217 protein-coding genes and 1 pseudogene (2 of these 218 running past the window's edge) are annotated in these 227,097 nt (G+C 60.3%); 122 read left to right on the plus strand and 96 right to left on the minus strand.

What is annotated here, in order from left to right; translation table 11 throughout:
• On the minus strand, positions 1–2,152 hold the 5' portion of the coding sequence (locus RB216_RS05395) for a transglycosylase domain-containing protein (protein ID WP_308908874.1). Its footprint begins 932 nt before the window's first position; the window shows 2,152 of its 3,084 coding nt (coding positions 1–2,152); its start codon is at positions 2,150–2,152; the stop codon falls past the left edge of the window.
• Positions 2,153–2,791: 639 nt separating this feature from the next.
• On the opposite strand from RB216_RS05395, the gene RB216_RS05400 reads away from it, so the two are divergent.
• On the plus strand, positions 2,792–4,210 hold the full coding sequence (locus tag RB216_RS05400) for an amino acid permease (RefSeq protein ID WP_028619023.1): 1,419 nt from the start codon (positions 2,792–2,794) through the stop codon (positions 4,208–4,210).
• A gap of 39 nt (positions 4,211–4,249) precedes the next feature.
• Here RB216_RS05400 and RB216_RS05405 read toward each other — a convergent pair whose 3' ends face one another.
• The 5 genes from RB216_RS05405 to RB216_RS05425 form a co-directional block, all read right to left on the minus strand.
• The gene (locus RB216_RS05405; RefSeq protein ID WP_308908394.1) at positions 4,250–5,380 is read right to left on the minus strand and encodes an OpgC family protein; all 1,131 of its coding nucleotides are present in this window, start codon (positions 5,378–5,380) and stop codon (positions 4,250–4,252) included.
• Between the two features lie 132 nt (positions 5,381–5,512).
• On the minus strand, positions 5,513–5,809 hold the full coding sequence (locus tag RB216_RS05410) for a cupin domain-containing protein (RefSeq protein WP_028619025.1): 297 nt from the start codon (positions 5,807–5,809) through the stop codon (positions 5,513–5,515).
• A gap of 59 nt (positions 5,810–5,868) precedes the next feature.
• A complete protein-coding gene (locus tag RB216_RS05415) occupies positions 5,869–6,153 on the minus strand; it encodes a putative quinol monooxygenase (protein ID WP_028619026.1) in 285 nt (94 codons plus the stop codon).
• 12 nt (positions 6,154–6,165) lie between these two features.
• Positions 6,166–7,785, minus strand: coding sequence for an FMN-binding glutamate synthase family protein (locus tag RB216_RS05420; RefSeq protein WP_028619027.1), 1,620 nt, complete (start codon positions 7,783–7,785; stop codon positions 6,166–6,168).
• Positions 7,786–7,813: 28 nt separating this feature from the next.
• Positions 7,814–8,575, minus strand: coding sequence for a helix-turn-helix transcriptional regulator (locus RB216_RS05425; protein WP_028619028.1), 762 nt, complete (start codon positions 8,573–8,575; stop codon positions 7,814–7,816).
• Positions 8,576–8,668: 93 nt separating this feature from the next.
• Here RB216_RS05425 and RB216_RS05430 point away from each other — a divergent pair, with 93 nt between their 5' ends.
• The 3 genes from RB216_RS05430 (at position 8,669) to RB216_RS05440 (ending at position 11,310) form a co-directional block, all read left to right on the plus strand.
• A complete protein-coding gene (locus RB216_RS05430) occupies positions 8,669–9,496 on the plus strand; it encodes a carbon-nitrogen hydrolase family protein (protein ID WP_122686260.1) in 828 nt (275 codons plus the stop codon).
• 114 nt (positions 9,497–9,610) lie between these two features.
• Complete coding sequence (locus RB216_RS05435) at positions 9,611–10,936, plus strand: APC family permease (RefSeq protein WP_308908395.1); 1,326 nt, start codon at positions 9,611–9,613, stop codon at positions 10,934–10,936.
• A 101-nt stretch (positions 10,937–11,037) separates the two neighbouring features.
• Positions 11,038–11,310, plus strand: coding sequence for a type B 50S ribosomal protein L31 (locus RB216_RS05440; RefSeq protein WP_016970719.1), 273 nt, complete (start codon positions 11,038–11,040; stop codon positions 11,308–11,310).
• 20 nt (positions 11,311–11,330) lie between these two features.
• Here the strand turns inward: RB216_RS05440 and RB216_RS05445 are convergent, their stop codons facing one another.
• The 4 genes from RB216_RS05445 to RB216_RS05460 form a co-directional block, all read right to left on the minus strand.
• Entirely contained in the window at positions 11,331–12,710 is a 1,380-nt protein-coding gene (locus RB216_RS05445; protein ID WP_308908396.1) for an ATP-binding protein, read from the minus strand.
• Positions 12,707–14,521, minus strand: coding sequence for a DAHL domain-containing sensor histidine kinase (locus tag RB216_RS05450; RefSeq protein WP_308908397.1), 1,815 nt, complete (start codon positions 14,519–14,521; stop codon positions 12,707–12,709). Before RB216_RS05450 ends, RB216_RS05445 begins: the two co-directional genes overlap by 4 nt.
• 10 nt (positions 14,522–14,531) lie before the next feature.
• Positions 14,532–15,461 (minus strand): cytochrome-c peroxidase, encoded by a 930-nt coding sequence (locus RB216_RS05455; RefSeq protein WP_372514799.1) that lies wholly within the window; start codon positions 15,459–15,461, stop codon positions 14,532–14,534.
• A gap of 64 nt (positions 15,462–15,525) precedes the next feature.
• Positions 15,526–17,400: a putative bifunctional diguanylate cyclase/phosphodiesterase gene (locus RB216_RS05460; RefSeq protein ID WP_305383752.1), complete on the minus strand. Its 1,875-nt coding sequence runs from the start codon at positions 17,398–17,400 to the stop codon at positions 15,526–15,528.
• 218 nt (positions 17,401–17,618) lie between these two features.
• On the opposite strand from RB216_RS05460, the gene nosR reads away from it, so the two are divergent.
• The 3 genes from nosR to RB216_RS05475 are packed head-to-tail and all read left to right on the plus strand — an operon-like array spanning position 17,619 to position 19,839.
• Complete coding sequence (nosR, locus tag RB216_RS05465; RefSeq protein ID WP_308908398.1) at positions 17,619–18,932, plus strand: response regulator c-di-GMP phosphodiesterase, NosR family; 1,314 nt, start codon at positions 17,619–17,621, stop codon at positions 18,930–18,932.
• Positions 18,929–19,339, plus strand: coding sequence for an NUDIX hydrolase (locus RB216_RS05470; protein ID WP_028619036.1), 411 nt, complete (start codon positions 18,929–18,931; stop codon positions 19,337–19,339). Before nosR ends, RB216_RS05470 begins: the two co-directional genes overlap by 4 nt.
• Positions 19,336–19,839, plus strand: a complete 504-nt coding sequence (locus RB216_RS05475; protein ID WP_068936993.1) for a GNAT family N-acetyltransferase — start codon at positions 19,336–19,338, stop codon at positions 19,837–19,839. Before RB216_RS05470 ends, RB216_RS05475 begins: the two co-directional genes overlap by 4 nt.
• Here RB216_RS05475 and metR read toward each other — a convergent pair.
• Complete coding sequence (gene metR, locus RB216_RS05480) at positions 19,836–20,753, minus strand: transcriptional regulator MetR (RefSeq protein WP_068936992.1); 918 nt, start codon at positions 20,751–20,753, stop codon at positions 19,836–19,838. The two genes, RB216_RS05475 and metR, sit on opposite strands and share 4 nt — an antisense overlap.
• A 194-nt stretch (positions 20,754–20,947) precedes the next feature.
• On the opposite strand from metR, the gene RB216_RS05485 reads away from it, so the two are divergent.
• The 5 genes from RB216_RS05485 (at position 20,948) to RB216_RS05505 (ending at position 24,471) form a co-directional block, all read left to right on the plus strand.
• On the plus strand, positions 20,948–21,967 hold the full coding sequence (locus RB216_RS05485; RefSeq protein WP_028619039.1) for an alpha/beta fold hydrolase: 1,020 nt from the start codon (positions 20,948–20,950) through the stop codon (positions 21,965–21,967).
• Positions 21,968–22,022: 55 nt separating this feature from the next.
• Entirely contained in the window at positions 22,023–22,676 is a 654-nt protein-coding gene (locus RB216_RS05490) for a DsbA family oxidoreductase (protein WP_028619040.1), read from the plus strand.
• 96 nt (positions 22,677–22,772) lie between these two features.
• The gene (locus RB216_RS05495) at positions 22,773–23,693 is read left to right on the plus strand and encodes an arginase family protein (RefSeq protein WP_123474697.1); all 921 of its coding nucleotides are present in this window, start codon (positions 22,773–22,775) and stop codon (positions 23,691–23,693) included.
• On the plus strand, positions 23,690–24,070 hold the full coding sequence (locus RB216_RS05500) for a DMT family transporter (protein ID WP_308908399.1): 381 nt from the start codon (positions 23,690–23,692) through the stop codon (positions 24,068–24,070). Before RB216_RS05495 ends, RB216_RS05500 begins: the two co-directional genes overlap by 4 nt.
• Positions 24,067–24,471, plus strand: a complete 405-nt coding sequence (locus RB216_RS05505; RefSeq protein WP_068936989.1) for an EamA family transporter — start codon at positions 24,067–24,069, stop codon at positions 24,469–24,471. Before RB216_RS05500 ends, RB216_RS05505 begins: the two co-directional genes overlap by 4 nt.
• An 84-nt stretch (positions 24,472–24,555) precedes the next feature.
• Here the strand turns inward: RB216_RS05505 and RB216_RS05510 are convergent, their stop codons facing one another.
• Together RB216_RS05510 and RB216_RS05515 are read right to left on the minus strand one after the other, a co-directional pair.
• A complete protein-coding gene (locus RB216_RS05510) occupies positions 24,556–25,422 on the minus strand; it encodes a fatty acid desaturase family protein (RefSeq protein WP_305383759.1) in 867 nt (288 codons plus the stop codon).
• A 55-nt stretch (positions 25,423–25,477) separates the two neighbouring features.
• Positions 25,478–26,248: a MipA/OmpV family protein gene (locus RB216_RS05515; protein WP_028619044.1), complete on the minus strand. Its 771-nt coding sequence runs from the start codon at positions 26,246–26,248 to the stop codon at positions 25,478–25,480.
• Between the two features lie 228 nt (positions 26,249–26,476).
• Here RB216_RS05515 and RB216_RS05520 point away from each other — a divergent pair, with 228 nt between their 5' ends.
• The 6 genes from RB216_RS05520 (at position 26,477) to RB216_RS05545 (ending at position 33,835) form a co-directional block, all read left to right on the plus strand.
• Positions 26,477–27,178: an MtnX-like HAD-IB family phosphatase gene (locus tag RB216_RS05520; RefSeq protein ID WP_028619045.1), complete on the plus strand. Its 702-nt coding sequence runs from the start codon at positions 26,477–26,479 to the stop codon at positions 27,176–27,178.
• Positions 27,171–28,565 carry an aspartate aminotransferase family protein gene (locus RB216_RS05525; RefSeq protein WP_016977483.1) on the plus strand — a complete coding sequence of 465 codons (1,395 nt, stop codon included), beginning with the start codon at positions 27,171–27,173 and terminating at the stop codon, positions 28,563–28,565. Before RB216_RS05520 ends, RB216_RS05525 begins: the two co-directional genes overlap by 8 nt.
• Positions 28,562–29,455, plus strand: coding sequence for an alpha/beta hydrolase (locus RB216_RS05530; RefSeq protein WP_308908400.1), 894 nt, complete (start codon positions 28,562–28,564; stop codon positions 29,453–29,455). The genes RB216_RS05525 and RB216_RS05530 overlap by 4 nt, the downstream gene beginning before the upstream one ends.
• Positions 29,456–29,554: 99 nt before the next feature.
• On the plus strand, positions 29,555–30,679 hold the full coding sequence (locus RB216_RS05535) for a GNAT family N-acetyltransferase (RefSeq protein ID WP_028619047.1): 1,125 nt from the start codon (positions 29,555–29,557) through the stop codon (positions 30,677–30,679).
• The gene (locus RB216_RS05540) at positions 30,679–32,448 is read left to right on the plus strand and encodes a sensor histidine kinase (RefSeq protein ID WP_236319176.1); all 1,770 of its coding nucleotides are present in this window, start codon (positions 30,679–30,681) and stop codon (positions 32,446–32,448) included. The genes RB216_RS05535 and RB216_RS05540 overlap by 1 nt, the downstream gene beginning before the upstream one ends.
• On the plus strand, positions 32,438–33,835 hold the full coding sequence (locus tag RB216_RS05545) for a sigma-54-dependent transcriptional regulator (RefSeq protein WP_122724030.1): 1,398 nt from the start codon (positions 32,438–32,440) through the stop codon (positions 33,833–33,835). Before RB216_RS05540 ends, RB216_RS05545 begins: the two co-directional genes overlap by 11 nt.
• 33 nt (positions 33,836–33,868) lie before the next feature.
• On the opposite strand, the gene RB216_RS05550 is transcribed toward RB216_RS05545, so the two are convergent.
• The 11 genes from RB216_RS05550 to RB216_RS05600 form a co-directional block, all read right to left on the minus strand.
• Positions 33,869–34,207 carry a GlpM family protein gene (locus tag RB216_RS05550; RefSeq protein ID WP_028619050.1) on the minus strand — a complete coding sequence of 113 codons (339 nt, stop codon included), beginning with the start codon at positions 34,205–34,207 and terminating at the stop codon, positions 33,869–33,871.
• The gene (aauR, locus tag RB216_RS05555) at positions 34,207–35,556 is read right to left on the minus strand and encodes a two-component response regulator AauR (protein WP_032864516.1); all 1,350 of its coding nucleotides are present in this window, start codon (positions 35,554–35,556) and stop codon (positions 34,207–34,209) included. Before aauR ends, RB216_RS05550 begins: the two co-directional genes overlap by 1 nt.
• A complete protein-coding gene (aauS, locus tag RB216_RS05560; protein WP_028619052.1) occupies positions 35,553–37,454 on the minus strand; it encodes a two-component sensor histidine kinase AauS in 1,902 nt (633 codons plus the stop codon). Before aauS ends, aauR begins: the two co-directional genes overlap by 4 nt.
• 109 nt (positions 37,455–37,563) lie before the next feature.
• Positions 37,564–38,298, minus strand: coding sequence for an amino acid ABC transporter ATP-binding protein (locus tag RB216_RS05565; RefSeq protein WP_003188952.1), 735 nt, complete (start codon positions 38,296–38,298; stop codon positions 37,564–37,566).
• Positions 38,295–38,966: an amino acid ABC transporter permease gene (locus RB216_RS05570; RefSeq protein ID WP_010212763.1), complete on the minus strand. Its 672-nt coding sequence runs from the start codon at positions 38,964–38,966 to the stop codon at positions 38,295–38,297. The genes RB216_RS05565 and RB216_RS05570 overlap by 4 nt, the downstream gene beginning before the upstream one ends.
• A complete protein-coding gene (locus RB216_RS05575; protein WP_010212762.1) occupies positions 38,966–39,712 on the minus strand; it encodes an amino acid ABC transporter permease in 747 nt (248 codons plus the stop codon). Before RB216_RS05575 ends, RB216_RS05570 begins: the two co-directional genes overlap by 1 nt.
• Before the next feature lie 193 nt (positions 39,713–39,905).
• Positions 39,906–40,832 (minus strand): glutamate/aspartate ABC transporter substrate-binding protein, encoded by a 927-nt coding sequence (locus RB216_RS05580; protein WP_028619053.1) that lies wholly within the window; start codon positions 40,830–40,832, stop codon positions 39,906–39,908.
• Positions 40,833–41,136: 304 nt separating this feature from the next.
• A complete protein-coding gene (gene glpD, locus RB216_RS05585) occupies positions 41,137–42,675 on the minus strand; it encodes a glycerol-3-phosphate dehydrogenase (protein ID WP_028619054.1) in 1,539 nt (512 codons plus the stop codon).
• Positions 42,676–42,901: 226 nt separating this feature from the next.
• Positions 42,902–43,657: a DeoR/GlpR family transcriptional regulator gene (locus RB216_RS05590; protein WP_025856881.1), complete on the minus strand. Its 756-nt coding sequence runs from the start codon at positions 43,655–43,657 to the stop codon at positions 42,902–42,904.
• Positions 43,658–43,740: 83 nt separating this feature from the next.
• Entirely contained in the window at positions 43,741–45,246 is a 1,506-nt protein-coding gene (glpK, locus tag RB216_RS05595) for a glycerol kinase GlpK (RefSeq protein WP_028619055.1), read from the minus strand.
• An 81-nt stretch (positions 45,247–45,327) separates the two neighbouring features.
• Complete coding sequence (locus RB216_RS05600) at positions 45,328–46,185, minus strand: MIP/aquaporin family protein (protein ID WP_028619056.1); 858 nt, start codon at positions 46,183–46,185, stop codon at positions 45,328–45,330.
• Between the two features lie 327 nt (positions 46,186–46,512).
• Between RB216_RS05600 and ybaK the strand changes: the two genes are divergently transcribed.
• Positions 46,513–46,983 carry a Cys-tRNA(Pro) deacylase gene (ybaK, locus tag RB216_RS05605; RefSeq protein ID WP_028619057.1) on the plus strand — a complete coding sequence of 157 codons (471 nt, stop codon included), beginning with the start codon at positions 46,513–46,515 and terminating at the stop codon, positions 46,981–46,983.
• A 7-nt stretch (positions 46,984–46,990) separates the two neighbouring features.
• On the opposite strand, the gene RB216_RS05610 is transcribed toward ybaK, so the two are convergent.
• Both RB216_RS05610 and argF read right to left on the minus strand, forming a co-directional pair.
• Positions 46,991–48,097 (minus strand): ABC transporter ATP-binding protein, encoded by a 1,107-nt coding sequence (locus RB216_RS05610; RefSeq protein WP_308908401.1) that lies wholly within the window; start codon positions 48,095–48,097, stop codon positions 46,991–46,993.
• On the minus strand, positions 48,094–49,014 hold the full coding sequence (gene argF / locus RB216_RS05615) for an ornithine carbamoyltransferase (RefSeq protein ID WP_028619059.1): 921 nt from the start codon (positions 49,012–49,014) through the stop codon (positions 48,094–48,096). Before argF ends, RB216_RS05610 begins: the two co-directional genes overlap by 4 nt.
• 435 nt (positions 49,015–49,449) lie before the next feature.
• Here argF and RB216_RS05620 point away from each other — a divergent pair, with 435 nt between their 5' ends.
• The gene (locus RB216_RS05620; RefSeq protein ID WP_308908402.1) at positions 49,450–51,558 is read left to right on the plus strand and encodes a molybdopterin oxidoreductase family protein; all 2,109 of its coding nucleotides are present in this window, start codon (positions 49,450–49,452) and stop codon (positions 51,556–51,558) included.
• A gap of 77 nt (positions 51,559–51,635) precedes the next feature.
• Positions 51,636–51,974 (plus strand): Grx4 family monothiol glutaredoxin, encoded by a 339-nt coding sequence (gene grxD, locus RB216_RS05625; protein ID WP_028619061.1) that lies wholly within the window; start codon positions 51,636–51,638, stop codon positions 51,972–51,974.
• Between the two features lie 69 nt (positions 51,975–52,043).
• On the opposite strand, the gene bfr is transcribed toward grxD, so the two are convergent.
• Both bfr and RB216_RS05635 read right to left on the minus strand, forming a co-directional pair.
• Positions 52,044–52,517, minus strand: a complete 474-nt coding sequence (bfr, locus tag RB216_RS05630) for a bacterioferritin (RefSeq protein ID WP_028619062.1) — start codon at positions 52,515–52,517, stop codon at positions 52,044–52,046.
• A 201-nt stretch (positions 52,518–52,718) separates the two neighbouring features.
• Positions 52,719–52,937, minus strand: a complete 219-nt coding sequence (locus RB216_RS05635; RefSeq protein ID WP_308908403.1) for a bacterioferritin-associated ferredoxin — start codon at positions 52,935–52,937, stop codon at positions 52,719–52,721.
• A gap of 244 nt (positions 52,938–53,181) precedes the next feature.
• On the opposite strand from RB216_RS05635, the gene RB216_RS05640 reads away from it, so the two are divergent.
• The gene (locus tag RB216_RS05640) at positions 53,182–53,784 is read left to right on the plus strand and encodes a peroxiredoxin (RefSeq protein WP_003172097.1); all 603 of its coding nucleotides are present in this window, start codon (positions 53,182–53,184) and stop codon (positions 53,782–53,784) included.
• A gap of 65 nt (positions 53,785–53,849) precedes the next feature.
• Here the strand turns inward: RB216_RS05640 and rnt are convergent, their stop codons facing one another.
• Positions 53,850–54,521, minus strand: coding sequence for a ribonuclease T (gene rnt, locus RB216_RS05645; RefSeq protein ID WP_010212742.1), 672 nt, complete (start codon positions 54,519–54,521; stop codon positions 53,850–53,852).
• A complete protein-coding gene (gene pyrC / locus RB216_RS05650; protein ID WP_028619063.1) occupies positions 54,518–55,564 on the minus strand; it encodes a dihydroorotase in 1,047 nt (348 codons plus the stop codon). The genes rnt and pyrC overlap by 4 nt, the downstream gene beginning before the upstream one ends.
• A 156-nt stretch (positions 55,565–55,720) precedes the next feature.
• Here pyrC and RB216_RS05655 point away from each other — a divergent pair, with 156 nt between their 5' ends.
• The 3 genes from RB216_RS05655 to RB216_RS05665 all read left to right on the plus strand — a co-directional run bounded on the left by RB216_RS05655 (position 55,721) and on the right by RB216_RS05665 (position 59,233).
• Positions 55,721–56,629: a flagellar protein MotY gene (locus RB216_RS05655; RefSeq protein WP_028619064.1), complete on the plus strand. Its 909-nt coding sequence runs from the start codon at positions 55,721–55,723 to the stop codon at positions 56,627–56,629.
• Between the two features lie 129 nt (positions 56,630–56,758).
• Entirely contained in the window at positions 56,759–57,976 is a 1,218-nt protein-coding gene (locus RB216_RS05660) for an argininosuccinate synthase (protein ID WP_010212738.1), read from the plus strand.
• A gap of 624 nt (positions 57,977–58,600) precedes the next feature.
• The gene (locus tag RB216_RS05665; protein WP_028619065.1) at positions 58,601–59,233 is read left to right on the plus strand and encodes a response regulator transcription factor; all 633 of its coding nucleotides are present in this window, start codon (positions 58,601–58,603) and stop codon (positions 59,231–59,233) included.
• Positions 59,234–59,317: 84 nt separating this feature from the next.
• On the opposite strand, the gene RB216_RS05670 is transcribed toward RB216_RS05665, so the two are convergent.
• From RB216_RS05670 to metG, 4 genes are all read right to left on the minus strand, one after another.
• Positions 59,318–59,500: a PA3496 family putative envelope integrity protein gene (locus tag RB216_RS05670; protein WP_028619066.1), complete on the minus strand. Its 183-nt coding sequence runs from the start codon at positions 59,498–59,500 to the stop codon at positions 59,318–59,320.
• A gap of 107 nt (positions 59,501–59,607) precedes the next feature.
• Positions 59,608–60,246, minus strand: coding sequence for an endonuclease III (gene nth, locus RB216_RS05675; RefSeq protein WP_308908404.1), 639 nt, complete (start codon positions 60,244–60,246; stop codon positions 59,608–59,610).
• 58 nt (positions 60,247–60,304) lie between these two features.
• A complete protein-coding gene (gene rsxB / locus RB216_RS05680) occupies positions 60,305–61,261 on the minus strand; it encodes an electron transport complex subunit RsxB (RefSeq protein WP_236318728.1) in 957 nt (318 codons plus the stop codon).
• Between the two features lie 213 nt (positions 61,262–61,474).
• Entirely contained in the window at positions 61,475–63,526 is a 2,052-nt protein-coding gene (metG, locus tag RB216_RS05685) for a methionine--tRNA ligase (RefSeq protein WP_028619069.1), read from the minus strand.
• Between the two features lie 171 nt (positions 63,527–63,697).
• Here metG and apbC point away from each other — a divergent pair, with 171 nt between their 5' ends.
• Complete coding sequence (apbC, locus tag RB216_RS05690) at positions 63,698–64,792, plus strand: iron-sulfur cluster carrier protein ApbC (RefSeq protein WP_028619070.1); 1,095 nt, start codon at positions 63,698–63,700, stop codon at positions 64,790–64,792.
• A 492-nt stretch (positions 64,793–65,284) separates the two neighbouring features.
• On the opposite strand, the gene fdxA is transcribed toward apbC, so the two are convergent.
• Together fdxA and mutS are read right to left on the minus strand one after the other, a co-directional pair.
• Positions 65,285–65,608, minus strand: coding sequence for a ferredoxin FdxA (gene fdxA, locus RB216_RS05695; RefSeq protein WP_003208688.1), 324 nt, complete (start codon positions 65,606–65,608; stop codon positions 65,285–65,287).
• Positions 65,609–65,750: 142 nt separating this feature from the next.
• A complete protein-coding gene (gene mutS, locus RB216_RS05700) occupies positions 65,751–68,342 on the minus strand; it encodes a DNA mismatch repair protein MutS (protein WP_308908405.1) in 2,592 nt (863 codons plus the stop codon).
• A 210-nt stretch (positions 68,343–68,552) separates the two neighbouring features.
• On the opposite strand from mutS, the gene RB216_RS05705 reads away from it, so the two are divergent.
• From RB216_RS05705 to recX, 22 genes are all read left to right on the plus strand, one after another.
• Positions 68,553–69,287, plus strand: coding sequence for a LexA family transcriptional regulator (locus tag RB216_RS05705; RefSeq protein WP_016977944.1), 735 nt, complete (start codon positions 68,553–68,555; stop codon positions 69,285–69,287).
• A gap of 596 nt (positions 69,288–69,883) precedes the next feature.
• Entirely contained in the window at positions 69,884–70,228 is a 345-nt protein-coding gene (locus RB216_RS05710; RefSeq protein ID WP_122686282.1) for a phage holin family protein, read from the plus strand.
• Positions 70,229–70,249: 21 nt separating this feature from the next.
• Complete coding sequence (locus RB216_RS05715; protein ID WP_308908406.1) at positions 70,250–70,759, plus strand: hypothetical protein; 510 nt, start codon at positions 70,250–70,252, stop codon at positions 70,757–70,759.
• Between the two features lie 9 nt (positions 70,760–70,768).
• Positions 70,769–71,380 (plus strand): phage baseplate assembly protein V, encoded by a 612-nt coding sequence (locus RB216_RS05720; protein WP_028619074.1) that lies wholly within the window; start codon positions 70,769–70,771, stop codon positions 71,378–71,380.
• A 9-nt stretch (positions 71,381–71,389) separates the two neighbouring features.
• Positions 71,390–71,722, plus strand: a complete 333-nt coding sequence (locus RB216_RS05725) for a phage baseplate protein (protein WP_028619075.1) — start codon at positions 71,390–71,392, stop codon at positions 71,720–71,722.
• Complete coding sequence (locus RB216_RS05730; protein ID WP_305383800.1) at positions 71,719–72,714, plus strand: baseplate J/gp47 family protein; 996 nt, start codon at positions 71,719–71,721, stop codon at positions 72,712–72,714. Before RB216_RS05725 ends, RB216_RS05730 begins: the two co-directional genes overlap by 4 nt.
• The gene (locus RB216_RS05735) at positions 72,711–73,340 is read left to right on the plus strand and encodes a phage tail protein I (protein ID WP_308908407.1); all 630 of its coding nucleotides are present in this window, start codon (positions 72,711–72,713) and stop codon (positions 73,338–73,340) included. The genes RB216_RS05730 and RB216_RS05735 overlap by 4 nt, the downstream gene beginning before the upstream one ends.
• Entirely contained in the window at positions 73,341–75,287 is a 1,947-nt protein-coding gene (locus tag RB216_RS05740) for a phage tail protein (protein WP_308908408.1), read from the plus strand.
• A 15-nt stretch (positions 75,288–75,302) separates the two neighbouring features.
• A complete protein-coding gene (locus tag RB216_RS05745) occupies positions 75,303–75,728 on the plus strand; it encodes a phage tail assembly chaperone (RefSeq protein WP_308908409.1) in 426 nt (141 codons plus the stop codon).
• A gap of 100 nt (positions 75,729–75,828) precedes the next feature.
• Positions 75,829–76,002 (plus strand): hypothetical protein, encoded by a 174-nt coding sequence (locus tag RB216_RS05750; RefSeq protein WP_308908410.1) that lies wholly within the window; start codon positions 75,829–75,831, stop codon positions 76,000–76,002.
• Positions 76,003–76,004: 2 nt separating this feature from the next.
• A complete protein-coding gene (locus RB216_RS05755) occupies positions 76,005–77,171 on the plus strand; it encodes a phage tail sheath protein (protein WP_028619081.1) in 1,167 nt (388 codons plus the stop codon).
• Positions 77,171–77,677: a phage major tail tube protein gene (locus RB216_RS05760; RefSeq protein ID WP_028619082.1), complete on the plus strand. Its 507-nt coding sequence runs from the start codon at positions 77,171–77,173 to the stop codon at positions 77,675–77,677. Before RB216_RS05755 ends, RB216_RS05760 begins: the two co-directional genes overlap by 1 nt.
• Positions 77,678–77,808: 131 nt before the next feature.
• Positions 77,809–78,381: a phage tail assembly protein gene (locus RB216_RS05765; protein ID WP_028619083.1), complete on the plus strand. Its 573-nt coding sequence runs from the start codon at positions 77,809–77,811 to the stop codon at positions 78,379–78,381.
• Positions 78,378–78,503 (plus strand): hypothetical protein, encoded by a 126-nt coding sequence (locus RB216_RS05770; protein ID WP_032864524.1) that lies wholly within the window; start codon positions 78,378–78,380, stop codon positions 78,501–78,503. The genes RB216_RS05765 and RB216_RS05770 overlap by 4 nt, the downstream gene beginning before the upstream one ends.
• 5 nt (positions 78,504–78,508) lie before the next feature.
• A complete protein-coding gene (locus tag RB216_RS05775) occupies positions 78,509–79,663 on the plus strand; it encodes a glycine zipper domain-containing protein (protein WP_308908411.1) in 1,155 nt (384 codons plus the stop codon).
• Positions 79,663–80,046: a phage tail protein gene (locus RB216_RS05780; RefSeq protein WP_028619085.1), complete on the plus strand. Its 384-nt coding sequence runs from the start codon at positions 79,663–79,665 to the stop codon at positions 80,044–80,046. Before RB216_RS05775 ends, RB216_RS05780 begins: the two co-directional genes overlap by 1 nt.
• The gene (locus RB216_RS05785; protein WP_028619086.1) at positions 80,039–80,251 is read left to right on the plus strand and encodes a tail protein X; all 213 of its coding nucleotides are present in this window, start codon (positions 80,039–80,041) and stop codon (positions 80,249–80,251) included. Before RB216_RS05780 ends, RB216_RS05785 begins: the two co-directional genes overlap by 8 nt.
• A gap of 9 nt (positions 80,252–80,260) precedes the next feature.
• On the plus strand, positions 80,261–81,268 hold the full coding sequence (locus tag RB216_RS05790) for a contractile injection system protein, VgrG/Pvc8 family (protein WP_028619087.1): 1,008 nt from the start codon (positions 80,261–80,263) through the stop codon (positions 81,266–81,268).
• 6 nt (positions 81,269–81,274) lie between these two features.
• On the plus strand, positions 81,275–81,832 hold the full coding sequence (locus RB216_RS05795; protein ID WP_308908412.1) for a glycoside hydrolase family 19 protein: 558 nt from the start codon (positions 81,275–81,277) through the stop codon (positions 81,830–81,832).
• A 119-nt stretch (positions 81,833–81,951) separates the two neighbouring features.
• Positions 81,952–82,452, plus strand: coding sequence for a CinA family protein (locus RB216_RS05800; protein WP_028619089.1), 501 nt, complete (start codon positions 81,952–81,954; stop codon positions 82,450–82,452).
• Positions 82,453–82,536: 84 nt separating this feature from the next.
• Positions 82,537–83,595 (plus strand): recombinase RecA, encoded by a 1,059-nt coding sequence (gene recA, locus RB216_RS05805; protein ID WP_003189042.1) that lies wholly within the window; start codon positions 82,537–82,539, stop codon positions 83,593–83,595.
• 8 nt (positions 83,596–83,603) lie between these two features.
• Positions 83,604–84,071, plus strand: coding sequence for a recombination regulator RecX (recX, locus tag RB216_RS05810; protein WP_308908413.1), 468 nt, complete (start codon positions 83,604–83,606; stop codon positions 84,069–84,071).
• Between the two features lie 63 nt (positions 84,072–84,134).
• On the opposite strand, the gene RB216_RS05815 is transcribed toward recX, so the two are convergent.
• Both RB216_RS05815 and RB216_RS05820 read right to left on the minus strand, forming a co-directional pair.
• A complete protein-coding gene (locus RB216_RS05815) occupies positions 84,135–85,247 on the minus strand; it encodes an LOG family protein (protein WP_308908414.1) in 1,113 nt (370 codons plus the stop codon).
• Between the two features lie 273 nt (positions 85,248–85,520).
• Entirely contained in the window at positions 85,521–85,955 is a 435-nt protein-coding gene (locus RB216_RS05820) for a PA3611 family quorum-sensing-regulated virulence factor (RefSeq protein ID WP_028619092.1), read from the minus strand.
• A gap of 179 nt (positions 85,956–86,134) precedes the next feature.
• On the opposite strand from RB216_RS05820, the gene RB216_RS05825 reads away from it, so the two are divergent.
• From RB216_RS05825 to RB216_RS05835, 3 genes are all read left to right on the plus strand, one after another.
• Positions 86,135–86,854, plus strand: coding sequence for a tRNA-uridine aminocarboxypropyltransferase (locus RB216_RS05825; RefSeq protein ID WP_028619093.1), 720 nt, complete (start codon positions 86,135–86,137; stop codon positions 86,852–86,854).
• 139 nt (positions 86,855–86,993) lie between these two features.
• Complete coding sequence (erdR, locus tag RB216_RS05830; protein ID WP_003189050.1) at positions 86,994–87,644, plus strand: response regulator transcription factor ErdR; 651 nt, start codon at positions 86,994–86,996, stop codon at positions 87,642–87,644.
• 75 nt (positions 87,645–87,719) lie between these two features.
• Complete coding sequence (locus RB216_RS05835) at positions 87,720–88,082, plus strand: diacylglycerol kinase (protein WP_003172176.1); 363 nt, start codon at positions 87,720–87,722, stop codon at positions 88,080–88,082.
• Positions 88,083–88,085: 3 nt separating this feature from the next.
• On the opposite strand, the gene RB216_RS05840 is transcribed toward RB216_RS05835, so the two are convergent.
• Positions 88,086–89,012, minus strand: a complete 927-nt coding sequence (locus tag RB216_RS05840; protein WP_028619094.1) for a LysR family transcriptional regulator — start codon at positions 89,010–89,012, stop codon at positions 88,086–88,088.
• 124 nt (positions 89,013–89,136) lie between these two features.
• Between RB216_RS05840 and fpr the strand changes: the two genes are divergently transcribed.
• The gene (gene fpr, locus RB216_RS05845) at positions 89,137–89,916 is read left to right on the plus strand and encodes a ferredoxin-NADP reductase (protein WP_003189055.1); all 780 of its coding nucleotides are present in this window, start codon (positions 89,137–89,139) and stop codon (positions 89,914–89,916) included.
• A 139-nt stretch (positions 89,917–90,055) separates the two neighbouring features.
• Here the strand turns inward: fpr and tsaA are convergent, their stop codons facing one another.
• The 7 genes from tsaA to RB216_RS05880 form a co-directional block, all read right to left on the minus strand.
• Entirely contained in the window at positions 90,056–90,751 is a 696-nt protein-coding gene (gene tsaA, locus RB216_RS05850; RefSeq protein WP_068936975.1) for a tRNA (N6-threonylcarbamoyladenosine(37)-N6)-methyltransferase TrmO, read from the minus strand.
• A 3-nt stretch (positions 90,752–90,754) separates the two neighbouring features.
• Positions 90,755–91,216, minus strand: coding sequence for a YehS family protein (locus RB216_RS05855; RefSeq protein WP_016977930.1), 462 nt, complete (start codon positions 91,214–91,216; stop codon positions 90,755–90,757).
• A 69-nt stretch (positions 91,217–91,285) separates the two neighbouring features.
• Complete coding sequence (locus tag RB216_RS05860; RefSeq protein ID WP_028619096.1) at positions 91,286–91,996, minus strand: rRNA pseudouridine synthase; 711 nt, start codon at positions 91,994–91,996, stop codon at positions 91,286–91,288.
• A gap of 27 nt (positions 91,997–92,023) precedes the next feature.
• Positions 92,024–92,557, minus strand: a complete 534-nt coding sequence (locus tag RB216_RS05865) for a GNAT family N-acetyltransferase (RefSeq protein ID WP_073860069.1) — start codon at positions 92,555–92,557, stop codon at positions 92,024–92,026.
• A gap of 97 nt (positions 92,558–92,654) precedes the next feature.
• The gene (gene rimO / locus RB216_RS05870; protein ID WP_003231334.1) at positions 92,655–93,995 is read right to left on the minus strand and encodes a 30S ribosomal protein S12 methylthiotransferase RimO; all 1,341 of its coding nucleotides are present in this window, start codon (positions 93,993–93,995) and stop codon (positions 92,655–92,657) included.
• 181 nt (positions 93,996–94,176) lie between these two features.
• Complete coding sequence (locus RB216_RS05875) at positions 94,177–94,512, minus strand: addiction module antidote protein (RefSeq protein WP_236318721.1); 336 nt, start codon at positions 94,510–94,512, stop codon at positions 94,177–94,179.
• Entirely contained in the window at positions 94,509–94,832 is a 324-nt protein-coding gene (locus RB216_RS05880; protein ID WP_305383840.1) for a type II toxin-antitoxin system RelE/ParE family toxin, read from the minus strand. The genes RB216_RS05875 and RB216_RS05880 overlap by 4 nt, the downstream gene beginning before the upstream one ends.
• Positions 94,833–95,244: 412 nt before the next feature.
• Between RB216_RS05880 and RB216_RS05885 the strand changes: the two genes are divergently transcribed.
• The 4 genes and pseudogenes from RB216_RS05885 (at position 95,245) to RB216_RS05900 (ending at position 99,181) form a co-directional block, all read left to right on the plus strand.
• Positions 95,245–97,146 carry a potassium transporter Kup gene (locus RB216_RS05885; RefSeq protein WP_028619099.1) on the plus strand — a complete coding sequence of 634 codons (1,902 nt, stop codon included), beginning with the start codon at positions 95,245–95,247 and terminating at the stop codon, positions 97,144–97,146.
• 126 nt (positions 97,147–97,272) lie between these two features.
• Complete coding sequence (locus RB216_RS05890) at positions 97,273–98,379, plus strand: NADH:flavin oxidoreductase/NADH oxidase (protein WP_028619100.1); 1,107 nt, start codon at positions 97,273–97,275, stop codon at positions 98,377–98,379.
• Positions 98,380–98,504: 125 nt separating this feature from the next.
• Positions 98,505–98,801 (plus strand): annotated as a pseudogene (locus RB216_RS05895) (GNAT family N-acetyltransferase); the annotation flags it as partial.
• A 194-nt stretch (positions 98,802–98,995) separates the two neighbouring features.
• A complete protein-coding gene (locus RB216_RS05900) occupies positions 98,996–99,181 on the plus strand; it encodes a hypothetical protein (protein ID WP_028619101.1) in 186 nt (61 codons plus the stop codon).
• A 41-nt stretch (positions 99,182–99,222) separates the two neighbouring features.
• On the opposite strand, the gene RB216_RS05905 is transcribed toward RB216_RS05900, so the two are convergent.
• The 9 genes from RB216_RS05905 to RB216_RS05945 form a co-directional block, all read right to left on the minus strand.
• Positions 99,223–100,848, minus strand: coding sequence for a glucan biosynthesis protein D (locus RB216_RS05905; protein ID WP_028619102.1), 1,626 nt, complete (start codon positions 100,846–100,848; stop codon positions 99,223–99,225).
• 296 nt (positions 100,849–101,144) lie between these two features.
• Positions 101,145–103,007: a flavin monoamine oxidase family protein gene (locus tag RB216_RS05910; protein WP_308908415.1), complete on the minus strand. Its 1,863-nt coding sequence runs from the start codon at positions 103,005–103,007 to the stop codon at positions 101,145–101,147.
• Between the two features lie 78 nt (positions 103,008–103,085).
• Complete coding sequence (locus tag RB216_RS05915; protein ID WP_236320453.1) at positions 103,086–104,510, minus strand: gamma-aminobutyraldehyde dehydrogenase; 1,425 nt, start codon at positions 104,508–104,510, stop codon at positions 103,086–103,088.
• A gap of 170 nt (positions 104,511–104,680) precedes the next feature.
• The gene (locus tag RB216_RS05920) at positions 104,681–105,490 is read right to left on the minus strand and encodes an ABC transporter permease (RefSeq protein ID WP_012722540.1); all 810 of its coding nucleotides are present in this window, start codon (positions 105,488–105,490) and stop codon (positions 104,681–104,683) included.
• Entirely contained in the window at positions 105,480–106,409 is a 930-nt protein-coding gene (locus tag RB216_RS05925; protein WP_028619105.1) for an ABC transporter permease, read from the minus strand. Before RB216_RS05925 ends, RB216_RS05920 begins: the two co-directional genes overlap by 11 nt.
• Position 106,410: 1 nt before the next feature.
• Positions 106,411–107,445: an ABC transporter ATP-binding protein gene (locus RB216_RS05930; protein ID WP_308908416.1), complete on the minus strand. Its 1,035-nt coding sequence runs from the start codon at positions 107,443–107,445 to the stop codon at positions 106,411–106,413.
• Positions 107,446–107,620: 175 nt separating this feature from the next.
• Entirely contained in the window at positions 107,621–108,772 is a 1,152-nt protein-coding gene (gene ydcS, locus RB216_RS05935) for a putative ABC transporter substrate-binding protein YdcS (RefSeq protein WP_028619107.1), read from the minus strand.
• A 71-nt stretch (positions 108,773–108,843) separates the two neighbouring features.
• A complete protein-coding gene (locus RB216_RS05940; RefSeq protein ID WP_308908417.1) occupies positions 108,844–110,301 on the minus strand; it encodes a gamma-aminobutyraldehyde dehydrogenase in 1,458 nt (485 codons plus the stop codon).
• Between the two features lie 133 nt (positions 110,302–110,434).
• Complete coding sequence (locus RB216_RS05945; protein WP_003209548.1) at positions 110,435–111,346, minus strand: LysR family transcriptional regulator; 912 nt, start codon at positions 111,344–111,346, stop codon at positions 110,435–110,437.
• A 168-nt stretch (positions 111,347–111,514) separates the two neighbouring features.
• Here RB216_RS05945 and RB216_RS05950 point away from each other — a divergent pair, with 168 nt between their 5' ends.
• The 17 genes from RB216_RS05950 (at position 111,515) to RB216_RS06030 (ending at position 129,303) form a co-directional block, all read left to right on the plus strand.
• Positions 111,515–112,225: a tellurite resistance TerB family protein gene (locus tag RB216_RS05950; protein ID WP_308908418.1), complete on the plus strand. Its 711-nt coding sequence runs from the start codon at positions 111,515–111,517 to the stop codon at positions 112,223–112,225.
• A gap of 149 nt (positions 112,226–112,374) precedes the next feature.
• Positions 112,375–113,997, plus strand: coding sequence for a methyl-accepting chemotaxis protein (locus RB216_RS05955; RefSeq protein WP_028619110.1), 1,623 nt, complete (start codon positions 112,375–112,377; stop codon positions 113,995–113,997).
• Positions 113,997–114,509: a chemotaxis protein CheW gene (locus tag RB216_RS05960; RefSeq protein WP_028619111.1), complete on the plus strand. Its 513-nt coding sequence runs from the start codon at positions 113,997–113,999 to the stop codon at positions 114,507–114,509. The genes RB216_RS05955 and RB216_RS05960 overlap by 1 nt, the downstream gene beginning before the upstream one ends.
• Positions 114,506–115,765 carry a CheR family methyltransferase gene (locus RB216_RS05965; protein WP_028619112.1) on the plus strand — a complete coding sequence of 420 codons (1,260 nt, stop codon included), beginning with the start codon at positions 114,506–114,508 and terminating at the stop codon, positions 115,763–115,765. The genes RB216_RS05960 and RB216_RS05965 overlap by 4 nt, the downstream gene beginning before the upstream one ends.
• Positions 115,762–116,463, plus strand: a complete 702-nt coding sequence (locus RB216_RS05970; RefSeq protein ID WP_122686302.1) for a chemotaxis protein CheW — start codon at positions 115,762–115,764, stop codon at positions 116,461–116,463. Before RB216_RS05965 ends, RB216_RS05970 begins: the two co-directional genes overlap by 4 nt.
• The gene (locus RB216_RS05975) at positions 116,460–118,727 is read left to right on the plus strand and encodes a hybrid sensor histidine kinase/response regulator (protein ID WP_028619114.1); all 2,268 of its coding nucleotides are present in this window, start codon (positions 116,460–116,462) and stop codon (positions 118,725–118,727) included. The genes RB216_RS05970 and RB216_RS05975 overlap by 4 nt, the downstream gene beginning before the upstream one ends.
• On the plus strand, positions 118,724–119,734 hold the full coding sequence (locus tag RB216_RS05980; RefSeq protein WP_028619115.1) for a chemotaxis response regulator protein-glutamate methylesterase: 1,011 nt from the start codon (positions 118,724–118,726) through the stop codon (positions 119,732–119,734). The genes RB216_RS05975 and RB216_RS05980 overlap by 4 nt, the downstream gene beginning before the upstream one ends.
• Before the next feature lie 51 nt (positions 119,735–119,785).
• Positions 119,786–120,787 (plus strand): response regulator, encoded by a 1,002-nt coding sequence (locus RB216_RS05985; RefSeq protein ID WP_028619116.1) that lies wholly within the window; start codon positions 119,786–119,788, stop codon positions 120,785–120,787.
• Between the two features lie 887 nt (positions 120,788–121,674).
• Positions 121,675–122,770, plus strand: a protein-coding gene (gene prfB / locus RB216_RS05990) for a peptide chain release factor 2 (RefSeq protein ID WP_100215725.1) whose coding sequence is annotated in 2 segments (ribosomal slippage) — positions 121,675–121,746 and positions 121,748–122,770 — 1,095 coding nt in all. Because the reading frame shifts where the segments join, the coding sequence is not laid out codon by codon here.
• 93 nt (positions 122,771–122,863) lie between these two features.
• Positions 122,864–124,363, plus strand: a complete 1,500-nt coding sequence (gene lysS / locus RB216_RS05995; protein ID WP_028619117.1) for a lysine--tRNA ligase — start codon at positions 122,864–122,866, stop codon at positions 124,361–124,363.
• Between the two features lie 106 nt (positions 124,364–124,469).
• Positions 124,470–125,186, plus strand: a complete 717-nt coding sequence (locus RB216_RS06000; protein ID WP_016979842.1) for a TetR/AcrR family transcriptional regulator — start codon at positions 124,470–124,472, stop codon at positions 125,184–125,186.
• Positions 125,187–125,202: 16 nt separating this feature from the next.
• Positions 125,203–125,751 carry a hypothetical protein gene (locus RB216_RS06005; RefSeq protein ID WP_028619118.1) on the plus strand — a complete coding sequence of 183 codons (549 nt, stop codon included), beginning with the start codon at positions 125,203–125,205 and terminating at the stop codon, positions 125,749–125,751.
• A gap of 21 nt (positions 125,752–125,772) precedes the next feature.
• The gene (locus RB216_RS06010; protein WP_028619119.1) at positions 125,773–127,050 is read left to right on the plus strand and encodes a flavohemoglobin expression-modulating QEGLA motif protein; all 1,278 of its coding nucleotides are present in this window, start codon (positions 125,773–125,775) and stop codon (positions 127,048–127,050) included.
• Between the two features lie 156 nt (positions 127,051–127,206).
• Positions 127,207–128,112, plus strand: a complete 906-nt coding sequence (locus tag RB216_RS06015; RefSeq protein WP_308908419.1) for an alpha/beta hydrolase — start codon at positions 127,207–127,209, stop codon at positions 128,110–128,112.
• A complete protein-coding gene (locus RB216_RS06020) occupies positions 128,109–128,435 on the plus strand; it encodes a PA3694 family proteiin (protein WP_017738324.1) in 327 nt (108 codons plus the stop codon). The genes RB216_RS06015 and RB216_RS06020 overlap by 4 nt, the downstream gene beginning before the upstream one ends.
• Positions 128,436–128,602: 167 nt before the next feature.
• The gene (locus RB216_RS06025; RefSeq protein WP_308908420.1) at positions 128,603–128,923 is read left to right on the plus strand and encodes a hypothetical protein; all 321 of its coding nucleotides are present in this window, start codon (positions 128,603–128,605) and stop codon (positions 128,921–128,923) included.
• 185 nt (positions 128,924–129,108) lie between these two features.
• Positions 129,109–129,303 (plus strand): hypothetical protein, encoded by a 195-nt coding sequence (locus RB216_RS06030; RefSeq protein WP_028619122.1) that lies wholly within the window; start codon positions 129,109–129,111, stop codon positions 129,301–129,303.
• Positions 129,304–129,332: 29 nt separating this feature from the next.
• Here the strand turns inward: RB216_RS06030 and lptF are convergent, their stop codons facing one another.
• The 3 genes from lptF to RB216_RS06045 form a co-directional block, all read right to left on the minus strand.
• Positions 129,333–130,118, minus strand: coding sequence for a lipotoxin F family OmpA-related lipoprotein LptF (lptF, locus tag RB216_RS06035; protein ID WP_028619123.1), 786 nt, complete (start codon positions 130,116–130,118; stop codon positions 129,333–129,335).
• Positions 130,119–130,173: 55 nt separating this feature from the next.
• The gene (locus RB216_RS06040) at positions 130,174–130,599 is read right to left on the minus strand and encodes a DUF4398 domain-containing protein (RefSeq protein ID WP_028619124.1); all 426 of its coding nucleotides are present in this window, start codon (positions 130,597–130,599) and stop codon (positions 130,174–130,176) included.
• Positions 130,600–130,872: 273 nt separating this feature from the next.
• Entirely contained in the window at positions 130,873–131,217 is a 345-nt protein-coding gene (locus RB216_RS06045) for a hypothetical protein (RefSeq protein ID WP_028619125.1), read from the minus strand.
• A 185-nt stretch (positions 131,218–131,402) separates the two neighbouring features.
• Here RB216_RS06045 and ppc point away from each other — a divergent pair, with 185 nt between their 5' ends.
• The 7 genes from ppc (at position 131,403) to RB216_RS06080 (ending at position 138,602) form a co-directional block, all read left to right on the plus strand.
• Complete coding sequence (gene ppc, locus RB216_RS06050; protein ID WP_308908421.1) at positions 131,403–134,030, plus strand: phosphoenolpyruvate carboxylase; 2,628 nt, start codon at positions 131,403–131,405, stop codon at positions 134,028–134,030.
• A 279-nt stretch (positions 134,031–134,309) separates the two neighbouring features.
• Positions 134,310–134,957 carry an adenylate kinase gene (gene adk, locus RB216_RS06055; RefSeq protein ID WP_010212617.1) on the plus strand — a complete coding sequence of 216 codons (648 nt, stop codon included), beginning with the start codon at positions 134,310–134,312 and terminating at the stop codon, positions 134,955–134,957.
• Positions 134,958–135,047: 90 nt separating this feature from the next.
• Positions 135,048–135,734: a tRNA (adenosine(37)-N6)-threonylcarbamoyltransferase complex dimerization subunit type 1 TsaB gene (gene tsaB, locus RB216_RS06060; protein ID WP_308908422.1), complete on the plus strand. Its 687-nt coding sequence runs from the start codon at positions 135,048–135,050 to the stop codon at positions 135,732–135,734.
• Positions 135,735–135,894: 160 nt separating this feature from the next.
• Entirely contained in the window at positions 135,895–136,185 is a 291-nt protein-coding gene (locus tag RB216_RS06065) for a hypothetical protein (RefSeq protein WP_016979856.1), read from the plus strand.
• Positions 136,185–137,045 (plus strand): DUF72 domain-containing protein, encoded by an 861-nt coding sequence (locus RB216_RS06070; RefSeq protein ID WP_308908423.1) that lies wholly within the window; start codon positions 136,185–136,187, stop codon positions 137,043–137,045. Before RB216_RS06065 ends, RB216_RS06070 begins: the two co-directional genes overlap by 1 nt.
• 27 nt (positions 137,046–137,072) lie before the next feature.
• Entirely contained in the window at positions 137,073–137,900 is an 828-nt protein-coding gene (locus RB216_RS06075) for an isocitrate lyase/PEP mutase family protein (protein WP_308908424.1), read from the plus strand.
• A gap of 21 nt (positions 137,901–137,921) precedes the next feature.
• A complete protein-coding gene (locus RB216_RS06080; RefSeq protein WP_372514800.1) occupies positions 137,922–138,602 on the plus strand; it encodes an extensin-like domain-containing protein in 681 nt (226 codons plus the stop codon).
• Positions 138,603–138,605: 3 nt separating this feature from the next.
• On the opposite strand, the gene RB216_RS06085 is transcribed toward RB216_RS06080, so the two are convergent.
• Entirely contained in the window at positions 138,606–139,226 is a 621-nt protein-coding gene (locus RB216_RS06085; RefSeq protein WP_308908426.1) for an energy transducer TonB, read from the minus strand.
• 96 nt (positions 139,227–139,322) lie between these two features.
• Here RB216_RS06085 and RB216_RS06090 point away from each other — a divergent pair, with 96 nt between their 5' ends.
• Entirely contained in the window at positions 139,323–140,105 is a 783-nt protein-coding gene (locus RB216_RS06090; RefSeq protein ID WP_308908427.1) for a class I SAM-dependent methyltransferase, read from the plus strand.
• Here RB216_RS06090 and RB216_RS06095 read toward each other — a convergent pair whose 3' ends face one another.
• A complete protein-coding gene (locus RB216_RS06095) occupies positions 140,106–140,744 on the minus strand; it encodes a TetR/AcrR family transcriptional regulator (RefSeq protein WP_028619134.1) in 639 nt (212 codons plus the stop codon).
• Between the two features lie 93 nt (positions 140,745–140,837).
• Here RB216_RS06095 and RB216_RS06100 point away from each other — a divergent pair, with 93 nt between their 5' ends.
• Both RB216_RS06100 and RB216_RS06105 read left to right on the plus strand, forming a co-directional pair.
• On the plus strand, positions 140,838–141,938 hold the full coding sequence (locus RB216_RS06100) for an efflux RND transporter periplasmic adaptor subunit (protein ID WP_028619135.1): 1,101 nt from the start codon (positions 140,838–140,840) through the stop codon (positions 141,936–141,938).
• Between the two features lie 6 nt (positions 141,939–141,944).
• Complete coding sequence (locus RB216_RS06105; RefSeq protein WP_028619136.1) at positions 141,945–145,010, plus strand: efflux RND transporter permease subunit; 3,066 nt, start codon at positions 141,945–141,947, stop codon at positions 145,008–145,010.
• A gap of 71 nt (positions 145,011–145,081) precedes the next feature.
• Here RB216_RS06105 and RB216_RS06110 read toward each other — a convergent pair whose 3' ends face one another.
• The 3 genes from RB216_RS06110 to plsB are packed head-to-tail and all read right to left on the minus strand — an operon-like array spanning position 145,082 to position 148,784.
• Positions 145,082–145,771, minus strand: a complete 690-nt coding sequence (locus RB216_RS06110) for a DUF4197 domain-containing protein (protein ID WP_028619137.1) — start codon at positions 145,769–145,771, stop codon at positions 145,082–145,084.
• 40 nt (positions 145,772–145,811) lie between these two features.
• Positions 145,812–146,213 carry a YbaY family lipoprotein gene (locus tag RB216_RS06115; protein WP_068936960.1) on the minus strand — a complete coding sequence of 134 codons (402 nt, stop codon included), beginning with the start codon at positions 146,211–146,213 and terminating at the stop codon, positions 145,812–145,814.
• A gap of 51 nt (positions 146,214–146,264) precedes the next feature.
• Positions 146,265–148,784, minus strand: coding sequence for a glycerol-3-phosphate 1-O-acyltransferase PlsB (plsB, locus tag RB216_RS06120; protein WP_028619139.1), 2,520 nt, complete (start codon positions 148,782–148,784; stop codon positions 146,265–146,267).
• A 182-nt stretch (positions 148,785–148,966) separates the two neighbouring features.
• On the opposite strand from plsB, the gene RB216_RS06125 reads away from it, so the two are divergent.
• Positions 148,967–149,176, plus strand: a complete 210-nt coding sequence (locus RB216_RS06125; protein ID WP_003219353.1) for a cold-shock protein — start codon at positions 148,967–148,969, stop codon at positions 149,174–149,176.
• 183 nt (positions 149,177–149,359) lie between these two features.
• Here RB216_RS06125 and RB216_RS06130 read toward each other — a convergent pair whose 3' ends face one another.
• The 4 genes from RB216_RS06130 to RB216_RS06145 all read right to left on the minus strand — a co-directional run bounded on the left by RB216_RS06130 (position 149,360) and on the right by RB216_RS06145 (position 154,572).
• Entirely contained in the window at positions 149,360–149,737 is a 378-nt protein-coding gene (locus tag RB216_RS06130) for a hypothetical protein (protein WP_016975830.1), read from the minus strand.
• A gap of 54 nt (positions 149,738–149,791) precedes the next feature.
• A complete protein-coding gene (locus tag RB216_RS06135; RefSeq protein WP_028619140.1) occupies positions 149,792–150,601 on the minus strand; it encodes a putative RNA methyltransferase in 810 nt (269 codons plus the stop codon).
• Positions 150,601–151,752: a succinyl-diaminopimelate desuccinylase gene (dapE, locus tag RB216_RS06140; protein ID WP_308908428.1), complete on the minus strand. Its 1,152-nt coding sequence runs from the start codon at positions 151,750–151,752 to the stop codon at positions 150,601–150,603. The genes RB216_RS06135 and dapE overlap by 1 nt, the downstream gene beginning before the upstream one ends.
• A 228-nt stretch (positions 151,753–151,980) precedes the next feature.
• Positions 151,981–154,572, minus strand: a complete 2,592-nt coding sequence (locus RB216_RS06145) for a glycosyltransferase (RefSeq protein WP_028619142.1) — start codon at positions 154,570–154,572, stop codon at positions 151,981–151,983.
• Positions 154,573–154,789: 217 nt separating this feature from the next.
• Here RB216_RS06145 and tcdA point away from each other — a divergent pair, with 217 nt between their 5' ends.
• On the plus strand, positions 154,790–155,611 hold the full coding sequence (gene tcdA / locus RB216_RS06150) for a tRNA cyclic N6-threonylcarbamoyladenosine(37) synthase TcdA (protein ID WP_068937593.1): 822 nt from the start codon (positions 154,790–154,792) through the stop codon (positions 155,609–155,611).
• A 74-nt stretch (positions 155,612–155,685) separates the two neighbouring features.
• On the opposite strand, the gene RB216_RS06155 is transcribed toward tcdA, so the two are convergent.
• The 4 genes from RB216_RS06155 to RB216_RS06170 form a co-directional block, all read right to left on the minus strand.
• Positions 155,686–156,084: a SufE family protein gene (locus tag RB216_RS06155; RefSeq protein WP_236318514.1), complete on the minus strand. Its 399-nt coding sequence runs from the start codon at positions 156,082–156,084 to the stop codon at positions 155,686–155,688.
• Entirely contained in the window at positions 156,081–157,286 is a 1,206-nt protein-coding gene (locus tag RB216_RS06160; protein ID WP_028619145.1) for an aminotransferase class V-fold PLP-dependent enzyme, read from the minus strand. Before RB216_RS06160 ends, RB216_RS06155 begins: the two co-directional genes overlap by 4 nt.
• Positions 157,287–157,350: 64 nt before the next feature.
• On the minus strand, positions 157,351–158,385 hold the full coding sequence (gene dapD / locus RB216_RS06165) for a 2,3,4,5-tetrahydropyridine-2,6-dicarboxylate N-succinyltransferase (protein ID WP_308908429.1): 1,035 nt from the start codon (positions 158,383–158,385) through the stop codon (positions 157,351–157,353).
• A gap of 33 nt (positions 158,386–158,418) precedes the next feature.
• Entirely contained in the window at positions 158,419–158,727 is a 309-nt protein-coding gene (locus RB216_RS06170; protein ID WP_236318523.1) for an arsenate reductase, read from the minus strand.
• A gap of 255 nt (positions 158,728–158,982) precedes the next feature.
• Between RB216_RS06170 and RB216_RS06175 the strand changes: the two genes are divergently transcribed.
• Positions 158,983–160,626, plus strand: coding sequence for a Na+/H+ antiporter (locus RB216_RS06175; protein WP_028619198.1), 1,644 nt, complete (start codon positions 158,983–158,985; stop codon positions 160,624–160,626).
• A 13-nt stretch (positions 160,627–160,639) separates the two neighbouring features.
• Here the strand turns inward: RB216_RS06175 and dapC are convergent, their stop codons facing one another.
• The 3 genes from dapC to map form a co-directional block, all read right to left on the minus strand.
• Positions 160,640–161,839 (minus strand): succinyldiaminopimelate transaminase, encoded by a 1,200-nt coding sequence (gene dapC, locus RB216_RS06180; RefSeq protein ID WP_308908430.1) that lies wholly within the window; start codon positions 161,837–161,839, stop codon positions 160,640–160,642.
• Between the two features lie 143 nt (positions 161,840–161,982).
• Positions 161,983–164,685: a [protein-PII] uridylyltransferase gene (locus tag RB216_RS06185; protein ID WP_028619200.1), complete on the minus strand. Its 2,703-nt coding sequence runs from the start codon at positions 164,683–164,685 to the stop codon at positions 161,983–161,985.
• 64 nt (positions 164,686–164,749) lie between these two features.
• Positions 164,750–165,532, minus strand: coding sequence for a type I methionyl aminopeptidase (map, locus tag RB216_RS06190; RefSeq protein ID WP_016975842.1), 783 nt, complete (start codon positions 165,530–165,532; stop codon positions 164,750–164,752).
• Positions 165,533–165,919: 387 nt separating this feature from the next.
• Between map and rpsB the strand changes: the two genes are divergently transcribed.
• The 23 genes from rpsB (at position 165,920) to ispD (ending at position 192,083) form a co-directional block, all read left to right on the plus strand.
• Positions 165,920–166,657: a 30S ribosomal protein S2 gene (rpsB, locus tag RB216_RS06195; protein WP_003189158.1), complete on the plus strand. Its 738-nt coding sequence runs from the start codon at positions 165,920–165,922 to the stop codon at positions 166,655–166,657.
• Between the two features lie 203 nt (positions 166,658–166,860).
• Complete coding sequence (gene tsf / locus RB216_RS06200) at positions 166,861–167,724, plus strand: translation elongation factor Ts (protein ID WP_305383905.1); 864 nt, start codon at positions 166,861–166,863, stop codon at positions 167,722–167,724.
• A gap of 212 nt (positions 167,725–167,936) precedes the next feature.
• Positions 167,937–168,680: a UMP kinase gene (gene pyrH / locus RB216_RS06205; protein ID WP_003172271.1), complete on the plus strand. Its 744-nt coding sequence runs from the start codon at positions 167,937–167,939 to the stop codon at positions 168,678–168,680.
• Entirely contained in the window at positions 168,677–169,234 is a 558-nt protein-coding gene (frr, locus tag RB216_RS06210) for a ribosome recycling factor (protein WP_012722596.1), read from the plus strand. Before pyrH ends, frr begins: the two co-directional genes overlap by 4 nt.
• 17 nt (positions 169,235–169,251) lie before the next feature.
• Positions 169,252–170,007 carry a polyprenyl diphosphate synthase gene (uppS, locus tag RB216_RS06215; RefSeq protein ID WP_016974405.1) on the plus strand — a complete coding sequence of 252 codons (756 nt, stop codon included), beginning with the start codon at positions 169,252–169,254 and terminating at the stop codon, positions 170,005–170,007.
• Entirely contained in the window at positions 170,008–170,814 is an 807-nt protein-coding gene (locus RB216_RS06220) for a phosphatidate cytidylyltransferase (protein ID WP_028619203.1), read from the plus strand.
• The gene (gene ispC, locus RB216_RS06225; RefSeq protein WP_308908431.1) at positions 170,811–172,001 is read left to right on the plus strand and encodes a 1-deoxy-D-xylulose-5-phosphate reductoisomerase; all 1,191 of its coding nucleotides are present in this window, start codon (positions 170,811–170,813) and stop codon (positions 171,999–172,001) included. Before RB216_RS06220 ends, ispC begins: the two co-directional genes overlap by 4 nt.
• A gap of 40 nt (positions 172,002–172,041) precedes the next feature.
• Positions 172,042–173,394: a sigma E protease regulator RseP gene (gene rseP, locus RB216_RS06230; RefSeq protein ID WP_308908432.1), complete on the plus strand. Its 1,353-nt coding sequence runs from the start codon at positions 172,042–172,044 to the stop codon at positions 173,392–173,394.
• A gap of 74 nt (positions 173,395–173,468) precedes the next feature.
• Positions 173,469–175,856 carry an outer membrane protein assembly factor BamA gene (gene bamA, locus RB216_RS06235; protein WP_028619206.1) on the plus strand — a complete coding sequence of 796 codons (2,388 nt, stop codon included), beginning with the start codon at positions 173,469–173,471 and terminating at the stop codon, positions 175,854–175,856.
• Positions 175,857–175,901: 45 nt separating this feature from the next.
• Positions 175,902–176,405, plus strand: coding sequence for an OmpH/Skp family outer membrane protein (locus RB216_RS06240; protein WP_003219314.1), 504 nt, complete (start codon positions 175,902–175,904; stop codon positions 176,403–176,405).
• 3 nt (positions 176,406–176,408) lie between these two features.
• Positions 176,409–177,464 (plus strand): UDP-3-O-(3-hydroxymyristoyl)glucosamine N-acyltransferase, encoded by a 1,056-nt coding sequence (gene lpxD, locus RB216_RS06245; protein WP_122555198.1) that lies wholly within the window; start codon positions 176,409–176,411, stop codon positions 177,462–177,464.
• A gap of 111 nt (positions 177,465–177,575) precedes the next feature.
• On the plus strand, positions 177,576–178,016 hold the full coding sequence (gene fabZ, locus RB216_RS06250; RefSeq protein WP_016976866.1) for a 3-hydroxyacyl-ACP dehydratase FabZ: 441 nt from the start codon (positions 177,576–177,578) through the stop codon (positions 178,014–178,016).
• On the plus strand, positions 178,013–178,789 hold the full coding sequence (gene lpxA / locus RB216_RS06255; protein ID WP_016976867.1) for an acyl-ACP--UDP-N-acetylglucosamine O-acyltransferase: 777 nt from the start codon (positions 178,013–178,015) through the stop codon (positions 178,787–178,789). Before fabZ ends, lpxA begins: the two co-directional genes overlap by 4 nt.
• 2 nt (positions 178,790–178,791) lie before the next feature.
• Positions 178,792–179,931 carry a lipid-A-disaccharide synthase gene (gene lpxB / locus RB216_RS06260; protein WP_122555199.1) on the plus strand — a complete coding sequence of 380 codons (1,140 nt, stop codon included), beginning with the start codon at positions 178,792–178,794 and terminating at the stop codon, positions 179,929–179,931.
• Positions 179,928–180,560 carry a ribonuclease HII gene (gene rnhB, locus RB216_RS06265; protein ID WP_308908433.1) on the plus strand — a complete coding sequence of 211 codons (633 nt, stop codon included), beginning with the start codon at positions 179,928–179,930 and terminating at the stop codon, positions 180,558–180,560. The genes lpxB and rnhB overlap by 4 nt, the downstream gene beginning before the upstream one ends.
• Before the next feature lie 73 nt (positions 180,561–180,633).
• Positions 180,634–184,155 carry a DNA polymerase III subunit alpha gene (dnaE, locus tag RB216_RS06270; RefSeq protein ID WP_028619210.1) on the plus strand — a complete coding sequence of 1,174 codons (3,522 nt, stop codon included), beginning with the start codon at positions 180,634–180,636 and terminating at the stop codon, positions 184,153–184,155.
• 128 nt (positions 184,156–184,283) lie between these two features.
• A complete protein-coding gene (locus RB216_RS06275) occupies positions 184,284–185,231 on the plus strand; it encodes an acetyl-CoA carboxylase carboxyltransferase subunit alpha (protein ID WP_016976871.1) in 948 nt (315 codons plus the stop codon).
• A 159-nt stretch (positions 185,232–185,390) separates the two neighbouring features.
• Positions 185,391–186,710: a tRNA lysidine(34) synthetase TilS gene (tilS, locus tag RB216_RS06280; protein WP_308908434.1), complete on the plus strand. Its 1,320-nt coding sequence runs from the start codon at positions 185,391–185,393 to the stop codon at positions 186,708–186,710.
• 273 nt (positions 186,711–186,983) lie between these two features.
• Positions 186,984–188,615, plus strand: a complete 1,632-nt coding sequence (gene pyrG / locus RB216_RS06285; RefSeq protein WP_010212443.1) for a CTP synthase — start codon at positions 186,984–186,986, stop codon at positions 188,613–188,615.
• 5 nt (positions 188,616–188,620) lie between these two features.
• A complete protein-coding gene (gene kdsA, locus RB216_RS06290; RefSeq protein WP_010212442.1) occupies positions 188,621–189,466 on the plus strand; it encodes a 3-deoxy-8-phosphooctulonate synthase in 846 nt (281 codons plus the stop codon).
• 157 nt (positions 189,467–189,623) lie between these two features.
• Positions 189,624–190,913, plus strand: a complete 1,290-nt coding sequence (eno, locus tag RB216_RS06295) for a phosphopyruvate hydratase (RefSeq protein WP_028619212.1) — start codon at positions 189,624–189,626, stop codon at positions 190,911–190,913.
• Positions 190,914–191,097: 184 nt separating this feature from the next.
• Complete coding sequence (ftsB, locus tag RB216_RS06300; RefSeq protein WP_003231201.1) at positions 191,098–191,376, plus strand: cell division protein FtsB; 279 nt, start codon at positions 191,098–191,100, stop codon at positions 191,374–191,376.
• A complete protein-coding gene (gene ispD / locus RB216_RS06305) occupies positions 191,373–192,083 on the plus strand; it encodes a 2-C-methyl-D-erythritol 4-phosphate cytidylyltransferase (protein WP_028619213.1) in 711 nt (236 codons plus the stop codon). Before ftsB ends, ispD begins: the two co-directional genes overlap by 4 nt.
• Before the next feature lie 90 nt (positions 192,084–192,173).
• Here the strand turns inward: ispD and RB216_RS06310 are convergent, their stop codons facing one another.
• Positions 192,174–193,073, minus strand: coding sequence for a LysR substrate-binding domain-containing protein (locus RB216_RS06310; RefSeq protein ID WP_028619214.1), 900 nt, complete (start codon positions 193,071–193,073; stop codon positions 192,174–192,176).
• A gap of 109 nt (positions 193,074–193,182) precedes the next feature.
• On the opposite strand from RB216_RS06310, the gene RB216_RS06315 reads away from it, so the two are divergent.
• The 8 genes from RB216_RS06315 to rpoS all read left to right on the plus strand — a co-directional run bounded on the left by RB216_RS06315 (position 193,183) and on the right by rpoS (position 200,303).
• On the plus strand, positions 193,183–194,295 hold the full coding sequence (locus RB216_RS06315) for an S-(hydroxymethyl)glutathione dehydrogenase/class III alcohol dehydrogenase (protein WP_068931517.1): 1,113 nt from the start codon (positions 193,183–193,185) through the stop codon (positions 194,293–194,295).
• An 8-nt stretch (positions 194,296–194,303) separates the two neighbouring features.
• The gene (fghA, locus tag RB216_RS06320) at positions 194,304–195,149 is read left to right on the plus strand and encodes an S-formylglutathione hydrolase (protein ID WP_028619215.1); all 846 of its coding nucleotides are present in this window, start codon (positions 194,304–194,306) and stop codon (positions 195,147–195,149) included.
• Between the two features lie 54 nt (positions 195,150–195,203).
• Complete coding sequence (gene ispF, locus RB216_RS06325) at positions 195,204–195,677, plus strand: 2-C-methyl-D-erythritol 2,4-cyclodiphosphate synthase (protein ID WP_012722614.1); 474 nt, start codon at positions 195,204–195,206, stop codon at positions 195,675–195,677.
• Positions 195,674–196,732, plus strand: coding sequence for a tRNA pseudouridine(13) synthase TruD (gene truD / locus RB216_RS06330; protein WP_028619216.1), 1,059 nt, complete (start codon positions 195,674–195,676; stop codon positions 196,730–196,732). The genes ispF and truD overlap by 4 nt, the downstream gene beginning before the upstream one ends.
• The gene (surE, locus tag RB216_RS06335; RefSeq protein ID WP_068931518.1) at positions 196,720–197,469 is read left to right on the plus strand and encodes a 5'/3'-nucleotidase SurE; all 750 of its coding nucleotides are present in this window, start codon (positions 196,720–196,722) and stop codon (positions 197,467–197,469) included. Before truD ends, surE begins: the two co-directional genes overlap by 13 nt.
• 41 nt (positions 197,470–197,510) lie before the next feature.
• A complete protein-coding gene (locus tag RB216_RS06340; RefSeq protein WP_010212427.1) occupies positions 197,511–198,146 on the plus strand; it encodes a protein-L-isoaspartate(D-aspartate) O-methyltransferase in 636 nt (211 codons plus the stop codon).
• Positions 198,147–198,355: 209 nt separating this feature from the next.
• Positions 198,356–199,192 carry a peptidoglycan DD-metalloendopeptidase family protein gene (locus tag RB216_RS06345; RefSeq protein WP_028619218.1) on the plus strand — a complete coding sequence of 279 codons (837 nt, stop codon included), beginning with the start codon at positions 198,356–198,358 and terminating at the stop codon, positions 199,190–199,192.
• Between the two features lie 106 nt (positions 199,193–199,298).
• Complete coding sequence (gene rpoS / locus RB216_RS06350) at positions 199,299–200,303, plus strand: RNA polymerase sigma factor RpoS (RefSeq protein ID WP_025855149.1); 1,005 nt, start codon at positions 199,299–199,301, stop codon at positions 200,301–200,303.
• 242 nt (positions 200,304–200,545) lie between these two features.
• Here the strand turns inward: rpoS and RB216_RS06355 are convergent, their stop codons facing one another.
• Complete coding sequence (locus RB216_RS06355; protein WP_002554837.1) at positions 200,546–200,755, minus strand: cold-shock protein; 210 nt, start codon at positions 200,753–200,755, stop codon at positions 200,546–200,548.
• Between the two features lie 389 nt (positions 200,756–201,144).
• On the opposite strand from RB216_RS06355, the gene dcd reads away from it, so the two are divergent.
• Both dcd and RB216_RS06365 read left to right on the plus strand, forming a co-directional pair.
• Complete coding sequence (gene dcd, locus RB216_RS06360; RefSeq protein ID WP_010212421.1) at positions 201,145–201,711, plus strand: dCTP deaminase; 567 nt, start codon at positions 201,145–201,147, stop codon at positions 201,709–201,711.
• Between the two features lie 108 nt (positions 201,712–201,819).
• On the plus strand, positions 201,820–202,017 hold the full coding sequence (locus RB216_RS06365; protein WP_016976883.1) for a hypothetical protein: 198 nt from the start codon (positions 201,820–201,822) through the stop codon (positions 202,015–202,017).
• A gap of 3 nt (positions 202,018–202,020) precedes the next feature.
• Here RB216_RS06365 and pdeM read toward each other — a convergent pair whose 3' ends face one another.
• The 16 genes from pdeM to RB216_RS06445 all read right to left on the minus strand — a co-directional run bounded on the left by pdeM (position 202,021) and on the right by RB216_RS06445 (position 222,212).
• A complete protein-coding gene (pdeM, locus tag RB216_RS06370; protein ID WP_308908435.1) occupies positions 202,021–202,671 on the minus strand; it encodes a ligase-associated DNA damage response endonuclease PdeM in 651 nt (216 codons plus the stop codon).
• Complete coding sequence (locus tag RB216_RS06375) at positions 202,671–205,151, minus strand: ligase-associated DNA damage response DEXH box helicase (protein WP_308908436.1); 2,481 nt, start codon at positions 205,149–205,151, stop codon at positions 202,671–202,673. Before RB216_RS06375 ends, pdeM begins: the two co-directional genes overlap by 1 nt.
• A gap of 57 nt (positions 205,152–205,208) precedes the next feature.
• Positions 205,209–205,973 (minus strand): ABC transporter ATP-binding protein, encoded by a 765-nt coding sequence (locus RB216_RS06380; RefSeq protein ID WP_016976886.1) that lies wholly within the window; start codon positions 205,971–205,973, stop codon positions 205,209–205,211.
• Between the two features lie 13 nt (positions 205,974–205,986).
• The gene (locus RB216_RS06385) at positions 205,987–207,105 is read right to left on the minus strand and encodes a succinylglutamate desuccinylase/aspartoacylase family protein (protein ID WP_028619221.1); all 1,119 of its coding nucleotides are present in this window, start codon (positions 207,103–207,105) and stop codon (positions 205,987–205,989) included.
• Between the two features lie 9 nt (positions 207,106–207,114).
• The gene (locus tag RB216_RS06390) at positions 207,115–207,825 is read right to left on the minus strand and encodes an ABC transporter permease (RefSeq protein WP_028619222.1); all 711 of its coding nucleotides are present in this window, start codon (positions 207,823–207,825) and stop codon (positions 207,115–207,117) included.
• The gene (locus tag RB216_RS06395) at positions 207,822–208,550 is read right to left on the minus strand and encodes an ABC transporter permease (RefSeq protein WP_028619223.1); all 729 of its coding nucleotides are present in this window, start codon (positions 208,548–208,550) and stop codon (positions 207,822–207,824) included. Before RB216_RS06395 ends, RB216_RS06390 begins: the two co-directional genes overlap by 4 nt.
• A gap of 56 nt (positions 208,551–208,606) precedes the next feature.
• Positions 208,607–209,386, minus strand: coding sequence for a transporter substrate-binding domain-containing protein (locus RB216_RS06400; RefSeq protein WP_021492416.1), 780 nt, complete (start codon positions 209,384–209,386; stop codon positions 208,607–208,609).
• 339 nt (positions 209,387–209,725) lie between these two features.
• Entirely contained in the window at positions 209,726–211,360 is a 1,635-nt protein-coding gene (locus tag RB216_RS06405; protein ID WP_308908437.1) for an ATP-dependent DNA ligase, read from the minus strand.
• Positions 211,357–212,361, minus strand: coding sequence for a ligase-associated DNA damage response exonuclease (locus tag RB216_RS06410; protein ID WP_028619225.1), 1,005 nt, complete (start codon positions 212,359–212,361; stop codon positions 211,357–211,359). Before RB216_RS06410 ends, RB216_RS06405 begins: the two co-directional genes overlap by 4 nt.
• 248 nt (positions 212,362–212,609) lie before the next feature.
• Positions 212,610–215,051, minus strand: coding sequence for a penicillin acylase family protein (locus RB216_RS06415; RefSeq protein WP_308908438.1), 2,442 nt, complete (start codon positions 215,049–215,051; stop codon positions 212,610–212,612).
• A 217-nt stretch (positions 215,052–215,268) separates the two neighbouring features.
• Positions 215,269–215,913 (minus strand): glutathione S-transferase N-terminal domain-containing protein, encoded by a 645-nt coding sequence (locus tag RB216_RS06420; protein WP_126569966.1) that lies wholly within the window; start codon positions 215,911–215,913, stop codon positions 215,269–215,271.
• Between the two features lie 105 nt (positions 215,914–216,018).
• Positions 216,019–216,804 carry an ABC transporter ATP-binding protein gene (locus RB216_RS06425; protein ID WP_198581459.1) on the minus strand — a complete coding sequence of 262 codons (786 nt, stop codon included), beginning with the start codon at positions 216,802–216,804 and terminating at the stop codon, positions 216,019–216,021.
• On the minus strand, positions 216,801–217,859 hold the full coding sequence (locus RB216_RS06430) for a FecCD family ABC transporter permease (RefSeq protein ID WP_028619229.1): 1,059 nt from the start codon (positions 217,857–217,859) through the stop codon (positions 216,801–216,803). Before RB216_RS06430 ends, RB216_RS06425 begins: the two co-directional genes overlap by 4 nt.
• A gap of 131 nt (positions 217,860–217,990) precedes the next feature.
• On the minus strand, positions 217,991–219,118 hold the full coding sequence (locus RB216_RS06435; protein WP_068931522.1) for an ABC transporter substrate-binding protein: 1,128 nt from the start codon (positions 219,116–219,118) through the stop codon (positions 217,991–217,993).
• Positions 219,119–219,146: 28 nt separating this feature from the next.
• A complete protein-coding gene (locus tag RB216_RS06440) occupies positions 219,147–219,827 on the minus strand; it encodes a Fe2+-dependent dioxygenase (RefSeq protein WP_068931523.1) in 681 nt (226 codons plus the stop codon).
• 3 nt (positions 219,828–219,830) lie between these two features.
• Positions 219,831–222,212: a TonB-dependent receptor gene (locus RB216_RS06445; RefSeq protein ID WP_308908439.1), complete on the minus strand. Its 2,382-nt coding sequence runs from the start codon at positions 222,210–222,212 to the stop codon at positions 219,831–219,833.
• 198 nt (positions 222,213–222,410) lie between these two features.
• Here RB216_RS06445 and RB216_RS06450 point away from each other — a divergent pair, with 198 nt between their 5' ends.
• Positions 222,411–223,121, plus strand: coding sequence for a response regulator (locus RB216_RS06450; protein WP_028619233.1), 711 nt, complete (start codon positions 222,411–222,413; stop codon positions 223,119–223,121).
• Positions 223,118–224,503 carry an ATP-binding protein gene (locus RB216_RS06455; RefSeq protein WP_308908440.1) on the plus strand — a complete coding sequence of 462 codons (1,386 nt, stop codon included), beginning with the start codon at positions 223,118–223,120 and terminating at the stop codon, positions 224,501–224,503. Before RB216_RS06450 ends, RB216_RS06455 begins: the two co-directional genes overlap by 4 nt.
• Before the next feature lie 177 nt (positions 224,504–224,680).
• Here RB216_RS06455 and RB216_RS06460 read toward each other — a convergent pair whose 3' ends face one another.
• From RB216_RS06460 to RB216_RS06475, 4 genes are read right to left on the minus strand one after another with little or no spacing between them, the layout of a single operon-like run.
• Complete coding sequence (locus tag RB216_RS06460) at positions 224,681–224,881, minus strand: SEC-C metal-binding domain-containing protein (RefSeq protein WP_003189235.1); 201 nt, start codon at positions 224,879–224,881, stop codon at positions 224,681–224,683.
• Positions 224,878–225,360 (minus strand): LEA/WHy family protein, encoded by a 483-nt coding sequence (locus RB216_RS06465; protein ID WP_028619235.1) that lies wholly within the window; start codon positions 225,358–225,360, stop codon positions 224,878–224,880. The genes RB216_RS06460 and RB216_RS06465 overlap by 4 nt, the downstream gene beginning before the upstream one ends.
• A 20-nt stretch (positions 225,361–225,380) precedes the next feature.
• Positions 225,381–225,851, minus strand: coding sequence for a YchJ family protein (locus tag RB216_RS06470; protein ID WP_236321075.1), 471 nt, complete (start codon positions 225,849–225,851; stop codon positions 225,381–225,383).
• A gap of 4 nt (positions 225,852–225,855) precedes the next feature.
• On the minus strand, positions 225,856–226,353 hold the full coding sequence (locus tag RB216_RS06475; RefSeq protein WP_068931527.1) for a DUF6231 family protein: 498 nt from the start codon (positions 226,351–226,353) through the stop codon (positions 225,856–225,858).
• Between the two features lie 190 nt (positions 226,354–226,543).
• On the opposite strand from RB216_RS06475, the gene RB216_RS06480 reads away from it, so the two are divergent.
• Positions 226,544–227,097: the 5' portion of a PA1041 family peptidoglycan-binding anchor lipoprotein gene (locus tag RB216_RS06480; protein ID WP_028619238.1), read on the plus strand. The gene runs 142 nt beyond the window's last position; 554 of the gene's 696 nt are visible here — the first part of the coding sequence; the start codon lies at positions 226,544–226,546; its stop codon lies off the right edge, out of view.

The following is a 227,097-nucleotide window of genomic DNA, read 5'->3' on the forward strand; positions in this document are numbered from 1 at the left end:
CCTGGCTGGCCTGGGGCAACAGGTAGCGGTGCACCGCCGCCAGGCGAATCGCGGTGGGGTGCAGGCTGTCCATGAACGTGTCGAGGCGCGTCTGGGTGTCCTTGTTGCGGTATTTTTTCCAGAACTTGAGCAGGAACGCGGTGCCTTCGTGGTCGGCGAATTTGGCCAGGTATTCCTGGCGGCGCGGGTCGTTGTCGTCCTTGAGCAGGCGCGCGCTGTTGTCTTCGCCGGAGTAGGTGGTGTAGCGCACCAGGTCGCGCATCAGGCGAATGAACGGCAGGTTGATCGACTCGCGCAGGGCATCGCGCAGGGTCGGGTTGCGGCTGTTATCTTCGTTGCGAAAGTTATGAAAGCGGTGCAGGCCGCCGCCGGTGAAAAAGGCTTCGCCGGGGCTGGCGGAATACGTGCGGTTGAGAGCGGCATCGAGCATCTTCGACAGGTCGCGGTCGCTGTTGCGCAGCAGATAATCCAGCGCCCAGCGCGACAGTGGGTCTTGCTCGGGCACTTCGACTCTTTTCAACTCGGCGGGTGTTTTTGCACTGTAGCGCTCATGCAGTTCGTTGATGATTTGCAGGTAAGTGGTCAGCACCCGCAGCTTGGCGGTGGAACCCAGTTCTAGCTTGCTGCCTTCGTTGATATCGAACGGCTGGTCGGTGTTGTCGGTTTGCACCCGCACGCGTGCGCCGTCGGGCGTGAGTTCGAACAGGGTGAAGCTATAACGCACCTGAGGCGTGCTTTGCGGCGTGAGCAGGCGCGGGCCGAGCAGGCCCATTTTTGCGGCGAACGTCGGGTCGGCGAGGTGCTTGAGGTAATCGGTAGTCTGGCGTTGCAGCGCCGATTGCAGGGTGCTGGTGGCCGACAGGTCGAGGCGGTCGAGGTCATACAGCGAGCGGTTGAGCAGGCTGGCCAGGCGGCTGCGGGCGACGTTGATCGCTTTGTCTGTTTCCACCGGTTGGATCGTCGGCTGCTGCTGCCAATCGCGGTAGCCCAGGTGGCTGGCGAGGGCTGCGGAGGATAAACCGGCCGGGAGGATGCCGTTCTGCGCCAGCAGGCGGATATGGCTGTCGGTCAATTGCGCCAGCTCCTCGCGGCCCTTGTTGAGGTAGTGGGAGGGGCGACGCTGGGCGATCATCAACGCCAGCACTTGGCGCAGCGCCAGCCCGCGTTCGGCCAGACGCTTCGGGTCTTGCTCGGTGTCACTCAAGGCGCGGTTGACCTGATTGAAGTCTGCGCCGAACCACACCCGCAACCCCTCGGCCAGGCCGTGTACTTCACCGTGCCCAGGCACCGCCGACAGCGGCACGCTGTTGAGGTAATCACGCAGGATATTTTCCCGGCTGCCCAAGGTATTGGGCCCGGCCTGGTAAGCCCTGACGCTCGCGGAAAGCATCTGGCGGATTTTTTCGCCACCGGACAGCGTCAGGCCATCGGGCGAATGGCGGTACTTTTCGAGCTGCGTGGCCAGGGTACTGCCACCGGCGGTTTGCCCGGGCAAATGCAGCAGTTTGGCCACCTGCGACCAGGCCGCTTTGGCAAAGCGCGGCCAGTCGACCGCCGGATTGGCCATGGGTTGCTTGGGGTCCAGCAGGTCGCGGTCTTCGATAAACAGCAGGCTTTGCACCACCAGCGGCGGGATCGCGGCGAAGTTGGCATAGAGCTGTTGCGGGTAGGTGAAACTGTACAGCGGCGTAGCGCGGCAATCGGTGATGCTCAGGCCGGCCTGGACTTTTTCTGCGTAGGGCACGAACAGCCCCCGCTGCGCGTAATCCATCAACGCCGGTGAGAAGCGCGCCTGTGCCTGGACCAGGTAGTTGCGCTTGAGCAGGCGCGGCAGGAACTCATCCAGGTCGCTGTAGCCCAGGCGCTTGTCGAAGGGACCATCGCCCGGATAAACCACGGCCTCGCTGGTGCCGGGTGTGACCTCATAGCTCAGCGCCGCCGCCAACGGGCTGAGGTACTCGGCCTGCAGGCGGGAGGTGCGCATTTCCTGACTGGCGGCCCAGCACAGTGCTGCCAGGGCGATCAACAGTATCAGCCACACCAGCCGCCACCACAGCCTTCGCGAGCGGGGGCTTTGTGGCAACGGCGGTTGATCCGGGCTGTCGGTTGCTAACGCAGCCCTGTTCGAATCGGTTTGCCATAAAGCGCCCATAGTCGATTGAGCCATTCACGCAGATTGATCGGACGTATGTGAAAGCTTAGACGCTGCTGGGCGTGGTCAAGGAATTTGTCTTGCGCCTAGCGGATTTGCTGTTTGAGGCTTTGGTCCATTTATGGGGGAACGGGTCTCCAGTCAGCGTGTGGTCTGGAGGAACACTGTTTACCGCCACGTGAACGCAGCCCGTCAGTACGGTGGTTTTTTGCAGGGCGGCAATTTGGCGGATGGCTTGCTGGCACTGATGTACGACAGCTCGAAACCAGCGGGCATGGCCAGGCGCCTGTCCTTCGACACAACATTGTGGCAAGGGTGGTGGTGAGACGTGGCGGCCGTTGCAATGACGCTGCACCCTCGCTGTGCAATACTCGGCGCCCGTTTATCGGCGACGATTCCTACGCTGTCCAGGTAAAGCTCCTCCGCAAAAGCGGCTTTTGCCGAGACTTCTCGCTGAATCTTGCCGTTTATTGAGTGAAAATCCCTGGGTTGAGCTTTTTATACTGCACCCCCGCTGATCTGGCCCCGCCAGAAGGGCTGGCCCATGAGGCGAGCCCGGTGTAAAGGCGTCATGACCGACCCGTCATGACCTCCGGCACCCAGTGGCTCAATCCAATAACAAGACGAGGTTGTACCCTTATGCCAGTTGGCAACCACCTGCCCCATGGCGAGACCGCTCAGGGCGGCCCGCTGAAACGTGAACTGGGCGAACGGCATATTCGCCTGATGGCTCTCGGCGCCTGCATCGGTGTCGGCCTGTTCCTGGGCTCGGCCAAGGCCATTGAAATGGCCGGCCCGGCGATCATGCTTTCCTACATCATTGGCGGCCTGGCGATCCTGGTGATCATGCGCGCCCTTGGCGAAATGGCGGTGCACAACCCCGTCGCCGGCTCGTTCAGCCGTTACGCCCAAGACTATCTCGGCCCGTTGGCGGGCTTTCTGACCGGCTGGAACTATTGGTTCCTGTGGCTGGTGACCTGCGTGGCGGAAATCACCGCCGTGGCCGTGTACATGGGCGTGTGGTTCCCCGACACGCCGCGCTGGATCTGGGCCCTGGCGGCGCTGATCAGCATGGGCAGCATCAACCTGATCGCGGTCAAGGCCTTTGGTGAGTTCGAGTTCTGGTTCGCGCTGATCAAGATCGTCACCATCATTGCGATGGTGATCGGCGGCGTCGGCATTATTGCGTTCGGCTTTGGCAATGATGGCGTGGCGCTGGGTATTTCCAACTTGTGGGCCCATGGCGGCTTTATGCCCAATGGCGTGCAAGGCGTGTTGATGTCTTTGCAAATGGTGATGTTCGCCTACCTGGGTGTAGAGATGATCGGCCTCACTGCCGGTGAAGCGAAGAACCCGCAGAAGACCATTCCGAGTGCCATCGGCTCGGTGTTCTGGCGCATTCTGCTGTTCTACGTGGGCGCATTGTTCGTGATTCTGTCGATCTATCCCTGGAATGAAATCGGCACCCAGGGCAGCCCATTCGTGATGACGTTCGAGCGCCTGGGCATCAAGACCGCCGCCGGTATCATCAACTTTGTGGTGATCACTGCGGCACTGTCGTCCTGCAACGGTGGCATCTTCAGCACCGGGCGCATGCTCTACAGCCTGGCGCAGAACGGCCAGGCACCAGCGACCTTCGCCAAGACGTCGAGCAATGGTGTACCGCGCAAGGCACTACTGCTGTCGATCTTTGCGTTGCTGCTGGGCGTGTTGCTCAACTACTGGGTGCCGGAGAAAGTCTTCGTATGGGTGACGTCCATCGCCACCTTCGGCGCAATCTGGACCTGGCTGATGATCCTGCTGGCCCAGCTCAAGTTCCGTAAGGGCCTGAGCCCGGCCGAACGGGCAGGGCTCAAGTACCGCATGTGGTTGTTCCCGGTCAGTTCCTACCTGGCGCTGGCATTCCTGGTGCTGGTAGTTGGCCTGATGGCGTACTTCCCGGATACCCGAGTGGCGCTGTATGTGGGGCCTGCGTTCCTGGTGCTGCTGACGGTGTTGTTCTACGTGTTCAAGCTGCAACCCACCAACCTGGCCTCGCCTTCGGCGCGTTCGGCCTGATACTGGGAATGGCCCGTTGCGCGCAACGGGCCATGCTGCCTACTGCGGCTGTGCCGCCAATTTGAGCGACTGATCCAGTCGTTTGTTGAATTCCAGCCACGCAGCCAGCATCACCATCAATGCCGCGCCAGCAACTGCCGTCAGTATTTGCATGGCGAATGCATCGCCTGCCAATGCATTGATCATGTCCGCGAGTGGCGCGAGCACCACGCCAAGGCAAAACACTTCCAGCGAGTAACGGCCCATGCGACAGGTGTGCTGCGCCAACCCGTTTTCGGTCCACGCACGGCTCGGCAGCAACTTGGCCGTCACATAGGCCAACGCGAGGAAGTGCAGCAGGCGCACGGGTGACAGGTCAGTCTTGCTGATGGGGTAGAGCCAGTCGCTGAGCTGCGCGGGCATCCAAGCGTCATGCACCTCTGGCCAGCGCCACGACAGCGTCAGGATCCCCGCAGCCATCACGTACAGGGCCGCCGTCACGAACAGGGGGCGGTGCAGGAGCGGGCGAGTGTCCACAGGACGTGTCTTCCCCGCATGGATAGCCGCCGCGCCGCCCAGCACAAACAAAAATTGCCAGGTGACCGGGTTGAAGTACCACACGCCATCGGCGATGGCCCTTAAGTTCCAGCCCATCCAGGGGGCCAACAGGTAAATCGTTGCTGACCCGACCACTACCATCCAGGTCTTGCGCAGCATCAGTGGCAACACCAGCGGCAAGCCGGCCAGCAGCACGATATACAGCGGCAACGGGTCCATCAGGTTGGGCTTGAAGCGCAGCAGCAACTCATCCGTCAGGGCCTGTTGCGGATGGGTAACGAAGTGCGTCAGTCCCATCTCCTCGACAAGGTCGCGGGTTTCGACATGGCTATTGGCGAAGAACACGATGCCCATCAGCATCGCCAGCAAGAAGATATGCACCACGTACAACACCCAGGTACGACGCAGGATTTTCAGTGAGGCAATCCAGTAGCCGTCGCGTTGCAGGATCTTGCCGTAGGCCAGTACGGCGGCGTAACCGGCGAGGAACACAAACACCTCCGCCGCATCGCTGAATCCGATGTTGCGCAGGGTGATCTGGCCGAGGGGGTTGTGGGGGACGTGATCCCAGAAAATGAAGATCAACGCCAGGCCCCGAAAAAAATCGATGCGTGGGTCGCGTCCGTTCAGCATGGCAGCGGGCTCTTGTACGAAGGGTTTAGTAATGACAGGCGAACGCGGGTGTTGTCGTACGCCGCACGTCGGGCGGGCGCAGGTTGGCGGTATTTGTAAGTAATTGCAAAGGTTGGGTATTACTGAATGTCTCTATACATCCAGGATAACCAAAGTGCCATGGCTGCCTGCAAGTACGCCATGGGCGATACCCGCTTCGACAAGATACATCTGGCCCGCGCCCACTCTGATTTCTGCATCACCAATGCTCAGGCGCAAGCACCCGTTGATCACCAGCAAACCTTCGTTGTAGTCGTGGGTTTCTTCTTCGTAGGCCTGCTCATCCATGCGCAACACCTTGATCCGCGCCGGGCCGACCTGGCCCAGGCGCGTTGATTTCCATGTGGCGGGCAGTTGCCCAGCGATGGCGGCGAAGTCGAGTAGCGGCATGTGAATCTCCTTGTTTCAACAATGCCGTCGGTGGTCCGGTTCAGCGGGGGAAAAATTGTTTAAAACGCATCCATCAACAATACCCTACACGGCTTGGCTTCATACGCATTGATCTGCGGAACCAGGCGGGTGAAGTGTTCGGTCTGACAGTGGACATCGAGTGCGGCCTGGTCAGGCCATTGCTCGACAAAGATAAAATGCCCCGGGTCTTTTTGGTCAACAAACAGATCGTAGGCGATGCACAGCGGTTCCTGGCGGGTTTTTTCCACCAGTTCTGCGTACCAGGGGCGCACCGTTTCCAGGTGTTCGGGCTTGATGAAATCTTCGGCGATGACTTTCAACACGGTAATGCTCCCTCAGGCGGCAGCCACTTCATGGGGTTCAAAACTATCGGCTCGCGCCATCTGCCACATGCGCGAGTAAAACTCACCGTTCACTTCACCGGTCAGCAACTCACCGGGTTTGAGGAACACATGCAGTTGCGAAAACAGCTTGATCTCGGTTGCCGACATGCGCCGTACCAAGTGTTTGGCCGATAACTGCGATGGATGATCGAGACCGGCGGCGGCGAGCATTTCCGCCAAGGCCTTGAGTGTGTTGCGGTGGAAGTTGAACACGCGCTGGGCTTTGTCCGGCACCACCAGGGCGCGTTGGCGCAGTGGGTCTTGGGTCGCGACGCCGGTCGGGCATTTATTGGTGTGGCAGCTCTGGGATTGAATGCAGCCGATGGCAAACATAAAGCCGCGCGCCGAGTTGGCCCAGTCGGCGCCGATGGCCAGCACGCTGGCGATATCGAATGCGCTGACGATCTTGCCGCTGGCGCCGAGTTTGATCTTGTCGCGCAGGTTCAGGCCCACCAGGGTGTTGTGCACAAACAGCAGGCCTTCGCGCAGTGGCACGCCGATATGGTCGGTAAACTCCACGGGCGCTGCACCGGTGCCGCCTTCTTTGCCGTCCACCACGATAAAGTCCGGGAGGATGCCGGTTTCGAGCATGGCCTTGGCGATGCCCATGAACTCCCATGGGTGACCCAGGCAGAACTTGAAGCCCACCGGTTTGCCGCCGGACAGCTCACGCAGTTGCGCGATGAACTGCATCAGTTCCAGCGGCGTAGAAAACGCGCTGTGGCGTGACGGCGAGATGCAATCTTCGCCCATCATAATGCCGCGTGTATCGGCGATTTCCTGGGTGACCTTGTGCTTGGGCAAAATCCCGCCATGGCCGGGTTTGGCACCCTGGCTCATCTTGATTTCGATCATGCGCACTTGCGGGTTCTGCGCCTGCACGGCGAAACGTTCCGGGTCAAAACGGCCGTCGCTGGTGCGGCAGCCGAAGTAGCCGCTGCCCAATTCCCAGGTCAGGTCGCCGCCGTTTTCGCGGTGGTAGGGGCTGATACTGCCTTCGCCGGTGTCGTGGGCGAAGTTGCCCAGTTTGGCGCCTTGGTTCAACGCGCGAATCGCGTTGGCGCTCAACGAGCCAAAGCTCATCGCCGAGATATTGAACACCGATGCCGAGTACGGCTGCGTGCATTGCGGGCCGCCGACCATCACGCGAAATGCGCTGGGGTCGCTCAACGGCGCCGGGCGCATGGAGTGGCCGATAAATTCGAAGCCCGATTGGTACACGTCGATCAGGGTGCCGAAGGGTTTGTCGGCGGTTTCATTCTTGGCGCGCGAATACACCAGTGAACGCTGGGCCCGGGAGAAGGGCAGGGCGTCGCTGTCGGACTCCAGCAGGTACTGGCGGATTTCCGGGCGGATGGCTTCCACCAGGTAACGGATATTGCCCAGGATCGGGTAGTTACGGCGCACGGCGTGGGGGCTTTGCAGCAGGTCGAAGATACCGATCAGGCTCAGCACACCCGTGACCACGGTGATCGGCCACAGCCATTCATGTTCGATAAAGGGAAGGCTTGCGAGGGTGAAAATGACGCACACGGCAAAGAAGGCGTAACGGCTTAGTAACGACAGGCTCATACGGTTTTCCTTGGTTCGGACTCATCGGCTAGGCGTTTTGCGCCTGTAGAAAGATCGAGAACAGCTCTGACTGGGATTTGATCCCTAGCTTGCTGTAGATGTGTTTCTTATGGACTTTCACGGTTTCAACAGAGATTTGCAGCTTACGAGCGATTTCCTTGCTGGAGCAACCGCTGAGCATCAAGCGGCCCACATCCAGTTCGCGGGCAGTGAGTTGCGCGCCCCAGTCATCATTCTGGATCGGCTGCGGCGTGCTGACCTGCTTGAGTTCATGGGGCAGGCGTTGGCGCAGCAGGCTCAGTACCCAGGGTTGAATCAGCGACAGCAGGGCAATCTGCTGCGGATTGAAGCGTTGCTTCGAGCCCAGCGACAGGCACAGGGTACGCCCATCCGGCAGATGGCAATTAAATTGGATTTCATCGGCAACCACGTTCAGGCGGAAGTAGCGCTGATAGTACTCGGTGAGTTCGAAGTGCTCGGGCGCGACTTCGGCCAGGCGTAAAAGCCCCGTGCGCGCGTGTTCGCGGCTGGCGATGTAGAAGGGGTCGAGCAGGTACAGGCCGTTGAGGTAGTCCTGGAACAGCTGGTCCGGCGTGCCGTCGGCGCCTGGGCATTCGGCAAACACCAACGGGCGGTGTTCGCTGCTGAACAGCAGAGCCACCCAGCTGTCGCACGGCACGTACTGGTCGAGCAATCGGACCAGTTGGGTCCAGAAATTGGGCTGGTCCAGCGCGTCTATCATTTGCCCCACCGCACGGTGCCAGGCGATGTCTTGCAGCGACATGGTCATCGATCTACCCCTATCGGGTTACCCCCGCCGCGTGATTCCCTGGGGGGTTGTGGCTGCGCATACTGCGGCACAGATAAAGAACAAGGAATACCCATGAAGGTCGAATTTGCCCAGTTGGCCGGTCGTGATAACGATACAGCTTACAACCTTGAACGCGCCTTGGCGGCAATTGCTGCGTGCGCCGACGATACGCAACTGATCGTATTTCCGGAAACTCACCTGACCGGTTTCCCCACGGCCGAGACCGTCGCCGACATCGCCGAACCGCTGGACGGTCCCACCGTGCAGGCCATTATCGAGGCCGCCTGTGCACGTGATATCGCCGTGGTCATTGGCATTGCCGAACTCGACGGCGGCCAGTTTTACAACACCACTTTGCTGATCACCCCCGACGGTATCGCCCTACGGTACCGCAAGACCCATTTGTGGCCGCTGGAACGAGGCGTCTTTAATCCCGGTGACCGTTACCCCACCTGCATGTGGAACGGTCTGCGCGTAGGCCTGTTGATCTGCTACGACATCGAGTTCCCGGAAACCGCCCGTGCCCTGGCGCAATTGGGCGCTGAGTTGCTGATCGTCACCAACGGCAACATGGACCCGTACGGTCCCACCCACCGCACCGCGATCATGGCCCGTGCCCAGGAAAACCAGGCGTTTGCGCTGATGGTCAACCGGGTGGAAGCGGGCGATGGTGACCTGGTGTTTGCCGGCGGCAGTGCGTTGGTGGACCCGTTCGGCACGCTGCTGTTTGAAGCGGGGCGTGAGGAGGGGCAATTCGCGGTTGAGCTGGATCTCGACCAATTGGCGGCGGCTCGCACGGACTACCGCTACCTGGACGACCAGCGCATGAAATTGCCGGGAGAGGTGATTGAGCGCAGCGATGGCGCGCGCGAGCTGTTGATCCCACAAGCTCAACGCTAGCCCCCGTGGCGAGGGAGCAAGCTCCCTCGCCACGGGTAATAACTCTAAAAAACAGTGTGTGCAACACCGACTTCAGTTCTGCCATAAATCTAATAATTGCGCGGAGAATCACCCATGGCTCGTTTGCAACGCACCCTGTCGTTAGGGGCGGTGGTGCTGTTTGGCATCGCCTATATGACGCCGATCATTGTGCTCGGCACCTTCGGCATCCTGGCTCAATCCACCGCGGGCATGGTCCCCGCCGCTTACCTGGCTGCGCTGGTGGCGATGTTTTTCACCGCCATGAGCTACGGGCGCATGGCTTCGGCGTTTCCGGTGGCCGGTTCCGCCTACAGCTACGTGCGCAAGGCCATCAGCCCCAAGCTCGGTTTTGTCGCCGGTTGGGCGGTATTGCTCGACTATCTGTTCTTGCCCATGGCCATCTGGCTGATTGGTGCGGCGTACCTGAACTCAGCCTTCCCGGCGGTGCCGCAATGGGTTTGGGTGCTGGCATTCATCGGGGTTACCAGCGCCATTAACATCGTCGGCCTCAAACTGGCCAACGGCATCAACGCCTTGCTGATGCTGGTGCAATTCCTGGTGCTGATTGCCTTTGTCGCACTGTGCATTCACTACATCGGCGGTGATGCAAGCAAGCCGCTGTGGACTATCGCCCCCTTCTTCAATGGCCAGATGCACATGCCATTGATCATGAGCGGCGCGGCCATCGCCTGCTATTCGTTCCTAGGCTTTGACGCGGTCAGTACACTGACCGAAGAAACCCGCGACCCACGTCGCACCATCCCCCGGGCGATCATGTTGATCACCTTGATTGGCGGGCTGATCTTCGTGGCGGTGTCCTACTTTGTGCAGGTGGCCCATCCGTCGTTCGAGTTCAGCAATGTGGATTCGGCGGCGTATGAAATCGCGCGCAATATCGGTGGCGACTTGTTTGTGTCGATCTTCCTGATTGGCCTGATTGTCGGCCAGTTCGCCTCGGGGCTGTCGGCCCAGGCCAGCGGTTCGCGCCTGTTGTTTGCCATGGGCCGCGACGGTGTGTTGCCCAAGTCGTTCTTCGGCAGCCTGCATGCGCGCTTCGGCACTCCAGTCAACAGCATCCTGTTGTGTGCAGTGGTGGCGCTGCTGGCGTTGAAGCTGGACGTGACCACCTCCACTTCATTCATCAATTTCGGCGCATTCCTGGCGTTTAGCCTGGTCAACCTGTCGGTGATCTTCCACTACTGGCTCGGCGCCAAGCAGCGTGGCGTGCGCGAATTGATCCTGTTCCTGGTGTTCCCGTTCATCGGCCTGCTGGCGGACCTGTGGCTGATGGTCAGCCTCGATCACTTGGCGATCTACCTGGGCCTGGTGTGGTTGGCGATCGGCCTGGTTTACCTGAGCGTGCTCACGCGTGGCTTCTCCCGACAGCCACCGGAAATGGACTTCCAGGAAGCCGCATAGAAGCTGCCGGCCTATTCTTATTGCAATCGGTTCTCGTTTGGGTGCACTATTTTGTGTTACTATATAACACATCAAATGCATCCAAACGCCCCGGAGGCCTTATGAAAGCTGGTATCCATCCCGACTACCGCACCGTGCTGTTTCACGACACTGCCGCCGACGTGTTCTTCCTGATCGGCTCCACTGCCGACAGCGACCGCACTCACAAGCACAGTGATGGCAACACTTACCCCTACATCCCGCTGGACGTGTCCAGTGCCTCGCACCCGATCTACACCGGCCAGCAGCGCAAGACCCAGGCCGAGGGCCGGATTGCCGGCTTCAACAAGCGTTTCGCTTCGTTCGGTTCGAGCCCCAAAAAAGCCGACGCATGAGCGCGACTCGGCGGCGTGTCCTACGCCGCCGTTTGCCGAATCGGCAACACCACCCGAAACGTTGTCCCTTTGCCCAGCTCGCTGCTGACGGAGATGTCGCCACGGTGTTTCTTAACGATGCCGTAAGAGAGCGAAAGCCCCAACCCCGTTCCTTCGCCCACCGGTTTGGTGGTGAAGAACGGATCGAAGATTTTCTGCAGGGTTTGCGGCGCGATCCCATAGCCGTTGTCTGCCACTTCCAACCACACGTTCTCGCTGTCCACGCCAGTGCTGATGGTAATGGTGCCGCGCTCTGGCCCCATGGCTTGCGCCGCGTTGATCACCAGATTCATCACCACTTGGTTGAGCTGTGAGGCCAGGCACTCGATTTCTGGCAATGCGCCGTAGTGTTTGACTACATCGGCTTTGTACTTGAGTTCGCTGGCGACGATGTTCAATGTCGAATCGATGCCCTGTTGCAGGTTGGCAAATTGCCATGTCTGCTCGTTGTCCACCCGCGAGAAGTTTTTCAGGTCTTTGACGATCTGCACCACGCGACCAATGCCTTCCTTGGACTCCTTGATCAGGACCGGAATGTCTTCCTGGAGAAAGTCCAGTTCCAGGCCGACGCGCATGGCTTTGAGCTGCTCGCTTTGTTCCGGTGGCGTCACCAAGGCTTCAGCACGTCGATAGGCATCCAGCATCTGTTGCAGCTGGTTGAAGTAGCCGTCCAGGGTGCTGAGGTTGGACGAGATAAACCCCACCGGGTTGTTGATCTCATGGGCCACACCGGCTGCCAGCTGCCCCAGCGACGCAAGTTTCTCCGACTGGACCAATTGGCTTTCCAGGTGCTTGCGTTCGTCAATCTCCATTTGCAGCGCTTGGGTGCGCTGTTCCACCAACTGCTCCAGGTGGGTGGTTTGCAGCGAGGCGCGGCGGGCCATGTCCCATTTGTTGGCCAGGGTGTTGGCCATCTGCTGGACTTCGATGTTGTCGAAGGGTTTTTTCAGTATCAGCAACCGATCATGGGCGTGCAGCCGCTCCAGCAGGTCTTCCCAGGAATAGTCCGAGTACGCGGTACAGATCACCACTTGCAGGTCGGGAGCGACTTTCCACAGTTCTTCTATGGTTTTCGCGCCGTCCCAGCCTTGGGGCATGCGCATGTCGACAAAGGCCAGGGCATACGGCTGTTTGCGCTCCATGGCCGTGACGAGCAACTGCAGGCCTTCTTCTCCGCCATAGGCCGAATGCAGTTCGAACACCGGGGCCCGGGCTTTTGTCGTGTCGCCGAACAGCGCCGACTCCATAGCGTCCAGCGCCTGGTTGGTTTCAACGACAGGCATCAGGATCTTGCGAAAATCATCGTGAATCGACGGTGTGTCGTCGATCAGTAATAGACGCCGGTTAGGAGATTGGTTCATGTGGGGTTTCCGGCAAGGACCATAGGGATAGTCAAGGTAAACATGGCGCCCAGGCCCGGTCCGTCGCTATGGGCGGTCAGTTGGCCATTCATTTCCACCGCTGCGAGGGCGCAACTGTGCAGGCCGAAGCCGTGGCCTTCCTTGCGGGTGGTAAAGCCGTGGGTGAAGATCCGGGTCATGTTTTCCGCCGGTATGCCTTCGCCGTCGTCTTTCACGCTGATTTGCAAGGTTGCGTCATCGCGTGGTTGGACCTTAAGCGTCATTTGCCGCGGCCGGTCGACGAGGTTGGACATCGCGTACTTGGCATTGCTGATCAGGTTGACCATGATCAGCAGCAACCGGTGTTTATCCGCCAGGATTTCCGGCACCTGGGCATAGTGTTTTACCACCGTGACGTTGTGCCGGCTCAGCGCCCCTGCGTTCATGCGCAAGGCATCGTCCATCAGGGCGCTGATGTGCACTGGCTCCTTCAGCGTGGAGGCACCGGCATAGTGTTGTTGGGTAGCGACAATGTCCTTGATGTGGTCGACGCTCTTGCTCAATTGCGCCAGTTCATCAGTCATGCCTTGTTGTTCCAGCGCAATGGCGTCGACCAGTTGATTCAAGTAACCCGGCAACAGCTTGCCCTTTTCATCCTCGGTGAAGAAGGTGCCCAGGTCACCTTGGCGCTCGTTGATCAACTGCACGGCCCGGCCCAGGCCCAGTGCCTTGCTGCTGCGCAGCTTTCGAGTGACCAGATCGGCGGAGATATTCACGCTGTTGAGTACGTTGCCCACATTGTGCAGCACGTTGGTGGCGATCTCCGCCATGCCCGCCTGGCGAGCACTGTCGAGCAGTTCGCTCTGGGCATCCTTGAGTTGTTGGGTGCGGCGTTCCACCCGTTGCTCCAGGGTTTCGTTCGCCGCTTGCAGGGCACGGTTGACCCGGTTGATCTCGGCGAAACTGCGCAGCAGGCGCATCGCCAGGTAAAGCAGCAAACCCACCAGCAGGGTGGAGAAAATCAGCAGGTAGCGATGGTATTGGTGATCGACAAGGTCGGCGGCTTGCTGATCCTGGTTGAGGTGGGTCGTCAAGTCGTCCAGACGCTCGGCGACCGGCACGGCGGCAATCCGGTCGAGCAGGCCGTTGACTACCGGCTGCTCGCGCAGGATCAGCGAAATATGGTTGCTGAGGATCTCGACAGGCCCCTGAAACTCAGGGGGCAGGCGCTCCTTGTTGATCGCCAATTTGCCCAGGCCCACCAGGATATCGGCGGCGCGGTCGTCGCTGGTGACCTGGGCGAACTCCAGGCTGCTGAGCAACAGGTCGTAGGTATCGGTGGCGACATCGTGCAGTTGCAGGCGGCCTTCATCGTCGTAGCGATTGAACTGGGCCTGGATGTCATCTTCGGCGGTCGGCAGAAAGGCCAGGGAGTTGCGCAGCACGGCGTTGTGGGATTTGAACTGGTCCACCAACCGGGCTTTTTCCTGGATCGCGGCTTGGTAAGCTTCCCGATTGGCTTGCCAACCAGGCAGGTCCGCAGGGTCGTGGTAGAAGTCGCGGTTTTCCAGATCGGCCCAGATCCGGGTCATTTCCTGCAACGGTGCCACCAGGGGGTCATAATTGTGGGTGAGGGCGATCCTGGCCTTGAGTACTTCACTGTCCCATTGGGCATTGAGCTGCTGGAGCTGGCGGATCAGGTCCCGTGATTGGGTATAGGTAGCCGTCTGGTCACGGGAAGACTTGAGGTACAGAAACACCAGGGTGGACGCCAGCAGCAGGGTCATCAGGCCCAGCAACACTTGGCCGGCACGGCGGCGGGAAAGGGTCATGACGGTATGCTCATAAAGGCTTGCCCGCCCATTCGCCGCTCAGGGTCTTGAGAAACTGGATGATCAGGTCCTTGTCCTCCTGGGACGGATTGCGCCCCAACTGATACTTGAACATGACGTCGACCGCTTCCTCAAGGGTCTTGGCCGAGGCATCGTGGAAGTACGGCGCGGTCGCGGCGACGTTGCGCAGGCTGGGTACCTTGAACACATGTCGGTCTTCTTCGTCCTGGGTCAGCAGATAGCGGCCCAGGTCCGACTCCACCGTTTTGCCGCGTGCCTTGAAGTAGTCGCCCATCACACCGAACTTCTGGAACATATTGCCGCCGATATTGATGCCTTGGTGGCAGGCGATGCAGCCATAGTCCTTGAAGCGCTGGTAGCCGTATTTTTCCTGGATCGTGAAAATATCGGTGTTGCCAAGCAAGTACTGGTCGAACCGCGAATTGGGCGTCAGCAATGTACGTTCATAAGTGGCCAGGGCGTTTTGTACGTTGGCGGCGGTGACGCCATCGGGGTAGGCCCGCTGGAACGCCGCTTGGTAGGCGGGCAGGGCGGAAAGGTTCTGCACCACGGTTTTCCAGTCGCTGCCCATTTCCACAGGGCTGATGACTACCTGTTGGATCTGTGCCTCCAGCGTATCGACGCGGCCATTCCAGAACTGTTTGAAGTTCAGGCTGGCGTTGAAGACAGACGGGGTGTTGATGTCCACGGGCTTGCCATCGAAGCCAATGGAAAATGGCTTGTTGTCGGCACCTCCCGATTCCAGACGATGGCAGCTGGCGCAGGACAGTGTGTTATTGACCGACAGACGCGGCTCGTTGAACAGCTGGCGCCCCAGCTCAACCTTGGCCGGGTCCAACATCGGAACTGCGGGGAGAGGTTTCAGTGCTTCGTCCAACGGCGCGGCCATCAAAGGCATGCCCAAGCCCAGGCATAACATGAACACGACGCCGAAACGGCAGGTCAATACTTCATTCAAGCGAGCACTCCTTGCAAGCATAAGGCTACTGGTCGGGCATCAGAGTGGCGCTACCCGCTTGCAGCAACCGGGCGAAATCCTTCGACGGCACGGCCTTGCTGAACAGATAGCCCTGGCCCTCTTCGCACAGCTGGGTTTGCAGGAATTTCAGTTGTTCGACGGTTTCCACGCCTTCGGCGATGATATTCAGGTCCAGGCTCTTGCCCATGCCGATGATAGCGCTGATCAGTTGTTCGTCCTGGCTATTGACCTTCAGGCCGTGAACGAATGACTGGTCGATTTTCAGCACATCGATGGGAAAACGGCGCAGATAACTCAGGCTGGAGTAACCCGTACCGAAATCATCCAGGGCCAGCCGCACGCCCATCGCCTTGATTCTGTTAAGGATATCGACAGTCTCGTCGACATTCTGCATCAGCACGCTTTCGGTGATCTCCAGTTCCAACTGTGTCGGCGGCAGACCGGTTTGCTTGAGGAGGGTGGCAAGATTGTCGACAAAATCCCGCTGGCGAAAGTCGATGGCCGAGATGTTCACCGATATGCACAGCGGCGCCAGCCCCATGGCGCGCCAGGCTTGCGCCTGTTCACAGGCCTGGCGCAGTACCCATTGGGTCAGGCGCACAATCAAGCCACTGTCTTCGGCGACCGGGATGAAGTCGGCCGGGCTGACCCAGCCCGAGCGCGGCTGGAACCAGCGAATCAGGGCTTCCGCACCGACGATTCGCCCGGATTTCAAGTCCAGCTTCGGCTGGTAGTGCAGTACAAACTCCTCGCGCTCGAGGGCCTGGCGTATCGCGCTTTCCAGGTTTTGTCGATGCTGGGCGCGGTGGTTCATGTCATCGGTGTAAAAACTGAAACGGTCGGAACCCCGCTCTTTACTGGTGTGCATGGCGGTTTCGGCGTGTTTGATCAACTCCACCGCCGTGCCACTGTCATTGGGGTAAATACTGATGCCCAGGCTGGCGGTGATGCTCAGGTCATGCCCTGCGACATGGCGGGTAGCGCTGACGGCATTAAGTATTTTTTGAGCAACGTGCTGGGATTGTTGGGGATGCTGCACATCCTGCAGCAGGATCACGAATTCGTCGGAACCGTAGCGAAATACCGAGTCCGATTCACGCACTGCCTCCACCAGGCTTTGGCTGACCTGCTGGAGCACTTCGTCGCCCACCGGATAGCCCAAGGCATTGTTGATACGCTTGAAACGGTCCAGCCCGATGAATACCACCGCCAACTGGGTGTCATGCCGTCGGCCCAGGGCAATTGCCTGGGTCAGCCGGTCGCCGAGCAGCGTGCTGTTGGGCAGTTCTGTCAACGCGTCATACTGGAGCAGGTGCGAGACCTTGAGCAGCTCCTGCACGCGCTCTTCGATGGTTCGTTCCAGGCCAATCACTTTGAGCGCGATGTCCTGGGCGAGCTGCCATTTCCAGGTCAGGGCGCTGGCCATCTGGCGAATTTCCAGGTGATCGAAGGGCTTTTTCAGGATCAGCAGTTGGTCGTTGTATTTGAGCCGCGCTTCGATGGCCTCGAAGGAGTAATCGGAGTAAGCCGTGCACAGCGCGATCTGCAGGCGGGGATCGACCTCCCACAACTGTTCGATGGTTTGCAGGCCGTCCCAGCCAGGTGGCATGCGCATGTCGATGAAGGCCAGGGCATACGGTGCCTGGTCGGCCAGCGCCTTGTTCACTAGGGCCAAGGCTTCCTGGCCCTGGTAGGCGGAGTCCAGCTCGTAGGCCTGGCGCGCTTTGGCGGTGGTGCCGAACAGGGTTTCTTCCAGGCTCTCCAGCGACGGTTCGCCATTGGGATCGGCGCAGAGGATCTTGCGAAAGTCCTGGTGGATCGAGGCCGTGTCATCGACGATCAGAATGCGCCGGTTGGCCCGTGCCGAGTCCGCACTCATGGGGTGCTCCGTACCGATAAAAGGTCCGACGGCATAACGACTCCTTCCCTGATTCCACTGCTGAGGCGGATACAGCCTAATGTGACAGCATAGTCGAGCGGCCTTGATATCGGGGGCCAGTTGGCGTCAAATCGACCCCGCGCGTTGAGCAAGGGAAGACAGCTTGGCACAGAGGTTGAATTTAGCTCGATTTGGTTTAATTTGAAGGCGCAGCAGGCATGGATGAACATACCGCGACAAGACCCACCGTTTTGCTGGTCGACGATGAAGAGTCGATCCTCAACAGCCTGCGCCGCTTGCTGCGCGGCCAGCCCTTTGATGTGGTGCTGGCCGGTAGTGGCGCCCAGGCGCTGGAAATCATGGCGGCGCAGCCCGTCGACCTGATCATGAGCGATGCGCGCATGCCGGGTATGGACGGGGCGCAGTTACTGGCCGAAGTCCATCGCCTGTACCCCACCACCAGCCGCATCCTGCTGACCGGTTATGCCGACTTGCCGACGATCATCAAGGCGATCAACGAAGGGCAGATCCACCGCTACATCGGCAAGCCCTGGAATGACGACGAACTCAAGTTGATCCTGCAGCAGGCCCTTGAGTACCAACGGCTTGAACGCCTGACCCGGGTGCAGAACGATCAGCTCAAGGTATTGAATGCCACTCTGGAAAAACGCGTGGTGGCGCGCACCTCCGAGTTGCAGCAAACCGCCGACATGCTCGACCTGGCCTACGAAGAACTCAAACGCAGCTACGTGACAGGCACTGAAGTCTTCTCGTTGCTGGCCAACCTGCGCCTGCCCAAGAACAAGCAGACCAACCGCCAATTGATCGAGTTGGTCCGCGTCTATTGCGCTGCCCAGTCCATGGACGAAGCCGCTACGCGCGACCTGACCATGGCGGCCGCGCTCTACAACATCGGCAAGCTCAGTTGGAGCGACAGCCTGTTGGTTGCCGCCGCCGATAAGTTGCACAGCAGTGACCGTGAACAATACCGAGGCTATCCGAGCCAGAGCGAATCCCTGCTGATGACCCTGGAACCGATGAAGGACGCGGCGCGGATCATCCGTCATCACCAGGAACGCTGGGATGGCAGCGGTTTTCCCGATCACCTCAAGGGCGATGCGATACCCTTCGGTTCGCGACTGCTGAAGTTGGCGGTGGACTTTATCGAACTGCAAAAAGGCCTGATCCTTGAGCGGCAGATGAACAGCGACGAGGCTTTGCTGTACATCCGAAAGTACGCCGGGCGCCTCTATGATCCAGAGCTGGTCGAAGACTTTGTCCAGGCCTGCGCCGCGTTTCTCAGTGATGTGACGCTGGGTGATCCCTCGGTCAAGGCCCTGACCACCCGTGAACTGGAAGCCGGCATGGTCCTGGCGCGCAATCTCAACGCCGATAACGGCATGCTGCTGCTCAACGCCGGCAAAGTGCTGAACCTGCCGTTGGTGGACAAGCTGATTGCGTTCGAGTCGATGGAGGGCGCGAAATACACCATATTCATCAAACTACCCGAAGAGACAGCGAACCTTTCATGAGCATTTCCACTATTCGCATCGCCGCCGCCCTCCTGATCGGCAGCGACGGCCAGACCCTGCTGGTGCGCAAGCGCGGCACCCAGGCCTTCATGCAACCTGGCGGCAAGATCGATGCCGGCGAGCAGCCTGCCGAGGCCTTGGCCCGTGAGCTGCACGAAGAACTGAACCTGCGTATCGAGCCAAGCGCCGCCGTCTATCTCGGCAAGTTTTCCGCGCCTGCGGTCAACGAGCCGGGTTTTACCGTGGAAGCCGAGCTGTTCCAGGTGCAGATCGATGTAGCGGTCACGCCTGCCGCCGAGATTGAAGAAGTGCGCTGGATCGACCCTGCCGGTGACGGCGGCCTGCAACTGGCCCCGCTGACACGCGATCTGATCCTGCCGTTTTACCGCGCCTCGCTGACGGCATGATCATCCGCACGCTGGCGGCCAGCGACGCCGAAGCGTATCGGGCGTTGATGCTGGAGGCCTATGGCGCCTATCCCCAGGCCTTTACCTCCAGCGTGGCGGAGCGTGCGGCGATGCCACTGGGTTGGTGGGAAAAACGCTTGAGCAGCCCGTTGGATTGCTTGCTCGGTGCGTTTGACGGGGATGAGTTGGCCGGCATTGTCGGCCTTGCCTTCGAGCCGCGAGAAAAAGCGCGGCACAAGGTGACCCTGTTCGGCATGTACGTGAATGCGGACCACCAACAAAAAGGCTTGGGCCGTCAGTTGGTGGAAGCGGCACTCGACGAAGCGCGCACACAGCCGCGCCTCAAAGTGATCCAGCTGACGGTCACCGCCGGCAATGAAGCCGCGTTTGCCCTGTACCAGCGCTGCGGCTTCATCCAGTACGGCCTGGAGCCGCTGGCGGTGCGAGTCGGTGTGGATTACTTCGATAAGATCCACATGTGGCGCGAGGTTGCGGTTTAGCGCACCGCGCTGACCCCATCCAATGTGGAAAACGACGTGTCCTTGGCCGTCAGCAGGAAGTCACGCATGTAGGGCGCATCCAGCATGTCCGCACGGATTCCCGCATATAGCGTGGCAAACAAACCTTTCTCACCCAGGCGCTTGGCCTTCACGTAGCCACGCGAGCTGTACTCATGCAGCGCCCAATGGGGCATGCCGCACACGCCACGGCCGCTGGCCACCAGTTGCATCATCATCACCGAAAGCTCGGACGTGCGCACCTGAGCCGGTTCCACATCGGCGGGTTCGAGAAAGCGGGTGAAAATGTCCAGGCGGTCGCGTTCCACCGGGTAGGTGATCAGGGTTTCGGTCAGCAAGTCTTCCGGCACGATGTACGCCTTGTTCGCCAGCGCATGCTGGTTGGCGACCGCGAGCATGGCTTCGTAGGTGAACAGCGGTACATAGGTGATGCCTGGCAGTTCCAGCGGGTCGGAGGTCACCACCAGGTCCAGGTCGCCACGGGCTAGCGCTGGCAGCGGGGCGAAGGCGAAACCGGAGGCCAGGTCCAGTTCGACTTCCGGCCAGGCATCGCGGAACTGGTCGATGGTCGGCATCAGCCACTGGAAGCAGCTATGGCATTCGATTGCCATGTGCAAACGCCCGGCAGTGCCGCCGGCCAACCTTGCAATGTCGCGCTCGGCGCCGCGCAGCAGCGGCAGGGTGGCGTCGGCCAGTTGCAACAGGCGCAGGCCGGCACTGGTGAAGCGCAGCGGCTTGGTCTTGCGCACGAACAACGGCATGCCCAAGCGCTCTTCCAGCTCTTTGAACTGGTGCGACAGGGCCGACTGCGTCAAATGCAGGCGCTCGGCGGCTTCGACCAGGCTGTCGGCTTCGCGCAGGGCGTGCAGGGTCTTGAGGTGACGGATCTCGAGCACGGGCTCTCCATGAATACAATTTGTGACGAATTCGAATGGCGTGAGTTTGTCTCATGTTGGCATGCCTGTCGATAAGGAGGTCGACAATGACCGCTGAGCACTCTTCATCAAACTGTCATGCAACTGTGGCAGCGCGCTTGAACAAACTTCATCAGACTCGCGCTCTACTGGGGTTCTGCGTTTCGGTGTTTTTCATGCGCGTGTTGTTTTTACTGGCCGCTCTGTTGTTCGGCCTGCCGTCCTTTGCGGCTTCTCGATGTGACGTCAACGTCCCGACCCAAACGGTCGACCTGGCTCAGGTAAGCATTGCCTACCAGAGCATCGGCCGTGCGTCTGATCCTGCGTTGCTGCTGGTGATGGGCCTGGGCGGGCAATTGATCCACTGGCCGGATGAAGTGGTGGTCGCCCTGTGCCAACAGGGTTTCCGGGTGATCCGTTACGACAACCGTGACGTCGGCCTGTCCACCTGGCGCCAGGCGCCTGCCAACGCCAACCTGACCTTTGAAGTGCTGCGCTACAAGCTCGGCCTGCCGGTGGCGGCGCCCTACACGCTGACCGACATGGCCGACGACGCCATCGGCTTGATGGACGCGTTGCAGATCCAGCAATTTCACGTGCTGGGCGCGAGCATGGGCGGCATGATCGCCCAGCACCTGGCGGCGATGGCGCCGCAGCGGGTCGAGAGCCTTACGCTGATCATGACCAGCTCCGGTGCCGAAGGCTTGCCGGCGCCGAATGCGGCGTTGGTACAACTGCTGTCGCGGCGCAGCGCACCGAACCGTGAAGTGGCCCTGGAGCAGCAAGCCGATTTGCTGGCGGCCCTGGGCAGCCCGAATGTGACGGATGATCGCCAGGCGCTGTTGCACCAGGCGGCGCTGTCCTACGACCGCGCCTTCAACCCGGACGGCGTGAAGCGCCAGATCATGGCGATCCTCGCCGAACCCAGCCGTGTGCCCTTGCTCAACCAACTGCGCGTGCCAACTCTGGTGGTGCACGGCACCGCCGACCCGCTGTTGCCGGTCATGCACGGCGTACACTTGGCGGCGCATATCCAGGGCAGCCAGTTGAAACTGATCCCCGGCATGGCCCATCGTTTCCAGGAAGCGTTCAAGGCGCCGCTGTTGACGGCGGTGCTGCCGTACCTGCAAGCCCATCGTGAAGACACGGCGCACTGGGCGCAGATTGACCCGGGCGAGCCTTCGAAGGTGTTGTGACATTGGTGTATCGTGCAACCTTTGTGGCCCATTTGCGCCTGCGAGGTTGCCTGTCATGAGTACTCCCCTGAAAATCGATTTCGTCAGCGACGTGTCCTGCCCCTGGTGCATCATCGGCCTGCGCGGCCTGACCGAAGCCCTCGACCAGCTTGGCGCCGAGGTGCAGGCCGAGATCCATTTTCAACCGTTCGAACTGAACCCGAACATGCCTGCCATCGGTCAGAACATCGTCGAGCACATCACCGAGAAATACGGCTCCACCGCTGAAGAATCCCAGGCCAACCGTGCGCGCATCCGCGACATGGGCGCCGAGCTGGGCTTTGCCTTTCGCACCGATGGCCAGAGCCGCATCTACAACACCTTCGACGCACATCGCCTGCTGCATTGGGCAGGTCTGGAAGGCTTGCAGTACAACCTCAAGGAAGCGCTGTTCAAGGCCTACTTCACGGATGGGCAGGACCCGTCCGACCATGCCACCCTGGCGATCATCGCCGAAAGCGTCGGCCTGGATATCCAGCGTGCGGCCGAGATTCTCGCCTCCGATGAATACGCCGCTGAAGTACGCGAGCAAGAGCAGCTGTGGATCTCCCGTGGCGTGACCTCGGTGCCGACCATCGTGTTCAACGATCAGTACGCCGTCAGCGGCGGTCAGCCGGCGGAAGCCTTTGTAGGGGCGATCCGCCAGATCATCAACGAAGCGAAAAACTAAAGCCGATCACGCTCCCACATTGGTCAGTCACCGTCTTCAAGAGTTGTGCTGGCCCGTCCCTTGCATTGACCCCCTAAAGCCTTAGGGGACACTGCCTTGAACATTCTTGACCTCGACCACAGCCTCACCGGCCAGGCACCGATTGCCCGGCGTCTGGCCAGCGGCCGTGCCACGCGTATCGACCTGCTGGACCTGGGCCCCAAGCTGCGCCTGTGGTCCACCGAAAAAACCTGGAAACGCTTCGCCGAACGCCTGGCCCAACGGCCCCGGCCCACCGATGCGCGGCCGGAAATCCTGTTTGTCGGCTCCGGCGACTATCATCACCTCACCCCGGCCTTTCTCGCCGATCTGAAAGAGCCCATTAGCCTGATCCACTTCGACAACCACCCCGACTGGGTACGCTTTGCGCCCAAGCGCCACTGTGGTTCGTGGGTCAACCGCGCGCTGAAGATGCCGGCGATCAAGCGCATCGTCACCCTCGGCCCGTGCAGCGACGACCTGCACAACCCGCAACTGCGCGGCGGTAACCTCGGCGCCCTCAAGCGCGGGCACTTGCAGCTGTTTCCCTGGCAGCATCCACCGTCGAAAGTCTGGGGCCGGGTAGGGGACGGCGCCGGTCACCAGCAGCAGGAAAACCACCTGTATTGGCGCAACCTGGCCGAGCTGGATTGGGCGGCCTTCCTGGAGCAGATGATCACCAGCCTGCCCACCGAAGCGATCTGGATCACCATCGACAAAGACGTGCTCGCCAGCGAAGACGCGGCCACCAACTGGGACCAGGGCGGCATGCGCCTGACCCATCTGCTGCAAGCCTTGCGAGCCTTGGCAGCGCGTAAACGCATCATCGGCATCGACGTGTGCGGCGAGTTCGCCACGCCAGCCTTCAGCAACGCGTTCAAGCGTTGGGAGGCTAAATCCGACCAGCCGCCGCCCGAGCGCTGGAGCGTCGAAGATCTGCAGCGCAACGCCGCCACCAATGAAGCCCTGATCGACCTGTTTGAGGAGCTGTTCCCGTGACGTTGACCGTGGTGTTGCTGGTGGCGTTTTCCATCGTGCTCGATGTGATCGGCCAGTTGTGTTTCAAGATCGGCCTCGACCGTTTGCCTGAACTGGACGGCGGTTTTCGCCTGAATGCGTTCTGGGGCCAGGTGTTCAATGCGCCGTTGCTGTGGGCCGGGATCGGCGCCTATGCCGTCGAGTTCCTCGTGTGGCTCGAAGCCTTGTCCCGTGCGCCGTTGAGCCTACTGTTTCCGGCTGCCGCGCTGGCCTATTGCGGCGTGGTGCTGGCGGGCAAGGTGGTGCTGGGCGAAACCGTCAGCCGCCGCCGTTGGTTGGGCACGCTGGTGATTACTTTAGGCGTGATGTTGGTAGCGATTGCGGGGAGTCAGGCATGAGTACGCAGATTATGAATAACGGATGGTTGCACGGGCGCCTCGGCACGGTGGTGCTGTGGGCCTTGTTGATCTGTACCGAAAGCGCCGGCCAACTGTTTACCAAAGTGGCCGGGGATCAACTGGGGCAGATGGATTTGAGCTGGCAGTGGCTGGCGGACGTGGCGCGTAACCCCGGGATTCTGGCGGCTATCGCCAGCTACATCGGCGCGTTTTTCGTGTGGATGCTGATCCTGCGGCGCAGTAGCCTGTCCCTGGCGTTTCCGCTGAGTTCACTGGTGTTTGTGGTGGTGTTGCTGGGGTCGTGGCTGGGGCTGGGGGAACATATCAGCCCGCTGCACTGGGTGGGGGTGGCGGTGATTATCGCCGGCATCGCCCTGCTGGCCGAAGGCGAAGAAAACTGATCACTTTGGTCTGGTTTGATTTTTGTGGTGAGCGAGCTTGCCTTGCACAGGGCAAGCCTGCTCACCACAGGGGTTAGTGGCGAGTCAGGGTTTTCTGTGCGCCACCAGAAAGCCCAACCCGTGTGACACTGGAAGCTGCTTCACCCCCGCCTCACGCTGTTGCTCGGCAATTTCCCGATGGAACGCCTTTACCTTGGTCCAGTGCATCTTGGGCCGGTAGTGGTGCTCGGCGTGGTAGCCGTTGTTCATCCAGATCAGGTTGTACAGCACGCTGTAGGAGCTCACCCCCCAGGCAATCGGCAGGTCCGGGTTGCCGCCGAAGTGTTCGTAGTAGCCGTTGAGCGATGACAGGCACTGGCCCAGGTACCAGAACGGCAACAGCCACAGCACCGCCTGCCAGTTGTAGAAGGCCAGGGCGATATAGAACGCCACCGTCACGCCGATCTCGACCTTGACCCAGCGCGCATCCGCCGGGCGCTTGCGCTTCATCTCGTCGTAGAACGGCTTGGGATCGTCGCGGAAAAAACTCAGGAAAGTATAAGCCCACGGGTTTTCCGGCTGGCCATTGTGGCCGCGCTGGTAGATCGACAGCGGGTCGATGGTTTTACCGTCCGGGCCCGGCAGGTCGGCGTTGCCACGGTGATGGCGGTTATGGATGTCGCGGTAGAGCGTCTGGGAAAAGCCGATGGTCACTGACAGCAGCAAATCGAACGCCCGGTTCATCGCACGATGGTTGAAGTAGGCGTTGTGGATCTGGTTGTGGGAGATGCTGTTGATGCTCCACGACAGGCTGATCGCATAGACCAGCGCCAGGGGCACGAGCGCCCACCAGCTCAGGCTGTGGAACGCGGTGACCAGCCAGATGACAAAGGCGAAATGCGCCAGGCCCAGGGCAATGGGGATCAGGTCCCACAGCGAATGATGCAACAGGCGGTAAGCGGGGCGAGCCATGAAGAGTGTCCTGGAAAAATGGATTCCAGAGCCTCATTGCAAACCCCAGACCAACCTAGTCGAACTTGTAGCTGATGGCTGTTTGCACCTGGCCCTGGTTCACTTCGCCGGTCTGCCGGACGATGCTGCTGTCGGCCGCCGAGCCCACCAGGTGAACCCAACTGGCGCTGGTCAGCAATGACCATTTAGCCGCCAGGGGAAACTCGAAACTCTGGGTCAGCGTCAGGTTCTGGAAGCCGCCGCTGGCGTTGTAGGGGCGAAAGCCCGTGGCAGCGGCCTCGTTGTCGTCTACGCCGAAAAACGTGTTGGTCTGGCGCGCATCTGCGAAATGCGCGACCAGGCCGCTGCTGCCGATGATCCCGCCACCCAGGGGATAGCCCAGTTCGCCGCCGACTTTGCCCAGGATACCGCTCTGTGAATGCCCACCGCCCACGGCTTGACCCAGTTGCGCGTAGACCCGCCAGAAATCAGCCGGGGCGTATTGGATGAAACCACCGACTTCCGCCATGTCCGACACATTGCGCAGGCCCTGGAGATCGCCATTGGACGTGCGCCCCGACAGGTAATTGATATAGGGGCCGGCGGTCAGGCCTTGGGTGCTGAGCGCGCTCCAGGTCAAGCCGTCATCGGTGCTCAGGCTGACATCGCCCCAGTCCAGGTCGAAATAGGGAACGGGCCGCGTTTCGTAGCGGCTGCCGGTAGGGTCATGAGGTTGGTAGCTGACGCCCGCGCCCACTTCACCGGTGATGCCCTCGGCCACGGCAGCGTTTGAATAGCTCCACAGGCCAAGCAAACCGGCGAATGCAGCGCATGTGATCCTCAACATGGTCACAGTTCCTTGATTGAATATGCGCGCATGAACGCGCAAAGCATCCTTTCCACGCAAGCACTCATCTTGTTTGTAGCAAGCTACAAAAATTGTAGCTCCTGCGACACAAATCGCCGGCCATGCCAGGCAAAGGCCCAGCCCCGCTGGGCGGTGGCCAGTTGGCACACTCCCTGCTCTACACCTTGTTGCAAGCGCACACAGCGCGCTCCTCCAAGGTAAACAACGATGATCCAGTGGCATATCGTGTGTGACTTCGACGGGACCATTACCCCCACCGATGTCATCGACAACGTCCTCCAACGCTTCGCCGGCCCCGAGTGGGAAACCATCGAACAGGAATGGCTGGATGGGCATATCGGTTCACGCGAATGCCTGAGCCGCCAACTGGCGCTGATCAAGGCGACTCCCTCCGAATTGCTGGCGTATTTCGACAGCGTCGAGATCGACCCGGACTTCCCGGACTTCGTCGATCACGTAATCGGCCTGGGCGCTTCCATCGAAGTGGTCAGCGACGGCATCGAGCAGGGCATCGCGCGGATCCTTTCACGCAACTACGTGACCTTGCTGCCGATCCTCGCCAACCGCCTGCGCCAGGTCGACCAGAACAGCTGGCGCATCGATTTTCCGTACTCCAGTGATGCCTGCCGTGCCGCCTCCGGCAACTGCAAGTGCAAGTCCACGCCGCGCAACAAGCGCGTGCTGGTGATCGGCGACGGCAAGTCCGACATGTGCGTGGCTTCCACCGCTGACTTCGTGTTCGCCAAAGGCAGCCTCGCCAAGTACTGCGAAGCCAACAACATTCCTCACGCACGCTTCGACACCTTTGCCGAACTGCCTGCGCTGCTGGCCCGACTGCCGCAAGGCATCGCCGCCAACGCCACCTCCTTTACTGCTACTGACAACCAGGAACTCTTCCACCATGTCTGATATCCGTATCGCTACCGCCGAAGACCAGATTCTTCTGGATAAAGAAGCCAAATACTGCTCCTACGGCGACACCGTCCACTACATCGAGCCGCCGCGCATTTTCAGCCGTTGCGAAGGCTCCTACGTGTGGGACACCGAAGACCAGGCCTACCTCGACCTGCAAATGTGGTACTCGGCGGTCAACTTCGGCTACGCCAACCCACGCCTGAACAATGCACTGAAACAGCAGATCGACACCCTGCCGCAAATCGCCAGCCAGTACCTGCACAAAGGCAAGATCGAGCTGTCCGAAATGATCGCGGTCGACGCCAAGAAGAAATTCGGCCTCGACGGTCGCGTGCACTTCAACGTCGGCGGTTCGCAGTCCATCGAAGACTCCCTGAAGGTCGTGCGCAACGCCACCAATGGCAAGAGCCTGATGTTCGCTTTCGAAGGCGGCTACCACGGGCGTACGCTCGGCGCTTCGTCGATCACCTCCAGTTACCGCTACCGTCGCCGCTACGGCCACTTCGGCGAGCGCGCGCAGTTCATCCCGTTCCCGTATCACTTCCGTGGCCCTAAAGGCATGACCAAGGAAGAATACGGCAGCCACTGCGTACAGCAATTCGCCCGCCTGTTCGAGACCGAGTACAACGGCGTGTGGGACCCGAAAGTCGGTTCCAGCGAATACGCCGCGTTCTACGTCGAGCCGATCCAGGGCACCGGCGGCTATGTGATCCCGCCGATGAACTTCTACCGTGAGTTGAAGCACGTACTGGATCAGCACGGCATCCTGATGGTCTCCGACGAAATCCAGATGGGTTTCTACCGCACCGGCAAACTGTGGTCGATTGAACACTTCGACGTGCAACCGGACGTGATCGTCTTTGGCAAGGCGCTGACCAACGGCCTCAACCCACTGGGCGGCATCTGGGCCCGTGAAGAGTTGATCAACCCGAAGATCTTCCCGCCAGGCTCGACTCACTCCACCTTCGCCTCCAACCCGTTGGGCACGGCGGTGGGCCTGGAAATGTTCAAGATGACCAACGAAGTCGACTACGGCGCGATGGTCATGGCCAAGGGCAAGTTCTTCCTCGAAGGCCTGCAAGACCTGCAGAAACGTTTCCCAATCATCGGCGACGTCGACGGCCTGGGGCTGGCCCTGCGCTGCGAAATCTGCGGCCCGGATGGTTTCACGCCGGACAAGGCGACCCTGGACTACATGGTTGAAGAAGGCATGAAGGGCGACATGGTGGTGGACGGCCAGAAACTCGGGCTGATCCTCGACGTGGGCGGTTACTACAAGAACGTGATCACCCTGGCACCGTCCCTGGAAATCAGCTACCCGGAAATCGAACTGGGCCTGAAGCTGCTTGAGCAACTGCTGGTGCGAGCGACCAACCGGTGAAAACAGCAGAGATCGACCTCGGTGAAGGTACTGCCGGTTTCGTTCTCGGTGATGGTCCGGTCGGGATCCTGTTGATCCACGGCCTGACCGGCACCCCGACGGAATTGCGCCAGGTTGCCAAGGGCCTGGCCAAGGTGGGCAATTGCACGGTCTACGTGCCCACCCTGGCCGGGCACTGCGGTGACAACAGCGACCTGCAGGCCACTGGCTGGCGCGACTGGTACGAAGGCGTGCGCAAGACCTTCGTCGGTGTGAAACAGCGCCACGAACAGGTGTTCGTCGGTGGCTTGTCCATGGGCGCGGTGATGTCGATGTACCTGGCGTCGGAGCATCCGGACCAGGTCGCCGGGTTATTGATGTACTCCACCACGCTCAAGTACGACGGTTGGAGCATCAACAAAATGGCGTTCATCACGCCGCTGCTGATCCGCATTCCTTTTGGCGTGCGCCTGTTCCGGTTTACCGAAAAACCACCTTACGGCATCAAGAACGAACGCCTGCGCGCCATCGTTGAACGACAGATGAAAGAAGGTGAGAGCAGCGAAGCGGGCTTGTTGACGATGGAAGGCGTGACCGTACGCGAATTGCACTGGATGAACGCCGAGGTCAAAAAACGCATGCCGTCGATCAAGGTGCCGGCGCTGGTGTTGCACTCCATCGAGGACGACATCACCAGCCGTTGGAACGCTGACTATGTGGAACGCCACCTCGGTGGCCCGGTGACCAAGATCCTGCTGGACAACTGCTACCACATGATCACCGTCGATTTGCAATACCGCCGGGTGATCGAGTTGAGTGCAGCGTTCATCAACGAGCGAGCTCTATGCAGTGAGCGGGCTTGCCCCGCGCTGGGTGGCGAAGCCGCCCTAAAAACTGCAATTGCGGTTTAACTGGAAAAACTCAGCTCCGGAAATGGGGCGGCTTCGCCCCCCAGCGCGGGCGGTGCGACGATTCGACAAGCCCGCTCACTACAGAAATAAGGGACCGATGTGATTACCGCCCAAGCGTTCCCGACCATCCGGGCCCTCCAGCGCAGTGCCTGGAACGACTGTTTCCCGGGAGCCCTGGAGGACTGGGACTATTACGTCGCCGTGGAAAACGCCGCCATCAATGATTTCCAGTGGCGTTACCTGGCGGTTTACGAAGATGGAACGCTGGTGGCTGTGGCCGCGGCGTTCATCACCCATTATCGCCTCGACACCACGGTGTCGGGCGCCGGCAAGCGCTTGACCGAGCGTGTGGAGCGACTGTGGCCGGGGCTTTTGCAACTGGGGCTGTATGCCCTCGGTTCGCCGGTGGCCGAACGCTGCGACGTCGGCTTTGCCAGCGGCGTGGCGGATGTGCGCCGCCCGCTGCTGCTCAAGCACCTGTTGGAAGCTGCGCGCCAGGATGCCGATGACTTTGGTATCGGCTTGGTGGCGGTCAAGGATGCGCCGAGCAAAGATCCGCATTGGCTCGAGAGTTGCCGCGCAGCGGGCTTCCAGAGCATGCCGAGCTTGCCCACGGGCGTGTTGCCGCTGCCCTACGGCTCGGTGGACGCCTACCTGGGCTCCCTGGGAAAATCCACGCGTAAGGACCTGCGCCGCAAACTGCGCGCGCCCGGGCCACGGGTGGAGTGGCGGCGCACTATCGACGACGTGCTGCCCGAGGTCATGCGCCTGTACGAAGCCACGCTCACGCGTGCCGAGCTGCAGTTCGAGCGGCTGCCCGCCGGCTACTTCACCGGAGTGCTGGAACGGCTTGATGAGCGGGCGGTCTGTGTTCTTTACTGGGTGGACGAGCAACTGGTGGCGTTCAACCTGATCCTGGTGGACGAACACCGGCTGGTGGACAAGTTTTTCGGGCATGACGTGGCGTTCACCCGCGACTACAACCTGTACTTCCGTAGCTGGCTGACCAATGTGGACTACTGTATTCAACACAATATTGCCGTGTATGAGTGCGGCCAGGCCGGGTATGCCAGTAAGCTGCGCCTGGGCTGCGAGTTCCAGGGCAACAGCGTGTTTTTCCGCCACCGCAACCGGCTGGTCAACGGCCTGCTCAAGCTTGTAAAACTGTTTATTCGACCGGATCGTTCCGACCCTGCCATGGCTGCTGCGATAAGCGAAACCTGATGATCACCAAGACCCGCCAGAAAGCCCGCCCCTTTGCCATTTCGCGCTGGAGCGTCCAGCGCAAGCTGGTGCTGGCGTTCTGGTTGGTCAGCGTGATTCCCACCATGATCGCCGCCGAACTGGCGGCAACCACGCTTTCGCAGATCTTCGACAGCAACGTGCGCATCTGGCTGCAGGAGTCGACCAAGATCGTCAAGGACGAGATTGGCGACATCCTTCACGACAACGCGCGCATGGCCAAGTTGTTCCTGCGCTACACCAGCCCGCCCTCCAGCCGGCAGGCGGCCAAGCACGACCGGCTGACTGCCGACATTGCAGATGCCACGGACATCGACGTGGTCGCACTGATCCGCGTCAGCGACCACAAGCTGGTGTTCAGCACCGCCTCCGACGACATCGTCAAACAGATCAGCCTGACCAGCAACGCGGTGTTGCAGACCGTGCAGGTGGCCGGGGTGAGCACCGGGATCGTGGTGTCCACCTTCGAGACCACCCAGGACGGCGTCGATTACCTGCTGCTGGTGGCCACGTACCTGGACAGCAGTTTCCTCACCAGCGTGGCCGATGTGCATTCCCTCGACCTGCGCCTGTACCTGGCCAACCCCGATGGGTTCTCCGAAATATTCTCCACCCAGCGCTTCGAGGATCACCCCTCGCGCATCCCCAAGAACGTCGAAACTGCGATGCGCAGCACCAAGCAGCCCAGCGAGCAGTTCACTAATAACTACAGTGGGTTGTACTGGCCGATCTTCAACGACGCCGGCGACTTGCAGGGCGTGATTTTCAGCGGCCTGCTGCGCCACACCAGCCTGGTGGGGCTGGTGAACCAGAGCAATCTGTTCGTGCTGATCTTCCTGCTCAGCTCGGCATTGTCGCTGGCGGCGGGGGTGTTAGTGTCGCGGCGCCTGACCAAGCCGCTGCGAGACCTTTCCCAAGGCGTGAGCGCGGTGATCTCCGGCGATTACGCGCACCGCGTGGTGGTCAGTGGCGGCGACGAGTTGGCGCAGTTGAGCAGCACCTTCAACCATATGACCGAGCGCCTGGGCGAGTTGCATTACCTCGAAGCCCAGCTGCGCCGGCGTGATCGCCTGCATGCCCTAGGTGAAGTCGCCATGGGCCTGGCCCACGAGATCCGCAACCCGCTGGGCATCATCAAGACGGCCACACAGTTGCTGCACCGCCGCGCCGACCTGGCGGACACCGACAAGCGCCACCTGGAATACGTGATCAGTGAAGTCAGCCGCATCAACGACCTGATCACCGAGTTCCTCGACTTCGCCAAGCCCAACCCGCCGCTGCGCGTATTGCAGCCTGCGCGCCCGTTGGTGGAGGAAATCCTCGGTTTCTGCGCCCCGGAACTGGCCACCCATAACATCGACGCGCACATCGATGACCAGGCGCCGGGGGCGACGATCTACGCGGATGCCAAGCAGCTCAAGCAGGCGTGCCTCAACCTGATTCTCAACGCCATCGACGCGATGCCTGAAGGCGGGCGCCTGACCCTGGGTATTCGCACGGAAGGCGAGAACACGCTGATCAGCATCGCCGACACCGGCCAGGGTATTCCGGCGGACATGATCGAGCGCATCTTCACGCCATTCGTCACCACCAAGGCGTCGGGCACCGGCTTGGGCCTGGCCAAAGTCTATTCGATCATGGAAAGTCACGACGGCAGCATCGAATGTGCCAGTGAGAAAGATGCCGGCGCCACCTTCAGCCTGTACATTCCGGCGAGTGGCGAAGACGAAGAGGACAGTCATGACGCATAACATTCTGGTAGTCGACGACGAACCCAAGCTCTGCGACCTGCTGGCGTCGGCCCTGGGCCAGAACGATGTGCAGGTGTTTATCGCCGGCAACGGCCTGCACGCGCTCAAGGTGCTGGAGCAGGAAGACATCGACCTGGTGATCAGCGACTGGCGCATGCCTGGCATGGACGGGCCGGCGCTGCTGGCCGAGATCAAGGTGCGCTACCCCCATGTGCCGGTGATCGTGATGACCGCCTACAGCACGGTGAAAAACGCCGTGCAGTCGATGCGCAACGGCGCCTACGACTACATCGCCAAGCCGTTTGATATCGACGAGCTGGACATCACGGTGGCCAAGGCCCTGCAATTTCGCGACATCATGCGCGACAACGCGCGCATGCGTGCCGAGCTGGACGAACACGCCCAGTTCGACAGCCTGGTGGGCGACAGCCCGGCGTTTCGCAAAGTGCTGCAAGCGGTGGACTCGGTGCGCGACAGCAGCGCTACTATCCTGCTGACCGGCGAGAGCGGCACCGGCAAGGAAATGGTCGCCCGTGCCATCCACAAGCATGGCAGCCGCGCCGACAAACCCTTCGTAGCGGTCAATTGTGCGGCGATCCCGGAAGGGTTGCTGGAAAGCGAAATGTTCGGCCATCGCAAAGGCGCGTTTACCGGCGCCGTGGCGGACCGGGTAGGGCGCTTCCAGCAGGCGGACAAGGGCACGCTGTTTCTCGATGAAGTGGGTGATATGCCGTTGGCGTTGCAGGCGAAGATCCTGCGGGCTTTGCAGGAGCGGGTGATTGAGCCGGTGGGCGATCCCCGTGAACGCAAAGTGGATGTGCGGGTGATCGCCGCCACCAACAAGAACCTGCTGGATGCAGTCGCCAACAAGGAATTTCGCGAAGACCTGTACTACCGCCTCAACGTGTTCCCGATTCCCCTGCCGGCCTTGCGCGAACGGGTGGAAGACATCGCACCCCTGGCCCGTCACTTCGCCCAGACACTCAGCGCCACGGCCGGCAAGCGTATCACTGGCTTCAGCCCTGAGGCGTTGCAGGCCATGGCGGCGTATCACTGGCCGGGCAACATCCGTGAACTGCAGAACTGCGTAGAGCGCGCGACCATCGTAGCGGCGTCGCCGGTGATCGAGGACATCGACTTGCCGGGTTACTTGTTTGCGTCCAAGCCGAGTGAAGGCGATGTGACGGCGATCCTCAGCGACGGGCCGGGTATTCCCCAGGACCTCGATGCGGCGCTGGCGGAGGTGGAGAAGGCCTACATACTCGCGGCGTTGCAGGGGAGCAACGGCGTGCAGGCTGCGGCGGCAGCGAAGATCGGGATATCGGAGCGCAGTTTCTGGTATCGCCTGAAGAAGCTGGGCATCCAGGTCGACAAGATCGTCCGCTGATACCCTGAGGTTCAAATGTGGGAGCGTGTTGGGTCAGGCGTGAACGCGGACCCAGATGCTGACCAATATCGTCGCGGCCATCAACCACGCCACCGCTGCCACGGCCAGTGACGCTTCCAGCCGCATCCGATCCACCATCACATACAAGGTCGCCAGGTACACAAAGTACGGAATGATCGACCACATTCCGAACAGGATCGTGGTCTTCAAGTCGTCCACCGAACGGCCCTTACCGACGATGTAGTGGGCGATCAAGGCAAAGGTCGGAAACAGCGGCACCAGGCCTGCGATGTAGTAGTTCTTGGTCTTGGCCAGCGCGGCCAGAATCAACACCACGGCCGCGCCCAGGGCGGCCTTCAATACCAGATCCATCAGTGGCTCAACCCGTATTTTTTGACTTTGTCGAACAGCGTGGTCTTGGCCATCCCCAGTTCCTGGCTGGCCTGGGTCAGGTTGCCGCCGCTGCGTTGCAAGGCATCGTTGAGCAGGTTGCGCTCGAAGGCTTCTACCGCCTCGGTAAAGGCCAGGCCCTGGCTGCCGCTGCTGGAGCCGCTTTTCTTGAAGGCCGGCAGGCCCAAGGCGAAGCGTTCGGCGACATTGCGTAGTTCACGCACGTTGCCCGGCCAGTCGTGGCTCATGAGGCTCGACAGGGTTTGGTTGTCCAGCTCCGGCACACTGCGGTCAAAACGCAGCGAAGACTGCTGCAGGAAGTGTTCGAACAGTTGCAGGATGTCTTCGCGGCGCTCGCGCAACGGTGGCAGTTCCAGCGTCACTACGTTGAGGCGATAGTACAGGTCGCTGCGGAACTGATTGGCACGGCTCAGTTCATCAAGGTCGGACTTGGTGGCGGCGATCACCCGGCAATCCACGGCCACGCTCTGGTTCGAACCCAGGCGCTCCAGAGTGCGCTCCTGCAGCACCCGCAACAGTTTGATCTGCAGGTTGATCGGCATGCTTTCCACTTCATCGAGGAACAACGTGCCTTCGTGGGCGTGTTCGATCTTGCCGATGCGACGCTTGCCGGCACCGGTAAAGGCGTTGGCTTCGTGGCCGAAAATCTCGCTTTCGAACAGGTTCTCCGGCAGGCCGCCGCAGTTCAGGGCGACGAACTGGTGGGCGTGGCGCCGGCTGAAATCATGCAGGCAGCGCGCAACCAGTTCTTTGCCGGTGCCGGTCTCGCCTTCGATCAGCACGTTGGCCGAGGTGTCGGCGACATTGGCGATCAGCTCGCGCAGGTTTTGCATGGCCGGCGAACGGCCAATGATGCGGCCTTCCAGCGAATCGCGCTCGGCCAGTTGGCGGCGCAGCGACCAGACCTCACGCGCCAGTCCGCGCTGTTCCAGGGCGCGACGCGCCACGTCGACCAGGCGTTCGGGGGAGAAGGGTTTTTCCATGAAGTCATAGGCGCCGTTGCGCATGGCGCCGACAGCCATGGAGATATCGCCATGCCCGGTGATCAGCACCACCGGCAGGCTTTTATCCAGGGCCTTGAGGCGGGTGAGCAACTCCAGGCCGTCAATGCCTGGCAAGCGGATGTCGCTGATCACGATGCCGGCGAAGTTCTCGCTGATGCGCTTCAACGCCTCTTCGGCGCTGCCCACGCCGACGCTGGGAATGTCTTCCAGGGCCAGCGCCTGCTGGCAGCCGAGCAGCACATGAGGATCGTCTTCGACGATCAGCACCGTGAGTTCGTCTTTAATGGCTTTAGCGTCTGTATTCATGTCGACTCAGCTTTTTGAGCGCCCGCCAACGGCAGGCACAAGACAAAGGCCGTTCCACCACTGGCCGGGTGCTCCACGGCAAGGTTGCCGCCGGTGGCCGCCGCGAGGCTGGCGGACAGCGTCAGGCCCAGGCCCAGGCCTTGCTCGCCGGGCTTGGTGGTGAAGAACGGTTCAAACAAATGCTTGCGCGCCTCGGCGTCTATACCGTGGCCATTATCGCGCACGTGCAGGCGATATTTGCCCTCGCTGCTGCTGCCTTCCAGCCAGAGCTCGGGCGCGGGCTGGGCCTGCATGGCGTCGAGGGCATTGCCGATCAGGTTGACCAGGATCTGCTCCAGGCGCGTCTGGTCGATTTGCAATTGGGCGTGGGAAAAGTCGCGGTGCAGGGTCAGTGGCAGGCTGTCCAGGCGTGCGCCGAGAACCTGGAACGCCGCGTCGACCGCTTTGGCCAGGCTGGCTTCGCCCTGGTCGTCGCCGCGCCGGGCGAAGGAACGCAGGCTGGCGGTGATGCGGCCCATGCGGTCGATCAGTTCGTTGATGGTCTTGAGGTTGGCGCTGGCGGTGTCCAGGGCGCCGCGCTCAAGGAAGCGCACGGTATTGCCGGACAAGGTGCGCAGCGCTGCCAGCGGCTGGTTCAATTCGTGGGCAATGCTGGTGGACATCTGGCCGATAGCGGCCAGTTTGCCGGCCTGAACCAGCTCATCCTGGGCGCGACGCAGCGTCTCTTCGGCCTGGCGTCGTTCGCGAATCTGGCCCTTGAGCCGTTCGTTGCTGGCGCGCAGGTCGGCGGTGCGTTCGGCAATTCGCCGTTCCAACTGGCTGTTGGCTTCCTGCAAGGCTTCACGGGCGGCGAGGCGGGTGGCGATGACCTTGCGCCGCTCATTCCAGGCGATCAGCAAAAATGCGACCAAGCCAAACGCAACGGCCACCAGAATGCCCTGGTTTATCGCGGCACGGCGCAGGTCGTTGAGCGGCGTGAGCAGGGTAAAATTCCACGGCGTGTCATTCAGCGGGCGGGTTTGCGCCAGGTAGCTGACTTCGTGCTCGTCGTTGACCACTTCACTGTTGGCCGGGAAGGTTAGTTTCTCGGTGCCTTCGTTGAGGCGCTCACGGGCCAGGGGTTCCAGCTCGTTCAACGTCGCCCAGTAATATTGCAGGCTGTGGGCCAGGCGTTCCTTGGTGTCATCGCTCAGCGGGCGCACGGCCTTGAGGCGGCGGGCCGGGTCGCTGGAAAGGATGATGATGCCGTTCTCGTCGCTCACAAAGGCTTCGAGGCGCGCGCGCTGCCAGCGCTCTTCGAGGGCTTCGAGGCGCACCTTGACCACGGCGACGCCGATGATCTTGCCGTGCTCTTCCAAGCCGTGCGCCAGATAGTAGCCGGGTTCGCCATTGGTGCTGCCGATGCCGTAGAAACGGCCAGGCTGGCCACGTACGGCGTTCTGGAAATAGGCGCGGAAGGACAGGTCTTCACCCTGGTAACTGTCGGCATCGCGCCAGTTACTGGTGGCCAGCACGCGGCCAGTGGTGTCCATCACGTAGATGGCCCGACTGCGACTGCGTCGGTTCAGGCCTTCGAGGTAATCGTTGACGGTCTTGCGGGTTTCCTGGTTCGGGTCGGCCAGCAGCGTGGAGACGCTGGACTCCAGTTCCAGCAGGCTGGGCAGGTAGGTGTATTTGCTCAGTTCGCTTTCGACGGTGCGGGCATGCAACTCCAGCTGGCGTTCGCCGGTGTCGCTGAGGGTGCGGATGCCATAGTACTCACTGATCCAGAAGCCGATATAACCCAGGCCGATCATCAGGGCGATGATCAACGGCGGCAGGAACAGTTGGCGGATCAGACGTGGTTTCACGGCAAGTGATGGCGGTGCGGCGCGAAATTGGTTGGGGTCGCATTTCATCACAGATGCCTTGGGTCAACCAGAGCTGCCAGCCTGTGCGGGCCAATGTGGGAGGGGGCAAGCCCCCTGCCACATTGGCCCGGTTTCCACAGTCGGCGCTATGTAGTGCTTAGTGCTGCAGGATTTTCTCAAGGAAGTGCTGCGCGCGTTCGGAGCGGGCGCTGATGTCGCCGAAGAATTCTTCTTTCGGGCAGTCTTCGATGATCTTGCCGGCGTCCATGAAGATCACGCGGTCGGCCACTTTGCGGGCGAAGCCCATTTCGTGGGTCACGCACATCATGGTCATGCCTTCGTGGGCCAGTTGCACCATTACGTCGAGTACTTCGTTGACCATTTCCGGGTCGAGGGCCGAGGTTGGTTCGTCGAACAGCATGACGATCGGGTCCATGGCCAGGGCGCGGGCAATCGCCACGCGTTGTTGCTGACCACCGGAGAGTTGGCCAGGGTGCTTGTGGGCGTGTGCTGACAGGCCGACGCGGTCGAGCAGTTGCAGGCCTTTCTTGGTGGCTTCTTCCTTGCTGCGGCCGAGCACCTTGATCTGCGCGATGGTCAGGTTCTCGGTGATGGTCAGGTGCGGGAACAGTTCGAAGTGCTGGAACACCATGCCCACGCGCGAACGCAGTTTCGGCAGGTTGGTCTTCGGGTCGGCGATGGAGGTGCCGTCGACCACGATGTCGCCCTTCTGGAACGGCTCCAGCGCGTTGACGCACTTGATCAGGGTGGATTTGCCCGAACCGGACGGCCCGCACACCACGATCACTTCGCCTTTTTTAACCTCAGTGCTGCAATCGGTCAGCACCTGGAAGTCGCCATACCACTTGTTGATGTTCTTGATAGAGATCATACGGCAAACCTTTTTTGCAGACGCTTGACCAGCAGCGAGGCGGAAAAGCTGATGATGAAGTAGACGACACCGGCAAAGATCAGGAACTCGTTGGAGCGGCCGATGATGTCGCCGTTGGAGCGGGCGGAGTTGAGGAAGTCCACCAGGCCCACGGTGTAGACCAGCGAGGTGTCCTGGAACAGGATGATCGACTGTTGCAGCAGCAACGGGGTCATCTTGCGGAACGCCTGGGGCAGGATGATCAGGCGCATGGTCTGGCCATAGGTCATGCCCATTGCCTGTGCCGCCGCCATCTGGCCTTTGGGGATCGACTGTACGCCGGCCCGTACGATTTCACAGAAGTACGCGGCTTCGAACATCATGAAGGCCACGACGCACGAGGTGAACGCACCGATCGGCGTGTCTTCGCCGGTGATCCAGCGCAACACGAACGGTACCGCCAGGTAGAACCAAGTGATCACCAGCAACAGCGGGATCGAGCGGAAGTAGTTCACATAAGCGCCGGCAACGCGCGACAGCAGTTTGCTGGACGACAGGCGCATCAGCGCCAGGACCGTACCCAGCGCAATGCCGCCGACCACGCCCATGACCATCAACTGCAAGGTCATGACCATGCCGTTCCACAGGCCTGGGATAGCGGGGATGATGCCGCTGAAATCGAAGTCCATTATTTACCCCCCACGGAGATCAGGCCGGGCACTGCGACTTTCTTCTCGACCAGGCGCATGAGCAGCATCAGGCTCATGTTCAGGGTGAAGTAGATCAGCGTGGCCAGGGTGAAGGCTTCAAACAGGTTGGCCGAGAATTCTGCGGTCTGTTTGGTTTGCGCCAGCAGTTCCATCAGGCCGATCAAGGACGCCACGGAGGAGTTCTTGAAGACGTTGAGGAATTCCGAGGTGAGCGGCGGAATGATGATCCGGTAGGCCTGTGGCAGCAGCACGTTCCAGTAGATCTGTGGCAGCTTGAAGCCCATGGCGCGCGCAGCGGATTCCTGGCCGCGTGGCAGCGCCTGGATGCCGGTACGCACTTGCTCACACACACGGGCGGCGGTGAACAGGCCCAGGCACACGACAACGCTCAGGTAGGCCGAGGTGGTCGGGTTGAGGTCTTGTTTGTACCAGTCCTGCAGGTTCTGCGGCAGCATGTCGGGTACCAGGAAGTACCAGATGAACAGCTGAACCAGCAGCGGCACGTTACGAAACAGTTCCACGTAGCAGGTCGCGATGCCCGATACGATGCGGTTTGGCACGGTGCGCATGACGCCCAGAATGGACCCCAGCAGCAAGGCGATAATCCATGCCACGACAGCGATGGCGATGGTCCAGCCCAAGCCGGCGATGTACCAGTCGAGATAAGTCTCGCTGCCCACGCCAGTGGACTTGAAGAACACGCCCCAGTCCCAGTTGTAATTCATTAGGGTCTCCCCTCGAAGTCGATCGATGTACAAGCACCCGCTTGGGGAAGATCCTTTCCCGCCTGACGGAGAACGCCAGGCACACGCGATCGGCTCGAAAACCGCCAGGTCGAGTGTTCCAAAATAAAGCCAGCAGGTAGTAACAGACGCCTGAGGGAGGGTGGCTCCCTCAGGAGATAAGCTTAGTCAGGTATCAGATTTTTACGTCAGGCGCTGGCTTGTCGCTTGGGTTGGCGATCAGCTCCTTCACCTTGTCGCTCATCGGGAAGTTCAGGTTCAGGCCTTTTGGTGGGATCGGGCTCTCGAACCACTTGCTGTAGATCTTGTTGATTTCGCCGGATTTGTACAGGGCAACGATGGCGTCATCGACCGCTTTCTTGAAGGCTGGGTCGTCTTTACGCACCATGCACGCGTAGGCTTCGAAGGATTGCGGAGTACCGGTGATGACCCAGTCGTCCGGCTTCTTGGCCTTGGCTTCTTCACCTGCCAGCAGGGCGTCGTCCATCATGAAGGCAACGGCGCGGCCGCTTTCCAGCATCTGGAAGGATTCGCCGTGGTCTTTGGCGGAGATGACGTTCATGCCCATCTGCTTGTCGGCGTTCATCGCTTTGATGATGCGCTCGGACGTGGTGCCAGCGGTGGTCACGACGTTCTTGCCTTTCAGGTCAGCGAAGTCGGCGTAGCTCGGCTTGCCATCCTTGTCTTTCTTGACCAGCAGACGGGTACCGATTTCGAAGATGTTGACGGTGAAATCAACTTGCTGGGCGCGTTCGGCGTTGTTGGTGGTGGAACCGCACTCGAGGTCCGCAGTGCCGTTCTGGATCAGCGGAATACGGGTTTGCGAAGTCACCAGGTTGTACTTGGCCTTCAGATCGGGCTTGTTCAGGTCTTTTTTCAGCTGTTCGACGACGGCCAACTGAATGTCGTGGGAGTAGCCCACGGGTTTGCCCGAACCATCCGCGATGTAGGAAAAGGGAATGGAGCTGTCGCGGTGAGCGAGAGTGATGGTGCCGGATTCGTTGATCTTCTTCAGCGTGCCGGTGAGTTCGGCGGCGAAAACTGGAGTGCTGATCAGAGCAGCAGCGATAGCTGCGCCCAGAATATGGGGAACGATGCGCATCAATACTTCCTCGACATTTGTTTTTTTTATGAAGCCGGCTAAACGGCTCTCTTGTACAGCGAATGCCCATGACGGCTCCTGAGGCGTCCCAGGCAATCGTCCAAGAGTGTAGAGCATGAGTCGTGCCAGGCTCGATATAAAAGGTTAACTACTTGTTTTGTAAGAAAATTAACTTTATATGACGACGTTCTTTCAAGCCTTGGATCCGGCAAACCGAATTGATGGCACTGCGGCGTTCGGAAAACCGAATGCGAAAAAAAGCCCCTGGGCCGTTCGGCGCAGGGGCTTTTGTAGTACTGGTCCGTCAGGCTGCTTCGATCTTGCTGCGGTTCTGCTCAACGGTGGACAGGTATCGCTGCACGTTGGCCTGTTCTTCCGGAGTAGTGAACAGACCCAGCTTGGTGCGACGCCACAGCACGTCCTGAGGCTGGGTTGCCCATTCCTCGGTGCACAGGTAATCAACCTCGCGGGTGTACAGGCCGCCACCCAAGTGGTCGCCCAGGTCGGCCAGCGATTGCACGCCTTCGAGCAGGCGCCAGGTGCGGCTGCCGTAGGTGGTGGACCAACGGCGGGCGATCTCGCTCGGTACCCAGTCGAACTTGCTGCGGATGGCGTCAGCCAAGGCTTCTGGCGTGGTCATGTCTTCGCCGCCGGGCAGGCTGGCGGTAGCAGTCCAGCTTGGGCGCATCTGGGTGAAGTAGGGGGCCAGTTGCGCCATCGCCGATTCAGCCAGCTTGCGATAGGTGGTCAGTTTGCCGCCAAACACCGACAGGATCGGCGCCTCGCCCGTGCCGCCGGACAATGCCAGGGTGTAGTCGCGGGTGATGGCCGACGGGTTGTCCGATTCGTCATTGCACAGCGGACGCACGCCGGAGTAGGTGTGGACGATGTCGTCGCGGCTCAGCTGCTTCTTGAAGTGAGCGTTGACCACTTTCAGCATGTAGTCCGTTTCACCTTCGGTGATCGCAACTGCAGCCGGATCACCGGTGTATTCACGGTCGGTGGTGCCGATGATGGTCAGGTGGTTCAGGTACGGGATGGTGAAGACGATGCGCTGGTCTTCGTTCTGCAGGATGTGCGCGTGAGCGCCTTCGTACAGTTTCGGCACGATCAGGTGGCTGCCCTGGATCAGGCGGATGCCGTAAGGCGAATCCAGCTTCAGGTCGTCCTTGATGAACTTGGCGACCCATGGGCCGGCGGCGTTCACCAGTGCGCGAGCACGGATCGAGAACAGGCTGCCATCGGCGCGTTCCATGTTCATTTCCCACATGCCGTTGCTGCGGTGGGCGCTGATGCACCGGGTTTGCGTGTGGATGTGCGCGCCTTTTTCGCGGGCGGCCATGGCGTTCAGCACGACGAGACGGGCGTCATCCACCCAGCAGTCGGAATATTCGAAGCCTTTGGTGATTTCGCTTTTCAGCGGGCTGTCGGGGCCGAACTTGAGGCTTTTCGAACCGGCGAGCTTTTCGCGCTTGCCCAGGTTGTCATACAGGAACAGGCCGGCGCGGATCATCCACGCCGGGCGCAGGTGCGGGCGGTGCGGCAATACGAAGCGCATCTGCTTGACGATATGCGGGGCCTTGGCCAGCAATACTTCACGCTCGGCCAGGGCTTCGCGCACCAGGCGGAATTCGTAATGTTCGAGGTAACGCAGCCCGCCGTGGATCAGCTTACTGCTGGCGGATGACGTGTGGCTGGCCAGGTCATCCTTTTCGCAAAGGAATACCGACAAACCGCGCCCGGCTGCGTCTGCTGCAATGCCGACGCCATTGATCCCGCCACCGATAACGGCAACGTCATAGACTTCGGCAAGCGGTGGGGCAGGCAAGGTAGAAGGGTTCATCGGCTGGCCTCGCGATCTTTTCGTATTGGAATTCGAACATTAATGTTCATTTGCGAAAATGGTAGCTGATAAACGCGCGCACAGCCACCTGACTTCGATTGAAAAAACTCATCGAAGCGGCGGGAAAGGAAAATTTGTGAACATAAAACGGTAGGAGCCGGCTTGCCGGCGATGGCGTCCATGAGGTCGCTATCGCCGGCAAGCCGGCTCCTACAAGGTGGGGGTGTTACACGACTTCCAACCGAACCTTATGCTGGCTCAACAGCTGCACCAGCGCCGGCACTGGCTGCTGGTCGGTCACCAGGCAGTCCACCAAACTGATCGGGCCCAGGCGAATCATGGCGTTGCGCCCGAATTTGCTGGAGTCCGCCGCCAGGATCACCTGGCGTGCATTGGCGATAATCGCCTGGGATACGCGTACTTCCTGGTAATCAAAGTCCAGCAGACTGCCGTCTTCATCGATACCGCTGATACCCACCAACGCAAAGTCGACCTTGAACTGGTTGATGAAGTCGACACTCGCCTGGCCCACCACGCCACCGTCACGCCGCACGTTACCGCCGGTCAGCAGCACGTCAAAGTCGTCCTTGGCACTGAGCATGGTGGCGACGTTGAGGTTGTTGGTGATGATTTTCAGGTGATTGTGGTTGAGCAGCGCGCGAGCGATGGATTCGGTGGTGGTGCCGATATTGATGAACAGCGAGGCGTGATCGGGGATTTGCGCAGCGATGGCTTCGCCGATGCGCTGTTTCTCGTCGCGCATCTGGTCGGCGCGCATGGCGTAGGCGGTGTTCTCGACACTGGAGTCATAGGCCGCGCCGCCGTGGTAGCGGCGCAGCAGATTGGCGTCCGCCAGTTGGTTGATGTCGCGGCGGATGGTTTGCGGGGTGACAACGAATAGCTGCGCCATTTCCTCGATACTGACATAGCCGCGTTCGCGGACCAGTTCGAGGATTTGTTGTTGGCGGGGAGGCAGATTCATGGGGCGTCCTTTGGGCTGCCATACAAAAGTGGCCCATGATGACGCAGGAATCCGCTCCCTGCCAGTTACAACCGGACGTTGGCTTATTCAGCGCCTTCGTGGGGCTCCCAGTCACGGGTGCGGCTGACTGCTTTTTGCCAGCCGGCGTAGAGCTTCTCTTTGGCCGCTTCGTCCAGTTGTGGTTCGAATTCGCGCTCGATCACCGCCTTGCCGCGCAACTCGTCCAGGCTGCCCCAGAAGCCGCACGCCAGGCCAGCCAGGTAGGCCGCGCCGAGTGCAGTGGTTTCGCGCATTTGCGGGCGCTCGACCTGGGTGCCGAGGATGTCGGCCTGGAATTGCATCAGGAAGTTGTTGGCCACGGCGCCGCCGTCCACACGCAGGGCCTTGAGGCGTTCGCCGGAGTCCTGTTGCATGGCGTCGAGCACGTCGCGGGTCTGGTAGGCAATCGACTCCAGGGCTGCACGAATAATGTGATCCACGCGTACGCCACGGGTCAGGCCGAACAGTGCGCCACGGGCGTACGGGTCCCAGTACGGGGCGCCCAGGCCGGTGAAGGCCGGCACCAGATACACGCCGTTGCTGTCCTTGACCTTGCCGGCGAAGTATTCGGTGTCGGTGGCATCGGCGATGATCTTCAGCTCGTCACGCAGCCACTGCACAGTGGAACCGCCGTTGAACACTGCGCCTTCCAGGGCGTAAGCCACTTCGCCGCGCGGGCCGCAGGCGATAGTGGTGAGCATGCCGTGCTTGGATTTCACCGCCTTGTCGCCGGTGTTCATCAGCAGGAAGCAACCGGTGCCGTAGGTGTTCTTGGCTTGGCCGGCTTCGACGCACATTTGGCCGAACAGTGCCGCTTGCTGGTCACCGGCGATACCGCCGATGGCGATGCCGCTCTTGGTGCGGCCGTAGATTTCCGAGGAGGATTTGACTTCCGGCAGCATTTCGCGCGGTACGTCGAGGATCTCCAGCATCTTCGCGTCCCACTCCAGGGTGTGGATGTTGAAGAGCATGGTGCGCGAGGCGTTGGTGTAGTCGGTGACGTGGGTCTTGCCGCCAGTAAATTTCCAGATCAGCCAGCTGTCGATGGTGCCGAACAGCAGTTCGCCGTTGCGCGCACGCTCGCGGCTGCCTTCGACGTTGTCGAGGATCCACTTGAGCTTGGTGCCGGAGAAGTACGGGTCGGTGACCAGGCCAGTGGTCTCATTGATGTATTGCTCGTGGCCATCGCGCTTGAGCTGCTGGCAGATCTCGGTGCTACGGCGGCACTGCCAGACGATCGCGTTGTAGATCGGGCGACCGGTGACTTTGTCCCACACCACGGTGGTTTCACGCTGGTTGGTGATGCCGATGGCAGCAACCTGGTCATGGTGCAGGCCGGCCTGTGCCAGCGCTTCGACCATCACCGCACTCTGGGTGGCGAAGATTTCCATCGGGTCATGCTCGACCCAACCGGCTTGTGGGTAATGCTGAGTGAATTCACGCTGGGCGGTGCAGACCACGTTGGCGTCACGATCGAAGATGATCGCGCGGGAACTGGTGGTGCCCTGATCAAGGGCAATGATGTAGTTCTTATTCTGAATGTCGGTCATGTCGATTGCCTTGGACGGAAAATAAGGAAGTAAGGAATCAGCCGGGTCCGCAAAGAGGCAGTGGGGACCCGGCCGGCGGTATCAGGAAATACGCGTCTTGCCGTTGACAGCCGTGTCAGGTGTTTCTTCAGCTATAGCAGGTGCGGCGCTCGGCAGGTGGCGGGCGATCAGCCCGCGATAGGCCGCAGCACCGAGGCATGCACCCACAATCGGCGCGAAAATCGGCACCAGGAAGTAAGGAATATCGCGGCCGCCCGTAAAGGCCATTTCACCCCAGCCTGCGAAAAAGGTCATCAGCTTGGGCCCGAAATCCCGTGCCGGGTTCATCGCAAAGCCGGTCAACGGGCCCATGGCGCTGCCAATCACCGCGATCAGCAGGCCGATCAGCAGCGGGGCCAGCGGGCCGCGTGGCAAGCCGTTGTTGTCATCGGTGAGGGCCATGATCACGCCCATCAGGATTGCTGTAATGACCATTTCCACCAGGAACGCCTGAGCGGTGCTCAACAGCGCATGGGGGTAGGTGGAGAACACCGACGCCAATTCCAGGCTGGCCTGGGATCCGCGCACCATGTGGTGGGTTTGTTCGTAATCGAAAAACAGGTTGCTGTAGAGCGTGTACACCAGGGCCGCCGAGCAAAAGGCGCCGGCGATCTGGGCGAGGATATAGAAGGGCAGTTTGCGCTTGTCGAAGTCAGCGAAAATACACAGCGCGATGCTGACGGCCGGGTTGAGGTGGGCCCCGGATATCCCGGCGCTCAGGTAGATCGCCATGCTGACGCCGACCCCCCAGATGATACTGATCTCCCACAAGCCAAAGCTGGCACCCGCGACCTTGAGCGCAGCGACACATCCTGTACCGAAGAAGATCAGAAGCGCAGTCCCCAGGAATTCGGCCATGCATTGGCTCGAAAGTGAAGGCTGTTGAAGAGCAGTTGTCATGGAAAACCTCAGTTGTTGTTCTTGTCTGGCGCACAACCTCAACGGATTGTTGCGCGATTTTCACCGTGGCAAGGATCCCCATCCCGGTCGCGGCTTACTGCTTCAATACTGCGGGTCTATTCCTACAGTATTCGGAAACGAAAAAATATAGACAAGAATGACGGCTGTCAAAGGTCGAAAGTGAACTGTCAGTCACTTTCAAACTATTGGTCTGGTGAATGATCACGCTTCTCACAATGCGCGCGCACCTTAAGAGTGGGCGGGCTAGAGCGTTTTGTGTGGGCTTGGCCTAGAATTGGCCATCTGTTTGCCACGCCCGGAGACGTCATGACCCCCGCATTGGACCTGTTGAAAAAAGTTCGCGCCGAACATCGTATTCACAGTTATGAACACGACCCCAAGGCGGCGTCCTATGGGCTGGAGGCCGCGGAAAAATTGGGCCTCGACCCGGCGCAGGTGTTCAAGACCTTGTTGGCGAGCAGCGAGAAGGGCGAATTGTTGGTGGCGGTGGTGCCGGTCGTCGGAAGTCTGGACCTGAAGGCCCTGGCTCATGCGGCAGGCGTCAAGAAAGTCGAAATGGCCGACCCGGCGGCGGCGCAGCGTTCGACCGGTTACCTGCTGGGCGGCATCAGCCCGTTGGGGCAAAAGAAACGCCTGCGCACGTTTATCGATGCAACGGCGCAACCCTTCGCAACGATTTTTGTAAGTGCGGGGAGAAGGGGCTTGGAAGTTGAATTGCCGGCGGCTGTGCTGGCTGAACATACCCAGGCCAAATTCGCAGAAATTGGCCGGGCATGACCGGGCGTTATACCGGGCTGTAGCGTCTCACGCCGGATTCGACTTGAGGGATCTGCGCGGCGGTGCTGCCTGAGGCCTGGAACAGCACCAAATGTTCGGCGGCCACACGGATCCCCACATCCGCGCCGACCTGATGGTCGGCATGGCTCGGGAAAATCGACTCCAATTGCGCGCCGGTCGGCAGTTGCAGGCGGTACAAGGTCGATGCGCCGAGAAAGGTCTTGCCGACGATCCGTGCTTTCAACGCGCTGTCCGGTGCGTAGACGATGTCATCCGGGCGCAGCAACACGTCCACCGCACCGCCGGTAGGCCAGGTGTAGGCGCGGTTGCCGCGCAATTCACCCAGTTCGGTACTGACCGATTCCGGCGAACTCAATTGGCCACGGATGAAGTAACCCTGGCCGATAAAGCTGGCGACATAGGGCGTCTGCGGTTCGTGATAGAGGTTGTAGGGTGTGTCCCACTGCTCCAGACGACCCTCCTTGAAAACCCCGACCTGGTCGCTGACTGCAAAGGCTTCTTCCTGGTCATGGGTCACCAGGATCGCACTGGTGCCGCGTGCCTTGAGGATGTCGCGCACCTCATGGCTGAGCTTGCGGCGCAGCTCGCCGTCCAGGTTGGAGAAGGGTTCATCCAGCAACAACAGGGCCGGCTCCGGCGCCAACGCGCGGGCGAGGGCGACGCGTTGTTGCTGGCCGCCGGAAAGCTCATGGGGAAAGCGCTCGCCCAGGTTCTTCAGGTTGACCAGCTCCAGCAACTCAGCCACCACGCGGTCTTTCTGCGGATGCTTGCGAATACCGAAGGCAATGTTGTCGGCCACGCTCAAATGAGGAAACAGTGCGTAGTCCTGGAACACCATCCCGATACGACGTTTCTCTGGTGCCAGTGTGAAACCGGCACTGGAGATCACTTCGCCCGCCAGGCTGATCTCGCCATCGTGCACCGGCTCGAACCCGGCAATCGCACGTAACGTGGTGGTCTTGCCGCAACCCGAGGAGCCCAGCAGGCAGCCGATGTCGCCGGCGTTGAGGTGCAGGTTGAGGTTCTGTACCACCCGTTGATCTTGATAGCCGCATGCCAGGTTGCGCAGGTTCAGCAGTAATGAATGGCTCATGCGTGGTGGTACGACGGCGGGACGAGAAATTCGAGCAGGGCTTTTTGCGCATGCAGGCGGTTTTCAGCCTGGTCCCAGGCGACCGAGCGTGGGTCGTCGAGCAGGTCGGTGCTGATCTCTTCGCCACGGTGGGCCGGCAGGCAGTGCATGAACAGCACGTCTGGCGCGGCCAGGTCGAGCAGGGCGCGGGTCACCTGGTACGGGGCGAACAGGGCCAGGCGCTTGGCGGTTTCCTCTTCCTGGCCCATGGAGGTCCAGACGTCAGTGCTCACCAGGTGCGCGCCGATCACCGCGTCACGCGGGTCGCGCACCAGGGTCACGCGGTCGCCGGCCAGGGCCAGGAAGCGCGCGTCAGGCTCGTAGCCTTCCGGGCAGGCAACGCGCAGTTGGAAATCGAACTGGATCGCGGCTTCTATATAGCTGTTGCACATGTTGTTGCCGTCGCCGATCCAGGCCACGGTCTTACCCTGGATCGAGCCGCGGTGCTCAAGGAAGGTCTGCATGTCGGCCAGCAACTGGCACGGGTGCAGGTCGTCGGACAGGCCGTTGATCACCGGCACGCGGGAGTTCGCGGAAAATTCGGTCACGGTGCTGTGGGCAAAGGTACGGATCATCACGGCGTCGAGCATGCTCGACATCACCTTTGCACTGTCGGCGATCGGCTCGCCACGCCCCAGTTGGGTGTCACGCGAGGACAAGAAGATGGCTTGGCCACCCAATTGGATCATGCCGGCTTCGAATGACACGCGGGTGCGGGTCGACGACTTCTCGAAGATCATGCCGAGCACGCGGTTTTTCAAAGGCTCGAACAGTACGCCGCGGTTACGCAGGTCTTTAAGCTCAATGCCTCGACGGATCACGCTGACCAGCTCTTCGGGCGTGCAATCCATCAGGGAGAGAAAGTGCCTTGCGCTCATCATTAACTACCTTTTTGCAACAGACCGCAGATACTCAAAGCCTTGTTTATTGTGACAACGGGCGAGACCTGCGGCGAAAGCCGCACGGGGCGACGAAATAGGGGAAGGCGCGATCTTATAATTAAATGTCGCGTCTTACCAATAGGGCTACGGTTTTTAAGGGTGTTCAAGCAGGGCGCCGGGGCGCTTTTGAAGACTATTTCCAGACAGCAGCGAGCCATTTGTACACTGGCGCCGAGACCTTTTGCAACGTGCGGGGGCGGGCGCAGGCCAGGCTGCGTCGGTTTCAGAGGCGGTATGCAGGCTTTTGAAACATTTGCTCACGCTTGTCCATGGCCTGGCCTGATGCAGGCCGATTCACGGGACGAACATTGGTGGCGCCCCCGCCGGTCTCGACCCATAGTGGGATCAAAGCCCTTATAAAAGAGACTGGCCATGACCAAGACTCTCCACCACCGTGCCTGCCACCTGTGTGAAGCCATTTGTGGCCTGACCCTGGAAACCACCCAAGCCGAGGACGGTAGCCTGGCGATTACCTCGATCAAGGGCGACGCTCAGGACAGCTTCAGCCGTGGGCATATCTGCCCCAAGGCCGTCGCGTTGCAGGATATCCAGAACGATCCCGACCGCCTGCATCAACCCATGTTGCGGGTCGGTAGCGAATGGCAGCCGATTGCGTGGGAAGACGCCTTCGCGCTTGTAGCCGAGCGGTTGTCAGGCATCCAGGCGCAGCATGGGCAGAATGCGGTGGCGGTGTACCAGGGCAACCCCAGCGTGCACAACTATGGGTTGATGACCCACAGCAACTACTTCCTGGGCCAGTTGAAGACGCGCAATCGGTTTTCCGCGACGTCTGTGGACCAGTTGCCCCATCACCTCACCAGCTACCTCATGTACGGCCACGGCCTGTTGCTGCCGATCCCGGACATCGATCACACCGATTTCATGCTGATCCTGGGGGGCAATCCGCTCGCGTCCAACGGCAGCATCATGACCGTGCCCGACGTGGAGAAGCGCCTCAAGGCGATCCAGGCGCGGGGCGGCAAAGTGGTGGTAATCGACCCGCGGCGCAGTGAAACGGCGGCGATGGCCGACCAGCATCTGTTCGTGCGTCCAGGCGGTGATGCGGCGTTGTTGTTCGGCGTGCTCAACACCTTGTTCAGCGAGAACCTGACCCGCGACAGCCATTTACCGATTGAAGGCCTTGAGGACGTACGGCGCGCCATCGCTGGGTTTACCGCCGAGGCTATGAGCCGCCAATGTGCGGTGCCTGCCGAGCAGATCCGCCAGTTGGCACTGGACTTTGCTGCAGCCGACAAAGCCGTGTGCTATGGGCGCATGGGCGTGTCGACCCAGGCATTCGGCACGCTGTGCCATTGGCTGGTGCAGTTGATCAACCTGGTGACTGGCAACCTGGACCGCGTCGGAGGCGCGTTGTGCACCACGCCGGCGGTGGACCTGGTGGCGTCGACCGGTGGAGGGCATTTCAATCGCTGGCAGAGTCGGGTTTCCGGGCGTCCGGAGTACGGTGGCGAGTTGCCTGTGTCGGCCTTGGCTGAGGAAATGCTCACCGAGGGTGAAGGACAAATCCGTGCATTGGTCACGGTGGCAGGTAATCCCGTGTTGTCGACGCCGAACGGCCGGCAATTGGAACAGGCCCTCGATGGGCTGGAGTTCATGGTCAGCATCGACCTCTATATCAACGAAACCACGCGCTATGCCGACCTGATCCTGCCGTCTACGTCGGCGCTGGAAAACGATCATTACGACACCACCTTCAATATGTTTGCGGTGCGTAACGTCACCCGCTTCAATCGGGCGATCTTGCCCAAGCCTGCGGGCGCGCTGCATGACTGGGAGATTTTTGTCGGCCTGGCCAAAGCCTTCGCTGCTCACAATGGTGTCGCGCTCAAGCCGACGATGCCCCCTGCGCAAATGATTGATTTCGGTCTGCGCGCGGGCGCCTACGGTGATGCATCCAGCCACAAGTTGTCGGTGGCCATGCTGGCGGATCATCCCCACGGCGTGGACTTAGGGCCTCTGCAACCCAACCTTTCAGCGCGTTTGAAAACCGCTGATGGCAAGGTGCAAGCGGCGCCGCCAGTGATCCTTGCCGACCTGGTGCGTTTTGCCGCACAACCGATGCCTGTCGATGACGAACTGCTGCTGATCGGTCGTCGCCATGTGCGCAGTAATAATTCCTGGATGCATAACTATCACCGGCTGGTGAAGGGCAAGCCGCGCCATCAATTGCTGATGCATCCGGACGATCTGGCCAGTCGTCAATTGAGCGATGGCCAGCGGGTCCGTGTCAGCTCGCGCATCGGCATGATCGAAGTGGAAGTGGTGGCCAGCCTGGACATGATGCCCGGCGTGGTCAGTCTGCCCCATGGTTGGGGTCACGGACGGCCGGGAGTAAAGATGACCATCGCCAGTGGACAGCCAGGGGCGAGTGCCAATGATTTGACCGACGAACGGCAGCTGGACGAGCTATCGGGCAATGCAGCGCTCAATGGCGTGCCGGTGCAGGTAGCAGCCGCCTGAGCACCAGGCTGGAATTTTGCGTTACAATGCGCCACCGTGCCGACCTGTGAGTCGCAAAGTTCCAGCCGAGGTGTTCCATGGATATCATCGAAACGATCAAAGAGCAGATTGCCAACAACACCATTCTGCTTTACATGAAGGGCGCGCCAAACGCTCCTCAGTGCGGTTTCTCCGCGAAGGCGTCCCAGGCCATCATGGCGTGCGGCGAAAAATTCGCTTACGTGGATATCCTGCAAAACCCTGAAATCCGCGCCAACCTGCCGAAGTACGCCAACTGGCCGACCTTCCCACAACTGTGGGTTGCCGGTGAGCTGGTCGGCGGTAGCGACATCATCACTGAAATGGCCGCAGACGGTTCGTTGCAGTCGTTGATCAAAGATGCAGCGGAAAAAGCGGCAGCCAAGACTGAAGCTTGATCCGGACGCAATAAAAAGCCCCGCTTCTCGTGAGAGAGCGGGGCTTTTTTGTACCTGCGAGCTGGGAGCTTATTCTTCGCCCATCTGCGATTGCAGGTAGTTTTCCAGGCTGACTTTGTCGATCAGGCCCAGTTGGGTCTCCAGCCAGTCGATGTGTTCTTCCTGGTCTTCGAGGATGTCTTCCAGCAGTTCGCGGCTGCCGAAGTCACCTTTGCTTTCGCAGTGAGCGATGGCGGCCTTGAGGTCGCTGTGGCTCTTGTGTTCGAACTTCAGGTCGCTGCTGATCATTTCCTGGGTGTGCTCGCCGATGTTCAGCTTGCCCAGGTCCTGTACGTTCGGCAGGCCTTCCAGGAACAGGATGCGCTTGATCAGTGCGTCCGCATCTTTCATGGCCTTGATGGATTCTTTGTATTCGCGCTTGCCCAGCTTTTCCAGGCCCCAATCGTCATACATGCGCGCATGCAGAAAGTACTGATTGATCGCGACCAGTTCATTGGCAAGGATTTTGTTGAGTTGCTGGATGACTGAGATGTCGCCTTTCATGACTGGGGTCCTGCCCTGTAATAGCTGTGTATAAGGCGGAGTTTGAGCGGCGAATTCCCTAGTGTCAAACCTAAGTTATTGAATAATAAATGAAAATTAATCGGAATAAGAATGTTTGTGTTCCGCGTCTTGACGCTAACTAATTGAATTGCTGGCATAAAAAAACCGGACACTAAGTCCGGTTCTTTAAAACACGCCCAATCAGGCGTGTGTAAATTCTGCTGAATAGGGGAGCGCGGCCTGGACTGTCTGCAGCTGCGTCAGGGTTTCCCGTACCACTTGCTTGGCGAGGCAAGCGCATTTACCGCACTGGCTGGCAACGCCGGTGGTTTCACGCACTTCCTTGTAGCTGCAGCAACCTTCATAGATTGCTTCGCGGATTTGTCCGTCGGTGACGCCAGTACAGAGGCACACATACATAAGGGAGAACCGTCGCGGGTTTAAGGCTTAAGTGCGATGGATCTTAATGTTAACGAGAATGATTGTCAAAGTAGATTCGTAGGGTATTTGCTGGCACCGCGCCCGCACTGACGAACGGTTTTTTCAGTGTATGATGGTCGGTCTTCACGAAGCGTGACTGCGTCACAGGGCTGTCGCTTATTAACGGCAGACTCGAGGCCGGTCCTTTTACTTCAATCGTCACCTCTACATCAGGAGATACCCAATGAGCGTACTCGTCGGCAAACAAGCCCCGGATTTCGACGTCCCAGCCGTCCTCGGCAATGGCGAAATCGTAGACAGCTTCAAACTGTCTGAAGCCATCAAAGGCAAATACGGCCTGGTGTTCTTCTACCCGCTGGACTTCACCTTCGTCTGCCCTTCGGAGCTGATCGCTCTGGACCACCGCATGGACGATTTCAAGGCGCGCAACGTTGAAGTGGTCGCTGTTTCCATCGACTCCCATTTCACCCACAACGCCTGGCGCAACACCGCCATCAATGATGGTGGCATCGGCAAAGTCAAATACACCATGGCTGCTGACATGAAGCACGACATCGCCAAGGCCTACGACGTTGAGTCTGAAGGCGGCGTGGCCTTCCGTGGTGCTTTCCTGATCGATGACAAGGGCGTTGTCCGCTCCCAGATCATCAACGACCTGCCACTGGGTCGTAACATGGAAGAGCTGATCCGCCTGGTCGACGCCCTGCAATTCCACGAAGAGCACGGCGAAGTCTGCCCAGCCAACTGGAAAAAAGGCGACAAAGGCATGAACGCTTCGCCAGAAGGCGTTGCGGCTTACCTGACCGAGAACGCTGGCAAGCTGTAAGCCAGGTTCGAGGTACAAAAAAACCGGCCTGAGAAGGCCGGTTTTTTTATGCGCGGCATATGACCTCAATCATTGAAGTCTTCCCAGCCGCCCATGTCTTTCCAGCGGTTGACGATGCCGCAGAACAGCTCGGCGGTTTTCTCGGTGTCGTAGCGAGCCGAGTGAGCCTCACGCCCGTCAAAGTCAATACCGGCGGCCTGGCAGGCTTTCGCCAACACGGTCTGGCCATACGCCAGGCCGGCGAGGGTGGCCGTGTCGAAGCTAGAGAACGGGTGGAACGGGTTGCGCTTCATGTCCAACCGCGCCACGGCGGCGTTCAGGAAACCCAGGTCGAAACTGCTGTTGTGGCCGACCAGGATCGCGCGTTTGCAGCCATTGGCCTTCAACGCCTTGCGCACACCACGGAAGATATCGGTCAGCGCCGCTTCTTCACTCACCGCCATGCGCAGTGGGTGATCAAGCTTGATGCCCGTGAATTCCAAAGCGGCGGCTTCGATATTCGCGCCTTCAAACGGTTCGACGCGGAAGAAGTGGGTGTGTTCCGGGAACACAAAACCCTGCTCGTCCATGCCGATGGTGGTTGCGGCGATTTCCAGCAATGCGTCGGTGGCGCAATTGAAGCCACCGGTTTCTACGTCGATGACAACCGGCAGATAGCCGCGAAACCGCTCGGCCATCGGGTGACGCGAACCGCCACCACTGTGCTCGTGTTCGTCATCGTAATGGTCTTCACTCACTTGCTTTCCTCCAGCAGGCGCCAGCGCAGTGTTTCACCGGCGCGCAGCGGGATGACAGTCAGCTCGCCAAACGGCAGGCTGGCAGGGGCGGTCCAGTCTTCACGGACCAGGGTGATGCGGTCAGTATTCGCCGGCAGGCCGTAGAAACGCGGGCCGTTGAGGCTGGCGAAGCCTTCGAGCTTGTCCAGGGCGTTACGCTGTTCGAACGCTTCGGCATACAACTCGATCGCTGCATAGGCGGTGTAGCAACCGGCACAGCCACACGCCGCTTCCTTAGCGTGCTGGGCATGAGGCGCGGAGTCGGTGCCGAGGAAGAACTTCGGATTGCCGCTGGTCGCTGCATCCAGCAAGGCCACCTGGTGGGTGTTGCGCTTGAGGATCGGCAGGCAATAGAAGTGCGGCCGAATCCCGCCCACCAGCATGTGGTTGCGGTTGTATAGCAAGTGATGCGCGGTGATGGTCGCGCCGACGTTGGCGGAGGCCTCGCTGACGAACTGCACCGCATCGGCTGTGGTGATGTGTTCGAACACCACCTTGAGGGTCGGGAACAGCTCGACCACACGGCGCATATGCTCGTCGATGAAGATCTTCTCACGGTCGAAGACATCCACGTCGCCACGGGTGACTTCACCGTGGATCAACAGCGGCATGCCGACTTCGGCCATGGCTTCGATGGCCGGCAGGATCTTGTCGATACTGGTCACGCCGGAATCGGAGTTGGTGGTCGCGCCGGCCGGGTACAGCTTGGCGGCGTGCACGAAGCCGCTGGCCTTGGCCTCTCGAATCTCTTCGGGCTGGGTGCGGTCGGTGAGGTAGAGCACCATCAACGGTTCGAAGCGGCTGCCGGCCGGTCGTGCAGCGAGGATACGCTGGCGATAGGCATCGGCTTGCTCGGCGTTACGCACCGGAGGTACCAGGTTAGGCATGATGATGGCGCGGCCAAACGTGCGCGCGACATCGGCCACGGTGTGGGGTAACGCAGCACCATCGCGAAGATGAATATGCCAGTCGTCGGGACGCAGCAGGGTCAGGCGGTCGGACATTGGGGATTCCAGGCGGGTCAATCTGGTGGGAATGCTACCGGAAAAGACGCTTTCAGGCACTCGCTATCAAGTTTTGCAGGATGCAACCGATAGCCTTTGGTATGCCTTATCGATGTATGACGCTTTGAAGTGTTGTAGAAACCAGTGGAGCCTCACGTGCGCCAGCAATATCTAGCCCTGCTCAGTGTGTTCGCCAGCCTGCCTGCGATGGCCCTCACGTTCCAGACACGTCTGGAGAATATTGAGTGGAAGGTGGAAGGCGACCAGTTCGAGTGCCGCTTGACCCAGCCAATCACCGATTTCGGTTCGGGTGAGTTCGTGCGCCGGGCCGGAGAGCAGGCGACATTTCGTCTGAAAGCCTACAACGGCTCGCTGGGAGCCGGTTCGGCCACGTTGCTGGCCGCCGCTGCGCCGTGGCAGCCGGGGCGAGGCGATATCAACCTCGGCGCCGTGCGTGCCGGCAGTGGCGATGTACTGTTCAACAGCTCCCAGGCCCAGGCCGGGCGCCTGTTCAATGGCTTGCTGGAAGGGCGCAGCCCGACCGTGCGGCACTATGGGCGTGAAGGCGGCTATTCGGAAATCCGGCTGCTGCCGGTTAAATTCAACAAGGCCTACAACGATTACCAGCTGTGCACCGCCAAGCTGTTGCCGATGAATTATGACCAGGTCAAACAGACTGAAGTCGGTTTCCCGGGGGGCGGAATCGAGCTGGACGCGGTCGCCAAGAAGAAACTCGACGTGATTCTCGCGTTCATGAAAGCCGACCCCACCGTCAACCATATCGAGTTGAACGGTCATTCGGACAACAGCGGCAACCGACTCACCAACCGCGACGTCTCGCGCCGTCGCGGCCTGGCGGTCATGGACTACTTCAAGGCCAACGGTATCCCGGAATCGCAGATCACCCTGCGTTTCCACGGCGAAAGCTACCCATTGGCGCCCAACACCAATGCGGCCAACCGGGCACGCAACCGCCGCGTGAATATTCAGCTAGAGCGCGTGGCTGCCCCCGAGAAACCGGCCCCCACGGCCACCGGCCCAAGCAACCCCGCGCACACCTCCTAAGGTGCGACCCTCGGTCGCCCGTTCGACATAATCTGTCGCTTTATCTTCATTTGCTGTCGCGCCCCTGTAAATTCGCGGTTTTGGTCGGTAGAATCGACGCCTTTCCGTACAACCCCGTGGAGTGATGGCATGGCCGACGTAAACAAGGTCGTTCTCGCGTATTCCGGCGGCCTGGACACTTCGGTGATCCTCAAGTGGCTGCAGGATACTTATAACTGTGAAGTGGTGACCTTCACCGCTGACCTGGGTCAGGGCGAAGAGGTCGAACCTGCACGTGCCAAGGCGCAAGCCATGGGCGTGAAAGAGATCTACATTGACGACCTGCGCGAAGAGTTCGTCCGCGATTTCGTTTTCCCGATGTTTCGCGCCAACACCGTCTACGAAGGCGAGTACCTGCTGGGTACCTCCATCGCACGTCCGCTGATCGCCAAACGCCTGATCGAAATCGCCAACGAAACCGGCGCCGACGCCATTTCCCATGGCGCTACCGGCAAGGGCAACGACCAGGTGCGTTTCGAACTGGGTGCCTACGCGCTCAAGCCTGGCGTGAAAGTGATTGCCCCTTGGCGTGAATGGGACCTGCTGTCCCGTGAAAAGCTGATGGATTACGCTGAGAAGCACGCAATCCCGATCGAGCGCCACGGCAAGAAGAAGTCTCCGTACTCGATGGACGCCAACCTGCTGCACATCTCCTATGAAGGCGGCGTGCTGGAAGACACCTGGACCGAGCACGAAGAAGACATGTGGAAGTGGACCGTCTCCCCGGAGAACGCTCCCGACAAGCCGCAATACCTGGAACTGACCTACCGCAACGGCGACATCGTCGCGCTGGACGGCGTCGAAATGACTCCGGCCACCGTACTGGCGACCTTGAACCGTATCGGTGGCGAACACGGTATCGGCCGTCTCGACATCGTCGAGAACCGTTACGTGGGCATGAAGTCCCGCGGCTGCTACGAAACCCCAGGCGGCACCATCATGCTGCGCGCCCACCGCGCCATCGAGTCCATCACCCTGGACCGTGAAGTGGCTCACCTCAAAGACGAGCTGATGCCCAAGTACGCCAGCCTGATCTACACCGGCTACTGGTGGAGCCCTGAGCGTCTGATGCTGCAACAGATGATCGACGCTTCCCAGGTTCACGTGAACGGCGTTGTGCGCCTGAAGCTGTACAAGGGCAACGTGATCGTTACCGGTCGCAAGTCCGATGAATCGCTGTTCGACGCCAACATCGCCACCTTTGAAGAGGACGGCGGCGCTTACAACCAGGCGGACGCGGCAGGCTTTATCAAGTTGAACGCATTGCGCATGCGCATTGCGGCCAACAAAGGTCGCTCGCTGTTCTAAGTCTCAACGTGTTGTGAAGAATGGCCCCTTGCTAAAGGGGCCATTTTTTTTGCCTGTGATTCTGTGAAGACTTTTATGTTTATAACGATTTAAACAGCCGTAGATGTTTTTCCTCAAAACCTTTATCAAAAATGGGGTTTGAATGAATTGTTGTTCAAATGTTGTAGGGGGAATGAATTTTTTACATCTATGTAGGAACTGGTCTTACAGATAATTCACTCATACAAGTGCGGAGAAGAGACAAAACACTGAATGGTCTGTAGGAATTAAGGATGTAAGTGAATATGTTAAATGGAACTAAAGCAGACGCCTCATTCTGGCTGTTTCCCCCTGCGGCGGGCGAGAGACAAGGGGCATTTCCTGAGAGTCATGTGCGGCACGTTTACCCAGCCCCCTATAAGCCACGGATATTTCACTCAAAGTATGTAGGCCCCCGGAAAGTTCTGAAAGGATCCATAAAACCTGATCCCTCCGAGAGGGCGTTTTTTTGTAGGGCAATTCCTTTATCGCTGTGGGGTGGGTCTCTGCTTGCTGTTGCTTGGGGGGTAACGCTATGCCAACTAGGAAACGACTAGGCTATTGTGCTTGCTCTAAATAATTCGAACAGCGAAATTGGACTTTCTCATGAATAAAGTGCTGATCGTGGATGATCATCCCGTCATTCGTCTTGCTGTGCGTATGCTAATGGAACGTCATGGTTATGAGGTCGTTGCCGAGACCGATAACGGTGTCGATGCGTTGCAACTTGCGCGGGAGCATATGCCGGACATAGTGATACTGGACATCGGTATTCCAAAACTTGACGGCCTGGAAGTTATTTGCCGGTTGTCTTCCACCAAGCAGGCTGTGCCATTCAAGGTGCTGGTCCTCACATCTCAGGCCCCTGGTCACTTTTCCATGCGTTGCATGCAGGCGGGAGCGGCAGGCTACGTTTGCAAGCAACAGGACCTGACCGAGTTGCTGAGTGCTATCAAGGCGGTCCTGTCGGGCTACAGCTATTTCCCGAACCAGGCGCTCAACTCGGTACGCTCCACCATGGGCAATGCCAGCGAGGCCGATATGGTCGAGCGTCTCTCCGGGCGAGAAATGATGGTATTGCAGCAACTGGCGCGGGGCAGGACCAACAAGGAGATTGCCGACGGCATGTTTCTCAGCAACAAGACCGTCAGTACCTACAAGACGCGTTTGCTGCTCAAGCTCAATGCGCGTTCGCTGGTGGACCTGATCGAGCTGGCCCAGCGTAACGGCTTGGTATAGAGGAGGGCATAGCACAGCGTATTGCCCGGGGCACCGGCAGAAAAAAGCCTCCGCGAAGGAGGCTTCCGGCTGTCGATCGCTCGATCAGAGGTCGAAGTCGTAATCGGCCAGCTGTTTTTGCAAGCGTCGTTCTTCCAGAAGATTATCGATAGTGCGGCGTTTGCTTAAATTGGTCTTGGCCACCTCTGCCACAGGCGCCTCTGCCCCATCGTCGTCCGACTCAACGAGGTCGTCTTCCACTTCCAGTTGCTCTTTGCCAGTGCTCATAAGGTTCACTCCGGGCTAAGACTGCCGTTGGCGCTCCTTATAACGATAATCCATGATCCGGTAAAAAAGATTTTTTCAATCGATTGATCGAGAAAATCAATGATCTGTCAATCGTCGGACGTCTTGTCCTTGTATTCGCACAGGTCTTCGATGCGACAGCTGCCGCAGCGCGGCTTGCGGGCCTGACAAACGTAGCGGCCATGAAGGATCAGCCAGTGATGGGAATCCAGCAGGTAGGGCTTGGGCACAAACTTCATCAGCTGCTTTTCCACCTCTACCACGTTCTTGCCACGGGCGATGCCGGTTCGATTGCTGACCCGGAAGATATGGGTGTCCACCGCCATGGTCAGTTGCCGGAACGCGGTGTTGAGCACCACGTTGGCGGTTTTTCGCCCGACGCCTGGCAGGGCTTCCAAAGCTTCGCGGGTTTGCGGCACTCCACTGCCGTGCAGTTCCACCAGCAGGCGGCAAGTCTCGATGACGTTCTTGGCCTTGCTGTTGTACAGGCCAATGGTCTTGATGTATTCCGACAGCCCATCCACACCCAATGCATGGATTGCTTCGGGAGTATTCGCCACAGGGTACAGCTTGGCTGTGGCCTTGTTCACGCCGACGTCCGTGGATTGCGCCGACAGGATCACCGCAATCAGCAACTCGAACGGCGTGGTGTAGGCCAGTTCGGTCTTGGGTTCTGGATTGTCTTCGTGGAGCCTGCGGAAAATTTCCAGGCGTTTTGCGGCGTTCATGGGGTGGGGTTTCCCTGGCAGTCGATCGGCGGGATTGTAGCAATACAGGTTTTGCGGGTCAGGTGTTGCCGTGGGCATCCACTTGGCGCTGCGCCTCGTCTAAGTTGTGTTGCGCCTCGGCCAGTTGTTGCGGGCTGGCGTTTAAGTCATGGGCTTTCTTCAATTCCACGCGGCGCATTGCCAGCTGGATTTTCGCGCGCTTCAGGTCGGCAGTATTCGAAGTCGTACCTACTGCCTTCGGCGCGGTGCCCAGTTCCAGCGCGGTCAGCGCTTGCTCTGCCGCTTCGAACTGCTGCTGCAGGACGATCAACTGCGACTGTTGATCAAAGGTTGGTGGGTGGCCGAAGGCCTTCAAGGATTTATGCAGTTGTGCGCGACTCATGGCGACCGTGATTTTGGCTTTCTTGATCGCTGCGTCCTGTGCTGTACCGACCGGCACAGGTAAATCCGGTACTGAGCGTTTGGCCCGAGCCAGGCGTTCAGCGAGCTTCTGCGCTTCTTCCCGTTGCAGTCGTGCATTGCGTTGTTCATAACGGCGTCTTGCCCGGTCGCGCTTGAGAGCTCGTCCTTGCCGTTGTTGATCGTTGGTGGCCAGGCCACCCACAATCGGTAATACGGTGGCGATCGGACGCATTTCAATGCAGTCAACGGGGCAGGGCGCGACGCAGAGGTCGCAACCGGTGCACTCATCGACGATGACCGTGTGCATCAGCTTGGCTGCGCCGACAATGGCATCCACCGGGCAGGCCTGGATGCACTTGGTGCAACCAATGCACTCGGCCTCGCGGATATAGGCGATCTGGGGCGGAGCTTCCCCTCGGCTGATATCCAGTTCCAGCACCGGCACGCGCAACAATTGCGCAAGACCCGCAATGGTTTCCTGTCCCCCGGGCGGGCACTTGTTGATCGCTTCGCCTTGAGCAATACCCTCAGCGTAAGGTTTGCAGCCTGGATGCCCGCATTTGCCGCATTGGGTCTGCGGCAGCAGCGCGTCGATACGTTGAATGAGGTTCATGGGATGATCATGGACATGCCGGTTAAGCAAACTGGGCTGGGCTGGGGTGGTTGCGCTTTCTTGTGGTGAGCGGGCTTGCCCCGCGCTGGGGCACGAAGCGGCCCCATCATTGCCACCACGGTTTTTACAGATAGAACCGGGTGCCTGGTCTTAGGGCCGCTTCGCAGCCCCGCGCGGGGCAAGCCCGCTCACCACAAACACAAACTTTGCAGGCTACTTGATCCGTTGGCCCGGCTTCGCACCACTGTCAGGACTGAGCAGGTAGATCTCTTCCCCACCCGGGCCGGCCGCCATCACCATGCCCTCGGACATGCCGAACTTCATTTTCCGAGGCTTGAGGTTGGCGATCATCATGGTCAGGCGACCATCCAGCTTGGATGGGTCCGGATAAGCGCTCTTGATGCCGGAGAACACGTTGCGTTGCTCGCCACCGAGGTCCAGGGTTAGGCGCAGTAGCTTGTCGGCACCCTCCACGGCTTCGGCCTTGACGATCAGCGCGACACGCAGGTCTACGGCAGCGAAAGCATCAAAGTCGATTTCCGCAGAAATCGGATCTTTGGCCAACTCACCATTGCCCGCGGGCGCAGCCGAACCGGTATCGGTCTGGCTGGCGACCAAGTCTTCTTTCGAAGCGTCGGTCATCGCCTGGACTTTGACCGGGTCGATACGGGTCATCAGCGGCTTGAACTCGTTCAACTGATGGTTGCTGAGCAGCGTGGTGTGATCGTTCCAGGTCAGCGGCGCCACGTTGAGGAACGCCTCGGCGTCGGCGGCCAACAACGGCAGCACCGGCTTGAGGAATATCACCAGTTGGCGGAACAGATTGACACCCGTGGCGCAGATCGCCTGCACTTCCGCCTGCTTGCCTTCCTGTTTGTTCAGCGACCACGGTGCCTTGTCGGCGATCCAGGCGTTGGCACGGTCGGCCAGGCCCATGATCTCGCGCATGGCGCGGGCAAAGTCGCGGGCTTCATAGGCATCGGCGATGCTTGGCGCAGCGGCCAGGAAGGCGTCGGTCAGTTCCGGAGCGGCGTTCTCGGCCACCAGCAGGCCAGCGTTGCCCTTGTGGATAAACCCGGCACAACGGCTGGCAATGTTGACAACCTTGCCGACCAGGTCCGAGTTGACCTTCTGTACGAAGTCTTCCAGGTTCAGGTCCAGGTCATCGACGCCACGTCCCAGTTTGGAGGCGTAGTAGTAGCGCAGGTATTCCGGCGACAGGTGGTCCAGGTAGGTGCGCGCCTTGATAAAGGTGCCACGGGACTTGGACATCTTCTGGCCGTTGACCGTCAGGTAGCCGTGCACCGCGATGGCGGTCGGCTTGCGATAGCCCGAACCTTCAAGCATTGCCGGCCAGAACAGCGCGTGGAAGTTGACGATGTCCTTGCCGATGAAGTGGTACAGCTCAGCAGTGGAATCCTTGTTCCAGAACGCGTCGAAGTCCAGCCCCGGCGTGCGGTCGCACAGGTTCTTGAAGCTGGCCATGTAGCCGATCGGCGCGTCCAGCCACACGTAGAAGTACTTGCCCGGCTCGCCCGGGATTTCGAAGCCGAAGTACGGCGCATCGCGGGAGATGTCCCACTGCTGCAGGCCGCTGTCGAGCCATTCGGAGAGTTTGTTGGCCACGGCGTCCTGCAAGGTGCCGCTTCGGGTCCAGGTTTGCAGCATCTGCTGGAAATCCGGGAGCTTGAAGAAGAAATGCTGGGAGTCCTTGAGCACCGGGGTGGCGCCAGAGATTGCCGACTTAGGGTTCTTCAGCTCGGTGGGCGCGTAGGTCGCACCGCATTTCTCGCAGTTGTCGCCGTATTGGTCTTCAGTGCCGCATTTCGGGCAGGTGCCCTTGATGAAGCGGTCGGCCAGGAACATTTTCTTTTCCGGGTCGAAATACTGGGTCACCGAACGCTGGTCGATATGCCCGGCTTCTTTCAAGCGCAGGTAGATCTGGCTCGACAGCTCGCGGTTTTCTTCGGAGTGGGTCGAGTGGAAGTTGTCGAAATCCACCAGGAACTCGGCAAAGTCGGCGCTGTGTTCAGCCTGCACGTTGGCGATCAGTTGTTCCGGGGTGATCCCTTCCTTTTCGGCGCGCAACATGATGGCCGAACCGTGGGCGTCGTCCGCGCAGACATAAATGCATTGGTTGCCACGATGCTTCTGAAAGCGCACCCACATATCGGTCTGGATGTACTCAAGCATATGGCCAAGATGGATGGAACCATTGGCATAGGGCAGGGCGCTGGTGACGAGGATCTTGCGTGGCTCGGACATGGGGCTCGGCTACTTGATGAAACGGAGGTCGGCCACTATAAAGCGCCGGGAAATATATTTCACCCCGTGGCGCTGTTTCAGAATCTTCCGAACCTGCGAAAGCATGCCGTAACGCCGCTGGAACGGTTAGGATAGCCGCCTGTTTCAGTCAGTCTTTTTCGGGAGTAGCCCATGAGCGCCGTCAATCGCGCAGCGGTGGAAGCCGTGCTTCGCCAGTACACCGACCCTTATTTGAACCAGGACCCGGTCAGTGCCGGCTGTGTGCGTGCCATCGACGTCCAGGGCGACCAAGTGTCGGTCCAGTTGGAGCTGGGTTATGCCGCCGGTCTGTTCAAGAGCGGTTGGGCGCAGATGCTGCAGATGGCCATCGAGGGCTTGGACGGCGTGCGTTCGGCCAAGGTCGACATCCAGTGTGTGATCGCCGCGCACAAGGCCCAGGCGCAAATCCCTGGGCTGGCCAACGTCAAGAACGTGGTGGCTGTGGCCTCCGGCAAGGGCGGCGTGGGCAAATCCACCACGGCGGCCAACCTGGCCCTGGCCCTGGCCCGCGAAGGCGCACGCGTGGGCATCCTTGATGCGGATATCTACGGCCCGAGCCAAGGCGTGATGTTTGGCATCGCCGAGGGCACACGGCCTAAGGTCAAGGATCAGAAGTGGTTCGTGCCGATCGAGTCCCTGGGCGTGGAAGTGATGTCGATGGCCTTCCTTACCGATGACAACACGCCGATGGTCTGGCGCGGGCCGATGGTCTCCGGCGCCTTGCTGCAATTGGTCACCCAGACCGCCTGGGGCGACCTGGACTACCTGGTGATCGACATGCCCCCAGGCACCGGTGATATCCAGCTGACCCTGGCGCAGAAAGTCCCGGTGGCTGGCTCGGTGATCGTCACCACGCCCCAGGACCTGGCATTGCTCGACGCGAGAAAAGGCGTGGAAATGTTCCGCAAGGTCAATATCCCGGTGCTGGGCGTGGTGGAGAACATGGCCGTGCACATCTGTTCCAACTGCGGCCACGCCGAGCATCTGTTCGGCGAAGGCGGTGGCGAGAAGCTGGCCACCCAGTACGGGGTGGAACTGCTGGCTTCGTTGCCACTGTCGATGGTGATTCGTGAACAGGCGGACGGTGGCAAGCCGACTGTTGCGGCGGACCCTGATGGCCAGATAGCCATGGTGTATCAGGAGCTGGCCCGCCATGTGGGCGCGCGTATCGTGCTGCAGGAAGCCGCTGCGCCGGCGATGCCGACCATCACCGTCAGCGACGACTGAGGGCATTGAAGGGAAAAAGCCTCGACGGTGTCGGGGCTTTTTCATGGCTGGACGGTGGTCAAGGCGGGTTTATTTCTCATTTACGCAATTGGTCGTGTAAGCATTTGCTTACTTTTTCGTAAGCGTTTGGTTTTTTTGCCTGCCAAGTACGTCCCAGATCGTCGAGAGTTTTTTCTATCCTCTTGAAAAATAACAATTAATTATTCTCTGCTGAGCATGAAAGCCTGTCCGTCGCAGCAATGGATCCCGTTGAACTTCCTTTGGAACTCTCTAACATCAGCCCTGTGTCCACGGATTGACACAGCCATCAAGGAACGATGGTTTAGGGAACGTCGCAGGATGCGATTCATCAGGATGATGAAAAGGAATACAGGGACTAGGGAAAAAATGTGGGCGGGTCATACCGCCCCTTTTTTTTGCCTGTAGGAAAGTGAAACCTGCTTTCCAGAAACGCAAAAAGGCCCGCAAGGGGCCTTTTGGGAGGCGACGCTATCAGCGCTCGAGGTCTGCAATCTTACCTTTTTTGCCATCCCACTCCGCTGCATCCGGCATCGGGTCTTTGCGTTCAGTGATATTCGGCCAGATTTCCGCCAACTCGACGTTCAACTGAATGAATTCCTGCATCTCTGCCGGGACTTCGTCCTCGGAGAAAATAGCGACGGCCGGGCATTCAGGTTCACACAGGGCGCAATCAATGCACTCGTCCGGGTGGATGACCAGGAAGTTCGGGCCTTCGTAGAAGCAGTCCACCGGACATACTTCCACGCAGTCGGTGTACTTGCACTTGATGCAGTTGTCGGTAACGACGAAGGTCATTTCTAATTCTCTCCTCAGGCGGCGGCGGCGAAACCCTTTGTGGCAGGGCTCGCGAGGTTCGGGAGCGATAGTCTGCAGGCCAGGCTAATAGCCTGCAGCATCCCAAACCGCGCGAGAGTCTACCAGCTTGCTGGCCTTAGCGTTATATCCGAGTCTTCAGTGCATATAACATTTCGAGCGCTTTTCGCGGCGTCAAGTCATCCAGGTCAAGCTTTGCCAACTCATCCAGCACCGGGTGGGGCAGGCTAGCGAACATGTCGCTCTGATGTGGCGCAGCCGGTTTGCTGGAGGCTTTGGCAGGGCTGGCGACCACGGTTTCATGGGGCAGCGCCGTGGTTTCCAGGCGGCTGAGGTGTTCGCGGGCGCGGGTGATTACGTCATTCGGCACGCCCGCCAGTTGGGCCACGGCCAGGCCGTAACTCTGGCTGGCTGGCCCCGGCAGCACGTGGTGCAGGAACACGATGCGCTCGTTGTGCTCAGTAGCGTTCAGGTGCACGTTGGCCACCAGTGGTTCGCTTTCCGGCAGCACGGTCAGCTCGAAATAGTGCGTGGCAAACAGCGTGTAGGCACGCAGATGCGCCAGGCGTTCGGCTGCCGCCCAGGCCAGGGACAGGCCGTCGAAGGTGCTGGTGCCGCGGCCCACTTCGTCCATCAGCACCAGGCTGCGTTCGGTGGCGTTATGCAGGATGTTGGCGGTTTCGCTCATCTCCACCATAAAGGTCGAACGGCCACCGGCCAGGTCGTCGCTGGAGCCGATGCGGGTGAAAATGCGGTCCACCAGGGAAAGCTCGCAACTGGCCGCCGGCACAAAGCTGCCGATATGCGCCAACAGCACGATCAATGCCGTCTGGCGCATGTAGGTGGATTTACCGCCCATGTTCGGACCGGTGATCACCAGCATGCGGGTATCGTCGTCCAGCGACAGGTCGTTGGCGACGAACGGCGTGGTCAGCACCTGCTCTACGACCGGGTGGCGACCTTGCACGATGCGCATGCATGGCTCGCTGACAAAGCGCGGGCAGTTCAGATCAAGGTTCAGCGCGCGCTCGGCCAGGTTGCTCAGCACATCCAGCTCGGCCAGGGCGGCGGCGGTATCCTGCAGCGCTGCCAACTGGCTGATCAGGTCTTCCAGCAGGTTCTCATAGAGCATCTTTTCCCGCGCCAGGGCACGGCTCTTGGCCGACAGTGCCTTGTCTTCGAACTCTTTCAGCTCTGGGGTGATAAACCGCTCGGCGCCTTTCAGTGTCTGGCGACGTTGATAGTCGATCGGCGCCGACTCGGCCTGCTTGCTCGGCAATTCGATGAAATAGCCGTGCACGCGGTTGTAGCCGACTTTCAGGTTGGCCAGGCCGGTACGGGCTTTTTCGCGGGCTTCCAGGTCAATCAGGAATTGGCCGGCGTTTTCGCTCAGGGCTTGCAGCTCGTCCAGCTCGCTGTCGTAACCGGTCTTCAGAACGCCGCCGTCACGGATGATTGCTGGCGGGTTGTCGATGATGGCTTTTTCCAGCAACGCCGCCAGTTCCGGGTAAGTACCGGCAGTGACCGCGAGCTGTTGCAGGTGCGGCGTGTCCAGTTCGGTCATCGCCGCTTGCAATTGTGGCAAGGCACCGAGGGCATCACGCAGGCGCGCCAAGTCACGCGGACGCGCGTTACGCAGGCCGATCCGTGCCAGGATGCGCTCGATATCGCCGATTTCCTTCAGCTGTGGCTGCAGCTTTTCAAAGCGATAGCCGTCCAGCAGGCACGTAATAGAAGTCTGACGCGCCTGCAGCACACTCAAGTCGCGTAGCGGACGATTCAACCAACGCGTCAGCAAGCGGCTGCCCATGGCGGTCTGGCAACGGTCGACCACTGATTGCAGAGTGTTGTCACGCCCGCCGGCCAGGTTGGTGTCCAGCTCCAGGTTGCGACGGCTCGCACCATCGAGTACCACGGTGTCGTCCAGACGCTCATGACGCAGGCTGCGCAAATGCGGCAGGGCGGTGCGCTGGGTTTCCTTGGCATAGCCCAGCAAGCAACCGGCGGCGCCGATGGCCAGGGTCAGGTTTTCGCAACCGAAGCCTTTAAGGTCTTGTACTGAGAACTGCTGGCAGAGACTTTTCAGCGCCGAGTCACGCTCGAAATCCCACGGCGCACGGCGCTTGGCCCCACGGCGTTTTTCCGCCGGCAGATCCTTCGGCCAATCGTCCGGGATCAACAGCTCAACCGGGTTGATGCGCTCCAGCTCTGCCAGCAAGTTCTCCCAGCCCTTGATCTCCAGCACGCTGAAGTTGCCGCTGGTGATATCCAGCACCGACAGGCCAAACAGACGCTCATCACCCAACACCGCCGCAATCAGGTTATCGCGACGCTCATCCAGCAGCGCCTCATCACTCACCGTCCCCGGCGTAATAATGCGCACCACCTGACGTTCCACCGGCCCCTTGCTGGTGGCCGGGTCGCCGATCTGCTCACAGATCACCACCGACTCGCCCAGCTTCACCAGCTTGACCAAGTAACCTTCCAACGAATGGTAAGGAATCCCACACATCGGAATCGACTGCCCCGCCGACTGCCCACGCGCCGTCAGGGTGATATCCAGCAGCTTGGCGGCCTTCTTCGCGTCTTCGTAGAAGATCTCGTAGAAGTCGCCCATGCGGTAGAACATCAACTGATCAGGGTGCTGGTTCTTGAGGCGCCAGTACTGCTGCATCATTGGGGTGTGGGAGGACAGGTCTGAAGTGGTTTTACTCATTGGGTAGTAGGCAAATTCGTTGAAAGGAGTGGAGCAAAGGTGGGGCATTCCGCCCTGCGATTTTGCGATGGGCGCAAGGTTAACACGCGAGGTCTGCGGTTCGCAGTCCACATCACCACACTTAAAAGGGCCCAAGAAATGCATCGTTTATGCATAAATAATGCAAATTAGCATTTGCCAACCCCGAAATCTCCCGTCACTATCTGCGTTATGCAAAAACGCAACGTTTCTATCGTCTTACGCGAACTGCTGGACCGCGACCGGATCTCCCCCACGGAGCTTCACCGGCGTACCGGCGTGCCTCAATCCACGCTGTCCCGGATCCTCAGCGGCAAGATCGTTGATCCGTCGGACAAGCACATTTCCCGCATCGCCGAGTACTTCCGCGTGAGCACCGACCAACTGCGCGGGCGCGTGGCGGTGGGCGTTTCGCGGGAGGACGGGCGCGACCCGATGCATTCGGAACTCAAGGATATAAGCCTGTGGGACGATGACACCCCCGTTAATGATGACGAGGTGTCGATCCCCTTTCTGCGTGAGGTTGAATTGGCTGCTGGATCAGGAAGATTCGTCATCGAGGAAAGCGAGAAAGCCAGCCTGCGGTTCGGTAAGCGCAGCCTGCGGCATAACGGTGTGCAGTTCGACCAGGCCAAGTGCGTGACGGTACGCGGCAACAGCATGTTGCCGGTGCTGCGCGACGGCGCGACGGTCGGGGTGAATGCGGGCAAGAGTGGCATTGGTGACATCGTCGATGGTGACTTGTATGCCATCAACCACAACGGCCAGCTGCGGGTGAAACAGCTCTACCGCCTGCCTTCCGGGATTCGCCTGCGCAGTTTCAATCGCGATGAGCACCCGGATGAGGACTACAGCTTCCAGGATATCCAGGATGAGCAAATCAGTATCCTGGGTCATGTGTTCTGGTGGGGTATGTACGCCCGTTAACCTTCTTCTGTAAGACAAAGCCCGCCAACGAGCGGGCTTTTTTTCGCCTGGAAAAAACCACCAAACCCGCTGTCCACAAGGACGCAAATGCATTGGTGCATTTGCATGCTGAAAATAAATGCATTTGTGCATTGACTGTATATGCATACATGCATATTCTTCATCTCAAGCCAGACAACAAGGTCTGGTGGAGGCGGCTAGGATGCTGCCAGTCAACACAAGGAAGTCACGCAGCACCGGCAAGGACGCCATCTGAGCGATGGCAAGGACGCCAGCAACACCGGCAAGGACGCCGACGCTCTTTAGTTTCACCGCTTAACAAACAGGCAGCGATGAACCGGCCTTAACGGTTCAGAGGGTTGGCAACTGACCCGGGTGTGCAGCGTAAAGCACCAGAAGCAGTTATCCGGCAGACAGGGATCGTGGTCGGAAAAACATCGAGGAAAGATCCGTACCGCGCCAGTCGCGCCGAAAGATCGAGTTTGGACCGCATTACTGAAAAGCCTGGGCAACCGGGCTTTTTGGAATGCCTACCTACACATGGATTTACCCAAGAGCCGGCCCCGTGCCGGTAGTGCTCAGCCAGGAGGCGTGACATGACAAACGAGCAGCAAGCGTTAGCGGAAATGCCTATCTGGCTGGTAATCGTACTGGCGCTGATCGGCGGTGTATCCGGCGAAATGTGGCGCGCCGATAAGGAGGGCGCCCGTGGTTGGTCGCTGATCCGGCGCCTGGCCCTGCGGTCCGGGGCGTGCATGGTCTGCGGGGTATCGGCATTGATGCTGTGCTACGCCGCCGGCATGTCGATCTGGACCGCTGGCGCCATTGGTTGCCTGACCGCCATGGCCGGTGCGGACGTGGCCATCGGCCTTTATGAACGCTGGGCGGCCAAGCGCATCGGGGTCAACCAGGCCCCTACCTCTCGCCCGGATCAGCAGTAATCGCTGCAAGGATGCAAGCAGATGACACTTCTCGAAAAACCTTCCCAGCTACCTGCGGCGATTGGGGACGCGCTAAAGAGCGCTTTCCCACAGCTGCACGTAGGCAATCACCAAGACTTTCCCGGAACAGGTGATAAAGCCGGCATTTTGATCAGCGTGGAGCGCAACGGTCCGGGCGTGCGCTCCCTTGCAGGGCGCAAGGCGCATGCCTTGTCGGTTTCACTCAAGGCCATGGTTGCCATCGGGTCGGCACCTTTTGATGCCTGCGACTTGGCCAGCCAATTGATGGACCTGACCCTGGATAACCGCTGGGGCCTCCCGCCTGATCAGTGCGACCTGCCTGCCGCCATTGTCGCAGCCCCTTCCGCGCCCACCAGTGCAGAAACGGACTACGACACCTGGACGGTTTCCTTCACCCAAAACCTCTACCTCGGACCATTACTGCTCGAAGATCCTACAGGCACGCCTTTATTTGCGCGCACCTGGGAAGTCTCCGACATCAACGATCCGGATCAATATCGCCCCTTGTAGGAGTAATCCATGTTCGATGCATTGCTACGTATGCAACTGGGGCCGATTGTCGAGCGCCTGGCAGAAATGGAGGCTCAGTTGGAGGACCTGTATCGGCGCGCCGAAAGCTTCTGTCGGATTGGTGTATGCCAGGAAGTCGACGCCGCGAGTAACACCTGCAAGGTCAGTCACGGCGACTTGCTCAGCCCGGCGATCCGGTTTTTCAACCCGAGCGCTGGGGCACAAACGGAAACACGCATTCCCTCTGTCGGCGAACACTGTCTGCTGCTCAATTATGGCGGCGGGGAAGGGGGGACACAGTCCGTAGCCTTATTCGGCCTCAACAGTAGTCTCTTTCCGCCTGTTTCTAGTGTTGCATCGCTGACACGGCGTCGCCATCAGGACGGCACCCAAAGCGACTACGACGACGCCAGTCACACCTTCAACTGGGTCAACGGTCCCACCACGTTCAGCGGCTCCCGCGAGCAGGTCGACCTCAAAGTCGGTGCCGCCAGCCTGACCCTGAACGCCAAGAGCATCACCCTGCAACTCGGCGCCACCGGCGTGTTGCTGGATGCCGCCGGCGTGCATTTGAGCGGCCCGGTGGTGGATCACCAGGGCCGCGTGATCAGCAGCGCATAAGGATTTGCCATGATCGGAATCGATAGGAACACCGGGGCAGCCGTCGATGACTGGCTGCAATTCGTGCAGCGCGCCACCCGAGCGCTGACCACCCCCGTCGGCACTCGGCAGAAACGCCCGTTGTACGGTTCGTTGATCCCACAACTGCTCGGCCAGAACCTGGGCGATGACCTGTTGATCCTCGCCCAAAGCCATGCCGCCCAGGCGTTTTACAACACGCAAAACGGCATCGCCGACTTCCAACCCCAGGTCATCGTCGCCACCCGGCAGGGCGCCGGGTTGTTGCTGCGTTTTGCCGGCACCTGGAAAAACCGCCAACAAACCTTCGAGGTCGTGACATGAGCATGTTGATCCCAGGCCAGAACCAACTGGCGGAACCGGCCATCATCACGGTCGATGAGTTTGAGCCTCTGCTGGCTGAGTTCAAGGCCTTCGTCGTCGATTACGTCGCCACCCGCGCGCCGCAAAGCGCCGCCAAACTCAAGGTCAGCCTCGACAATGAGAGCGAACTGCTGACCCTGGCCCTGGAAGCGTTTTGCGTGCGTCTGCAAACCCATGAGCGCAAGTACAACGCCCGCATCAAGCAGATGCTGGCGTGGTGGGCCGCCGGCAGCAACCTGGACGCACGCCTGGCCGACATGGGTCTGGAGCGTCAAGTGCTCGATCCCGGCGACCCGGCGGCGTTCCCCCCCGTGCCGCCGATTCTAGAAAGCGACGACGACGCGCGTCTGCGTTATTACCTGGCCCCCCACGCCCCGGCAGCGGGTTCGCGCATGCAGTATCGCCGTGAGGTGTTCACCCTCGGCGAGCGGCCATCGGTCAATGTGCAAAGCGCCACCCCCGGTGTGGTGACCGTCAGCTACACCTTTGACCCGGACGGCTACGCAGCCCAGGTCAAGGACGGCAACGGCCGGCGTACCGCCCCAGGCGAGGTGATGGTGACCGTGCTTTCCAGGGAGGGCGATGGCACGGCCTCCGCCGATTTGCTTGACGGCGTGCGGCGACATTTCGCACGGCCGGATGTACGACCGGAGACTGATCTGGTCAGCGTCCAAAGCGCGCAGATTCAGCGCTACAAGATTCGCGTGGTAGCCAAGATCAACTCGGGTCCAGATTCAGGACTGACCCAAGTCGCAGCGCAAAAACTGCTGCAAACCTACGCCGACTCCTGCCATCGCCTGGAAGGCCGTGTCGACCCCAGCTGGATCGACTACGCCATCCACAGCGCCGGCGCCGCGCAACTGCAGATCCTCGAACCGCTGGAGCCGATCATCAGCACGGCCTTCCAGGCTCCGTATTGCGCGGGTGTCGAGGTGGAGGTGCGTACGTTATGAGTGAGCCTAAAGCGAGCTTGTTGCCGGCTAACAGCTCACCGCTGGAAAAAGCGTTGGACCAAGGTTTCAGCCAGCTACTTGAGCGAGTAGCGCCGCCATTTCCCGAGCTGATGGACCCAATGCAAACCCCCGCGGAGTTTTTACCTTATCTCGCGGCTGACCGAGGGGTAATCGAATGGAGCGCCACCGCTGCCGAGGCTGAAAAACGCGCAACGGTAAAACTCGCTTGGCCCACCGCTCGACAGGCCGGTACCCGTAAGGCGCTCGAGAACGCAACAAAAGGCCTGCGACTGATTCCCGAGGTGCGCGTCTGGCACCAACAAAGCCCACGGGGCAAACCCTATAGCTTTTCCATCAGGGCCTATTCCGAGCTGCCCTACAGCGAAGAAATTGACGCTCGGCTGGACAGGCGTCTGGCGGAAGCCAAGAGCGAGCGTGATGTTTTTACTATCACATTGGGGCTAAGCGCATTCGGAAACCACTCCGTCAGCGCCGCGACCGTCTGCGGTGAGCTGACCACTATCTATCCGATGGTTATCGACGGGCTTGAAGCCTCCGGCATGACCTTCATGGCTGCGGGCCTCTACACCATTGAAACTGCCACTATTTATCCACAGGGGTCCTAAATGGCCGACTTTTATACACTGCTGACCAATGCAGGGATTGCTTATGAAACTGCCTGCAAGGTTGCTGGCGTACCTATCAAACTCGCGCAGATTTCGGTTGGTGACGGCAATGGTGCTATCTACAACCCCGACGCGACTGCAAAAGCGCTGAAGCGTGAGGTGTGGCGCGGGCCATTGAATGCGCTTTTTCAAGATGAGAAGAATCCGAGTTGGCTGTTGGCCGAGGTGACTATCCCGCCAGAGGTCGGTGGCTGGTATGTGCGGGAGGCCGGACTTTGGACCGATACCGGGGTTCTTTATGCAATCGTCAAGTATCCGGAGTCCTTCAAGCCGGTTTTGGCGACGTCGGGTTCGGGTAAAGAGTTTTATATTCGGTCGATTTTCGAGACCAGTAATGCGTCGCTGGTTACGTTGTTGATTGATGACACTGTGGTCAAGGCTACGCGGGCTTGGGTGGCGGGTTATGTGGCTGATGAGTTGGCTAAGCGGGATACGAAACAGTCTGCGCGTGTGGCCACCACGACTAGTATCACCCTGAGCGCAGCGCAAACTATTGATGGCGTGGCTGTAGTGGCGGGTGATCGGGTGCTCGTCAAAAACCAGACTGTTGCGAAAGATAACGGGCTATATGTTGTGATGAACACCGCATGGGTTCGTGCTAAAGACGCAGATTCCAGTGCCAAGGTGACGTCGGCGATGACGGTGTCGGTAGAGCAGGGGGCGACACTTGCCGATACGATTTGGCAGTTGGTTACGGACGGGGCAATCGCCCTAGGCACCACGCCTTTGGCGTTTCAGAATATAACGCAAGGCTTTGCGCCGCTCAATTCGCCAGCATTTCAGGGGTTGGCAACGGCGCCATCGGCGCCGCGATTCGATAAGTCTTCCTTGCTGGCAACGACTGAGTGGACGCAGCGGCTGGGTAAGCAGTACTCGGGAAGTACCTCGATAGGTAATAGCGGTTCGATTCCTGCCTCCGCGGTCGGTCAAATGACTGTTTTGTTTGGTGACATAGTCAGCACTATCAATTTACCCACCTCGTCAGACCTGCCGAATGGGTCGACTGTCACAATAATTTGTTACAACACTGCTTCGGCAGCGGTAACTCGGACTGGGGTTGATCTTATATACGGTGCAGATCCAGGGCAGTCTGTTAGTGTGAAAAGTGTACGCATGATTTATGGCGATATTCTTGAGCTGACGCTGCTGGATAACGTTGCTGGTGCGGGGGCATGGTATGTCAGTGGTGGAAATATGTTTGCCAGTGTCGTAGTTCCGCAGTTTGATGTCAGCCAGCGACTGGCGTCCACTCAGTTTGTGCAGCGGGCTTTGGGTAACTACAATGATGTCTCGGTACTTTCAGTCAGTACAAGTTTGACTGCGCAGTATTTCGGGCGAGTATTGCTGCTGAATTCAGGCACCGAATTTACAGTGACGTTGCCACCCTCCAGCGCCGGGCCGGTAGGAAGTGTGATTTCCGTAAGAAACGTAGGCTCGGTAAACGCAAAGTTAGTTCCTACTGGCGCTGATACTATTTCAGTCATAGCCACAAGGCCTCAAACCAGTCTCGTCATCCCTCCTGGCTCGTCGGTCGATTTGGTATTGCAGGGAACTAATTATTTTCTGTCGGGTGCAGCGGCATTGAAGTTAGCTGCCGAGTTTGCTTCGTCGATAGACTACAACGGTTATCAGAAGCTTCCCAACGGGCTGATTATTCAGTGGGGAAATACCGTCTCCAATGGGACGGGATTTGGAAACTGGTCGGCAACCTTACCAATAACTTTCCCGACAGCGTGTCTCAGCGGATCTATTATGGGAAACGGAGGGGCGACGGTTTTCTCTCTTACGTCGATGAGTACAAACGTATTGAGCGCTACTGCGATGCTCTCTACGACGGGTGTTGCTACCTCTAAGTTGGGTGGCTTTTTTGTCGTGATTGGCTACTGAGATAAGGAGTTGTCAATGTTTTCCTCAAAATCTGCGAGGGGGTTTTATGACCCTGAAATACACACGTTTATACCGAGTGATGCACTAGAAATCTCGACTGAAAGATACAGTGAGTTATTGCTCGGCCAGTCTGAAGGTAAAGTCATTGCTTGGAACAATGATGGTTTTCCAACGTTGGCTGAACCGCCTCTGCCCAGTGACGAAGAGTTGATTACTGCTGAGCGAGTTTGGCGCGATGCTCATTTGTCTCCGACGGATGGGATTGTTGCAAGGCATCGAGATGAGATTGAGAGTGGCGGTCCAACGACCCTCACGCCTGTTCAGTATTCCGAGTTACAAGCATATCGCCGCGTATTACGTAATTGGCCGCAACAAACCGAATTTCCGTTGGCGAACCACCGTCCGACGATTCCTTCCTGGCTAGAAGCTCAATCTCAGTAAACGCTCCTGCACCATGGGGTGTTTTCCTTTCCCGCACCACAACCCACCTAAAGCAAACGAAAGCCGCATTGCGGCCTTTTTTATGCCCGGAGATTCACCTATGGCAAACCGCCAAACCTACACCGTCCTAATCCCATTCCCCACCGGCAATGGCCATTGGTCCACCGTCGGCGAGGAACTAAACCTGCTGGACGTCGAAGCATCCGCCCTGCGCACCGCCGGCCGCCTGGAACTGACCAGCGTCCTCAACTCCACCCCAAAGAAGGCTGACTAACCATGGCTGAGGTTTTGAACTTCGAGCACAACGGCATCACCGTGAATGCCACCGAATCGCCCGAGGCCATGGGTGGCCTGGGCGACAACGTGATCGGCCTGGTCGGCACTGCGCCGAACGCCCATGTGTCGATCCCGAAGAATGCGCCGTTTCGCATCAACAGTTTCACCACCCAGGCGCTGCTGGACCCGACCGGCACTGAGTCGGGCACGTTGTTCCATGCCGTGTACCAGATCCTCAAAGTGGTGAAGGTGCCGGTCTATGTGGTGATCGTGGAGGAGGGTGCCACCCCGGCGGACACGCTCAATAACGTGATCGGCGGCGACGAGCCGGTGACCGGTCGCAAGCTGGGCCTGGCCGCACTGGCCAGCGTACCGGAAGACCTGACCATCATTGGCGCCCCCGGCTTCACCGGCACCAAGGCCGTGGCCGGTGAGTTCGCCTCGTTCGGCAAACGCATCAAAGCCCGCGTGGTGTTGGATGGCAAAGACGTAAGCGTCGCCGACCAAGTGACCTACAGCGGTGAACTGGGCGGTGCCGACCTCGGCTTCGACCGTTGCCTGCTGGTGCACAACATGCCGTCGGTGTACTCCAAGGCGGCGAAGAAAAACGTATTCCTCGCGCCGTCGTCCCTGGCCATCGCGGCACTGGCCAAGGTCAAGCAATGGGAGAGTCCAGGCAACCAGGTGACGTTCGCCGAGGACGTTTCCCGCGTCGTCGAGTACAACATCCTCGACACCTCCACCGAAGGCGACCTGCTCAACCGCTACGGCGTGAGCTACTACGCCCGCACCATTCTCGGCGGCTTCTCGCTGCTGGGTAACCGTTCCATCACCGGCAAGTTCATCAGCTACGTCGGCCTCGAAGACGCGATCAGCCGCAAGCTGGTCAAGGCCGGCCAGAAAGCCATGGCCAAGAACCTCACCAAGTCCTTCATGGACCAGGAGGTCAAGCGCATCAACGACTGGCTGCAAACCCTGGTCGCCGACGAAACCATCCCCGGCGGCAGCGTGTACCTGCACCCGGAATTGAACAGTGTCGAGAAGTACAAGAACGGCACTTGGTTCATCGTCATCGACTACGGACGCTACGCGCCGAACGAACACATGATTTATCAACTCAATGCCCGCGATGAAATCATCGAGCAGTTCCTGGAGGACGTTCTCTAATGTTTACCAACCGAGTCAGACAGGCCATTGCGGCCACCCTTCAAGGTTTGCCGTTGTCCGCGACGGTTGAGGAGTTCACCCCGCCAAAGATCGAATTCGACATGGAACCCATGACAGGCGGGCGTTTCATTGCCGAGGAAATGGCCAAGAGCGGCAAGGTACTCGGCGCCAAGTTGATCCTGCAAGGTGCGGGCCCGGAAATCATGCTGGCGTTGGGCGTGCGCCTGGGTGACGACATTCTGCTCAACGTGCGCGAGGCTGGTCAGGACCAGGACGGCAAGACCTACTTCACCTACCACACCGTGGGCGGCAAGCTCAAATCCCTGGAAGAAGCGAAGCTGAAAATGGGCGATAAACCCACCACCACCCTGGAACTCTCCTGCCGCACCTACAACCGCCTGGAAAACGGCATTCCGGTGATCGACATCGACGTGCGCACCCAGAAATTCGTGCTCAACGGCGTCGACATCCTCGGCGACGCCCGCCGCGCCGTGCTGATGCCTTAAAGCCCACACGCGCCCTGTAGGAGCTGGCTTGCCAGCGATCGCATCACCTCGGTTCACCCGACAAACCCAGTCGCCTGCATCGCCGGCAGCCGGCTCCTACACGTCTCCCTTTCATTTCAAGGAATTGCCCCATGGCCTGGATGCCACCGCTGCACCGCCTGCTCTCGCCGATCACCGCCGATACCGGCGCGACGATTGAGCAGGTTCAACTCAAGCCGCTGTACTACGCCGCGCAAAAAGATGCGCTGGCCCGGGCCGGTGAGGACGAGGACGACCAGTTCTTCGAACTGGCGAAACTCGCCACCGGTCTGTCGGAAAAAGAGCTCGACCAACTCAAGCGCCCGGACTACGTGACCATCGCCCAATACGTACATGAGATGTCGACACGTCCTGCGTCGTTCTTCCTCGATAAACAAGCGGAATCGACTCACGAACAGCCCATCCAACTGCTGCAGCCTCTCGACGCTGCCGGCCGTATCTTCGCCGAGTTGTCCCTGGAAATGCCCGCCCTGCGCGCCACCAAGGTGATGAAAAAGCTCGCCACCAACAAAGAGCGCGCCGAGTTCATCACCGCTCATTGCAGCGGCTTGATGATCCCCGATCTTGCCCATCTCACCGTACCTGACTGGACCGAACTGCAGGAGCGCATCGACGATTTTTTAAATCAACCGGCGGACTTCTTTCGCAACGCGACATCGACGTGATCCTCGATGTGGTGCCGCTGGTTTACTCGGTCAGTGAGGCGGAGATCCTGGATTGGGATGCCGCAAAAGCATTGCGCCGCTACGACATCGCGATCACTCGCCTTGGCGTTAAACAGGAGTAAGCGGGATGCAAGAGACTAAATATGGGATCCGGCTTGCCCAGGAGGATTTCCGCTGGATGATCGGCGACGCGGACCTTGGCAATGTGCTGGCACCGTTTTCCGCAAGCGCCGGGGCACCCGTAAGCCTGGAGGCGGCCTCGCAGCCGCAGTGGGCGTTGAACGCTACGTTGGCCACACTCAGTGTGGATATCAACGCCTTGACCCAGGAACAAGTACGACTGCGCGAGACGTTGGAGACGCTCAACACTACGTTGTTCATCACCAGCGACGCTCTGGTGCCCAAGGCAGCTGATGTTGCCGCGAGCGCGCCGAAGGATGAACACAAGGAGCCTGCTGATGGTGCGGTGATGAGCACGATCAAGGCGGCTGGAAGCGAATTGTTGGACGCGCTGAAAAGCAAGATCGCAGAAAAAGCGATTGATTTGGTCATCGACACGGCTGCAAAGAAATACAAAGGTCGCAAAAAAATCGGCGGGCGCAGTGCTGGAATAAGCGGCCTGGTCGAACGAGGCCGGCAGTTATTGGGCGGCTCGTCAGCGGGCTTTCAGGTAGGGGCGACTTCGCAAGGCTTTCAGTCCTTTACCGCGGCGAGCACCGCAACGCCAGCGGCCACTCGGCCAGACATTCCGGCGGGTGCCTTGACCGATGCTTTCGCCAAACTCGAATCCGTCGGCATTCGGCGGCTTGCACCCTTGAGAACCGCTGAAGCCACCTTGGGCGTGATCCAGGGGGTACGCGACGGTGACGTCAAGGCCGTCGGCGCCGGCCTCAGCACGGCAGGTGGTGCCTGGGCCGGAGCCTCTGCCGGAGCAGCCATAGGCACGCTGATTTTCCCCGGTGTCGGTACGGCTGTCGGCGGCGCGATCGGTGGCTTGCTGGGCAGTGAAGCGGGTGCTTGGCTCGGTGAGAAGTTGTTCGGGCCAAGCGACCGCCTCGCCGCGCCCGCCGATGTCAGCAAGCAATTGAGCAACGCCCAGGCTGACAACCGTCAACTTACATTCGCCCCGCAAATCACCATCCATGCACCCGAGCAGGCCAGCTATCAGCAACTGGCGGCGCTAGTGGTGCAACAGATTGAAGCCCAATTCACGCCGTTGCCGATGGACAGCCTGCTGGCGACGCGACGCGATTCGGCGCTGACCGATACAGGAGTGGCGTGATGCGACAGCAGATGGCATTGGGCACGTTTATTTTTGGGCTATCTCGTGGCTTTGCCTACGACACCCTTGACCGTGCGAGCAGTGGTGGCTGGGTCAGCCTGGAGATCATTGCCGGCAAACCCAAATCCAGCCAGGTCGGCCAGGCGCTCGAAACCCTCACCTTTGGTGGTAAGGCCGCACGGGCGCAGGGCATGGCGCGGCTGGAGGAATTGCGTGCGCTGCAAACCCTTCGTGTGCCGTTGCCTCTGGTCGACGGCGTTGGCCTTAGTTGGGGGCTGTGGACCATCAAATCGGTGGACGAAAAACAGTCCAGCGTCATCGATGACGGCACGGCGATGGTGATCAATTGGGTCGTGGTGCTGGAGGAGTTCGTCAATGCGTAGGGTGAGAAGTATTGCGGGGGATTCGGTGAACCTGTTGCTCTACCGCGAGCTGGGTCGCTGTGACGATGCGGCCGAGGAAGTGCTATGGCGCTTGAACCCGCAGTTAGCCGAGCAGGGCGCAGTATTGCCGGCCGGCGTCAGCATCATTGTGCCCGAGCTAACGGTACAACCGATTGCCAAGCAGCCGGTTTCGGCCTGGGACTAAGGAGTCACCATGACACTTGGATTTACACCGGTGGTGGAAATTTACGGCGCCAATGCCGCGCTGCTCAATGAGCGGTTATTGGAATGGGAGCACACCGATTTGGCGGGGTTTGCGTCCGATCAGTTGAAGCTGACCCTCGACATCGAAGGTCTTGAAGGGTTGCCCAGCCTGGGCGGTCAGATCGGCCTGCGCGTCGGCTACCTGGAATCCGGCCTGGTGGATAAAGGGCGGTTCAAGATCACTCAGCGTACGCCATCGCTGTTTCCGCTGCGCGTGGTGCTGGTGGCAACAGCCGCACCTTTTGACGAGCCTGAGTTCAAGAAGCGACGAACCGCCAGCCACGGGCCGATCAGCCTGGGGGCGCTGTTTCGTCAATTGACCACGCGCTACGGCTTCTCGCCCCGTGTGGCGCACGATTTGGAAGATGAGCAGATCCAGCATATCGACCAGACCAATGAAAGTGACATGGCGTTTTTGACGCGGTTGGCCAAGCGATTCGACGCGGTGGCCAAACCCGTCGACGAGCTGTATGTGCTGGGCCGTAAAGGGCAGATCAAATCGCTGTCGGGCAAGGTTTTGCCGGATGTGCAGTTGTCGATCACCCGCGACAACCGTCCGGGGGATCGTGCGTTTATTTCCGCCAGCTTCACTGAATCCAGCCGAGCGACCTACTCCGGCGCGCAAGCGAGCTGGTGGGACGCAGCCGCCGGCAAACAGCACGTGATGGAAGTGGGTATCGCGCCGTTCAAGGTGATGACGCAGCGCTACCAGAGCGAGGCGGAAGCCAGGACTGCCGCTGAGGGCGAGATGCGCCGAGTGGGGCGTGAAGGGTTGCAGGTCAATGTGATTTGCCCCGGAAACCCGTTGTTCGGCGCCGAAGGGTTGCTGCTGTTGGACGAGTCTTGGCCTGGCTTTATGCAGGGGCGTTGGTCGATCAAGAGTGTGATTGCCAGTGGCAAGCGCAAAGAGAGCTACCGATGTGCAATCAAGGCCAGTGGTTTGTCCCCGGCCGAGTGAGGAACCATGTTGATAACACTGTCTCAACTGCTTCAAATCCTGCCGGGAGCCCGCCTTGGCGCGGGCGTTTTTTTGCCTGCGCTGAACACGGCCATGGCCAGGTTTGAGATCGGTCAACCCAAACGCATCGCTGCGTTTCTAGCTCAAGTCGGTCATGAGTCCGGCGAGTTGCGCTACGTGCGTGAACTGGGCAGTGATGCCTATTTGAGCAAGTACGACACCGGCGCATTGGCCGTGCGCCTGGGTAACACGCCCGAAGCGGACGGCGACGGCCAGAAGTATCGGGGCAGGGGGCTGATCCAGATTACCGGTCGCCGCAACTACCTGGCCTGTAGCCAGGCACTGTTTGGCGATGAGCGTTTGTTGCGGGAACCGACATTGCTGGAGCAGCCGCAATGGGCGGCCGAGTCGGCGGCCTGGTTCTGGCAAAGCAATGGCATGAATGAACTGGCCGACAAGGATCAGTTCACCACCATCACCCGGCGTATCAACGGCGGGCTCAATGGGCTGGAGGATCGCTTGCGGCTGTGGGCACGGGCGAAGGTGGCGTTTTGCGTTTCTTAAACGTGTGAGAACTGTACAGACGTGCCTTCGCCCGTTTGCGTCTTGAGACAGTCCGTCACTTGCGCGTGCGATTGGCTCCTGTAGGGTAGGCAAACCCCCGCCCACGTCTGGAGACGACCGTGAAGGAAATCACTCAACTGGCTGCTGAACTAGGGCGCCGTTTGCAGGTGCTCAATGCCCACGTCACCACTGCCGAGTCCTGCACCGGCGGCGGAATCGCGGAAGCCATCACGCGGATCCCGGGAAGTTCGGCCTGGTTTGAGGCGGGGTATGTCACCTATTCCAACCGCCAGAAGTCCCGGCAGTTGAATGTGCCGGAAACGTTGTTTCCAAAAGTGGGCGCCGTCAGCCAGGAAGTGGTGGAAGCGATGGTCCGCGGTGCACAGGAAAAAAGCCTGGCGCGCTTTGCCGTGGCGGTCAGTGGTGTAGCGGGACCGGATGGCGGCTCGCCGGACAAACCGGTCGGCACGGTATGGCTGGCTTTCGGCGTCGGCGATGAGGTCACGGCCGAGCTTGAGCACTTCGCCGGCAACCGCGACGAGGTCCGCCGACAAACGGTAAAGGCCGCGCTAGAGGGCTTGTTGCGACGAGCTGCAGCAGAAATAGAAAATCAGGGGTAGGCGATCTCCGATCTTTGTGGAACAATACTGTCTACTTATACAGGTGTTGGCCGCCCCGGCCTTATTGATTACGTGAGGACTTTAATGGACGACAACAAGAAGAAAGCCTTGGCTGCGGCCCTGGGTCAGATCGAACGTCAATTCGGCAAGGGTGCCGTAATGCGTATGGGCGATCACGACCGTCAGGCGATCCCGGCTATTTCCACGGGCTCTCTGGGTCTGGACATCGCGCTCGGCATTGGCGGCCTGCCAAAAGGCCGTATCGTTGAAATCTACGGTCCTGAATCTTCCGGTAAAACCACCCTGACCCTGTCGGTGATTGCCCAGGCGCAGAAAATGGGCGCCACCTGTGCGTTCGTCGACGCCGAGCACGCCCTGGACCCTGAGTACGCCGGCAAATTGGGCGTCAACGTTGACGACCTGCTGGTTTCCCAGCCGGACACCGGTGAGCAAGCCCTGGAAATCACCGACATGCTGGTGCGCTCCAACGCCATCGACGTGATCGTGGTCGACTCCGTGGCCGCCCTGGTGCCCAAGGCTGAAATCGAAGGCGAAATGGGTGACATGCACGTGGGCCTGCAAGCCCGTCTGATGTCCCAGGCGCTGCGTAAAATCACCGGTAACATCAAGAACGCCAACTGCCTGGTGATCTTCATCAACCAGATCCGTATGAAGATCGGCGTGATGTTCGGCAGCCCGGAAACCACCACCGGTGGTAACGCGCTGAAGTTCTACGCTTCGGTCCGTTTGGACATCCGCCGTACCGGCGCGGTGAAAGAAGGTGACGAGGTTGTAGGTAGTGAAACCCGCGTTAAAGTCGTGAAGAACAAAGTGGCCCCGCCTTTCCGCCAGGCCGAGTTCCAGATTCTCTACGGCAAGGGCATCTACCTGAACGGCGAGATGATCGACCTGGGTGTGCTGCACGGTTTCGTCGAGAAATCCGGTGCATGGTATGCCTACAACGGCAGCAAAATTGGCCAAGGCAAGGCCAACTCGGCCAAGTTCCTGGCAGACAACCCGGATATCGCTGCCACGCTTGAAAAGCAGATCCGCGACAAGCTGCTGACTGCCGCTCCAGACGTGAAAGCTGCCGCCAATCGCGAGCCGGTTGAAGAAGTGGAAGAAGCTGACACCGACATCTGAAGCACACAATGACAGTTGTACTGGATACACTCGTCGCCGTTCGGCGCACTGCAATGGACCTGCTCGCTCGCCGCGAGCATGGTCGAGTCGAGCTGACGCGTAAATTGCGTCAGCGCGGCGCAGAGCCCGAGATGATCGAAACCGCCCTCGACCGCCTGACGGAAGAGGGGCTGCTTTCCGAAGCCAGATACCTCGAAAGTTTTATCTCCTACCGAGCCCGCTCCGGCTACGGCCCGGCGCGTATTCGCGAAGAGCTGAGCCAGCGTGGCCTGCAACGCGCTGATGTCGATCTTGCCCTGCGCGAGTGCGGGATCAGTTGGCAGGCGCAGTTGGAGGACACCTGGCGGCGCAAGTTCTCTGGTCATCTTCCGATTGATGCCAGGGAACGAGCGAAGCAGGGACGATTCCTCAGCTATCGCGGGTTTTCGATGGAGATGATCAGCCGCTTGTTGAGCGGCCGGGACATCGATGATTGAGCTTCTGAACAAACAAAAGACCCACTATGAAAATAGTGGGTCTTTTTTTTTGCCCTCAAAAAATCACGCCGGCTCCGGCGCCACCCGCTGCTGCGCCTTGCCCTGGGCCTGTGCCCAGTTCTCCGGCAAGTTGATGTAATCCACCAACTCCCGCAACCGGCCCTGGTCGCGCCCGTTGAAATTGAACACCAGCCGCGTCAAATGACTGAACCTCGGCTCATCATGTTCCTCGCCGGTATACGCGAGCTGTCGGAACTCTCCACTCAGTCGCAGGCTGGCGAACTCGCTTTGCAAATGGGCCAATGCCTGTTCACTGAGCGGGTGATTCATGCGCACCACAAACTCGCGTTTCAGCCAGCGGGTGGAGTGGAAGTTGGCATAAAACTGGTTGATCTCGTCTACAGCCTCTTCGGCGCTGTACACCAGGCGTATCAGCTTGAGATCGGTGGGCAGAATGTAGCGGTTAGCTTCCAACTGGCTGCGGATGAAGTCCAGGGCACCCTGCCAGAACCCGCCACCTGGCGCATCCAGCAGCACTACCGGGACCAGCGGGCTCTTACCGGTCTGAATCAGCGTCAGCACTTCCAACGCTTCATCCAGGGTGCCGAAACCGCCTGGGCACAACACCAGGGCATCGGCTTCCTTGACGAAGAACAACTTGCGGGTAAAGAAAAAGTGGAAGGACAGCAGATTCTCAGTCCCATCGATGGTTGGGTTGGCATGCTGTTCAAACGGCAGGGTGATGTTGAACCCCAGGCTGTGTTCCAGGCCCGCGCCTTCGTGGGCGGCGGCCATGATGCCGCCACCGCCGCCGGTGATCACCATCAGGTCCGAACGCGCCAGTGCCGCGCCGACTTCACGGGCCAGTGCATACAGGGGGCTTTCCACCGGGGTGCGTGCCGAGCCGAACACCGTCACCTTGCGGCGACCCTTGAACTGTTCGAGCACGCGGAAGGCATTGTCCAGCTCGCGGATGGCTTGCAGGGTGATCTTGGCGTTCCAGCGGTTGCGGTCGTCCTGGGCCATGCGCAGCACGGTGAGGATCATGTCGCGATACAGGGGGATATTCGGGCTGTTGGGGGCGATCAGCTGGAGTTGTGCGTCGACCTGCTGGGTGAGGTCGGTGCCGTGTTCTTCGAAATGTCGGAGCAGGCGGTCATTCGGTTCGTAAGGCATTCAACTTCTCCTTCTTGCAGGGCACCTTCGCCGGAGGCTACGACACTGCTTGTGTCGCTGTTTGCCGCGGGGGCAACCTTCTTTTGCCCTGAAAATGTTACAGAACAGCACGAAAAACGCTGTGTATGAATGGGCGGGATGATTTGATCATGGGCCGGAAAACCCTTGGCTGGCAACCACTTATTGGTCGCTCAGTACGGAGTCTAGCTGCCTGGGAGGCGTTGAAGCGGGGGAGTACGCGCCACCGGACGGCAGCGCGCGAAGGTCAAACCGTTACTTTTTCTTTTTTGTCGGTGCCGGGCAATCCGCTTCCACGAACTTCACCGAGGCCACAGGGCGGTTGGTCTTGTTCTCGGTGATTTCGTAACGCATCACCGCGCCTTTGGCCATCAGCTCACGGTAACCCTTGTTCAGGCATACGCTCTGGCCGAGTTGGAAATACACCGCCTTGGGATTGGCGCGCATCTGTTCGGCTCGGTCGGGCAAGACGCTCAGGTGATCGATCAGTTGCATGCCTTCAACGGTGTAGGCCACTTCCAGGGTCTTTTCGTCGATTTCCCGGGGTAGATCTTTGTTGCTCTCAGCCGCGACGCTTTGCAGCTTCCGGTTCATTTGGGCCTCCAGCAGCGAGGCCGCCTGGGCGCACACGGGCAATACCAGCGCGAGGGCGACGGATGGGGCGACAAGGCGCAGCATGGAACGCAGCATGAAACTCTCCTGATTCGGTTACTGGTGCATAGACCAGCCACTGCGCTGTGCGTTCAGTGGCGCGCAATTATAGGTGAGCCCTTGCCACTACAGCCAGGCGTATCGCTGGTAAACTGCCGCCACCTCAGCCGTCCACGAGTTTTCACCGTGTCGATTTACCCGTCCCACCGGCGCATCCGATGAGCCACGCCGTGTCCCGCCTGCGCACCCAGCGCCTGGCCCGTGCCGTCCGTCCGTTCCTCAATCGTGGTTCGCGTGCCGAGCGTTGTCCCGGCTGCCGTGTCATTCCTGAGTACTGCTTGTGTGCCTGGCGACCAAAAGTCGCCGCCACCTCAGCGATGTGCCTGCTGATGCATGACGTGGAACCCATGAAACCCAGCAATACCGGCTGGCTGATCGCCGATGTGATTGATGACACCACGGCGTTCGCCTGGTCGCGCACTGAAGTCGATCCTGAACTGCTGACCTTGCTGGCCGACCCGCAGTGGCAACCCTACATTGTGTTCCCCGGCGAATTCGTCGCGCCGCAGCGTGTTGTCAGCGAAGTGAAGGTGGAGGAGGGCAAGCGCCCACTGTTCATCCTGCTGGACGGCACCTGGAGTGAAGCGCGCAAGATGTTCCGCAAAAGCCCCTACCTGGAGCATTTGCCGGTGCTCAGCCTGGCGCCCGAGCAGCTATCGCGCTACAAACTGCGTCGTTCCAAACGCGATGATCATTTTTGCACCGCCGAGGTCGCCGCGCTGTGTCTGGAACTGGCCGATGATCGGATGGCCAGTGAAGTCCTGGATGCCTACCTGGATGTCTTCAGTACTCATTACCTGGCCGCCAAGTTCCAGATGCCTCTGGATCCGGCGGACACAGTTCATGCGCGTCTTGCTCCCTATATTCCGAAGGTGTAACCAGACGACGTTTGCATGATGGCACCACGAACCCGCAACCCGCTAAAATGCCCACGGGCGTAGCGCTTGACCCTCCAGGCTACGCTGGGCATGCTGGGCGCCGATCAGGGCACCCCTAAAAAACAGGATCATTTAATCAATGGCCACATACGAAATCCTGATAGCCGATGACCACCCGTTGTTTCGCAGTGCGCTGCACCAAGCCGTGACATTGGGCCTTGGGCCGGACGTCCGCCTGGTCGAAGTGGCCAGTATTGCCGAGCTGGAAGCCCGCCTCACCGAAAAATCCGACTGGGACCTGGTGCTGCTCGACCTGAACATGCCCGGTGCCTACGGTTTCTCAGGTTTGGTGTTGTTGCGCGGTCAATACCCGCAGATTCCCGTGGTGATGGTCTCGGCCCAGGAAGAAGCCGACGTGGTGGTGCGCTCCAAGGAGTTTGGCGCCAGCGGTTTCATTCCCAAGTCCAGTGCGATGGAAGATATCCAGAAGGCTGTACGCACCGTGCTGGATGGTGATGTGTCCTGGCCGCCGCAAGCGTTTGAAGAAATCAACGTGTCCGACGAAGCCAAGGCCGCCCGTGATGGTCTTGCCAGCCTGACACCGCAGCAGTTCCGGGTGCTGACCATGGTCTGCGAAGGCTTGTTGAACAAACAGATTGCCTACGAGCTGAGCGTATCGGAGGCGACGATCAAGGCCCACGTTACAGCGATCTTCCGCAAGCTGGGCGTGCGTACGCGCACCCAGGCGGCGCTGCTCTTGCAACAACTTGAGTCAATTTCGCAGCATTAAGCGGCTACCGATTCACGCTTTTTTGACTTTGCGTGATCTAGTTTCCCCACTCCTTTAGTTCAGTTGCCAACGTCTATGTCGCCTTTCAAGGGTCAAACCGGTATCAAACGTATCTTCAATGCTGGGGGTTATTCGCTGGATGGCCTGCGCGCGGCGTTCACTGGCGAGGCAGCGTTCCGCCAGTTGGTGTTGCTTAACGTGATCCTGATCCCGTTGAGCTTTTTCCTGAATGTCAGCCGGGTCGAGCGTGCCTTGCTCATTGCTGTCTGCCTGCTGGCGTTGATCGTCGAATTGCTTAACTCGGCAGTGGAAGCGGCGATCGACCGCATTTCCCTGGACCGCCACCCGCTGTCGAAAAACGCCAAGGACATGGGCAGCGCCGCGCAGTTCGTCGCACTGACCATGATCACCCTGGTCTGGGCCGTGATTCTGATCTAACCCTTAGGCAATGCTCGGCAGCACGATCTCGTCGCTGCGCTGAACCCCGGCGGTGAAGGCGCGGCATAGTTCCAGGAACTCGCGCATTGCCGAGGTCTGGTACTTCTGTTTATGCCAGATGAAGTAGAACTGCCGGGCCAGGTCCAGGTCCGGGGTTTCCACCGGCACCAGGCTGCCACGCCGGAATGCGTCGCGTAGCGCCAGCCGCGAAATGCAGCCAATCCCCAATCCTGACTCCACCGCGCGTTTGATCGCCTCAGTGTGCTCCAGCTCAAGGCGGATATTCAGCGCGCTACGGTGATGGCGCATGGCTTGGTCAAATGTCAGGCGAGTACCTGAGCCCTGTTCCCGCAGGATCCACGCCTCTTGGGTCAACTCATCCATGGTTGCCATGCCACGTTTGGCCAGGTGATGCTGCGGCGCGCAAAACACCACCAGTTCATCCTCCACCCAGGTTTGCACCTCGATATCCGGGTGGCTGCAGTCGCCTTCGATTAGACCCAGGTCAATTTCGTAGTGCGCCACCTGGTGCACGATATGCGCAGTGTTCTGCACATGCAGCTTCACCTGGCTCTCGGGGTGTTGCTGCATGAAGCTGCCGATCAACAGGGTCGCCAGGTAATTACCAATGGTGAGGGTGGCGCCCACCGCCAGGGAACCGAAGCCGGACTTGCCGTTGAGCAGGTCCTCGATCTCCTTGGCCTGGTCGAGCAGCGCAACCGCCTGGGGCAATAGCTGATGACCGAGGGCGTTGAGGCTCAGGCGTTTGCCCGCGCGGTCGAATAATTGGCAGCTGGATTGGCGCTCCAGCTCGGTGATCGAGGTGCTGGCGGCGGATTGAGATAAGGCCAGAAGGCCAGCAGCGCGCGAGACGCTTTCCTGCTGGGCGACGGCAACGAAGACTTGCAGTTGACGGAGAGTAAATCGCATATCGATATAACCGATAACCCTTATCTTAATAATCCAGTTAACAGATATTGTCGCCGCCATTAGAATGCTGTGCAATTGCGCATCCCATCTTTGGCGCAGACCCATTTCCAGGAGTCCCCCGTACATGAGCAACATGAACCACGAGCGTGTCCTCAGTGTTCATCACTGGAACGACACTCTGTTCAGCTTCAAGTGCACCCGCGATCCGGGCCTGCGCTTCGAGAACGGTCAGTTCGTGATGATCGGCCTGCAACAGCCCAACGGCCGCCCGCTCATGCGCGCTTACTCCATTGCCAGCCCGAACTGGGAAGAGCATCTGGAGTTTTTCAGTATCAAGGTCCCGGATGGCCCGCTGACTTCCCAATTGCAGCACTTGAAGGAAGGCGACGAGATCATCATCAGCAAAAAACCGACAGGCACCTTGGTGCTTGACGATTTGAAGCCGGGCAAACACCTGTACCTGCTCAGCACCGGTACTGGCCTGGCTCCGTTCATGAGCGTAATCCAGGACCCGGAAACCTACGAGCGCTTTGAAAAAGTGATCCTGTGCCACGGCGTGCGTTACGTCAACGAAGTCGCCTACCGCGAATTCATCACCGAGCACCTGCCGCAGAACGAATTCTTCGGCGAGGCCTTGCGTGACAAGTTGATCTACTACCCGACCGTGACCCGTGAGCCTTTCGAAAACGAAGGTCGCCTGACCGACCTGATGCGCAGCGGCAAGCTGTTCAGCGACATCGGCCTGCCGCCGATCAACCCCGAGGATGACCGCGCCATGCTGTGCGGCAGCCCAAGCATGCTGGACGAAACCAGCGAAGTGTTGAACAGCTTCGGCCTGAAAGTTTCTCCACGGATGCGTGAGCCGGGTGATTACTTGATCGAGCGTGCGTTCGTCGAGAAGTAATGCTGGGTCAGTAACAACACAGATCTAAAAAATGTGGGAGCGGGCTTGCTCGCGAAAGCGGAGTGTCAGTCGACAGAGTTATTGACTGATACACCGCTTCCGCGAGCAAGCCCGCTCCCACATTTTGTTTCCGGTTTCTTCAGTGGGCTGGGAGTACTTCCAGTACACAAATCACCCCAGGCTCGGGATAGTGCCAACGCACATCCACATCCCAGAACTGCACGCCATATTCCCGCTCCGGTCCCGGCGTCTGATACGCCGGCCGTGGATCCTGTGCCAGGCACTGATCAATCAGCTCCACCAGTGGCTCGCCCAGGCGCTGAGCGTGGCCTTGTGCTTGCTGCAGCGCTGTCTTGAGCCATTGCACCGGAATCAGCTGTGGCGCGGCGCTGGCGATGTCGTTGGTCGCCGTGTCGACCATGTCGGCATACGGCACATACGGCTTGATATCCAGCACCGGCGTGCCATCGAGCAGATCAATCCCGGAAATCCACAGCCGTCCTGGCTCCACTTTTTCCAGCTTGACCACTGACTGGCCGATGCCGTTGGGTCGGTGGGTGGCGCGGGTGGCAAACACGCCCATGGACGTGTTGCCACCCAGGCGCGGCGGGCGCACTTTCAGGCGTGGCTTGTCTTCCAGCGCCTGGTGGAACAGGAACAGCAACCACACGTGGCTGACCTGCTCCAGGCCTTGTACGGCTTCGCCACCGTCGAACGGCGCCACCAGTTCCAGCACGCCACGGGCGGCAGGTGCCAACTGAGGTTGGCGTGGGATGGCGAACTTCTCCTTGAAGCAGGAGCGCACGAAGCCGACGGGCGAGACGTTGTAACTCATGGCTTACGCACGAACTCGCAGCGTCAGGCCCTTGAGGAAGTTGCGCAACAACTGGTCGCCGCACGGGCGATAGTTGGTGTGGCCGAACTTGCGGAACAGCGCGCTCAGCTCAGGCTTGGACACCGGGAACTCGGCGGCCTTGAGGATGGCGTGCATGTCATCTTCCTTCAGTTCGAAGGCCACGCGCAGCTTCTTGAGGATGATGTTGTTGGTCACCGGGGTCTCGATCGGCTGCGGCGGACGGCTTTCGTCCTTACCGCGCTTGAAGATCACCAAGCCGTCGAGGAAGTGCGCCATGACGTCATCCGGGCAGAACACGAAGCCTTCTTCCTCATCTTTCTTGAGGTAGGTCAGCAGGTCGTCCTTGGTTACGTCCATGCCGCCGAGCTTGATGATCTCGACCATCTTGTTGTCGCTGATGTCGAGCATGTAGCGCACGCTGCGCAGTACGTCATTGTGAATCATGGTGGGCAATCCTGGTATTCAACTGAGGACACCGCGCAAAAGAGGCGGTGTCGGGAAAAGGGCGGCGGCTTAGAACTTTTCTTTGCCGGACAGGTAACGCCATTGGCCAACCGGCACCTTGCCGATGGACACGCCGCCGATGCGGATACGACGAATGGCGATGACTTTGAGGCCAACCGCTTCACAGAACAGCGCGATCACGCCTGGCTGCGGGTTTTTCATCGCAAAACGCAGGCGGTTTTCGTTCTGCCAGCTGGCTTTGACCGCCGGCAGCTCTTTGCCTTTGTAGGTCAGGCCGTGGTTCAGGCGATTGAGGCCGTGGGCAACCATGTCGCCTTCGACTTCCACCACGTATTCCTGCTCGATCTTTGCGGCATCGGCGGTCAACTTGCGCAGAATCTTCCAGTCCTGGGTAAACACCAGCAGGCCGCTGGCCTTGGCTTGCAGGTCGGCGCTGGCGGTCAGGCGCAGGAAGTGGCCCTTGAGCGGGCGTTTGCCGAAGCGGTGTTCTTCCGAGAGGGTATCGGCGCTGATCGATGCCATGGCCGCCTCGGCATCCACGCCGGCCGGGGCGTGCAGCAGGATGGTCACCGGCTCGGGCGCGGTGGCCTTGGCGTCCGGGTCGAGTTCGACCTTCTGAGTGGTGACCTTGAACTGCGGTTCGTCGATCACTTCACCGTCCACCGAGACCCAGCCGCCTTCGATGAACAGCTCAGCCTCCCGACGGGAGCAACCGACCAGTTCGATAAGGCGTTTGGAGAGGCGTATAGGGTCAGTCATGACAAGGGCCGTAGCAAAAGGGGGCGGCTATTGTACCTGTGTGGGCGCGGTTAATCCCGGCCCCATTTCAGTGCTGTGGCTTTTTGTGGGATCCGACAAGCCAGCTCCCACAGAAGAGCGCAAACGCATGTGCAGCAACGGATACGGTTGGCCCAGCCCATCGTGCTCCGTGCGTCCGATCACCTCGAAGCCTTGCTTGAGGTAAAAGCCGAGTGCCTGGGGATTTTGCTCGTTCACTTCCAGCTCGTCGGCGTTCAAATGCTCGACCGCATAACGCAGCAGTTGCCGGCCAAGGCCCTGGCCCCGGTGCTGCGGGTCGATAAACAGCATCTCGACCTTGCCAGCGGCGACACCGGCAAACCCGGTGATGCGTTGGTGCGGGTCTTTGGTGCAAATCAGCATCACCGTGTCCAGGTAATGAGTCAGCACCAGGTTGCGCAGGCGTTCGATATAGCTGTCCGGCAAAAAATCGTGGGTGGCCCGCACCGAGGACTCCCAGATTTCAGTCAGTTTTTGATAATCGCTGGTTTTAGGTGTGTGGATAACCGAATGCCGACGCATGCCCGCTGCCCCTGCCGATGATTGGCGATGAGCAAACGATAGACCTAAAAAAGCCCCACATCTTGATCAAATGCAGGGCTTTTTGGTGTGTTGCCGATCAGTCGCGCTTTTCAGCCCACAGGTCGTATTCGTCGGCATCGGTCACGGTGCACCAGACCTTGTCGCCTGGCTTCAAACCGCTGGCATCGTCGATAAACACGTTACCGTCGATTTCCGGCGCATCGAAGAAGCAACGGCCGACCGCGCCTTGTTCGTCGACTTCGTCGATCAGCACTTCGATTTCCTTGCCGATGCGCAGTTGCAGGCGCGCCGAGCTGATGGCCTGCTGGTGCGCCATGAAACGCTCCCAGCGGTCTTGCTTGACGTCGTCCGGCACCACGGCCAGGTCCAGCAGGTTGGCTGGGGCACCTTCCACCGGCGAATACTGGAAGCAGCCGACGCGGTCCAGTTGGGCTTCGGTCAGCCAGTCCAGCAGGTACTGGAAGTCTTCTTCGGTTTCGCCGGGGAAGCCGACGATGAAGGTCGAACGGATGATCAGCTCCGGGCAGATTTCACGCCAGTTCTTGATACGCGCCAGGGTCTTGTCTTCGAAGGCCGGGCGTTTCATGGCCTTGAGCACTTTCGGGCTGGCATGCTGGAACGGGATGTCCAAGTACGGCAGGATCTTGCCGGCGGCCATCAGCGGGATCAGCTCGTCCACGTGCGGGTACGGGTAGACGTAGTGCAGGCGTACCCACACACCCAGGCTGCTCAAGGCTTCGCAGAGTTCGGTCATGCGGGTTTTCACCGGCGCGCCGTTCCAGAAACCCGTGCGGTATTTCACGTCGACGCCGTAGGCGCTGGTGTCCTGGGAGATCACCAGCAACTCTTTGACGCCAGACTTGACCAGGCGCTGGGCCTCGTCGAGTACGTCACCGACCGGACGGCTGACCAGCTTGCCGCGCATCGACGGGATGATGCAAAAGCTGCAGCTGTGGTTGCAGCCTTCGGAAATCTTCAGGTACGCGTAGTGGCGCGGGGTCAGCTTGATGCCTTGCGGTGGCACCAGGTCGATCAGCGGGTTGTGGTCCTGGCGCGGCGGTACCACTTCGTGCACGGCGTTGACCACCTGCTCGTATTGCTGCGGACCGGTCACCGCCAGCACGCTCGGGTGCACATTGCGGATATTGCCTTCTTCCACGCCCATGCAGCCGGTCACGATGACCTTGCCGTTTTCCTTGATCGCTTCGCCGATCACTTCCAGGGATTCCGCCTTGGCCGAGTCGATGAAGCCGCAGGTGTTGACCACCACCACGTCGGCGTCCTGGTACGTGGACACAACGTCATAGCCTTCCATACGCAGTTGCGTGAGGATGCGCTCGGAGTCGACCAGAGCCTTCGGGCAACCCAGGGAAACAAAGCCAACCTTGGGGTTGGCTTTTGCGATGGTGGTGGACATGTCTAACCTCGGTGTTGAATGACGCCGCCAGTCGGGCACGACAAGGCTGCGGACGGGCGCTTGGTGCGCCTCTGATCAAAAAGTGCGCAATTCTAGCGACGGGCAGCGCACTTGACCAGCTTTATGCAGGGAAATGCGACGAGTGCTTCTTTGCGCTATCCAAGCAGCCCTTGTCACACTCTTAGGCCCGGACGTCCTGCTCTGTACGGTGCGCTACAACTTTAGACATGCCTACCCCTAAAGCCTGAAGTACTTTCAGGAGAGTGGAGAGCTTAGGGTCACCGCCGACGGCGATGGATCGGTAGAGGTTGGCTCTATTGAGCCCCGTGTTTTGCGACAGACTTAGCATTCCGCCACGAGCTTCTGCCACTCGACGGATAGCAACGAGGAAGGCGTCCTCTCCACCCGCTTCGTCGATTTCCTCAAGCGCGACAGATAGATAGTCGAGTGCAAATGCTTCGTCGTCTCGGAGCATTTCAAGAACGCTGTCTTCGTGAGAGCGCGTACGAATGGTCATTTTTGCTGCACCTTGTAAGATTTCCAGAGAGCTTTGGCCTGATCGATGTCGTTCTGCTGTCTGGCCTTTGAGCCACCACCCAATAGGAAAACAATTTTTCGATCCTGGATCGCGTAATACACGCGAAACCCAGGTCCGAAGTCGAGCTTCATCTCAAAGACCCCTTCACCCACAGGTTCGGTAGCACCAAAGTGACCGAGGGACGCTCGGTCTACTCTGGTGGTGATTCTTGCTTTTGAGCGCGTGTCCTGCACGGTGTCTAGCCAGGCTTGGTATATATCCACGCCGTTGACTGAGAGTACGTGTTTCACTTCGTACATGAGGACTGTACCTTAAAAGAGACAGGGCGATGATTGAGTTTCTGTATCGACTGGGCGTGCCATGCAGGCGCAGGATTTATCGTTCAGGTAGGCCGGCCAGGGAGCTCTCGCTTGCGCCATCGAGGATGCACTGCGCAGGCGGGCCGAATATACGATTGACCGTAGATGGGATCAATGCAGGCAAAAAGGCTCCAAAATGTCCTGTTACCTATGCCCGGTTGCCCAAAAACCCACCCAAATCACTTGAACAGCGAAATGCGACGAGTGCTGCGCTATGCTTCGCGCCGTTGCGCGAAGGTAAAGTCCTAAGGTCAACAAAACGTCTGTTACGAGAAGTAAAACAGCGCATGCTAGGGTCAGCTTAGACGCGTTGTTAATAAAAGACCGCAGGTCAAAAGGGCAGGAGTGGTTGATGGGTCACGCGAGTAGTCAGGCAGCAGGTGCCGAGCATTCAAACGCCAAGCCGATTGGCATGCTGGTGGCAGCGGTCGGGGTGGTTTACGGCGATATCGGGACCAGCCCGCTCTACACCCTTAAAGAGGTGTTCAACGGCGGCTATGGGGTTCAGGTCAATCATGACGGCGTGCTGGGGATCCTGGCGCTGATCTTCTGGTCGCTGATCTGGGTGGTGTCGATCAAGTACATGTTGTTCGTGCTGCGTGCCGACAACCAGGGTGAGGGCGGCATCATGGCGCTCACGGCACTGGCACGACGGGCGGCGGGGGAGCGCAAGAAGTTGCGTAGCTTCCTGGTGGTGTGTGGCCTGTGCGGCGCGGCGCTGTTCTACGGCGACAGCATGATCACCCCGGCGATTTCCGTATTGTCCGCGGTCGAGGGCCTGGAACTGGCCTTCGACGGCCTGGAAAAATGGGTCGTGCCCATCGCCTTGGTGGTGCTGGTGGCGCTGTTCCTGATCCAGAAACATGGCACCGACCACATCGGCAAGCTTTTCGGGCCGGTGATGGTGACCTGGTTCCTGGTACTGGGCGGCCTGGGTGTGTATGGCATCACCCTGCACCCTGAAGTGCTCAGTGCGATGAACCCGATGTGGGCGGTGCGCTTCTTTGAGGCGCATCCCGGCATTGGCGTGGCCATTCTCGGCGCGGTGGTGCTGGCACTGACCGGCGCCGAAGCACTGTATGCCGACATGGGTCACTTCGGCCGCAAACCCATCGCCCGCGCCTGGTTCATGCTGGTGCTGCCGGCGCTGGTGCTCAATTATTTCGGCCAGGGCGCCATGCTGCTCGGTGACCCGGAAGCCGCGCGCAACCCGTTTTACCTGCTGGCGCCGAGCTGGGCGCTGATCCCGCTTGTGGTGTTGTCTACCCTGGCCACGGTGATTGCCTCCCAGGCAGTGATTTCCGGTGCGTTCTCGTTGACACGCCAGGCGATCCAGCTGGGTTACATCCCGCGCATGCACATTCAGCACACTTCAAGCGCCGAGCAGGGCCAGATTTACATCGGCGCGGTGAACTGGTCGCTGATGGTTGGCGTAATCCTGCTGGTGCTGGGCTTTGAGTCGTCCAACGCACTGGCATCGGCCTACGGCGTGGCGGTGACGGGCACCATGTTGATGACCACCATCCTGGTGTCGGCGGTGATGCTGCTGCTGTGGAAATGGCCGCCGATTCTGGCTGTTCCTGTCCTGGTTTGCTGCCTGTTGGTGGACGGTCTTTACTTCGCCGCCAACGTGCCGAAGATCATCCAGGGCGGTGCCTTCCCGGTACTGGCGGGGATCGTGCTGTTCGTGCTGATGACCACGTGGAAGCGCGGCAAGCAATTGCTGGTGGAACGTCTCGACGAAGGTGGCCTGCCGTTGCCGATCTTCATCAGCAGTATCCGCGTTCAGCCGCCTCATCGCGTGCAGGGCACCGCCGTGTTCCTCACCGCGCGCCCGGACGCCGTGCCCCACGCGCTGTTGCACAACCTGCTACACAACCAGGTATTGCATGAGCAAGTGGTGTTGCTGACGGTGGTCTACGAGGACATTCCCCGCGTACCGGCCGCACGGCGGTTCGAGGTGGATGCCTACGGCGAAGGCTTCTTCCGAGTGATCCTGCACTTCGGTTTCACCGATGAGCCAGATGTGCCGGAGGCGCTGAAGTTGTGCCATCTGGATGACCTGGACTTCAGCCCGATGCGCACCACCTACTTCCTCAGTCGCGAAACGGTCATCGCCTCGCGGATCAAGGGCATGGCCCGTTGGCGCGAAGCTTTGTTCGCCTTTATGTTGAAGAACGCCAACGGCAACCTGCGCTTCTTCAAACTCCCGGTAAACCGGGTGATCGAGCTGGGCACCCAGGTCGAAATGTAAGCTGTTGCAATACGGGGGCCGGCAATCGGTCCCCGCTTTTCCTTCTGAACCCTGTGCAATCCAGCGTTGTCGACTAGGCTCTAAGCACTGTTTGAATAGTGCCCACAGAACCAGAAGAGGTGCGCCATGAGTCAACTGCTCGAACCCTATACCCTCCGTCAATTGACCCTGCTCAACCGCATCGCCGTGTCGCCCATGTGCCAATACTCAAGCGACGACGGCTTGGCCAATGACTGGCACCTGGTGCACCTTGGCAGCCGCGCCGTCGGTGGCGCCGGGCTGATTTTCACCGAAGCCACCGCCGTGACTGCCGATGGCCGAATCACCGCCCAGGACCTGGGCCTGTGGAACGACGCACAAATCGAACCGCTGCAACGTATTACTCGTTTTATCGCGGCCCAAGGCGCGGTGGCCGGCATTCAACTGGCCCACGCCGGGCGCAAGGCCAGCACTCACCGGCCTTGGATCGGCAAGCACGGCAGCGTCAAACCGGAGGATGGCGGCTGGACGCCGGTAGGGCCATCGCCGATTGCCTTCGACCCTCAGCACACCCAGCCCAAGCCGCTGGACGAAGGGCAGATCCAGCAAGTGATCGCCGATTTTGTTGCCGCCGCAAAGCGCGCGTTGACCGCAGGCTTCGAAGTGGTGGAAATCCACGCGGCCCATGGTTACCTGTTGCATCAATTTCTCTCACCGATCAGCAATCAGCGTCAGGATCAGTACGGCGGCTCGTTCGAAAACCGCATCCGTCTGGTGCTGCAAGTGACCCAGGCCGTGCGTGATGTCTGGCCCCAGGAATTACCGCTGTTTGTGCGGGTGTCGGCCACCGATTGGGTGGAAGACGGCTGGAACCCCGATGAAACCGTGGAGCTGGCGCGTCGCCTGAAGGACCTGGGGGTGGACCTGATCGACGTCTCCTCCGGTGGCACCGCCGCCAACGCCGAGATCCCTACCGGCCCCGGTTACCAGACGCGCTTCGCCGAGCGCGTGCGCAAAGAGTCGGGCATGGCCACCGGCACCGTTGGCATGATCACCGAGCCGGCCCAGGCTGAGCACATCTTGCGCACCTGCCAGGCCGATATCATCTTCCTGGCCCGTGAGCTGTTGCGTGATCCGTACTGGCCGTTGCATGCCGACGATGACCTGGGCGGACGCAAGGCCATCTGGCCAGCTCAGTATCAGCGCGCCACGCACCGGGACCAGCCGATTCATGAGTCGGACCTGCGTGACTGAGCCTGGCTGAGCGGTCGATGAAACCCACCCTGACCCGGTGGGTTTTTTCTTGCTCGCATTTGACGCAAGCCTGATCCTGGGTCGCCTAAAAGGAGGAGGCCATCATGCTGTTGGAACGTGCGTTAACTGACAATCGCCCCCTCCATAACCAAACGTTGCGTATGCGCCAACTGAAGTTCCTGCACGTCAGCCATGCGGCGCGCGGCTTGGGGCTGGGAGGGCGTTTGTTCGCGCTGGCCTGTGAGCACGGCCGCCAAACCGGAGCGGATGCGTTGTACATCTCGGCCACGGAATCGCGCAATACCGTGGATTTTTACCTACGCCAAGGCTGCCGGTTGCTGCAGCAACCTGATCCAGAACTGTTTGCACAAGAGCCCCATGACATTCATCTCTACCGACCGTTAGGTGAGAAAGGACTGTAGGTCTTGGTTACCGGAGCAAATATTTAAGTGATTACTCTAAAAAAGTCCCACGCTGAGCAATAAGGTTTCTACGCTTAGGGTAAGCCTGATTTCTGGCCCAGGAAGTCAGTCGGTTTGCCCAGTGAGGCATTGCGCTTCGTGGGAGGCGGTTAGGGGCAACGGGAGTATTTGATGGATATCAGGAGAAGCAGTCCATGGCCAAGTCCTATGGTGTAGCGGGGGTGGTGGTGTCGTTTCTGGCCCGCAGGGTGTTTTTGCGTGGCCGAAGGCTGAGTTCGGATGAACTGGAATTACTGGCGCAGTACCGCGCCCTGACCGAGAACGATCAGGTGGCGATGCGCTATTTGATTGGGGCGATGAAAAGTGTGTCGCGGTTCTGAGCACCTGTAGGCGCTGGCAAGCCAGCGCCTACAGGGGGCGATCAGGTGTACTTGCGCTGGTCCGGAGCCGGCGGGAAGTACTGGTACAACCAGGTTTCACTCAAGGTGCGGTCCTGGGTGCGGATGAACAGGCGCAGCTCCACCGGCTCCACGCTGTCGCTGGTCGGGTACCAGTCAAACAGGATGCGGTAGCCCTTGATGTTATCCAGTACCAGCACGCTGAAATCCTTGACCTGGCCATGGGAGCAAGTCACCACCGGCTCGATCCCGGTGCCCTGTGGAAGGCGATCCAGGCCGCCGCCCTTGAAGTCCACGGCAAAACGGCGCGCCCACACGGGTGGGTAGTGCTCGCCCGGAGCCCAGCCCTCGGTAAAGCCACCCATGCCTGAACGGGTCGCGTCGACTTGGGCTAGCGGTGTGCTCACCGGTGGCAGGGCGCTCCAGTACAGCTTGTAGCCGTAGTTGAGCGAGTCGCCGGCCGCCACGGGTTTTTTCGGGGTCCAGAAGGCCACGATGTTATCCAGGGTCTCACCGGTTGTAGGAATTTCCAGCAAATCGATAGAGCCCTCGCCCCACGCAGTGGTTGGTTCCACCCACAGGCTCGGGCGCTTGCTGTACCAGTCCACGGTGTCTTGGTAGCTGGCGAACTCATGGTCGGTCTGCACCAAGCCGAAGCCTTTCGGGTCTTTATCGGCGAACGCGTTGAATTGCAGCTTGGCCGGGTTGTTCAGCGGGCGGCAGATCCACTCGCCGTTGCCGCGCCACATGGCCAGGCGGTCCGAATCGTGGATCTGCGGGTGGATGGTGTCGCACATACGGCGTTCGTGAGTGCCGCAGCTGAACATGCTGGTCATCGGCGCGATGCCCAGTTGTTCGATAGTGGTACGCGCGTTGATGTGTGCGTCGATCGCCATCACCACCTGGTTGGCCTGGCAGTCGATATCGAAGCGGTAGGCACCGGTGGCGCTCGGGGAGTCGAGCAGGGCGTAGACCACGAAGCGGGTGGCGTTCTTGTCCGGGGTTTCAAACCAGAACTGCGTGAAGTCGGGGAACTCCTCGCGCTTTTTCGCGTAGGTGTCGATGGCCAGGCCACGGGCCGAGAGGCCGTACTGCCCGGTGCTGTCCACTGCGCGGAAGTAGCTGGCGCCGAGGAATGACAGTACGTCATGGCGGTCCAGCTCCGGCGCCTTGAACAGCTTGAAGCCGGAAAAACCCAGGTCACCGGTCAATTGCTTGGTATCGACCGTGGTCTTTTCATAGTTGAACAGCGATGGGCGGAAATGCACTTCGCGCGCTTCGCGGGTCTTGGGGTCGACACTGTGCATGCGCACCGGCGTCTTGAAGCCCATGCCGACGTGGAAGAACTGCACGTCCAATTGACCATTCAATTCCTTCCACAGCGAATGGTTGCCGTCGTAGCCGATGGCGTTGAAATTCTGCGGGGTCATGGTCGCCAGTGTCGGCGGCAGCACCTGTTTGGTGTCCTTGTAAGCGGTCCCGGCGAGTTGTTTGGCCTGGGCCTTGAGCGAGTCGAAATCGAACGCCACGGCCTTGCCATCAGCAGCACGGTTCCCGGCCCAGGCCTGGGCGGCGAGCAGGCCGCTGGCCGACAAACCGGTGTAAGCCGCAATGGCCATGGACGCTTTGAGCAAATTCCTGCGGTGCATAGAGACAACCTGTCGTGAGCAAATCCCGCGCCGTTCCTGGCACGTAGCGGATCAGAAATTACGGTTCGGACATGCCTTCGGCCAAACACAACGGACATTAAACAGACGCCGGATAGCTTAAGCGGTTCGATGACGTAGGAAAATTGATTGATAGCGACGTGATGGCCTAGCAAATGCGACAAGACATTTCCGACTCACAAAAATCCCCTGTAGGAGCCGGCTTGCCGGCGATGGCGTCCGAGAGAACGCTGCAAGGCTCATGGGCCTCATCGCCGGCAAGCCGGCTCCTACAAGGGTCAGGCGATTTCGCCTACGGCGCGATACGCCTCATCAATCGCCGCATGCGCATACGCACTCCACGCCGCGTCCGAGTTGGCGATGCTCACATGCCCCACCGGCTTTTTCGCCAGGTTCATCCACGCCTCGCTCTGGTCCGCATCGTCGAACAAGCTGTTGGAGAAGCTCGCATAACCGTGTGACCAGCGGTTGACAGTGATCGCCAGAATGTCGGTCTCATGGTTAAAACCACCCGGCCCGAGCATGCGTTGCAACTGGTCACGCAACTGCGCTTCCAGTTGCTCGAACGTCTGCCCATAGAGCTTGCCCCGCCCGGCGCGGGCCTGGTCGCGGGCGTTCATGCCGCTGTTGGGGCTGGTGGGTACATAGACCATGTGCAAGCCGATTGGCTGCGCCAGGTCGCGCGGGTGGTCGTAGCCGCCCATGCTTACCGGATAGTCCAGTTTGATGCGGCTGTAAGGTTGGGTCGCCGCGTAGATTTCATGCACGCCCAACTTCTGGAACGACTGCCAATTGCGGATCACCACCTTGGTGTACACCAGCGGGTACTTCACGTTCTGGCTGAGCGCTTGGGCCTGGGGCGCCGGCAAATCCTTCAACAGGTAGGGGATCATCATGTTGTAGCAGGCCAGGATGCAGCGTTTGCCGCGCACCTGTGCGAGTTGTCCGCCACGGCTATAGCCGATATGCACGCTGTTGCCAACGTTACGCACGCTGACCGCCGTGCTGTTCAAGCGCAGCCGTACGGCTGCCTTGGGCTGGTCGAGCTTGGCGTAGTCGAACGCCGCCAGCACGATATCGTCCATGGTGTGCCCTGGTGCCACGCCCGGGATCAAGCTGCGCACCAGCAACCGCGCGACCGAGGCATTGCCATCCGGGAAGTGGTAGATGTAGGGCTCTTCCATTTCCGCTGCCGCTTCTTCGCTGATCGGCGCCAGGTTCATCCCGGCAAAACCTGGGAAACCCACGCTATAAGCGTCAGCAGCAGCTACCGCATCGATGCTCAACGCCATGAAGTCATTGGTGCGGCTCTGGAAGTACTTCACCGCACCTTCCGATAATCCTACGTTCTTGAGCAGGAAATCGCGGTAGCTGGTAGCCGCCAGGTAGTCGGCCTTTTCTTCGGCCGTCTTGCCCGGCAGGTAATCCTTGGGCGCGGTGTGCAGTTCGATCAGGGCCAGGCGGTCTGCCGCTGGCAAGGGGAAGTCATTGATGAAGTCGCGGATGGCGCGGGCATTCAACTGGTCCGGTGCAATATCGTCGGCCACCATCGGCGTCGGGTCACCGGTCACCAGTTTGTCTTCGCCGAAGTTTTCCTTGTCGAAGAACACCCCGCGCGACAGCCCAAGGCCTGGGTAGAATTGGCGGTCGAAGGCGGTTTCGAAGCGCTTGATGTTCACCCCGAGCTTTTTCAACAGCCCGTTCACTTCCTTGCTGTACAGGTGATTGGGCGACTGGAATGCTTCGCTACCGCCGTAGCCGATGATCATGCGGCCACCGGCCTGGAATTCATTGCGCTTGGCGTGGCCGCCAAAGTCGTCGTGGTTTTCCAGGATCAGGATCTTCGCCTTGGGGTGCTTCTCGCGGTAGAACCACGCCGCCGACAAACCACTCAAGCCGCCGCCCACGACCACCAGGTCGTAGTCCTCAGTGATTGGCAGTGTGTCGGTGTCGAACACCTTCTTTTCCCAGCCCATCTGGTGCGCCACTTCGAACGAGCCGGCATGGCTGCCGCGCAGGCCGGTGAGGGCGGGTGGGTAGTAACGGCCATCGGGGGCGGCTTGCAGGATTTGCAGTGGGGTCATGCCGGCGGCGATGGTGACAGCGACGCCGTTGAGGAAGTCGCGGCGGGTGATATCCATGGGGAGGAACCTAAATTTTATTGTTATAAGACCCCTGTAGGAGCCGGCAAGCCGGCTCCTACAGGGGTGGCGCTGGGGTTAGTGCTTGAACATCACATGGCGCACGGTGGTGTAGTCCTCCAGCCCGTACATGGACATGTCCTTGCCATAGCCGGACAGCTTCTGACCGCCGTGGGGCATTTCGCTGACGAGCATGAAGTGGGTGTTCACCCAGGTGCAGCCGTATTGCAGGCGTGCGGCCAAGCGGTGGGCGCGTCCTACATCGGCGGTCCACACGGATGACGCCAAGCCGTAGTCCGAATCATTGGCCCAGCCCAGCACCTGCGCTTCATCGGTGAATTGGGTCACTGACACCACCGGCCCGAACACTTCGCGGCGCACGATCTCGTCGTCCTGCTGCGCGTCAGCCAGCACGGTCGGTTCAAAGAAGAAGCCATTGCCTTCCACTGCCTTGCCGCCGGTGACCAGGCGAATGTGCGGCTGCGCCACGGCGCGTTCGACGAAGCCCGCGACACGGTCGCGATGCTGCGCGGTAATCAATGGGCCCAGCTCGGTGGCCGGGTCATCCTGCAAGCCATACTTGATACTGGCGACCGCCGCGCCGAGTTTCTCGACAAACGCATCGTAGATATCCGCCTGGGCATAAATCCGGCAGGCCGCCGTGCAATCCTGACCGGCGTTGTAGAAACCAAAGGTACGAATGCCTTCCACGGCGGCGTCGATGTCTGCATCGTTGAAGATGATCACCGGTGCCTTGCCGCCCAACTCCATGTGCATACGCTTCACGCTGTCGGCGGTGCTGGAGATGATGTTTGCGCCCGTGGCGATGGAACCGGTCAACGACACCATGCGCACTTTCGGGTGGTTCACCAGCGGGCTGCCGACGGTTGGCCCACGGCCGAACACCAGGTTGAGCACACCGGCCGGGAAGATTTCAGCGGCCAGTTCGACCATGCGTAGCGCGGTCAACGGGGTTTGCTCCGACGGCTTGAGCACCACGGTATTACCGGCGGCGAGGGCCGGGGCGATTTTCCAGGCGACCATCATCAGCGGATAGTTCCACGGTGCGATGGAAGCAATCACACCCACCGGATCGCGGCGGATCATCGAGGTATGGCCGGGAAGGTATTCGCCGCCGGCCGAGCCGCTCATGCAACGGCTGGCGCCGGCAAAGAAGCGGAATACGTCGGCAATCGCCGGGATCTCATCGTTCAGCGCGGCGCTGTAGGGCTTGCCGCAATTGTCCGATTCCAGCTTGGCCAGCTCTTCGCCGTGGGCTTCGATCACGTCCGCCAGTTTCAACAGCAGCAGCGAGCGGTCCTTGGGCGCGGTTTGCGACCAGCTTTCGAAGGCCGCATCGGCTGCGCGAACGGCGGCGTCGACCTGGGCTTCGCTGGCTTCGTTGATTTCCACCAGCACGCGGCCGAGCGCCGGGTTGAATACCGCCTGGGCCGGGCCTTCGCCTTCGACCAGGTGGCCGTTGATCAGCAGTTTGGTTTGCATGGTTCAGCTCTCCTCAAAACGAGTGTTAATTCCCTGAAGAAACCGGCTCTTAATGTGGGAGCGGGCTTGCTCGCGAATACGGTGTGTCAGTCGACACATGTGTATCTGATGTACCGCTTTCGCGAGCAAGCCCGCTCCCACATTTGAACTGAGCTCCTCCAGCTGCAACGTTATTTACCGCCACTCCCGGCCACGCTTTCACCGCCGCGCGTCAGGTAGTAGGCACCGAGAATCGGGAACATCGTTACCAGCATCACCAGCATCGCGACCACGTTGGTCACCGGCACATCCCGTGGGCGGCTCAGTTGGTTGAGCAGCCACAACGGCAAGGTGCGTTCGTGGCCGGCGGTGAAGGTGGTGACGATGATTTCGTCGAACGACAGCGCAAAGGCGAGCATGCCGCCGGCCAGCAGCGCCGAGCCCAGGTTGGGCATGATGATGTAGCGGAAGGTCTGCCAGCCGTCGGCGCCCAGGTCCATCGAGGCTTCGATCAAACTGTGGGAGGTACGGCGCAGGCGGGCGATGACGTTGTTGTAGACGATCACCACGCAGAAGGTCGCGTGGCCGACGATGATGGTGAACATCCCCGGCTCGATCCCGAGCGTCTTGAAGGTCGCCAGCAATGCGATACCAGTGATGATCCCCGGCAGCGCAATCGGCAGGATCAGCATCAACGACACGCCTTGCTTGCCAAAGAACTCACGGCGATACAGCGCCGCCGAGGCCAGCGTGCCGAGCACCATGGCGATCAGCGTGGCGATGGCCGCGATCTGCAATGACAGCTTGATCGCTTCCAACACATCCGGCCGGGCGAAGGCCACGCTGAACCACTTCAATGTGAAGCCCTGGGGCGGAAAGCTGAACGCGGCTTCTTCGGTGTTGAAGGCGTAGAGGAAGATGATCAGGATCGGGAAATGGAGAAAAACCAGTCCACCCCAAGCGGCGATCTTCAGGCCCATAGAAGATTTTTCAGAGTGCATCGAAGGCCCCCAGGCGTTTGACGATGGACAGGTAAACCGCGATCAGCACGATCGGCACCAAGGTGAACGCCGCCGCCATGGGCATGTTGCCGATGGCGCCTTGCTGGGCGTAGACCATGCCGCCGACGAAGTAACCCGGTGGCCCTACAAGCTGCGGCACGATGAAGTCGCCCAGCGTCAGCGAGAAGGTGAAGATGGAGCCGGCGGCAATCCCCGGAATCGACAGTGGCAATATCACCTGCATGAACGTCTGGCGCGGCTTGGCGCCAAGATCCGCCGAGGCTTGCAGCAACGACGGCGGCAAACGCTCCAGGGACGCCTGGATCGGCAGGATCATGAACGGCAGCCAGATGTAGACGAACACCATGAAGCGCCCCAGGTGCGAGGTGCTCAAGGTGCTGCCGCCCACGCCGGGAATGCCCAGCACGAACTGCAACACCGGCTCCAAACCCAGGTGCTGCACGAACCACTGCGCCACGCCGCCTTTGGCCAGCAACAAGGTCCAGGCGTAGGCCTTGACGATGTAGCTGGCCCACATCGGCATCATCACCGCGATGTAGAAGAACGCCTTGGTCTTGCCCGTGGTGTAGCGCGCCATGTAGTAGGCAATCGGGAAGGCGACGACAGCGCTGGCGATCGACACCACGATCGCCATGCTCAGGGTGCGCACAATGATGTCGAAGTTCGACGGCTGGAACAGCGCGGCGAAGTTGGCCAGGGTCAGGTCCGGCGTGACCGCCATGGTGAAGTCGTCGAAGGTATAGAAACCTTGCCAGAGCAGGGTCAGCAACGAACCGAGGTAGATCGCGCCGAACCAGATCAGCGGCGGCACCAGCAGCATCGCCAGGTAGAGGTTGGGCTTGCGGTACAGCAGGTTGGAAAACCTGCGCATCGGCGGATGGGAAAGGGCTAGGCTCATGTCACACCTCGCCTGCGCTGTCGGTCAGCGGGGTCATGGCTTCCCGTGCCCAGCGAGCGGTGATGGACTGGCCGACCTGATGGCCGCTGCTGGTGTCCAGCCATTGGTTGTTGGCTTGGCTGATGTTCAGCGCCTGGCCGTTTTCCAGTTTCAGTTCATAGCGGGTGGCGCTGCCCTGGTATTGGATATCGTGGAGCAGACCGCTGATTTCCACTTCGCCGGCGCCCAATGGGCCTTCGGCAAAGCGCACGTGTTCCGGGCGGATCGAGAAGGGTTGCGCAGTGCCGCTGAGGCGCTGGGCCAGCTCGCCGCTAATCACGTTGGAGGTGCCGACGAACTCCGCGACGAACGACGTGGCGGGTTTCATATAGAGGTTGCGCGGGGTGTCGACCTGCTCGATGCGGCCTTTGTTGAACACGGCTACGCGGTCGGACATCGACAGCGCTTCGGTCTGGTCGTGGGTCACGAAGATAAAGGTGATGCCCAGTTGGCGTTGCAGCTTTTTCAGCTCGCTTTGCATCTGCTCGCGCAGCTTGAGGTCGAGGGCGCCCAGGGGTTCATCCAGCAGCAATACCCGTGGACGATTGACCAAGGCGCGGGCCAGGGCGACCCGTTGACGTTGGCCGCCGGACAGTTGCACCGGTTTGCGGTCGCCGTAGCCGCCGAGGGCGACCATCGCCAGCGCCTCTTCTGCGCGGTTCAGGCGTTCCGCCTTGCCCACGCCCTTGACCTTGAGGCCGTAGGCCACGTTGTCGCGCACATTCATATGGGGGAACAGCGCGTAATCCTGGAACACAGTGTTTACATCACGCTGATACGGCGGCAAGCCGGCGGCTTCCTCGCCATGGATGCGAATCGAGCCTGCGCTCGGCTGCTCGAACCCGGCGATCAGGCGCAGGCAGGTGGTCTTGCCCGAGCCGGAAGGGCCGAGCATGGAAAAGAACTCGCCGTCCTGGATATCGATGGAAACCCGGTCAACGGCTTTCACTTCGCCGAACTGACGGGAAACGTGGGTGAATTGGACTGCAAGCGTCATGGTGCGGTGCTCCAAAAAGGCGCGGGTCGTCGCAGCGGCCCGGCCTGGACTTCTGAAAAAACGAGGATGCATGTGTGCTGCGCTGAAACGGTGAAAATCGGGCTTTTGTGGTGAGCGGGCTTGCCCCGCGCAGGGCCAGCCTGCTCACCACAAGAAGCAGTCTCTGCAGGGACCCTTAGCGGCCACCCATGATCGCGATGTAATCCTGGGTCCAGCGGCTGTACGGCACGAACTTGCCGCCTTCAGCCTGCGGGGTTTTCCAGAAGGCGATCTTTTCGAACTGGTCGAAACCATTGGTCTTGCAACCCTCGGCGCCGAGCAGTTCGCTTTCCTTGCAGGCCGCAGGCACGGCCGGCAGCGAACCGAACCAGGCGGCAACGTCGCCCTGGACCTTCGGCTGCAGCGACCAGTCCATCCACTTGTAGGCGCAGTTCGGGTGTTTGGCCTCGCTGTGCAACATGGTGGTGTCGGCCCAGCCGGTGGCGCCTTCCTTCGGAATGGTCGAGGCAATCGGCTGTTTCTCGTTCTGCAGGCCGTTGACCTGATACGGCCAGGCGCTGGAGGCCACCACACCTTCATTCTTGAAGTCACTCATTTGCACGGTGGTGTCGTGCCAGTAGCGGTGGATCAGCGGCTGTTGCGCGCGCAGCAGTTCGAGCACCGCCTTGTACTGGGTTTCGGTCAGTTCATAGGGGTTCTGGATGCCCAGTTCCGGCTTAGTCGACTTGAGGTACAGCGCCGCATCGGCAATGTAGATCGGGCCGTCATACGCCTGCACACGGCCTTTGTTCGGCTTGCCGTCCGGCAAGTTCTGCGCGTCGAACAGTACGTTCCAACTGGTGGGCGCGGTCTTGAACACGTTGGTGTTGTACATCAACACGTTCGGGCCCCACTGGTACGGGGTGCCGTAGGTTTGCTGGCCGACCACATACCATGGCGCATCTTTCAGGCGCGGGTCGATGTTCTTCCAATTGGGGATCAGTGAGGTGTTGATTGGCTGCACACGCTTGCCGACGATCAACCGCAGCGACGCATCGCCCGATGCGGTGACCAGGTCATACCCGCCCTTGGCCATCAGGCTGACCATTTCGTCAGAGGTGGCGGCGGTTTTCACGTTGACCTTGCAGCCGGTTTCCTTCTCGAAACCGGTGACCCAGTCGTAGGCCTTGTCGCTTTCGCCACGTTCGATATAGCCGGGCCAGGCGACGATATCCAACTGGCCTTCACCGGCGCCCACTGCTTTGAGTGGTTCGGCGGCCTGGAGGCTGGCGCTGGCCAGCAGCGCGGTGGTCAGGGCACTGAGCAGTGCGGTCTTGTGCGCAGACATGGGGTTCCCTCTTCTTTAATTATGGTCGGGGCAGTTGTTCAAACCGGTAACGCATGAGCTTAGTTGTTGTTTTAAAGATGCTGGCCGTGTCGCGCCATGATGTGGCGCACCACGCTGTAGTCCTGCAGCGAATCGCTGGACAGATCCTTCCCATACCCCGAACGCTTCAAGCCGCCGTGGGGCATTTCGCTGACCAGCATGAAATGACTGTTGATCCAGGTGCAGCCGTATTGCAGGCGCGCCGCGACCTGCATGGCCTTGTCCAGGTTCTGGGTCCACACCGAGGAGGCCAGGCCGTATTCGGAGTCGTTGGCCCAGTCCACTGCCTGTTCCAGCTCGTCGAAGCGGGTCACGGTGACCACCGGGCCGAATACTTCGCGCTGCACGATTTCATCGTTTTGTTTACAGCCGGCGAGCAAGGTGGGTTGGTAATAGAAGCCCGCGCCGGAATGCACGGCGGCGCCGGTGATGCGTTCGATATGCGGCTGGCCGAGGGCGCGCTCTACAAAACTGGCGACGCGGTCGCGCTGGCGCGTGCTGATCAGCGGGCCGAGTTCATTGTCTGCATCGCGTTTACCGGCAAAACGCAGGCTGCTGACCGCCGCGCCCAGTTCGGCGACGAGTTTGTCGTGGATGCCGGCCTGGGCATAGATGCGGCAGGCGGCGGTGCAGTCCTGGCCAGCGTTGTAATAGCCGTAGGCGCGCACGCCCTCCACCACAGCTTGCAGGTCGGCGTCGTTGCACACGATCACCGGGGCCTTGCCGCCCAGTTCCAAGTGCGTGCGTTTTAGGGTTTTGGAGGCGGCTTGCAGAATCTTCTGCCCGGTGACGATATCGCCGGTCAACGAGACCATGCGCACCTTGGGATGGCTGACCAAGTGACTGCCGACGCCTTCGCCGCCGCCACACAGAATGTTGATCACGCCACGTGGCAGCAGCTCTTTAAGCACGGGGGCCAGGGCCAGGATCGACAGCGGCGTATGTTCCGACGGCTTGAACACCAAGGTATTACCGGCAGCCAAGGCGGGGGCGATCTTCCACGCGGCCATCATCAGCGGGTAGTTCCACGGCGCAATCGAAGCGACTACACCAATCGGATCGCGACGCACCATGCTGGTGTAGCCCGGCAGGTATTCACCGCTCAACTGTCCGGTCTGGCAACGCACAGCCCCGGCGAAGAAGCGGAACACATCCACGGTGGCACTCAAATCATCCTGACGCGCCAGATGCAAGGGCTTACCGCAGTTCAGAGATTCCAGACGGGCCAGGTAGTCGGCTTGTTTTTCGATGGCGTCGGCGATGCCCAATAGGATGTTCGAGCGCTGCTGCGGCGTGGTGCGTGACCAGCCGGCAAAGGCGCGGTGGGCGGCGAGGATCGCGGTTTCGACCTGCTCGGTGCTGGCTTCGGCGATTTGGGTGAGCACTTCACCGGTGGCCGGGTTGAGGATCGACTCGGCAAAACCCTGGCCTTGGACCAGTTCGCCGTCGATCAGCAACGCAGTGAGCAGCGGGGTGGGCGCGCCGGACATTTTTCGCGATCTCTTTTCTTGTGTGGCCATGGGCGTTCTCTTACAAGGCGCCTGACCTTCTCTTAGGGGATGAACAGAGACTAGAGGTCAGGCGCGAGGTCAACAAATACTAAATACTGAATGCAGCATTCGATTAAATAGATGGCTTGCGTGGGTGGGGCTGTTCACGGGCGACGGTGAGGAACGGGTCGACCAGCGCAGGCCGGGCGGTGCCACGGCGCCAGGCGAGGCCCACGTCGAGGGTCTGGCTGAGGTCGGCAATCGGGCGCGCTTCAATGATGTCGCCTTCAAGTGACCAGGGCCGGTAGGTCATGTCCGGCTGGATCGACACGCCGAGGCCCGCCGCCACCAGGCTTCGCACAGCTTCGGTGGAAGCGGTGCGCAAGGTCACACGAGGTTGCAGGCCTGCGCCGGTCCACATGCGCTGGGCGTTGTGGCCCATTTCGTCGACGTTCAGCTGGATCAGCGGTTCACGCGCCACATCGGCCAAGTTAATGCTGTCGTGTTCCAGCAGTGGATGTTGTGCCGGTAGCCACAAGCGGTGCGGGGAGTGGGTGAGGACTTCGGTCTGCAAGGCGTGGCGGTCTTCGAGGTTGGAGAGGATCAGCACGCCCACATCGATTTCACCGCTGACCAGCAAATGTTCGATATACGGGCGTTCATCCTCCATCACGCGGATTTCCACATTGGGGTAGGCGCGCTGGAATCGCGTCAACAAATCCGCGAGGTAATAGCCAGCCACCAGGCTCGTCACGCCGATGATCAACTGCCCGGCGACCTGGTCAGTGCTCTGCTGCAGGCTGCGCTTGGCGTTGTCGACGGTGGCCAGGATCAGATGCGCCTGGCGCAGAAATTGATGGCCCTGATGGGTCAGGGTCATGCCCTTGGCGTGACGGTTGAACAGGTTGACGCCGATTTCCTGCTCCAGTTGCTGGATCGCCAGGGTCAGGGTGGACTGGGAAATGAACGCTGTCTGCGCGGCAGCGGAGATCGAACCGGTTTCGGCCACGGCGATAAAATGCCGGATTTGACGCAAGGTCATCATGCTGGAATTACCAGTGGGGTGTTTTTATAGATTTGTTCGAGTGTATATCGATTTAAGTGAAGGGCGACCGCGTTACATCTGGAAGCACTCTAGATCGAGGCTTTTTGGCACTTAGTTTTACGCTGGGAGCCTATTGGTCCTATGAACCCTAGTGTCTGGAGGCTACGAATGAATACCCGTGGATTGCTCGATCAGTTGCTCAAGTCTGGCCAGGACATGTTGCAAAACAAGGCTGGCGGCCAGCGTAAGCAGGACGACAAAGGTGCACTGGGCGGTTTGCTCGGCGGTGGTGGCCTTGGCAGCCTGCTCGGTGGCGCAGGCGGCGGCGCCTTGGCGGCCGGCGCCATGGGGCTGCTGCTGGGCAACAAAAAAGCCCGCAAGTTCGGCGGCAAGGCCCTGACCTATGGCGGTTTGGCGGCGTTGGGCGTCATTGCCTACAAAGCCTATGGCAACTGGCAGGCGCAACAGGCCAATGCCCCGAAAGGTGAGCCGCAGACCATTGACCGCCTGCCACCGGCCCAGGTTGAGCTACACAGCCAAGGCATCCTCAAGGCGCTGGTCGCTGCCGCCAAGGCTGACGGCCATGTGGATGAGCGCGAGCGCGAATTGATCGAAGGCGAATTCACCAAGCTGGACAACGACCGCGAACTGCAAAGCTGGCTGCACGCTGAGCTCAACAAGCCCCTCGATCCAGCCGACGTGGCGCGAGCTGCCGGCACGCCGGAAATGGCCGCCGAGATGTACATCGCCAGCGTGATGCTGGTGGACGAGGAAAACTACATGGAGAAGGCTTACCTCGACGAACTGGCGCGGCAACTGAAACTGGAGCCGGGGTTGAAGCTGGAACTGGAAAAACAGGTACGCCAAGCCTCGCTCTGACCCCATGGCTTTATTGAGAGCACCCCGGATGCCGTAAAGGCCCGGGGTGTTTTTGCATTCTGTGAGCGCTACATCAAAACCCGTTGATAAATGAGGGCTTCTGCTCAGCTATACTCCCTCGCATTTGATCGGCCCTTCGAGGAATTACTGTGAAGAACTGGACCTTGCGCCAACGGATCTTGGCAAGCTTTGCGGTCATTATCGCCATCATGCTGTTAATGGTTGTGGTCTCCTATTCACGGTTGCTGAAGATCGAAACCAGCGAAGTTGCGGTGCGCGATGATGCGGTGCCGGGGGTCTACCTCAGCTCCATGATCCGCAGCGCGTGGGTCGACAGCTACCTGCAGACCCTCGAATTGCTGGGCCTGCGTGAAAACAAGCAGTTGAGCGACGCCGACCGTGCGGAGTTCAAGTCCTTTGAAGCACGCATCTTGCAGCAGATGGATAACTACGAAAAAACCATCGCCGGCGGTGACGATCGGTCCGAGTTCGACAAGTTCGAAACCCTGCACCAGGCCTATAACAAGAGCCTGTCCACGGTGCTCGACAGCCTGCAACGCGGTGACCTGGCTGCGGCACGCAAAGAGTTCGACACGCAGTTGACGCCGACCTGGACCGCAGGCCGCATGAAGCTCAACGACATCATCACCGAGAACAAAAACGTCGCCGACCGTGCGACCAACGCGATCGATGATGCGGTATCCGCAGCGAAAATCAGCATGTTTGTGTCGTTGGTCGTCGCCATCCTCGCCGCCGGCCTGTGTGGCCTGCTGCTGATGCGCGCGATCATGGCGCCGATGCAGCGCATCGTCGACATCCTCGAAACCATGCGCGACGGCGACCTGAGCAAGCGCTTGAACCTGGAGCGCAAGGACGAGTTCGGCGCCGTCGAAACCGGCTTCAACGACATGATGACCGAGCTGACCGCCCTGGTGTCCCAGGCCCAGCGTTCGTCGGTGCAGGTCACTACATCAGTGACTGAGATTGCCGCCACGTCCAAGCAGCAGCAAGCCACCGCCACTGAAACCGCTGCGACTACCACCGAAATCGGTGCCACCTCCCGCGAAATCGCGGCCACGTCCAAGGATCTGGTGCGCACCATGACCGAAGTGTCTACCGCCGCCGACCAGGCTTCGGTCGCCGCCGGTTCCGGCCAGCAAGGCCTGGCGCGCATGGAAGAAACCATGCACTCGGTGATGGGCGCGGCCGATCTGGTCAACGCCAAGTTGGCGATCCTCAATGAGAAGGCCGGCAACATCAACCAGGTGGTGGTGACCATCGTCAAGGTCGCTGACCAGACCAACCTGTTGTCGCTTAACGCGGCGATCGAGGCCGAGAAAGCTGGGGAGTACGGTCGCGGTTTTGCTGTTGTTGCCACCGAAGTGCGTCGCTTGGCCGACCAGACTGCCGTGGCCACCTACGACATCGAGCAGATGGTGCGCGAGATCCAGTCGGCGGTGTCGGCGGGCGTGATGGGCATGGACAAGTTCTCCGAAGAAGTGCGTCGCGGCATGTTTGAAGTGCAGCAAGTGGGCGAGCAGTTGTCGCAGATCATCCATCAGGTACAGGCCCTGGCGCCGCGGGTATTGATGGTCAACGAAGGCATGCAGGCCCAGGCCACCGGTGCCGAGCAGATCAACCACGCCCTGGTGCAACTGGGCGATGCCAGCAGCCAGACCGTCGAGTCCCTGCGCCAGGCCAGCTTTGCCATTGATGAGCTGAGCCAGGTGGCGGTCGGTCTGCGCAGCGGCGTGTCGCGTTTCAAAGTCTGATGAGCGACCTCGCGGCTAAACGCGGTGCCGTCTCGGCAGCGAAAAAGGCGTTGTTCCTGGTGTTCCACATCGGCAACGAACGTTACGCCCTCAAGGCCACGGAAGTGGCCGAGGTGCTGCCGCGCCTGCCTTTGAAACCCATCGCCCATGCACCGCTGTGGGTGGCGGGCATCTTTGCCCACCGTGGCACGCTGGTGCCGGTGATCGACCTTAGCGCATTGACCTTTGGCACCGCCGCCCAGGCGCGCACCAGCACGCGGCTGGTACTGGTCAATTACCAGCCCGAGCCCTGGACCGAGGCACGCTGGCTCGGACTGATCCTGGAGCAGGCCACCGACACATTGCGTTGCGATCCGGCGGAGTTTCAGCCCTACGGCCTCGACAACCGCCAGGCGCCGTATCTGGGGCCGGTGCGCGAAGACGCGTTGGGCTTGATGCAATGGATCGGCGTGAATGACCTGCTCACCGATGAGGTGCGCACCGTACTGTTTTCTGCCGAGCTGAGCCTATGAGCAGCGATCCGCGTTTCTTTGCCTTCCTTAAAGAGCGCATCGGCCTGGATGTCGCCTCGGTGGGCGAAGCCATCATCGAACGCGCGGTGCGCCAGCGCAGCCAGGCCGTCAATGCGCAAACCGCCGGCGAGTACTGGCAGCACCTGCAAAGTTCCGAGGATGAGCAGCAGGCGCTGATCGAAGCGGTGATCGTCCCGGAAACCTGGTTTTTCCGTTACCCCGAATCGTTCGCGACCCTGGCCCGCTTGGCCAAGGCGCGGCTGATCGAAATCAAGCAAATGCGCGCACTGCGCATCCTCAGCCTGCCGTGCTCCACGGGTGAAGAACCTTATTCGATTGCCATGGCATTACTGGACGCAGGCCTCGCGCCGCACCAGTTCAAGGTGCTGGGCCTGGATGTCAGCCCGCTGTCGGTGGAACGTGCGCGGCGCGGGGTGTATGGCAAGAACTCGTTTCGCGGTGGCGATATCGCCTTTCGCGATCGCCATTTCACCGAATACGGCGATGGTTACCACATTGCCGACCGTGTGCGCGAACAGGTGCGCCTGCAAGTGGGCAACCTGCTCGATCCGGGCTTGTTGGCGAATGAGGCGAGCTACGACTTTGTGTTCTGCCGCAACCTGCTGATCTACTTCGACCAGCCCACGCAGAAGCAAGTGTTCGACGTGCTCAAGGGCCTGACCCACGTGGACGGCGTGCTGTTTATCGGCCCGGCCGAGGGCAGCCTGCTGGGGCGCCATGGCATGCGTTCAATTGGGGTGCCGCAGTCGTTTGCGTACAGTCGGCATGCCGAGCCGGTCAAGCCTGAGCCCGTGTTTGTGCCGATCGCCGCGCCGATCCCGCAACGCAGTGCGGCGCCGATTCCGAGCAAGCCACGGCCGTTCAGCACGGCCAGCGCCCAGGTGGTGCCGATCAAGACGCCGCACACCGATGCGGGCGACTTGCTCAGTCGCATCGCCACCCTGGCCAATGAAGGCAAGAGTGCCGAAGCCCGCGCCGCGTGCGAACAGTATTTGAGCAACCACCCGCCGGCCGCCCAGGTGTTCTACTGGCTTGGGCTGCTCAGCGACGTGGCCGGCAGCGCCCTGGAAGCCCAGGGTTATTATCGAAAAGCCTTGTACCTGGAGCCCCAGCACCCGCAGGCCTTGATGCACCTGGCCGCGTTGCTCGAATCCCAGGGCGACAGTGCGGGAGCGCGCCGCTTGCAGGCGCGGGCTGCCCGTAGCGAGCGAGCTGACAGTGAGTCCAAACGATGAGTAACACCGAGGCGCTCGACACCGCAGGCCTGGACTTGACCCTGGCCGACACCCAAGCCATCGACGACTGCTGGAACCGCATCGGCATTCATGGCGACAAATCCTGCCCGCTGCTGGCGGACCATATCCATTGCCGCAACTGCTCGGTGTACTCGGCAGCAGCCACGCGGTTGCTGGACCGCTACGCCTTGCAGCAGGATGCGCATCGCCCGCATGCCACTGTCGAGCTGGGCGAAGACGTGGTCACCCGTTCTTTGCTGATGTTCCGTCTCGGCGAAGAATGGTTGGGCATTGCCACCCGTTGCCTGGTGGAAGTCGCGCCGTTGCAACCGATCCATTCCCTGCCGCACCAACGCTCGCGCGCCTTGCTCGGCGTGGCCAATGTGCGGGGTGCGCTAGTGGCGTGCCTTTCGCTGGTGGAACTGCTCGGCCTGGATGTCACCAGCAACGGCACCAGCGGCAGCCGCATCATGCCGCGCATGCTGATCATCGCCGCACAGGATGGCCCGGTGGTGGTGCCGGTGGATGAAGTCGACGGGATCCACGCCATCGATGAGCGCACCTTGAAGGCGGCTTCGGCCTCCGGCACCCAGGCCAGCGCGCGCTACACCCAAGGCGTGTTGCAGTGGAAAGGCCGCAGCCTGCGGTGGCTGGACGAGGCGCAATTGTTGTCCGCCGTGACCCGGAGCCTCACATGACCCCCGACCAGATGCGCGATGCCTCGCTGCTGGAACTGTTCAGCCTGGAAGCCGATGCGCAGACCCAGGTCCTGAGCGCGGGCCTGCTGGCCCTGGAACGCAACCCGACCCAGGCCGATCAGCTTGAAGCCTGCATGCGCGCCGCTCACTCGCTCAAGGGCGCGGCACGTATCGTCGGCGTAGACGCCGGGGTCAGCGTCTCCCATGTGATGGAAGATTGCCTGGTCAGCGCCCAGGAAAGCCGCCTGTACCTGCAACCCGAACATATTGATGCGTTGCTGCAAGGCACCGACCTGCTGATGCGCATCGCTACGCCCGACAATAACGTGGGGCCGGCGGATATCGAAGCCTATGTGGCGTTGATGGAACGCCTGCTGGATCCCTCCCAGGCGCCGGTCAAGCCTGCGCCGCCGCCAGAACCGGCGGCTGTCGTTGAAGAGCTGCCGCCGGAGCCCGAGCCCGCGCCGCCAGTGGCTGCTGAGCCGCTGCGTCAGAACAAACGCATGACCGAAGGCGGCGAACGTGTGCTGCGGGTAACCGCGGAGCGTCTGAACAGCCTGCTCGACCTGTCGAGCAAATCCCTGGTGGAAACCCAGCGGCTCAAACCCTACCTGGCCAGCTTGCAGCGCCTCAAGCGCATTCAAAGCCAGAGCGTGCGTGCCCTGGATACGCTGGACGGGCAACTCAAGACCCAAAGTCTGAACCTGGAAGCCCAGGAAGCACTGGCTGACACCCGCCGCCTGCTCAGCGAAGCCCAGGCCCTGCTGGCGGAAAAAACCGCCGAGCTGGACGAGTTCGGCTGGCAGGCCGGGCAGCGCGCCCAGGTGCTGTATGACACGGCGCTAGCCTGCCGCATGCGCCCGTTTGCCGATGTCCTGGCCGGGCAGGTGCGCATGGTGCGTGACCTTGGCCGCAGCCTCGGCAAGCAGGTGCGTCTGGAGATTGAGGGCGAAAAGACCCAGGTCGACCGCGACGTGCTGGAAAAACTTGAAGCGCCGCTCACCCATTTGTTGCGCAATGCCGTCGACCACGGCATCGAAATGCCCGAGCAACGCCTGCTCGCCGGCAAGCCGGCTGAAGGCCTGATCCGCCTGCGCGCGTCCCACCAGGCCGGTTTGTTGGTGCTGGAATTGAGCGATGATGGTAATGGCGTCGACCTGGAACGCCTGCGCGGCACCATCGTCGACCGGCATCTGTCGCCGCTGGAAACCGCCCTGCGCCTGAGCGAAGAAGAGTTGCTGACGTTCCTGTTCCTGCCGGGGTTCAGCCTGCGCGACAAGGTCACCGAAGTGTCCGGGCGCGGGGTCGGCCTGGATGCGGTGCAGCACATGGTCCGCCAACTGCGCGGCGCAGTGGTGCTGGAACAGACGGCGGGGCAGGGCAGTCGTTTCCACCTGGAAGTGCCGCTGACCTTGTCGGTGGTGCGCAGCCTGGTGGTGGAAGTTGGCGAGGAAGCCTATGCGTTCCCGCTGGCCCATATCGAACGCATGTGCGACCTGGCGCCGGACGATATCGTGCAACTGGAAGGTCGCCAGCATTTCTGGCACGAAGGCCGGCATGTCGGCCTGGTCGCCGCGAGCCAGTTGCTGCAGAGGCCGGCAGGGCAGAGTCCGTCGGACACCTTGAAGGTCGTGGTGATCCGCGAGCGCGATGCCGTGTATGGGATTGCCGTGGAGCGTTTTATCGGCGAGCGTACCCTGGTGGTGCTGCCGCTGGATGATCGTCTGGGCAAGGTCCAGGATATTTCCGCCGGTGCCTTGCTGGATGACGGCTCGGTGGTGTTGATCGTCGACGTGGAAGACATGCTGCGTTCGGTGGACAAACTGCTCAACACCGGCCGCCTGGAACGTATCGCGCGACGCAGCCAGCAGGCCACCGAAGCGCCGCGTAAACGGGTGCTGGTGGTGGATGACTCGCTGACCGTGCGTGAGTTGCAACGCAAATTGTTACTCAATCGTGGTTATGAAGTGGCGGTGGCGGTCGATGGCATGGACGGCTGGAACGCCTTGCGCTCCGAAGACTTTGACCTGTTGATCACTGATATTGATATGCCTCGTATGGACGGTATTGAATTGGTCACACTCTTGCGCCGTGACAGTCGCCTGCAATCGTTGCCGGTGATGGTGGTGTCCTACAAGGATCGCGAAGAAGACCGTCGTCGTGGACTGGACGCCGGCGCCGACTATTATTTAGCCAAAGCCAGTTTTCATGATGACGCCCTGCTGGACGCCGTGGTGGAACTGATCGGAGGCGCGCGGGCATGAGGATTGCGATCGTCAATGACATGCCCCTGGCGGTGGAGGCCTTGCGCCGCGCCTTGAGCTTCGAGCCCGCGCATCAGGTTGTCTGGGTGGCCGCCAATGGGCTGGAAGCGGTACAGCGCTGCGCTGAGCTGACGCCGGACCTGATCCTGATGGACCTGATCATGCCGGTGATGGACGGCGTGGAAGCCACCCGCCAGATCATGGCCGAGACCCCATGCGCCATCGTTATCGTGACTGTTGATCGCCAGGCCAACGTCAGCCGAGTGTTCGAAGCCATGGGCCATGGCGCCCTGGACGTGGTGGACACGCCGACCCTGGGCGTGGGCAATCCCAAGGATGCGGCGGCGCCGCTGCTGCGCAAGATCCTCAATATCGGCTGGCTGATCGGCCAGCGCGGCAGCCGCGTACGCGCTGAAACCGTTGCGCCGCGAATTACCGGGAAACGCCAGAGCCTGGTGGCAATCGGTTCATCGGCGGGTGGCCCGGCTGCCCTGGAAATCCTGCTCAAAGGCTTGCCCCGGGACTTTCCCGCCGCCATTGTGCTGGTGCAGCATGTGGACCAAGTGTTCGCTGCCGGCATGGCCGAATGGCTGAGCAGCGCCTCCGGTCTGCCGGTGCGCCTGGCCCGTGAAGGCGAACCCCCGCAAAGTGGCGTGGTGCTGCTGGCTGGCACCAACCACCACATTCGATTGCTGAAAAATGGCACGCTAGCCTATACCGCAGAACCGGTAAACGAGATCTACCGACCTTCGATCGACGTGTTTTTCGAAAGCGTGGCCAGCCACTGGAATGGCGATGCCGTCGGCGTACTGCTGACCGGTATGGGGCGCGATGGGGCCCAGGGCCTCAAGTTACTGCGTGAACAAGGTTATTTGACCATCGCCCAGGATCAGCAAAGCTCGGCGGTGTATGGCATGCCCAAAGCGGCGGCGGCGATTGATGCTGCTGTTGAAATTCGCCCACTGGATAGAATTGCGCCCCGATTGCTGGAGGTCTTTGCAAAATGAACAGGACTTCCCGCGGTGCTGGCTGGCAGGTAGTAATTCAGGTGACTGCACATGAATGATTTACAGATCGACGACATCAAGACCGACGAAAATGCCGCCATGGTGTTGCTGGTCGACGACCAGGCCATGATCGGTGAAGCCGTGCGGCGTGGCCTGGCTCATGAAGAAAACATCGATTTTCACTTCTGCGCCGATCCGCACCAGGCGATTGCCCAGGCGATCCGCATCAAGCCGACCGTGATCCTGCAGGATCTGGTGATGCCGGGCCTCGACGGCCTGACGCTGGTGCGCGAATACCGCACTCACCCGGCCACCGCGAATATCCCGATTATCGTGCTGTCCACCAAGGAAGATCCGCTGATCAAGAGCGCGGCTTTTTCTGCCGGTGCCAATGATTATCTGGTCAAGCTGCCGGACAACATCGAGTTGGTGGCGCGCATTCGCTATCACTCGCGGTCCTACATGACCCTGTTGCAGCGGGATGCGGCTTACCGTGCGTTGCGGGTCAGTCAGCAGCAGTTGCTGGACACCAATCTGGTATTGCAGCGGCTGATGAACTCCGATGGCCTGACCGGGCTGTCTAACCGTCGTCACTTTGATGAATACCTGGAGCTGGAGTGGCGTAGGGCCATGCGTGATCAGACTCAGTTGTCGTTGTTGATGATTGATGTGGATTTCTTCAAGACCTATAACGATAGTTTTGGGCACGTTGAAGGGGATGAGGCGTTGCGCAAGGTGGCGGCGACCATTCGTGAGGCGAGCAGTCGGCCTTCGGATTTGCCGGCGCGCTATGGGGGGGAGGAGTTTGCCCTGGTGCTGCCTAATACCTCGCCAGGTGGGGCGCGGTTGGTGGCCGAGAAGCTGCGCATGGCGGTGGCTGCTCTGAAGATTCCGCATAACGCGCCGACTGAGGGGTCGAGTCTGACTATCAGTATCGGGCTGTCGACCATGACGCCGCAGCAGGGGACGGATTGTCGTCAATTGATCATGGCGGCGGATAAGGGGTTGTATACGGCTAAGCATAATGGGCGGAATCAGGTGGGGATTGAGTAGGGCTTAGCGCTGCTGAGTACATATCCATTATTTAGGTTATGGCGGCTTATGGTTCCGCCCTTACGGCGGGTCACTTTTGAAAAGAGCCCAAAAGTAACCAAAAGGCTCTTGCCCCAACACTCGGCACCTCGCCTAGGCTCGGTGTGCCCTCACTCCGGCTTGAATCCGTGGGCCGCCGCGATGGGCCATCCTTGGCCCAGCGCGGCTAACCCGGCGTCCTGCCGGGTTACCCACGGATTCAAGCCTGCGTTCGGCCAGCGTGTTTGACGGGGCGCCTCAGATCAAGATCAAGAGCGACTCGCTTCGCATCGTAGATACGCGGTCCCGTGTAGGAGCCGGGGGGACGCCTAGTTCTTGCCGGCGAAAAACGTGAGACCGCCGCGTTTTGTCTGGTTCCCCGCGTCATCGTTGAAGACCATCGCCGGCAAGCCGGCTCCTACAGGACCGCGTTTGCTTTTGCCTTTGCTCTACACCACTCAAGCCGGCTGTCAGGCCGCTGTGCTTTTGCTTTTGATTTTGATCTTAGGCGCCCCGTCAAACACGCTGGCCGGAATTCGGCAGGGATTTGGGGGGTAAACCGGCAGGGATGCCGGTTTAGCCGCCCCGCGCCATGGATGGCGCGTGGCGGCGGCCCCCCAAATCACTGTCGGATTACGGGCACACCGAGCCTAGGCGAGGTGCCGAGTGTTGGGGCAAGAGCCCTTTGCTTACTTTGGGGCTTTTCCAAAGTGAGCCGCCGTAAGGGCGGAACCCTAAGTGGCCGTTACCTAAATAACGGATATGCCCCCCACCAACCCCAACCCTTTTCGCCCAGCGGACTGCCGCTCCCCCCCATTTCCCGTTATACTCGCCGGCTTTCAAAAGTTCGCCAACGAGTGCTGCCCGCCATGGAAATCAACCCGATCCTTAACACCATCAAGGACCTGTCCGAGCGCTCCGAAACTATTCGGGGGTATCTTTGACTACGATCAAAAGCATGAGCGTCTGACCGAAGTCAATCGCGAGCTTGAAGATCCTGCTGTCTGGAACAAACCTGAATACGCCCAGGAACTGGGCCGCGAGCGCGCTGCGCTGGCGCAGATCGTCGATACCCTCGACGAACTGAACACCGGTCTGGCCGATTGCCGCGACCTGCTGGACATGGCCGTCGAAGAAAACGACGAAGGCGCAGTGGGCGATGTCGTCGCCGAGCTGGCCCGTCTCGAGGAAAACCTCGCCAAACTCGAATTCCGTCGCATGTTCAGCCACGAGATGGACCCGAACAACGCCTACCTGGATATCCAGGCCGGTTCCGGCGGCACCGAGGCCCAGGACTGGGCCAACATCCTGCTGCGCATGTACCTGCGCTGGGCCGACAAGCGCGGTTTCGAAGCGACCATCATGGAGCTGTCCGCCGGTGAAGTCGCCGGTATCAAGGGCGCAACCGTGCACATCAAGGGCGAATACGCTTTTGGCTGGCTGCGCACCGAGATCGGCGTGCACCGCCTGGTACGCAAGAGCCCGTTCGACTCCGGCAACCGTCGCCACACCTCGTTCTCCGCCGTTTTCGTCTCGCCAGAGATCGACGACAAGGTGGAAATCGAGATCAACCCGGCCGACCTGCGCATCGACACCTACCGCTCCTCCGGTGCCGGTGGTCAGCACGTAAACACCACCGACTCGGCCGTACGTATCACCCACGTACCGACCAACACCGTGGTCAGCTGCCAGAACGAACGTTCCCAGCACGCCAACAAGGACACCGCCATGAAAATGCTGCGGGCCAAGTTGTACGAGCAGGAAATGCAGAAACGCAACGCCGCGTCCCAAGCGCTGGAAGACACAAAGTCGGATATCGGCTGGGGTCACCAGATCCGCTCTTATGTGCTCGATGCGTCGCGGATCAAGGATCTGCGCACTAACATCGAACGCAGTGACTGTGACAAGGTACTCGACGGCGATATCGACGAATACCTGGAAGCCAGCCTGAAGTCCGGCCTGTAATACGCTGACAAACCGCGATCCCTGTAGGAGCCGGCTTGCCGGCGATCCCCGGCCTGAGCCTGGGACAACGAACCCGATGGAATATTTAAAGACATGAGCGACCAACAACTCGACCAGGCCCTGCAACAGGAAGAAAACTCCCTGATCGCCCTGCGCAAGGAAAAGCTTGCTGCCGAGCGCGCCAAGGGCAATGCCTTCCCCAACGACTTCCGCCGCGAAAACTACTGCGATGCCTTGCAGAAGCAGTACGCGGACAAGACCAAGGAAGAGCTGGCAGAGGCTGCGATCCCGGTCAAGGTGGCAGGTCGCATCATGCTCAACCGTGGCTCGTTCATGGTGATCCAGGACATGACCGGTCGCATCCAGGTCTACGTCAACCGCAAGACCTTGCCGGAAGAAACCCTGGCCTCGGTGAAAACCTGGGACATGGGCGACATCATCGCGGCCGAAGGCACCCTGGCCCGCTCCGGCAAGGGCGACCTGTATGTGGAAATGACCAACGTGCGCCTGCTGACCAAGTCGCTGCGCCCGCTGCCGGACAAGCACCACGGCCTGACCGACACCGAACAACGCTACCGCCAGCGCTACGTTGACCTGATCGTCAACGAAGACGTGCGCCACACCTTCCGTGTGCGCTCGCAAGTGATCGCGCACATCCGTACCTTCCTGATGCAGCGTGACTTCCTGGAAGTGGAAACCCCGATGCTGCAGACCATCCCCGGTGGTGCCGCAGCCAAGCCGTTCGAAACCCACCACAACGCGCTGGACATGGAAATGTTCCTGCGTATCGCGCCGGAGCTGTACCTCAAGCGTCTTGTTGTCGGCGGCTTCGAAAAAGTGTTCGAGATCAACCGCAACTTCCGTAACGAAGGCGTTTCGACCCGTCACAACCCAGAATTCACCATGTTGGAGTTCTATCAGGCCTACGCCGACTACGAAGACAACATGGACCTGACCGAAGAACTGTTCCGCGAACTGGCGCAGTTGGTCCTGGGCAGCACCGACGTGCCGTACGGCGACAAGGTGTTCCACTTCGGCGAGCCGTTCGTGCGTCTGTCGGTGTTCGACTCGATCCTCAAGTACAACCCTGAGCTGACCGCCGACGACCTGAACGATATCGACAAGGCCCGTGCCATCGCCAAGAAAGCCGGCGCCAAGGTGCTGGGCTTCGAAGGCCTGGGCAAATTGCAGGTGATGATTTTCGAAGAGCTGGTCGAGCACAAGCTGGAACAGCCGCACTTCATTACCCAGTACCCGTTCGAAGTGTCGCCGCTGGCCCGTCGCAACGATGACAACCCGAACGTCACCGATCGTTTCGAGCTGTTCATCGGTGGCCGCGAAATCGCCAATGCCTACTCCGAGCTTAACGACGCGGAAGACCAGGCCGAGCGCTTCATGGCCCAGGTGGCCGACAAGGACGCCGGTGACGACGAAGCCATGCACTACGACGCTGACTTCGTCCGCGCCCTGGAGTACGGCATGCCGCCGACGGCCGGTGAAGGGATCGGCATTGACCGTCTGGTGATGCTGTTGACCAACTCGCCGTCGATCCGCGACGTAATCTTGTTCCCGCACATGCGGCCACAAGCGTAACCGAAGCGAAATCCGAAGCCGCCTTTTATAAGGCGGCTTTTTTATGGGGCGTTATTAAGCGTCAAGCAAACAGCGCCAGGTTTTGATCTATTCAAGGATGTGAGTCGTGAACCGCGTAACCGCTCAAGAAGGCGCCGCCGGCATTGCCGCTGCCGTGGCTGAAAGCGTCCAGTACCAGGGCCGCAAGGCCAGTCGTCGGGGTAGCGAGCAACGCAGACAAGACATTCTCGATGCAGCCATGCGCATTGTGGTGCGTGATGGCGTGCGGGCTGTGCGCCATCGCGCGGTGGCGGCGGAGGCGGGGGTGCCGTTGTCGGCCACCACCTACTATTTCAAGGACATCGATGACCTGCTCACCGATACCTTCGCCCAATACGTCGAGCGCAGCGCTGCGTTCATGGGCAAGCTGTGGGTGCGCAACGAAGGCCTGCTGCGCGAGATGGTCGCCTATGGCGATGGCAGCCCGCAGTCACGTTCGCAACTGGCCGATGACATTGCGCGGCTGACCGCCGATTACGTCTTGCGCCAGCTGACCAACCGTCGTGAGCACCTGATGGCCGAGCAGGCGTTCCGCCAGGAAGCATTGCTCAATCCGCGTCTGGCCGAGTTGGTACGTTCCCACCAGCAGATTCTGTTGCAGGGCACCGGGCAGTTTTTTCAGGTGCTGGGCTCCCGCGAGCCGCAACAGGATGCCAAAGTGTTGACGGCGATAATCAGTCGGATGGAATATCAGGGCCTGCTGGGCGGCGCAGAGCCTCTGACCGGTGAAGAGATGCTTGAGATCCTCAAGCGTTACATGCATTTGGTGTTGGCCTCGGTCTGACACCGGGGGATGTTCAATGAAAACCTGGCGTGTGGTTGTAATCGGCTTGTCGCTCCTGCTGCTGAGTGGTTGCCTTGTGACCTTCAAGGACCCGCTGCCGGCCCATGACGCCGCGCCGCAGGCACTGCTTGGCCAATGGTCGAGCAAAAACGCCTGGGGCGAGCCGCTCAACCTGCACATCACCGCCGTTGGTGAGCACCGGTACAAAGCGGTGAGCTACCCTACAGCCAAGCCCGGCCAGCGTGACGAGTATCTGTTCAGCGTTTCGCGCCATGGCAGCCGCTGGTACTTGTCGGCGCCGCTACCGGCCAAACTAGGCGGGAACTTCATCCTGGCGGGTTTCGAAATCAACGAAAAGCATGAATTGGTGGTCTACAACCTCGACCTGGAGCAGATCCATCAAGCCATGGACCAAAAGGCGTTGCACGGCAGTACCGTGGAAACCGTCGAAGGTGCTGGCGTGTTGGTGGACAGCCCCTTGGACCAGGTGTTTGCCTACCTGGATGACCCGGCCAACGCCGATGTATTCGTGGAAGCCGTGCGCTACCAGCGTGCGGGCAAATAACGTTTAAAGAGGAAGCACCGGGTGGACGATTACCAGCAGACGATACGCACCTTGTCTGATCGCATTGTGCTGGCGCAAACACCGATTCGCGTCCTCGACGCCGTGAAGTGGGACGAGAACATTCGTCAGGGATTTCTCAAGGCAAAGGGCAAGGAAATGCCGGCGGTGAGCCGCGACTACTACCTCAACCGGCCGCTGGCGTTCGATTCCAGCGCAGTGAAGCTGGAGTTCCAGAACATCGAGCGCGACATCACCCGTCGCCTCGGCCAGTTCAGCCCGGTGGGGCAGATCATGCGCCGCATGTGCAAGGAATACCGCATGGTGGTGCGCATGCTCGAAGCGCGCGGCACCGAGGATTTCGGCCTGATTTCCCAGGAGCTCTACGGCGCCGCGTCCGATGCGTTCCACGCTGGCGACCCGACCCTGGCTGACTTGGGGCTGATGCTTTCGGACTACCTGAATAATATCGATGGCCGTGGCGACTTGAAGGATGAGGCCAAGACTCTCACCGCCAAGGACGCCGTGGCCCTGCTGCAAACCCGCCTGAACAAAGTGTTTGGCGAGGCCGAAGAGACCATCCGCGTGTTCGAGTCCGACGGTATCGTCGCCGACGCCGCGGCGGGTGCCGACTACATCAAGATCCGCGCCGACGCGATGTTCAACGACCGCGACGTGCGCGCCCTGGAAGTGCATGAAGGCCTGGTGCATGTCGGCACCACGCTCAATGGCCAGAACCAGCCGATCTGCACCTTCCTGTCCAAAGGCCCGCCCTCGTCTACCGTGACCCAGGAAGGCCTGGCGATCCTGATGGAAATCATCACCTTCGCCTCCTACCCGAGCCGCCTGCGCAAGCTGACCAACCGCACCCGCGCCATCCATATGGTGGAAGAGGGCGCCGACTTCCTGCAGGTGTTCGAGTTCTTCCGCGAACAAGGCTTTGAGATGGCCGAAAGCTACGGCAATGCCAGTCGCGTATTCCGTGGCTCGGTGCCGACCGGTCTGCCGTTTACAAAGGATCTGTCCTACCTCAAGGGCTTTATCATGGTCTACAACTACATCCAGCTCGCCGTGCGCAAAGGCAAGCTGGAACAAGTGCCGCTGCTGTTCTGCGGCAAGACCACCCTGGAAGACATGCGTACCCTGCGCCAACTGGTGGACGAAGGCCTGGTGGTGCCGCCCAAGTACCTGCCGGAGCAGTTCCGCGACATGAACGCGCTGGCGGCATGGATGTGCTTCTCCAACTTCCTCAACCACTTGAGCCTGGATCGGATCGAGGCGGATTACTCGAATATCCTTTGACGAAACCGGATCAACCTGTGGGAGCGGGCTTGCTCGCGAAAGCGGTACATCAGATATACATAAGTTGACTGATACACGGCTTTCGCGAGCAAGCCCGCTCCCACATTTGAATCTCTGAAAGATTTAAAATTTCGAATAATAGCGAGGCTTCAACGGATGAGAATCCTCGGCATTCTTTGCCTGCTACTCACATTGAACGGCTGCAGCTCACTGCTGTTCTACCCCGAACCCGGCCTGCCATTCACGCCGGAAAAAGCCCATCTGCAATATCGCGACGTCACCTTGATCGCCGCCGACGGCGTGAAGCTCCACGCCTGGTGGTTGCCGGCCAAGCCTGGTGTGCCGCTCAAGGGCACGGTGCTGCATTTGCACGGTAACGGCGGCAACCTGGCCTGGCACCTGGGCGGCAGTTGGTGGTTGCCCGAGCAGGGCTACCAAGTGCTGCTGCTGGACTATCGCGGCTACGGCTTATCGGAAGGCAAACCCTCGCTGCCCGCGATCTATCAGGATGTGGACGCGGCGTTCAAATGGATCGACAAGGCCCCCGAAACCCAAGGCCAACCGCTGATAGTCCTCGGTCAAAGCCTGGGCGGGGCGCTGGCGGTGCATTACCTGGCAGACCACCCGGAGCGCCAATCCCAGCTCAAGGCCCTGGTGCTGGACGGTGTGCCCGCCAGTTATCGTGACGTAGGACAATTTGCCTTGAGCACTTCCTGGTTAACATGGCCGTTTCAGGTGCCTCTGTCCTGGCTGGTGCCGGACGGCGACAGCGCAATCTATGCCATGCCGAAACTGATGGGCGTGCCGAAGCTGTTGTTCCACAGCCTGGACGACCCGATCGTGCCAATGGCCAATGGTATCCGTCTGTACCAGGCCGCACCGCCGCCACGGGTGTTGCAGTTGACCCGGGGCGGGCATGTGCAGACCTTTGCCGACAAGACCTGGCAAACCGTAATGCTGCGCTATCTGGACGACCCGCAACACTTCAACGGCTTACGCCGCCTGGGCGAGATTCCGAACTACCCCATTCCTAAAGTTGATTCATCAGAGAGCCCGCAATGAGCGAAGAACGCAACATGATCCCGCTGATCCTCACCGGCATCGGCACCATCATCGGCACCGTCGGTTGCCTGTGGTTCTACGGTTACCTGCACTTCGCCAAGCCGGAAGATGCTCTGTTGCTCAGCGATTTCACTATGCTCAAGACGGTGCCAGGCGAGGACTACAAGATCTCCCTGACGCCGGCCGCGCAAGTGGCGCAATGCGTGGATGGCGTGCTGGTGATGTTCGATACCGAGCAGAAAGGCCTCAGTGGAGTGCTGGTGAACAACAAGAAGCAGGCCGTGCGATGCATGGGTCAAGAAACCCCGCAATTGCAGCAGTGAATGCCGTTTTTGCCGGTGTGGGAAAATACCCTTTTTCGTACAGATTCTTGATTTAGCGGGTGTCAGGCGCTCGGCCGGCCGGAACCAGCCTCGCGTGCTCACCACAGACCATGGACTGATTGGCAATGCTGATCAGTCCATTTTTCATTAGTCTGGAGTGAGCCTATATGGCAGGTATAAACGGAGTATCGGGTGTAGGCAGCATGGGCAGTGGCGGAAATGTCGGCGGGGGTGCCCCATCCAACCAAGGCCTCGATCAGCAGATCCAGGACCTCCAACGTAAAATCAAAGATATGCAGTCACAAGGTGCTAAAGGTGGTCAGGGCGCAGGTGAGCTCGACGAACTGATGAAGCTACTGGAAAAGCTGCTTAAACAAAAAAATGATCAAGGTGCGCAGGGCAATCAAGGCGCAGAGGATGGCCAAGGTCGCGGCCAGGGCCAGATCCAAATGCCGGAGACCCAGGGCTCCGGCAAAGTCGGCGGTTGAACGGCACCTCTCAAAAAGCGCCTTTCAGGGCGTTTTTTTCGTGCTGAATCAGCTATTCAGCCTGTAACGACGTGGGGGGCGTAATGCAGGGGGCCGCATGTCATGCAACTGAAATGGAAATGTCTGGAACCGGTTCGACTTAAATGCCACATAAAATGTGGAAACCTACAAAGATTGGGTCGAGGATGAAAATACATATTCCTGTATTGGAAAACATGTTGGTCATGGCAAGGCAACATGTAGCGCTGGAACAGGAAGCTGCTCGCAGGTACAAGCGCGATCAACAAATGGATGAAAAGGCGGGGGCGAAGATTGAAATGCCCGCCGTAGACACGAATCGCACCATTCAGTTTGATGAGCCGAAAAAAAACCCACCGTGAGGTGGGTTTTCTTATCCAGTGCCAATCAATCAGTTAGCGACGGAAGACCGTGGCTTGACCGGTTGGTTGTCGTTGGAAATGGTCACTTCCACACGGCGGTTCATGGCACGACCCGAGGCGCTGCCGTTGTCGGCAACCGGGTATTCCTTGCCGTAACCCTGGGTCACGATGCGCGAGATGTCCACGCCTTGTTGAGCCAGTGCGCGTTGTACCGAAGCGGCACGACGCTCGGACAGGCTCTGGTTGTACGAATCGGAACCGGTGCTGTCGGTGTAGCCTTCGACGATTACCTTACGGTCCGGGTTGTCGCGCAGGAACTGGGCCAGCTTGGTGATGTTCACCAGGCCGCTGGATTTCAGGTCGGACTTGTTGGTGGCGAACAGCACGTCACCGAAAGTTACCAAGGTACCGCGATCGGTCTGCTTGGCGTTCAGGCTGTCCTGCAGTTGCTTGATTTGCGCATCGCGCGCATCCAGCAAGGCACGGGCACGTTCGTCGCCAGCGTTTTTCAGCTTGGCTTCGGATTCACGCAGCACGATGGTGTCTTTGGCCACTTCAACGCGCTGGTTGGTCAGGTAAGCCAGTTGGTCGACTTTCTTCTCGTCTTCCTTATCGCGGTAGGCCTTGTCAGCCTTGTCCAGCCATTCGCTGGCGTCTTTGGTTTCCAGGGCCGCGAGCTTGGTGGCTTGCGGGTTGGTCTGCAGGGAGGAGAAGTTGGTCCGTGCATTTTCCAGGTTCGCGTTAGGCGGGGTGGAACAGGCCGCCAGGGCAACGCTCATCGCCAGCAGGGCAGGGATCATCAATTGTTTACGCATAGTCGTGTCGTCCTTTCAATTCGATATCAGGTGCGTTGCAGTCACAGGAAGCGTCTTACTTCTGCTGGATAGCAGCTGGACGCATGCCTTCCTTACGCAGCTCTTCAACGGCTTTCTGGGAGTCCTTCACAGCCTGTTGGGCCTTGGCAGCCTGAGCCTTGCGTTCCGCGACGCGAGCATCCCACTCGGCTTGTTCAGCCAACTGGCGAGCTTTGTCGTAGTTCTTGTCATGCATGGCAATTTCGGCTTCTTTTAGCTTGTCCTGGGCCGACTTCATTTCCACAGCCGCGTACTCAGTACCGCCGGCGCTGACAGCGCTGTTCACTGCGGACTGGGTCACCGCGTACTGCTCGGTCGGAGGGTTGCCGGCGCAGCCCGCCAGAACGAAGCTGGTGCCGATTGCCAACGCGGCCAATTTGAGCCCGCGCAGGTGGTTAAACGAGGATTTGGCAGTGCTGGTCTTCATCGTCTTCAACTCCATTGGATAACTCCTGAAAAACATCAAAATCCATGTCACTGGTCTGCGGCGGCGGGCCTGGCACTGATGCGCAAATTGCCCTTTAAAACGACCGTTCCAAGTGATGGCTTACTGGCTGTGACCGGAGGCTTTTTTCAAAAGTTCAGAGAAGATGGCGATTTGCCTAAAAAAATATCTGACTGAACGGTCAGCGTAAATGCGTTGGAACTTCTGCGTTGCGCAGTGGTACGCCGGGCCCGTATGGAGCCCGGAATAAAGAGGGTTGGTACGGGTTTGTCAGTGTTTCTGTTCGTCGCTGCTGGCGGACAGATCATGCAGGTAGCGGCGCGACAGCGTCAGAAAGCGTGGGGTGGGGCCGACGTCCTCGTACAGCGGATCGCCTTCTTCATCGGTGGCAATCACCTGCTGGCCCTTGATATAGGGGAAGCTGGCTTCCAGCTCTTCCAGGGCGGCGCCGATCAACTCACCGAGCAATTCTTCGGGGTGGCGTTTGGGGTACATCTCGGTGATGGCCGCCAGCCGCGCGGCGGACTCCATATCCAGGTGGATGGCGTACTCGGTCTTGGTCAAGCGACCCTTGGCGTTCTCTTCCCAATGCTGGGCCAGTTCTCGAATTTTCATGGCAACCTCAATGAAGCCCGCTTTTAGCAGGCGGTGATGAGTGTCCAGTCGCCTGCGCGGATAAACGCAACGACTTAACCTTGAGACTAGCTGCAACTCACAAGGTTTAAAGTCTTGTCATAAATCGATGCTGGCGGCACTCTGGCAAACCTGCGCGTCCCGGATTTCTGGCTGGAGATTGGCTGATGAGTGATATCGATGCACGCTTGCGTGAGGATGTTCACCTGCTGGGTGAGCTGTTGGGCAACACCATTCGAGAGCAGTACGGCGATGATTTCCTCGACAAGATCGAGCAGATCCGCAAAGGCGCCAAGGCTGACCGGCGCGGAGCTGGCGATGAACTGAGCACCAGCCTGAACCAGTTGCAGGAAAACGAACTGCTGCCGGTGGCCCGCGCCTTCAATCAGTTCCTGAATCTGGCCAACATTGCCGAGCAGTACCAACTGATCCACCGGCGTGATGAGTCGCAGCCGGCACCGTTCGAATCCCGTGTATTGCCCGAGTTGCTGGCGCGCCTGCAAAGCGAAGGCCACAGCAACGAATCCCTGGCCCGCCAGTTGGGGCGCCTGGAGATCGAACTGGTCCTCACCGCCCACCCCACCGAAGTGGCGCGCCGTACCCTGATCCAGAAATACGATGCCATCGCCGCCCAACTGGCGGCCCAGGATCACCGCGACCTCACCACCGCAGAGCGCGAGCAGATCCGCCAACGCTTGCAACGCTTGATCGCCGAAGCCTGGCACACCGAAGAAATCCGCCGCACTCGACCTACGCCCGTGGACGAAGCCAAATGGGGCTTTGCGGTTATCGAGCATTCGCTGTGGCACGCGATCCCCAACTATCTGCGCAAGGCTGACCAGGCGCTGCACGCCGCCACCGGTTTGCGCTTGCCTCTGGAGGCCGCACCGATCCGCTTTGCGTCGTGGATGGGCGGCGACCGTGACGGCAACCCGAACGTCACGGCACCGGTCACCCGCGAAGTGTTGCTGTTGGCGCGCTGGATGGCCGCCGATTTGTACCTGCGCGATATCGATCACCTGGCCTCTGAGCTGTCGATGCAACAAGCCAGCCCGGCGTTGCAGGCCAAGGTCGGTGATAGCGTCGAGCCTTATCGCGCTTTGCTCAAGCAACTGCGCGAACGCCTGCGCGCCACGCGCCAATGGGCGCACACCGCGTTGAGCAGCAGCACCCCGGCGCCGGCCGAGGTGTTGCAGAACAACCGCGACCTGCTGGAGCCGCTGGAGCTGTGCTACCAGTCACTGCACGAATGCGGCATGGGCGTGATCGCCGATGGGCCTTTGCTCGATTGCCTGCGTCGGGCGGTGACCTTCGGGCTGTTCCTGGTGCGGTTGGACGTGCGTCAGGATTCCAGTCGCCATTCGGCCGCCATGACCGAAATCACCGACTACCTCGGCCTGGGCCGTTACGAGGACTGGAACGAAGAGATGCGTATCAGCTTCCTGATGAAGGAGCTGGCCAACCGTCGACCGCTGTTGCCGGGCTATTTCAAACCGTCGGCGGACACTGCCGAGGTACTCAACACCTGTAAGGAAGTCGCCGCCGCACCGGCTGCATCGTTGGGCTCGTATGTCATCTCCATGGCCGGCGCTGCCTCGGACGTTTTGGCCGTGCAACTGCTGCTTAAAGAGTCGGGCGTGCAACGGCCGATGCGCGTGGTGCCATTGTTCGAAACACTGGCTGACCTGGATAACGCCGGCCCGGTGATCGAGCAACTGTTGCTGCTGCCGGGCTATCGCGCGCGTTTGCAGGGGCCGCAGGAAGTGATGATCGGCTACTCGGACTCGGCCAAGGACGCCGGCACCACCGCCGCCGCCTGGGCGCAGTACCGGGCGCAGGAGCGCCTGGTGGATATCTGCCGTGAGCAACAAGTGGAACTGCTGTTGTTCCACGGTCGCGGTGGCACCGTGGGCCGTGGCGGTGGCCCGGCTCACGCGGCGATCCTGTCGCAACCGCCGGGTTCGGTGGCGGGGCGGTTCCGCACCACCGAACAGGGCGAGATGATCCGCTTCAAGTTCGGCCTGCCGGATATCGCCGAGCAGAACCTCAACCTTTACCTGGCTGCCGTGTTGGAGGCGACGCTGTTGCCACCGCCGCCGCCGGAGCCAGCCTGGCGCCATTTGATGGATGAATTGGCGGCAGATGGTGTCAGCGCTTACCGCGCTGTGGTGCGGGAAAATCCGCAGTTCGTCGAGTATTTCCGTCAGTCCACGCCGGAACAGGAGCTGGGTCGCTTGCCCCTGGGCAGTCGCCCGGCCAAACGCCGAGCGGGCGGGATTGAAAGCCTGCGCGCGATCCCGTGGATCTTCGGCTGGACCCAGACCCGCCTGATGCTGCCGGCCTGGCTGGGTTGGGAAGCAGCGTTGAGCAAGGCCCTGGAGCGCGGCGAAGGCGAGTTGCTGGGGCAGATGCGTGAACAGTGGCCATTTTTCCGCACCCGTATCGATATGCTGGAAATGGTGCTGGCCAAGGCGGATGCCGATATCGCTCGCCTGTATGACGAGCGGCTGGTGCAGCCGGACCTGCTGCCATTGGGTGCGCATCTGCGCGACCTATTGTCGCAGGCGTGCAACGTGGTGCTTGGCCTGACCGGGCAGTCGCAACTGCTGGCCCATAGCCCGGACACCCTGGAGTTCATCCGCCTGCGCAACACCTACCTTGACCCCTTGCACTTGCTACAGGCCGAGTTGCTGGCGCGTTCACGCCAGCAGGAAGCGGCGCAGGACAGCCCTCTGGAACAGGCGCTGCTGGTCTCCGTGGCCGGTATTGCCGCCGGTTTGCGTAACACTGGCTAGGGTTTTTTGCGTGTTCTCAATAGCTTGCAGGTAAACCACGGCGGCCGCCCTGAAACGGGCGGCCGGTGTTTATGGGGCCGGGTTGCACTCAGGCACACCCTACCTATGACGCATGCCCTGCGCGGGTTCCTGCGACTTTTGGCGGCTTGTGTGGTTAAGGCCTGCTGTGTATCTTGATCAGCCTTTGGCCGTTTGGGCGGCCCGAATTCTATTTTTACGCGATTGGCCCCCTGCGGCGAATCCGAGCGTCATCTCTATAAAAAATTGAGGAGCACATCAATGCGCGTCATTCTGCTGGGAGCTCCCGGGGCCGGTAAAGGTACTCAGGCAAAGTTCATCACTGAAAAATTCGGCATTCCACAAATCTCCACCGGCGATATGCTGCGTGCGGCCGTCAAGGCTGGCACCGAGCTGGGCCTGATCGCCAAGAGCGTGATGGACAGCGGTGGCCTGGTGTCCGATGACTTGATCATCAACCTGGTCAAGGAACGCATCAGCCAGGAAGACTGCAAGAACGGTTTCCTGTTCGACGGCTTCCCACGCACCATTCCCCAGGCTGAAGCCCTGGTGAAGGCCGGCGTTGAGCTGGATGCGGTGGTTGAAATCGCGGTGGAAGATGAAGAGATCGTCCAGCGCATTGCCGGCCGTCGCGTTCACGAAGCCTCCGGCCGCGTGTACCACACTGTCTACAACCCGCCTAAAGTGGAAGGCAAGGACGATGTGACCGGCGAAGACCTGGTGCAGCGTAAAGACGACACCGAAGAAACCGTGCGTCATCGCCTGTCGGTCTACCATTCCCAGACCAAGCCGCTGGTGGACTTCTACCAGAAGCTGTCCGCTGCCCAAGGCAAGCCGAAGTACAGCCACATTCCTGGCGTTGGCTCGGTTGAAGCGATCACTGCCAAAGTGCTGCAAGCACTGAGCTGATCCCTCGACTGGCTTCACGGATAACGGCCCGCTTGCGGGCCGTTGTTGTTTATACTGGCGCACTTTTTTTCGACTTGGACACCCACACCGATGAGCACCCTGCTGGCCCTGGACACCGCGACTGAAGCTTGCTCCGTTGCCCTGCTGCATGATGGCAAGGTAACGAGCCACTACGAGGTGATCCCGCGTCTGCATGCGCAGAAGCTGTTGCCGATGATCAAGCAACTGCTGGAAGACGCCGGCACTACGCTGGCTGCGGTGGATGCCATCGCCTTCGGCCGTGGTCCGGGTGCGTTTACCGGTGTGCGTATTGCCATCGGTGTGGTGCAGGGCCTGGCATTTGCGCTGGAACGCCCGGTATTGCCGATGTCCAACCTGGCCGTTCTGGCCCAGCGCGCCTTGCGTGAACATGGCGTTCATCAGGTTGCGGCGGCTATCGATGCGCGCATGGATGAAGTGTATTGGGGCTGCTACCGCGAAACGGCAGGCGAGATGCGCCTGGTGGGTGTGGAAACTGTGCAGCCGCCTGAATCATCCGTATTGCCGGGTGATGCCAGCGGTGACTGGTTCGGTGCCGGCACCGGTTGGGGCTATGGTGAGCGCATCGCTGTGCCATTGGTTGGGAGAGACGCGGCGATGTTGCCCCACGCTGAAGATCTATTGGCCTTGGCGCGGTTTGCTTTTGAACGTGGGGAAGCGATCCCTGCGGATCAGGCAGCACCTGTTTACCTGCGCGATAAAGTGGCGCAGACCAAGGCCGAGCGCGGGATTATTTGACGTCAAAAATGATGGCAATATGGGGCTAAATTCACCAATCGTCAGAATTTGCCCCCCGTTTTAAACCTTTTTCAAATTATGTGTTCTAGTTATCACCAGAGCATTTGCGCACTACGGACAGTGCTGCCAAAATGCCATTACCGATAGCGAGTTCGCGCCCATGCGTATTGATGGCTTTTCCTCACAGTCCTACCCAATCAAGCGCAAGCCACGTAAGGCAAACGTTACGGTAGACGAGTCCGTCGAGGATTCGCCAGACTTCATCGAGGTCCAGTCCGACGCACAGGCCAACGCTCAAGCCCGTATCAGTGGTCTTCCCGCCCGTCAGCAAGACATGGTCTTCCCGCGCTCCATGAGCAAAAGCGTCGCAACCGCCCTGGCCAGCTACCTGACCACCGCCGGTTTTGTCGAATGGGATATGGAAGTGCTGGGCCTCGACATCCACATCTGATGCGCCTCCCTTACTACCTCGGTTGCCCGTCCTGGAGTGAAAACGCCTGGCGCGAGTACCTGTACCCCGCCGATGCCCGTTCCAGCGACTACCTCGCGCTCTACTCCCAGGTCTTCAACGCCGTTGAGGGCAACACCACGTTCTATGCACGACCCTCGGCCGCCACGGTGCAACGCTGGGCTGAAATCATGCCCGACGATTTTCGTTTCACGGCCAAGTTTCCCGGTGATATCAGCCACAGTGGCAACCTGATTGAGCAACTGCCGGCTGCGGAAAGCTTTGTGGGCTTGATGAGTCCCCTGGGAGCGCGCGTATCCCCGCTATGGTTGCAACTGCCCGCGACGTTCACACCACAGCGTCTGAGGGAGTTGGCAGGCTTCATTGATGGCCTTGAGCGGCCCATGGCGGTGGAAGTGCGTCATTCGGAATTCTTCGCCAAAGGCGACGCCGAGCGCATGCTTAACCGCTTGTTACGGGACCGGGGCGTGGAGCGCATCTGCCTGGACCCGCGCGCGTTGTTCAGTTGCACGTCCACGTCAGCCGCCGTGCTGCACGCCCAATCGAAAAAGCCCAAGGTGCCAACCCGGCCGGCGGCCCTGACGCAGTTTCCCCAAGTGCGTTTTATCGGTCATCCCGAACTGGAAGCCAACGACCCATTCCTGGTGCCGTGGGTGGAAAAAGTCGCCGGGTGGATCGAAGAAGGCCGCACCCCCTACGTGTTCCTGCACACCTCGGATAATCGCCTCGCGGCACAACTGGCCCTGCGTTTCCACGACCAGTTGATGGCGCGCCTGCCGGGTCTGCCGCCGCTGCCGACCTTGGATCGTGCTCCCGCCGTGGAGCAACTGGGGTTACTCTAGGGCTCCTTTTCCCGCCAGGAGCCAGACATGGATGCCCAAACCCTTCGCGCCGAAACCTTCAAGGCCTTGCACGAACGTGACCGCGCGTTCGTGATGCCTAACCCGTGGGATGCAGGCTCTGCCGTGATGCTGGCCAGCCTGGGGTTTGAAGCCCTCGCCACCACCAGTGCGGGCTACGCGTTCAGCCTGGCGCGCCCGGATGCGGAAGGGGCGTTGTCCCTGGAAGACACCTTGATCAACGCCGGCATGATTGCCAATGCCACGGCGTTGCCGGTGGCGGCGGACCTGGAAAACGGCTTCAGCGACACTCCCGAAGGCTGCGCCCAGACCATCCTGCGTGCCGCCGCTACGGGTATTATCGGCGGCTCCATTGAAGACGCCACGGGCATTGCCGCTGACCCGATCTATCCTTTCGACCTGTCCGTCGAGCGTGTAGAAGCCGCGGTGACTGCCGCGCGCAGCCTGCCATTCCCGTTCACCCTGACGGCCCGTGCGGAAAACCTCCTGCATGGTCGCCTGGATTTGCCCGACACCATCCGCCGCCTGCGAGCCTACGCCGAAGCCGGTGCCGACGTGCTGTATGCGCCGGCCCTGCGCAGTGCCGAGGAAGTGCTGGCGGTGGTCAAGGCGGTGGCGCCCAAGCCGGTGAACGTATTGATGTCCGGCGGCTTGAACCTCAGCGTCGCGCAACTCAGCGCGATGGGTGTGCGGCGGATCAGCGTCGGCTCGGCTCTGGCGTTGGCTGCCTATGGCGAGTTCTATCGTGCGGCCCAGGAAGTGTACGAACTGGGCACGTTCACCTTTACCGAACGTAAGATGCCATTTAGCCAGGCCAACCAGTTCTTCAAGGGCTAAGGGGTGCGTTTTTTCAAGTTGATGGGCGTGCTGCTGATCCTGGTCGGCGCCTTTGCCGTTGGCGTCTGGCGTGGTTGGGTGCCGCTGCCGGCCGATTGGAACCCGTGGGCCCCACTGGATGTGCGCGCCAGCCCGAACCTATTGACCCGCTATAAGCTGGGGCGCCTGCAGGATGACCCGGCGTTGTGCGACCAAGTGCTGGAGACCTCGGGCCTGCGCGTCAGCCATCAAGCCGATACGCCCGCTGATGCGGCGTGTCCGCTGCGCAACACCTTGCGCGTTCAGGGTGCCGCAGTTGGCCTGAGCAGCAGTTTTCTCGCCAGTTGCCCGCTGGCTGTGGCGTTCGCCCTGTTCGAGCGCCACAGCCTGCAGCCGGCGGCCCAAGCGGTGTTCGGCCAGGCGGTGACGCGGGTCGAGCATCTGGGCAGCTTTGCCTGCCGCAATATGTACAACCGCGTCGAAGGGCGACTCAGCCAGCATGCGTCGGCCAATGCATTGGACATCGCCGGTTTTCGCCTGGCGGACGGGCGCAGTATCAGCGTGCTCAAGGATTGGCCGGGGGAGGACGATAAGGCGCGGTTCCTGCGTCAGGTCCGCGACAGTGCCTGCGATGATTTCAACGTGGTGCTGAGCCCGGATTACAACGCCGCGCACCGCAACCATTTCCATCTGGATATGGGGCGTTGGTGGGTGTGTCGCTGAGTATCAGGCGGCCAGGCGCAGATTCTGGGTGACCAGCGGGCGCGCCCAGTAGTAGTCGAAGTCGAGCGCTTTTTGCTGCGCGACCAGCTCTTCGGTCGGGTACGGCGTGGCGGCTGGCGGCAGCAGGTCCAGTTCGAATTCGGCGATGGGCAGGTGCAGTGGGCGTGGCTCCGGCGCCGGGCCTGGCTCTGGCAGCGGTGCGCCGGCGGTGAGTACAATCGGGCGGACCCAACCGCTTTCGAAGTTCTGCTGGCGCTGCTGGGCGACGATTTCTTCTTGCGGGAACGGCGTGGCGGCCGGTGGCAACAGCTCGGTTTCGAACTCGGCAATTGGCAGGAATAGCGGTTCTGGGGGGGCGATTTCGGTGTCTTTCACGTCGCACTCACGCTGGGTGAGGATCTGCGATAACAGGTCGGCGCCGGCGCTGGGCTCTACCGCTGGGTCCGCCGGTGCCGGCGCCTGCACTGCCAGCGCGTCCGGCGTATCGCCGAGCTGTTCGGCCAACGCACGGGCGAAGAAGTCCTGCCACACATGACTCACTCCAGCCAGCGCTTGAGTGTTGCGCAGGCCGTAGTGGTTGTGGGTCGGCAGTACACCGATGGTTAGGGGAAGAATGTCTGACATTTTTCTCGGTCGACGCTCAGCTCTGGCAAAATACCTGACTGTTGTTTTTATCGGCCGCCGTTTGCCGATCCTTAATATTTTTGAGCGTAGTAATTGATGAGCGAACAACCAGCTGCCAGCCGCATCCAGGTCGAGGCCTTGGGCGAGGGTTTCCAGGGCCGCGCCGAGCAGTGGGCGTCACTGCTCGATTTGCCGATGCATGTAGCCGATGCGGACTTTTCCCTGCAAGTGGGGGAGTACGGCCTACAGCTGCAACAGCTCGGGCCTGACGCGCCGGGGCCGGTGCGGGTGGACTTTGTCGAAGGTGGCGCGGCGCATCGGCGTCTTTACGGCGGTGGCAGCGGGCAGATGATCGCCAAGGCCGTGGGCATCGCCCAAGGCGTTCGCCCCCGGGTGCTGGATGCTACGGCCGGCCTGGGCAAGGACGCCTTCGTGCTGGCCAGCCTGGGCTGCGAGATGAGCCTGATCGAGCGCCAGCCGCTGATCGGCGCCTTGCTCGAAGACGGTTTGGCACGCGGCGCGGATGATTTTGAGGTGGCGCCGATCGTGGCGCGCATGGTGCTGCTCAAGGGCAACTCCATCGACGTGATGCGCAATTGGGAAGGCGAGCCGCCCCAAGTGATCTACCTCGACCCGATGTTCCCGCACCGTGAGAAAACCGCCTTGGTGAAGAAGGAAATGCGCCTGTTCCGGCCACTGGTGGGGGATGATCCAGACGCACCGGCGCTGTTGGCCGCCGCCCTGGCCCTGGCCAGCCACCGTGTGGTAGTCAAGCGCCCGCGCAAGGCGCCATGCATTGAAGGGCCCAAGCCGAGTCATGCGCTGGATGGCAAATCCAGTCGCTATGACATCTACCCAAAGAAGGCGCTCAAGCCTTGATCATGAAGGCCTGTAGGCCCGCATAAACAACCCCACTACCTCCTGCACATGTTCTTCGGCGGCTTCTTCACTCAGTTGCCCGCCGCAGCCATACAGCAAGCAGAAATTAGCCGTGCCCTTGAGCAGGCAGAAGAAATGCTCGGCCGCCGTAAAGGGCTTGTCGATGCTCAGCGCGCCGCTCTGGTCGATCTTGCCGAGCAGGCGCTCCATGCCCTGCAGCATGCGCATGGGACCGGCCTCGAAGAAGATCTGCGAGAGTTTCACGTCCTGATTGCCGGTGGTCATCATCAGGCGATGCAGGTTGACCGACTCCTCACTGTTGATCAGACGATGGAACCCCCGCGCGATATTCAGCAACACAGTCTCCACGGGCATGCCCGCAGGCAACTCGAAGTACATCACCGGCAGTTGTTCTTCGCACTTGGCCACCACCGCGGCGGTGAACAAGGTCTCTTTATCGTTGAAGTGGCTGTACACGGTCAGTTTCGACACGCCGGCCTCAAGGGCAACGGCATCCATGCTGGTACTGGCGTAGCCATTGCTCAAAAACAGGATTTTCGCTGCTTCGAGGATTGCCTGGCGTTTTGCCATGTCCTTGGGGCGCCCGGGGCTATTGGTGTTTACGGGATTGTCGGACATTTTCACCTTTAATACTGGACTGGTGAGTTTGGTATTAATAACATACCGGCCAGTATAATTATTCTTAGCTCTATTTGCGAAAGGTCCTACAGCATGCGCAGTTCTTTCCTGCCCTTTGCGTTGCCTGTCAGTCTGGTCTTCCTGTTGGCCGGATGCGGCCATGAAGAAGCGGCCCAGACCACCATCCGTCCGGCCATGGTGGTGCAGCCACAGCCTTCTGCACAGTCGATGGACAGCTACCCCGGTGAAGTGCGCGCCCGTTATGAACCGGACCTGGCCTTTCGCATCGGTGGCAAAGTCAGCAAGCGGTTGGTGGAAGAGGGCGAGCGGGTCAAGGCCAACCAAGCGCTGGCCGAACTCGACCCGCAAGATGTGCGCCTGCAATTGGAAGCCACCCGTGCCCAAGTCGCCGCCGCCGAGGCCAATCTGAGCCTGGTGCGCGCCGAGCGTGACCGTTACAAGACCCTGATGGACCGTCAGATGGTCAGCCGCTCCCAGTACGACAATTCCGAAAATCTCTATCGATCCGGTGAGGCCCGTCTCAAGCAGATCAAGGCCGAGTTCGATGTGGCCAGCAACCAGGCCGGCTATGCGGTGCTGCGTGCGCCACAGGATGGCGTGGTGGCCAAGCGTGCGGTGGAAGTCGGGCAGGTGGTGTCCGCCGGCCAGACCGTGTTCACCCTGGCTACCGATGGCGAGCGCGAAGTGCTGATCAGCCTGCCGGAGCAAGGTTTTGGCCGTTTCAAGATCGGCCAGCCCGTATCGGTCGAACTGTGGAGCCAGCCCGACCAGCGCTTCAGTGGTCGCATTCGTGAACTGTCGCCGGCCGCCGATCCAAAGTCGCGTACGTTTGCTGCCCGCGTGGCATTCACTGGGGGCAAGGTCCCAGCCGAACTGGGCCAGAGCGCACGTGTATTCATACAGGTCGACGGCGATATTCCGCTCTCGGTCCCACTGTCGGCTCTCAGCGCAGAGAACGGAGCGTCTTACGTCTGGCGTGTACAGCCCGACAACACCCTCAAGCGCACACCGGTACGCATCGGTGCCTTCGGTGAAAAAACCGTCCCGGTACTCGAAGGTTTGAGCCCTACGGATTGGGTCATTGCTGCCGGTGTACATGTGCTTCACGAGGGCCAGCAAGTGCGCCCGGTGGATCGCTCCAACCGTGTGGTGAATCTGGCGGTCAAGGAGTAGTCCCCGATGGGTTTCAATCTTTCCGAATGGGCGTTGCGTAATCGTCAGATCGTCCTGTTCCTGATGATTCTGCTGGCAGTGGTTGGCACTTTGTCCTACTCCAAACTGGGACAAAGTGAAGACCCGCCGTTCACCTTCAAGGCCATGGTGATCAAGACCAACTGGCCTGGCGCCACGGCCCAGGAAGTCTCGCGGCAAGTCACCGAGCGTATCGAGAAAAAACTCATGGAAACCGGTGAGTACGAGCGCATCGTCTCGTTCTCGCGTCCCGGTGAATCTCAGGTCACCTTTATCGCCCGTGACTCCATGCATTCGGCGCAGATTCCTGAGCTGTGGTATCAGGTGCGCAAGAAGATCAGCGATATCCGCCAGACCTTGCCACCGGATATCCAGGGTCCGTTCTTCAACGATGAATTCGGCACCACCTTCGGCAATATCTACGCCTTGACCGGTGATGGTTTTGACTACGCGGTGCTCAAGGACTACGCCGACCGCATCCAGATTCAACTGCAGCGCGTCGCGGATGTGGGCAAGGTCGAGTTGCTGGGCCTGCAGGACGAGAAGATCTGGATCGAACTGTCCAACCTCAAGCTGGCGACCCTCGGTTTGCCGCTGGCAGCGGTACAGCAGGCGTTGCAGGAGCAGAACGCAGTCTCCACTGCCGGGTTCTTTGAAACCCCGAGCGAACGCGTGCAACTGCGTGTATCGGGTAACTTCAAGACCGTGGAAGAGATCCGCAACTTTCCGATTCGCGTGGGCGACCGTACCTTCCGCATCGGCGACGTAGCCGACATACACCGTGGCTTCAACGACCCGCCGGCACCGCGCATGCGTTACATGGGTGAAGACGCGATCGGCCTGGCCGTGGCCATGCGTGACGGTGGCGACATCCTGGTACTGGGCAAAGCCCTGGAAGGAGAATTCGCACGCCTGCAGAAGAACCTTCCAGCCGGTATGGAGCTGCGCAAGGTGTCAGACCAACCGGCGGCGGTGAAAACCAGCGTCGGCGAATTCGTGCAGGTACTGGCCGAAGCCTTGGCCATCGTGTTGCTGGTGAGTTTCTTCTCCCTTGGCGTGCGTACCGGCATGGTGGTGGCCCTGGCGATTCCGCTGGTGCTGGCGATGACCTTTGCCGCCATGTATTACCTCGGTATTGGTCTGCACAAGATTTCCCTCGGCGCCTTGGTGCTGGCGCTGGGTTTGCTGGTGGACGACGCAATCATCGCTGTGGAAATGATGGCGATCAAAATGGAGCAGGGTTACGACCGGCTCAAGGCCGCCAGCTTTGCCTGGACCAGCACCGCATTCCCCATGCTCACCGGTACGCTGATCACCGCAGCAGGCTTCCTGCCGATTGCCACCGCGCAATCGAGTACCGGCGAATACACCCGTTCGATTTTCCAGGTAGTGACCATTGCGTTGCTCGCCTCCTGGGTGGCCGCAGTGGTGTTCGTGCCCTACCTGGGGGAAAAACTCTTGCCGGACCTGGCGAAGATTCATGCAGCCAAGCACGGCACCGATGGTCCGGATCCCTACGGCACACCTTTCTATCAGCGCGTAAGACGCTTGGTGGAGTGGTGCGTGCGTCGGCGCAAAACCGTGATTGTCCTGACCCTGCTGCTGTTTATCGGCTCGGTGGCGCTGTTCCGTTTTGTGCCGCAACAGTTCTTCCCGGCTTCCGGCCGCCTGGAGCTGATGGTCGATCTGAAGCTGGCCGAAGGGGCGTCCTTGAGCAACACCGCCGACCAGGTTAAACGCCTGGAAGCCTTGCTCAAGCAGCACGCGGGCATCGACAACTACGTGGCCTATGTCGGCACCGGTTCACCGCGCTTCTACCTGCCGCTTGACCAACAACTGCCGGCCGCCAGCTTTGCCCAGTTTGTCGTGCTGGCCAAAACCATCGAGGAGCGCGAAAGCCTGCGCACCTGGCTGATCGAAACGCTCAACGAACAATTCCCTGACCTGCGCTCACGGGTTACGCGCCTGGAGAACGGCCCGCCTGTGGGCTATCCGGTGCAGTTTCGCGTGACCGGCGAACATATCGAAGAAGTCCGCGCCCTGGCTCGGAAAGTCGCGGCAAAGGTTCGCGAAAATACCCACGTGGTCAACGTGCACCTGGACTGGGAAGAACCGAGCAAGATCGTCTACCTCAATATCGATCAGGACCGCGCCCGTGCCCTTGGCGTGAGCACGGCCAACCTGTCGAAATTCCTGCAGAGCTCGTTGACCGGTTCCAGCGTCAGCCAGTACCGCGAGGACAACGAGTTGATCGAAATCCTCCTGCGCGGCACCGTGCATGAGCGCACCGAGCTGTCGTTGCTGCCAAGCCTGGCGGTGCCTACCGACAACGGCAAAAGCGTGGCGCTGTCGCAGATCGCCACCCTGGAGTACGGCTTCGAAGAAGGCATCATCTGGCACCGCAACCGCCTGCCAACGGTGACCGTGCGCGCCGATATCTACGGCAAGGAACAACCGGCGACCCTGGTCCAGCAAATCCTGCCGACCCTGGAAGGCGTACGCGCCGAGCTGCCGGATGGTTACTTGCTGGACGTCGGCGGCACGGTCGAAGACTCCGCCCGTGGGCAGAACTCGGTAAAAGCCGGCGTGCCGTTGTTCATCGTGGTGGTGCTGACGTTGCTGATGCTGCAACTGCGCAGTTTCTCACGCACGGCGATGGTGTTTCTGACGGCGCCGCTGGGCCTGATCGGCGTGACGCTGTTCCTGTTGGTATTCCGCCAACCCTTCGGGTTTGTGGCCATGCTCGGCACCATCGCCTTGTCGGGGATGATCATGCGCAACTCGGTGATCCTGGTGGACCAGATCGAACAGGACATCAAGGCGGGCCTGGCGCCATGGCAGGCAATTATCGAAGCCACCGTCCGACGCTTCCGCCCGATTGTGCTGACAGCCCTCGCGGCGGTGCTGGCGATGATCCCGCTGTCACGCAGCGTGTTCTTCGGGCCGATGGCCGTGGCGATCATGGGCGGGTTGATTGTGGCGACGGCGCTGACGTTGTTGTTCCTGCCGGCGTTGTACGCGGCATGGTTCAGAGTCAGGAAGGAACTGGCGTAAGCCTGAAACAATTACGCCAAGGCCCGGTACAAGCGGCCTTGGCGCAGTGTTCCAAAGGTGTTGCCAAGGGTTTACAGCGCCCCGAACACCTTCTTCGCCAGGCTGGTGGCCGCAGCCGCCGGGTTCTCACGAATGGTTTCTTCCTGCTTCGCAATCATCTTGAACAACCCGTCCAGGGCCTGCTCGGTCACGTAGTTCTCGACGTTGGCGCTCTTGGCGTCCACAGCGCCAAAGGCCGCGGCCTTGCCGGCCAGGGCGTTATATTGTTGGGCGACGCCGACCTTGTCGGTCGCCGCTTTGACGATCGGCAGGAACTTGGCGCGGATTTGCTCGCGGCTGCTTTTGTTCAGGTACTGGGTGGCCGAGTCCTGACCACCACTGAGAATGCCCTTGGCGTCTGTCACGCTCATGTTTTTCACGGCATTTACGAGGATTGGTTGGGCCTGGGTCACGGCGGTTTCGGCGGCCTTGTTCATGCTGGTTTCCAACTGGGTCACCTGGTCACCCATGCCGAACATCTTCAGTTTGTCGGCGACTTTGCCCAACTTGCCGGGCAGACCGATCTTCACTTCCGGGTTGTTGCTGAAACCACCCGGTACGCCCAGTTGCTTCACGGCGATCTGCGCGCCTTGGGTCAGGGCGTCCTTGAGGCCGCCACTGGCGTCGCCCTGGGACAGGCTGCTCAAGTCCAGGGCCATGGCGTTGGCACCGAACAGCAGGCCGGCACACAGGGCAGTAAAACGAAGGGAATTACGGAGCATGGGCGCTTCCTTTTTGATCTGGCTTAAGTTCTGGAGACTATCAGTGGGCGACAGCATCAACCCGCAGGCGCAGGGGTTGCGCGTCCTGGCCATTGAGCTGCACAGCGTGCCGTTCGGTGGTGATAAACAGTAGCTTGCCATCCACTTCGATGCGAGCGTTCACCGAATAAGTGTGGCCAGGTTTGATTTGCGCGGGGTCATAGCTCAGGTGAAACGGCAGTGGCACCTGGCCTTTGACCGGGCCTTTCTGCTCAGCCAGGGTCACGGCCGGAGCATCCATCAGCGACACGTCTTGCAGGCTGACGCTCAAGGTCGCGGTGGGCGGCAGGGCGATGCGTTGCAGGTAGAACACTTCGCCGTCGAGGCTGGCTTTGGGGGCAGGGCTCATGGATTGGCAAGCTCCGAGCAGGGCGGTCAGGCCCAGGAGGATGATCTTTTTCATGGTGTTGCTCCTTTTCAACGGCGCCGGAATCCATCCGGCGCCTTTTTAAATCTAGCGGGTTTCTTCAGGTGCAGTGGCGTCGGGTTCGACAGGTGCTTCGGCGGCGCCATCCACGCGATGCAACGCCACTTGGCGGATCGACAAGCGAATCTCCGCCGGCAGCACGCGTTTCGCCGCGCCTTCGGCCAATTCGCCGAGCAGGTCGTGATAGCTCAGTTTGCCGGCCTCGTCGCGGCGCAGCACATCTTGCTCCAGCAAGGTCTGGATGAAATGTCGGAAAAGGCTCTTGTCGAAGAATTCCGGGGCGTTGAGGCCATGCAGGATCGACAGGCGCTGGGCCATGATCGTGCACAGGTCTTCCAGTTCTTCGGCGCTGATGCTGCTCTGGCCGCTGTTGAGCAGCAGCGAAATCGCCATGTAGAAGCGTTGCAGGGTCTGGGCAATGCTCTTGGACAGCAAGGTCAACAGCACAAAGTGCCGCGAACTCGGCGCCGGACGCAGGTAGACATTGTTTTCGAAACGCAGCAGGCCCTGTTCGACAAAGGCCTCCAGCCATTGGTCGATTACCGTGTCCAGCTCTTCCAGCGACCAACGAATGAACAGTTCCGATTGCAGGTACGGGTACAACGCGTGGGTGTAACGCAGGATCTGGTCGCGGCTCATCCGTGAGCTGCTCTGGAAGAAGCTCGCCAGCAGCGCCGGCAGGGCAAAGATATGCAAAACGTTGTTGCGGTAATAGGTCATCAGGACGGCGTTCTGCTCGTCCAGGTACAGAATCTTGCCCAGGGCATCACTCTGCTCCGACAGCAGGTCCATGTCCTTCACATGCTTGATCAGCGCCAGGCCATCGCCTTCGGGCAAGGTGGTGTGAGGCGAGTAGGGCACGCGGCGCAGCAACGCCAGGTACAGGTCCAACTGGCGCGCCATGGCTTGTTCGTCCAAGGCCAGGCGGGTGGTGGACAGCAATGCCAGGGCCACGAGGTTTACCGGGTTGACCGCAGCGGCTTCGTTCAAGTGGCGTGCCACCTGTTCGCCGAGGCGGTTGGTGGTTTCGTTGAGCCAGGCCGGCTTGTAGTTCGGACCCAGTTCTTGGGCACGCCAATCCGGTTGCTCGCTGTCGAGGAACTCGGCCAGTTTGATCGGCTCGCCGAAGTTGACCGCGACCTGACCAAAGCGCTGCTTGAGCGCGCCGACCACTTTGAAAATATCGAAGATCGACTCTTTCTTCTTGCTCGCGCCGCGCAACTCGCCCAGGTAGGTGCGGCCTTCGAGTACGCGCTCATAGCCGATATACACCGGCACAAACACGATCGGCATGCGTGAGGAGCGCAAGAAGCTGCGTAGGGTGATCGCCAGCATCCCGGTCTTCGGCTGCAACATGCGTCCGGTACGCGAACGTCCGCCTTCGACGAAGTACTCCACCGGAAAGCCCTTGGTGAACAAGGTGTGCAGGTATTCGTTGAACACTGAGGTGTACAGCGGGTTGCCCTTGAAGGTGCGGCGCATGAAAAACGCACCGCCACGGCGCAGCAGGCTGCCAATCACCGGCATGTTCAGGTTGATTCCGGCGGCGATGTGCGGCGGGGTCAGGCCATTCTTGAACAACAGGTAGGACAGCAAAAGATAGTCGATGTGGCTGCGGTGACAAGGCACGTAGATCACCTCGTAACCCTGGGCAACCTTTTGCACACCTTCGATGTTATTGACCTTGATGCCGTCGTAGATCTTGTTCCAGAACCAGCTCAGTACCACTTCGAGGAAGCGGATCGCCGTGTAGGTGTAGTCCGAGGCGATCTCGTTGCCGTAGCGCAGGGCCTGGGCCTTGGCTTTCTCCGGGCTGATCTTCTCCCGTTCGGCCTCATCGGCAATGGCTTGGCGCACCAGCGGCATGTTGACCAGGCCCTTCACCAGGTTGCGGCGGTGGGACAAATCGGGACCGATCACCGCCGTCTTCAGGTTACGAAAGTGCACGCGCAGGATGCGTTGAGCCATGCGCACGGTACGTTCGTGGCCTTTATTGTGCTCGATCAATTCACGCAGGTTGATAGGCGCAGAGAATTGCACCCGGGTCTTGCGACCGAGGATCAGAATGCTCAACAGCCGGCGCAGACGCCCGGTGACGGCCCAGCTGTCGGCAAACAACAGCTTCCACGGGCTGGATTCGCTCTCGGGGGACTGGCCCCAGAACACGCTGACCGGAATGATTTGTGCATTCTCTTCGGCGTGTTCGGTGAGGGTGTTGACCAGACGCGTCAATGTGGGCGGCGCGCCGCGCTTGTCCTGGCGGCCGAGCCAGTCCGGTTCCGGCGTGAGGTAGAAGAACGCCGCCGGTTCCATCAAGGGGCCTACCGATACCGGCAGCACCGGGCGCGGCAGGCCAGCTTTGGTGCACTCGGCGTCGACCACGGCCAATTCGGTGAGGGAGGGCGATTGCAGGACGTAGAACACCGGCCGGCTGCGGTCCAGGTTAAGGGTCAGGGACGACTGGTTGATCGTCTCCGAGCGGACCCAGAGGTACAACAGTCGGCGCAAGGTGCCGAACACTAGACGGCGGAACGGGGAACGGGTCATAGGCGTGCTGCTTCAAGTGGAAAAAACCGAGCAGGCGCTCGGGCGGGTAGTGTGCCGTATTCGCCGAAAATCGGCAAAAAAGCAGCGATGTAAACTTGAGTTGATCGTTTTTGAGCCTGTCTTATACTCGGCAGTTCAATGCGAGCGACTCAACAATAAAAATGCATGTGGGAGTAAGACAGATGGCAACGCGTGAAACCGGCAATGTGAAGTGGTTCAACGATGCAAAGGGTTATGGCTTTATCCAGCGCGAAGACGGCAAGGATGTGTTTGTGCACTACCGTGCCATTCGCGGTGAGGGCCACCGCTCTCTGGCTGAGGGCCAGCAAGTGGAATACGCCGTGGTGACCGGCGAGAAGGGGTTGCAGGCGGAGGATGTGGTCGGCCTGTAAGGCCGAGATGTGGGACCGAGCTTGCTGTGGTGAGCGGGCTTGCCCCGCGCTGGGCTGCGAAGCAGCCCTAAACCCTTACGCCGCAGAGTGCCTGACACAACGCGGCGTTCTTGTTGGGGCTGCTGCGCAGCCCAGCGCGGGGCAAGCCCGCTCACCACACAAGCACTTCCCACCTATTCAGGGTCAGGCGGTTTTCCAGGTGATCTGTTCTTCACCGTCTTCGCTGATGCGAATCCAGGTGTCAGCGCTTTCCTCACCTTCTTCCTCAACCCAAGTCCCCGGCGCGCAACGCACTTCCACGTTCAGCGCAGCAAACGCCGCGCGGGCGCAGGCGATGTCGTCGTCCCATGGGGTCTGGTCGCTTTCCAGGTACAGGCTGTTCCATTTGCCGACGGCTTTGGGCAGCCAAGTGATGGGCACATTGCCGGCTTTGCATTTGTAGGTCTGGCCTTTCTGGACCCAGTCGGAGCACGGGCCCAGGGCGGCGCCCAGCCAGGCGGCGATGGCCTTGTGGTCGACGTCGGCGTCCTTCAGGTAAATCTCGATATCGGGTTGGCGCATGGATGTTCCTCGTTGCGGGATTCGAAAATCCATTCGCGGATACTGGAAAGTCAGTTATTGAAGCACGAAATAGTCGTAGCGCATCGACACAGTGACCACCAGCGGCTCAGCCGCCTCAATCACCTGTGCGCGACGCTCGGCGCTGGCACGCCAGCCGTGTGGGGTCATGGCCAGCAGGTTGGCGCGGTCCTGGGGCTCGGCGAGGCTCAGGGTGAATTCCAGCGTCTCGCTGTGCGCCAGGCTCATGCCATCCGGCACCAGGGCCAGGTGCTTGTCGTCGGTGTACTCGCGCACTTCGTCGTACAGGCGTTCGCGCAGTTCCATCAGGTGACCGCTGGTCGGGCCGACCTTCATTAACCCACCGCCGGGGCTGAGCAGGCGCTTGGCCTCTTCCCAGTCCAATGGGCTGAACACGCTGGCGAGAAACTGGCAGCTGCCTGACGCCAACGGCACACGGGCCATGCTCGCGATCAGCCAGGTCAGCGCTGGGGTGCGCTTGCAGGCACGCTTGACTGCTTCCTTGGAGATATCCAGCGCGTAGCCATCGGCGTGGGGCAGGGCGTCGGCGATCTGCGCGGTGTAGTAACCCTCGCCACAGCCGATGTCGACCCAGCGCGCCGGGGCACGTTCTGCGGCCAGTTCGGCCAGGCGTTTGGCCACTGGGGCGTAGTGCCCGGCGTTGAGGAAGTCGCGGCGCGCCTCCACCATCGCCAAGTTATCGCCCGGGTCGCGGCTGTTCTTGTGCTGCACCGGCAACAGGTTCAAGTAACCCTGGCGTGCGCGGTCGAAACGATGTCCGGCCGGGCACGCCACGCCATTGTCCACCGCGGTGAGCGGGGCGCTGCAAAGAGGGCACGCGAGCATCAGGCGAGCAACTTGATCAGGGTCTGGTAGTAGATTTCGGTCAGCACATCGAGGTCACTGGCGAGGATGCGCTCGTTGACCTGGTGGATTGTCGCGTTGACCGGGCCCAACTCGACCACTTGCGTACCCAACGTGGCGATGAAACGCCCATCAGAAGTACCGCCGCTGGTGGACGCCTGGGTTTCGCGACCGGTGATCGCCTTGATGCTGGCTGAGACCGCATCCAGCAACGCGCCCGGTTCGGTGAGGAACGGCAGGCCCGACAGCGCCCACTCCACGTGCCAGTCCAGACCGTGTTTGTCGAGGATCGCCGCAACGCGCTGCTGCAGGCCTTCGACGGTGGACTCGGTGGAGAAGCGGAAGTTGAACACTGCCGTCAGGTCACCGGGAATCACGTTGGTCGCGCCGGTACCGGAGTTGAGGTTGGAGATTTGGAAACTGGTGGGCGGGAAGAAGGTGTTGCCGTCGTCCCAGTGCTCAGCGGCTAATTCGGCCAGGGCCGGCGCAGCCAGGTGGATCGGATTCTTCGCCAGGTGCGGGTAGGCCACGTGGCCTTGTACGCCGCGCACCGTCAGGGTGGCGCCGAGGGAACCGCGACGGCCGTTCTTGACCACATCGCCCACCAGCGTAGTGCTCGATGGTTCGCCGACGATGCACCAGTCCAGGCGCTCCTTGCGTGCGGCCAGGCGTTCGATCACGGCTTTGGTGCCATGGTGCGCCGGGCCTTCTTCATCGCTGGTGATCAGGAAGGCCACCGAGCCCTTGTGGTCCGGGTAGTCGGCGACAAAACGCTCCGACGCCACCAGCATCGCGGCCAGGCTGCCTTTCATGTCTGCTGCGCCACGCCCGCAAAGCATGCCGTTTTCATCGATCAACGCGTCGAACGGGTCGTTTTGCCAGGCCTGCACCGGGCCGGTTGGCACCACGTCGGTATGACCGGCGAAGCACAGCACCGGGCCTTCGTGATTGCCATGGGTGGCCCAGAAGTTGTCCACGTCTTCGATGCGCATGGGCTCAAGCGCAAAACCGGCGTCGCCCAGGCGCTGCATCATCAGCTTCTGGCAATCGGCGTCAATCGGCGTGACCGATGGGCGACGGATCAGGTCGATGGCAAGTTGAAGGGTCGGCGAAAGGTCGGCATGGGCCGTCATGGGGGGAACTCCGGGAAGCATATTATGGGGCGGCAACGTTCTACTGTAGGAGCCGGCTTGCCGGCGATGTTCGCAAGGGCAGCGCGCCTCTTTCAGACAGAGCGCGTCATCGTTGACGTCCATCGCTGGCAAGCCAGCTCCTACAGTTAAAGCAAGGCGTGCAAAACGGCCGTTATCTTATAGCAAAACGGCGGCCAGAGGCCGCCGTTTAGTGCATTGCGCAAGTTTTTACACGGCTGTGACAGGCTCAGCCTTCGCCGCAGGTTTCGGCAACGAAGACAGGAACGCCATGATCAGTGCCGCCACATACGGCAGCGACTGCACCAGCAACATCACCACCCAGAAGCGGATGTCATTGCTCGGCAGGCCCTGCACCAGGTAAATCCCCAGCGCCGCGCCCCACAACAGCAGCATGATGAACATTTCTTCGCGGGCTTCGGAAATCGCCACCCAGAAGCCGTGGTTATCCGCGTTTTTCGGTGTGCGGAAGAACGGAATGCTGGTGGTGAAGAAGCCATACAACACCGCCTTGGCAATCGTGTGTGACAACGCCAGGCCGGCCAGGGCCGCGCAAAACGCATCCTTCAAGTTCACGCCTACCGCGCGACGGTAGAGGAAAATGATCTTGCCCACCTTGAACACAAACAATGCCAACGGCGGGATCGCGAAAATCAGCAGCGGCGGGTCAACCCGCGTCGGCACGATGATCATCGCCGCCGACCACAACAACGCGCCGACGGTGAAGAAGATGTTCATGCCATCCGCCACCCACGGCAACCAGCCCGCGAGGAAGTGGTAACGCTGGCCACGGGTCAACTCGGTGTCCTTGCCGCGCAGGAGGCTTGCGGTGTGACGCTTGATGATCTGGATCGCGCCGTAAGCCCAGCGGAAACGCTGTTTCTTGAAGTCGATAAACGTATCCGGCATCAAGCCCTTGCCGTAACTGTCGTGGTAATACGCCGCCGACAGGCCTTTCTCGAATACGCGTAGGCCCAGTTCGGCGTCTTCACAGATGCACCAGTCGGCCCAGCCCAGTTCTTCAAGCACCGAGCGACGGGTCATGGTCATGGTGCCGTGCTGGATGATCGCGTCACGGTCGTTGCGGGTGACCATGCCGATATGGAAGAAGCCCTTGTATTCCGCGTAGCAGAGCTTCTTGAAGGTGCTTTCGTTCTGGTCGCGATAATCCTGCGGCGACTGCACCACGGCGATTTTCGGGTCGGCGAAGTGCGGGACCATGTGCTTGAGCCAGTTCGGTGATACGCAGTAGTCGGAGTCGATCACCGCGATCACTTCGGCGTCCTTGGCGGTGTGCGGGATCAGGTAGTTCAGCGCACCACCCTTGAAACCGGCCAGGGGCGCGACGTGGAAGAACTTGAAGCGCGGACCGAGGGTTTCGCAATAGTCGCGCACCGGCTCCCACACCGCTGGGTCCTTGGTGTTGTTGTCGATGATCAGGACTTCGTAGTCCGGGTAATCCAGGGCGGCCAGGGCGTCGAGGGTCTGTTTGACCATCTCCGGCGGCTCGTTGTAGCACGGCACGTGGATCGACACTTTCGGGCGGTAGTCCGAATCCCCCTCGACCGGCAGGAATTCACGCCGACGCTTGTGGGTCCACACCGCTTCCGCCAGTTCGTGGGCTTCGGTCAGCAACACGATAAACACGCCCAAGGCGCCGAGGGCGAGCAGGATGCCCACGGTGACACTGAACCAGGTGCTGTATTGCTGGCTGTAGTCGTAGCCGATCCACACCAGCACCGAACCGCAGAGGAACGCGATAAAGGTCAGGAAGGTACGACCACGCTGGCGCAGGGCCGAGCCGTCGATCATCAGCAGGGTCAGGGACAGCAGCGCGAGCACCACCGAGCCGATGGCCAGCACGCGCCATTGCGGGATCGCGACCACCGGCCCTTCAAAGTTGAATTTCTGCTGGCGTGCGGCGTTGTACACGCCCCAGTAAGCGCCCGCCGAGCCTTCGTCGCTGACTTTCCACGGCTGATCGAAGGCCTCGATCACGAAGTAGTTGAAGCCCTGGCGATTCAGCTTGTTCACCAGCGTCCGCAGGTAGATCGCCTGGTCGGCCGGGGAGGTTTCATTGCCCCCGCGCATGCGGCCGTTGCTCGGCCAGCCCACTTCCGACAGCAACAGCGGTTTTTTCGGGAACAGTTTCTTCAGGTCGCGGGCGCGGTCGAGTACGTACTGGCCGGCCTTGTCCATCGGGATGTATTCCCAGAACGGCAGTATGTGCGCGGCGATCAGGTCGACGTGCTTGGCCAATTGCGGGTTCTTTTCCCAGATATGCCACTGCTCGGACGTGGTCACCGGTACTTTCACGGCGGCGCGCACGCGGTCCAGCAGCACGATCAGCGCTTCAGGGGTGATTTCTTCACGGAACAGCGCTTCGTTACCGACCACAACCCGCACGACACTGCGCGAGCTGTTGGCTATTTCGATGGCGCGCTGGATTTCTCGCTCGTTGCGCTCAAGGTCCGGGCTGATCCAGATCCCCAGGGTCACACGCAGGCCGAACTCTTCGGCCAGCTTGGGAATATCTCCCAGGGTGCCGTCGACCGAGTAGGTACGGATGTTGTCCGTCAGCTTGCTCATGATCTCGAGGTCGCGACGCATCTGGTCGTCGGTCGGGTACTGGTCCTTCTGCGGATACTGGCCTTGCTGGAACGGCGAGTAGGAAAAACCGGAGATCTGTTCAGGCCAGTTGGGGGTGGTGACGGGGCGGTTGATCAGCGCCCAGAAACCGGTGAACAGCGCGGCGATTGCCAGCACGATCACCAGGTTGAGTCCAAATTTACGCGATGCCATGGCTATCTCGGGTTCCAAAGGGTGTGGAACGAAAAGAGGTGTCGGCCTACGCCGAACGGCGCGCATCCTACACCGGCCCTTCCCTGACCGTACAGCAAGCAGAGAAAAACCGGACATTAGTCCGCGAAAGACCATCTAAGTTCTTTACTTGTAGCTTGTCGCTTCGAACTTGTCGCTGCGTAGTCCATAATGCGCGCCGGTTTTTGGGGTAATGGTCATGAGTACAGAAGATCCGCGGTTTGCAGGCGTCGCCCGCTTGTATGGCATTGAAGGCCTGGAACGCTTGAAGGCGGCCCATGTGGCGATCGTCGGCGTCGGCGGCGTGGGCTCCTGGGCGGCGGAAGCCGTGGCCCGTTGCGGAGTGGGCGAGATTTCGCTGTTTGACCTGGATGATGTCTGCGTCAGCAACAGCAACCGCCAGTTGCACGCGCTGGACAGCACCGTGGGCAAGCCCAAGGTCGAGGTGATGGCTGAGCGCCTGCGCGGCATCAACCCGGATTGCACCGTTCATGCGGTGGCGGACTTCGTGACCCGTGACACCATGGCCGAATACATCACGCCGGACATCGACTGCGTGATTGACTGCATTGACGCGGTGAATGCCAAGGCCGCGCTGATTGCCTGGTGCAAGCGCCGCAAGATCCAGATCATCACCACCGGCGGCGCTGGTGGGCAGATTGACCCGACGTTGATCCAGGTCTGCGACTTGAACCGCACCTTCAATGACCCGTTGGCGTCGAAAGTGCGCTCGACCCTGCGCCGCGACTACAACTTCTCTCGCACGGTGACTCGTCATTACAGCGTGCCGTGTGTGTTTTCCACCGAACAGCTGCGCTATCCCAAGCCGGACGGCAGCATTTGTTTGCAGAAGAGTTTTGTCGGGGATGGCGTGAAGCTGGACTGCGCGGGCGGCTTTGGTGCGGTGATGATGGTGACGGCCACCTTTGGCATGGTGGCGGCGACCAAGGCTGTGGACAAGATTGTGGCCGGGGTGCGCAGGCCATCCGAGCGGATCAAACCCACAATCCAACCCTTGTAGGAGCCGGCTTGCCGGCGATAGAGGCCTTGAGTCTTGTGGTGTCGGTCAGGTCCTCATCGCCGGCAAGCCGGCTCCTACAGGGAGCGCATGCGCTGCAAGACTGCGTTTAGGCCATTGCTGCGTGACGGCGAGAGTTGGCGGGACAGCCCCAGCTGATTGAACCAGTCAGGCAAGTCCACCGCCTGCAACTCAGCCGCCGACAACCCATTGACCCGCGCCAGCAGCAACGCCACCAACCCACGAATAATCCGTGCATCACTGCTGGCGGCGAACTGCCAGTGGCCATCGTGCAACTGCCCGACCAGCCACACCAGGCTTTCGCAGCCCTGTACGAGATTGGCGTCGACTTTATCCTCATCGGGCAGGGCAGGTAGACGCTCGCCCCATTGCATCAGCATCCGCGCGCGCTGCTCCCAACTGCCGACGGCCTGGAAGGCTTCAAGCGCGGCAACGGCCTCTACCGGCAAGCTCATCGCAGCATGTCCAGGGACTGGTCCAGCGCTTCGAAGAAGCGTTCCAGGTCATCGGAATCGTTATACAGCGCCAGGGACACACGAATCGCCCCCGACAGATGCATCGCCTTGAGCAACGGCATGGCGCAGTGATGCCCGGCGCGCACGGCAATGCCTTGCTCGGTCAGCAGATGAGCGAGGTCGGCGTTATGCACGCCCTCCACGACAAAACTCACCAGAGCGACCTGCGGTGATCCGAGTACGCGCACGCCATTGCGCGCGTTGAGTCCGCGCAACAAGTAGTCATGCAGCGCCGCTTCGTGGGCAACGACGGCCTGCTGGTCCAGCGAACTCAGGTAATCCAGGCTGGCGCCCAGGCCAATCACGCTGGCAATCGGTGGTGTACCGGCCTCAAAACCCAGCGGCGCAGGGCGAAAGCTGGCGCTGTGGTAGTCGGCCTGCTGCACCATCTCGCCGCCAAACTGCCAGTGGCGCAGGTGGTGCAGGGCTTCGTTGCGACCAAACAGCACGCCAACGCCATCCGGGCCATACAGCTTGTGGCTGGAAAATACATAGAAGTCGCAACCCAGGGCCTGCACGTCGTGACGACCATGGACGATACCTTGGGCGCCGTCGATCACGGTCAGCGCGCCGTGTGGCTGAGCGAGTGCCAGCAAGGCTTCCAGCGGCTGCCAGGCGCCGAGCACGTTGGACAGCTGGCTCACTGCCAATAACCGTGTACGCGGACCGATCAGCTCGGCAGCGGCAGCCAGGTCGATCACGCCGTCATCGCCCAGCGGCAGTACCACCAGGTTCAGTGCGCGGCGCTTGGCCAATTGCTGCCAGGGCAGCAGGTTGGCGTGGTGTTCCAGGGCGCTGATGACAATCTCATCGCCCGCATTGAATAAGTGCTCAAGGCCATAGGCCAGGAGGTTCAGCGCTGAAGTTGCGCCGTGGGTGAATACGATCTGCCCGCTGTCGCCTGCATTCAACCACTGCGCGACCTTGCTGCGGCTGTCTTCAAACGCCTGGGTCGCATGGGCGCCTGGCAAATGCTGGGCCCGGTGCACATTGGCTGCGCCGTTGGCGTAGTAATGGCTGATGGCATCCAACAAAGCCTGGGGTTTTTGCGTGGTGGCGGCGTTGTCCAGGTAGGTCTGGTCTTGCCGTTGCAGGGTGGCGATGGCCGGAAAGTCGGCGCGCCAGGGGGAGGGCACTAGCATGGTGTTCAAGACTCGTATAAGCGAGCCCCAGGGTCGGGGCCCGCTAGTGGCATCGAGTGGCTGCTTAGTTGTGAGCGTGCAGCGCTTCGTTCAGTTCGATGGCCGATTTGTGGGTTTTGCACTCCACGGCACCGGTCTCGGAGTTACGGCGGAACAGCAGGTCCGGCTGGCCGGCCAGCTCACGCGCCTTGACCACCTTGACCAACTGGTTCTGCTCGTCCAGCAACGCAACCTTGGTGCCGGCGGTGACGTACAGTCCCGACTCCACCGTGTTGCGGTCGCCCAACGGGATACCGATACCGGCGTTGGCGCCGATCAGGCAGCCTTCGCCGACCTTGATCACGATGTTGCCGCCGCCCGACAGGGTGCCCATGGTGGAGCAACCGCCGCCCAGGTCCGAGCCCTTGCCGACGAATACGCCCGCCGATACACGGCCTTCGATCATGCCCGGGCCTTCGGTGCCGGCGTTGAAGTTGACGAAGCCTTCGTGCATCACGGTGGTGCCTTCGCCCACGTAGGCGCCCAGGCGGATGCGTGCTGCGTCAGCGATACGCACGCCGCTCGGCACCACGTAGTCGGTCATTTTCGGGAACTTGTCCACCGAGAACACTTCCAGCAGCTCGCCACGCAGGCGGGCTTCCAGTTGGCGCTCGGCCAGTTCGTTGATGTCGATCGCGCCCTGGCTGGTCCAGGCCACGTTTGGCAACTGCGGGAACACATCGGCCAGGCTCAGGCCATGGGGCTTGACCAGGCGGTGGGACAGCAGGTGCAGCTTGAGGTAGGCCTCAGGCGTGGAGGTCAGTGCGGCGTCTTCGGCCAGCAGGGTGGCGACCAGCGGTGTGTGGCTTTCGGCCAGGCGGTTGAGCAGCGCGGCTTGGGTGGCGTCGACATTCTTGAGCGCATCAGCCAGTTGCAGCGCTTGGCTGATGGTGAAGGTGATCGCCTGGTTGCCTTCGGTGTAGCCGAGGATCGGCGCGATGGCGTTGATGATTTCTGCCGACGGGTTGAGCAGCGGTTGTGCGTAAAACACTTCCAGCCAAGCACCTTGGCGGTTCTGAGTGCCGACGCCGAAGCCCAGGCTGAACAGGGAATTGGACATGCTGTTACCTCTACAAAAATGGAAAGGGCTGGCCTACTTGAGGGCCGCCGAATAACTATCTGGCTTGAAGCCAATCAGGGTTCTGTCACCGAGATCCAGCACCGGGCGCTTGATCATCGAAGGTTGTGCGAGCATCAATTCAATGGCTTTCGACTGATCGAGATCGGCTTTGCGTTCGTCTTCGAGTTTGCGAAAGGTGGTGCCCGCACGGTTCAAAACCACCTGCCAACCGTGCTCGTCGCACCATTGGGTCAAGTGTTCGCGGTCGATACCGGCCGTTTTGTAGTCGTGAAACTCATAGTTGACGCCGTGCTCATCGAGCCAGGTGCGCGCCTTTTTCATGGTGTCGCAGGCTTTGATGCCGAAAAGGTGCAACGTTTTGCTTGAAGCGGTCAAGGAATTGCCCCCCTTTGGACCAAGTAGAAACGAAAGGTCACGGATTATGCCATGACCAGCGCGTTTGGGTGCCGCTCGTCAGCGCTGTGCGACTTTTGTGCAAAAGCCAGCGAGTAACATAGCCGGGTAATATGGCACTTCAACGGCCAGTTGTTGCCTGATGTGTGTCGTTGCAAGTCGATTGTCCGGGAAAACCGCGTTATGCAAACCGCCTACACCGTTCTTATCCTGCTGATGCTGGTCAGCGTTTCGCGTCTGGTCGGGCGTGTCATTCCTCTGCCGTTGCCCTTGGTACAGATTGCCGCCGGTGCCTTGCTGGCCTGGCCGACGCTGGGGCTGCATGTGGCGCTGGACCCGGAGTTGTTCCTGTTTCTGTTCTTGCCGCCGTTGCTGTTCTCCGATGGCTGGCGTATGCCCAAGCGAGAGTTGTGGCGCCTGCGCGGGCCGATCCTGACACTGGCCGTGGGCTTGGTGCTGTTTACCGTGGTGGGCGCCGGTTACTTCATCCATTGGATTTTGCCGACGATCCCGCTGCCGGTGGCCTTCGCCCTAGCGGCCGTGTTGTCGCCGACGGATGCCGTGGCGGTGTCGGCCATTTCCCAGAATCGCTTGCCCACGCCGCTGATGCACATGCTCCAGGGCGAGGCCTTGATGAATGATGCCTCGGGCCTGGTGACCTTCAAGTTCGCCCTGGCGGCGGCGTTGACTGGGGTGTTTTCCCTGGCGGATGCCAGCCTCACATTCGTCTTGGTGGCTGTCGGTGGTCTGGCGGTCGGCGTGGCCCTGAGTTGGCTGGTCGGCCGGTTGCGCGCGTGGATGATCGCCCGGGGCTGGGACGACCCGGCAACTCACGTGGTGTTCATGTTGCTGCTGCCGTTTGCGGCCTATGTGCTGGCCGAACGGCTGGGGGCTTCGGGCATTTTGTCGGCGGTGGCGGCGGGCATGATGCAGAGCTGGCTCGACCTGCTGCCGCGCCAGACCAGCACGCGGCTGCTCAATCGCAGCGTGTGGTCGTTGCTAGAGTTCGCCTTCAATGGGTTGATCTTCCTGCTGCTGGGCCTGCAACTGCCGGACATCATCAAGGCGGTGGTCAGCCATGAGCCGACACTGTGGCCGACACTGTTTTATCGCTGCCTGGATGTGGTCGCGATCTTCCTGGTGCTGGTGGTGCTGCGCTTTATCTGGGTGCAGAGCATCTGGCGGCTGTCGGGTTTGCTGCGCAGGCTACGGGGGAAAAGCGAACTGACGCTGGTACCGACCGCCCGGTCCTGCTGGCTGTTGACGGTCGGTGGGGTGCGCGGTGCGGTGACGCTGGCGGGTGTGATGTCGGTGCCGTTGCTGCTGGCGCCAGGGCAGGATTTTCCCGAACGTGACTTGCTGATCTTCATCGCGGCGGGCGTGATTCTGTTGTCGCTGATTGCCGCCTGTATCGCCTTGCCGCTGTTGTTGCGCGGTATCGAAAAGAGTCCCGACGAAAAGCGCCACAACGAGGTGCGCGAAGCCTGGAAGAAGACTGCCGTCGCGGCCATCCATGCGCTTGAAGCGGATGAGCCCGCAGAAGCCGAAACCCCGGACGCCGCGCAGGCCGCGCTTGCCACAGAGCTCAAGGCACGGCTGATGTCGGAATATCGCCATCAATTGGACGTGTTCAACGACTCCGCCGAAGCCCAGGCGCTTGCACGGCAGATGGACCTGCTGGAGCGCAAGCTGCGGCTCAAGGCCCTGCGGGCGCAGCGCTTGGAGTTGTACAGCCTGAGCCGTCACCACCAGATTGGTGATGACGTGCTGCGTGAGGTGCTGGCGGAGTTGGATATGAGTGAGGCGAATCTGGGGCAGGTGAAGTGACCCTGATCGCGCCTTAGAGGCGACGTTGAATAAACTCGCGAATGCGCTCAGCCGCTTCCACACACTCCGCCAACGGCGCAACCAACGCCATGCGCACACGACCGGCGCCAGGGTTGAAGCCATCCACTTCCCGCGACAGGTACGAACCCGGCACGACGGTCACATGTTCTTCCACGAACAGGTCGCGGCAGAAGGCAGCGTCGTCGCCATTCACATTCGGCCACAAATAGAAGCCGCCATCTGGGCTCTCTACGTCCAGTACCGGCTTGAGAATCGCCAGTACTGCGTCGAATTTCTCGCGATACAAGTCACGATTGGCCAGCACGTGGGCTTCGTCCTGCCAGGCCGCAATGCTGGCCAGTTGCGTTTGTACCGGCATCGCACAGCCATGGTAGGTGCGGTACAGCAGGAAGGCCTTGAGGATGTCCGCGTCGCCGGCCACAAAACCAGAACGCAGGCCCGGCAGGTTGGAGCGCTTGGACAGGCTGTGGAACACGACGCAGCGCTTGAAGTCCTGGCGGCCCAGTTCGACGCACGCGCTCAACAGCCCAGGCGGCGGGGTTTGTTCGTCGAAGTACAGTTCGCTGTAGCACTCGTCGGCGGCGATGACGAAGTCGTATTCGTCGGCCAGGGCGATGAGTTTTTTCAGGGTGTCGACCGGGATCAGCGCACCGGTAGGGTTGCCGGGCGAGCACAGGAACAGGATCTGGCAGCGCTTCCAGATGTCCGGCGTCACGGCGTCGAAGTCCGGGTTGAAGCCATTGGCGTCCAGGCATGGCAGGTAGTGCGGCTTGGCCCCGGCCAGGAACGCGGCGCCTTCGTAGATCTGGTAGAACGGGTTCGGGCTGACCACCAGTGCGTCGTCGCCACGGTTGACCACGGTCTGGGTGAAGGCGAACAGCGCTTCGCGGGTGCCATTGACCGGCAAGATGTTGCGCGCCGGGTCGAGCCAGCCCTTGGGCACGTTGAAGCGACGCTCGCACCAGGCACCGATGGCTTCGCGCAGGGCCGGAATGCCCAGGGTGGTCGGGTACACGGCCATCTGGTCGAGGTTGTTGCTCAATGCTTCAGCCACGAAGGTGGGCGATTTATGTTTCGGTTCGCCGATGGACAGCGCGATCGGGGGCTTGTCGGGGTTCGGCGTGACGCTGCCCAGCAGGGCGCGCAGTTTCTCGAACGGGTAGGGCTGGAGCTGGTTCAGGGCGTTGTTCATGTAAGCCTCTATGACGGTGTACACAGACCGTGTAGGAGCTGGCTTGCCAGCGATGGCATCGCGTCGGTGTACCTGATACACCAAGGTGTTCGCATCGCCGGCAAGCCGGCTCCTACAAAGGGCGTGTTTACAAAGTTAAAAATTCATATGGTCAGGCGTGTCAGCTCGACGCCGGGTTCCTGGGTGACGCTTAGCTGCTGGACGATGGCTTCCTGCAGGCGCAGGCACAGTTCCGGGTCGGACAACGGCTGGTTGTCGGCATCGGTAATGAAGAACACGTCTTCCACGCGCTCGCCGAGGGTCGCAATCTTGGCGTTCTGCAATGACAGGTCGAACTCCAGGAAAATCCCGCCGATGCGTGCCAGCAGGCCCGGACGATCCGGAGCGCTGAGTTCCAGCACCGTCACCGGGCGCTGGGCGTCATTGGAAATGGTCACCTGTGGCGCAAACGCAAAGTGCTTGAGTTGGCGCGGTACCCGACGCTGGATGATGGTCGGGTAGTCGTCAGGGTTGCGCAGGGCCTCGGTCAGGCCTTCGCGGATCTTTTTCACCCGTGCCGGGTTGTCGCCAATCGAGTCGCCATCGGTGTCGAGCACGATATAGGTGTCGAGGGTGAACTGGCTGCTGGAGGTGATGACGCGGGCGTCATGGATGTTCAGGTTGAGCTGGTCCATGGCCGCCACGGTCACGGCGAAGAAGTCGTGCTGGTCCGGCGCATAGATGAAGATCTGCGTGCCGCCTTCGAATTCGCGCTGGGTGGTTTCCTTGATCAGCACCAGCGGGCCGCCATCGGCGGGCTGTTGCAGGATTGCGTCAGTGTGCCAGGCGACATCGCCGGCGGTGTGGCGCAGGAAGTAATCGTCACCCAGTTGCGACCACAACTGTTCCACGTCGTCCGGATCGTTGCCGCCGCGCACCAGAATGTCCAAGGCCGCGCTTTGGGTGCGGCGGATCTGCTCTTCGCGGTCCACCGGGTTCTCCAGGCCGCGGCGCAAGGCGCGCTTGGTCTCGGTGTAGAGCTGGCGCAACAGGCTGGCGCGCCAGGAGTTCCACAGTGTCGGGTTGGTAGCGTTGATGTCGGAGACAGTCAGCACGTACAGATAGTCGAGGCGGGTTTCATCGCTGACGATCTGCGCAAAGTCGTGGATCACCTGCGGGTCGGACAAGTCCTTGCGCTGGGCGGTGGTCGACATCACCAGATGGTTCTGCACCAGCCAGACGATCAGGCGGCTGTCCCAAACGGGCAACTGATGACGCTGGCAGAAGGCTTCGGCGTCAACCGCACCCACCTCGGAGTGGTCCCCATGCCGGCCCTTGCCGATGTCGTGGTACAGGCCGGCCAGGTAGATCAGCTCGGGCTTGGGCAGTTTGGCCATGAGTTTGCTGGCTAGCGGGAATTTCTCTGACACTTGCGTGTACTGAAGCTTACGCAGGTGCTTGATCAGGTTCAGGGTGTGGGCGTCCACGGTATAGATGTGGAACAGGTCGTGCTGCATCTGACCGACGATAAAACCGAACTCCGGCAGATAACGCCCTAGGATGCCGTAACGGTTCATGCGCCGCAGGTTGCGGTGGATGCCGATCTTGCACTTGAACAGCTCGATGAACAGGCTGGTGTTGCGGATATCGTTGCGGAAATCGTCGTCGATCAGGTGACGGTTCTCCCGCAGCAAGCGGATGGTGTCTGCGCGCACGCCTTTGATTTCCGGCTGCTGGGCCATCAGCACGAAGATTTCCAGCATGGCGAACGGCGTGCGGCGGAACACGTTGTCGTTGCGCGCCTCGATATAGCCGTCATGCAACTGGAAGCGCGCGTTGATCGGCTGCGGCGGCGCTTCGTCTTCGGGGGCCAGGATCACCTCTTCGAAGTGCTGGATGATCAGGTCGCTGAGCTGGGCAATGCTCATGACCACCCGGTAGTACTGCTGCATGAAGCTTTCGATGCTGGTCTTCGCGTCCTCGCCTTCAAAACCCAGCAGGGTGGCGATGGAACGCTGGTGGTCGAACAGCAGGCGGTCTTCGGAGCGCCCGGCGAGCATGTGCAGGGCGTAGCGCACTTTCCACAGGAATTCCTGGGACGAGGCCAGCAAGGCGTTTTCGCTCTCCACCAGGAAACCCTCGCCGGCCAGGGCGCGCAGGTTCAGGGTGCCGTACTGGCGACGGGCAACCCACAAAATCGTCTGGATGTCGCGCAGCCCGCCGGGCGAGCCTTTGACGTTGGGTTCCAGATTGTATTCGGTGTCGTTGTACTTGTGGTGCCGGGCCTTTTGCTCGGCACGCTTGGCCAGGAAGAAGTCCTTGCTCGGCCACATGTGTGCGGTGCTGGTGACTTCGAGCATGCGCTGGCGCAGGCGCTCGGGGCCAGCGATGGTGCGGCTTTCCATCAGGTTGGTGATGACGGTGAGGTCGGCGCGGGCCTCTTCGGCGCATTCGTCGACCGAGCGCACGCTTTGGCCGACTTCCAGGCCGATGTCCCACAGCAGCGTCAGAAAACGCTCGATGGAATCGCGAAAGATCTCATGATCTGCACTGTCCAGCAGGATCAGCAGGTCGATGTCGGAATAGGGGTGCAACTCGCCACGCCCGTAGCCGCCGACCGCCACCAGGGCAATGTCGGCGTCTTCGCTCCAACTGAACTGTTCCCAGGCCTTTTGCAGGATGTTATCGACGAACCAGGCGCGGTCCTCGATCAGCCGGCGGATGTCCCGGCCACTGCGAAAGCGCTCGTCGAGCACTTCACGGGCCTGGCGGATAGCCTTCTTGAACGCGGCAATTGGGCTCGCTTTCAGGGCCAGTTCGGCCTGGAACTGGCCACGGTCGAAGAGTTCGGGATCCACCTGGGGCATCGATCGGCTTTCCTTTCTATCTAACAGTCAGTCACAACACAGTGGGGGAAAACCTGGGTGATCCTTACGCGGAAACGCGGGGGATCGTGTCGTCCGCACGCAGCGTGAAGATCTCGTAGCCGGTTTCGGTGACCAGCAGGGTGTGTTCCCACTGGGCCGAGAGCTTGCGATCCTTGGTGATAGCGGTCCAGCCGTCGCCCAGCACCTTGGTGTCGGCCTTGCCCTGATTGATCATCGGCTCGATGGTGAAGGTCATGCCTGCTTTGAGTTCCATGCCGGTGCCTGCGCGGCCATAGTGCAGGATCTGCGGCTCTTCGTGGAATACGGTACCGATACCGTGGCCGCAGAATTCGCGCACCACCGAGAAACCATTCTTTTCAGCGTGCTTCTGGATCACTTCGCCGATGTCCCCCAGGCGGCAGCCGGGTTTCACGATCTCGATGGCCTTGTACATGCATTCCTGGGTGACTTGGGACAGGCGCTCGGCCCAGACCGGCACATTGCCGACGTGGAACATGCGGCTGGTGTCGCCGAAGTAGCGGTCCTTGATCACGGTAACGTCGATGTTCAGGGTGTCGCCGTCCTTCAACGGTTTGTCACCTGGAATCCCGTGGCAGACTACGTGGTTGACCGAAGTGCAGATCGACTTGGGGAAGCCCTTGTAGTTCAGCGGGGCAGGGATGGCACCCTGTACATTGACTATATAGTCGTGGCAGATCTGGTTCAGGGTTTCGGTGGTGACGCCGGGCTTGACGTGTTCGGCAATCATTTCCAGCACGTCGGCAGCCAGTTTGCCGGCGATGCGCATGCCAGCGATGTCTTCGGCGGTTTTCAAGCTAACGGTCATACAGGCTCTCTCTAGCGCGATGCGCTGAAATCAATACGGTTTACGGGCGTGCGACAAAAGGTTGCAAAATTCGCACAAGCCACAGAAAACGCGATTCTAACAGACGATGGCCTCAAATCATGAGCCTCTGATGATCGCTTCTCTCTATAAGGTAGGGCTATATCAGGTCTATTCAAGGGGTTACACGAAAGCGCGCTGCGGCAAGTGTGATTGCGTATTCCGTTTTTGCCGATGCTGTGGTATAAAATGCGCCGCTTTCCGGGGATGCCCCGCAGAGCTTAAATCCACACACGTGTCGACACGATGACCTGGGTGCCGGAGGCCTTGATGCCGCTGGTTGGTCATTGGGATACGTGGAGGCCAAACCCGACTTATTAAGGAACTATCATGTCCCAAGTCAATATGCGCGATATGCTGAAGGCCGGTGTGCACTTCGGTCACCAGACCCGTTACTGGAACCCGAAAATGGGTAAATACATTTTCGGCGCGCGTAACAAGATCCACATCATCAACCTTGAAAAAACCCTGCCAATGTTCAACGAAGCTCTGACTTTCGTAGAGCGTCTGGCCCAGGGCAAAAACAAGATTCTGTTCGTCGGCACCAAGCGTTCCGCTGGCAAGATCGTTGCTGAAGAAGCAGCACGTTGCGGTTCGCCGTACGTCGATCATCGCTGGTTGGGCGGCATGCTGACCAACTTCAAAACCATCCGTGCTTCCATCAAGCGTCTGCGTGACCTTGAAGTACAAGCCGAAGACGGTACTTTCGCCAAGCTGACCAAGAAAGAAGCGCTGATGCGCTCCCGTGACCTGGAAAAGCTCGATCGTTCCCTGGGTGGTATCAAGGACATGGGCGGTCTGCCTGACGCACTGTTCGTTATCGACGTTGATCACGAGCGCATCGCGATCACCGAAGCCAACAAGCTGGGCATCCCGGTTATCGGCGTAGTCGATACCAACAGCAGCCCGGAAGGCGTTGACTACATCATCCCAGGCAACGATGACGCAATCCGCGCTATCCAGCTGTACATGGGTTCGATGGCTGACGCTGTAATCCGTGGTCGCAACCACGTTGCTGGTGGTACCGAGCAGTTCGTTGAAGAAGCTCCGGTAGCTGCCGCTGAGTAATTGACGCCCTGGCGTTGACTCAGTAAGCAAAAAGGGGGCTTGGCCCCCTTTTTGCCACCTCGAAAACCGTTTGTCGGCGCCCACTTGTGGCAGCGCAACCTAGCGACTGTAACGTGCAGCGGCCTACAACGGAGATTCGGGAAGAATTGATCGCCCGTTTGATCGGGTGGAATGGTTGAAAACCTATCCAAGAGGATTTTGAAATGGCAGAGATTACTGCAGCGTTGGTTAAAGAACTGCGTGAGCGTACTGGCGAAGGCATGATGGATTGCAAAAAGGCCTTGACCAAGGCCGGCGGCGACATCGAAAAAGCCATCGACGACATGCGTGCCTCGGGCGCCATCAAGGCCGCCAAGAAAGCTGGCAACGTCGCTGCTGAAGGCGCTATCGCTCTGGTTGAAGACGGTAAAGCTGCCGTTCTGCTGGAAGTGAACTCGCAGACCGACTTCCTGGCCCTGCAAGACGACTTCAAGGCATTCGTTGCTGCCAGCGTCAAGAAAGCATTCGACGATAAGCTGACCACCGTTGAGCCTCTGATCGAAGCGCAAGAAGCTGATCGCCTGGTATTGGTCGGCAAGGTTGGCGAAAACGTCAACATCCGTCGCCTGACTCGCGTTGAAGGTGATGTGGTTGGTGGTTACCTGCACGGCAACAAGATCGGTGTCGCGGTTGTTCTGAAAGGCGGCGACGTTGAGCTGGCCAAAGACATCGCTATGCACGTTGCTGCAAGCAACCCTGAATTCCTGCTGCCTTCGGAAGTTTCCGAAGAAGCCATCGAACGCGAAAAAGCTGTGTTCCTGAGCCTGAACGCCGACAAGATCGCCGGCAAGCCAGAAAACATCGTTGAAAACATGATCAAAGGCCGTATCAGCAAGTTCCTGGCTGAAGCGAGCCTGGTTGAGCAGGCGTTCGTCAAGAACCCTGAAGTCAAGGTTGGCGAACTGGCCAAGAAAGCCGGTGCTGAAATCGTTTCCTTCACTTACTACAAAGTAGGCGAAGGCATCGAGAAGCCGGTCGACAACTTCGCTGAAGAAGTTGCTGCCCAGCTGGCTGCCGCCAAGCAATAAGACAGTTTTCAACTGTCGCCCAAAAGAGGCTGCCCGCTCACGCGCGCAGCCTCTTTTCAAATGGGAAGGCCGATTTTAATTGGCTTCCCTTCGGAACTGGCTTACAAAGCCGTGTTCCGATGGCGCTGTAGCAGCGTCCAGCTAGAGTGAACGCAAGCCGTAAAACGGCTCGCCAAGATTTTTTAAAAAATACGCCGCAGGAGAGATTCGCAATGGCTCAGCAGGGCAGTGGTTATCAGGCTCGCTATAAACGCATTCTACTCAAGCTTAGCGGCGAGGCCCTGATGGGCTCGGAAGAGTTCGGGATCGATCCCAAAGTACTCGACCGCATGGCGCTGGAAGTCGGCCAACTGGTCGGCATCGGCGTACAGGTCGGCCTGGTAATCGGTGGCGGCAACCTGTTCCGCGGTGCGGCGCTGAGTGCTGCTGGTATGGACCGTGTTACCGGCGACCACATGGGCATGCTGGCCACTGTGATGAATGCTCTGGCAATGCGTGACGCCCTGGAGCGTGCCAACATCTCGGCTATCGTGATGTCGGCTATTTCCATGGTTGGCGTGACCGATCACTATGACCGCCGCAAAGCCATGCGCCACCTGAACGCCAAGGAAGTGGTGATCTTCGCCGCCGGTACGGGCAACCCGTTCTTCACCACCGACTCCGCAGCCTGCCTGCGCGCCATCGAAATCGATGCTGACGTTGTGCTGAAGGCAACCAAGGTGGATGGTGTATACACTGCCGATCCATTCAAAGACCCGCATGCCGAGAAGTTCGATCATCTGACCTACGATGAAGTACTGGATCGCAAGCTGGGCGTGATGGACCTGACGGCTATTTGCCTGTGCCGCGACCACAAGATGCCGCTGCGCGTATTTAACATGAACAAGCCCGGCGCCCTGCTGAATATCGTACACGGCGGCGCAGAAGGGACTCTGATCGAGGAAGGCCAACAATGATCAACGAAATCAAGAAAGACGCCCAGGCGCGTATGCAGAAATCCCTGGAATCTCTGAGCCACGCATTCGGCCAGATCCGTACCGGCAAGGCGCACCCAAGCATCCTGGGCAGTGTGATGGTGCCTTACTACGGTTCCGATACCCCGATCAGCAGCGTCGCCAATATCACTGTTAAAGACTCGCGCACCCTGCAAGTCGTCGCGTTCGAGCGCAACATGCTGGGTGCTGTCGACAAGGCCATCCAGAGCGCCGGTTTGAACCTCAACCCGACCAATCTGGGTGAGTTGTTGCTGATTTCCATGCCGGCCCTGACCGAAGAAACCCGCAAGGGCTTCACCAAGCAGGCGCGCAGCGCAGCCGAAGACGCCCGTGTTGCTGTGCGCAACATCCGTCGTGATGCCTTGGGTGACTTGAAGAAACTGGTCAAGGACAAGGAGATCAGTGAAGACGAAGAGCGTCGTGCCACCGCCGATATCGACAAGCTGACCAAGGATGCCGAGGCCCAAATCACCAAGGCCACCGAAGAAAAAGAAAAGGACCTGATGGCCGTATAAGGGGTCAGGACGCCTTCATGGAAAAGACCAAGCAGACTGTACCCTCTGTGGTGCCGCGCCATGTCGCGATCATCATGGATGGGAATAATCGCTGGGCGAAGAAGCGCTTTATGCCGGGTGTTGCCGGGCATAAAGCGGGTGTCGATGCGGTTCGGGCTGTGATCGAGGTGTGCGCCGAGGCCAAGGTCGAGGTGTTGACCTTGTTCGCCTTCTCCAGTGAGAACTGGCAGCGGCCCGCTGAAGAAGTCAGCGCCTTGATGGACCTGTTCTTCAAGGCCTTGCGTCGTGAAGCCAAGCGCCTCAACGACAACAACATCAGCCTGCGCATCATCGGCGATCGCTCGCGCTTTCATCCCGAACTGCAAGCCGCCATGCGCGAAGCCGAGGCCATTACGGCCGGGGCCAATCGATTTGTGCTGCAGATCGCTGCCAACTACGGTGGCCAGTGGGATATCGCCCAGGCTGCACAGCGTCTGGCGCGTGAGGTGCAGGCCGGTCATCTTCGGCCCGACGACATCACCCCCGAACTGTTGCAAACCTGCCTGGTGACCGGCGACCTGCCGCTGCCAGACCTGTGCATCCGTACCGGTGGTGAGCACCGCATCAGCAATTTCTTGCTGTGGCAGCTGGCGTACACCGAGCTGTACTTCTCCGACCTGTTCTGGCCGGACTTCAAACACGATGCCATGCGTAACGCGTTGGCCGATTTCGCTTCCCGTCAGCGTCGCTTCGGTAAAACGAGCGAGCAGATCGAAGCTGGAGCCCGGGTTTAAATGCTTAAACAACGAATCATCACAGCACTGATCCTGTTGCCGATCGCCTTGTGTGGGTTTTTCCTGCTCGACGGTTCCGCCTTTGCGCTGTTTATCGGCCTGGTGGTCACCCTGGGTGCCTGGGAATGGGCGCGCCTGGCGGGTTTCAGCGCGCAATTGCCGCGCGTTGTGTATGCCGCTGTCGTCGCTGCCTTGGCGTTCCTCCTGTACATCCTGCCGGACATAGCGCCCTGGGTGTTGGGGGCGGCGGTGCTGTGGTGGGCGCTGGCGACATTCCTGGTGTTGACCTATCCGGGCACCAGCAGCAAGTGGTCCAGTGTGGCCTGCAAACTGGTGATCGGTTTGTTGATCCTGCTACCGGCCTGGCAAGGGCTGGTGGAGATCAAGCGTTATCCAATGGGTAACTGGCTGATCCTGGCGGTTATGGTGCTGGTCTGGGGCGCAGATATCGGCGCGTACTTTTCCGGTCGGGCCTTCGGCAAGCGCAAGTTGGCGCCGGCGGTCAGTCCAGGCAAGAGCTGGGAGGGCGTGTATGGCGGCCTGGCGTTGACCCTGGTGATCACGCTGGTCGTCGGTGTGGTGCGTGACTGGTCGGTGAAGGAAATTTTCCTGGCACTGCTGGCCACTGCCATTGTCGTGTTCATCTCGGTCGTAGGTGATCTCACTGAAAGCATGTTCAAGCGTCAGGCCGGGATCAAGGACAGCAGCAACCTGCTGCCGGGTCATGGCGGTGTGCTGGACCGTATCGACAGCCTGACCGCGGCCATCCCGATCTTTGCCGTACTGTTGTGGATGACCGCTTCGTGAGCCGCCTGCAGCAAGTCACCGTGCTCGGTGCAACCGGCTCGGTGGGGTTGAGCACCCTGGACGTGATAGCTCGTCATCCAGATCGCTACCAAGTCTTTGCCCTGACCGGTTTTACCCGCCTGAGCGAACTGCTGGCGTTGTGCGTGCGTCACGCGCCGCGCTTTGCCGTGGTGCCTGAGGCCGCTGCGGCCCGGAGCCTGCAGGATGATCTGCGGGCTGCCGGGCTTGCCACTCAAGTGCTGGTGGGGGAGGCGGGGCTGTGCCAGGTCTCGGCCGATGCTGAAGTGGATACCGTGGTCGCCGCTATTGTCGGCGCTGCGGGCCTGCGTCCAACTTTGGCTGCCGTGGATGCTGGCAAGAAAATCCTGCTGGCCAATAAAGAAGCATTGGTCATGTCTGGTGCGCTCTTCATGCAGGCGGTACGCAAAAGCGGGTCCGTGCTGCTGCCACTCGATAGCGAGCACAACGCAATCTTCCAGTGCATGCCTGGCGACTATGCTCGCGGCTTGAGCCAGGTGGGCGTACGCCGGATCCTGCTGACCGCCTCTGGTGGTCCGTTCCGACAGACACCGCTGGCTGAGTTGGAGCACGTATCGCCCGACCAGGCGTGCGCTCATCCGAACTGGTCCATGGGGCGCAAGATCTCCGTGGATTCGGCGAGCATGATGAACAAAGGCTTGGAGCTGATCGAGGCGTGCTGGTTGTTCGATGCGCGCCCGGATCAGGTCGAGGTGGTGATTCACCCACAAAGTGTGATTCATTCTCTCGTTGATTACGTGGATGGCTCGGTCCTGGCGCAGTTGGGCAACCCAGATATGCGCACGCCGATTGCCAATGCCCTGGCCTGGCCAGAGCGGATCGACTCGGGCGTAGCGCCTTTGGACCTGTTTGCCGTGGCCCGTCTGGACTTCGAGGCGCCGGACGAGCAGCGCTTCCCCTGCCTGCGACTGGCGCGGCAAGCGGCTGAAGCGGGTAACAGTGCACCGGCAATGCTGAATGCGGCCAACGAAGTGGCTGTGGCAGCGTTTCTCGAACGGCGCATCCGCTTTCCGCAGATCGCGAGTATTATCGAGGACGTCCTGGCGCTTGAGCCTATCGTGGCGGTGAATGATCTGGCGGCAGTGTTCGAGGCGGATACCAAGGCCCGAGCCTTGGCAGAACAATGGTTGAGCCGCAACGCGCGTTAGCCTGATCTTCAGGCACTGGATTGGAATGCGGAGAAATTAGATGAGTGCGCTTTACATGATTGTCGGCACCCTGGTTGCTCTGGGTGTGCTGGTTACCTTCCACGAATTCGGCCACTTCTGGGTGGCGCGTCGTTGCGGCGTCAAGGTACTGCGTTTTTCTGTCGGTTTCGGCATGCCGCTGGTGCGCTGGCACGACCGTCGTGGCACCGAGTTCGTGATTGCGGCCATCCCGCTGGGTGGCTACGTCAAGATGCTCGACGAGCGCGAAGGTGAAGTGCCTGCAGATCAGTTGGACCAATCTTTCAACCGCAAGACCGTTCGTCAGCGCATTGCCATCGTCGCCGCCGGCCCGATCGCCAACTTCCTGTTGGCGATGGTGTTCTTCTGGGTCTTGGCAATGTTGGGCAGCCAGCAGGTGCGTCCGGTGATCGGTGCGGTCGAGCCAGACAGTATCGCCGCCAAGGCTGGATTGGTTGCCGGGCAGGAAATTGTATCTATTGATGGCGAACCCACCACGGGATGGGGTGCGGTCAATTTGCAGTTGGTGCGTCGCCTCGGTGAAAGCGGCATCGTCAATGTGGTGGTGCGCGAGCAGGATTCCACCAGCGAAACTCCGCGTGAGCTGGCCCTTTACCACTGGCTCAAGGGCGCTGATGAGCCCGATCCGATCAAGTCCCTGGGTATACGCCCGTGGCGCCCGGCCTTGCCGCCGGTACTCGCTGAGCTCGACCCGAAAGGTCCGGCCCAGGCTGCTGGCCTGAAAACCGGTGATCGCCTGTTGGCCCTTGATGGGCAGGCGCTGGGCGACTGGCAGCAGGTGGTCGATCTGGTTCGTGTACGTCCTGATACTAAGATTGTGCTGAAAGTTGAGCGCGACGGTGCTCAAATCGACGTCCCGGTGACCTTGTCGGTTCGTGGGGAAGCCAAGGCCGCTGGGGGGTACCTCGGTGCCGGGGTCAAGGCTGTCGACTGGCCACCATCGATGGTGCGCGAGGTGAGCTACGGGCCGTTGGCTGCGATTGGCGAAGGTGCAAAACGCACTTGGACCATGAGTGTGCTGACCCTCGAATCCCTCAAGAAAATGTTGTTCGGCGAGCTCTCGGTAAAAAACTTGAGTGGACCGATAACCATTGCTAAAGTGGCGGGCGCTTCTGCCCAGTCGGGTGTCGCGGATTTCCTGAATTTCCTGGCTTATCTGAGTATTAGCCTGGGTGTTCTGAATTTGCTGCCCATTCCTGTATTGGATGGGGGGCATCTGTTGTTTTATCTGGTCGAGTGGGTGCGTGGTCGCCCCTTGTCGGATCGGGTGCAGGGTTGGGGGATACAGATCGGTATCAGTTTGGTGGTCGGGGTGATGTTATTAGCCCTGGTCAACGATCTGGGTCGACTGTAACGCTTCGCTGAATTGCGAATCTGCCGCATTTTGCGGCAGTTTGTTTATTGCCAGTTGGAATAAGAAAGGACTTCATGAAACGTCTGCTGCTAACTGCGGTTCTCACCGTATTGATGATCGCCGAAGTTCACGCCGAGTCCTTCACCATCTCCGATATTCGCGTCAATGGCCTCCAGCGGGTTTCCGCGGGTAGCGTCTTTGGTGCCTTACCGTTGAACGTCGGTGAACAGGCTGATGACCGTCGCCTGGTGGAATCCACTCGTGCGCTGTTCAAAACCGGTTTCTTTCAAGACATCCAACTGGGTCGCGAAGGCAACGTCCTGGTCATCACCGTGGTCGAGCGACCTTCCGTCGCCAGTATCGAGATCGAAGGCAACAAGGCGATCTCTACTGAAGACCTGATGAAAGGTCTGAAACAATCCGGTCTGGCCGAAGGCGAGATCTTCCAGCGCGCCACCCTTGAAGGTGTGCGTAACGAACTGCAACGCCAGTACGTTGCCCAGGGGCGCTACTCCGCCACCGTGGAAACGGAAGTGGTGCCGCAACCGCGTAACCGTGTCGGCCTCAAGGTCAACATCAACGAAGGCACCGTGGCGGCGATCCAGCACATCAACGTGGTGGGCAACACCAAGTTCGCTGATGAAGACCTGATCGACCTGTTCGAACTCAAGACCACCAACTGGTTGTCGTTCTTCAAGAACGATGACAAGTATGCCCGTGAAAAGCTGTCTGGTGACCTGGAGCGCCTGCGTTCCTACTACCTGGACCGTGGCTATATCAACATGGATATCGCCTCGACCCAGGTGTCCATCACCCCGGACAAGAAGCACGTCTATATCACCGTCAACGTCAACGAAGGCGAGAAGTACAAGGTTCGTGACGTAAAACTGAGTGGCGACCTGAAAGTGCCTGAAGATCAGGTCAAGGCGCTGCTGCTGGTGCAGAAGGACCAAGTGTTCTCGCGCAAGCTGATGACCACTACTTCCGAACTGATCACCCGCCGCCTGGGTAACGAAGGCTACACCTTCGCCAACGTCAACGGCGTGCCGACGCCCCATGATGATGACCACACCGTGGACATCACCTTCGTGGTCGATCCAGGCAAGCGTGCTTACGTAAACCGTATCAACTTCCGCGGCAACACCAAGTCTGCGGACGAAGTGCTGCGTCGCGAAATGCGTCAGATGGAAGGTGGCTGGGCGTCGACTTACCTGATCGACCAGTCCAAGACCCGTCTTGAGCGCCTGGGCTTCTTCAAGGAAGTCAACGTCGAAACCCCGGCCGTACCGGGTGTGGATGACCAGGTTGACGTGAACTACGCCGTGGAAGAACAAGCGTCGGGCTCGATCACTGCCAGCGTCGGCTTCGCACAGAGTGCCGGTCTGATCCTCGGTGGTTCGATTACCCAGAACAACTTCCTGGGTACCGGTAACCGTGTATCTATTGGCCTGACCCGAAGCGAATACCAGAGCCGATACAACTTCGGTTACACCGACCCCTACTGGACTGCTGATGGTGTGAGCCTGGGCTATAACGCCTTCTACCGCACCACCGACTACAAAGACCTCGACGTTGACGTTGCAAGCTATGCGATCGACAGCCTCGGCGCCGGTGTGAACATCGGTTACCCGATCAGCGAGACTTCGCGTCTGACGTTCGGCCTTACTGCACAACAGGATGAGATCAAGACTGGTGTGTACACCGTGGATGAGATCTTCGACTTTACCCGTCGCGAAGGTGACAAGTTCCTGAACTTCAAGGCGTCTGCCGGCTGGTCCGAGTCGACCCTGAACAAAGGTGTACTGGCAACCCGTGGTCATTCCCAGAGCCTGACCCTGGAAACCACCACGCCGGGCAGCGACCTGTCGTTCTTCAAGCTCGACTACCGTGGCCAGTTGTTCACGCCGTTGAGCGACAACTACACCATGCGCCTGCACACTGAACTGGGTTATGGCGATGGTTATGGTTCCACCAATGGTCTACCGTTCTACGAGAACTACTACGCGGGTGGCTTCAACTCCGTACGTGGTTTCAAAGACAGCACCTTGGGCCCGCGTGGTACGCCAAGCCGTGGTGTCGGCATCACCGGTAACCAGGGCACTGTGGCGGATTCGGACAACGACCCGCTGCCGTTCGGTGGTAACGTGTTGATCCAAGGTGGTGCGGAGATCCTGTTCCCGCTGCCGTTCGTGAAAGATCAGCGTTCCCTGCGGACTTCGGTCTTCTGGGACGTGGGTAACGTGTTCGACTCCAAGTGCGAGCAGATCCGTAACCCGAGCGGTGTGAAGTCCAACACCCAGTGCAACGATGTGAGCCTGAGCAACCTGGCAAGCTCCGTGGGTGTGGGTGTGACCTGGGTGACTGCGCTTGGCCCATTGAGCTTTGCTCTGGCCATGCCGATCAAGAAACCGGATAACGCTGAAACCCAGATTTTCCAATTCTCCCTCGGCCAGACGTTCTAAGCGTCTGACCCAAGATAACGACAACGGATTCTGTAGGAGTGCATCGTGCGTAAGTTGACTCAATTGGTGCTGCTGGCAACCGTGCTGGTAGCGACCCCGGCCTTTGCCGAAATGAAAATCGCCGTCCTGAACTATCAGATGGCCCTGCTGGAATCCGATGCGGCCAAGAAGTACGCCGTGGATGCCGAGAAGAAGTTCGGTCCGCAACTGACCAAGCTCAAGACCCTGGAAAGCAGCGCCAAGGGCATCCAGGATCGCCTGGTAGCCGGTGGTGACAAGATGCAGCAAGGTGAGCGCGAGCGCCTGGAGCTTGAATTCAAGCAAAAGGCCCGTGATTACCAGTTCCAGTCCAAGGAGCTGAACGAAGCCAAGGCTGTAGCTGACCGTGAAATGCTGAAGCAACTGAAGCCGAAACTCGACAGCGCTGTGGAAGAAGTCATCAAGAAAGGTGCCTTTGACCTGGTGTTCGAGCGTGGCGCTGTGATCGACGTCAAGCCTCAATACGACATCACCCGTCAGGTGATCGAGCGCATGAACCAGCTGAAGTAAGCCATGACCGCGACTATAAAACTCGGCGAGTTGGCCGAGTTCCTGGGGGCCACCTTGCGTGGCTCCCCGGAGAAAGAAATCACTGGGCTAGCCACCTTGCAGGAGGCTGGCCCAGCTCAGTTGAGCTTCCTCGCAAACCCCCAATACCGTAAATACCTGGTCGACAGCCAAGCTGCAGCCGTGTTGCTGAAAGCCGCTGACGCCGAAGGGTTTGCCGGGGATGCGCTGGTGGTGCCTGACCCGTACCTCGCTTATGCGCGGGTGTCGCATCTGTTTGATCCGAAACCCAAGGCCGCTGCCGGTATTCATCCGTCTGCAGTCATTGCCGATGATGCCCAGGTTGATCCTGCGGCCAGTATCGGCGCCTTTGCGGTGATCGAGAGCGGTGCACGCATCGCGGCAGGTGTCACAGTCGGTGCCCACTGCTTTATCGGCGCACGCTGTGAAATCGGCGCCGGCGGTTGGTTGGCACCTCGCGTGACCCTTTACCACGATGTGCGTATCGGTGAGCGTGTGGTCATCCAGTCGGGTGCCGTGATTGGCGGTGAAGGCTTCGGCTTTGCCAACGCCAAGGGCATCTGGAACAAGATCGCCCAGGTTGGCGGCGTACTGATCGGCGACGACGTGGAAATTGGCGTGAACACGGCTGTTGATCGCGGGGCCCTGGCCGATACGGTGATCGGCAACGGCGTGAAGCTCGACAACCAGATCCAGATCGCCCACAACGTGCAGATTGGTGATCACACCGCCATGGCGGCCTGCGTGGGTATCTCCGGCAGCACCAAGATCGGCAAGCATTGCATGCTCGCCGGTGGCGTAGGGCTGGTGGGGCATATCGATGTTTGCGACAACGTCTTCATTACCGGCATGACCATGGTCACCCACTCGATCACCGAGCCAGGCGCCTATTCTTCCGGTACCGCCATGCAGCCTGCGGCTGAATGGCGCAAGAGTGCAGCACGGCTGAGGCAGCTCGACGACATGGCTCGACGTCTCAAACAGCTGGAAAAGCGTGTTGGGGACGTGACCCCTGGCGGTAATGCTTCATCAGAAGGCTGATACCATTTCCATATCAAGTGTGCACAGCCGCTAGACTGCCTCCTTGATTTGCTAGCGGGGCGTGCTTTTAGTTCGCCCGCCCCCAATCTTTATTACAGGCTTCCCCCCGAAATGATGGACATCAACGAGATTCGCGAATACCTGCCTCACCGTTACCCGTTCCTGTTGGTGGACCGCGTAGTGGACCTCAACATCGAGGAAAAGCGCATTCGTGCCTACAAGAATGTCAGCATCAACGAACCGTTCTTCAACGGTCACTTTCCTGCGCATCCAATCATGCCGGGCGTGTTGATCATCGAAGCGATGGCCCAGGCTGCCGGTATCCTTGGTTTCAAAATGCTCGACCTCAAGCCTGCCGACGGCACGCTTTACTACTTCGTGGGCTCCGACAAGTTGCGTTTCCGCAACCCGGTTACCCCGGGTGACCAGTTGATCCTGGAAGCCAAGTTCATCAGCTGCAAGCGCCAGATCTGGAAGTTCGAATGCCAGGCCTCGGTGGACGGCAAGCCGGTGTGCTCCGCCGAGATCATCTGTGCGGAACGCAAACTATGAGTTTGATTGACCCTCGCGCAATCATCGATCCGTCGGCCGTTCTGGCCGCCGACGTTGAGGTCGGCCCCTGGTCGATCATCGGCGCAGGTGTGGAAATCGGCGAGGGGACTGTCATCGGGCCGCACGTGATCCTCAAAGGTCCGACCCGCATTGGCAAACACAATCGCATCTACCAGTTTTCCTCGGTAGGTGAAGACACCCCGGACATGAAGTACAAGGGTGAAGAGACTCGTCTGGTAATCGGTGATCACAACATCATCCGAGAAGGCGTGACCATTCACCGTGGCACCGTGCAGGATCGTGCCGAGACCACCCTGGGTGATCACAACCTGGTCATGGCTTACGCGCACATCGGCCACGACAGTGTCATCGGCAACCACTGCATCCTGGTCAACAACACTGCATTGGCCGGACATGTGCACGTTGATGATTGGGCGATCCTGTCCGGCTTCACGCTGGTGCATCAGTACTGCCATATCGGTGCCCACAGCTTTTCCGGCATGGGCACTGCCATTGGCAAAGATGTTCCAGCGTTCGTCACGGTATTCGGCAACCCGGCGGAAGCGCGCAGCATGAACTTCGAAGGCATGCGCCGTCGCGGTTTCAGCGAAGACGCCATCCATGCCCTGCGCCGTGCCTACAAGGTGGTTTACCGTCAAGGGCTCACGGTTGACCAGGCATTGACCCAACTGGCCGAGCCGGCAGCGCTGTTCCCGGAAGTCGCGGTGTTCCGTGACTCGATCCAGGCGTCGACTCGCGGCATCACCCGCTAATCATGGCTAATCTGCGTATCGCGCTGGTGGCCGGGGAAGCTTCCGGCGACATTTTGGGCGCAGGTCTCATGCGGGCCCTCAAGGTCCAGCATCCAGCGGTTGAGTTCATCGGTGTCGGCGGTCCGTTGATGCAGGCTGAAGGGCTCACGTCCTACTTCCCCATGGAACGTTTGTCGGTCATGGGGTTGGTCGAGGTGCTGGGTCGCCTGCGCGAGCTGTTGGCCCGCCGCAAGCTGCTGATCCAGACTCTGATCGAAGAAAAGCCCGACGTATTTATCGGTATCGACGCGCCGGACTTCACCCTCAATATCGAACTCAAGTTGCGTCAGGCCGGCATCAAGACCGTGCATTACGTCAGCCCTTCTGTGTGGGCGTGGCGGCAGAAGCGCGTGCTGAAGATCCGTGAAGGCTGCGATCTGATGCTGACACTGCTGCCGTTCGAGGCCAGGTTCTACGAAGAGAAGGGCGTGCCAGTGCGGTTTGTCGGGCATACCCTGGCCGACACGATTCCGTTGCAGGCTGACCGCGCGGCCGCGCGTGCCGAATTGGGCTTGCCTGACGGCCCGTTGGTCGCGCTGATGCCCGGTAGTCGTGGCGGCGAAGTCGGTCGCCTGGCCTCTGTATTCTTTGACGCTGCCGAGCGTCTGCAAGCCTTGAAGCCAGGCGTACGTTTCGTACTGCCTTGTGCCAGTCCGCAACGTCGGGCACAAATCGAAACACTGCTGGAAGGCCGCAACCTGCCGTTGACCTTGCTCGACGGCCAGTCGCACCTGGCCCTGGCGGCCTGTGATGCGGTGCTGATCGCCTCGGGCACCGCGACCCTGGAGGCCTTGCTGTACAAGCGCCCGATGGTGGTGGCCTACCGTTTGGCGCCGTTGACCTTCTGGATTCTCAAGCGCATGGTCAAAAGCCCTTACATCTCCCTGCCCAATCTGCTGGCTCAACGCCTGCTGGTACCGGAGTTGTTGCAGGACGATGCGACGCCTGAGGCCCTCGCGCAAACTCTACTACCCTTGATCGACGGCGGCGAAGAACAGACCCGCGGTTTCGACGACATCCATCGCATACTGCGTCGTGATGCCTCGAACCAGGCGGCAGACGCCGTGTTGACCTTGATCGGCCAGAAACAGGAAGCTTTATGACGACGCAAATGGGCCTGGATTTCAGCCTGGTTGCCGAAGTCCACGAACTGGTCGCCGGTGTCGACGAAGTCGGGCGTGGACCTTTGTGCGGTGCCGTGGTCACGGCGGCGGTGATCCTCGATCCGAACCGCCCGATCCTCGGCCTCAATGACTCGAAGAAACTCACCGAGGCGCGCCGCGAAAAACTCTACGATGAGATCATCGAAAAAGCCCTGAGCTGGTCTATCGCCCGGGCTGAAGTCGAAGAAATCGACAAACTGAACATTCTCCACGCCACCATGCTCGCGATGCAGCGTGCGGTTGAAGGCCTGCACATCACCCCCAAAATGGCGATGATCGACGGTAACCGTTGCCCCAAGCTGGCCATGCCTTCTGAGGCGGTGGTGAAGGGTGATAGCAAGGTGCCTGCCATCGCAGCCGCCTCGATCCTCGCCAAAGTCAGTCGTGATCGTGAAATGGCCGCGTTCGAATTGATCTATCCCGGCTATGGCATTGGCGGGCATAAAGGTTATCCGACGCCCGTTCATCTGGAAGCCCTGGCTCGGCTTGGCCCGACGCCGATCCACCGCCGCTCCTTCGCCCCGGTTCGCCAGGCTTACGAGTTGCGCCAGAGCCTCAACGAGGCGTAGTCGCAAGGCTGATGTTTTGCTCAAGGCCCGGTACAATCCGGGCCTTGTTGTTTTCCACGTATAAGAGATCACTATGCCGGCTTCATTCGTTCACCTACGCCTGCACACTGAATACTCCCTGGTCGACGGCCTGGTACGGATCAAACCGCTGGTCAAAACACTGGTGGGCATGAACATGCCTGCGGTCGCGGTGACCGATCAGAACAACATGTGTTCCCTGGTCAAGTTCTACAAGAACGCCATGGGCGCCGGCATCAAGCCGATCTGCGGTGCCGACCTGTGGCTGTCCAACAAAGACCCGGATAACCCCCTGAGCCGCATCAGCCTGCTGGCGATGAACGGCGTGGGTTATCGCAACCTCACCGAATTGATTTCCCGTGGCTTTATCGACGGCCAGCGCAATGGCTCGATCATCATCGAGCGCGAATGGGTCGCCGAGGCTAGCGAAGGCCTGATCATGCTGTCGGCCGCCAAAGAGGGCGAGATCGGTATCGCGCTGCTGGGTGGCAACCCTCAAGAAGCCGAAGTACTGGCCAAGGAGTGGATGCAGGTCTTCCCGGATCGTTTCTACCTGGAAGTCCAGCGTACCAACCGCCCCAACGATGAAGAACACCTGCACGCCGCCGTGGCCCTGGCCGATAAGCTGGGGGCGCCGTTGGTGGCGACCAACGATGTGCGCTTCATCAAGAAGGAAGACTTCGAAGCCCACGAAACCCGCGTGTGCATCGGCGAAGGCCGTGCCCTGGATGACCCGCGTCGCTCGAAGAACTACAGCGAAGAGCAGTACCTCAAAAGCGCCGACGAAATGGCCGAGCTGTTCAGCGACCTGCCCGAGGCCCTGGAAAACTCCGTCGAAATCGCCAAGCGCTGCAATATCGAAGTGAAGCTGGGCAAGCACTTCCTGCCCAACTTCCCGATTCCCGATGGCATGACCATCGATGAATATTTCCGCAAGGTGTCCTTCGACGGGCTGGAAGAGCGCCTCAGCGTTCTGCTGCCCAAGGACACCACCGAAGATTACGATGCCAAACGCCAGGTCTACGTCGATCGGCTGAATTTCGAGCTGGATATCATCATCCAGATGGGCTTCCCCGGTTACTTCCTGATCGTGATGGACTTTATCCAGTGGGCCAAGAACAACGGCGTACCGGTAGGTCCGGGCCGGGGGTCAGGTGCTGGCTCGTTGGTTGCGTACGTGCAGAAGATCACCGACCTCGACCCGCTGGAATATGACCTGCTGTTCGAACGGTTCCTGAACCCGGAACGGGTTTCCATGCCCGACTTCGACGTCGACTTCTGCATGGATGGCCGTGACCGCGTGATCGAGTACGTGGCCGAGAAATATGGCCGCAACGCGGTGAGCCAGATCATCACCTTCGGTTCCATGGCGGCGAAGGCTGTAATCCGTGACGTGGCCCGGGTGCAGGGCAAGTCCTACGGCCTGGCGGACCGTCTGTCGAAGATGATCCCGTTCGAAGTCGGCATGACCCTGGAAAAAGCCTACGAGCAGGAAGAAATCCTGCGCGATTTCATCAAGGTCGACGAAGAAGCCGCCGAAATCTGGGACATGGCCCGCAAGCTCGAAGGCGTGGTGCGTAACGTCGGTAAGCACGCCGGTGGTGTGGTTATTGCTCCTACAAAACTCACCGACTTTTCGCCGATCTACTGCGACGAAGAAGGCGACGGCCTGGTAACCCAGTTCGACAAGGACGACGTGGAGGCTGCCGGCCTGGTGAAGTTCGACTTCCTCGGGCTGCGAACCCTGACGATCATCGACTGGGCGCTCAAGACCATCAACCGCGACCGCGCCAAGGTCAACGAAGCGCCGCTGGATATCGCGTTTATCCCGCTGGACGACAAACCGACTTACACCTTGCTGCAAAAAGCCGAAACCACGGCGGTGTTCCAGCTTGAGTCGCGCGGCATGAAAGAGCTGATCAAAAAGCTCAAGCCCGACTGCCTGGAAGACTTGATCGCACTGGTGGCCCTGTTCCGTCCGGGCCCGTTGCAGTCCGGCATGGTGGACGACTTCATCAACCGTAAGCACGGCCGCGCCGAGCTGGCGTACCCGCACTCCGACTACCAGTACGAAGGCCTCAAACCAGTACTGGCGCCGACCTACGGCATCATCCTGTATCAGGAACAGGTGATGCAGATTGCCCAGGTGATGGCCGGCTATACCCTCGGCGGCGCGGACATGCTGCGTCGAGCCATGGGTAAGAAAAAGCCTGAAGAAATGGCCAAGCAGCGTGGCGGTTTCATTGAAGGTTGCGCCACCAACAATATCGACGCGGACCTGGCCGGTAACATCTTCGACCTGGTGGAAAAGTTCGCCGGTTATGGTTTCAACAAGTCCCACTCGGCCGCCTACGGCCTGGTGTCGTACCAGACTGCCTGGCTGAAAGCCCACTACCCGGCGCCGTTCATGGCCGCGGTACTCTCGGCGGATATGCACAACACCGACAAGGTCGTGACCTTGATCGAGGAAGTGCGCACCATGAAGCTGCGCCTTGACGCGCCGGACGTGAACGCCTCGGAGTTCAAGTTCACGGTGAACGACGAAGGCCGCATCATTTATGGCCTGGGCGCGATCAAAGGTGTAGGTGAAAGCCCGGTGGAAGCTATCGTCGAAGCGCGTCAGAGTGGGCCGTTCGCCGACCTGTTCGACTTCTGTGCGCGGGTTGACCTCAAACGCATTAACAAGCGTACCCTCGATGGCCTGATCCGCAGCGGCGCACTCGACCGTCTCGGCCCGTATTTCCATGATGAGCCCAAGGCTTACCAGGCGAATATCGACCGCAACCGTGCGGTGCTGCTCACCGCCATGGAAGAAGCGATCAAGGCCGCCGAACAGACCGCCCGCACCCATGACAGCGGCCATGCCGACCTGTTTGGCGGGTTGTTCGTCGAAGAAGATGCGGATGTGTACGCCAACCACCGCAAGGCCAAGGAGCTGACCCTCAAGGAACGTCTCAAGGGTGAGAAAGACACCTTGGGCCTGTACCTTACCGGTCACCCGATTGACGAATACGAAGGTGAAATCCGCCGTTTCGCCCGTCAGCGCATCATCGACCTGAAGCCTGCGCGGGATACCCAGACCGTCGCCGGCATGATCATCGCCTTGCGGGTAATGAAGAATAAAAAGGGCGACAAGATGGGCTTCATCACCCTTGACGACCGTTCAGGGCGCATCGAAGCCTCACTGTTTGCCGACGCCTTCCACTCCGCACAGTCGCTGTTGCAGACCGATGCCATGGTGGTGGTGGAAGGGGAGGTCAGCAACGATGACTTCTCCGGTGGCCTGCGCCTGCGGATCAAGCGGGTGATGAGCATGGAAGACGCGCGGACCAATCTGGCCGAAAGCCTGCGCTTGAAGGTAAAAACCGAAGCGCTCAAGGGCGATCAGCTACGCTGGTTGGGCGACCTGCTCAAACGCCACCGCGGCGCATGCCCGGTGACCATGGAGTACACCGGTAGTGATGCCAAGGCCATGTTGCAGTTTGGCGAGACTTGGCGGATTGATCCGGCTGATGGCTTGATTCAAGCTTTGCGTGACCAGTTCGGGCGAGACAACGTCTTCCTCCAATACCGTTGACGGTCAGGGCACCTGATCTCGACTGAACATTTAATCTCGACCTAAACGCGCCTCTCCCTTAAGGTAGGGCGCGAATAGACAACCGGCTGGCCAGGCACTCCCTGGCCGTCGACCCAAGACGGACGCTTATGAACCCGAATTTTCTTGATTTCGAACAGCCGATCGCTGACCTGCAAGCCAAGATCGAAGAACTGCGCCTGGTCGGCAATGACAATTCGCTGAATATCGGCGATGAGATCGCTCGCCTGCAAGACAAGAGCAGCACGCTCACCGAAGACATCTTCGGCAAGCTGACCAGTTGGCAGATCGCGCGCCTGGCCCGCCACCCGCGCCGTCCGTACACCCTGGACTACATTCAGCATATTTTCACCGAGTTCGACGAGCTGCACGGCGACCGCCACTTCTCCGACGACGCGGCGATCGTGGGCGGTATCGCGCGCCTGGACGACCAGCCGGTGATGGTGATCGGTCACCAGAAAGGCCGTGAAGTGCGTGAGAAGGTTCGCCGCAACTTCGGCATGCCGCGTCCGGAAGGCTACCGTAAGGCGTGCCGCCTGATGGAAATGGCCGAGCGCTTCAAGATGCCGATCCTGACCTTCATCGACACCCCGGGCGCCTACCCAGGTATCGACGCTGAAGAGCGCAACCAGAGCGAGGCTATCGCCTGGAACCTGCGCGTCATGGCCCGCCTGAAAACCCCGATCATCGCCACCGTGATTGGTGAAGGTGGTTCCGGCGGCGCACTGGCTATTGGTGTCTGCGACCAGTTGAACATGCTGCAGTATTCGACCTACGCGGTGATTTCGCCGGAAGGTTGCGCCTCGATCCTGTGGAAAACCGCCGAAAAGGCGCCGGACGCTGCCGAAGCCATGGGCATTACCGCCGATCGCCTCAAAGGCCTGGGTATCGTGGACAAAGTCATCGCCGAGCCGCTGGGCGGCGCCCACCGCGACCCGGCTGCTGCTGCCGCGACTATCCGCGCTGAACTGGGTTCGCAACTGGCGATGCTCAAGAAGCTGGACAACGAAGCGTTGCTGGCGCGTCGTTATGAGCGCCTGATGAGCTACGGTCTGTAAGACTACGCAGGACCAAGTGTGGGAGCGGGCTTGCTCGCGAATGCGGTGGATCAGTCGACCTTTCAGTGACTGACACTCTGCATTCGCGAGCAAGCCCGCTCCCACATTTGCTTTGTGTATGCTGAGTCATTGCATTCCAGATAGATGGCGGTATTTTTCATGAAGCCTTCCTTAGCCGCCAAACTCTTGCAAGTTCTGTCACCCTGGTGCAACGCCCCAGCCTGGCACATCGCATTCTCGGGTGGACTTGATTCCACCGTCCTGCTGCATCTCCTCGCCAATCTGGCAAATACCGACACCCTACCGCCCCTCAGCGCTGTCCATGTTCATCATGGCTTGCAAGCTGCCGCTGATGCGTGGCCTGCTCACTGCCAGTCGACATGCGACAGCCTGGGCGTGCCGTTGCGCGTGATGCATGTGCAGGTGCAACCCGGCGCCAGTCTTGAGCGTGCCGCGCGTGACGCGCGTTACCAGGTGTTTACCGAGGTGACCGGGACAGGGGAGGTGCTGCTGACAGGCCAGCATCGCGATGATCAGGCTGAAACCTTGTTATTCCGACTCTTGCGCGGGGCTGGTGCGCGCGGGCTGGCGGCTATGCCACTACAGCGCCCGCTGGCGGCTGGCTGCCTTGTGCGGCCCTTGTTGGATGTCTCGCGTGCAGAGCTGGAAGCCTATGCCGAGGCGCATCAGCTCAAATGGATCGAAGATCCTTCCAATGCGGACTCGCGATTCTCCCGCAATTACCTGCGCCATCGCGTGCTTCCTGTCCTGACGGAACGTTGGCCGCAGGCTACCGCAAGCCTGGCGCGCACCGCCGAGCACCTGAGTGAAGCCCAAGACTTGCTGGATGAGCTGGCGCAGATGGACTTGCGAGCCGCCAATCAATTTTCGCCGTTTTCATGGCTGCATTTACCGTCCTTGGCTCTTGCACCTTTGCGCGAGCTTACCGACGCCCGCCAGCGCAACGCCCTACGCCACTGGCTAACCCCTCTGACCCGTCTACCCGACAGCGACCACTGGGCCAGCTGGCATTCGCTACGTGACGCCAAGGGTGACGCGCAGCCCCTGTGGCGCCTGGCGGACGGTGATCTGCACCGCTGCGGCGAGCGTATCTGGTGGCTGCCCTCCACTTGGTCGGATTTTTCTGACGCGTCGGTGAGCTGGCCCGATCCGCAAAACCCACTAGAGTTACCCGGCAATGGTCAGGTGCAGCTGACGGGCAGGGTGCCTGGAGGTCCATTGACGATCCGCTACCGCCAGGGCGGCGAAATCCTCGCAGTGCCAGGCCGCGGTCGGCGTGACTTGAAGCGTTTGCTTAACGAAAGCGGGCTGCCGGGCTGCGTCCGTGGCAGATTGCCGCTGCTGTACCAAGGCGAGCAATTGCTGGGCGCGCCCAGCCTTGCGGGACTCTGGCCGGCGCCGAGCGATGAGTGGCAATTACATTGGATGCCACAGACCTGCGATCAAGGTTTGAGCTGATAGCGCCTTTCCGGTAGACTACGCTCCCTTCTTGATACAACTTCTGTGGATTCTCTTGAATTGCAGCAGTTGCCGATTACCAAGCAGTCTTTGCTGGGCGATTCCAAAAAATGTGTAGCGATCAACGTACCGGTGTTTCATTGCTGGTCTGTCACCACGCGGCGGTTTTTTTGAAAGGTGCACTGTGATTAATGCAGGTGATCGGGGGCTTCGGCCTTCCTTCGCTTTCCCCGGCGGCTCGGACCGCTTTAACGCAGACTTCTAGGGTTTTTCATGACGCGCTACATATTCGTCACGGGCGGTGTTGTTTCTTCATTGGGGAAAGGCATCGCATCGGCTTCATTGGCGGCCATCCTGGAGGCGCGGGGACTTAAGGTCACCATGCTCAAGCTGGACCCGTACATCAACGTTGACCCGGGCACCATGAGCCCGTTCCAGCACGGTGAAGTGTTCGTCACCCACGACGGCGCCGAGACCGACCTGGACCTGGGCCACTACGAGCGGTTCATCCGCACGACCATGACCCAGAACAACAACTTCACCACCGGCCGTGTCTACGAGCACGTGCTGCGCAAGGAGCGCCGTGGTGACTACCTGGGTGCAACCATCCAGGTGATCCCGCACATCACCGACGAAATCAAGCGCCGCATCATCAAGGGTGCAGGCGATGCCGACGTGGCAATGGTCGAGATCGGCGGCACCGTCGGTGACATTGAGTCCCAACCGTTCCTCGAAGCCATCCGCCAGTTGCGTTTCGAAGTCGGCGCCAAGCGCGCGATGCTGATGCACCTGACCTTGGTGCCGTACATCGCCACCGCCGGCGAAACCAAAACCAAGCCTACCCAGCACTCGGTCAAGGAACTGCGCTCCATTGGCCTGCAGCCGGACGTGCTGGTTTGCCGCTCCGATCACCCGATCGACATTTCCTCGCGTCGCAAGATTGCGCAATTCACCAACGTTGAAGAACGTGCGGTGATCGCGCTGGAAGACGCCGACACCATCTACAAGATCCCGGGCATCCTGCACTCGCAAGGCCTGGACGATTTTGTGGTCGAGCGTTTCGGCCTGCAATGCAACGGCGCGGACCTGTCCGAGTGGGAAGCTGTGGTCGACGCCAAGCTCAACCCTGAGCACGAAGTCACCATCGCCATGGTCGGCAAGTACATGGAACTGCTGGACGCGTACAAGTCGCTGATCGAAGCGATGAGCCACGCCGGTATCAGCAACCGCACCAAGGTCAACCTGCGCTACATCGATTCCGAAGACATCGAGAACCAAGGCACTGCCTTGCTCGAAGGTGTGGACGCGATCCTCGTTCCCGGCGGTTTCGGCCTGCGTGGCGTGGAAGGCAAGATCACTGCAGTTCAATATGCTCGCGAGAACAAGGTGCCGTACCTGGGTATCTGCCTGGGCATGCAAGTGGCCGTCATCGAGTTCGCCCGTAACGTGCTGGGCTGGAAAGACGCCAACTCCACCGAGTTCGACAGCAAGAGCGGTCACCCGGTCGTGGGCCTGATCACCGAGTGGGAAGATGCCACTGGCGCGGTCGAAACCCGTACCGAAGCGTCCGACCTGGGCGGCACCATGCGCCTCGGCGCGCAGGACTGCCTGCTGGAACCGGGCTCGCTGGTTCACGACTGCTACGGCAAGGACGTGATCGTCGAGCGTCACCGTCACCGCTACGAAGTGAACAACAACCTGCTGCCGCAAATCAAAGAAGCTGGCCTGAAAATCTCCGGTCGCTCCGGTGATGGCGCGCTGGTTGAAGTGGTCGAGGCGCCGGATCATCCGTGGTTCGTGGCGTGCCAGTTCCACCCTGAGTTCACCTCGACACCACGTGACGGTCACCCGTTGTTCAGCGGTTTCGTCAAGGCCGCACTGACGCAACACCAGAAGAAGGCGTAACCCTGATGGCCCAGAAGATCATTCGCGTCGGCGACATCGAGATTGCCAACGACAAGCCCATGGTGCTGTTCGGCGGCATGAACGTGCTGGAAAGCCGCGACATGGCGATGCAGGTCTGTGAAGAATATGTGAAGGTAACCGAGAAACTCGGTATCCCTTACGTGTTCAAGGCCAGCTTCGACAAGGCCAACCGTTCGTCCGTGACCTCCTATCGCGGCCCGGGCCTTGAAGAAGGCATGCGGATCTTCCAGGACATCAAGCAAGCCTTCGGCGTGCCGATCATTACCGACGTCCACGAGCCTGAACAGGCCGCCGTGGTCGCCGAGGTGTGCGACATCATCCAGTTGCCGGCCTTCCTGTCGCGCCAGACCGACCTGGTGGTCGCGATGGCCAAGACCGGCGCTGTGATCAATATCAAGAAAGCCCAGTTCCTCGCGCCCCAGGAGATGAAACACATCCTGAACAAGTGCGTGGAAGCGGGTAATGACCAGTTGATCCTCTGCGAGCGCGGTTCTAGCTTCGGCTACAACAACCTCGTGGTGGACATGCTCGGTTTCGGCATCATGAAACAGTTTGAATACCCGGTGTTCTTCGACGTGACCCACGCGCTGCAAATGCCCGGTGGTCGCGCCGATTCCGCTGGTGGGCGTCGTGCCCAGGTGCTGGACCTGGCCAAGGCTGGCATCAGCCAGTCCCTGGCGGGCCTGTTCCTGGAAGCCCATCCGGACCCGGACAACGCCAAATGCGATGGCCCATGCGCCCTGCGCCTGGACAAGCTGGAGCCGTTCCTGGCCCAACTCAAGCAGTTGGACGAACTGGTCAAGAGTTTTCCGACGGTAGAGACCGCGTAAGCTTCGTTTCTCCGGTAGAATTTCCCACGCTTTACGCTCAGGCCTGCGGGCCTGAGCCTTGTCGTCTGCAAGCCTGCCTCGTTGTTCCACCCTTGCGGTCGGTCAAAAGATTTCCTTCAGCTGCGTCGTTTTCGTCAACTTTGGAGTGTTTACAACAATGGCAAAAATCGTCGACATCAAAGGTCGTGAAGTTCTCGACTCCCGTGGCAACCCCACCGTCGAAGCCGACGTGCTTCTCGATAACGGCATCATCGGCAGCGCCTGCGCGCCGTCCGGTGCTTCCACCGGTTCGCGCGAAGCGCTGGAACTGCGTGATGGCGACAAGAGCCGTTACCTGGGCAAGGGTGTACTCAAGGCTGTAGCCAACATCAACGGCCCGATCCGTGACCTGTTGCTGGGTAAGGACCCGCTGGACCAGAAAGCCCTGGACCACGCGATGATCAAGCTCGACGGCACCGAAAACAAAGGCAGCCTGGGCGCCAACGCCATCCTCGCCGTGTCCCTGGCCGCTGCCAAGGCTGCTGCCCAGGATCAGGACCTGCCGCTGTACGCGCACATTGCCAACCTGAACGGCACGCCGGGCGTGTACTCGATGCCGGTGCCGATGATGAACATCATCAACGGTGGCGAGCATGCCGATAACAACGTCGACATCCAGGAATTCATGGTGCAGCCGGTGGGCGCCAAGTCCTTCTCCGAAGGCCTGCGCATGGGCACCGAGATTTTCCATCACCTCAAGGCGGTACTGAAGGCCCGTGGCTTGAGCACTGCGGTGGGTGACGAAGGTGGTTTCGCACCGAACCTGGCGTCCAACGAAGATGCACTGAAAGTGATCTCCGAAGCTGTGGCCAACGCTGGCTACAAGCTCGGCACCGACGTGACCCTGGCCCTGGACTGTGCGGCCAGCGAGTTCTACGAAGACGGTAAATACAACCTGTCCGGCGAAGGCCAGGTGTTCAACTCCGAAGGTTTTGCTGACTACCTGAAGGGCCTGACCCAGCGCTACCCGATCATCTCGATCGAAGACGGCCTGGACGAGTCCGACTGGGATGGCTGGAAAATCCTTACCGACAAGATCGGCGAGAAAATCCAACTGGTGGGCGACGACTTGTTCGTGACCAACACTAAGATCCTGAAAGAAGGCATCGATAAAAAGATCGCCAACTCGATCCTGATCAAGTTCAACCAGATCGGCACCCTGACCGAAACCCTGGAAGCCATCCAGATGGCCAAGGCTGCGGGCTACACCGCCGTGATCTCCCACCGCTCCGGCGAAACCGAAGACTCGACCATTGCCGACCTGGCCGTGGGCACCTCGGCGGGCCAGATCAAGACCGGTTCCCTGTGCCGTTCCGACCGTGTTTCCAAGTACAACCAATTGCTGCGTATCGAAGAGCAACTGGCGGGCAAGGCCAAGTACAACGGTCGCGGCGAGTTTCGCGGCTGATCGCTACTTGATGGTAAGGCATGGTAAAAAGTCAGCGGATTGCGTCGGAAAACTCACGACAGTGTGGATTTCGACGCTAATCTGATGGCTATCAAGCACAAGCCTGGTTCTTCCAGGCTTCGTGCTATCAGTTGCTTCAAAAGTTTTGCATGGCTGTCTTTTTTCACTGGATACCCGATATTCGATGCGCAGTCCCAATTGGTTGTTCCTCGTCTTGCTCTTGTTGCTGGCTGGCCTGCAGTACCGCCTATGGGTGGGTAATGGCAGCTTTGCGCAGGTAAAAGACCTGACCGAGCAAATTGCTGCACAGCACGCCGAAAACGAGATCCTGCTGGAGCGTAACCGCGTCCTCGATGCCGAAGTGCTTGAGCTGAAAAAAGGTACGGAGACCGTGGAAGAGCGGGCTCGTCATGAACTGGGCATGGTCAAGGAGGGCGAAACCCTCTACCAGTTGGCCCAATGAACCACCGCTTGCCGGCCTTCTGGGCCGTGATTCCTGCCGCGGGCGTCGGTGCCCGTATGGCCGCGGACCGTCCCAAGCAATATTTGCAACTGGGCGGGCGCACTATTCTCGAACACAGCCTTGGCTGTTTTCTTGACCATCCAGACCTGAAAGGGCTGGTGGTCAGTCTTGCTGTAGACGATCCTTACTGGCCAGCCCTGCCTTGCGCCAACGATCCACGCATTGTGCGTGCGGACGGCGGCGACGAGCGTTCGGGGTCTGTGCTCAATGCGCTGCTGCAACTTAATGCCCTAGGCGCCAGCGATGACGATTGGGTGCTGGTCCACGATGCGGCACGGCCGAACTTGAGCCGTGATGATCTGGACAGGTTACTCGCCGAACTGGCGGACGACCCGGTCGGCGGCTTGCTGGCCGTACCGGCCCGCGACACCCTCAAGCGTGTCGACAAGCATGGTCGTGTGGTCGAGACCGTCGACCGCAGCCTGATCTGGCAGGCCTACACGCCGCAGATGTTCCGCCTCGGCGCCTTGCATCGCGCGTTGGCCGACAGCCTGGTGGCGGATGCCGTTATCACCGACGAAGCCTCGGCCATGGAATGGTCCGGCCAGGCGCCACGCCTGATCGAAGGGCGCTCGGACAATATCAAGGTGACCCGGCCAGAAGATCTGGAGTGGCTACGCCTGCGGTGGGCGAATCGATCTCTGTAGGAGCGAGCTTGCTCGCGAAAAACGTCAACGATAACGCGGTTCGTCTGGGTTAACGCGGCGCTCTCAGGCTTTTCGCGAGCAAGCTCGCTCCTACAGTGCGTTGTACTCTGGCCGCTCGGCCAACCCCTCCTTCAAAAAGTCCACCAACTTCCTGACCTTCGGCGACAAATGCCGCTGCTGCGGATACAGTGCCCACACCGCCGTATTCGGTGGCTGATGCGCCTCCAGCAACGACACCAACGCGCCACTGTGCAGGTGCTCCAGCACGTAATAGTCCGGCAACTGGCACAACCCCACACCTTGCAACGCTGCGTCCAGCACCGCTTGCCCACTATTGCAGCGCCAGTTCCCCTGCACCCGCTGGGAAAATTCCCGCCCTTCCTGGGCCAATTGCCAGATATCAGAGCTGCCGATCAAGCAGTTGTGCCGACTCAACTCCGACAAGCTATGTGGCCGACCATACCGCGCCAGGTAGGACGGTGACGCGCACAAGTACATGCGCCTCGGTGCCAGTCGGCTGGCGACCATGCGCGAATCCTGCAATCGCCCCAGGCGGATCGCCAGGTCGAGGCCTTCGTGCACTAGGTCCAACTGGCGGTTGCTCAGCTCAATATCCACGCGCAACTGCGGATAGAGCGCCATGAAGCGGGTGACCAGCGGCACGATAAAACGCTCGCCGTACGCCACTGCGCAGGTCATGCGCAACATGCCCTTGGGTTCGCTGGTGAGGTCGCCCACTGCGCGCAAGGCTTCTTCGCGACCGTCCTGCAGGCGTTGGCAATGTTGCAGGAACGTCTGGCCCGCTTCGGTGAGGGTCACCTTGCGCGTACTGCGGTACAGCAGCCGCGTTTGCAGGCGTTCTTCCAGGCGCGCCACTTGACGACTGATGTGGGACGACGACACTCCCAGGCGTTCCGCCGCTGCCGTGAACTGACTGCATTCGGCGACCGCGACAAACTCGTCGATGCCTTCCCAGCGGTTTTCCAACATGATGATTGTCCCTGTACAGCAATAAAGTTTTGCTTTTGCCCGGATTATTCATCAGTCAGCCATGTTTTACACTCACCGTCTCAATTTTTAACCGCCTGGAGAAACCCGGATGATCAAGTCCCGCGCTGCCGTAGCTTTCGAAGCCAAAAAGCCCCTTGAGATCGTCGAAGTGGATGTCGCCATGCCGAAGGCTGGCGAAGTGCTGTTGCGGGTGGTCGCCTCCGGTGTCTGCCATACCGACGCCTACACCCTGTCGGGCGCCGACCCGGAAGGCATCTTCCCGTCGATCCTCGGTCATGAAGGTGGTGCGGTGGTTGAGGCGATTGGCGAGGGCGTGACGTCGGTAGAGGTGGGTGATCACGTGATCCCGCTGTACACCCCGGAATGCGGCAAGTGCAAGTTCTGCCTGTCGGGCAAGACCAACCTGTGCCAGGCCATCCGTTCCACTCAGGGCAAAGGCCTGATGCCGGACGGCACCACGCGTTTCTCCTACAAAGGCCAGCCGATTTTCCACTACATGGGCACCTCGACTTTTTCCGAGTACACCGTGTTGCCGGAAATTTCCGTGGCCAAGATTCCTAAAGAAGCCCCGCTGGAAAAAGTCTGCCTGCTGGGCTGTGGCGTCACCACCGGCATCGGCGCGGTGATCAATACTGCCAAGGTCAAGCCGGGCGACACCGTGGCCATCTTCGGCCTAGGCGGCATTGGCCTGTCGGCGGTGATCGGCGCGGTCAAGGCCAAGGCTGGCCGCATCATTGCCATCGATATCAACCCGGCCAAGTTCGAAATCGCCAAGCAACTGGGCGCCACCGACTGCATCAACCCGAAAGATTACGATCGCCCGATCCAGGACGTGATCGTCGACCTCACCGATGGCGGCGTGGACTTCTCCTTCGAATGCATCGGCAACGTGCAACTGATGCGCGCCGCCCTTGAGTGCTGCCACAAAGGTTGGGGCGAGTCGGTGATCATCGGCGTTGCCGGTGCCGGCCAGGAAATCGCCACCCGTCCGTTCCAGTTGGTGACCGGTCGCGTCTGGCGCGGTTCGGCCTTCGGCGGGGTGCGCGGCCGCAGCGAATTGCCAAGCTATGTGGAAATGGCCCAGACCGGGGAGATCCCGCTGGACACCTTCATCACCCACACCATGGGCCTGGAAGACATCAACAAAGCGTTTGACCTGATGCATGAAGGCAAGAGCATTCGTACCGTCATCCACTTCTGAGGTCGCCCATGAGTCTGGAAAACCTGTCGTGCCAGAAAAGCTTCGGCGGCTGGCATAAACGCTACAAGCATCATTCCGATGTGCTCGGTTGCGACATGACGTTCGCCGTCTACCTGCCGCCGCAAGCGGAAGAGGGCGGCAAGTTGCCGGTGCTGTACTGGCTGTCCGGCCTGACCTGCACCGACGAGAACTTCATGCAGAAGGCCGGCGCCCAGCGCATGGCTGCCGAGCTGGGCTTGATCATCGTCGCGCCGGACACCAGCCCGCGTGGGCCGGGTGTGCCGGGCGATCCAGACAACGCCTGGGATTTCGGCCTCGGCGCCGGCTTCTACCTGAATGCCACCCAGGAACCATGGGCCAAGCACTATCGGATGCATGACTACGTGGTGCAGGAATTGCCGGCATTGGTTGAAGCGCATTTCCCGGCTTCGGACAAACGCGGCATCAGCGGCCACTCCATGGGCGGCCACGGGGCGTTGGTGTGTGCCTTGCGCAATCCCGGGCGATACCTGTCGGTGTCGGCGTTTTCGCCGATCAACAACCCGATGGATTGCCCGTGGGGCCAGAAAGCCTTCTCGCGTTATTTGGGTGAAGAGCGCTCGAAATGGCGCGAATGGGATGCCTGCGTGTTGATCAGCGAGGCCTCGGAAAAGCTGCCGCTGCTGGTGGACCAGGGCGATCGCGACGACTTCCTCGCTGTGCAACTCAAGCCTGAAGCCCTGCAGCAAGCGGCCAAGGCGGCCAACCATCCGCTGGAACTGCGCCTGCAACCCGGCTACGACCACAGCTACTTCTTTATCGCCAGCTTCATCGAAGACCATTTGCGACACCATGGCCGTGCTTTGCTCGGTTAATGTGAGGCAAAAGTAGGTAGAATCACGCCCTGAATTAAATCGGGGCGTTTTTTTATGCGTATTGGCCACGGCTACGATGTGCACCGTTTCGCCGAAGGCGATTTCATCACCCTGGGCGGCGTGCGCATTGCACACCACCATGGGTTGCTAGCTCATTCCGACGGCGACGTTGTGTTGCATGCCTTGAGCGATGCCTTGCTCGGCGCGGCGGCGTTGGGCGATATCGGCAAGCACTTTCCGGACACCGACCCGACCTTCAAGGGCGCGGACAGCCGTGTACTGCTGCGCCATGTGGTTGGCCTGATCCACGCCAAAGGCTGGAAGGTTGGCAACGTTGACAACACCATCGTGGCCCAGGCGCCGAAGATGGCCCCTCATATCGAGTCGATGCGTGCGCTGATTGCCGCGGATCTGCAAATTGAACTGGATCAAGTGAACGTGAAAGCCACTACTACCGAAAAGCTCGGCTTTACCGGTCGTGAAGAGGGCATCGCCGTGCACTCCGTCGCCTTGTTGCTGCGCGCATGAATGACGTGCAACTGTTGGGTCCACGGGCCTATGGCGAAGCTCTGGGCAGCGCGGTACTGAAAGCGACGGCCGAAGACTTCCAGGTTGATGAAGTGCTGGATATACCGCTGACCGGCGAGGGTGAGCACCTGTGGTTGTGGGTTGAGAAGCGCGGCCTCAATACAGAAGAAGCCGCGCGGCGCATCGCCAAGGCGGCGGGCGTGCCACTGCGCACGGTCAGCTACGCCGGGCTCAAGGATCGCCAGGCGTTGACCCGCCAATGGTTCAGCGTGCAACTGCCCGGCAAGGCCGATCCGGACATGAGCGCGGCGGAGAACGACACGCTCAAGGTCCTCAAGACCGCCCGTCACAAGCGCAAGCTGCAACGCGGTGCGCACTCAGCCAATGGTTTCACCTTGCGCCTGACCCAGTTGGCCGGTGACACCGCCGCCATCGACGCGCGGTTGCAACTGATTGCACAACACGGCATTCCCAACTACTTCGGCGCGCAGCGTTTTGGCCACAACGGCGGCAACGTGGTCGACGCCCGTGAGTGGGCCGCGCGCAAGGCGTTGCCGGAACAGCGCAACGTGCGATCGCGGTTGCTGTCCACGGCGCGCAGCTTCCTGTTCAACAAAGTGTTGGCGGCGCGTGTGGCCGACGGTTCATGGCAGCGCGCCCAGGTCGGCGACTTGCTGGCCTTTACCGACAGCCGCAGTTTTTTCCCGGCGGGGGAGGCTGAATGCAGCGACCCACGCTTGGCGATCCTGGACCTGCACCCGACCGGACCACAGTGGGGCGAAGGTGATTCTCCTGCCACGGGGGCAACTTTTGAGCTTGAACAGGCGGTCGCCGCCGGTGAAGCCGACTTGCGTGATTGGCTGGTGAATGCCGGCATGAGCCAGGAACGTCGCATTCTGCGACTGCCCATTGGCGGTTTGACGTGGCATTATCCCTCGCTGGACATTCTGCAATTGGAATTCGTCCTGCCGGCCGGATGCTTCGCCACTGTCTTGGTGCGCGAGCTTGTTGATCTGGTGCCGGTGGGGCAGACGGACAACCCATGCGTATTCTGATATCAAACGATGACGGTGCCACCGCACCCGGTCTTGCCGCGCTCTATGCTGCGCTGGAAGATTACGCCGAGTGCGTGGTGGTTGCCCCCGACCAGGACAAGAGCGGCGCCAGCAGTTCGCTGACGCTCGACCGTCCGCTGCACCCGCAAGTCCTGGCCAATGGCTTTATCAGCGTGAACGGCACCCCCACCGACTGCGTCCACCTGGCGATCAACAGCCTGCTGGATCATGAGCCGGACCTGGTGGTGTCGGGTATCAACCTCGGCGCCAATCTGGGCGACGACGTGCTGTATTCCGGCACCGTGGCGGCGGCGCTTGAAGGTCGCTTCCTGGGGCGTACGGCGTTCGCCTTTTCGTTTGCTTCGCGCCAGCTGGATAACTTGCCGACTGCTGCGTATTTCGCGCGCAAGCTGGTCGAGGCCCATGGTTCCCTGAGCCTGCCGCCGCGCACGGTGCTCAACGTCAATATTCCCAACTTGCCCCTCGACCATATTCGCGGCATCCAACTGACGCGCCTGGGGCATCGTGCCCGCGCGGCGGCGCCGTTGAAGGTGGTCGACCCGCGTGGCAAGGAAGGCTATTGGATTGCGGCAGCGGGTGATGCGGAAGATGGCGGTGAGGGCACTGACTTTCATGCCGTGATGCAAGGCTATGTGTCGATTACCCCGCTGCAATTTGATCGCACCTTCAGTGATGCCTTCAGTGGTCTCGATGGCTGGCTGGAGGGGCTGCGCTGATGGGCCGTGAACAAGACGACTTGCTGCGCCGGGGGATCGGGATGACGTCCCAGCGTACCCGCGAACGCTTGATCCAGCGCTTGTACGAAGAGGGGTTGTCCAACGCTCAGGTGCTGGAAGTGATCCGGCGCACGCCTCGGCATCTGTTTGTCGATGAAGCCCTGGCCCACCGAGCCTACGAAGACACCGCACTGCCCATCGGCCACAACCAGACCATCTCCCAGCCGTATATGGTGGCGCGCATGAGCGAGCTGCTGCTGGCGGCGGGACCTTTGGACAAAGTGCTGGAGATCGGTACCGGCTCCGGCTACCAGACCGCCGTGCTGGCGCAACTGGTGGAGCGGGTGTTCTCGGTCGAGCGCATCAAGGTGCTGCAAGACCGTGCCAAGGAACGCCTGGTCGAGTTGAACCTGCGCAACGTGGTGTTTCGCTGGGGCGATGGCTGGGAAGGCTGGCCGGCGCTGGCGCCTTACAACGGCATTATCGTCACCGCCGTGGCTACCGATGTGCCCCAAGCGTTGCTCGATCAACTTGCTCCAGGCGGACGGCTGGTCATCCCGGTGGGCTCCGGAGAAGTGCAACAATTGATGCTCATTATCCGTGAGGAAGAAGGTTTTTCCCGGCATGTACTGGGCGCTGTGCGCTTCGTGCCGCTGCTCAACGGGCCGCTGGCCTGAGCATTTGTTTGCAGGCATTGAATTCTGTTGGCGGGGATGTGTCTTACGGCGGGGTCCATCGAGTCAACATGATCGGGCGTCGGCATTAAACGCGATGAACTTTTCGTTTCAGTCGTGTGCCGGTAAAAAGACAATGCCCAGTTATACTTGCGTCATATTTCAAGCCTGATACAGGCATTCATGTTCAGCCACCACAAAGGGAGCGGCGGGTGAGTCTCACAGGTCTTGCGCAGCGTATGAGTAAAACAAGCTTTCATCGACTGGTGCTTGGCCTCGTCTTCAGTTCCGTGTTGGTAGGATGCTCCAGCTCGCCAAGCAGCGGCGCGCGGGTGGTTGACCGTAATAATGCGGTCCCGCAGAAACCGACGGTGACCACCGGGCAATACGTGGTGCGCAAGGGCGACACGATGTTCTCGATCGCCTTCCGTTATGGTTGGGATTACAAGGCACTTGCAGCTCGTAACAATATTCCTGTGCCCTACACGATACATCCGGGTCAGACGATTCGCTTCGACGGGCGCACCGGTTCAACGCCTACGGCAGTTGTGACAAACACCGGATCTTCGCCGTCGTCATCGAGCAAAACTACTATCATCACCCGGCCTGCGGGCACCGCCACGCCGGCCCCTGCGGCCAAGCCGGCACCCGCGCCGTTGCCACCTGCCGGGCCTGCACCGACCGGTTGGGGATGGCCTTCAAACGGAGTGTTAATTGGAAAATTCTCTTCAAACGGTAGTTTGAATAAAGGCATTGATATCGCCGGAGATTTGGGACAGCCTGTTTTAGCTGCGTCTGATGGGACAGTGGTGTACGCCGGGAGTGGTTTACGGGGCTACGGCGAGCTGGTCATCATCAAACACAGCGATACCTACGTCAGTGCTTACGGCCATAACCGTAGGCTGTTGGTTCGGGAGGGGCAGCAGGTCAAGGTCGGACAGACAATTGCCGAAATGGGGTCAACTGGTACAGACCGGGTGAAACTGCACTTTGAGATTCGCCGCCAAGGGAAACCTGTAGATCCGCTGCAATTCCTACCCCGTCGTTGATGTGTTGCACAGCCTGTTCCCTCACGTAGAAGGAACAGGCTCCAGCGTTGCCAAGGATAAAGGCGCCGCTTGAGCTTGAGGTCGAACTCACCAAAGGACTATAACAATGGCTCTCAGTAAAGAAGCGCCGGAGTTTGACATCGACGATGAGGTTCTCCTTATGGAGACCGGTATCGCTACGGAATCGATGTCGAATGAGGGACCTGCTGTACCTTCAGTTCGCACCAAATCCAAGAACTCCACCGCGTTAAAGCAACACAAGTACATTGACTACACACGGGCGCTCGATGCCACTCAGCTGTACCTCAATGAAATCGGCTTTTCCCCTCTGCTGACCCCCGAAGAAGAAGTCCATTTTGCGCGATTGTCGCAAAAGGGCGACCCGGCTGGGCGCAAGCGCATGATTGAAAGCAACCTGCGCCTGGTGGTGAAAATCGCCCGGCGCTACGTCAATCGTGGGCTGTCCCTGTTGGACCTGATCGAGGAAGGCAACCTGGGCCTGATCCGGGCTGTGGAGAAGTTCGACCCCGAGCGTGGCTTCCGCTTTTCGACCTATGCCACCTGGTGGATTCGCCAGACCATCGAACGGGCGATCATGAATCAGACCCGCACGATCCGGTTGCCGATCCATGTGGTCAAGGAGCTCAACGTCTACCTGCGGGCAGCGCGTGAGCTTACCCAAAAACTCGATCATGAACCTTCGCCTGAAGAAATCGCCAACCTGCTGGAAAAACCGGTAGGAGAGGTCAAGCGCATGCTGGGTCTCAATGAGCGCGTGTCTTCGGTCGATGTCTCGCTGGGTCCTGATTCGGATAAAACCCTGCTGGACACCCTGACGGATGATCGTCCTACCGATCCTTGCGAGCTGTTGCAGGACGATGATCTTTCCCAAAGCATTGACCAGTGGCTGTCGGAGCTCACGGACAAGCAGCGTGAGGTGGTGATTCGCCGCTTCGGCCTGCGCGGCCATGAGAGCAGCACCCTGGAGGACGTAGGCCTGGAGATCGGCCTGACCCGTGAGCGGGTGCGGCAGATCCAGGTAGAAGGGCTCAAGCGCTTGCGTGAGATCCTGGAGAAGAATGGCTTGTCGAGTGAGTCGTTGTTTCAGTAACGATTGATAAGACCGCTATGACAAAACGCCCGGTGCATGGGAATGCACCGGGCGTTTTGCTGTGCGCTGATCATTCGTTGCCAACACTGCCCCTGTAGGAGCCCGGCTTGCCGGTGATGAGGCCCTCAAGACCGCCATCTCCGGCAAGCCGGGCTCCTACAGGGGAGGGTGTAGCACCGAATCCCAGGCATAAAAAAACCCCGCTTTTAAGGGCGGGGTCTTTTCGACTAAGTCAGTACAAGTTAGATAACTTGAACTTCTTCAGCTTGCATGCCTTTCTGACCGCGGGTAGCGATGAAAGAAACCTGTTGGCCTTCTTTCAGGCTTTTGAAGCCGTCGGATTGGATAGCTTTGAAGTGAACGAACAGGTCGTCACCGGATTGTGGAGTGATGAAGCCGAAGCCTTTTTCATCGTTGAACCACTTAACGGTACCAGTTTGGCGATTAGACATGGTGTATCTCCTTGGACAAAGTTAACTGCGACTCAGGAAAAGCCCTGGCCGAGACTGAGTGCAAAGAGCAGGAAAAATTCTTGGAGATGGTTGGATCGAAATTCAACATATCGTGTAGAGATTCTCAGTGACACAAGCAGCACAGTGGCGCCACCTTAACCCTTTTTCCGGGACGTGCCAATGATATTTCCGAAGGTTTCTCCAAATTCGTGACTGGCGGTGGTATTTCCGCTCACCGGACATGCCAGCACAGGTCCCGGCCCCACTGGGCGCGGCTTATAGGAGCAGGCACATTCGTCAAGAAAAGCCCTGCGGCCTTTGAACCCCAACGCCAGCCCCGGTAAGATGCCCCACAGAATTTTTCCACCTCGCTATTCAGGACACCCGCCATGAGCATCAAATCGGACAAGTGGATTCGCCGCATGGCGCAGGAACACGGCATGATCGAACCGTTCGTCGAGCGCCAGATCCGTGGTCAGGGCGATGCACCGGTGATTTCCTACGGCGTTTCCAGCTACGGCTACGATGTGCGCTGCGCCGATGAGTTCAAGGTGTTCACCAACATCAATTCGGCGATCGTCGATCCAAAGAACTTTGACGAAAAGAGCTTCGTCGACGTCAAGAGCGACGTGTGCATCATTCCGCCGAACTCCTTCGCCCTGGCGCGCACCGTGGAATTCTTCCGTATTCCCCGTGACGTGCTGACCATCTGCCTGGGTAAAAGCACCTACGCGCGGTGCGGCATCATCGTCAACGTGACACCGCTTGAACCCGAGTGGGAAGGTCACGTGACCCTGGAGTTCTCCAACACCACCACGCTGCCGGCGAAAATCTACGCCAACGAAGGCGTGGCGCAGATGCTGTTCCTGCAGTCCGACGAGGCCTGTGAAGTGTCCTACAAAGACCGTGCAGGCAAGTATCAGGGCCAGCGCGGCGTCACTCTCCCACGCGCTTGATCGAAAGCTCCTACGCGTAAAGGGAATTAGTCTGCAAAAAGCGACTCTATCTAGGTGTACTGCCCCGGTGCGTGTAAAACGCGCCGGGCCACGCTTGAGGAGTACTTTATGAAGCTCGACCCGCGAATAAGCGCAGAACTTGCCCGGCTTGAACCCAATCAGATTGGCGTTCTGGCCTGGTCCCTGATGGCCGACCCTGCTTATGCGGGCGGCATCCCCGGTCAACCCGAGCCGGATTACCCACAACCGACCGAGCCTGGCGAGCCGACCCTGCCGGACGAGCCGCCACCCGCGCCGGTTGCCTGATCCCTAACCCACTGGCCAGACGTCATGATCGCCAATCACATAGATTCGGCGGTCATTGTCCTGTTCCACTCTATGCCCGCCGGTAAATGCACCGAACGCCGGCAGCAGGCTCACTCGGGCACCGACCACAAAGCACGGCAGCCTTAAGCTCTGTCGTCCCTTGCCACGTAACCGATACACCGGATGCACATGCCCCGCCAGGACGTGGTGGCTGGGGTGGGCGTCAGGTTCGTGCTGCAAGGCAAAAGGGCCTATCAGCAGCGGCTCCGTGACCACCTCTACCCTCAAGTCCTCGGGCGGGTCCCCCGCGCGTTTATCGTGATTGCCACGAATCAAAGTCATGGGCAGGTCAGGATTAAGCGCTCGCCAGCTTCTTAAAGCGCCCAACGTGCCACTGGCGTGCGATCCCGGGCCGTGCAGGAAATCGCCGAGAAAAATCACCTGAGCACAGGGTAGCGCTGAGAGCAGCCGGTCCAGGCGCTGCAAGTTCTCGGTGGTGGTGCCTTGCGGCACCGGTTGCCCCAGGCTGCGATACGCCGAGGCTTTGCCGAAATGCGCATCGGCGATCATCAGGCATTGGCGTGCAGGCCAGTAGACCGCCTTGTCCGCCAGTAACCATAGTTCTTCACCCTCCAGCCTCACCGTGCACACCATCAGCGCTTTCCGTTATCCGCGACTTTTTCCAGGTCCTTGACCATGCGTGCGATGCGTTCCGAGAGTTTTTCCGAACTCAGGCTTTCGCGCATCCGTTCAACCAACAATGGAAAGGCCAGGGGTGTAGGTCGTTCGATCGGATGCAAGTCCAGTTTCAGCGCGCAAAGATGGCGCAACGTCTCTTCCAGCCGACGAATATCCAGCTCATCGCGTAAGACTTCTTCGCCTGCCTGAGCCAGCAACAGATTCTGCGGGTCGTACTGCTTGAACACCTCAAAGAACAAACCGCTGGAGGCCTGCACTTGCCGCGTACTTTTTGGTGCGCCTGGATAGCCGGCAAACACCAGCCCGGCAATGCGAGCGATCTCACGGAAGCGGCGCAGGGCCAGCTCCCCGGCATTCAGGCTGGCCGCCACGTCTTCCCGCAAATGTTCAGGGCTCAGTAGCGCATCATTCAGCAATGCCGGCCAATCCACTGCAGTGGCACTCAATAACTCCAGCCCGTAATCATTGACTGCGATCGAAAATGTCACCGCCTGCTGTTGACTCACACGCCACGCCAGCAGGCTCGCCAAACCCAGGTGCACTTGGCGCCCGGCAAAGGGATAGAGGAACAGGTGCCAGCCTTCCCGTGACTTCAGCGCCTCTGCCAGCAGATGTTCGCGCGTCGGCAAGCCGGACCAGCGTAACTGCGTTTGCAACAAAGGTTGCACCGCTTGCATCTCCGGTCCCTCGAAGCGGCCATGGGCCGCTGCATCAAAGCGTTCCACCACCGCTTGCGCCAGCTCATTGGAAAGCGGCATGCGTCCGCCATTCCAGCGCGGCACGGCGGCTTTCTTGGCAGTGCTGCGACGTACATAGGCGGTCATGTTTTCCACGCGCACCAACTCCAGCAGGCGGCCGGCGAACAGAAAGCCATCTCCCGGCTTTAGCCGCGCAATAAACCCCTCCTCGACACTGCCCAGGTTCTTGCCGCCACCGCCCTTGCTCCAGAATTTCAAGTGGATGCTCGCATCACTGACGATGGTGCCCACGCTCATTCGATGGCGCCGCGCCAGCCGGGCATCCGGGACACGCCAGATACCGTCTTCGTCCGGTTCCACCCGGCGATAATCCGGATAGGCGGTCAACGACAGCCCACCATGCCGCACAAAACCCAGGGCCCAGGCCCAGTCTTCATCCGTCAGGTCGTGATAGGCCCAGGCGCCGCGCACTTCCGTCAGCAAGGCCTCAGGCGTGAAGCCACCCCCCAATGCCATGCTGACCAAGTGCTGTACGAGTACATCCAACGGCTTGTACGGCGATTCCCGCGCTTCGATACGCCGTTGCGCGATCGCATCCTGGGCGGCGGCGGCTTCAACCAGCTCAAGGCTATGGGTGGGCACCAATGTCACCCTCGACGGCCGTCCCGGTGCATGCCCCGAGCGCCCGGCGCGCTGCATCAGCCGCGCTATGCCTTTGGCCGAACCGATCTGCAACACCCGCTCCACCGGCAGGAAGTCCACCCCCAGGTCCAGGCTTGAGGTGCACACCACCGCTTTGAGCTGGCCGTCTTTCAAGGCCCGTTCCACCCAGTCACGGGTCTCTCGGGACAGCGAACCATGGTGCAGCGCAATCACCCCAGCCCAATCGGGGCGGGCGTCCAGCAATGCCTGGAACCAAATCTCCGACTGCGCCCGCGTATTGGTAAACACCAGGCAACTGCTGCTGGCGTCCACTTGCGCCACCACCTGGGGCAGCATCTTCAAACCAATATGCCCGGCCCACGGAAAGCGTTCGGTCACGGGGGGCAATAAGGTGTCGATGACCAACTGTTTAGCCGTCTGCCCCTGCACATTGATCCCGTCGCCTTGTGGAACCAACACCTCCAGTGCGTGGGATTGGTTACCCAAGGTGGCCGAAATCCCCCACACCATCAATTCGGGATGCCAGCGCCGCAGGCGCGCCAAGGCCAGTTGCAACTGCACACCGCGCTTGTTGCCGATCAGCTCATGCCATTCATCCACCACCACCATGCGCAGGTGCGCCAGGCTCACTTCGCTGTCGGCACGCGCCAGCATCAGCGTCAGGCTTTCCGGGGTGGTGACCAGTGCGGTGGGCTGGCGGCGGGTCTGGCGTGCGCGCTCGCCGCTGCTGGTGTCGCCGGTGCGCAGGCCGACGCTCCAGGGAATTTGCAACGCCTCAAGCGGGGCTTCAAGGGCGCGGGCGGTGTCGGCGGCCAGCGCGCGCATGGGCGTGATCCACAGCACCGTCAGCGGCTCAGCGGGTGGTTTGCGTTTAGCGGTTACAGGTGGGCGAGTGATGGCGAAGCGGTTGAGGGCGGCGAACCACAGCGCATAGGTTTTACCCGCACCGGTGCTGGCATGCAGCAGCCCCGATTGGCCGCTCTTGACCGCCGCCCATACCTCTTTCTGGAAGGCAAACGGCTTCCAGCCTTTGGCGGCAAACCAGTGTTTGGCGAAATCGGTGGGTTTTGCCATGGGGCGGCTGACACTCTGGAAGGCCTATTCCACAGACCCTCCAGAGCGGCCAAAGGTTTACTTCAAATTGCCACTCAAAAACTGCTGCAAACGCTCGCTCTTCGGATTGCCCAGCACGTCTTCCGGCGCGCCTTGCTCTTCCACCAGGCCCTGATGCAGGAACAACACCTGGCTCGACACCTTGCGTGCAAAGCTCATTTCGTGGGTCACCATGATCATGGTGCGGCCTTCCTCGGCCAAACCCTGGATCACCTTCAACACTTCGCCCACCAGCTCCGGGTCGAGGGCCGAGGTGGGTTCGTCGAACAGCATCACCTCCGGCTCCATGGCCAAGGCGCGGGCGATGGCGACGCGCTGTTGCTGGCCGCCGGAGAGGAACGCCGGGTACTGATCGGCCACGCGTGCAGGGAGGCCGACTTTATCCAGATAACGACGGGCACGGTCCTCGGCGTCCTTCTTGCTGCAACCCAGCACCCGACGCGGGGCCATGGTGATGTTTTCCAGCACGCTCATGTGGCTCCACAGGTTGAAGTGCTGGAACACCATCGCCAGGCGCGTGCGCAGGCGCTGTAATTCGGCGTCATCGGCCACGCGCATGCCGTGGCGGTCACTGACCATGCGGATCGGCTGGCCGTCGAGGGTCATGGCGCCGTCGTTGGGCGTTTCCAGGAAGTTGATGCAGCGCAAAAAGGTGCTCTTGCCCGAGCCGCTGGCGCCGATCAAGCTGATCACGTCACCGGTCTTGGCCTTGAGCGAAACACCTTTGAGCACCTCATTGTCGCCATAGCTTTTATGCAGGCCTTCAACGGTCAATTTGTACATGGGGCGTGCATCCTCAAGGCGAAAGTAGATAGCCGCTGCGGTAGGCCTCGGTGCCGGCGACATGGGCGATGACCATCCCGGCAGTGGCCATGCGGCGCAGCGAACGGGCGTAAAGCAGGCCGGCATTGCGACAATGCACGGGCGTCACGCGGTCAAAAATGGGGTCGATGACTTCAGCGATCAGTTGTCCGGCGTCCAGGTATTCACCGGGCAAGGCGCGGAATACCAGCAGGCCGCCCATGGGCGTCGCCACCGGCTCAACGCCTGCCAGCGGTGTGGCCGGGTAGGGCAGGTCGGGCAGTGGTGCGGCTTCCCCGGCAATGGCGCCGAAGTGGATCAGGTAATCGATGATCGCCTGGCAGTCGAGGGCGGCCAAGCCGTGATTGACGTCGCCCTGGCCACGCAGTTCGAGGGTCACCGAAAAGCTGCCCATGGGGATCGGGAAGCGCTCGCCGAAGCGTTGCTGCAACTGCCACCACACCAGGGTGAAACACTCATCGAAGGATTGCCCGCCGGAGTCGGTCGCCAGCAGATTGGCCTCCGAGCCGATGTAACGCGCCAATGGTTCCACCTGCGGCCAGGCCTCGGGTGTGGTGTACAGGTGCGCCACGGCTTCAAAGTCGCAATGCAGATCCAGCACCATGTCGGCATCGCACGCCAGGCGTTGCAGCACCAGGCGCTGGGATTGCAGTTGGGTCTCGGCGCTTTGCGCAGCGAGGGCGGTAGACAGCGCGGCGCGGATCAACTCGACGTTGTGCTGGGGATCTTCCCCAAGCAGCTCCTCGACTTGATTACCCACCGCCTCACTGAGGTCGACAAACAGGCGATTGAAGTTCTGCCCGCTTTCCAGCTCGTAGCGGCCCAGCGGGATATCCATCAGCACCTGTTCCAGGCCCACCGGGTTGGCGATGGGCACCAGCACAATCTCGCTGCGCAGGCGACCGGCCGCCGCCAGTTCAGCCAGGCGTACTTTGAGGTGCCAAGCCACCAGCATGCCTGGCAGTTCATCGGCATGCAGCGACGACTGGATATAGATCTTGCCTTCGGCCTGTTCCGGGCCGAAGTGAAAACTGTGAATCTGCCGTGCCGTCCCTGGCACCGGCGCGATCAGTTCATGGACCTGATGACGCATAAAAACTCCTTAATGACTCGGCCCGAGGAAGGCCAGCCAACGACGCTCCGCCAAGCGGAACAGACCGACCAGGGCAAAGGTCACGGTCAGGTAGATCAGCGCAGCGATACCGAATGATTGAAAGGTCATGAAAGTGGCCGAGTTGGCATCCCGCGCCACTTTGAGGATGTCCGGGATCGTCGCGGTGAAGGCCACCGTGGTCGAGTGCAGCATCAGGATCACTTCATTGCTGTAGTAGGGCAGCGAACGACGCAACGCCGACGGCATGATCACATAGGCGTACAACTTCCAGCCGCTCAAGCCGTAGGCCTTGGCCGCTTCGACTTCGCCATGGGCCATGCTGCGGATCGCCCCGGCGAAAATCTCCGTGGTGTACGCGCAGGTGTTGAGGGCGAAGGCCAGGATGGTGCAGTTCATCGCGTCGCGAAAGAACGCATCCAGCAACGGTTGTTCGCGCACGGCGGCGAGGCTGTAGATGCCGGTGTAGCAGATCAGCAACTGGATATAGAGCGGCGTGCCCCGGAACAGGTACGTGTAGAACTGCACCGGCCAACGCACCAGGCGCTTGCGCGACACACGGGCGATGGACAACGGGATCGACACCAGAAAGCCGATGACCAGCGCGGCAGTGAGCAGCCACATCGTCATGGCCAGGCCGGTGATGTGCTGGCCGTCGCTATAAAGGAAGGGGCGCCAGTATTCCTGCAAGAGTTCGATCATCGCACGGCCTCCCGGGCACCCGCGGAGTAGCGACGTTCAAGGCGGCGCAGGACGAAGTTGGACGCGCTGGTGATCAACAGGTAGATCAACGCCGCGAGGACCAAAAAGTAGAACAACTGATAGGTGCTCTTGCCGGCATCCTGGGCAGCCTTGACCAGGTCGGCCAGGCCGATGATCGACACAAGGGCCGTGGCCTTGAGCATCACCATCCAGTTATTGCCGATTCCCGGCAGGGCAAAGCGCATCATCTGCGGGAAGGTCACGTAGCGAAACCGCTGGCCGCGCTTGAGGCCATAGGCCGTGGCGGCTTCCAGTTGGCCACGGGGCACCGCGAGGATCGCGCCGCGAAAGGTCTCGGTGAAGTACGCACCGTAGATAAAACCGAGGGTGATCACCCCGGCGCTGAAGGGGTCGATCTCGATGTATTCCCACTCCATGAAGTCGGTCAAGCCGGTCAGCCAGGTTTGCAGGCTGTAGAAAATCAACAGCATCAGCACCAGGTCGGGCACGCCGCGAATCAACGTGGTGTAGAGCTGGGCGGGAATACGCAGGAAGGGCAGGCTGGAGAGTTTGGCGCTGGCGCCGAGCAGGCCCAGCAACACGCTGACGGCCAGGGACAGCACCGACAACTTGATAGTCATCCAGGTGCCTTGCAGCAACAGCGGGCCGAAACCCTTCAAGCTGAGCGTGCTCAACCCGAGGGTTTGCAACAATTCTTCGAACATAAATCAGGACCTATGGCGATAAAAAAGCGCCCCTCCGGGGAAGGGCGCTCCAGGCATTATTTGCCGCTGTACAGGTTCAGATCGCCAAAGTGTTTCTTCTGGATGGTGGCGTAGGTGCCATCATCGTGTAACGCTTTGATACCTTTATCCAAAAGCGCCTTCAGCTCAGTGTTACCTTTTTTGATACCGATGGCGGTTTTCGACGGCAGCAACGGGTCGTCGATGGCCGCGCTGACTTCGTAACCGGCGCCTGCCGGCGACTTCAGGAAGCCCAGTTCGGCTTGCAGCATGTCCTGCACGGATGCGTCGAGACGCCCGGAGGTCAGGTCGGCATACACCTGGTCCTGGTTGGCGTAGGCCTTGGTGGTCACACCGGCTTTATCCAATACGGCCTTGGCATAGGCTTCCTGGATGGTGCCTTGCTCGTAGCCCACGGACTTGCCCTTGAGGGACTCAGGTGTGGAGTAGCCTGCGCCTTTCTTGAATACCAGCGAAGTAGGGCCGGAGAACAGTTCACTGGAGAAGTCGATGGCCTTTTCACGCACCGGGGTCACGGTCATGGACGAAATCACGCCGTCGAACTTGTTGGCCTTGAGGCCTGGAATCATGCCGTCGAAGTCACTTTCAACCCACTTGCACTTCACTTTCAGCTCGGCGCAGATCGCATTGCCCAGGTCGATATCGAAGCCCACCAGGCTGCCGTCGGCGGCCTTGGATTCGAACGGCGCGTAGGACGGATCGACACCAAAACGCAGTTCCTTGTATTCCTTGGCCAGCGCGGAACCGGCGGCCATGCACAGGGCCAGTGCAGAAAGGGTCAGCAATGCTTTTTTCATTATGTAATCCCTGGAAACCAAGATAAGCGCTTGTGGCGCATTTAGGACTGTTACTGAACGGTGTCAGACGGATCACAAGTAGCAATTTCTGCACCATAGTTCCGAATGTAGTTCCGAATGGTCGTTTTAAAAGGTGGGACAAGGGAGAGCTGAGTGTAGGAGATGCCCGAAAATGGGCGCGCAAAAAACAGTGCACCAATTTGGTTCTGGCGCAGATCAATAATGTGGGAGCTGGCTTGCCTGCGATGGCGGTGGATCAGAGAATTCATTTTTCACTGACACGCCGCCATCGCAGGCAAGCCAGCTCCCACAAGGATTTGTGCCATTTTTAAGCAGGAATCAGGTCAGGAGGTCTTGCAGGGCGGCAAGGTTGTCAGCGTCTTCCACGGTTTTATCCTGCCGCCACCGCAACATCCGTGGAAACCGCACCGCAATCCCACTCTTGTGCCGCTTGGACAGGGCAATGCCTTCGAACCCCAGTTCGAACACCATGCTCGGCGTGACGCTGCTCACCGGGCCGAACTTTTCCACCGTGGTCTTGCGCACAATCGCATCGACCTTGCGCATCTCTTCGTCGGTCAGGCCGGAGTAGGCCTTGGCGAATGGCACTAGCGTGCGTTCGCTGCCGGGCGGGCCGTCCCACACGGCAAACGTGTAGTCGCTGTAGAGGCTGGCGCGTCGACCGTGACCGCGTTGGGCATAGATCAACACCGCATCGACGCTGAACGGGTCGACCTTCCACTTCCACCACACGCCCATGTCCTTGGTGCGGCCGACGCCGTACAGGCCATCGCGTGCTTTAAGCATCATGCCTTCCACACCGAGACTGCGCGAGGCTTCGCGTTGTTCGGCCAGTTCTTCCCAGGTTGCACCGGTCAACAGGGGAGATGCCAGTAATACCGGCCGGTTGCACTGGGCAATTACCTGCTCAAGTTGCGTGCGACGCTCAGCCTGGGTGTGGTTGCGCCAATCGTCGCCCTGATGTTCCAGCAGGTCGTAGGCCAGCACCGCAACCGGGGCGTCCTCCAGCACTTTTTTGCTCAGGGTCTTGCGCCCAATCCGTTGTTGGAGCAGCGCGAACGGTTGCACCGCGTCTTTCCACACCACGATTTCGCCGTCGATCACCGTGCCGTCGGGCAAGCCGCTTACCAGGCTATGCAGTTCGGGGAAGCGCTCAGTCACCAATTCTTCGCCACGGGACCAGATCCACAGGCGGCCGTCACGCTTCACCAGTTGCGCGCGGATGCCATCCCACTTCCATTCCACTTGCCAGTCGGCGGGAGAGCCAAGCAAATCGTTGAATTGCTCCACGGGTTGCGCCAAACCATGGGCGAGAAAAAACGGATAAGGCTGCCCGCCGCGTTGCGCATGTTCGTCGGGCGATTCGGCGGCGATGAGCTTGAGATAACCCTGCGGCGTAGGACGGTTAGACAGATCGGTGTAGCCCACCAGCCGTTGCGCCACGCGCTTGCTGTCCAGATCGGCCATTGCGGCGAGGGCGCGGGTGACCAGTAGCTTGGACACGCCCACACGGAAGCTGCCGGTGATCAACTTGATGCAGACCATCAGGCTGGGTTGATCCAGTTGCGCCCATAACGCAGGTAGACGCTCGGCCAATTCCAATGGCGGCAAGCCACGCAGGGGTAGGAGTTTTTCCTCCAGCCACACCGCCAGGCCGTCCTCCGAGGTGTAGGTAGATTCCGGCAGCAGCAGGGAAATGGTTTCTGCCAGATCGCCCACTGATTGGTAGCTTTCTTCAAACAACCATGGCTCGATACCCGATGCTTCAGTGGCCATGTCCCGCAGCAGGCGCGTCGGCACCAGTTGCCGAGGGCGTCCGCCGGAAAGGAAATACACGGCCCAGGCCGCATCTTCCGGCGCAGCATCGCGGAAGTAGGCTTGCAGCGCGGCCAGCTTGGCGTTGCTGGAGGTGGTGGCGTCGAGGTTGGCGTACAGCTCGGCAAAGGCCTTCATGCGCTGGCCTCTTCTTCGTCGTCACCGTATTCAGTGGTGAAGCCCTGGGCATCCAGGCCTTTTTCCCGCAGATGGCGTACCAATACTCCGACAGACCCGTGGGTAACCATCACCCGCTCGGCGCCGGTTTGCTCGATGGCCCACAACAGGCCGGGCCAATCGGCGTGGTCCGATAGCACAAAACCTCGGTCCACGCCGCGCCTGCGTCGGGTGCCGCGCAGGCGCATCCAGCCGCTGGCGAAGGCGTCGCTGTAGTCGCCGAAGCGCTTGATCCAACTGCTGCCGCCGGCCGAGGGTGGGGCGATGATCAAGGCCTGGCGCAGCAGTGGGTCGGTTTTCTTGAAGTCACCGGCGTAGAGGGTTTCAGGAATATAGATGCCGGCCTCACGGTACACCCGGTTCAACGGCTCGACCGCGCCATGGCTGAGGATCGGGCCGATGCTGGCGTCGATGCCATGCAGGATGCGCTGGGCCTTGCCGAAGGAATAACAGAACAACACGCTGGCTTTGCCGGCGGCGATATTCGCCTGCCACCAATCGTTGATCCCGGCGAAGATCTGCGCCTGGGGCTGCCAGCGGTAGATCGGCAGGCCGAAGGTCGACTCGGTAATAAAGGTATGGCAGCGCACCGGTTCGAAGGGCGCGCAGGTGCCGTCGGGCTCGACTTTGTAGTCACCGGACGCGACCCAGACTTCGCCCCGGTATTCCAGGCGCACCTGGGCCGAACCCAAGACATGCCCGGCAGGGTGAAAACTCAAGGTGACGCCGTGGTGGACCAGTGGCTCGCCGTAGGCCAGGGTCTGCAGGTTGATGTCCTGGCCCAGTCGTGAACGCAGGATGCCTTCGCCGGGGGCTGCCGCCAGGTAGTGCTGGTTGCCGGTGCGCGCGTGGTCGCCATGGGCGTGGGTGATGACCGAGCGCTCCACCGGGCGCCAGGGGTCGATGTAGAAATCTCCGGCGGGGCAGTAGAGGCCTTCGGGGCGGGCAATGACAAGGTCCATGGGCGTGCCGGGGGCGATGGGCTTATCAGGTAGGAGGCGGGCGGGCGATGAGAAGTTCGATTAACTATTGTAGTGAGCGGGCTCGTTGTGGTGAGCGGGCTTGCCCCGCGCTTGGGCGCGAAGCGGCCCCAATCCAGTCAACGCATGCTTCCAGTCAGAAACAGGTCGCCTGGTTTTAGGGCGGCTTCGCCACCCAGCGCGGGGCAAGCCCGCTCACCACAGTAAAAGCCCGCCCCACACTTGCCGGATTATTTGCCCGGCGTCAGGGTCAACCGAGCCTTTCCATACACCTTTTCGAAGTTCTGCGGTTGCATCGGGAAGCTAAGGTATTGCGCCTTGAGCGACGGGTCGATGCCGTTGGCATAGTTCGGGCTGGCCGGGTTGCCGGACTGCCCGATGCCGCCCTGGCCCATCATCGGTTCCACCTGGCCAAAGTCGACGATCATGCGCAGCGCCGGTACCTGGGTGGTGGTGAAGTCCTGGCCCCAGCTGTACGGCGCCGGGTTCAAGGTGTTGTGGTCGCCACCGGACGCCAGTGGGCCGCGAATCACCTGGCCATTGGTGTTTTTCCAAGTGGTGGTGTGCAGTTTGCCCCACTGCCAGGCCTTGTGATCGGCTCCCAATTGGCTATCACCGGCAGTGATCGCGGCGGCCAGGCTGCGGGCGAGGATCGCCGGTTTGTCTTCTTTCTGCGGGGTGCGCACGTCATCCCAGAATGGGCTGTCTTCGCGACCCAGCAAGTGGTCGGCCTGGGCGGCGTAGGACAGGTTGGCATTGCTGACAAACGCCTTCCAGCTGGCACTGTTTTCCGGGCCGAGTTCGTCGAGGAAGATCTGTTTGGTGCTTTCCTGCAGGAACAGTTCATAGATCGCCGCGTCGGCGGAGGTGGATACCAAGCGGCCATCAAAGGCCATCAGGCGGCCCAGTGCTTCACGTGCCTTGACCTGTTCGGCCGCCGGCAGCGCGTCAATCGCCTGTTTCAGCGGCTGGGCCATGCCCGGTGCCTGGAACAGGGTCTTGAGCTTGGCGGCGAAGGTCGTCGTCTGGTCGTACTGCATGGCGATCATGCTGCGGCTGTCATGCTTGCCGGCATTGGCCAGTTGCGCCAGGCGCTCGCTGCGCTCCGGGGCATCCCAGGAGTTGGACAGTTGCATGCCATAACCGCGCGGCGCGGTGCGCTGGTTGGCGGTGCCGATCCAGCCTTGAGCCGGGTCCTGGTCGTAGGGGTGCAGCATCGCATCGGCGTAACCGTCCCAGTCAAAACGCGTGTCCCAGCCCGGCGACGGCAGCAGGCCCTCACCTTCACGGCGGTTAGGGAAGCGCCCGGTGACTTGCCAGCCAATATTGCTGGCGTCGGCGAAGATCATGTTCAGCGCAATGGCGCGAATTTCGCGGGTTGCGTCCGAGGCCTTGCCCGCGTTTTGGGCGCGGGACAGGTCGAAGAACGCGTCCAGGCTCTTGTCGTCCTTGAAGTCGGCGGTTTGCAGCGCCAAACCCAGGCCCGTGGTCAGCGCCTGGCTGCTGTTAAGCAGGGCGCCGTGACGGGTTTCGTACACCACTTCGCGAATCGAGCGTTGGCCTTTGACGAAGAAGGTTTCGTTTCGCACACCGGCGGGTAGCCATTTGCCGTTGTTCTCGTAGTACAACGCGCTGCCCTGGCGTTTGACCTTTTCCAGGAACAGGTCCTGGGTGTCGCCCTTGACCGTGCTCATGCTCCACGCGACCTTGCCGTTAAAACCGGACAACAGCATCGGCAAGCCAGCAATCGAGGCGCCCACGGCCTGGTATTTCGGCGCACGGATCTGCACGTAGCTCCACGGCGACGGCGCTTGCGGCTGGGCGGCGAGGTCGCCTGCCAACAGGCTCTTACCGCTGCGGCTGCGTTGCGGGCCGATGGCCCAGTTGCTCGAGGTAGTGACTGCCAGTGAATTGAGACTGCTCAGTTGTTGGCTGACCGTATCCAGGCCGGCGAGACCGGTGATCTGGCCCAGGTTCACGCCCTTGAGTTTCTCGGCCTCGGCCAGCGGGATCGCTTCATCCGGTGCGCTGGGCGTGAGCCAGGCGAGTTTGTCGACGCCGACTTTCTGCGCCAGCACCAGCGACGAAATTTCTTCCTGCAGGTTGGCCGATTCGCTGAAATTCAGCAGGCAGAACAGCAGTGCCGAGTCTTCCGGCTTCCAGTACTCGGGCGTGTAGCCGGTCTGTGCCAGGTCCGGCGGCAGCTTGTCGCGGTAGCGGAACAGGTAGGCGTTGACGCCACGCGCATACACTTCGAAGAAGCGCTTGAGGCGCGGGCTTGACGCGTTATACAGCTCGCCGGCGCTTTTTTTCAGGTTGACCGCGCGCATGAACCGGTCGACATCCAGCACCTCCGGCCCGGACATTTCCGCCAGGCGGCCCTGGGCCAGCAGGCGCAGGGTGACCATCTGCGTGATGCGGTCACTGGCGTGCACATAACCGAGGCTGAACAGCGCGTCATGGAAGGTGTTGCTTTCAATCAACGGCATGCCTTGGGCATTGCGGCGCACGGACACATTCTGTGCCAGGCCTTTGATCGGCTGCACGCCGGCAACCGGGGGCAGGGAGTCCTGGGTGCTCTGGAGCTGGCAACCGGCCAGGCTTAACGCACTGGCCACTGCCGCGGCAACGCCGAACCGGGGAAGAAAATGTGAGAGGGCTGGCGAGGCCATGGCAAAGCTCCTGCGGGGGTAGCGTCAGTAAAGGCGCTACGTTAGTGAGCGCGGCGAAACGACGCAAGCGGGAGTCGATGCTTATTTATCGATTGATTTGTAAAACGCGTAATAACTGTAGGAACCGGCTTGCCGGCGATGAAGCCGTCAGCCTCAGCGAAGATGGCGACTGTTCAATCGCCATCGCCGGCAAGCCGGCTCCTACAAAGGGCCAGGCTCAGGATTTGGGCGGGTTCACTTTCTGCACCAGCTCATACGCCCGGACCGTCGCTGGCCGTTCCTTGATGCTGTTGAACCAGCGATGCAGATGTGGGAAATCTTCCAGGCGTTGGCTCTGCCACTTGTGGGAAACGATCCACGGGTAGATCGCCATATCGGCGATGCTGTAGGCCTCGCCCGCCACGAACGCACGGTCCGCCAGGCGTCGGTCGAGCACGCCGTAAAGGCGGGCGGTTTCATCCACGTAGCGCTTGATCGCGTAAGGGATTTTCTCTGGTGCGAACTGGCTGAAGTGATGATTCTGACCCGCCATCGGCCCCAGGCCGCCCATTTGCCAGAACAGCCATTGCAGCGCTTCCTGACGACCACGCAGGTCTTTTGGAAGGAACTGGCCGGTTTTTTCCGCGAGGTACAGCAGGATCGCGCCGGATTCAAACAGCGAAATCGGCGCGCCACCGTCGGTCGGATCCTGATCGACGATGGCTGGAATGCGGTTGTTGGGAGCGATCTTCAGGAAGTCAGGCTTGAACTGTTCGCCCTGGCCGATATTGATCGGGTGCACCTTATAGGGTAGGCCGGCTTCTTCCAGGAACAGCGATACTTTGTGACCGTTGGGGGTAGTCCAGTAGTACAGGTCGATCATGAAGCTCTCCAAAAGTGGTGATGCTTGAGCGAATGCCTGTAGGTATAGGTAATGTTGGGTGTGCGAAAATTCAATGAAACATTTGCGCATACCCTTAGAAGCAAATTAAAAGGCGCCGTCCACCAACACCTGCACGGTCTGCTGCGAACAGCGCTCGATGCGTGCCCGCACGCGATACACCTCGGCAAACAGCAGTGGGTTAAGCACGTCGTCCGCTGCACCGCTGGCATACAAGCGTCCCTGGCGCAGCACGGCAATATGGTCGGCGAAGCGCGCGGCGAGGTTGATGTCGTGCAGCACCACCACGGCAATCAGGTTGTGTTCGCGCACCAAATCGCGCACGCAATCCATGACTTTCAGTTGGTAATTGAGGTCTAGGGCGCTGGTGGGTTCGTCCAGCAGCATCACCTGCGGGCGACGCGCGATGAGTTGGGCGAGGCTGACCAATTGGCGTTGGCCACCGGAAAGCGTGCTCAACAGCTGATCAGCCAAATGTGCGATGCCAATGCGTTGCAAGGCGTCGAAGGCTTCACGCAGGCAGGCGTCGCTGGACAACGGGATGCCCTCGACATTGGCCACGCGCAGGGCGGCGATCACACTTTCCATCACGCTGAGGCTCAAGCCTGGCGGCAGGTTCTGCGGCATGTAGGTCACGCGCCGCGCGCGCTCGGCAACAGACATGGCCGACAGGTCAAGGTCACCCAATCGTACAACGCCTTGCATCTTTTCCAGCCCGGCCACGGCACGCAGCAGGGTGGACTTGCCCGCGCCGTTGGGGCCGATCAGAGCGGTCAGGCTGCCGTGGGGCAGGGTGGGCAGACTAAGGTCGTGCACGATCTGCCGACGCCCGTAACTCACCTGGGCGTTGTGTACGCTCAAACCTTCGCTCATAACTGCCTCCCCCGCTTAAACACCAGCACCACGAAAATCGGCACGCCCACCAACGCGGTGACGATGCCCACCGGCACAATCACGCCGGGCATGATCAACTTGCTGGCAATCGACGACAGCGACAGCAGCAACGCGCCGGTCAGGGCGCTGGCCGGCAACAGGAAACGTTGATCTTCGCCCACCAGGATCCGCGCGATATGCGGACCGACCAGGCCGATAAAGCCGATTGTGCCCACAAAGGCCACGGCGGTGGCCGACAGCAGGCTGATGCGCAACAGTGAGAAAAACCGCAGGCGCTTCACGTCCACGCCAAAGCTTTGCGCACGGTCCTCACCCATGCGCAACAGGGTCAGGCGCGGTGCGGCGGCAAAGGAAAACGGCAGCACTACCGCGACCACCAGCGCCAGGATGCCGAGCTTGTCCCAGTTGGCGCGGGTCACACTGCCCAACGTCCAGAACACCAGCTGTTGCAACACGTCTTCGGTGGCCACCAGTTGCAGCAGCGCCACCACCGCGTTGCAACTGAACACCAGGGCGATGCCGAACAGCACCAGGCTTTCCACCCCGGCGCCGCGCAAACGCGACATGGCTTGCAGCAAGAACACCGAAGCCGCGGCGAAGATGAAGGCTGAGAGGGAAATCGCCGTATTGGCCGACACCCACAGCGTCGTCACCGGAAACACAATCACCAGGGACGCGCCCAGCGCTGCGGCCGACGACACGCCCAGGGTGAACGGGCTGGCCAGCGGGTTGTTCAGGATCGCCTGCATCTCGGCCCCGGCCAATGACAGCGCGCAGCCCACCAGCACTGCCATGAGTGCATAGGGTAGGCGCACGTTCCAGATGATTACTTGGTCGGTGGCGCTCAGATGCGACGGGTGCAGGATACCGTCGAGCAAGGCCAGCAGGCCCATACCCGAGGGGCCGCTGGCAAGGTCCACGAGGATGGCGCACACCAGCGCCGTACCGAGCAGGCCCAGCAGCCAGGCGCGCCGCGCCAACAGGCGACGGTAGCCGTCGGTGGCGTTGGCAAGGTCGAGGGTTTGAGTGGTCATTGGGCTCACACAATTTCGAAAACAATAAAGATCTAAATGTGGGAGCGGGCTTGCTCGCGAATGCGGTGTATCAGTCGACATATTCATTGACTGACACTGCGCATTCGCGAGCAAGCCCGCTCCCACAGTTTTTACCGCGTTTCTACAGCGGGCTTGCTGTCGATCCAATAGGCACCCTGCAACGGCATCCCCAGGAATTGCGCGTTGATCTGGTTCATGGTCGCCTGCGGATCCAGCTTGGCGAACAGCTCTGGGTGCACCCATTTGGCCAACGATTCAATCGCCAGCAGGTTGTACGGTGAGTTATAGAAGTCATGCCACAGGCCGTGGGCATTGCCTTCGCGGATTGCACGAAGATTGGCGAATTCGGGACGCGCCAATACCCGGTCCAGCGCCTCGTGGGCTTCATCTGCGCCAACACCCGCGCCCAAGATCAAGCCGGGCTTGCGGTTGCCGGTGGCTATATACACATCCGGGTCGGCCTTGAGCGCGTATTCGACGCTGATATCGCCCAGCGCACCCGGCACCACGCCAGCCGCGATATTGCGCCCGCCGACCAGTGCGATCAGTTCGCCCATGCCACTCTTGCCGGTGGTATGCCCCGGCGCTTGCCAAACGCCGGCCAGCAGTTCGAGGAACACACTCGGGCGCGGCCCCGCCGGCAAGGTGGCGACCGCATCGGTGATCACCTTGATGTGCTGGTCATAGAAGCCCAGGAACGCCTTGGCCTGGGCTTCACGCCCCAATGCCTGGCCCAGCGCAGTCATGCTGGTGTGAGTGCCCTGCACCGGGTTGATGCGGAAGTCGACGAACACCACCGGAATGCCCGCCTTGGCCAGCACATCGGCGACCGGACTGTGTTCGGTCGGGCCGTGACCGGAAATGCTGAACACTGCCAGGTCAGGTTTCAGCGAAAGGATTTCCTCGGCGCTGACGCTTTGTTCCGACGCTTGACCGATCAGCGGGATGTCTTTCACTGTGGGAAATTTCGCCACGTAGGCGTTGTAGGTGTGTTGGTCGAGCAGGCGCAAATCATTCTGCCAGCCGACGATGCGCTGGAAGGGCGCGTCCTTGTCCAGCAACGCAAACGCCGAAATCAGCCGGCCTTCACCTAGGACAACGCGCTTTACGGTGTCCGCCACTTCGACCTTGCGGCCCAGTACGTCGGTGACTTCATGGGCGGCAGCGGATTCAGCGTGGCCAAGGACCAGGGCGCCGAACAGCACACCCAGCTTGAGCAGGTGACGGGGTTTCAACATGGCAGGGACTCCAGGTGCAGGCGGCGCATCAGACATCGCTCCAGCGCCGCAACAGGTTGTGGTAGGCGCCGCTCAGTTGCAGCAGCGCGTGGTGGTCGGCGTCTTGGGCGGTGAGGGTCTGGATGGCGACGTCCATGTCCAATAGCAACTGGCGCTGGCTGTCTTCGCGCACCAGGCTTTCGATCCAGAAAAAACTCGCGATGCGTTCACCGCGGGTGACCGGGTTGATCTTGTGCAGGCTGCTGCCGGGGTAGATCAGCAGGTGGCCGGCGGGCAGCTTCACCGCGTGCTCGCCGAAGGTGTCGCGGATCACCAGTTCACCGCCGTCGTAGCTGGCCGGGTCGGCCAGGAACAGCGTGGCGGAGATGTCGGTGCGCACCCGTTCGCGCACGCCCTTGATGCCGCGAATGGCGTTGTCGATATGCCAGTCGAAGGCTTCACCACCGCTGTAGCGGTTGAACAGCGGCGGGTAAATGCGCTTGGGCAAGGCCGCCGACATGAACAGCGCGTTGTCCGACAGCCGCGCCAGAATCTGCTCACCGATGCGCAGGGCCATCGGTGAATCTTCCGTCAGTTGCCGGTTGTTTTTCGCCATGGCCGAGCGCTGCCCGGCCGTCACCTTGCCGTCCACCCAGGGCTGATCGAGCAAGGCGGCCACGGTGGTGTCGACTTCGCTGGCACTGAGCAATGCCGGGATTTCGATCAGCACGGTTCAGAACTCATAGTCGACGCTGGCGGTGAGGGTGCGCCCGGCACCTGGGATGCCGTAGAGCTGGAAGCCGTCGAGGGACGCGCCGACCTGGCTGTAGTAGAACTTGTTGAACACGTTGTTGAGGTTGAGGTTGACCGTGGTGTCCTTGTTCACCTTGTATTGCGCGGCCAGGTTGCTCAGCCAGTAGCCGGGGGCTTTTTCGTGGTCGCGGGTGTAGATCGCATACACGCCGGACGGGCCGTTGGCGTAGCTGCTGTTGTTGTTCAAGCCGCCGACGTATTTGTTGTCGGTGTAACGGCGGCGGCCCACGTATTGCTCGCCGTAGCTGAGGCTCAGGGCGTCAGTGACGGCGTAGGTGGTCCACAGGTTGGCGGTCAGGTCAGGCACGTTCTTGGCTTCGGCGCCCTTGTTGATGCCTTTGGTCTGGGTGCTTTTGAGTGCAGAGAAACCGCTGTAGGCGGTCCAGCGCGGGGTGATATTGCCTTGCAGGCCCAGTTCGATGCCGTCTACACGCTTGGCGGGCAGCGCGCGTACCGGGGCGGATTCGCCGTCCTGGTATTCCCAGGCATTGTCCAGTTCGGTGCGGAAGATCGCTGCTGTGACGTTGAGCATATCGTGGGCAATGTCCCACTTGGTGCCCAGTTCATAGGTCTTGGACTTGGCCGGGCTGTAGTTGCTGGTGCTGGCCGCGCCGTAGATCTGGTTGTTGGTCGACGCGCCCAGTGCCGACGGCTGCGCCGCCTCGCTGTAGGACACGTAGAGGCTGCCGTTGGGCAATGGCTTGAACACCGCGCCGACCCGGCCACTGACGGCACCGTCGGTGCTGCTGATTGTCGCCTGGCCGCGTTGGCTGGTTTGTGCGCGCCAGTTGTCATAGCGCAGCGACCCCAGCACTTGCCACTGATCGTTGAGGGTGATGGTGTCGCCCAGGTAGATCCCGGCGTTGTCGATCACTGAGCGCGGGTCGCCTTCGCCTTTGGTCACGTAGGTGCTGGCGAAGCTGTGGCTGGGGTCGTTCAGGTCGAACAGCATGTTGCCAGCCGGCACCTTGGCGTTGCGTTTCAGGCCGCCGTAAGTCTCGTGATAGAACTCCAAGCCGCTGACCACGGCGTGCTGCAGGCTGCCGGTGGTGAGGTTGAAGTTGAAGTCGGTCTGGTTGTCGAGGATGGTGTAGCGCTTGGACAAACCGAAGTCACTGCCGCGCAGGATGCCGTAGGCGGTGTTGCTGTTATTCACGTAGTCGGTGTAGGCATTCACCGTGCTGCCCGGCACTTGGCTGATCGGTCCTACACCGGTGTAGTCCAAGGTCGCACAACGGGTGCCGGTGCAGGTCTTCTGGCCGTTGGCGTTGGCGGCGAAGAAGCGCGCCGGGGAGAGCACGGCAAAATTGTCGCTGCGTTCCCAACGCGTCTGGTTGCGCAGGTTGGCGTCATTCCAGTCGAAGTCATGCTCGAAGCGCGCCGTGAGCGAAGTGGTTTTGTTCTCTTGGGTGTAGAGGCTCGAGTCGCCGTACCAGTTGGAGCGCTTCACGCCGGGCATGCGATCGCCGTTCGTCCCACGCTGAATCGGCACGCCGCCGTCCGGGGTGTTGGTGTCTTTCTGATAGAAAGTGTCGACGAAGAAGCGCGTGTCGGTGCCCAGGCCGAAGCCGAACGAGGTTGCGATGCCCCAGCGGTCGTAGTCCACGTCGTCACGTTCGGCCACCTGGTTGTAGTGCTTCATCAGGTTGACGCGTACGGCGGTGGTGTCGTTCAGCTGCTTGTTAAGGTCGGCCGTGAGGCGGCGGTAGCTGTCGGTGCCGATCCCGGCCGAGACTTTGTTGGCATCGCCCAGGTGCGCTTCCTTGCTGACCAGGTTGACGCTGCCACCCACGGCGGACACTCCGGACTCGATGGACCCGGTGCCCTTGAACACTTCCGCCTGTTGCAGGTTGAAGGTGTCGGTACGCGTGGACATGCCCGCATCGCGCACGCCGTCGACGGTCAGGCTCTGCTCGGAAGAAAACCCGCGAATCGAAAACAGGTCGCCCCACCCCAGGTTGCCCTCGCCAGACATGAAGGTAATCCCCGGCACGTTGCGCAACACTTCCTGCAAGGTCTGCGCGTTCTGCTCCTTGAGCACCTGCTGCGGCACGATGGTCACGCTTTGCGGGGCGTCGAGCAGCGGTTGGCTGATTTTTGCCGAGGTCACCCGGTCCACTTTGAAAGTGGAGGTGGCTTCAGCATCGACCTTGATTTCCGGCAGGCTCAGCACCGAATCGTTGGACTTGGCCGGTGGCGCATCGGCAAAGGCAATCGGGGCGACGCTGCCGGCAGCCAGCAGGCCGAACATCGGTGCCAGGGTGGTGTGCAGCGTGTGGCTGCGAGATGTGGGCGATGACATGGGCAACTTCCGAGTCTAAATTACAATTACTCTCATTTAGGTTCGGTAGTCTAAAGAGCGTTTTTCCCTGCCATACCCCAGGTTTGTATCGCTGATGCGTGATTATGGTTTCCTACAACATTCCATTACATTTGCCTGCACGGCTGGCTGAACTTTCGGCTATTTGCTGCGTTTCATTGTTTTTCGGATTGACTGCCCATGGCCAAGCAAGACCACCTGCTGATCGTTGATGACGATCCGCAAATCCGCCAGTTGCTCTGCGACTACTTGAGCGACGCCGGCTTCCAGGTCTCCACTGCGGCCGACGGCAAGGAAATGCGCCGCCGCCTGGCGCTGAATGTCATCGACCTGATCGTCCTCGACCTGATGCTGCCCGGTGAAGACGGCTTGAGCCTGTGCCGCGAACTGCGGGTGAACTCCAACACGCCGGTGGTGATGCTCACGGCAAAAGGCTCGTTGATCGACCGCATCGTCGGCCTGGAAATCGGCGCCGACGACTATCTGCCCAAACCGTTTGACCCGCGTGAGCTGCTGGTGCGGATCAAGGTGGTGTTGCGCCGGGTGCAGAGCTTTCCCGACCGCGCGCGCCTGGATGAAGCGCCGAGCATCCGTTTCGCCGGCTGGCAGCTCGACACGCGGGCGCGGCAGTTACTGTCGCCGGAGGGTGTGGTGGTCAGCCTGGGCAACTCCGATTACCGCGTGTTGCGCCTGCTGTTGCAGCACCCCAATCGCCCGCTGAGCCGCGACTTCCTGCTCAATCACGTGTTCGACAAGGACAGCACGCCGTTCGACCGTTCCATCGATGTGTGTGTCAGCCGCCTGCGCTCGCAACTGCCGGCGGGGCTGATCAAGACCGTGCGCAACGAAGGCTACATGCTCACCGCCGATGATGTGGTACTGGAATCGTGAGACTGCTGCCGCGTTCGCTGTTCGGGCGGTTGGTGCTGATTTTGGTCAGCGGCATGCTCGCGGCGCAGGCGCTGACCAGCAGCATCTGGTACGACCGGCGCCATGGGCAGGTGCTGGAAATCCCTGCGCGCTTGATCGCCACGCGCCTGGCGGACGTGGTGCGGCTGGTGCACAGCGACCCGCAACAGGCGGACCTGCTGATCAAGCTGCTCGACACGCCGACCTTCCGCCTGACCGTCAGCGACCAGGCGAGTAATACGCCCAGCACGCTTCACGACAGCGACCGGCCCACCGAACGGTTGATCAAGAAGGTATTGTCGGAAAAAACCGGTTACGCCCAGACGCTGATCCTGTTGCGCCTGTCGCTGGTGGATGGCGAAGGGCAAACCGCCGGGCTGTCGACCCTGCTGGGTTCCAAACCGGTGGTGGGGCAGTTTCTGATCGACCTGCGCCTGCCCGACGGCCGCTGGTTGCAGGTGGATGCCAGCGAGGAACAGGGCTGGACCAGCACCTCACCGCTGGACCTGGTGTTCGATTACGTCATGCGCATTTATTTGCTGCGGGTACTGGTATTGGTGCTGATCGCTCTGGTGGCGGTGCGCCTGGCGATCCGCCCGCTCAACGCGTTGGCCAAGGCGGCCGAAGCCCTGGGCCGGGATATCCAGCGTCCGCCGTTGTCGGTGGATGGCCCTACCGAAGTGCGCCGTGCCGCCCAGGCCTTCAATGCCATGCAACAGCGGCTGATCGCCAACATCGCCGAGCGCACGCGGTTTCTTGCGGCCATTTCCCACGACCTGCGTTCACCGATCACACGCCTGCGTCTGCGCACCGAGATGCTCGAGGACAATCGCACGAAGGAGCGTTTTCGCAGTGACCTGGAGGAAATGGAGCACATGGTTTCCAGCACCTTGGATTTTGTCAGCAGTGGCGAAATCAACGAGGCGCGACAGAACATCGATATCAATGCGTTGTTGCAGAGTCTGCAAGCGGACCTGCAAGACGTGGGCGAGAACGTGGTGATTGAAGGCCGGGCCAAACAGCCACTGCCAGGGTACGCCCGCAGCCTCAAGCGGTGTGTGCAGAACTTGCTGGAAAACGCGGTGCGTTATGGCAGTGAGGTGGTGGTTCGGGTGGAGGACCAGGCGGATAGCTTGAGAATTCTCATCAGCGACCGAGGGCCGGGGATTCCCCAGGCACAGCTGGAACAGGTGATGGAGCCGTTCTACCGGGTGGAAGGCTCACGCAATGCCGAGACCGGTGGGTATGGCTTGGGGTTGAGCATCGCTCACACCATCGCCAAGGCGCATGACGGGCGGTTGAGGTTGCGTAATCGGGAGGGAGGAGGGCTGGAAGTGGAGCTGCAGTTCCAACGCCGATCCTGAGGCTCGCGCAGGGGGGGTATGTAGTGAGCGGGCTTGTCCCGCGCTGGGCTGCGCAGCGGCCCCATTAAGGCCGCGGCAGTATTACAGATACAACGCGTTGTCAGTTTTTAGGGTTGCTTCGCAGCCCCGCGCGGGACAAGCCCGCTCACCACAACAAGCCCGCCACAGGTTGGGGCATCAAGCCCCGTGGCACTTCTTGAATTTCTTCTCGCTGCCGCACGGGCAAGGATCATTGCGACCCACGTCCTTCAAGGCATTGCGCACCGGCTCCTGGTGAGCGTGGCCGCAGTTCGGGCCGTGGACATGGCCGTGGTCGTGATCATGGTGATCGTGATCGTGGTTGCAGTCAGGACCATGGACATGGGGTTGCTGAGTCATCGATGTCGCTCCGGAATAAAATCGCCGGGGATTATCTCGCCATTGTGGTTCACCTGCACGTCATAACCGATGAATAATCCGGTTTTCAGCTCGCCATCCAAGCGATACGGCACGGGCTGGTCGGGATTTTTCAGCATCTGCACCACATCACGGATCTGCGGCCAGAGGTTGGTGCGCACCGACACCCGGAAAAATTTATGACTGCGCGGCGGCACGGTGAGCCACTCATTGGACTCGCCCTCGGTCAGCACGAAGTCGCCCAGGGTGACCTTGTAGATCAAACCGCGCACAGTCAGGTCGGCGTCGTCGCGGTTATCTACGCGAAAGTACAGCTTGAATTTCTGCTCCAGCAGCTTGGCGCGCACCACTTCGACTTTCACCAGCGACACGTGGGGCGGTGGGGAGTCGTCTTCAAACCACGACGCGCAGCCGCTCAAACCGAGGGCTAACGCCAGCATCAAGCTGTACATCCGAAGCATGGCGTTAATCCTTAGAGTTGTTAGAGGTAGCTGGAACAGCACTTCTTGAATTTCTGCCCGCTGCCGCACAGGCAGGCATCGTTGCGTCCGGCCTTCACTTCCACGGTCGGGTCGATGAAGTACCAGCGCCCGTCATTCTGTACGAAAGAAGACTGCTCGCGGTGGCTATGTTCGCCGTTGCTGTCGTGCCAGCGTGCGGTGAAGGTCACGAAGGCGTGTTCCGGCTGGCCGCCGAACACCTCGGAGCTTTCTACCTCCAGGCCGAGCCAGGTGCTTTGGGCGCTCCAGGCGCTTATGGCATTTCGGTCCAGACCAGCCTGTTGCGCGGGCAGGGTGGTAGCGACCAGGTAGTCCACCAGGCCCAGCACATAGGCGCTGTAGCGCGAGCGCATCAACGCGGTGGCGCAAGGTGCCGGATGCCCGGCGTGATAATGACCGCAGCAGGCATCCAGCAGGTTGCCACTGCCGCAGGGGCAAATGGATGTACTCATCGGGTTACCACCAATACTTTCCGAAGTTTTCCGGGTTGGCCCAGAAGCGGGCGTTGAGCCAGTCCGGCACTTGTTTATAGTCAAGCAGATCGTAGGTAAACAGCGTCAGAACCTGCTCATCACGCTGGAATCGCTCGCCGGCCTGCAGGGCCAGGGAGAAGAAGTCGGTGTCCTTCCAGTCGCAGGCGCCCAGGTCCACCAGCACCGCAATGCGGCTGGCATTCAGGTTACGGATGCCGCCAAGCAGGGTCAGGCCTTGCGATTTTGACAGGTGCTCCAGGCAGTCCACCACCAGCGCCAGGTCAAACCGCTGTGCGGCAAGCTCTGTAGGCAACGCGCCCGGTGCCGCGATGGACACCTGGGTATCCGGGTGGGCTTTTTGAAAAGCCTCCAGCGCCGGGAACTGGCTGGCGCCCAACAGCAGCAGGCGTTTGGGCTGGTGCAGATCGAGCAAGGCGGCCAAGGCTTGCTGGGGGGTACGGGCAGAAATACCGGCGGTCATCAGAGATCCTCACATCAGGACCGTAGAGACTAGCGCGGCTGAGCGTGCGGGCCTAGAGCGGGCGGCTGTGAAAAGTCCTACGAATGCGGCGATCCTCAATGAATACAGGGGCGCGGCGTAGTGGCGCAGATGAAAAGAGCCGTCTTTACTCCACCCATCGGCCCCCGCCGATCCCCTCAGGAGAAATCAGATGAGCATCATGCGGACAGCTCTACCCTTGGTTCTGCTAACCGGAGTATTGACAGGTTGCGCAGGTTTGCAAAAAACCGACTGGCCCACCTGCGCCGCCCTTGGCGGTGTGACCGGTGCGGCGATCGGTGCCACTGAAAGCTCGGCCTACGCGGGCGCGGGTGCGCTGCTGATCGGCGGCATGGCCGGCGCCTATTGCTGGGTGCACGGCGATGGCGACGAAGACGGCGATGGTGTGCCGGACAGCCGTGACAAGTGCCCAGGCACGCCAAAAGGTGTGCCGGTGGATGCCAATGGTTGCCCACCGACACCGCCAGCGGCCGTGGTTGAGGAAGTCGTCGTGGTCAAGGAAGAAACCATCGTGATCCGCGATGTGCACTTCCAGTTCGACTCGGCCAAGCTGACGGCGGCGGACAAAACCAAGCTCGATACCATCGCCACGCGCTTGAAACAGGAAGCCCCGAGCGCCCAGTTGCGGGTCAGTGGCCACACCGACAGCGTCGGCAAAGACGCCTACAACCAGAAACTCTCGGAAAAACGCGCCCATTCGGTCAC

Source organism: Pseudomonas canadensis (genome assembly GCF_030980095.1).
GTDB classification, from domain to species: Bacteria; Pseudomonadota; Gammaproteobacteria; order Pseudomonadales; family Pseudomonadaceae; genus Aquipseudomonas; species Aquipseudomonas canadensis.

Coding starts and splice junctions, on each gene's coding strand:
- RB216_RS05960 (WP_028619111.1), top strand. CDS start 113,997: ATGAGCGACCTCGCGGCTAAACGCGGTGCCGTCTCGGCAGCGAAAAAG.
- RB216_RS05710 (WP_122686282.1), top strand. CDS start 69,884: ATGACAAACGAGCAGCAAGCGTTAGCGGAAATGCCTATCTGGCTGGTA.
- RB216_RS05485 (WP_028619039.1), top strand. CDS start 20,948: ATGCGCGTGTTGTTTTTACTGGCCGCTCTGTTGTTCGGCCTGCCGTCC.
- RB216_RS05750 (WP_308908410.1), top strand. CDS start 75,829: ATGGCAAACCGCCAAACCTACACCGTCCTAATCCCATTCCCCACCGGC.
- RB216_RS06025 (WP_308908420.1), top strand. CDS start 128,603: ATGGCAGGTATAAACGGAGTATCGGGTGTAGGCAGCATGGGCAGTGGC.
- aauS (WP_028619052.1), bottom strand. CDS start 37,454: ATGAAATGCGACCCCAACCAATTTCGCGCCGCACCGCCATCACTTGCC.
- RB216_RS05940 (WP_308908417.1), bottom strand. CDS start 110,301: ATGTCCGGCGCGCCCACCCCGCTGCTCACTGCGTTGCTGATCGACGGC.
- RB216_RS06105 (WP_028619136.1), top strand. CDS start 141,945: ATGGGTTTCAATCTTTCCGAATGGGCGTTGCGTAATCGTCAGATCGTC.
- RB216_RS06420 (WP_126569966.1), bottom strand. CDS start 215,913: ATGATCGACCTGTACTACTGGACTACCCCCAACGGTCACAAAGTATCG.
- tsaB (WP_308908422.1), top strand. CDS start 135,048: ATGAGCACCCTGCTGGCCCTGGACACCGCGACTGAAGCTTGCTCCGTT.
- RB216_RS06315 (WP_068931517.1), top strand. CDS start 193,183: ATGATCAAGTCCCGCGCTGCCGTAGCTTTCGAAGCCAAAAAGCCCCTT.
- RB216_RS05445 (WP_308908396.1), bottom strand. CDS start 12,710: ATGAACCAATCTCCTAACCGGCGTCTATTACTGATCGACGACACACCG.
- tsaA (WP_068936975.1), bottom strand. CDS start 90,751: ATGAGTTACAACGTCTCGCCCGTCGGCTTCGTGCGCTCCTGCTTCAAG.
- RB216_RS06135 (WP_028619140.1), bottom strand. CDS start 150,601: ATGCTCGCGTGCCCTCTTTGCAGCGCCCCGCTCACCGCGGTGGACAAT.
- nth (WP_308908404.1), bottom strand. CDS start 60,246: ATGAACGCCGCAAAACGCCTGGAAATTTTCCGCAGGCTCCACGAAGAC.
- RB216_RS05720 (WP_028619074.1), top strand. CDS start 70,769: ATGTTCGATGCATTGCTACGTATGCAACTGGGGCCGATTGTCGAGCGC.
- RB216_RS06100 (WP_028619135.1), top strand. CDS start 140,838: ATGCGCAGTTCTTTCCTGCCCTTTGCGTTGCCTGTCAGTCTGGTCTTC.
- RB216_RS05880 (WP_305383840.1), bottom strand. CDS start 94,832: ATGTACGAAGTGAAACACGTACTCTCAGTCAACGGCGTGGATATATAC.
- RB216_RS06070 (WP_308908423.1), top strand. CDS start 136,185: ATGCGCCTCCCTTACTACCTCGGTTGCCCGTCCTGGAGTGAAAACGCC.
- lptF (WP_028619123.1), bottom strand. CDS start 130,118: ATGCGTAAACAATTGATGATCCCTGCCCTGCTGGCGATGAGCGTTGCC.
- RB216_RS05475 (WP_068936993.1), top strand. CDS start 19,336: ATGATCATCCGCACGCTGGCGGCCAGCGACGCCGAAGCGTATCGGGCG.
- RB216_RS05760 (WP_028619082.1), top strand. CDS start 77,171: ATGTTTACCAACCGAGTCAGACAGGCCATTGCGGCCACCCTTCAAGGT.
- RB216_RS05405 (WP_308908394.1), bottom strand. CDS start 5,380: ATGCTGAACGGACGCGACCCACGCATCGATTTTTTTCGGGGCCTGGCG.
- lysS (WP_028619117.1), top strand. CDS start 122,864: ATGAGCGACCAACAACTCGACCAGGCCCTGCAACAGGAAGAAAACTCC.
- RB216_RS06390 (WP_028619222.1), bottom strand. CDS start 207,825: ATGATCGAACTCTTGCAGGAATACTGGCGCCCCTTCCTTTATAGCGAC.
- RB216_RS05510 (WP_305383759.1), bottom strand. CDS start 25,422: ATGGCTCGCCCCGCTTACCGCCTGTTGCATCATTCGCTGTGGGACCTG.
- RB216_RS05610 (WP_308908401.1), bottom strand. CDS start 48,097: ATGAGCCATTCATTACTGCTGAACCTGCGCAACCTGGCATGCGGCTAT.
- nosR (WP_308908398.1), top strand. CDS start 17,619: ATGGATGAACATACCGCGACAAGACCCACCGTTTTGCTGGTCGACGAT.
- RB216_RS05620 (WP_308908402.1), top strand. CDS start 49,450: ATGACCAAGACTCTCCACCACCGTGCCTGCCACCTGTGTGAAGCCATT.
- RB216_RS06395 (WP_028619223.1), bottom strand. CDS start 208,550: ATGTTCGAAGAATTGTTGCAAACCCTCGGGTTGAGCACGCTCAGCTTG.
- RB216_RS06080 (WP_372514800.1), top strand. CDS start 137,922: ATGGGCGTGCTGCTGATCCTGGTCGGCGCCTTTGCCGTTGGCGTCTGG.
- kdsA (WP_010212442.1), top strand. CDS start 188,621: ATGGCCCAGAAGATCATTCGCGTCGGCGACATCGAGATTGCCAACGAC.
- RB216_RS05945 (WP_003209548.1), bottom strand. CDS start 111,346: ATGATGACCTTGCGTCAAATCCGGCATTTTATCGCCGTGGCCGAAACC.
- pyrG (WP_010212443.1), top strand. CDS start 186,984: ATGACGCGCTACATATTCGTCACGGGCGGTGTTGTTTCTTCATTGGGG.
- RB216_RS05765 (WP_028619083.1), top strand. CDS start 77,809: ATGGCCTGGATGCCACCGCTGCACCGCCTGCTCTCGCCGATCACCGCC.
- rnhB (WP_308908433.1), top strand. CDS start 179,928: ATGACGACGCAAATGGGCCTGGATTTCAGCCTGGTTGCCGAAGTCCAC.
- bfr (WP_028619062.1), bottom strand. CDS start 52,517: ATGAAAGGCGACATCTCAGTCATCCAGCAACTCAACAAAATCCTTGCC.
- RB216_RS06365 (WP_016976883.1), top strand. CDS start 201,820: ATGAAGCTCGACCCGCGAATAAGCGCAGAACTTGCCCGGCTTGAACCC.
- RB216_RS06095 (WP_028619134.1), bottom strand. CDS start 140,744: ATGTCCGACAATCCCGTAAACACCAATAGCCCCGGGCGCCCCAAGGAC.
- RB216_RS06075 (WP_308908424.1), top strand. CDS start 137,073: ATGGATGCCCAAACCCTTCGCGCCGAAACCTTCAAGGCCTTGCACGAA.
- RB216_RS05905 (WP_028619102.1), bottom strand. CDS start 100,848: ATGCACCGCAGGAATTTGCTCAAAGCGTCCATGGCCATTGCGGCTTAC.
- RB216_RS05970 (WP_122686302.1), top strand. CDS start 115,762: ATGAGTAACACCGAGGCGCTCGACACCGCAGGCCTGGACTTGACCCTG.
- RB216_RS06130 (WP_016975830.1), bottom strand. CDS start 149,737: ATGCGCCAACCCGATATCGAGATTTACCTGAAGGACGCCGACGTCGAC.
- map (WP_016975842.1), bottom strand. CDS start 165,532: ATGACCGTTAGCTTGAAAACCGCCGAAGACATCGCTGGCATGCGCATC.
- RB216_RS05545 (WP_122724030.1), top strand. CDS start 32,438: ATGACGCATAACATTCTGGTAGTCGACGACGAACCCAAGCTCTGCGAC.
- ppc (WP_308908421.1), top strand. CDS start 131,403: ATGAGTGATATCGATGCACGCTTGCGTGAGGATGTTCACCTGCTGGGT.
- dapD (WP_308908429.1), bottom strand. CDS start 158,385: ATGTCCAATTCCCTGTTCAGCCTGGGCTTCGGCGTCGGCACTCAGAAC.
- rpsB (WP_003189158.1), top strand. CDS start 165,920: ATGTCCCAAGTCAATATGCGCGATATGCTGAAGGCCGGTGTGCACTTC.
- RB216_RS05780 (WP_028619085.1), top strand. CDS start 79,663: ATGCGACAGCAGATGGCATTGGGCACGTTTATTTTTGGGCTATCTCGT.
- RB216_RS05515 (WP_028619044.1), bottom strand. CDS start 26,248: ATGTTGAGGATCACATGCGCTGCATTCGCCGGTTTGCTTGGCCTGTGG.
- rsxB (WP_236318728.1), bottom strand. CDS start 61,261: ATGAACCTCATTCAACGTATCGACGCGCTGCTGCCGCAGACCCAATGC.
- RB216_RS06160 (WP_028619145.1), bottom strand. CDS start 157,286: ATGCTAGTGCCCTCCCCCTGGCGCGCCGACTTTCCGGCCATCGCCACC.
- RB216_RS06045 (WP_028619125.1), bottom strand. CDS start 131,217: ATGAAAATTCGAGAACTGGCCCAGCATTGGGAAGAGAACGCCAAGGGT.
- RB216_RS06115 (WP_068936960.1), bottom strand. CDS start 146,213: ATGAAAAAGATCATCCTCCTGGGCCTGACCGCCCTGCTCGGAGCTTGC.
- bamA (WP_028619206.1), top strand. CDS start 173,469: ATGAAACGTCTGCTGCTAACTGCGGTTCTCACCGTATTGATGATCGCC.
- RB216_RS05925 (WP_028619105.1), bottom strand. CDS start 106,409: ATGAGCCTAGCCCTTTCCCATCCGCCGATGCGCAGGTTTTCCAACCTG.
- RB216_RS05410 (WP_028619025.1), bottom strand. CDS start 5,809: ATGCCGCTACTCGACTTCGCCGCCATCGCTGGGCAACTGCCCGCCACA.
- RB216_RS05640 (WP_003172097.1), top strand. CDS start 53,182: ATGAGCGTACTCGTCGGCAAACAAGCCCCGGATTTCGACGTCCCAGCC.
- RB216_RS05450 (WP_308908397.1), bottom strand. CDS start 14,521: ATGACCCTTTCCCGCCGCCGTGCCGGCCAAGTGTTGCTGGGCCTGATG.
- tsf (WP_305383905.1), top strand. CDS start 166,861: ATGGCAGAGATTACTGCAGCGTTGGTTAAAGAACTGCGTGAGCGTACT.
- rseP (WP_308908432.1), top strand. CDS start 172,042: ATGAGTGCGCTTTACATGATTGTCGGCACCCTGGTTGCTCTGGGTGTG.
- RB216_RS05540 (WP_236319176.1), top strand. CDS start 30,679: ATGATCACCAAGACCCGCCAGAAAGCCCGCCCCTTTGCCATTTCGCGC.
- RB216_RS05915 (WP_236320453.1), bottom strand. CDS start 104,510: ATGCAAACCAAACTGCTGATCAACGGCCACCTGGTCGAAGGCGAAGGC.
- lpxA (WP_016976867.1), top strand. CDS start 178,013: ATGAGTTTGATTGACCCTCGCGCAATCATCGATCCGTCGGCCGTTCTG.
- RB216_RS05825 (WP_028619093.1), top strand. CDS start 86,135: ATGAGCCACGCCGTGTCCCGCCTGCGCACCCAGCGCCTGGCCCGTGCC.
- adk (WP_010212617.1), top strand. CDS start 134,310: ATGCGCGTCATTCTGCTGGGAGCTCCCGGGGCCGGTAAAGGTACTCAG.
- pyrH (WP_003172271.1), top strand. CDS start 167,937: ATGGCTCAGCAGGGCAGTGGTTATCAGGCTCGCTATAAACGCATTCTA.
- RB216_RS05505 (WP_068936989.1), top strand. CDS start 24,067: ATGAGTACGCAGATTATGAATAACGGATGGTTGCACGGGCGCCTCGGC.
- RB216_RS06425 (WP_198581459.1), bottom strand. CDS start 216,804: ATGAGCGAAGGTTTGAGCGTACACAACGCCCAGGTGAGTTACGGGCGT.
- mutS (WP_308908405.1), bottom strand. CDS start 68,342: ATGAGTAAAACCACTTCAGACCTGTCCTCCCACACCCCAATGATGCAG.
- uppS (WP_016974405.1), top strand. CDS start 169,252: ATGGAAAAGACCAAGCAGACTGTACCCTCTGTGGTGCCGCGCCATGTC.
- RB216_RS06430 (WP_028619229.1), bottom strand. CDS start 217,859: ATGACCACTCAAACCCTCGACCTTGCCAACGCCACCGACGGCTACCGT.
- RB216_RS05670 (WP_028619066.1), bottom strand. CDS start 59,500: ATGAGCACTGGCAAAGAGCAACTGGAAGTGGAAGACGACCTCGTTGAG.
- RB216_RS05900 (WP_028619101.1), top strand. CDS start 98,996: ATGGCCAAGTCCTATGGTGTAGCGGGGGTGGTGGTGTCGTTTCTGGCC.
- RB216_RS05440 (WP_016970719.1), top strand. CDS start 11,038: ATGAAAGCTGGTATCCATCCCGACTACCGCACCGTGCTGTTTCACGAC.
- surE (WP_068931518.1), top strand. CDS start 196,720: ATGCGTATTCTGATATCAAACGATGACGGTGCCACCGCACCCGGTCTT.
- RB216_RS06220 (WP_028619203.1), top strand. CDS start 170,008: ATGCTTAAACAACGAATCATCACAGCACTGATCCTGTTGCCGATCGCC.
- truD (WP_028619216.1), top strand. CDS start 195,674: ATGAATGACGTGCAACTGTTGGGTCCACGGGCCTATGGCGAAGCTCTG.
- dapE (WP_308908428.1), bottom strand. CDS start 151,752: ATGACGGCCCATGCCGACCTTTCGCCGACCCTTCAACTTGCCATCGAC.
- RB216_RS05965 (WP_028619112.1), top strand. CDS start 114,506: ATGAGCAGCGATCCGCGTTTCTTTGCCTTCCTTAAAGAGCGCATCGGC.
- RB216_RS05775 (WP_308908411.1), top strand. CDS start 78,509: ATGCAAGAGACTAAATATGGGATCCGGCTTGCCCAGGAGGATTTCCGC.
- RB216_RS06005 (WP_028619118.1), top strand. CDS start 125,203: ATGAAAACCTGGCGTGTGGTTGTAATCGGCTTGTCGCTCCTGCTGCTG.
- rimO (WP_003231334.1), bottom strand. CDS start 93,995: ATGTCCACCACCATCGCAAAAGCCAACCCCAAGGTTGGCTTTGTTTCC.
- RB216_RS05430 (WP_122686260.1), top strand. CDS start 8,669: ATGAAGGTCGAATTTGCCCAGTTGGCCGGTCGTGATAACGATACAGCT.
- RB216_RS05460 (WP_305383752.1), bottom strand. CDS start 17,400: ATGAGTGCGGACTCGGCACGGGCCAACCGGCGCATTCTGATCGTCGAT.
- RB216_RS05600 (WP_028619056.1), bottom strand. CDS start 46,185: ATGACAACTGCTCTTCAACAGCCTTCACTTTCGAGCCAATGCATGGCC.
- RB216_RS05565 (WP_003188952.1), bottom strand. CDS start 38,298: ATGATCTCTATCAAGAACATCAACAAGTGGTATGGCGACTTCCAGGTG.
- RB216_RS05745 (WP_308908409.1), top strand. CDS start 75,303: ATGTTTTCCTCAAAATCTGCGAGGGGGTTTTATGACCCTGAAATACAC.
- RB216_RS05660 (WP_010212738.1), top strand. CDS start 56,759: ATGGCCGACGTAAACAAGGTCGTTCTCGCGTATTCCGGCGGCCTGGAC.
- RB216_RS06410 (WP_028619225.1), bottom strand. CDS start 212,361: ATGGACCTTGTCATTGCCCGCCCCGAAGGCCTCTACTGCCCCGCCGGA.
- fdxA (WP_003208688.1), bottom strand. CDS start 65,608: ATGACCTTCGTCGTTACCGACAACTGCATCAAGTGCAAGTACACCGAC.
- RB216_RS05455 (WP_372514799.1), bottom strand. CDS start 15,461: ATGTTATGCCTGGGCTTGGGCATGCCTTTGATGGCCGCGCCGTTGGAC.
- RB216_RS05885 (WP_028619099.1), top strand. CDS start 95,245: ATGGGTCACGCGAGTAGTCAGGCAGCAGGTGCCGAGCATTCAAACGCC.
- pdeM (WP_308908435.1), bottom strand. CDS start 202,671: ATGGTGTGCACGGTGAGGCTGGAGGGTGAAGAACTATGGTTACTGGCG.
- RB216_RS05910 (WP_308908415.1), bottom strand. CDS start 103,007: ATGGATATCACCCGCCGCGACTTCCTCAACGGCGTCGCTGTCACCATC.
- RB216_RS05715 (WP_308908406.1), top strand. CDS start 70,250: ATGACACTTCTCGAAAAACCTTCCCAGCTACCTGCGGCGATTGGGGAC.
- glpK (WP_028619055.1), bottom strand. CDS start 45,246: ATGACCGACATTCAGAATAAGAACTACATCATTGCCCTTGATCAGGGC.
- tilS (WP_308908434.1), top strand. CDS start 185,391: ATGAAGCCTTCCTTAGCCGCCAAACTCTTGCAAGTTCTGTCACCCTGG.
- ispD (WP_028619213.1), top strand. CDS start 191,373: ATGAACCACCGCTTGCCGGCCTTCTGGGCCGTGATTCCTGCCGCGGGC.
- RB216_RS06445 (WP_308908439.1), bottom strand. CDS start 222,212: ATGTCATCGCCCACATCTCGCAGCCACACGCTGCACACCACCCTGGCA.
- RB216_RS05580 (WP_028619053.1), bottom strand. CDS start 40,832: ATGCGCATCGTTCCCCATATTCTGGGCGCAGCTATCGCTGCTGCTCTG.
- plsB (WP_028619139.1), bottom strand. CDS start 148,784: ATGACCCGTTCCCCGTTCCGCCGTCTAGTGTTCGGCACCTTGCGCCGA.
- RB216_RS06470 (WP_236321075.1), bottom strand. CDS start 225,851: ATGAGTACATCCATTTGCCCCTGCGGCAGTGGCAACCTGCTGGATGCC.
- RB216_RS05570 (WP_010212763.1), bottom strand. CDS start 38,966: ATGGACTTCGATTTCAGCGGCATCATCCCCGCTATCCCAGGCCTGTGG.
- RB216_RS05635 (WP_308908403.1), bottom strand. CDS start 52,937: ATGTATGTGTGCCTCTGTACTGGCGTCACCGACGGACAAATCCGCGAA.
- RB216_RS05985 (WP_028619116.1), top strand. CDS start 119,786: ATGAATGATTTACAGATCGACGACATCAAGACCGACGAAAATGCCGCC.
- rpoS (WP_025855149.1), top strand. CDS start 199,299: ATGGCTCTCAGTAAAGAAGCGCCGGAGTTTGACATCGACGATGAGGTT.
- RB216_RS05435 (WP_308908395.1), top strand. CDS start 9,611: ATGGCTCGTTTGCAACGCACCCTGTCGTTAGGGGCGGTGGTGCTGTTT.
- RB216_RS05420 (WP_028619027.1), bottom strand. CDS start 7,785: ATGAGCCTGTCGTTACTAAGCCGTTACGCCTTCTTTGCCGTGTGCGTC.
- RB216_RS05790 (WP_028619087.1), top strand. CDS start 80,261: ATGACACTTGGATTTACACCGGTGGTGGAAATTTACGGCGCCAATGCC.
- RB216_RS05550 (WP_028619050.1), bottom strand. CDS start 34,207: ATGGATCTGGTATTGAAGGCCGCCCTGGGCGCGGCCGTGGTGTTGATT.
- argF (WP_028619059.1), bottom strand. CDS start 49,014: ATGAGCGCAAGGCACTTTCTCTCCCTGATGGATTGCACGCCCGAAGAG.
- RB216_RS06030 (WP_028619122.1), top strand. CDS start 129,109: ATGAAAATACATATTCCTGTATTGGAAAACATGTTGGTCATGGCAAGG.
- RB216_RS05740 (WP_308908408.1), top strand. CDS start 73,341: ATGGCCGACTTTTATACACTGCTGACCAATGCAGGGATTGCTTATGAA.
- apbC (WP_028619070.1), top strand. CDS start 63,698: ATGAGCGCCGTCAATCGCGCAGCGGTGGAAGCCGTGCTTCGCCAGTAC.
- RB216_RS05865 (WP_073860069.1), bottom strand. CDS start 92,557: ATGCGTCGGCATTCGGTTATCCACACACCTAAAACCAGCGATTATCAA.
- glpD (WP_028619054.1), bottom strand. CDS start 42,675: ATGAACCCTTCTACCTTGCCTGCCCCACCGCTTGCCGAAGTCTATGAC.
- RB216_RS05860 (WP_028619096.1), bottom strand. CDS start 91,996: ATGACTGACCCTATACGCCTCTCCAAACGCCTTATCGAACTGGTCGGT.
- RB216_RS06170 (WP_236318523.1), bottom strand. CDS start 158,727: ATGAAAAAGGCGCGCACCTGGCTCGATGAGCACGGCGTCAACTATGAG.
- RB216_RS05920 (WP_012722540.1), bottom strand. CDS start 105,490: ATGCACTCTGAAAAATCTTCTATGGGCCTGAAGATCGCCGCTTGGGGT.
- RB216_RS06020 (WP_017738324.1), top strand. CDS start 128,109: ATGAGCGAAGAACGCAACATGATCCCGCTGATCCTCACCGGCATCGGC.
- ybaK (WP_028619057.1), top strand. CDS start 46,513: ATGACCCCCGCATTGGACCTGTTGAAAAAAGTTCGCGCCGAACATCGT.
- RB216_RS05735 (WP_308908407.1), top strand. CDS start 72,711: ATGAGTGAGCCTAAAGCGAGCTTGTTGCCGGCTAACAGCTCACCGCTG.
- RB216_RS06435 (WP_068931522.1), bottom strand. CDS start 219,118: ATGTTGAAACCCCGTCACCTGCTCAAGCTGGGTGTGCTGTTCGGCGCC.
- RB216_RS05725 (WP_028619075.1), top strand. CDS start 71,390: ATGATCGGAATCGATAGGAACACCGGGGCAGCCGTCGATGACTGGCTG.
- dcd (WP_010212421.1), top strand. CDS start 201,145: ATGAGCATCAAATCGGACAAGTGGATTCGCCGCATGGCGCAGGAACAC.
- metG (WP_028619069.1), bottom strand. CDS start 63,526: ATGTCCGAGCCACGCAAGATCCTCGTCACCAGCGCCCTGCCCTATGCC.
- RB216_RS06355 (WP_002554837.1), bottom strand. CDS start 200,755: ATGTCTAATCGCCAAACTGGTACCGTTAAGTGGTTCAACGATGAAAAA.
- RB216_RS05820 (WP_028619092.1), bottom strand. CDS start 85,955: ATGCTGCGTTCCATGCTGCGCCTTGTCGCCCCATCCGTCGCCCTCGCG.
- RB216_RS05975 (WP_028619114.1), top strand. CDS start 116,460: ATGACCCCCGACCAGATGCGCGATGCCTCGCTGCTGGAACTGTTCAGC.
- ftsB (WP_003231201.1), top strand. CDS start 191,098: ATGCGCAGTCCCAATTGGTTGTTCCTCGTCTTGCTCTTGTTGCTGGCT.
- RB216_RS06340 (WP_010212427.1), top strand. CDS start 197,511: ATGACGTCCCAGCGTACCCGCGAACGCTTGATCCAGCGCTTGTACGAA.
- RB216_RS05950 (WP_308908418.1), top strand. CDS start 111,515: ATGAATACCCGTGGATTGCTCGATCAGTTGCTCAAGTCTGGCCAGGAC.
- RB216_RS06065 (WP_016979856.1), top strand. CDS start 135,895: ATGCGTATTGATGGCTTTTCCTCACAGTCCTACCCAATCAAGCGCAAG.
- RB216_RS06155 (WP_236318514.1), bottom strand. CDS start 156,084: ATGAGCTTGCCGGTAGAGGCCGTTGCCGCGCTTGAAGCCTTCCAGGCC.
- RB216_RS06450 (WP_028619233.1), top strand. CDS start 222,411: ATGGCCAAGCAAGACCACCTGCTGATCGTTGATGACGATCCGCAAATC.
- RB216_RS06460 (WP_003189235.1), bottom strand. CDS start 224,881: ATGACTCAGCAACCCCATGTCCATGGTCCTGACTGCAACCACGATCAC.
- RB216_RS05590 (WP_025856881.1), bottom strand. CDS start 43,657: ATGAATCTGCCTCCCCGCCAACAACAAATCCTCGAACTGGTCCGCGAA.
- RB216_RS06465 (WP_028619235.1), bottom strand. CDS start 225,360: ATGCTTCGGATGTACAGCTTGATGCTGGCGTTAGCCCTCGGTTTGAGC.
- RB216_RS05785 (WP_028619086.1), top strand. CDS start 80,039: ATGCGTAGGGTGAGAAGTATTGCGGGGGATTCGGTGAACCTGTTGCTC.
- RB216_RS05575 (WP_010212762.1), bottom strand. CDS start 39,712: ATGAATTACAACTGGGACTGGGGCGTGTTCTTCAAGTCCACTGGCGTG.
- RB216_RS05490 (WP_028619040.1), top strand. CDS start 22,023: ATGAGTACTCCCCTGAAAATCGATTTCGTCAGCGACGTGTCCTGCCCC.
- recX (WP_308908413.1), top strand. CDS start 83,604: ATGACAGTTGTACTGGATACACTCGTCGCCGTTCGGCGCACTGCAATG.
- eno (WP_028619212.1), top strand. CDS start 189,624: ATGGCAAAAATCGTCGACATCAAAGGTCGTGAAGTTCTCGACTCCCGT.
- RB216_RS05875 (WP_236318721.1), bottom strand. CDS start 94,512: ATGACCATTCGTACGCGCTCTCACGAAGACAGCGTTCTTGAAATGCTC.
- RB216_RS05840 (WP_028619094.1), bottom strand. CDS start 89,012: ATGCGATTTACTCTCCGTCAACTGCAAGTCTTCGTTGCCGTCGCCCAG.
- RB216_RS06015 (WP_308908419.1), top strand. CDS start 127,207: ATGAGAATCCTCGGCATTCTTTGCCTGCTACTCACATTGAACGGCTGC.
- pyrC (WP_028619063.1), bottom strand. CDS start 55,564: ATGTCCGACCGCCTGACCCTGCTGCGTCCCGACGACTGGCATATTCAT.
- RB216_RS06185 (WP_028619200.1), bottom strand. CDS start 164,685: ATGCCCCAGGTGGATCCCGAACTCTTCGACCGTGGCCAGTTCCAGGCC.
- RB216_RS06405 (WP_308908437.1), bottom strand. CDS start 211,360: ATGAAGGCCTTTGCCGAGCTGTACGCCAACCTCGACGCCACCACCTCC.
- lpxB (WP_122555199.1), top strand. CDS start 178,792: ATGGCTAATCTGCGTATCGCGCTGGTGGCCGGGGAAGCTTCCGGCGAC.
- RB216_RS06475 (WP_068931527.1), bottom strand. CDS start 226,353: ATGACCGCCGGTATTTCTGCCCGTACCCCCCAGCAAGCCTTGGCCGCC.
- RB216_RS06145 (WP_028619142.1), bottom strand. CDS start 154,572: ATGGCATCGCGTAAATTTGGACTCAACCTGGTGATCGTGCTGGCAATC.
- RB216_RS06400 (WP_021492416.1), bottom strand. CDS start 209,386: ATGAAAAAAGCATTGCTGACCCTTTCTGCACTGGCCCTGTGCATGGCC.
- fpr (WP_003189055.1), top strand. CDS start 89,137: ATGAGCAACATGAACCACGAGCGTGTCCTCAGTGTTCATCACTGGAAC.
- RB216_RS06275 (WP_016976871.1), top strand. CDS start 184,284: ATGAACCCGAATTTTCTTGATTTCGAACAGCCGATCGCTGACCTGCAA.
- lpxD (WP_122555198.1), top strand. CDS start 176,409: ATGACCGCGACTATAAAACTCGGCGAGTTGGCCGAGTTCCTGGGGGCC.
- dapC (WP_308908430.1), bottom strand. CDS start 161,839: ATGAACAACGCCCTGAACCAGCTCCAGCCCTACCCGTTCGAGAAACTG.
- aauR (WP_032864516.1), bottom strand. CDS start 35,556: ATGAATACAGACGCTAAAGCCATTAAAGACGAACTCACGGTGCTGATC.
- RB216_RS06090 (WP_308908427.1), top strand. CDS start 139,323: ATGAGCGAACAACCAGCTGCCAGCCGCATCCAGGTCGAGGCCTTGGGC.
- fghA (WP_028619215.1), top strand. CDS start 194,304: ATGAGTCTGGAAAACCTGTCGTGCCAGAAAAGCTTCGGCGGCTGGCAT.
- RB216_RS06040 (WP_028619124.1), bottom strand. CDS start 130,599: ATGGAGTTGAAGACGATGAAGACCAGCACTGCCAAATCCTCGTTTAAC.
- RB216_RS05815 (WP_308908414.1), bottom strand. CDS start 85,247: ATGCCTTACGAACCGAATGACCGCCTGCTCCGACATTTCGAAGAACAC.
- dnaE (WP_028619210.1), top strand. CDS start 180,634: ATGCCGGCTTCATTCGTTCACCTACGCCTGCACACTGAATACTCCCTG.
- RB216_RS05470 (WP_028619036.1), top strand. CDS start 18,929: ATGAGCATTTCCACTATTCGCATCGCCGCCGCCCTCCTGATCGGCAGC.
- RB216_RS05930 (WP_308908416.1), bottom strand. CDS start 107,445: ATGACGCTTGCAGTCCAATTCACCCACGTTTCCCGTCAGTTCGGCGAA.
- RB216_RS05525 (WP_016977483.1), top strand. CDS start 27,171: ATGTCTGATATCCGTATCGCTACCGCCGAAGACCAGATTCTTCTGGAT.
- frr (WP_012722596.1), top strand. CDS start 168,677: ATGATCAACGAAATCAAGAAAGACGCCCAGGCGCGTATGCAGAAATCC.
- RB216_RS05890 (WP_028619100.1), top strand. CDS start 97,273: ATGAGTCAACTGCTCGAACCCTATACCCTCCGTCAATTGACCCTGCTC.
- recA (WP_003189042.1), top strand. CDS start 82,537: ATGGACGACAACAAGAAGAAAGCCTTGGCTGCGGCCCTGGGTCAGATC.
- RB216_RS05795 (WP_308908412.1), top strand. CDS start 81,275: ATGTTGATAACACTGTCTCAACTGCTTCAAATCCTGCCGGGAGCCCGC.
- grxD (WP_028619061.1), top strand. CDS start 51,636: ATGGATATCATCGAAACGATCAAAGAGCAGATTGCCAACAACACCATT.
- RB216_RS05835 (WP_003172176.1), top strand. CDS start 87,720: ATGTCGCCTTTCAAGGGTCAAACCGGTATCAAACGTATCTTCAATGCT.
- RB216_RS05425 (WP_028619028.1), bottom strand. CDS start 8,575: ATGACCATGTCGCTGCAAGACATCGCCTGGCACCGTGCGGTGGGGCAA.
- tcdA (WP_068937593.1), top strand. CDS start 154,790: ATGAGTACAGAAGATCCGCGGTTTGCAGGCGTCGCCCGCTTGTATGGC.
- RB216_RS05980 (WP_028619115.1), top strand. CDS start 118,724: ATGAGGATTGCGATCGTCAATGACATGCCCCTGGCGGTGGAGGCCTTG.
- RB216_RS05855 (WP_016977930.1), bottom strand. CDS start 91,216: ATGATTCACAATGACGTACTGCGCAGCGTGCGCTACATGCTCGACATC.
- RB216_RS06110 (WP_028619137.1), bottom strand. CDS start 145,771: ATGCTCCGTAATTCCCTTCGTTTTACTGCCCTGTGTGCCGGCCTGCTG.
- RB216_RS06125 (WP_003219353.1), top strand. CDS start 148,967: ATGGCAACGCGTGAAACCGGCAATGTGAAGTGGTTCAACGATGCAAAG.
- RB216_RS05755 (WP_028619081.1), top strand. CDS start 76,005: ATGGCTGAGGTTTTGAACTTCGAGCACAACGGCATCACCGTGAATGCC.
- RB216_RS06415 (WP_308908438.1), bottom strand. CDS start 215,051: ATGGCCTCGCCAGCCCTCTCACATTTTCTTCCCCGGTTCGGCGTTGCC.
- RB216_RS06310 (WP_028619214.1), bottom strand. CDS start 193,073: ATGTTGGAAAACCGCTGGGAAGGCATCGACGAGTTTGTCGCGGTCGCC.
- RB216_RS05400 (WP_028619023.1), top strand. CDS start 2,792: ATGCCAGTTGGCAACCACCTGCCCCATGGCGAGACCGCTCAGGGCGGC.
- RB216_RS06375 (WP_308908436.1), bottom strand. CDS start 205,151: ATGGCAAAACCCACCGATTTCGCCAAACACTGGTTTGCCGCCAAAGGC.
- ispF (WP_012722614.1), top strand. CDS start 195,204: ATGCGTATTGGCCACGGCTACGATGTGCACCGTTTCGCCGAAGGCGAT.
- erdR (WP_003189050.1), top strand. CDS start 86,994: ATGGCCACATACGAAATCCTGATAGCCGATGACCACCCGTTGTTTCGC.
- RB216_RS06385 (WP_028619221.1), bottom strand. CDS start 207,105: ATGCGTCATCAGGTCCATGAACTGATCGCGCCGGTGCCAGGGACGGCA.
- RB216_RS05705 (WP_016977944.1), top strand. CDS start 68,553: ATGCAAAAACGCAACGTTTCTATCGTCTTACGCGAACTGCTGGACCGC.
- RB216_RS06175 (WP_028619198.1), top strand. CDS start 158,983: ATGCAAACCGCCTACACCGTTCTTATCCTGCTGATGCTGGTCAGCGTT.
- RB216_RS06380 (WP_016976886.1), bottom strand. CDS start 205,973: ATGTACAAATTGACCGTTGAAGGCCTGCATAAAAGCTATGGCGACAAT.
- fabZ (WP_016976866.1), top strand. CDS start 177,576: ATGATGGACATCAACGAGATTCGCGAATACCTGCCTCACCGTTACCCG.
- ydcS (WP_028619107.1), bottom strand. CDS start 108,772: ATGTCTGCGCACAAGACCGCACTGCTCAGTGCCCTGACCACCGCGCTG.
- RB216_RS06085 (WP_308908426.1), bottom strand. CDS start 139,226: ATGTCAGACATTCTTCCCCTAACCATCGGTGTACTGCCGACCCACAAC.
- RB216_RS05520 (WP_028619045.1), top strand. CDS start 26,477: ATGATCCAGTGGCATATCGTGTGTGACTTCGACGGGACCATTACCCCC.
- RB216_RS05730 (WP_305383800.1), top strand. CDS start 71,719: ATGAGCATGTTGATCCCAGGCCAGAACCAACTGGCGGAACCGGCCATC.
- RB216_RS05665 (WP_028619065.1), top strand. CDS start 58,601: ATGAATAAAGTGCTGATCGTGGATGATCATCCCGTCATTCGTCTTGCT.